Source organism: Paracoccus alcaliphilus (genome assembly GCF_028553725.1).
GTDB classification, from domain to species: domain Bacteria; phylum Pseudomonadota; class Alphaproteobacteria; order Rhodobacterales; family Rhodobacteraceae; genus Paracoccus; species Paracoccus alcaliphilus.
The window spans coordinates 684,586-910,503 of sequence record NZ_CP067124.1; the positions used below are offsets into that span (position 1 = coordinate 684,586).

The 225,918-nt window shown below is 64.2% G+C and carries 210 protein-coding genes, 2 tRNA genes and 12 pseudogenes (2 of these 224 cut by a window edge); 89 read left to right on the top strand and 135 right to left on the bottom strand.

Going from position 1 to position 225,918, the window contains the following annotated elements; genetic code table 11:
- The 4 genes in view from JHW40_RS03660 to JHW40_RS03675 are tightly spaced (at most 60 nt apart) and all read left to right on the top strand, a layout consistent with a single transcriptional unit that may run on beyond the window.
- Nucleotides 1-573, top strand: the 3' portion of a protein-coding gene (locus JHW40_RS03660) for a paraquat-inducible protein A (protein ID WP_336390104.1). Its footprint begins 102 nt before the window's first position; 573 of the gene's 675 nt are visible here — the last part of the coding sequence; its start codon lies beyond the left edge, outside the window; the stop codon is at nucleotides 571-573.
- A complete protein-coding gene (locus tag JHW40_RS03665; protein WP_090611148.1) occupies nucleotides 570-1,232 on the top strand; it encodes a paraquat-inducible protein A in 663 nt (220 codons plus the stop codon). The genes JHW40_RS03660 and JHW40_RS03665 overlap by 4 nt, the downstream gene beginning before the upstream one ends.
- A gap of 60 nt (nucleotides 1,233-1,292) precedes the next feature.
- Nucleotides 1,293-3,341 carry a PqiB family protein gene (locus JHW40_RS03670; RefSeq protein WP_090611147.1) on the top strand — a complete coding sequence of 683 codons (2,049 nt, stop codon included), beginning with the start codon at nucleotides 1,293-1,295 and terminating at the stop codon, nucleotides 3,339-3,341.
- A 3-nt stretch (nucleotides 3,342-3,344) separates the two neighbouring features.
- Entirely contained in the window at nucleotides 3,345-3,977 is a 633-nt protein-coding gene (locus JHW40_RS03675) for a PqiC family protein (RefSeq protein WP_090611146.1), read from the top strand.
- Here JHW40_RS03675 and JHW40_RS03680 read toward each other — a convergent pair.
- The 3 genes from JHW40_RS03680 to JHW40_RS03690 all read right to left on the bottom strand — a co-directional run bounded on the left by JHW40_RS03680 (nucleotide 3,974) and on the right by JHW40_RS03690 (nucleotide 7,820).
- On the bottom strand, nucleotides 3,974-4,756 hold the full coding sequence (locus JHW40_RS03680) for an inositol monophosphatase family protein (RefSeq protein ID WP_090611145.1): 783 nt from the start codon (nucleotides 4,754-4,756) through the stop codon (nucleotides 3,974-3,976). The two genes, JHW40_RS03675 and JHW40_RS03680, sit on opposite strands and share 4 nt — an antisense overlap.
- Nucleotides 4,743-6,116, bottom strand: a complete 1,374-nt coding sequence (locus JHW40_RS03685; protein ID WP_090611144.1) for a TldD/PmbA family protein — start codon at nucleotides 6,114-6,116, stop codon at nucleotides 4,743-4,745. Before JHW40_RS03685 ends, JHW40_RS03680 begins: the two co-directional genes overlap by 14 nt.
- A 102-nt stretch (nucleotides 6,117-6,218) precedes the next feature.
- The gene (locus JHW40_RS03690) at nucleotides 6,219-7,820 is read right to left on the bottom strand and encodes a DUF2125 domain-containing protein (protein WP_090611143.1); all 1,602 of its coding nucleotides are present in this window, start codon (nucleotides 7,818-7,820) and stop codon (nucleotides 6,219-6,221) included.
- Between the two features lie 75 nt (nucleotides 7,821-7,895).
- Between JHW40_RS03690 and JHW40_RS03695 the strand changes: the two genes are divergently transcribed.
- Nucleotides 7,896-8,522, top strand: coding sequence for an enoyl-CoA hydratase/isomerase family protein (locus JHW40_RS03695; RefSeq protein ID WP_090611142.1), 627 nt, complete (start codon nucleotides 7,896-7,898; stop codon nucleotides 8,520-8,522).
- A gap of 33 nt (nucleotides 8,523-8,555) precedes the next feature.
- Here JHW40_RS03695 and JHW40_RS03700 read toward each other — a convergent pair whose 3' ends face one another.
- From JHW40_RS03700 to JHW40_RS03715, 4 genes are all read right to left on the bottom strand, one after another.
- Complete coding sequence (locus tag JHW40_RS03700; protein WP_090611141.1) at nucleotides 8,556-8,897, bottom strand: DUF2853 family protein; 342 nt, start codon at nucleotides 8,895-8,897, stop codon at nucleotides 8,556-8,558.
- A 112-nt stretch (nucleotides 8,898-9,009) separates the two neighbouring features.
- The gene (pcaF, locus tag JHW40_RS03705; protein ID WP_090611140.1) at nucleotides 9,010-10,212 is read right to left on the bottom strand and encodes a 3-oxoadipyl-CoA thiolase; all 1,203 of its coding nucleotides are present in this window, start codon (nucleotides 10,210-10,212) and stop codon (nucleotides 9,010-9,012) included.
- Between the two features lies 1 nt (nucleotide 10,213).
- Nucleotides 10,214-10,885 (bottom strand): 3-oxoacid CoA-transferase subunit B, encoded by a 672-nt coding sequence (locus JHW40_RS03710; RefSeq protein ID WP_090611139.1) that lies wholly within the window; start codon nucleotides 10,883-10,885, stop codon nucleotides 10,214-10,216.
- Entirely contained in the window at nucleotides 10,882-11,616 is a 735-nt protein-coding gene (locus tag JHW40_RS03715) for a 3-oxoacid CoA-transferase subunit A (RefSeq protein ID WP_090611138.1), read from the bottom strand. The genes JHW40_RS03710 and JHW40_RS03715 overlap by 4 nt, the downstream gene beginning before the upstream one ends.
- A gap of 128 nt (nucleotides 11,617-11,744) precedes the next feature.
- On the opposite strand from JHW40_RS03715, the gene JHW40_RS03720 reads away from it, so the two are divergent.
- Together JHW40_RS03720 and JHW40_RS03725 are read left to right on the top strand one after the other, a co-directional pair.
- Nucleotides 11,745-12,506, top strand: a complete 762-nt coding sequence (locus JHW40_RS03720) for an IclR family transcriptional regulator (RefSeq protein WP_090611137.1) — start codon at nucleotides 11,745-11,747, stop codon at nucleotides 12,504-12,506.
- 270 nt (nucleotides 12,507-12,776) lie between these two features.
- A pseudogene (locus JHW40_RS03725) lies at nucleotides 12,777-12,920 on the top strand (IS3 family transposase); the annotation flags it as partial.
- A 233-nt stretch (nucleotides 12,921-13,153) separates the two neighbouring features.
- Here JHW40_RS03725 and JHW40_RS03730 read toward each other — a convergent pair.
- The 8 genes from JHW40_RS03730 to tsaE form a co-directional block, all read right to left on the bottom strand.
- Nucleotides 13,154-13,333, bottom strand: a complete 180-nt coding sequence (locus JHW40_RS03730) for a PLD nuclease N-terminal domain-containing protein (protein ID WP_090611136.1) — start codon at nucleotides 13,331-13,333, stop codon at nucleotides 13,154-13,156.
- A gap of 54 nt (nucleotides 13,334-13,387) precedes the next feature.
- On the bottom strand, nucleotides 13,388-14,695 hold the full coding sequence (gene hslU / locus JHW40_RS03735) for an ATP-dependent protease ATPase subunit HslU (RefSeq protein ID WP_090611135.1): 1,308 nt from the start codon (nucleotides 14,693-14,695) through the stop codon (nucleotides 13,388-13,390).
- Between the two features lie 98 nt (nucleotides 14,696-14,793).
- Complete coding sequence (gene hslV / locus JHW40_RS03740; protein WP_090611134.1) at nucleotides 14,794-15,351, bottom strand: ATP-dependent protease subunit HslV; 558 nt, start codon at nucleotides 15,349-15,351, stop codon at nucleotides 14,794-14,796.
- Between the two features lie 140 nt (nucleotides 15,352-15,491).
- Nucleotides 15,492-15,812, bottom strand: a complete 321-nt coding sequence (gene trxA, locus JHW40_RS03745) for a thioredoxin (protein WP_090611133.1) — start codon at nucleotides 15,810-15,812, stop codon at nucleotides 15,492-15,494.
- A gap of 58 nt (nucleotides 15,813-15,870) precedes the next feature.
- Nucleotides 15,871-19,248, bottom strand: a complete 3,378-nt coding sequence (gene addA, locus JHW40_RS03750; RefSeq protein ID WP_244519135.1) for a double-strand break repair helicase AddA — start codon at nucleotides 19,246-19,248, stop codon at nucleotides 15,871-15,873.
- A complete protein-coding gene (gene addB / locus JHW40_RS03755) occupies nucleotides 19,241-22,183 on the bottom strand; it encodes a double-strand break repair protein AddB (RefSeq protein WP_090611132.1) in 2,943 nt (980 codons plus the stop codon). The genes addA and addB overlap by 8 nt, the downstream gene beginning before the upstream one ends.
- On the bottom strand, nucleotides 22,176-22,871 hold the full coding sequence (locus JHW40_RS03760) for a nucleotidyltransferase family protein (RefSeq protein ID WP_090611131.1): 696 nt from the start codon (nucleotides 22,869-22,871) through the stop codon (nucleotides 22,176-22,178). The genes addB and JHW40_RS03760 overlap by 8 nt, the downstream gene beginning before the upstream one ends.
- Entirely contained in the window at nucleotides 22,859-24,280 is a 1,422-nt protein-coding gene (gene tsaE / locus JHW40_RS03765) for a tRNA (adenosine(37)-N6)-threonylcarbamoyltransferase complex ATPase subunit type 1 TsaE (RefSeq protein ID WP_090611130.1), read from the bottom strand. Before tsaE ends, JHW40_RS03760 begins: the two co-directional genes overlap by 13 nt.
- Nucleotides 24,281-24,424: 144 nt before the next feature.
- Here tsaE and JHW40_RS03770 point away from each other — a divergent pair, with 144 nt between their 5' ends.
- From JHW40_RS03770 to JHW40_RS03800, 7 genes are all read left to right on the top strand, one after another.
- Entirely contained in the window at nucleotides 24,425-25,039 is a 615-nt protein-coding gene (locus tag JHW40_RS03770) for a COG3650 family protein (RefSeq protein ID WP_170851766.1), read from the top strand.
- Nucleotides 25,040-25,595: 556 nt separating this feature from the next.
- Complete coding sequence (exbB, locus tag JHW40_RS03775) at nucleotides 25,596-26,861, top strand: tonB-system energizer ExbB (protein WP_244519134.1); 1,266 nt, start codon at nucleotides 25,596-25,598, stop codon at nucleotides 26,859-26,861.
- Between the two features lie 6 nt (nucleotides 26,862-26,867).
- The gene (gene exbD, locus JHW40_RS03780) at nucleotides 26,868-27,344 is read left to right on the top strand and encodes a TonB system transport protein ExbD (RefSeq protein WP_090611127.1); all 477 of its coding nucleotides are present in this window, start codon (nucleotides 26,868-26,870) and stop codon (nucleotides 27,342-27,344) included.
- On the top strand, nucleotides 27,341-28,264 hold the full coding sequence (locus JHW40_RS03785) for an energy transducer TonB family protein (protein ID WP_090611126.1): 924 nt from the start codon (nucleotides 27,341-27,343) through the stop codon (nucleotides 28,262-28,264). The genes exbD and JHW40_RS03785 overlap by 4 nt, the downstream gene beginning before the upstream one ends.
- Before the next feature lie 268 nt (nucleotides 28,265-28,532).
- Entirely contained in the window at nucleotides 28,533-29,546 is a 1,014-nt protein-coding gene (locus JHW40_RS03790; protein ID WP_090611125.1) for a TerC family protein, read from the top strand.
- 88 nt (nucleotides 29,547-29,634) lie between these two features.
- Nucleotides 29,635-30,273, top strand: a complete 639-nt coding sequence (locus tag JHW40_RS03795) for an exopolysaccharide biosynthesis protein (RefSeq protein ID WP_090611124.1) — start codon at nucleotides 29,635-29,637, stop codon at nucleotides 30,271-30,273.
- A gap of 50 nt (nucleotides 30,274-30,323) precedes the next feature.
- Nucleotides 30,324-31,607, top strand: coding sequence for a hemolysin family protein (locus JHW40_RS03800; protein ID WP_090611123.1), 1,284 nt, complete (start codon nucleotides 30,324-30,326; stop codon nucleotides 31,605-31,607).
- 88 nt (nucleotides 31,608-31,695) lie between these two features.
- On the opposite strand, the gene dapB is transcribed toward JHW40_RS03800, so the two are convergent.
- Nucleotides 31,696-32,508: a 4-hydroxy-tetrahydrodipicolinate reductase gene (gene dapB / locus JHW40_RS03805; protein ID WP_170851770.1), complete on the bottom strand. Its 813-nt coding sequence runs from the start codon at nucleotides 32,506-32,508 to the stop codon at nucleotides 31,696-31,698.
- A 95-nt stretch (nucleotides 32,509-32,603) separates the two neighbouring features.
- Between dapB and rbfA the strand changes: the two genes are divergently transcribed.
- The 3 genes from rbfA to truB all read left to right on the top strand — a co-directional run bounded on the left by rbfA (nucleotide 32,604) and on the right by truB (nucleotide 34,725).
- Nucleotides 32,604-33,017 carry a 30S ribosome-binding factor RbfA gene (gene rbfA / locus JHW40_RS03810; RefSeq protein ID WP_090611122.1) on the top strand — a complete coding sequence of 138 codons (414 nt, stop codon included), beginning with the start codon at nucleotides 32,604-32,606 and terminating at the stop codon, nucleotides 33,015-33,017.
- Nucleotides 33,007-33,765, top strand: a complete 759-nt coding sequence (locus tag JHW40_RS03815; RefSeq protein ID WP_090611121.1) for a phosphodiester glycosidase family protein — start codon at nucleotides 33,007-33,009, stop codon at nucleotides 33,763-33,765. Before rbfA ends, JHW40_RS03815 begins: the two co-directional genes overlap by 11 nt.
- A 66-nt stretch (nucleotides 33,766-33,831) precedes the next feature.
- The gene (gene truB / locus JHW40_RS03820; RefSeq protein ID WP_090611120.1) at nucleotides 33,832-34,725 is read left to right on the top strand and encodes a tRNA pseudouridine(55) synthase TruB; all 894 of its coding nucleotides are present in this window, start codon (nucleotides 33,832-33,834) and stop codon (nucleotides 34,723-34,725) included.
- Between the two features lie 74 nt (nucleotides 34,726-34,799).
- Here the strand turns inward: truB and JHW40_RS03825 are convergent, their stop codons facing one another.
- From JHW40_RS03825 to JHW40_RS03835, 3 genes are read right to left on the bottom strand one after another with little or no spacing between them, the layout of a single operon-like run.
- A complete protein-coding gene (locus JHW40_RS03825; RefSeq protein WP_090611119.1) occupies nucleotides 34,800-35,621 on the bottom strand; it encodes a transglutaminase family protein in 822 nt (273 codons plus the stop codon).
- On the bottom strand, nucleotides 35,621-36,577 hold the full coding sequence (locus JHW40_RS03830; RefSeq protein ID WP_090611118.1) for an alpha-E domain-containing protein: 957 nt from the start codon (nucleotides 36,575-36,577) through the stop codon (nucleotides 35,621-35,623). The genes JHW40_RS03825 and JHW40_RS03830 overlap by 1 nt, the downstream gene beginning before the upstream one ends.
- A 12-nt stretch (nucleotides 36,578-36,589) precedes the next feature.
- Nucleotides 36,590-37,981: a circularly permuted type 2 ATP-grasp protein gene (locus tag JHW40_RS03835; RefSeq protein ID WP_419182467.1), complete on the bottom strand. Its 1,392-nt coding sequence runs from the start codon at nucleotides 37,979-37,981 to the stop codon at nucleotides 36,590-36,592.
- A 315-nt stretch (nucleotides 37,982-38,296) separates the two neighbouring features.
- Between JHW40_RS03835 and JHW40_RS03840 the strand changes: the two genes are divergently transcribed.
- Nucleotides 38,297-38,632 carry an STAS domain-containing protein gene (locus JHW40_RS03840; protein WP_090611116.1) on the top strand — a complete coding sequence of 112 codons (336 nt, stop codon included), beginning with the start codon at nucleotides 38,297-38,299 and terminating at the stop codon, nucleotides 38,630-38,632.
- Complete coding sequence (locus JHW40_RS03845; RefSeq protein WP_090611115.1) at nucleotides 38,629-39,135, top strand: ATP-binding protein; 507 nt, start codon at nucleotides 38,629-38,631, stop codon at nucleotides 39,133-39,135. Before JHW40_RS03840 ends, JHW40_RS03845 begins: the two co-directional genes overlap by 4 nt.
- Nucleotides 39,136-39,153: 18 nt before the next feature.
- Here the strand turns inward: JHW40_RS03845 and hspQ are convergent, their stop codons facing one another.
- The 5 genes from hspQ to JHW40_RS03870 all read right to left on the bottom strand — a co-directional run bounded on the left by hspQ (nucleotide 39,154) and on the right by JHW40_RS03870 (nucleotide 43,717).
- On the bottom strand, nucleotides 39,154-39,486 hold the full coding sequence (gene hspQ / locus JHW40_RS03850) for a heat shock protein HspQ (protein ID WP_090611114.1): 333 nt from the start codon (nucleotides 39,484-39,486) through the stop codon (nucleotides 39,154-39,156).
- 116 nt (nucleotides 39,487-39,602) lie between these two features.
- Nucleotides 39,603-40,073, bottom strand: coding sequence for a CreA family protein (locus JHW40_RS03855; RefSeq protein WP_090611113.1), 471 nt, complete (start codon nucleotides 40,071-40,073; stop codon nucleotides 39,603-39,605).
- Between the two features lies 1 nt (nucleotide 40,074).
- Nucleotides 40,075-40,800, bottom strand: a complete 726-nt coding sequence (locus JHW40_RS03860) for a metallophosphoesterase (RefSeq protein WP_090611204.1) — start codon at nucleotides 40,798-40,800, stop codon at nucleotides 40,075-40,077.
- 62 nt (nucleotides 40,801-40,862) lie between these two features.
- Nucleotides 40,863-42,452: a phosphoglycerate dehydrogenase gene (gene serA / locus JHW40_RS03865; protein ID WP_090611203.1), complete on the bottom strand. Its 1,590-nt coding sequence runs from the start codon at nucleotides 42,450-42,452 to the stop codon at nucleotides 40,863-40,865.
- A 119-nt stretch (nucleotides 42,453-42,571) separates the two neighbouring features.
- Nucleotides 42,572-43,717, bottom strand: a complete 1,146-nt coding sequence (locus tag JHW40_RS03870; protein WP_090611112.1) for a phosphoserine transaminase — start codon at nucleotides 43,715-43,717, stop codon at nucleotides 42,572-42,574.
- 149 nt (nucleotides 43,718-43,866) lie between these two features.
- On the opposite strand from JHW40_RS03870, the gene serB reads away from it, so the two are divergent.
- Nucleotides 43,867-44,745 (top strand): phosphoserine phosphatase SerB, encoded by an 879-nt coding sequence (gene serB, locus JHW40_RS03875; protein ID WP_090611111.1) that lies wholly within the window; start codon nucleotides 43,867-43,869, stop codon nucleotides 44,743-44,745.
- Here the strand turns inward: serB and JHW40_RS03880 are convergent.
- The 4 genes from JHW40_RS03880 to JHW40_RS03895 form a co-directional block, all read right to left on the bottom strand.
- Nucleotides 44,735-45,736 carry an NAD(P)H-dependent flavin oxidoreductase gene (locus JHW40_RS03880; protein ID WP_090611110.1) on the bottom strand — a complete coding sequence of 334 codons (1,002 nt, stop codon included), beginning with the start codon at nucleotides 45,734-45,736 and terminating at the stop codon, nucleotides 44,735-44,737. The genes serB and JHW40_RS03880 overlap by 11 nt on opposite strands.
- A gap of 15 nt (nucleotides 45,737-45,751) precedes the next feature.
- Nucleotides 45,752-46,681, bottom strand: coding sequence for an AEC family transporter (locus JHW40_RS03885; protein ID WP_090611109.1), 930 nt, complete (start codon nucleotides 46,679-46,681; stop codon nucleotides 45,752-45,754).
- A gap of 98 nt (nucleotides 46,682-46,779) precedes the next feature.
- Nucleotides 46,780-47,058 (bottom strand): sulfurtransferase TusA family protein, encoded by a 279-nt coding sequence (locus JHW40_RS03890; protein ID WP_090611108.1) that lies wholly within the window; start codon nucleotides 47,056-47,058, stop codon nucleotides 46,780-46,782.
- On the bottom strand, nucleotides 47,055-47,561 hold the full coding sequence (locus JHW40_RS03895; RefSeq protein WP_170851765.1) for a DUF2478 domain-containing protein: 507 nt from the start codon (nucleotides 47,559-47,561) through the stop codon (nucleotides 47,055-47,057). Before JHW40_RS03895 ends, JHW40_RS03890 begins: the two co-directional genes overlap by 4 nt.
- An 88-nt stretch (nucleotides 47,562-47,649) precedes the next feature.
- Here JHW40_RS03895 and JHW40_RS03900 point away from each other — a divergent pair, with 88 nt between their 5' ends.
- From JHW40_RS03900 to JHW40_RS03915, 4 genes are read left to right on the top strand one after another with little or no spacing between them, the layout of a single operon-like run.
- On the top strand, nucleotides 47,650-48,102 hold the full coding sequence (locus JHW40_RS03900; RefSeq protein ID WP_090611106.1) for a GAF domain-containing protein: 453 nt from the start codon (nucleotides 47,650-47,652) through the stop codon (nucleotides 48,100-48,102).
- Complete coding sequence (locus JHW40_RS03905) at nucleotides 48,083-48,487, top strand: GFA family protein (protein WP_090611105.1); 405 nt, start codon at nucleotides 48,083-48,085, stop codon at nucleotides 48,485-48,487. The genes JHW40_RS03900 and JHW40_RS03905 overlap by 20 nt, the downstream gene beginning before the upstream one ends.
- Nucleotides 48,484-49,110: a LysE family translocator gene (locus tag JHW40_RS03910; RefSeq protein WP_090611104.1), complete on the top strand. Its 627-nt coding sequence runs from the start codon at nucleotides 48,484-48,486 to the stop codon at nucleotides 49,108-49,110. Before JHW40_RS03905 ends, JHW40_RS03910 begins: the two co-directional genes overlap by 4 nt.
- Complete coding sequence (locus JHW40_RS03915) at nucleotides 49,107-49,763, top strand: pseudouridine synthase (protein ID WP_090611103.1); 657 nt, start codon at nucleotides 49,107-49,109, stop codon at nucleotides 49,761-49,763. Before JHW40_RS03910 ends, JHW40_RS03915 begins: the two co-directional genes overlap by 4 nt.
- Before the next feature lie 3 nt (nucleotides 49,764-49,766).
- Here the strand turns inward: JHW40_RS03915 and JHW40_RS03920 are convergent, their stop codons facing one another.
- A complete protein-coding gene (locus JHW40_RS03920) occupies nucleotides 49,767-50,552 on the bottom strand; it encodes an MBL fold metallo-hydrolase (protein WP_090611102.1) in 786 nt (261 codons plus the stop codon).
- A gap of 195 nt (nucleotides 50,553-50,747) precedes the next feature.
- Here JHW40_RS03920 and JHW40_RS03925 point away from each other — a divergent pair, with 195 nt between their 5' ends.
- Both JHW40_RS03925 and JHW40_RS03930 read left to right on the top strand, forming a co-directional pair.
- Nucleotides 50,748-51,953: a PQQ-dependent sugar dehydrogenase gene (locus tag JHW40_RS03925; protein ID WP_090611101.1), complete on the top strand. Its 1,206-nt coding sequence runs from the start codon at nucleotides 50,748-50,750 to the stop codon at nucleotides 51,951-51,953.
- Nucleotides 51,954-52,065: 112 nt separating this feature from the next.
- A complete protein-coding gene (locus JHW40_RS03930; protein WP_170851764.1) occupies nucleotides 52,066-52,233 on the top strand; it encodes a hypothetical protein in 168 nt (55 codons plus the stop codon).
- Between the two features lie 24 nt (nucleotides 52,234-52,257).
- Here the strand turns inward: JHW40_RS03930 and JHW40_RS03935 are convergent, their stop codons facing one another.
- From JHW40_RS03935 to JHW40_RS03970, 8 genes are all read right to left on the bottom strand, one after another.
- Nucleotides 52,258-52,629 carry a DUF3775 domain-containing protein gene (locus JHW40_RS03935; protein WP_090611202.1) on the bottom strand — a complete coding sequence of 124 codons (372 nt, stop codon included), beginning with the start codon at nucleotides 52,627-52,629 and terminating at the stop codon, nucleotides 52,258-52,260.
- Nucleotides 52,630-52,703: 74 nt separating this feature from the next.
- Entirely contained in the window at nucleotides 52,704-54,533 is a 1,830-nt protein-coding gene (gene mutL / locus JHW40_RS03940) for a DNA mismatch repair endonuclease MutL (RefSeq protein ID WP_090611100.1), read from the bottom strand.
- Between the two features lie 145 nt (nucleotides 54,534-54,678).
- The gene (locus JHW40_RS03945; RefSeq protein ID WP_090611099.1) at nucleotides 54,679-56,013 is read right to left on the bottom strand and encodes a M16 family metallopeptidase; all 1,335 of its coding nucleotides are present in this window, start codon (nucleotides 56,011-56,013) and stop codon (nucleotides 54,679-54,681) included.
- Nucleotides 56,010-57,461, bottom strand: a complete 1,452-nt coding sequence (locus JHW40_RS03950; protein ID WP_090611098.1) for a M16 family metallopeptidase — start codon at nucleotides 57,459-57,461, stop codon at nucleotides 56,010-56,012. The genes JHW40_RS03945 and JHW40_RS03950 overlap by 4 nt, the downstream gene beginning before the upstream one ends.
- A gap of 178 nt (nucleotides 57,462-57,639) precedes the next feature.
- Nucleotides 57,640-58,161, bottom strand: coding sequence for a DUF3035 domain-containing protein (locus JHW40_RS03955; RefSeq protein WP_090611201.1), 522 nt, complete (start codon nucleotides 58,159-58,161; stop codon nucleotides 57,640-57,642).
- 33 nt (nucleotides 58,162-58,194) lie between these two features.
- On the bottom strand, nucleotides 58,195-58,728 hold the full coding sequence (lspA, locus tag JHW40_RS03960) for a signal peptidase II (protein WP_090611097.1): 534 nt from the start codon (nucleotides 58,726-58,728) through the stop codon (nucleotides 58,195-58,197).
- Nucleotides 58,729-58,835: 107 nt separating this feature from the next.
- Nucleotides 58,836-60,437, bottom strand: coding sequence for a bifunctional phosphoribosylaminoimidazolecarboxamide formyltransferase/IMP cyclohydrolase (purH, locus tag JHW40_RS03965; RefSeq protein ID WP_090611096.1), 1,602 nt, complete (start codon nucleotides 60,435-60,437; stop codon nucleotides 58,836-58,838).
- Nucleotides 60,438-60,581: 144 nt separating this feature from the next.
- Nucleotides 60,582-61,841, bottom strand: coding sequence for an RsmB/NOP family class I SAM-dependent RNA methyltransferase (locus JHW40_RS03970; protein WP_090611095.1), 1,260 nt, complete (start codon nucleotides 61,839-61,841; stop codon nucleotides 60,582-60,584).
- 70 nt (nucleotides 61,842-61,911) lie between these two features.
- Here JHW40_RS03970 and JHW40_RS03975 point away from each other — a divergent pair, with 70 nt between their 5' ends.
- From JHW40_RS03975 to JHW40_RS03995, 5 genes are all read left to right on the top strand, one after another.
- Nucleotides 61,912-62,088: a DUF1674 domain-containing protein gene (locus JHW40_RS03975; protein WP_090611094.1), complete on the top strand. Its 177-nt coding sequence runs from the start codon at nucleotides 61,912-61,914 to the stop codon at nucleotides 62,086-62,088.
- A gap of 2 nt (nucleotides 62,089-62,090) precedes the next feature.
- Nucleotides 62,091-63,422, top strand: a complete 1,332-nt coding sequence (locus tag JHW40_RS03980) for an amidase (RefSeq protein WP_090611093.1) — start codon at nucleotides 62,091-62,093, stop codon at nucleotides 63,420-63,422.
- A 106-nt stretch (nucleotides 63,423-63,528) separates the two neighbouring features.
- Complete coding sequence (locus JHW40_RS03985) at nucleotides 63,529-64,740, top strand: aminotransferase class I/II-fold pyridoxal phosphate-dependent enzyme (protein ID WP_090611092.1); 1,212 nt, start codon at nucleotides 63,529-63,531, stop codon at nucleotides 64,738-64,740.
- Nucleotides 64,741-64,744: 4 nt separating this feature from the next.
- Nucleotides 64,745-67,393 (top strand): DNA translocase FtsK, encoded by a 2,649-nt coding sequence (locus tag JHW40_RS03990; RefSeq protein WP_090611091.1) that lies wholly within the window; start codon nucleotides 64,745-64,747, stop codon nucleotides 67,391-67,393.
- Nucleotides 67,394-67,414: 21 nt separating this feature from the next.
- Nucleotides 67,415-68,149, top strand: a complete 735-nt coding sequence (locus tag JHW40_RS03995; protein WP_090611090.1) for a DUF2268 domain-containing putative Zn-dependent protease — start codon at nucleotides 67,415-67,417, stop codon at nucleotides 68,147-68,149.
- Here JHW40_RS03995 and JHW40_RS04000 read toward each other — a convergent pair whose 3' ends face one another.
- The 5 genes from JHW40_RS04000 to JHW40_RS04020 all read right to left on the bottom strand — a co-directional run bounded on the left by JHW40_RS04000 (nucleotide 68,150) and on the right by JHW40_RS04020 (nucleotide 71,503).
- Nucleotides 68,150-68,785, bottom strand: a complete 636-nt coding sequence (locus JHW40_RS04000; protein ID WP_090611089.1) for a rhomboid family intramembrane serine protease — start codon at nucleotides 68,783-68,785, stop codon at nucleotides 68,150-68,152. It abuts the gene before it with no gap.
- Nucleotides 68,785-69,000 carry a Trm112 family protein gene (locus JHW40_RS04005; protein WP_090611088.1) on the bottom strand — a complete coding sequence of 72 codons (216 nt, stop codon included), beginning with the start codon at nucleotides 68,998-69,000 and terminating at the stop codon, nucleotides 68,785-68,787. The genes JHW40_RS04000 and JHW40_RS04005 overlap by 1 nt, the downstream gene beginning before the upstream one ends.
- On the bottom strand, nucleotides 68,997-69,623 hold the full coding sequence (locus tag JHW40_RS04010) for an LON peptidase substrate-binding domain-containing protein (protein WP_090611087.1): 627 nt from the start codon (nucleotides 69,621-69,623) through the stop codon (nucleotides 68,997-68,999). The genes JHW40_RS04005 and JHW40_RS04010 overlap by 4 nt, the downstream gene beginning before the upstream one ends.
- Before the next feature lies 1 nt (nucleotide 69,624).
- Nucleotides 69,625-70,533 (bottom strand): thioredoxin, encoded by a 909-nt coding sequence (trxA, locus tag JHW40_RS04015; protein ID WP_090611086.1) that lies wholly within the window; start codon nucleotides 70,531-70,533, stop codon nucleotides 69,625-69,627.
- Between the two features lie 184 nt (nucleotides 70,534-70,717).
- Nucleotides 70,718-71,503 (bottom strand): exodeoxyribonuclease III, encoded by a 786-nt coding sequence (locus JHW40_RS04020; RefSeq protein WP_090611085.1) that lies wholly within the window; start codon nucleotides 71,501-71,503, stop codon nucleotides 70,718-70,720.
- Between the two features lie 161 nt (nucleotides 71,504-71,664).
- Between JHW40_RS04020 and JHW40_RS04025 the strand changes: the two genes are divergently transcribed.
- Complete coding sequence (locus JHW40_RS04025; RefSeq protein WP_090611084.1) at nucleotides 71,665-72,981, top strand: MFS transporter; 1,317 nt, start codon at nucleotides 71,665-71,667, stop codon at nucleotides 72,979-72,981.
- A gap of 60 nt (nucleotides 72,982-73,041) precedes the next feature.
- A complete protein-coding gene (locus tag JHW40_RS04030) occupies nucleotides 73,042-74,016 on the top strand; it encodes a glutathione S-transferase family protein (protein ID WP_090611083.1) in 975 nt (324 codons plus the stop codon).
- Between the two features lie 443 nt (nucleotides 74,017-74,459).
- Here JHW40_RS04030 and JHW40_RS24115 read toward each other — a convergent pair whose 3' ends face one another.
- The gene (locus tag JHW40_RS24115; protein ID WP_090611082.1) at nucleotides 74,460-74,837 is read right to left on the bottom strand and encodes an FCD domain-containing protein; all 378 of its coding nucleotides are present in this window, start codon (nucleotides 74,835-74,837) and stop codon (nucleotides 74,460-74,462) included.
- 773 nt (nucleotides 74,838-75,610) lie between these two features.
- On the opposite strand from JHW40_RS24115, the gene JHW40_RS04035 reads away from it, so the two are divergent.
- Together JHW40_RS04035 and JHW40_RS04040 are read left to right on the top strand one after the other, a co-directional pair.
- Nucleotides 75,611-75,686: transfer RNA gene (locus JHW40_RS04035), tRNA-Met, on the top strand.
- Between the two features lie 445 nt (nucleotides 75,687-76,131).
- Nucleotides 76,132-76,320 carry a hypothetical protein gene (locus tag JHW40_RS04040; protein ID WP_139208122.1) on the top strand — a complete coding sequence of 63 codons (189 nt, stop codon included), beginning with the start codon at nucleotides 76,132-76,134 and terminating at the stop codon, nucleotides 76,318-76,320.
- Between the two features lie 789 nt (nucleotides 76,321-77,109).
- Here JHW40_RS04040 and JHW40_RS04045 read toward each other — a convergent pair.
- The 12 genes and pseudogenes from JHW40_RS04045 to JHW40_RS04100 all read right to left on the bottom strand — a co-directional run bounded on the left by JHW40_RS04045 (nucleotide 77,110) and on the right by JHW40_RS04100 (nucleotide 92,524).
- Nucleotides 77,110-77,775, bottom strand: coding sequence for a LutC/YkgG family protein (locus JHW40_RS04045; RefSeq protein WP_272849060.1), 666 nt, complete (start codon nucleotides 77,773-77,775; stop codon nucleotides 77,110-77,112).
- The gene (locus JHW40_RS04050; protein ID WP_090611080.1) at nucleotides 77,772-79,193 is read right to left on the bottom strand and encodes a lactate utilization protein B; all 1,422 of its coding nucleotides are present in this window, start codon (nucleotides 79,191-79,193) and stop codon (nucleotides 77,772-77,774) included. The genes JHW40_RS04045 and JHW40_RS04050 overlap by 4 nt, the downstream gene beginning before the upstream one ends.
- A gap of 3 nt (nucleotides 79,194-79,196) precedes the next feature.
- The gene (locus tag JHW40_RS04055) at nucleotides 79,197-79,964 is read right to left on the bottom strand and encodes a (Fe-S)-binding protein (RefSeq protein ID WP_090611079.1); all 768 of its coding nucleotides are present in this window, start codon (nucleotides 79,962-79,964) and stop codon (nucleotides 79,197-79,199) included.
- Between the two features lie 7 nt (nucleotides 79,965-79,971).
- Nucleotides 79,972-81,744 carry an L-lactate permease gene (locus tag JHW40_RS04060; RefSeq protein ID WP_090611078.1) on the bottom strand — a complete coding sequence of 591 codons (1,773 nt, stop codon included), beginning with the start codon at nucleotides 81,742-81,744 and terminating at the stop codon, nucleotides 79,972-79,974.
- Nucleotides 81,745-81,827: 83 nt separating this feature from the next.
- A complete protein-coding gene (locus tag JHW40_RS04065) occupies nucleotides 81,828-83,270 on the bottom strand; it encodes an NAD(P)(+) transhydrogenase (Re/Si-specific) subunit beta (protein ID WP_272849061.1) in 1,443 nt (480 codons plus the stop codon).
- Nucleotides 83,271-83,280: 10 nt separating this feature from the next.
- Complete coding sequence (locus tag JHW40_RS04070) at nucleotides 83,281-84,855, bottom strand: Re/Si-specific NAD(P)(+) transhydrogenase subunit alpha (protein ID WP_272848988.1); 1,575 nt, start codon at nucleotides 84,853-84,855, stop codon at nucleotides 83,281-83,283.
- A gap of 42 nt (nucleotides 84,856-84,897) precedes the next feature.
- Nucleotides 84,898-85,362: a hypothetical protein gene (locus tag JHW40_RS04075; RefSeq protein WP_090617954.1), complete on the bottom strand. Its 465-nt coding sequence runs from the start codon at nucleotides 85,360-85,362 to the stop codon at nucleotides 84,898-84,900.
- A gap of 62 nt (nucleotides 85,363-85,424) precedes the next feature.
- Nucleotides 85,425-87,149 carry a dihydrolipoyl dehydrogenase gene (gene lpdA / locus JHW40_RS04080; RefSeq protein ID WP_090617952.1) on the bottom strand — a complete coding sequence of 575 codons (1,725 nt, stop codon included), beginning with the start codon at nucleotides 87,147-87,149 and terminating at the stop codon, nucleotides 85,425-85,427.
- A 14-nt stretch (nucleotides 87,150-87,163) separates the two neighbouring features.
- The gene (locus JHW40_RS04085; protein ID WP_090617950.1) at nucleotides 87,164-88,402 is read right to left on the bottom strand and encodes a dihydrolipoyllysine-residue acetyltransferase; all 1,239 of its coding nucleotides are present in this window, start codon (nucleotides 88,400-88,402) and stop codon (nucleotides 87,164-87,166) included.
- A 22-nt stretch (nucleotides 88,403-88,424) separates the two neighbouring features.
- A complete protein-coding gene (aceE, locus tag JHW40_RS04090; RefSeq protein ID WP_090617948.1) occupies nucleotides 88,425-91,079 on the bottom strand; it encodes a pyruvate dehydrogenase (acetyl-transferring), homodimeric type in 2,655 nt (884 codons plus the stop codon).
- Nucleotides 91,080-91,133: 54 nt separating this feature from the next.
- A pseudogene (locus JHW40_RS04095) lies at nucleotides 91,134-91,274 on the bottom strand (beta-ketoacyl-ACP reductase); the annotation flags it as partial.
- 77 nt (nucleotides 91,275-91,351) lie between these two features.
- Nucleotides 91,352-92,524, bottom strand: a complete 1,173-nt coding sequence (locus JHW40_RS04100; RefSeq protein ID WP_272849062.1) for an acetyl-CoA C-acetyltransferase — start codon at nucleotides 92,522-92,524, stop codon at nucleotides 91,352-91,354.
- A gap of 556 nt (nucleotides 92,525-93,080) precedes the next feature.
- Here JHW40_RS04100 and JHW40_RS04105 point away from each other — a divergent pair.
- Complete coding sequence (locus JHW40_RS04105) at nucleotides 93,081-93,854, top strand: FadR/GntR family transcriptional regulator (protein ID WP_090618142.1); 774 nt, start codon at nucleotides 93,081-93,083, stop codon at nucleotides 93,852-93,854.
- A gap of 62 nt (nucleotides 93,855-93,916) precedes the next feature.
- On the opposite strand, the gene JHW40_RS04110 is transcribed toward JHW40_RS04105, so the two are convergent.
- The 9 genes and pseudogenes from JHW40_RS04110 to JHW40_RS04145 all read right to left on the bottom strand — a co-directional run bounded on the left by JHW40_RS04110 (nucleotide 93,917) and on the right by JHW40_RS04145 (nucleotide 100,303).
- On the bottom strand, nucleotides 93,917-94,111 hold the full coding sequence (locus tag JHW40_RS04110) for a hypothetical protein (protein ID WP_139208333.1): 195 nt from the start codon (nucleotides 94,109-94,111) through the stop codon (nucleotides 93,917-93,919).
- 7 nt (nucleotides 94,112-94,118) lie between these two features.
- Complete coding sequence (locus tag JHW40_RS04115; protein WP_139208332.1) at nucleotides 94,119-94,358, bottom strand: hypothetical protein; 240 nt, start codon at nucleotides 94,356-94,358, stop codon at nucleotides 94,119-94,121.
- A 59-nt stretch (nucleotides 94,359-94,417) separates the two neighbouring features.
- Nucleotides 94,418-94,582: pseudogene (gene tnpB / locus JHW40_RS04120) on the bottom strand (IS66 family insertion sequence element accessory protein TnpB); the annotation flags it as partial.
- Nucleotides 94,561-95,187 (bottom strand): annotated as a pseudogene (locus JHW40_RS04125) (IS5-like element ISPlc1 family transposase); the annotation flags it as partial. The pseudogenes tnpB (JHW40_RS04120) and JHW40_RS04125, both read right to left, overlap by 22 nt.
- Nucleotides 95,188-95,320: 133 nt before the next feature.
- Nucleotides 95,321-95,836 (bottom strand): annotated as a pseudogene (locus JHW40_RS24120) (DUF4123 domain-containing protein); the annotation flags it as partial.
- 438 nt (nucleotides 95,837-96,274) lie between these two features.
- On the bottom strand, nucleotides 96,275-96,772 hold the full coding sequence (locus JHW40_RS04130) for a DEAD/DEAH box helicase (RefSeq protein ID WP_211657458.1): 498 nt from the start codon (nucleotides 96,770-96,772) through the stop codon (nucleotides 96,275-96,277).
- Nucleotides 96,714-99,182, bottom strand: coding sequence for a Mu transposase C-terminal domain-containing protein (locus JHW40_RS04135; RefSeq protein ID WP_090617903.1), 2,469 nt, complete (start codon nucleotides 99,180-99,182; stop codon nucleotides 96,714-96,716). Before JHW40_RS04135 ends, JHW40_RS04130 begins: the two co-directional genes overlap by 59 nt.
- A complete protein-coding gene (locus JHW40_RS04140; protein ID WP_170851992.1) occupies nucleotides 99,179-99,703 on the bottom strand; it encodes a TnsA endonuclease N-terminal domain-containing protein in 525 nt (174 codons plus the stop codon). The genes JHW40_RS04135 and JHW40_RS04140 overlap by 4 nt, the downstream gene beginning before the upstream one ends.
- 378 nt (nucleotides 99,704-100,081) lie before the next feature.
- Nucleotides 100,082-100,303: a helix-turn-helix domain-containing protein gene (locus JHW40_RS04145; protein ID WP_211657457.1), complete on the bottom strand. Its 222-nt coding sequence runs from the start codon at nucleotides 100,301-100,303 to the stop codon at nucleotides 100,082-100,084.
- A gap of 77 nt (nucleotides 100,304-100,380) precedes the next feature.
- Here JHW40_RS04145 and JHW40_RS04150 point away from each other — a divergent pair, with 77 nt between their 5' ends.
- The 3 genes from JHW40_RS04150 (at nucleotide 100,381) to JHW40_RS04160 (ending at nucleotide 102,259) form a co-directional block, all read left to right on the top strand.
- Nucleotides 100,381-100,950, top strand: a complete 570-nt coding sequence (locus JHW40_RS04150; protein ID WP_139208302.1) for a helix-turn-helix domain-containing protein — start codon at nucleotides 100,381-100,383, stop codon at nucleotides 100,948-100,950.
- Nucleotides 100,951-101,388: 438 nt separating this feature from the next.
- Entirely contained in the window at nucleotides 101,389-101,583 is a 195-nt protein-coding gene (locus tag JHW40_RS04155; protein ID WP_090617895.1) for a hypothetical protein, read from the top strand.
- Between the two features lie 88 nt (nucleotides 101,584-101,671).
- Entirely contained in the window at nucleotides 101,672-102,259 is a 588-nt protein-coding gene (locus JHW40_RS04160) for a tyrosine-type recombinase/integrase (protein ID WP_090617893.1), read from the top strand.
- A 482-nt stretch (nucleotides 102,260-102,741) separates the two neighbouring features.
- On the opposite strand, the gene JHW40_RS04165 is transcribed toward JHW40_RS04160, so the two are convergent.
- The 5 genes from JHW40_RS04165 to JHW40_RS04185 all read right to left on the bottom strand — a co-directional run bounded on the left by JHW40_RS04165 (nucleotide 102,742) and on the right by JHW40_RS04185 (nucleotide 107,020).
- Complete coding sequence (locus JHW40_RS04165; RefSeq protein WP_090618171.1) at nucleotides 102,742-103,992, bottom strand: IS256 family transposase; 1,251 nt, start codon at nucleotides 103,990-103,992, stop codon at nucleotides 102,742-102,744.
- Nucleotides 103,932-104,387 (bottom strand): transposase domain-containing protein, encoded by a 456-nt coding sequence (locus tag JHW40_RS04170; protein ID WP_090613817.1) that lies wholly within the window; start codon nucleotides 104,385-104,387, stop codon nucleotides 103,932-103,934. The genes JHW40_RS04165 and JHW40_RS04170 overlap by 61 nt, the downstream gene beginning before the upstream one ends.
- A gap of 49 nt (nucleotides 104,388-104,436) precedes the next feature.
- Nucleotides 104,437-105,192 carry an IS21-like element ISPve1 family helper ATPase IstB gene (istB, locus tag JHW40_RS04175; protein ID WP_090613819.1) on the bottom strand — a complete coding sequence of 252 codons (756 nt, stop codon included), beginning with the start codon at nucleotides 105,190-105,192 and terminating at the stop codon, nucleotides 104,437-104,439.
- On the bottom strand, nucleotides 105,189-106,685 hold the full coding sequence (gene istA, locus JHW40_RS04180; protein WP_139208193.1) for an IS21 family transposase: 1,497 nt from the start codon (nucleotides 106,683-106,685) through the stop codon (nucleotides 105,189-105,191). The genes istB and istA overlap by 4 nt, the downstream gene beginning before the upstream one ends.
- Before the next feature lie 116 nt (nucleotides 106,686-106,801).
- Entirely contained in the window at nucleotides 106,802-107,020 is a 219-nt protein-coding gene (locus tag JHW40_RS04185; RefSeq protein WP_090613824.1) for an Lrp/AsnC family transcriptional regulator, read from the bottom strand.
- Nucleotides 107,021-107,111: 91 nt separating this feature from the next.
- Between JHW40_RS04185 and JHW40_RS04190 the strand changes: the two genes are divergently transcribed.
- Nucleotides 107,112-108,560 carry an aminotransferase class V-fold PLP-dependent enzyme gene (locus tag JHW40_RS04190; RefSeq protein ID WP_090613827.1) on the top strand — a complete coding sequence of 483 codons (1,449 nt, stop codon included), beginning with the start codon at nucleotides 107,112-107,114 and terminating at the stop codon, nucleotides 108,558-108,560.
- Between the two features lie 22 nt (nucleotides 108,561-108,582).
- On the opposite strand, the gene JHW40_RS04195 is transcribed toward JHW40_RS04190, so the two are convergent.
- From JHW40_RS04195 to JHW40_RS04240, 10 genes are all read right to left on the bottom strand, one after another.
- On the bottom strand, nucleotides 108,583-109,425 hold the full coding sequence (locus JHW40_RS04195) for an HpcH/HpaI aldolase family protein (RefSeq protein ID WP_090613830.1): 843 nt from the start codon (nucleotides 109,423-109,425) through the stop codon (nucleotides 108,583-108,585).
- Nucleotides 109,425-110,972: a hydantoinase B/oxoprolinase family protein gene (locus JHW40_RS04200; RefSeq protein WP_090613832.1), complete on the bottom strand. Its 1,548-nt coding sequence runs from the start codon at nucleotides 110,970-110,972 to the stop codon at nucleotides 109,425-109,427. The genes JHW40_RS04195 and JHW40_RS04200 overlap by 1 nt, the downstream gene beginning before the upstream one ends.
- Nucleotides 110,972-113,044 carry a hydantoinase/oxoprolinase family protein gene (locus tag JHW40_RS04205; protein WP_090613835.1) on the bottom strand — a complete coding sequence of 691 codons (2,073 nt, stop codon included), beginning with the start codon at nucleotides 113,042-113,044 and terminating at the stop codon, nucleotides 110,972-110,974. The genes JHW40_RS04200 and JHW40_RS04205 overlap by 1 nt, the downstream gene beginning before the upstream one ends.
- Complete coding sequence (locus JHW40_RS04210) at nucleotides 113,041-113,763, bottom strand: IclR family transcriptional regulator (protein WP_090613838.1); 723 nt, start codon at nucleotides 113,761-113,763, stop codon at nucleotides 113,041-113,043. The genes JHW40_RS04205 and JHW40_RS04210 overlap by 4 nt, the downstream gene beginning before the upstream one ends.
- A gap of 4 nt (nucleotides 113,764-113,767) precedes the next feature.
- Complete coding sequence (locus tag JHW40_RS04215; RefSeq protein ID WP_090613841.1) at nucleotides 113,768-115,045, bottom strand: TRAP transporter large permease; 1,278 nt, start codon at nucleotides 115,043-115,045, stop codon at nucleotides 113,768-113,770.
- On the bottom strand, nucleotides 115,042-115,611 hold the full coding sequence (locus tag JHW40_RS04220) for a TRAP transporter small permease (protein WP_170851865.1): 570 nt from the start codon (nucleotides 115,609-115,611) through the stop codon (nucleotides 115,042-115,044). The genes JHW40_RS04215 and JHW40_RS04220 overlap by 4 nt, the downstream gene beginning before the upstream one ends.
- A gap of 44 nt (nucleotides 115,612-115,655) precedes the next feature.
- On the bottom strand, nucleotides 115,656-116,024 hold the full coding sequence (locus JHW40_RS04225) for a cupin domain-containing protein (protein ID WP_090613846.1): 369 nt from the start codon (nucleotides 116,022-116,024) through the stop codon (nucleotides 115,656-115,658).
- A gap of 2 nt (nucleotides 116,025-116,026) precedes the next feature.
- The gene (locus tag JHW40_RS04230; RefSeq protein WP_090613849.1) at nucleotides 116,027-117,001 is read right to left on the bottom strand and encodes a TRAP transporter substrate-binding protein; all 975 of its coding nucleotides are present in this window, start codon (nucleotides 116,999-117,001) and stop codon (nucleotides 116,027-116,029) included.
- 208 nt (nucleotides 117,002-117,209) lie between these two features.
- Nucleotides 117,210-118,715 (bottom strand): AMP-binding protein, encoded by a 1,506-nt coding sequence (locus JHW40_RS04235; RefSeq protein WP_090613852.1) that lies wholly within the window; start codon nucleotides 118,713-118,715, stop codon nucleotides 117,210-117,212.
- Nucleotides 118,712-119,878, bottom strand: coding sequence for an acetyl-CoA acetyltransferase (locus JHW40_RS04240; RefSeq protein ID WP_090613855.1), 1,167 nt, complete (start codon nucleotides 119,876-119,878; stop codon nucleotides 118,712-118,714). The genes JHW40_RS04235 and JHW40_RS04240 overlap by 4 nt, the downstream gene beginning before the upstream one ends.
- A 110-nt stretch (nucleotides 119,879-119,988) precedes the next feature.
- Between JHW40_RS04240 and JHW40_RS04245 the strand changes: the two genes are divergently transcribed.
- On the top strand, nucleotides 119,989-120,552 hold the full coding sequence (locus JHW40_RS04245) for a PAS and helix-turn-helix domain-containing protein (protein ID WP_244519246.1): 564 nt from the start codon (nucleotides 119,989-119,991) through the stop codon (nucleotides 120,550-120,552).
- Between the two features lie 491 nt (nucleotides 120,553-121,043).
- Here JHW40_RS04245 and JHW40_RS04250 read toward each other — a convergent pair whose 3' ends face one another.
- The gene (locus JHW40_RS04250) at nucleotides 121,044-121,199 is read right to left on the bottom strand and encodes an amino acid synthesis family protein (protein WP_244519247.1); all 156 of its coding nucleotides are present in this window, start codon (nucleotides 121,197-121,199) and stop codon (nucleotides 121,044-121,046) included.
- A gap of 39 nt (nucleotides 121,200-121,238) precedes the next feature.
- Between JHW40_RS04250 and JHW40_RS04255 the strand changes: the two genes are divergently transcribed.
- Together JHW40_RS04255 and JHW40_RS04260 are read left to right on the top strand one after the other, a co-directional pair.
- Nucleotides 121,239-121,856, top strand: a complete 618-nt coding sequence (locus tag JHW40_RS04255; protein ID WP_244519248.1) for a GntR family transcriptional regulator — start codon at nucleotides 121,239-121,241, stop codon at nucleotides 121,854-121,856.
- Entirely contained in the window at nucleotides 121,853-122,146 is a 294-nt protein-coding gene (locus JHW40_RS04260) for a DUF1330 domain-containing protein (protein WP_090613863.1), read from the top strand. The genes JHW40_RS04255 and JHW40_RS04260 overlap by 4 nt, the downstream gene beginning before the upstream one ends.
- Nucleotides 122,147-122,200: 54 nt before the next feature.
- Here the strand turns inward: JHW40_RS04260 and JHW40_RS04265 are convergent.
- The 20 genes and pseudogenes from JHW40_RS04265 to JHW40_RS04355 all read right to left on the bottom strand — a co-directional run.
- Nucleotides 122,201-122,797 (bottom strand): annotated as a pseudogene (locus JHW40_RS04265) (RES family NAD+ phosphorylase); the annotation flags it as partial.
- Nucleotides 122,688-124,157: an IS66 family transposase gene (gene tnpC, locus JHW40_RS04270; protein WP_272849063.1), complete on the bottom strand. Its 1,470-nt coding sequence runs from the start codon at nucleotides 124,155-124,157 to the stop codon at nucleotides 122,688-122,690. The gene tnpC and the pseudogene JHW40_RS04265, both read right to left, overlap by 110 nt.
- Nucleotides 124,158-124,224: 67 nt before the next feature.
- Nucleotides 124,225-124,578 carry an IS66 family insertion sequence element accessory protein TnpB gene (tnpB, locus tag JHW40_RS04275; protein ID WP_272849064.1) on the bottom strand — a complete coding sequence of 118 codons (354 nt, stop codon included), beginning with the start codon at nucleotides 124,576-124,578 and terminating at the stop codon, nucleotides 124,225-124,227.
- Nucleotides 124,578-124,994, bottom strand: coding sequence for an IS66-like element accessory protein TnpA (gene tnpA, locus JHW40_RS04280; RefSeq protein ID WP_090613977.1), 417 nt, complete (start codon nucleotides 124,992-124,994; stop codon nucleotides 124,578-124,580). Before tnpA ends, tnpB (JHW40_RS04275) begins: the two co-directional genes overlap by 1 nt.
- 691 nt (nucleotides 124,995-125,685) lie before the next feature.
- Nucleotides 125,686-127,593: an ATP-binding protein gene (locus tag JHW40_RS04285; RefSeq protein ID WP_170851869.1), complete on the bottom strand. Its 1,908-nt coding sequence runs from the start codon at nucleotides 127,591-127,593 to the stop codon at nucleotides 125,686-125,688.
- Nucleotides 127,580-128,041, bottom strand: a complete 462-nt coding sequence (locus JHW40_RS24125) for an ABC-three component system middle component 5 (RefSeq protein WP_323032859.1) — start codon at nucleotides 128,039-128,041, stop codon at nucleotides 127,580-127,582. Before JHW40_RS24125 ends, JHW40_RS04285 begins: the two co-directional genes overlap by 14 nt.
- A gap of 46 nt (nucleotides 128,042-128,087) precedes the next feature.
- Nucleotides 128,088-128,678, bottom strand: a complete 591-nt coding sequence (locus tag JHW40_RS04290) for an ABC-three component system protein (RefSeq protein ID WP_090613871.1) — start codon at nucleotides 128,676-128,678, stop codon at nucleotides 128,088-128,090.
- A gap of 1,055 nt (nucleotides 128,679-129,733) precedes the next feature.
- Nucleotides 129,734-130,657: a MurR/RpiR family transcriptional regulator gene (locus tag JHW40_RS04295; RefSeq protein ID WP_090613873.1), complete on the bottom strand. Its 924-nt coding sequence runs from the start codon at nucleotides 130,655-130,657 to the stop codon at nucleotides 129,734-129,736.
- Nucleotides 130,605-131,633: a C45 family autoproteolytic acyltransferase/hydrolase gene (locus JHW40_RS04300; RefSeq protein WP_090613876.1), complete on the bottom strand. Its 1,029-nt coding sequence runs from the start codon at nucleotides 131,631-131,633 to the stop codon at nucleotides 130,605-130,607. Before JHW40_RS04300 ends, JHW40_RS04295 begins: the two co-directional genes overlap by 53 nt.
- The gene (gene glnQ, locus JHW40_RS04305) at nucleotides 131,623-132,351 is read right to left on the bottom strand and encodes a glutamine ABC transporter ATP-binding protein GlnQ (RefSeq protein ID WP_090613879.1); all 729 of its coding nucleotides are present in this window, start codon (nucleotides 132,349-132,351) and stop codon (nucleotides 131,623-131,625) included. The genes JHW40_RS04300 and glnQ overlap by 11 nt, the downstream gene beginning before the upstream one ends.
- On the bottom strand, nucleotides 132,348-133,004 hold the full coding sequence (gene glnP, locus JHW40_RS04310) for a glutamine ABC transporter permease GlnP (RefSeq protein WP_090613882.1): 657 nt from the start codon (nucleotides 133,002-133,004) through the stop codon (nucleotides 132,348-132,350). The genes glnQ and glnP overlap by 4 nt, the downstream gene beginning before the upstream one ends.
- A gap of 75 nt (nucleotides 133,005-133,079) precedes the next feature.
- Nucleotides 133,080-133,817, bottom strand: coding sequence for a glutamine ABC transporter substrate-binding protein GlnH (gene glnH, locus JHW40_RS04315; protein ID WP_090613980.1), 738 nt, complete (start codon nucleotides 133,815-133,817; stop codon nucleotides 133,080-133,082).
- Nucleotides 133,818-134,001: 184 nt separating this feature from the next.
- Nucleotides 134,002-134,535 (bottom strand): carboxymuconolactone decarboxylase family protein, encoded by a 534-nt coding sequence (locus tag JHW40_RS04320; protein WP_090613885.1) that lies wholly within the window; start codon nucleotides 134,533-134,535, stop codon nucleotides 134,002-134,004.
- Nucleotides 134,536-134,547: 12 nt separating this feature from the next.
- Nucleotides 134,548-135,405 carry a carbon-nitrogen hydrolase family protein gene (locus JHW40_RS04325; protein ID WP_090613888.1) on the bottom strand — a complete coding sequence of 286 codons (858 nt, stop codon included), beginning with the start codon at nucleotides 135,403-135,405 and terminating at the stop codon, nucleotides 134,548-134,550.
- Nucleotides 135,402-137,057 carry an ABC transporter ATP-binding protein gene (locus tag JHW40_RS04330; RefSeq protein ID WP_090613891.1) on the bottom strand — a complete coding sequence of 552 codons (1,656 nt, stop codon included), beginning with the start codon at nucleotides 137,055-137,057 and terminating at the stop codon, nucleotides 135,402-135,404. The genes JHW40_RS04325 and JHW40_RS04330 overlap by 4 nt, the downstream gene beginning before the upstream one ends.
- Nucleotides 137,054-137,917: an ABC transporter permease gene (locus JHW40_RS04335; RefSeq protein WP_090613893.1), complete on the bottom strand. Its 864-nt coding sequence runs from the start codon at nucleotides 137,915-137,917 to the stop codon at nucleotides 137,054-137,056. The genes JHW40_RS04330 and JHW40_RS04335 overlap by 4 nt, the downstream gene beginning before the upstream one ends.
- Nucleotides 137,914-138,858: an ABC transporter permease gene (locus JHW40_RS04340; protein ID WP_090613896.1), complete on the bottom strand. Its 945-nt coding sequence runs from the start codon at nucleotides 138,856-138,858 to the stop codon at nucleotides 137,914-137,916. Before JHW40_RS04340 ends, JHW40_RS04335 begins: the two co-directional genes overlap by 4 nt.
- Nucleotides 138,859-138,911: 53 nt before the next feature.
- On the bottom strand, nucleotides 138,912-140,501 hold the full coding sequence (locus tag JHW40_RS04345; protein WP_090613898.1) for an ABC transporter substrate-binding protein: 1,590 nt from the start codon (nucleotides 140,499-140,501) through the stop codon (nucleotides 138,912-138,914).
- Nucleotides 140,498-141,991 (bottom strand): M81 family metallopeptidase, encoded by a 1,494-nt coding sequence (locus JHW40_RS04350; RefSeq protein WP_090613900.1) that lies wholly within the window; start codon nucleotides 141,989-141,991, stop codon nucleotides 140,498-140,500. The genes JHW40_RS04345 and JHW40_RS04350 overlap by 4 nt, the downstream gene beginning before the upstream one ends.
- 6 nt (nucleotides 141,992-141,997) lie before the next feature.
- Nucleotides 141,998-143,323, bottom strand: coding sequence for an aspartate aminotransferase family protein (locus tag JHW40_RS04355; RefSeq protein ID WP_090613903.1), 1,326 nt, complete (start codon nucleotides 143,321-143,323; stop codon nucleotides 141,998-142,000).
- 191 nt (nucleotides 143,324-143,514) lie between these two features.
- Between JHW40_RS04355 and JHW40_RS04360 the strand changes: the two genes are divergently transcribed.
- Nucleotides 143,515-144,402, top strand: coding sequence for a MurR/RpiR family transcriptional regulator (locus JHW40_RS04360; protein ID WP_090613905.1), 888 nt, complete (start codon nucleotides 143,515-143,517; stop codon nucleotides 144,400-144,402).
- A gap of 261 nt (nucleotides 144,403-144,663) precedes the next feature.
- On the opposite strand, the gene JHW40_RS04365 is transcribed toward JHW40_RS04360, so the two are convergent.
- From JHW40_RS04365 to JHW40_RS04390, 6 genes are all read right to left on the bottom strand, one after another.
- Nucleotides 144,664-145,371 carry a hypothetical protein gene (locus tag JHW40_RS04365; protein ID WP_090613908.1) on the bottom strand — a complete coding sequence of 236 codons (708 nt, stop codon included), beginning with the start codon at nucleotides 145,369-145,371 and terminating at the stop codon, nucleotides 144,664-144,666.
- Nucleotides 145,355-148,711, bottom strand: coding sequence for a TniQ family protein (locus JHW40_RS04370; RefSeq protein WP_090613911.1), 3,357 nt, complete (start codon nucleotides 148,709-148,711; stop codon nucleotides 145,355-145,357). Before JHW40_RS04370 ends, JHW40_RS04365 begins: the two co-directional genes overlap by 17 nt.
- Before the next feature lie 10 nt (nucleotides 148,712-148,721).
- On the bottom strand, nucleotides 148,722-149,249 hold the full coding sequence (locus tag JHW40_RS04375; protein ID WP_090613913.1) for a hypothetical protein: 528 nt from the start codon (nucleotides 149,247-149,249) through the stop codon (nucleotides 148,722-148,724).
- Nucleotides 149,250-149,455: 206 nt separating this feature from the next.
- Nucleotides 149,456-149,683 (bottom strand): helix-turn-helix domain-containing protein, encoded by a 228-nt coding sequence (locus JHW40_RS04380; protein ID WP_090613917.1) that lies wholly within the window; start codon nucleotides 149,681-149,683, stop codon nucleotides 149,456-149,458.
- 159 nt (nucleotides 149,684-149,842) lie between these two features.
- Nucleotides 149,843-150,352 (bottom strand): hypothetical protein, encoded by a 510-nt coding sequence (locus tag JHW40_RS04385; RefSeq protein WP_090613918.1) that lies wholly within the window; start codon nucleotides 150,350-150,352, stop codon nucleotides 149,843-149,845.
- A gap of 180 nt (nucleotides 150,353-150,532) precedes the next feature.
- On the bottom strand, nucleotides 150,533-150,730 hold the full coding sequence (locus JHW40_RS04390) for a hypothetical protein (RefSeq protein ID WP_244519251.1): 198 nt from the start codon (nucleotides 150,728-150,730) through the stop codon (nucleotides 150,533-150,535).
- 253 nt (nucleotides 150,731-150,983) lie between these two features.
- Between JHW40_RS04390 and JHW40_RS04395 the strand changes: the two genes are divergently transcribed.
- The 5 genes from JHW40_RS04395 to JHW40_RS04415 all read left to right on the top strand — a co-directional run bounded on the left by JHW40_RS04395 (nucleotide 150,984) and on the right by JHW40_RS04415 (nucleotide 157,221).
- A complete protein-coding gene (locus JHW40_RS04395; protein WP_244519254.1) occupies nucleotides 150,984-151,163 on the top strand; it encodes a helix-turn-helix domain-containing protein in 180 nt (59 codons plus the stop codon).
- A 351-nt stretch (nucleotides 151,164-151,514) separates the two neighbouring features.
- Nucleotides 151,515-153,773, top strand: coding sequence for an AAA family ATPase (locus tag JHW40_RS04400; RefSeq protein WP_090613923.1), 2,259 nt, complete (start codon nucleotides 151,515-151,517; stop codon nucleotides 153,771-153,773).
- Nucleotides 153,774-154,012: 239 nt separating this feature from the next.
- Nucleotides 154,013-154,693, top strand: a complete 681-nt coding sequence (locus JHW40_RS04405; protein ID WP_170851870.1) for a uracil-DNA glycosylase family protein — start codon at nucleotides 154,013-154,015, stop codon at nucleotides 154,691-154,693.
- A gap of 612 nt (nucleotides 154,694-155,305) precedes the next feature.
- Nucleotides 155,306-156,268, top strand: coding sequence for a retron St85 family effector protein (locus JHW40_RS04410; protein WP_272849065.1), 963 nt, complete (start codon nucleotides 155,306-155,308; stop codon nucleotides 156,266-156,268).
- Nucleotides 156,265-157,221 carry a retron St85 family RNA-directed DNA polymerase gene (locus tag JHW40_RS04415; protein WP_090613932.1) on the top strand — a complete coding sequence of 319 codons (957 nt, stop codon included), beginning with the start codon at nucleotides 156,265-156,267 and terminating at the stop codon, nucleotides 157,219-157,221. The genes JHW40_RS04410 and JHW40_RS04415 overlap by 4 nt, the downstream gene beginning before the upstream one ends.
- Nucleotides 157,222-157,814: 593 nt before the next feature.
- On the opposite strand, the gene JHW40_RS04420 is transcribed toward JHW40_RS04415, so the two are convergent.
- Nucleotides 157,815-157,891: transfer RNA gene (locus JHW40_RS04420), tRNA-Pro, on the bottom strand.
- Nucleotides 157,892-158,050: 159 nt separating this feature from the next.
- On the bottom strand, nucleotides 158,051-159,172 hold the full coding sequence (leuB, locus tag JHW40_RS04425; RefSeq protein ID WP_090613933.1) for a 3-isopropylmalate dehydrogenase: 1,122 nt from the start codon (nucleotides 159,170-159,172) through the stop codon (nucleotides 158,051-158,053).
- A 198-nt stretch (nucleotides 159,173-159,370) separates the two neighbouring features.
- On the opposite strand from leuB, the gene JHW40_RS04430 reads away from it, so the two are divergent.
- The 8 genes from JHW40_RS04430 (at nucleotide 159,371) to JHW40_RS04465 (ending at nucleotide 166,096) form a co-directional block, all read left to right on the top strand.
- Nucleotides 159,371-159,877 carry a hypothetical protein gene (locus JHW40_RS04430; protein WP_211657344.1) on the top strand — a complete coding sequence of 169 codons (507 nt, stop codon included), beginning with the start codon at nucleotides 159,371-159,373 and terminating at the stop codon, nucleotides 159,875-159,877.
- 75 nt (nucleotides 159,878-159,952) lie between these two features.
- Complete coding sequence (locus JHW40_RS04435) at nucleotides 159,953-160,954, top strand: MFS transporter (RefSeq protein WP_272849066.1); 1,002 nt, start codon at nucleotides 159,953-159,955, stop codon at nucleotides 160,952-160,954.
- The gene (locus JHW40_RS04440) at nucleotides 160,951-161,142 is read left to right on the top strand and encodes a hypothetical protein (RefSeq protein ID WP_272849067.1); all 192 of its coding nucleotides are present in this window, start codon (nucleotides 160,951-160,953) and stop codon (nucleotides 161,140-161,142) included. Before JHW40_RS04435 ends, JHW40_RS04440 begins: the two co-directional genes overlap by 4 nt.
- A 36-nt stretch (nucleotides 161,143-161,178) precedes the next feature.
- Nucleotides 161,179-161,916, top strand: coding sequence for a glycosyltransferase (locus JHW40_RS04445; protein ID WP_090613939.1), 738 nt, complete (start codon nucleotides 161,179-161,181; stop codon nucleotides 161,914-161,916).
- On the top strand, nucleotides 161,892-162,647 hold the full coding sequence (locus JHW40_RS04450) for a 3-deoxy-D-manno-octulosonic acid kinase (protein WP_170851871.1): 756 nt from the start codon (nucleotides 161,892-161,894) through the stop codon (nucleotides 162,645-162,647). Before JHW40_RS04445 ends, JHW40_RS04450 begins: the two co-directional genes overlap by 25 nt.
- Nucleotides 162,648-162,727: 80 nt before the next feature.
- Nucleotides 162,728-163,750 carry an aspartate-semialdehyde dehydrogenase gene (locus tag JHW40_RS04455; protein WP_090613945.1) on the top strand — a complete coding sequence of 341 codons (1,023 nt, stop codon included), beginning with the start codon at nucleotides 162,728-162,730 and terminating at the stop codon, nucleotides 163,748-163,750.
- A 7-nt stretch (nucleotides 163,751-163,757) separates the two neighbouring features.
- Nucleotides 163,758-164,357: a DedA family protein gene (locus JHW40_RS04460; RefSeq protein ID WP_170851872.1), complete on the top strand. Its 600-nt coding sequence runs from the start codon at nucleotides 163,758-163,760 to the stop codon at nucleotides 164,355-164,357.
- Nucleotides 164,358-164,458: 101 nt separating this feature from the next.
- Nucleotides 164,459-166,096: a DUF4139 domain-containing protein gene (locus JHW40_RS04465; RefSeq protein WP_170851873.1), complete on the top strand. Its 1,638-nt coding sequence runs from the start codon at nucleotides 164,459-164,461 to the stop codon at nucleotides 166,094-166,096.
- 3 nt (nucleotides 166,097-166,099) lie between these two features.
- On the opposite strand, the gene JHW40_RS04470 is transcribed toward JHW40_RS04465, so the two are convergent.
- Nucleotides 166,100-166,747, bottom strand: a complete 648-nt coding sequence (locus JHW40_RS04470; RefSeq protein ID WP_090613988.1) for a carbonic anhydrase — start codon at nucleotides 166,745-166,747, stop codon at nucleotides 166,100-166,102.
- A 140-nt stretch (nucleotides 166,748-166,887) separates the two neighbouring features.
- On the opposite strand from JHW40_RS04470, the gene JHW40_RS04475 reads away from it, so the two are divergent.
- From JHW40_RS04475 to JHW40_RS04495, 5 genes are all read left to right on the top strand, one after another.
- Complete coding sequence (locus JHW40_RS04475) at nucleotides 166,888-167,265, top strand: hypothetical protein (RefSeq protein WP_090613951.1); 378 nt, start codon at nucleotides 166,888-166,890, stop codon at nucleotides 167,263-167,265.
- A 68-nt stretch (nucleotides 167,266-167,333) separates the two neighbouring features.
- Complete coding sequence (locus JHW40_RS04480) at nucleotides 167,334-168,701, top strand: leucyl aminopeptidase family protein (protein ID WP_090613952.1); 1,368 nt, start codon at nucleotides 167,334-167,336, stop codon at nucleotides 168,699-168,701.
- Complete coding sequence (locus JHW40_RS04485) at nucleotides 168,698-169,519, top strand: C40 family peptidase (RefSeq protein ID WP_090613954.1); 822 nt, start codon at nucleotides 168,698-168,700, stop codon at nucleotides 169,517-169,519. The genes JHW40_RS04480 and JHW40_RS04485 overlap by 4 nt, the downstream gene beginning before the upstream one ends.
- Nucleotides 169,520-169,587: 68 nt before the next feature.
- On the top strand, nucleotides 169,588-170,313 hold the full coding sequence (locus JHW40_RS04490) for a proteasome-type protease (protein WP_090613955.1): 726 nt from the start codon (nucleotides 169,588-169,590) through the stop codon (nucleotides 170,311-170,313).
- A gap of 188 nt (nucleotides 170,314-170,501) precedes the next feature.
- Nucleotides 170,502-172,781, top strand: coding sequence for an NADP-dependent malic enzyme (locus JHW40_RS04495; RefSeq protein ID WP_090613959.1), 2,280 nt, complete (start codon nucleotides 170,502-170,504; stop codon nucleotides 172,779-172,781).
- Nucleotides 172,782-172,888: 107 nt separating this feature from the next.
- On the opposite strand, the gene trhO is transcribed toward JHW40_RS04495, so the two are convergent.
- Entirely contained in the window at nucleotides 172,889-173,785 is an 897-nt protein-coding gene (gene trhO / locus JHW40_RS04500) for an oxygen-dependent tRNA uridine(34) hydroxylase TrhO (protein WP_090613990.1), read from the bottom strand.
- 126 nt (nucleotides 173,786-173,911) lie between these two features.
- Between trhO and pncA the strand changes: the two genes are divergently transcribed.
- Nucleotides 173,912-174,508, top strand: coding sequence for a bifunctional nicotinamidase/pyrazinamidase (pncA, locus tag JHW40_RS04505; protein ID WP_090613961.1), 597 nt, complete (start codon nucleotides 173,912-173,914; stop codon nucleotides 174,506-174,508).
- A gap of 5 nt (nucleotides 174,509-174,513) precedes the next feature.
- Nucleotides 174,514-175,806 (top strand): nicotinate phosphoribosyltransferase, encoded by a 1,293-nt coding sequence (gene pncB, locus JHW40_RS04510; protein ID WP_090613964.1) that lies wholly within the window; start codon nucleotides 174,514-174,516, stop codon nucleotides 175,804-175,806.
- Here the strand turns inward: pncB and JHW40_RS04515 are convergent, their stop codons facing one another.
- The 5 genes from JHW40_RS04515 to JHW40_RS04535 form a co-directional block, all read right to left on the bottom strand.
- Complete coding sequence (locus JHW40_RS04515) at nucleotides 175,807-177,252, bottom strand: inorganic phosphate transporter (protein WP_090613966.1); 1,446 nt, start codon at nucleotides 177,250-177,252, stop codon at nucleotides 175,807-175,809.
- Nucleotides 177,253-177,277: 25 nt separating this feature from the next.
- A complete protein-coding gene (locus tag JHW40_RS04520; RefSeq protein WP_090613969.1) occupies nucleotides 177,278-177,736 on the bottom strand; it encodes an NUDIX hydrolase in 459 nt (152 codons plus the stop codon).
- A complete protein-coding gene (gene arfB, locus JHW40_RS04525; RefSeq protein ID WP_090613972.1) occupies nucleotides 177,733-178,155 on the bottom strand; it encodes an alternative ribosome rescue aminoacyl-tRNA hydrolase ArfB in 423 nt (140 codons plus the stop codon). The genes JHW40_RS04520 and arfB overlap by 4 nt, the downstream gene beginning before the upstream one ends.
- Before the next feature lie 97 nt (nucleotides 178,156-178,252).
- Nucleotides 178,253-178,573: a hypothetical protein gene (locus JHW40_RS04530; RefSeq protein ID WP_090613973.1), complete on the bottom strand. Its 321-nt coding sequence runs from the start codon at nucleotides 178,571-178,573 to the stop codon at nucleotides 178,253-178,255.
- Between the two features lie 359 nt (nucleotides 178,574-178,932).
- Nucleotides 178,933-179,865 (bottom strand): IS5 family transposase, encoded by a 933-nt coding sequence (locus JHW40_RS04535; protein ID WP_272849027.1) that lies wholly within the window; start codon nucleotides 179,863-179,865, stop codon nucleotides 178,933-178,935.
- Between the two features lie 211 nt (nucleotides 179,866-180,076).
- Here JHW40_RS04535 and JHW40_RS04540 point away from each other — a divergent pair.
- Nucleotides 180,077-181,458: pseudogene (locus tag JHW40_RS04540) on the top strand (IS5 family transposase).
- Between the two features lie 210 nt (nucleotides 181,459-181,668).
- On the opposite strand, the gene JHW40_RS04545 reads toward JHW40_RS04540, so the two are convergent.
- Nucleotides 181,669-182,355, bottom strand: a complete 687-nt coding sequence (locus JHW40_RS04545; RefSeq protein ID WP_090617016.1) for a response regulator transcription factor — start codon at nucleotides 182,353-182,355, stop codon at nucleotides 181,669-181,671.
- 133 nt (nucleotides 182,356-182,488) lie between these two features.
- On the opposite strand from JHW40_RS04545, the gene ribA reads away from it, so the two are divergent.
- From ribA to JHW40_RS04580, 7 genes are all read left to right on the top strand, one after another.
- Nucleotides 182,489-183,547, top strand: coding sequence for a GTP cyclohydrolase II (gene ribA, locus JHW40_RS04550; protein ID WP_090617020.1), 1,059 nt, complete (start codon nucleotides 182,489-182,491; stop codon nucleotides 183,545-183,547).
- A 100-nt stretch (nucleotides 183,548-183,647) separates the two neighbouring features.
- A complete protein-coding gene (locus tag JHW40_RS04555; protein WP_090617014.1) occupies nucleotides 183,648-184,619 on the top strand; it encodes an ABC transporter substrate-binding protein in 972 nt (323 codons plus the stop codon).
- Nucleotides 184,616-186,322, top strand: a complete 1,707-nt coding sequence (locus JHW40_RS04560) for an ABC transporter permease (protein ID WP_090617012.1) — start codon at nucleotides 184,616-184,618, stop codon at nucleotides 186,320-186,322. The genes JHW40_RS04555 and JHW40_RS04560 overlap by 4 nt, the downstream gene beginning before the upstream one ends.
- Nucleotides 186,310-187,398: an ABC transporter ATP-binding protein gene (locus JHW40_RS04565; protein WP_090617010.1), complete on the top strand. Its 1,089-nt coding sequence runs from the start codon at nucleotides 186,310-186,312 to the stop codon at nucleotides 187,396-187,398. The genes JHW40_RS04560 and JHW40_RS04565 overlap by 13 nt, the downstream gene beginning before the upstream one ends.
- 149 nt (nucleotides 187,399-187,547) lie before the next feature.
- On the top strand, nucleotides 187,548-188,000 hold the full coding sequence (locus JHW40_RS04570) for a hypothetical protein (protein ID WP_090617008.1): 453 nt from the start codon (nucleotides 187,548-187,550) through the stop codon (nucleotides 187,998-188,000).
- A 3-nt stretch (nucleotides 188,001-188,003) separates the two neighbouring features.
- Entirely contained in the window at nucleotides 188,004-189,044 is a 1,041-nt protein-coding gene (locus JHW40_RS04575) for a hypothetical protein (protein ID WP_090617006.1), read from the top strand.
- Complete coding sequence (locus JHW40_RS04580; RefSeq protein ID WP_139208258.1) at nucleotides 189,041-190,294, top strand: hypothetical protein; 1,254 nt, start codon at nucleotides 189,041-189,043, stop codon at nucleotides 190,292-190,294. Before JHW40_RS04575 ends, JHW40_RS04580 begins: the two co-directional genes overlap by 4 nt.
- 157 nt (nucleotides 190,295-190,451) lie before the next feature.
- Here JHW40_RS04580 and JHW40_RS04585 read toward each other — a convergent pair whose 3' ends face one another.
- The 3 genes from JHW40_RS04585 to dapD all read right to left on the bottom strand — a co-directional run bounded on the left by JHW40_RS04585 (nucleotide 190,452) and on the right by dapD (nucleotide 193,326).
- The gene (locus tag JHW40_RS04585) at nucleotides 190,452-191,960 is read right to left on the bottom strand and encodes a phospholipase D-like domain-containing protein (protein WP_090617002.1); all 1,509 of its coding nucleotides are present in this window, start codon (nucleotides 191,958-191,960) and stop codon (nucleotides 190,452-190,454) included.
- Between the two features lie 71 nt (nucleotides 191,961-192,031).
- Nucleotides 192,032-192,493, bottom strand: coding sequence for a YaiI/YqxD family protein (locus JHW40_RS04590; RefSeq protein ID WP_090616999.1), 462 nt, complete (start codon nucleotides 192,491-192,493; stop codon nucleotides 192,032-192,034).
- Nucleotides 192,494-192,504: 11 nt separating this feature from the next.
- A complete protein-coding gene (gene dapD, locus JHW40_RS04595) occupies nucleotides 192,505-193,326 on the bottom strand; it encodes a 2,3,4,5-tetrahydropyridine-2,6-dicarboxylate N-succinyltransferase (protein WP_090616997.1) in 822 nt (273 codons plus the stop codon).
- A 115-nt stretch (nucleotides 193,327-193,441) separates the two neighbouring features.
- Here dapD and JHW40_RS04600 point away from each other — a divergent pair, with 115 nt between their 5' ends.
- Nucleotides 193,442-194,266, top strand: coding sequence for an LOG family protein (locus tag JHW40_RS04600; RefSeq protein ID WP_090616995.1), 825 nt, complete (start codon nucleotides 193,442-193,444; stop codon nucleotides 194,264-194,266).
- A 56-nt stretch (nucleotides 194,267-194,322) separates the two neighbouring features.
- Here the strand turns inward: JHW40_RS04600 and JHW40_RS04605 are convergent.
- Nucleotides 194,323-195,652: pseudogene (locus JHW40_RS04605) on the bottom strand (IS5 family transposase).
- Nucleotides 195,653-195,813: 161 nt separating this feature from the next.
- On the opposite strand from JHW40_RS04605, the gene JHW40_RS04610 reads away from it, so the two are divergent.
- On the top strand, nucleotides 195,814-197,151 hold the full coding sequence (locus tag JHW40_RS04610; protein WP_336390105.1) for an FAD-dependent monooxygenase: 1,338 nt from the start codon (nucleotides 195,814-195,816) through the stop codon (nucleotides 197,149-197,151).
- Nucleotides 197,152-197,400: 249 nt separating this feature from the next.
- On the top strand, nucleotides 197,401-197,565 hold the full coding sequence (locus tag JHW40_RS04615; RefSeq protein WP_272849068.1) for a hypothetical protein: 165 nt from the start codon (nucleotides 197,401-197,403) through the stop codon (nucleotides 197,563-197,565).
- Between the two features lie 44 nt (nucleotides 197,566-197,609).
- Here JHW40_RS04615 and JHW40_RS04620 read toward each other — a convergent pair whose 3' ends face one another.
- The gene (locus tag JHW40_RS04620; RefSeq protein WP_211657414.1) at nucleotides 197,610-197,831 is read right to left on the bottom strand and encodes a hypothetical protein; all 222 of its coding nucleotides are present in this window, start codon (nucleotides 197,829-197,831) and stop codon (nucleotides 197,610-197,612) included.
- Nucleotides 197,832-197,944: 113 nt separating this feature from the next.
- Here JHW40_RS04620 and JHW40_RS04625 point away from each other — a divergent pair, with 113 nt between their 5' ends.
- A complete protein-coding gene (locus JHW40_RS04625) occupies nucleotides 197,945-198,412 on the top strand; it encodes a MarR family winged helix-turn-helix transcriptional regulator (RefSeq protein ID WP_090616990.1) in 468 nt (155 codons plus the stop codon).
- Nucleotides 198,413-198,448: 36 nt separating this feature from the next.
- On the opposite strand, the pseudogene JHW40_RS04630 reads toward JHW40_RS04625, so the two are convergent.
- The 3 genes and pseudogenes from JHW40_RS04630 to JHW40_RS04635 form a co-directional block, all read right to left on the bottom strand.
- Nucleotides 198,449-198,634, bottom strand: a pseudogene (locus tag JHW40_RS04630) (IS3 family transposase); the annotation flags it as partial.
- Nucleotides 198,630-198,752, bottom strand: a pseudogene (locus JHW40_RS24305) (IS3 family transposase); the annotation flags it as partial. The pseudogenes JHW40_RS04630 and JHW40_RS24305, both read right to left, overlap by 5 nt.
- A 205-nt stretch (nucleotides 198,753-198,957) precedes the next feature.
- Complete coding sequence (locus tag JHW40_RS04635) at nucleotides 198,958-200,121, bottom strand: cupin domain-containing protein (RefSeq protein ID WP_211657413.1); 1,164 nt, start codon at nucleotides 200,119-200,121, stop codon at nucleotides 198,958-198,960.
- 305 nt (nucleotides 200,122-200,426) lie between these two features.
- Here JHW40_RS04635 and JHW40_RS04640 point away from each other — a divergent pair, with 305 nt between their 5' ends.
- The gene (locus JHW40_RS04640) at nucleotides 200,427-201,452 is read left to right on the top strand and encodes a LacI family DNA-binding transcriptional regulator (protein WP_170851949.1); all 1,026 of its coding nucleotides are present in this window, start codon (nucleotides 200,427-200,429) and stop codon (nucleotides 201,450-201,452) included.
- Between the two features lie 55 nt (nucleotides 201,453-201,507).
- Here JHW40_RS04640 and JHW40_RS04645 read toward each other — a convergent pair whose 3' ends face one another.
- A complete protein-coding gene (locus JHW40_RS04645) occupies nucleotides 201,508-202,206 on the bottom strand; it encodes an alpha/beta fold hydrolase (RefSeq protein ID WP_090616986.1) in 699 nt (232 codons plus the stop codon).
- Complete coding sequence (locus tag JHW40_RS04650; protein WP_090616984.1) at nucleotides 202,206-202,919, bottom strand: HpcH/HpaI aldolase family protein; 714 nt, start codon at nucleotides 202,917-202,919, stop codon at nucleotides 202,206-202,208. The genes JHW40_RS04645 and JHW40_RS04650 overlap by 1 nt, the downstream gene beginning before the upstream one ends.
- Nucleotides 202,920-203,153: 234 nt before the next feature.
- On the opposite strand from JHW40_RS04650, the gene JHW40_RS04655 reads away from it, so the two are divergent.
- Nucleotides 203,154-203,945 (top strand): SMP-30/gluconolactonase/LRE family protein, encoded by a 792-nt coding sequence (locus JHW40_RS04655; protein WP_272849103.1) that lies wholly within the window; start codon nucleotides 203,154-203,156, stop codon nucleotides 203,943-203,945.
- Here the strand turns inward: JHW40_RS04655 and JHW40_RS04660 are convergent.
- The 3 genes and pseudogenes from JHW40_RS04660 to JHW40_RS04670 all read right to left on the bottom strand — a co-directional run.
- Nucleotides 203,905-204,429: pseudogene (locus tag JHW40_RS04660) on the bottom strand (alpha-hydroxy-acid oxidizing protein); the annotation flags it as partial. The gene JHW40_RS04655 and the pseudogene JHW40_RS04660 overlap by 41 nt on opposite strands.
- Nucleotides 204,430-204,432: 3 nt before the next feature.
- Entirely contained in the window at nucleotides 204,433-205,116 is a 684-nt protein-coding gene (locus JHW40_RS04665) for a Fe2+-dependent dioxygenase (protein ID WP_272848973.1), read from the bottom strand.
- A 73-nt stretch (nucleotides 205,117-205,189) separates the two neighbouring features.
- Nucleotides 205,190-205,624, bottom strand: coding sequence for a hypothetical protein (locus JHW40_RS04670; protein WP_090617470.1), 435 nt, complete (start codon nucleotides 205,622-205,624; stop codon nucleotides 205,190-205,192).
- 153 nt (nucleotides 205,625-205,777) lie between these two features.
- On the opposite strand from JHW40_RS04670, the gene JHW40_RS04675 reads away from it, so the two are divergent.
- The 3 genes from JHW40_RS04675 to JHW40_RS04685 all read left to right on the top strand — a co-directional run bounded on the left by JHW40_RS04675 (nucleotide 205,778) and on the right by JHW40_RS04685 (nucleotide 213,168).
- A complete protein-coding gene (locus JHW40_RS04675) occupies nucleotides 205,778-206,704 on the top strand; it encodes a glucokinase (protein ID WP_090617479.1) in 927 nt (308 codons plus the stop codon).
- 177 nt (nucleotides 206,705-206,881) lie between these two features.
- Complete coding sequence (locus tag JHW40_RS04680; RefSeq protein ID WP_272849069.1) at nucleotides 206,882-208,690, top strand: autotransporter assembly complex protein TamA; 1,809 nt, start codon at nucleotides 206,882-206,884, stop codon at nucleotides 208,688-208,690.
- Nucleotides 208,690-213,168 (top strand): translocation/assembly module TamB domain-containing protein, encoded by a 4,479-nt coding sequence (locus tag JHW40_RS04685; RefSeq protein ID WP_090617466.1) that lies wholly within the window; start codon nucleotides 208,690-208,692, stop codon nucleotides 213,166-213,168. Before JHW40_RS04680 ends, JHW40_RS04685 begins: the two co-directional genes overlap by 1 nt.
- Nucleotides 213,169-213,189: 21 nt before the next feature.
- Here the strand turns inward: JHW40_RS04685 and JHW40_RS04690 are convergent, their stop codons facing one another.
- Both JHW40_RS04690 and JHW40_RS04695 read right to left on the bottom strand, forming a co-directional pair.
- The gene (locus tag JHW40_RS04690) at nucleotides 213,190-214,755 is read right to left on the bottom strand and encodes a PAS-domain containing protein (RefSeq protein WP_139208277.1); all 1,566 of its coding nucleotides are present in this window, start codon (nucleotides 214,753-214,755) and stop codon (nucleotides 213,190-213,192) included.
- Between the two features lie 89 nt (nucleotides 214,756-214,844).
- A complete protein-coding gene (locus JHW40_RS04695) occupies nucleotides 214,845-216,167 on the bottom strand; it encodes an ActS/PrrB/RegB family redox-sensitive histidine kinase (RefSeq protein WP_170851966.1) in 1,323 nt (440 codons plus the stop codon).
- 89 nt (nucleotides 216,168-216,256) lie between these two features.
- On the opposite strand from JHW40_RS04695, the gene JHW40_RS04700 reads away from it, so the two are divergent.
- The 3 genes from JHW40_RS04700 to JHW40_RS04710 all read left to right on the top strand — a co-directional run bounded on the left by JHW40_RS04700 (nucleotide 216,257) and on the right by JHW40_RS04710 (nucleotide 217,899).
- Entirely contained in the window at nucleotides 216,257-216,886 is a 630-nt protein-coding gene (locus JHW40_RS04700; RefSeq protein ID WP_090617474.1) for an SCO family protein, read from the top strand.
- Nucleotides 216,887-216,947: 61 nt separating this feature from the next.
- Nucleotides 216,948-217,502 (top strand): ActR/PrrA/RegA family redox response regulator transcription factor, encoded by a 555-nt coding sequence (locus JHW40_RS04705; RefSeq protein ID WP_090617462.1) that lies wholly within the window; start codon nucleotides 216,948-216,950, stop codon nucleotides 217,500-217,502.
- A gap of 85 nt (nucleotides 217,503-217,587) precedes the next feature.
- Entirely contained in the window at nucleotides 217,588-217,899 is a 312-nt protein-coding gene (locus JHW40_RS04710; protein WP_090617459.1) for an H-NS histone family protein, read from the top strand.
- A gap of 63 nt (nucleotides 217,900-217,962) precedes the next feature.
- Here JHW40_RS04710 and JHW40_RS04715 read toward each other — a convergent pair whose 3' ends face one another.
- From JHW40_RS04715 to JHW40_RS04725, 3 genes are read right to left on the bottom strand one after another with little or no spacing between them, the layout of a single operon-like run.
- Nucleotides 217,963-218,574: an HD domain-containing protein gene (locus tag JHW40_RS04715; protein ID WP_090617457.1), complete on the bottom strand. Its 612-nt coding sequence runs from the start codon at nucleotides 218,572-218,574 to the stop codon at nucleotides 217,963-217,965.
- A gap of 11 nt (nucleotides 218,575-218,585) precedes the next feature.
- Complete coding sequence (secB, locus tag JHW40_RS04720; protein ID WP_090617456.1) at nucleotides 218,586-219,119, bottom strand: protein-export chaperone SecB; 534 nt, start codon at nucleotides 219,117-219,119, stop codon at nucleotides 218,586-218,588.
- 57 nt (nucleotides 219,120-219,176) lie between these two features.
- On the bottom strand, nucleotides 219,177-219,713 hold the full coding sequence (locus JHW40_RS04725) for an FxsA family protein (protein ID WP_090617454.1): 537 nt from the start codon (nucleotides 219,711-219,713) through the stop codon (nucleotides 219,177-219,179).
- 112 nt (nucleotides 219,714-219,825) lie between these two features.
- On the opposite strand from JHW40_RS04725, the gene JHW40_RS04730 reads away from it, so the two are divergent.
- Together JHW40_RS04730 and JHW40_RS04735 are read left to right on the top strand one after the other, a co-directional pair.
- On the top strand, nucleotides 219,826-220,482 hold the full coding sequence (locus JHW40_RS04730) for a Tim44/TimA family putative adaptor protein (RefSeq protein ID WP_090617452.1): 657 nt from the start codon (nucleotides 219,826-219,828) through the stop codon (nucleotides 220,480-220,482).
- Complete coding sequence (locus JHW40_RS04735; RefSeq protein ID WP_090617450.1) at nucleotides 220,482-221,108, top strand: Smr/MutS family protein; 627 nt, start codon at nucleotides 220,482-220,484, stop codon at nucleotides 221,106-221,108. The genes JHW40_RS04730 and JHW40_RS04735 overlap by 1 nt, the downstream gene beginning before the upstream one ends.
- A 235-nt stretch (nucleotides 221,109-221,343) precedes the next feature.
- Here JHW40_RS04735 and JHW40_RS04740 read toward each other — a convergent pair.
- A pseudogene (locus tag JHW40_RS04740) lies at nucleotides 221,344-222,725 on the bottom strand (IS5 family transposase).
- Nucleotides 222,726-223,093: 368 nt separating this feature from the next.
- On the opposite strand from JHW40_RS04740, the gene JHW40_RS04745 reads away from it, so the two are divergent.
- The 3 genes in view from JHW40_RS04745 to JHW40_RS04755 are tightly spaced (at most 3 nt apart) and all read left to right on the top strand, a layout consistent with a single transcriptional unit that may run on beyond the window.
- Nucleotides 223,094-223,975, top strand: a complete 882-nt coding sequence (locus JHW40_RS04745; protein ID WP_090611614.1) for a MurR/RpiR family transcriptional regulator — start codon at nucleotides 223,094-223,096, stop codon at nucleotides 223,973-223,975.
- 3 nt (nucleotides 223,976-223,978) lie between these two features.
- Nucleotides 223,979-225,316, top strand: coding sequence for an aspartate aminotransferase family protein (locus tag JHW40_RS04750; protein ID WP_090611611.1), 1,338 nt, complete (start codon nucleotides 223,979-223,981; stop codon nucleotides 225,314-225,316).
- Nucleotides 225,313-225,918 carry the 5' portion of a beta-keto acid cleavage family enzyme gene (locus JHW40_RS04755; protein ID WP_090611609.1) on the top strand. 240 nt of this gene lie beyond the right edge of the window, so the window shows 606 of its 846 coding nt (coding positions 1-606); its start codon is at nucleotides 225,313-225,315; its stop codon lies beyond the right edge, outside the window. The genes JHW40_RS04750 and JHW40_RS04755 overlap by 4 nt, the downstream gene beginning before the upstream one ends.

Here is a 225,918-nt window from a genome sequence, read left to right on the forward strand (position 1 = left end):
GCGCGCTGCGTCCGCTGCGGTTCGGTTCTGGCCAAGCCGCGCGCGGGGGCCTTCGGACAGCTGATCGCGCTGGCCTTCACCTCGATGGTGCTGATGGTGGGGGCGGTGTTTTTCCCCTTCCTCGAAATCTCTCGCATGGGGTTCGGAAACGCGACCTCGTTGTTCGGGGTGGCGCTGGCATTCGCCGACGGGGTGCTGTTGCCGCTGGTTCTGGCGGTTCTGGCGATGATCGTCGGGCTGCCGGTGCTGCGGGCCTTTCTCATGGTCTATACGCTGGTGCCGCTGGCGCAGGGGCGTCAGCCCTATCGCCACGCCGCCGCGGCCTTCCGGCTGTCCGAACAATTGCGGCCATGGTCGATGGCCGAGATCTTCGTGATCGGCACCTCGGTCGCGCTGGTCAAGGTGGCGGGGCTGGCCAGCATCAGCCTTGGCCCGGCCTTCTGGGCCTTCTGCGCGCTGATCTTCGTCAACGTGGCCGCGCGGGGCTTCATGTGCCAGACGACGATCTGGGACGCGATCGAGGATGGCGGCCTGCCCACCGATGGCCGCGAAATGGTCGAGGGGCAGGCATGAGCGCACCGCAGACCGACCATGCCGCCCCGGTAATGACCGCCCATCGCGCGGGGCTGATCGGCTGTCGCGGCTGTGGCCGGGTCTGGCCGGTCGAAAAGGCGCGTTGCGACCGCTGTCATTCCCGGCTGGTGCCGCCCGACCGGCGCGGATTGCAGGCGGTCTGGGCGTGGTGGTTTGCCGGGCTGATCATGTATATCCCCGCCAACCTGTTCCCGATGATGCGGACCGAGACCTTCGCCGGGCTGATGGGCAGCGCCGAGGCGACGATCATCGAAGGCGTGATCGACCTGATCAAGCACGGCAGCTATGACATCGCGGCGATCGTCTTCGTGGCCTCGGTCATTGTGCCCGTGGGCAAGTTCGTGTCCATTGCGTGGCTGGCGCTGGCGGCGGGACGTCCGGCGACCGTCGATCAGGCCCATACCCGGTTGAAGATATACGAGGTGGTCGAGTTCATCGGCCGCTGGTCGATGATCGACGTTTTCGTCGTCGCGATCCTGTCGGCGCTGGTGCAACTGGGCTTTGTCGCCTCGATCCATCCCGGCCCGGCAGCGGTCTCGTTCGCGCTGTCGGTTGCCTTCACCATGCTTTCCGCGCAGAGTTTTGATCCGCGGCTGATCTGGCGCGGTCTGCCCTTGCGACGGCGGCGCGAAACATGACGGCGCGGCGGATGACCGGGCGGCAAGAAAAACCCAAGGGGCAGGAACGACGGAACGAAGATGAGTGACACGCCAGAGCCGCTGAAACCGGCAAGCCCGGTGCGCAAGACCGCCGTGCGGGCCGCGCAGGCCGGGGCCAACCTGATCTGGCTGGTGCCGATCGTTGCGTTGATCGTGACGCTTGGCGTCGCCTGGAACGCCTATACCGGCCGTGGCGTGCTGATCGAGGTCGAATTTGCCGACGCCACCGGCATCACGCCGGGCGAAACCGCGCTGCGCTTTCGCGAGATCACCGTGGGCCGGGTGGAAGCGGTGCGTTTCACGCAGGACCTGTCGCGCGTCGTCGTGGAAATGCGGGTGGATAACGATGTCGCCCAGTTCATCGACGAGGATGCCAGCTTCTGGATCGTGCGGCCTCAGGTCAGCGCGCAGGGCGTGACGCGGCTGGATACGGTGCTGACCGGGGCCTTTGTCGAGGGGTATTGGGACGCCGATACCAGCGAATCCCAGCGTCATTTCATAGGGTTGGACCGCCCGCCGCTGATCCGCAGCGATGTGCCGGGCAGCTGGATCCGCCTGTCGATGGAGGCGGGCGACGGGCTGTCCGAAGGCGCGCCGATCCTGCATCGCGGCGTGCAGGTGGGCCGGATGGAGAATATCCGCATCTCGGATGCCGACGACCGCGTGCTGGCCGATGCCTTCATCGAGGCGCCGCATGACGACAAGCTGACCTCGGCGACCGCGTTCTGGGATACCTCGGGTTTTTCGCTGTCCTTCGGGCCGCAGGGCCTGTCCTTCAATGTGAACTCGCTGGCCTCGGTTCTGCAGGGTGGCGTTGCCTTCGATACCATCGTCAGCGGTGGCACCGCCATCGAACCCGGCCATGAATTCACCGTCCGCGTCGATGAGGCGACGGCGCGCAGCTCGATCTTCGCGCCCGAGGATGGCGAGCCCCTGCGGCTGAGCATGCTGATCGACGATTCCGTGCGCGGGCTGACCACCGGCGCGGATGTGCAGTTTCAGGGGCTGCGCGTCGGGCAGGTGACCGAATTGTCGGTCGCTGTCGATGAGGCGGCCGAAAGCCCTGCCCTGCAACAGCGGGTGAACATCTCTATCTGGCCGGAACGGATGGGCCTGCCCGAGGGATCTTCGCCCGAGGATGCGATGGAATTTCTGGAACGTGCGGTGCAGGACGGGGTGCGGGCGCGTGTCGCCTCGGCCGGGTTCTTCGGCGCAAGGCTGATGGTCGAGATGGTGACGATCCCCGATGCCGAACCCGCCGAAATCATCATGCGCGAGGATGATCTGCCGCTGATGCCCACCGCGCCCGGCGATATCGAGGATTTCTCGGACACCGCGCGTGGCTTTGTGGACCGGATCGGTGGCCTGCCCATCGAAGAGGCGTTGCAGGCCGCCACCGACATGATGAACAGCATCACCGCGCTGACCGCATCGCCCGCGGCGCAGGGCCTGCCCGCCAAGATCAGCCAGACCGTGGATGATGCGCGCGTGGCCGTGGCCGATGTCGGCGCCATGACGACCGAGCTGCGAGAGGCCGGGACCGCCGCCAATCTGGCCCGCATGATCGACGAGGCCGCCGAAGCCGCCGAGGCCGTCCGTCTGGCCGCCGCCGATGTGCCCCAGATGGTCGAGGATATCGACGCCGCCGCCGATTCCTTCAACCAGATCGACTTTCTGGCCATCAGCACGCAGGCCGAGGGCATCCTGACCGATCTGCGCGCCATGCTGGGCAGCGAGGATGCCGAGCAATTGCCGCGCAACTTGTCCGATACGTTGCAGGCGGCATCCGGTCTGCTGAACGATCTGCGCGACGGCAATGCGGCGGGCAGCCTGAACAACGCCCTGCAATCGGCCAGCACCGCCGCCGACGAGATCGCGGCCTCGGTGCAGGAACTGCCCGGCCTGATCCGGCGTCTGCAAGCCACTGCCGCCCGCGCAGACGGGGTTCTGGCCAGCTATGGCGAGCGTTCGGCCTTCAATGCCGAGACCATCAACATGATGCGCGAGTTGCGCCGCGCCAGCGAGGCTTTCGGTTCGCTGGCCCGGATGATCGAACGCAACCCTCGCGCCTTCATTCTGGGACGATAAACCATGATTCTTGCCCGTTTTCTCCCTCTTTGCCTTGCGGCGCTGGTGCTGTCGGCTTGTTCCGACCCCGAAAAGACCAGCCGCTTTCTGATCGACCCGCCCGCGACCGGTGCGCAGGTCCCGAACCGTCTGGGCACGGTCGAATTGCGCGATGTGTCACTGCCGGAATACGCCTCGGGGCAAGAGGTGTCGTGGCAGACGGCGGATGGCGCCGTGCGCTCGAACCCGGACAACCTGTGGGCCGACAATCCGCAGCGCGCCTTTACCGAAACCCTGGCGCGAGAGATATCCAACATCTCGGGCGCGACGGTGATCGGGGAACCCTGGCCCCTGGCCGAGCCGCCGCAGCGACGGCTGGAGGTGCGGGTGGAAAAGGCGCTGGCGCAGGCGGATGGGGCGTTCCGTCTCAGCGGGCGCTATTTCGTATCGGACGAGGGGTTCGGCACCGGCGGCGCCAATCATGCCCGCAGTTTCGACATTACCGTGCCGCTGGGGTCGGATCAGCCCGCCGCCGTCGCGCAGGCCATGTCGCAGGCGATTTCGCAACTGGCCCAGCAGATCGCGACCCTGTCCGGCCCCGGCAGCACCATCGCCACCCGCAACCGCGCCGCCGACGATCCTTTCGCGATGTTCTAGGGCGCCAGCGCCCCAAGCAGCTGTTCATGCAGATGCGGCCCGGCGACGATCAGGCCGTCGATCATCGCGCGCGGACTGTTGAAGCGCATCCTTGCGCCGCGCCGGTCGGTGACGCTGGCCCCGGCGCGTTCCGCAATCAGGCTGCCCGCGGCGATGTCCCATTCCCAGACCGCCCGCAGCGACAGCGCCGCGTCGAAACGCCCCTGCCCGGCAAGGCACAGCCGCCACGCCAGAGAAGGCCGGAAATCGCGCTGGAACGGTGGCGTCACCCCGCCGCGCCAATGCGTGGCATCGGTCGCGGCGCGATAGGTCAGCACCCGCGCACCGTCGATATCGGCCTTGCTGGGCGCGATGGCCTGGCCGTTCATCAGCGCCGGGCCATCCGCGAAGGCGCTATAGCACAGATCGCGCACCGGCAGGTAAACCGCCGCCGCCACGATCCGGTCGCCTTTGGCCACGGCCAGCGAATGGGCAAAGTGATCCTGCCCGTCGATAAAGGCGCGGGTGCCGTCGATCGGGTCGATGATGAAGCAATGCCCGGCATCCAGCCGCGACGGGTCGGCCTCGCTTTCCTCGGACAGCCAGCCATATTCGGGCCGCGCGCCCATCAGCAGATCGTGCAGCGCGTCGTTCACGGCCAGATCGGCCTCGGTCACCGGGCCTGCGTCATCGGCCTTGTCCCAGGCCCTCGGATGCTTGCGCCAGTAACGCAGCGCGATCTGCCCGGCATCGCGGGCCGCGCGTTCCAGCAGCGCCAGATCGTCCTCAGGCGCCGGCAACAGTCATTCCCTCGACCAGCAGGCTGGGTACCTCTGCCGTGCGCCAGGGCAGCGCGTCATTGGCGGCGCGCAGGGTCATCAGCATGTCGCGCAGATTGCCGGCGATGGTGCATTCGTTGACCGGATACGCGATCTGCCCGTTTTCCACCCAGAACCCCGCCGCGCCGCGCGAATAATCGCCCGTGGTGTCGTTGATCGAGGCCCCCAGCATCGAGGTCACGACCAGCCCGCGCCCCATATCCGCGACCAGATCGTCGCGGCTTTGGCGGCCAGAGGTCAGGGCGATATTGCTGATGGTCGGCGAGGGCGCAGAGGTCAGCCCCCGCGCCGCCGATCCGGTGCTGGCCATGCCCAGCTTGCGCCCGGTCGCCAGATCCAGCGTCCAGCCTTGCAGGATGCCGTCGCGGACGATGGCGCGGGACCGGGTTTCCAGCCCCTCGGCATCGAAGGGGCGCGAGGCCGGATAGCGCGGCTTCAGCGGGTCTTCGATCAGGTCCATGCCAGCGGGCAACACCGGCTGATCCAGCGCATCGCGCAGCCAGCTGGCGCCACGCGCCACCGCCGCGCCGTTCACCGCGCCCAGCAGATGCCCGAGCAACGAGGCCGACACGCGGCGGTCGAACAGAATCGGAAAGGCCCCGGTCGGCGGCTTGCGCGATCCGGCGCGGGCCAGCGTGCGTTCGGCGGCCAGCCGGCCGATTTCCTCGGGCTGTGGCAGATCGCTGGCCCAGACGCGGGATTCGGCGGCATAGTCACGCTCCATCCCCAGCCCCTCGCCGGTGATGGCGACGGCGGAAATCACATGGGTGCTGCGCTCATACCCGCCGGAAAACCCGTTGCTGGCCGCGATCCACAACTGGCGGCGGCTGAAACTGGCATTGGCGGCCTCGACCTGAGAGATGCCGGGCTGCGACAGGGTCGCGGCCTCGGTCCGCAGGGCCAGGTCCTGCAATTCCGCCGGGGTCGGGTCGGGCAGGTCGTCGGCGATCTGCAAACCCTGCGCATCGCGGCGCGGGCCCAACTGGTCGGGATCGGCCAGCCCCAGCATGTCATCCACCGGCGCCTCGCGCGCCATGGCGACGGCGCGGGAGGCCATGGCGTCGATGGTGGCCTGATCGTGATCGCTGCCCGACACGCAGGCCTGACGACCGCCCACCAGCACGCGCAGCCCGATCTCGGCCCCGTCGGCGCTGTCGGCATGTTCCAGCGCACCGCCGCGCACGTCGATGCTGATCGAATGGCCGCGGATCGCCAGCGCGTCGGCCTGATCGGCCCCCGCCCGGCGCGCGGCATCCAGCAGCACCTCGGCCAGATTGCGCAGTTTCGTGGTTGCGTTGTCGTGAGTGTCGTTGCCCGACATGGCCAATCCCCTGATCTTCGCGCCGATGGTAGAGCGTTCCACGACCGGCGCAAATGAAAAGGGCCGGGAAAAGCCCCCGGCCCCGTCGCGTTCCGGCAGGTTTTACTTCACCTGTTGTCCATTGGCAAAGATCGAACCGCCTTCGCGGAATTCCAGTTCGGTCCGCAGGTTGTCGGGATCGTCATTCACCGGCTTGGCGAACATCGCCAGCATCATGCGAATGCCCATTGCCTGTTCCTGCGGGATGGCGCCCATCGCGATCAGCTTGTCGATCAGGCCGCTGACGCCGGTGAAATTGCCCTCGATCGTGCCGACGGGTTCCTGCGGGTTCTGGCTCAGGTCCAACTCTCCGGTGACATCCGCCGTGACACCCACCGCATCCAGCGCCAGCTTGGCGATGCGCAGGGTCTGCGGCACGAAGGGCATGTCCTGGACATCCGTGCCGTCAGCGCCGTCGGCAAGTGCGTCGCCGGTGGCGTCGTCCCCATCCGCCTGTTCACCGTCCGCCTGTTCGGTCAGGGTCTGGCCGAAATCGGGGTCGAACAGGTTGTCATTGACCAGCAGGTCGCCATCCAGATCAATGGCCAGCGAGGCCGGATCGCGCGGCAGTTGCTGATCGGCATCGAACAGATCCCAGATCTCGTCCGAGAGGGTCAGGCCGGCCAGTTCATAGGCGAATTTGAACGGCTGCGGCGTGTCAGACTGAAGCACCGGAATGGCCATCGCGCCCGAGGCGCTGTCGGCGGCATAGGTGATCGGGAACGGCAGGGACGAGACATTCACCTCGGCTTCGGTCCGGCCCGAATTGCCGCTGTAGCTGAAGCCCTTTTCCGAAAGCTCCATCACCAACTCGCTGTTTTCGGCGCTGAAGCTGCCCGACGCTTCTTCGGGCTGGCCCTCGGGGTTCTGGCCCGAGAAGTGGAAGCTGCCGGCGATCGGCCCGCTGGAGAAGGTGCCGTCAGTGAACAGGCCCGCCGTCAGCGCGGCGGTCATGTCATTGGTCAGATCGACCTCGCCCGCGGGCGTGATCATGCTGCCTTTCATCACCATGTCGGTGACCTCGAAGCTGCCTTCGATCCGGCCATCCTGCGGCGTGCCATCCTCGGACGGTGGCTGATCGGCGGCGAATTCGGCGGTCAGCTTGGCCGCCGTCATGTCATAGACCGATTCGGTGCCCTCGGTCAGTTTTGTGGTCTGCGTCCCGGCCAGATCGGTCAGACTGATGTTCAGGGGCATTTCCACCCCTTCCGACAGCTCGCCGAAATTCACGCTCAGCGTCATGGTGGGATAGGTGAAATCGTGACGCAGATCCTCGGGCGTGCCGGAACTGATCATCTCGTTGCCCGGCATCGCGATCACCATGCTGACTTCCATGTCATCGGCATCGGGCATCGGGCTGGTGAAATCGGCGGTGATGTCGCCGTCGAACACGGTACGCACATTGGCGTCGCCGGTCTGTTGCAGCGTCACCTTCGGGATCAGGATATTGGTGGTGTAATCCTCGTTTTCGGGGGATTTGATGACCACATCGCCAAGCGTCAGGGTATCGCCGCCATCATTCTCCTGACCGACAACGACTTCGTAACCAATTCTGTTGTAATAGTCGGTCAGGTTTTCCCAGACCTGTGAAGGGGTCACCTCGGCAAAAAGCGGCGCCGCACCCGCGATCAGCGCGATGGTCGAGGTTGCAAGGGTTCTGAACATGCCGAATACCTTTCGCAGTTCTTCAAAATACGCCATTTGTCGCACAGCGGCCTGGCAAGTGAAAGGTACGACCTCGTGATAGATGTGCGGATAGATGCTTATTCGGCGACCCTGACAATCGACCGTCAGGAAAAGGCCAATTCGCTGACCGAGGCGATGCTGCGCGACCTGACCGGGCATCTGGATGATCTGGCCGGGCGCGACGATATCCGCGCGGTGATCCTGACCGGCGCCGGGCGGGTGTTTTCAGCCGGTGCCGATCTGGACGAGGCCAAAGCCGGGCTGGCGAAATCCCCCGAATGGGAACGCCTGTCGGCGCGGATGGCGACCATGCCCTGCCTGACCATCGCGGCACTGAACGGCACGCTGGCGGGCGGCGCCTTCGGCATGGTGCTGGCCTGCGATCTGCGCATCGCCGTGCCCGAGGCGCGGTTCTTCTATCCGGTGATGAAGCTGGGCTTTCTGCCGCAACCCAGCGATCCGCGCCGCCTGACACAGCTGATCGGCGCGGCGCGGGCCAAGATGATCCTGATGGCAGGCGCCCGGATCGAGGCGCGCGAGGCACTGGCATGGGGGCTGGTCGAACGGCTGGTCCCGGCGCAGGGCCTGATGGCTGCCGCGCAGGAACTGGCGGGGGATTGTCTGGCCGCCGATGGCGGTCATGTCATGGCGATCAAGGCGATGATCGGTCAGCGCCCGTAAATCCGGCACCCGCAAACCGGTGACAAGTCGCGGTCAGGAATAGGCCGCTTCCTTGCCGAAATGGCGGCACAGCATGTAATAGACCACCGCGCGATATTTGCTGCGGTTGGAACGGCCGTATTTCTCGACCACCGCGTCGATGGCCTGCGACAGTTCCGGCCCGCTGGCAAGGCCCAGCTTCTTGACCAGATAATTGGCGCTGATCCGGTCAAGCTCTGCCTGATCGGACGAGGCGACGGTTTCCGCATCGGCGTTATAGATCGAGGGTCCGCAACCGATCGTGACCTTGGTCAGCAGGTCCAGATCGGGTTCTTCCCCCAGCTTGTCGCGAATATCGGCGGCATATTTGGCAATCAGGTCGTCGCGTCTGCTCATCACGTCCCTCCGGTCGATATATGTCATCCGGGGGAAGGATGCGGCGCGGATGGCCGCCGATCAAGCCCTGATCGCGGGGACGCCGCTGCGATTGCGCAGCGTCCCGCTGATGTCAGACCCGTTCCAGCGCGATGGCGATGCCTTGCCCCACGCCGATGCACATGGTGGAAAGCGAGCGTCTGGCCCCCTTCAGCGACAGTTCCAGCGCAGCCGTGCCGGTGATCCGCGCCCCCGACATGCCCAGTGGATGACCCAGCGCAATCGCGCCGCCATTGGGGTTCACGCGCGGGTCGTCATCGGCAATGCCCAGATCGCGCAGCGTGGCCAGACCCTGGCTGGCAAAGGCCTCGTTCAGCTCGATCACGTCGAAATCGGCAGGACTCAGCCCCAGCCGCGCCATCAGCTTCCTGCTGGCGGGCGCGGGGCCGAAGCCCATGATCCGCGGCGGAACGCCCGCGGTGGCGCCACCCAGAACGCGGGCAATCGGGGTCAGCCCGTATTTCTTCCCCGCGTCCGCCGACGCCAGGATCAGCGCCGCCGCCCCGTCATTGACGCCCGAGGCATTGCCCGCCGTCACCGTCCCGCCCTTGCGGAACGGGGTCGGCAGCGCGGCCAGCTTTTCAGCCGTGGTTTCGCGCGGATGTTCGTCGCGCTCGACCAGTTTCGGATCGCCCTTGCGCTGCGGGATGGTGACCGGCGTGATCTCGCGGGCCAGACGGCCATTCGCCTGTGCCTGCGCGGCGTTTTGCTGACTGCGCAGCGCCATCGCGTCCTGATCCTGACGGCTGATCGAGAAATCCTCGGCCACGTTCTCGCCGGTTTCGGGCATGGATTCGACGCCATATTGCGCCTTCATCAGCGGATTGACGAAGCGCCAGCCGATGGTGGTGTCGTGGATCTCGGCATGGCGGGAAAACGCGGTTTCCGCCTTGGGCATCACGAAAGGCGCGCGGGACATGGATTCGACCCCGCCCGCGATCATCAGATCGGCCTCGCCCGACTTGATCGCGCGGGCGGCCATGATCACCGCATCCATGCCGGATCCGCACAGCCGGTTCACCGTGGTTCCCGTGACGCTCACAGGCAGCCCGGCCAGCAGCAGCGCCATGCGGGCGACGTTGCGGTTATCCTCGCCCGCCTGATTGGCGCAGCCGAAGATCACGTCGTCGATGGCATCCCAATCGACGCCCGGATTGCGTTCGATCAGCGCACGCAGCGGGACGGCCCCCAGATCGTCGGCCCGCACGCTGGCAAGGCTGCCGCCGAAACGGCCGATGGGGGTGCGAATATAGTCGCAGATGAAAACGTCGGTCATGTCACAGCTCCGGCACAATCAGATCGGCGATATCGCCGGGCACCACCAGTTCGGCCCCGGTCACCGCCTGCAATTCCTCAAGCGAGATCGAGCGCAGCTTTTCGCGCAGCACGAAGCGCCCGCCCTCGATATCGATCACCGCCAACGAGGTATAGACGCGGGTCACGCAGCCCACCCCGGTCAGCGGCAGGCTGCAACGGCTGACCAGCTTTGGCGCGCCGGATTTGGTCACATGGTCGGTAATCACCGCCACCCGCTTGGCGCCATGCACCAGATCCATCGCGCCGCCCACGGCGGGCACGCCCTTGGGTCCGGTGGACCAGTTCGCCAGATCACCGTTTTCCGCGACCTCATAAGCGCCAAGGATCGCCACATCCAGATGCCCGCCGCGCACCATCGCGAAGCTGTCGGCATGGTGGAAGAACGCCGCGCCGGGCTTCAGCGTCACCGCTTTCTTGCCCGCGTTGATCAGGTCCCAATCCTCGGACCCCGGCTCGGGCGATTGCCCGAAATTCAGGATGCCGTTTTCGGTGTGAAAGATCGCCTGCCGTCCATCCGGCTGATATTGCGCGACTTTTTCTGGAAATCCGATGCCCAGATTGACATAGGCCCCGTCGGTGATGTCCTGCGCCGCGCGCCATGCGATCTGGTTATTGGTCAGTTTCGGGGTCATGCTGCGGGCTCCGGATAGACGGCATTGGCGCGGTTCAGGTCTTCCTCTTGCGCGGGATTGGCGACCTGCACGACCTTCTGGACGAAGATGCCGGGGGTCACGACCTGTTCGGGGTCGATGCCGCCCGCCGCCACCACATCGCTGGCCTGCACGATGGTTTCCGCCGCCGCCATGCACATCAGCGGGTTGAAGTTCCGCGCCGCCGCCCGATAGGTCAGGTTGCCGTGTGTATCGGCGGTTTCGGCCTTGATCAGCGCCACATCTGCCTTCAGCCAGCGCTCCTGCACATAGCTGCGCCCGTCGAATTCCGCGACCGGCTTGCCGCGCGCCAGATCGGTGCCAAAGCTGGTCGGCGTAAAGAAGGCGGGAATCCCTGCCCCGCCCGCGCGGATACGTTCGGCCAGCGTTCCCTGCGGCACCAGTTCCAGTTCGATCTGCCCGGCCAGATAGCGTTCGGTGAACACCACCGGATCGGCCGAGCGCGGGAAGGAACAGATCAGCTTGGCGACCATCCCGGTTTCGATCAGGGCCGCCAGCCCGACATGGCCGTTGCCGGCATTGTTGTTGATGACGGTCAGGTTTTTCGGGTGGCCGGTGGCCAGATGACGGTCGATCAATGCGTGGACCAGCTCGATGGGCGAACCTGCGCCGCCAAAGCCGCCGATCATCACACTCATGCCGTCCTCGATCCCGGCCACCGCCGTGGCCGGATCTGCGACTGTCTTGTCCATGTGACTATCCTTATTTCGCCGGGATTCCCGCCCGGGCTGGCGCAAGGGATAGGCACGAAAGGCCCTTCACGCAATCCGGTTTGTGCGATACACAATATTTGTTTACATATCGCACAAAGGTGCAGGGCATGGGAATCAGCGAACGCGACATCATGGGCGGTCTGGCCAAGGGTCTGGCGGTGATCGAGACCTTCGGCGCCGACAGCCCGCGCCAGTCGATATCCGAGGTATCGGCGGCATCCGGGCTGGACCGGGCCACGGCGCGGCGTTGTTTGCTGACGCTGGCGCATCTGGGTTACGCCGATTATGACGGCAAGTTCTTCACGCTGACGCCGCGGGTGCTGCGGCTGGGCACAGCCTGTCTGGCTGGAATGCCGCTGCCGCAACTGGTCCAGCCGTCGCTGGATCTGCTGTCCGAACGGATCGGGGAAAGCTCCTCGGTCTCGATCCTCGACGGGGCCGAGATCGTCTATATCGCGCGGGCGGCACAGCGGAAGGTGATGTCGATTTCGCTGATGCCGGGATCGCGGCTGCCTGCCTGCTGCACCTCGATGGGCAGGGTCCTGCTGGCCGCTCTGCCCGAGGATCAGGCCCGCGCGATCCTTGGCCCCGGCCCGCTGCCAGCCCGCGCGCCGATGACCCTGACCGATCCCCAGGCGGTGATGGCCGAACTGGCACGCATCCGCACGCAAGGCTATGCGCTGATAGATCAGGAGGTCGAGCCTGGCCTGCGCTCTATCGCCGTGCCGCTGAGTGATGCACGCGGTCGCGTGGTTGCGGCGCTGAATATCGGTGTGCCTGCGCGGCAGGCATCGGTGCAGGATCTGGTGGACATGTTCCTGCCCGCCTTGCAGCAAGTGGCGACCGACATCCGCGCTATGTTACACTGAACAGGGCTGGTCCAGTTGGCGGATCGGATTGTTCGCTGATTGGGCCGTGCGGTTTTCAGTGCGGGGACGCCTTTCTCGCCCAACTCCGGCGCCATCTGATTGTTTAACAGTGTGTTTTCAGAAACTTGATCCATCGGCTTACGATCATTGGCCTGCTCTGCTTCGGGATCTTTGGTGCGGATTTGTTCAGACCTGCGCCTGTCCGCCCCCTATTGACGTGATGAGGGCGACGACCAGCCCCGGCTTTCAGCCCGGAACCGTGGTCGATGCCGGTCCGCGGCCGACTACGCGCGGGCCCTGACCATCGCAATCGCCCGCCCCGCTGCGCGAGATGAAAGCTCCGCGCGCCGGGCGATTGCTCAACCGGCGCCGATAGGCGTAAACACTCACCGGGCTCCAGTCGCGGCTGGATGAAAGTTCAGTGGTGGGCCACAATCACGCCGTTCCGGGAATCTCTCACGATCCCCGTTTCATGCAGAACGCTCTAACCCCGGGTACAAAAGCGTCGAACTTGGGTTGAGCGACGGGCGCCGAGTGATAACTCATCCGGACCAAGGCTTCGGTGGTCAGCAGCAAGTCACCGCTGCCCATGTCTGCCACGGGGGCGAGGGCGCCTGTTACGTCTATCTGTGCCGCGGGCCGCGCAGTCAGGCGGAATAATTCGCCTTCGGCCCCATGAAATACCAGATGATCAGCCCGACCACCGGCAGGATGGCGATCAGCGCGATCCACAGGATCTTGGTGCCCGTGGTCTCGTTGGTATTGATGACCGAGGCGATCGCCCAGACATCGAGCACGAAGATGATGATCCCGAAGATATAGCCCATGGGTAATTCCTTTTCTGCCGTCAGGCCAACACGGCAACAGCCCCGCCGGTTCCCTTAAAGGACATAGCGCGACAGATCGGTCGAGCGCGCCAGATCGCCTAGATGCTGCTCGACATAGGCGGCATCGACGCTGACCGATTCCCCGCCCTTGTCTGGCGCGCTGAAGGACAGTTCCTCGAAGACCCGCTCGATCACGGTATAAAGCCTGCGCGCCCCGATATTCTCGACCGCAGCGTTCACCTCGGCGGCGATCCGCGCCAGCGCTGCAATCCCCTCGTCGCTGAAGCTGACGGAAACGCCCTCGGTCGCCATCAGCGCGGTATATTGCCGGGTCAGGGCGTTGTCGGTCTCGGTCAGGATGCGGATGAAATCCTCTTCGGTCAGCGCCCGCAACTCGACCCGGATCGGCAGACGACCCTGCAATTCCGGCAAAAGGTCGCTGGGTTTGGCAACATGGAACGCGCCCGAGGCGATGAACAGGATGTGATCGGTCCGCACCGGCCCGTATTTGGTCGAAACCGTCGTCCCCTCGATCAGCGGCAGCAGATCGCGCTGCACCCCCTCGCGGCTGACATCGCCACCCCGGGCATCCGAGCGGGCGCAGACCTTGTCGATCTCGTCGATGAAGACGATGCCGTTTTCCTGCACCGATTCCAGCGCGGCGGCCTTCACCGCCTCGTCGTCCAGCAGCTTGTCGGCCTCTTCCGCGATCAGCAGCTCATAGCTTTCGGCCACAGTCACCTTGCGCCGCACCCGCCGCCCGCCAAAGGCTTTCATCAGCCCCGACAGATCCATCATGCCACCCATGGCGCTGCCGGGCTGGCCGGGGATCTCCATCATGCCAAGCGGGTTCGAATTGTCCTGAACCTCCAGCTCGATCACGGTATCGTCCAGCTCGCCGCGCTTCAGCTTGTCGCGGAACATCTGCCTTGTACCCTCGCGCGCATCCGTCCCGGCCAGCGCCTCGACCACCCGCTCTTCGGCCGATTTATGGGCGCGGGCCTTGACCTCCTCGCGCATCCGCTCGCGCGTCTCGACGATGGCGGCGTCAGCCAGGTCGCGGATGATCTGCTCGACATCGCGCCCGACATAGCCGACTTCGGTGAATTTCGTCGCCTCGACCTTGATGAAGGGCGCATTGGCCAGCTTTGCCAGCCTCCGGCTGATCTCGGTCTTGCCGACCCCGGTCGGGCCGATCATCAGGATGTTCTTGGGATAGACCTCGTCGCGCAGATCGTCGCCCAGCTGTTTCCTGCGCCAGCGGTTGCGCAAGGCCACGGCCACGGCGCGCTTGGCGTCCTTCTGCCCGATGATGAAGCGATCCAGTTCGGAAACGATCTCGCGCGGGGTCAAATCGGTCATTCTCTTGCCTCGACTGGTCTATCTTTGGTGCTCAAATATCCCGGGGGTGAGGCCCGGCACGGGCCGAGGGGGCAGCGCCCCCCTTACCCCTTCGCCCCTTATCCTTGCAGCGTCTCGACGGTCAGGTTGCCGTTGGTATAGACGCAGATCTCGGCGGCGATCGCCATTGCCCGGCGCGCCACGCCTTCCGCGTCCAGATCGGTCTCCAGCAATCCCCGCGCGGCGGCCAGCGCGTAATTCCCGCCCGATCCGATGGCGGCCACGTCATGTTCGGGCTCCAGCACATCGCCGGCGCCGGTCACGACATAGATCTCGCGCCCGTCGGTGACGATCAGCATCGCCTCCAGATTGCGCAGGTATTTGTCGGTGCGCCAGTCCTTGGCCAGATCGACGCAGGCGCGCTGCAACTGGCCCGGCGCGGCTTCCAGCTTTTTCTCCAGCCGCTCCAGCAGGGTAAAGGCATCGGCGGTCGATCCGGCGAAACCCACCGCCACGTCGCGCCCGCCGGGCTTCAGCATCCGCACCTTGCGGGCCGAGCCCTTCATCACCGTCTGCCCGACGCTGACCTGTCCGTCGCCCGCAATCACGACCTTGCCGCCGCGCCTGACGGCCAGAATGGTCGTGCCATGCCAGCCGGGAAATCTGTCTTCCGCCATAAGCCTCTCCGTAGCTTTGGGTTCAGATATGAGGGCGCGTCAGGCTTCGCAACCCACCACGCCCTCAAAACCCGGATGCCCAAAAAAGACGGGCGGCGCGCATTGCGGCGGCCGCCCGGTCCGTCATCCGGCTGAATCGCTCAGATCGATTCGTCGATCCATTCCTTCAGCGCCGCCTTGGGGGCTGCGCCCATGCGGTTCGACACCATCTCGCCGCCCTTGAACATGAACAGCGCCGGGATGCCGCGCACGCCCAGATTGGCGGCCTGTTCGGGGTTCTCGTCCACATTGACCTTCACGATCTTGATCTTGCCGGCATATTCATCCGACAGTTCCTCGAGCGCGGGGCCGATCTGCTTGCAGGGGCCGCACCATTCCGCCCAGAAATCCACGATCACGGGGGTGTCGGCCTGACGCACCTCGGCGTCGAATTCGGTGTCACTGACGGGCACGGTAGGCATGTTGCTGCTCCCAATGAAGGGCCGGTGCGGATTGCGCCCGGCATGTCTGATCTAACAGCTATGAAGCCGGGGCCGTCTGGTCAAGGGCGGCCATGACGCGATCCAGTAGCGGATCGGGCAGCTCCATCAGGCTGCGCGTCGCGGTCCACAGGATCGACAGGTGCAGCGGCCGGTCGGGCCAGATCCCGCGCAGCGCCGCGCGATAGGCGGCCATCTGCCGCAACAGCCCCTCGGGCACCTGTCCGGACTGGTCGGGCACCTGCATGTTGGTCTTGTAGTCGATGGCGTGGATGCCGCTGTCCGAGACCACCAGCCGGTCGATCATCCCATGCAGGATGCCGATGCCGGGCAGGGGCGCGGTCAGCGCCACTTCGCGCAGCACCTGCGCATCGGCGGGCGGAGACATTACCGCCGTCAGCTCGGGGGCCTCGATCACCTCGCGCGCCTCGGCCAGCAGATCGTCCAGTTCCTGCGCGTCGGGCAACCCGCCTTCGCCCCCGGCAAGGATGGCGCGGGCGGTTGCGGGCCAGTCACCGGCGGGCGTGCCGGGCAGATGTTCCAGCAGCAGATGCAGCCGCGTGCCGCGCAGCATGGCGGCGGCGGGATCGGCCTCGACCCCTTCGGGCAGTGCGGCGGCCAGCGCCTTGGCCCCGCCAAGCGCGGTCGCGGCGATGACCCGGGTGGTCGCCGGGGCAGGGGGTGCGGGCTGGCGGGTCCAGCCGGGCAGGGTCACGTCGGTTGTCAGGGCCACCTCGGCGGACACCTCGTCCTGCGGCCAGTCACCAAAGCTCAGCCGCGTGGCCTGCCCGATGCCGGGAATTTCGATGGCCGCGCGGGTCAGATCCGCCCGTGCGGCACCATCGGCGATCATGCCGTGCCAGCTGTCCAGAGGCTGATCGCCCGCATCCCCCGCCGCCGCCGCGATCAACCAGCTTTCGGCCCGGGTCAGCGCCACATAGAGCAGCCGCCGCCGTTCCTCGACCTGCCGGGCGTCTTGATCGGCCACGGCCTCGGCCACCGGATCGGGACGGTTGCCGGATGCCCCGCGCCAGACCGGGCGGTCATTCAGCCGCACCGTGCGGGCGCGGTTGTCGGGGCGGCGCTTCTGGGTTTCGGGCAGGATCACCACCGGGCTTTCCAGCCCCTTCGATCCGTGAACCGTCATCACCCGGATCAGCCCGCCCGCGCCGCCGGGCAATTGCCGTTTCACCTCGACATCATCGGTGGACAGCCAGACCAGAAAACCGGTCAGCGAGGGCGTCTCGATGGTCTCGAAGGCCAGCGCCTGCGACAGCAGTTCGTCAATGCCGTCCTCGGCCTCGGGGCCCAGCCGCGCCAGCAGCGCCTGCCGTCCGCCATGCCGCGTCAGCAGCCGCGAAATCACGTCATAGGGCCGCATGAAATCGGCCTGACCCGCCAGATCGTTCAGCACCTCGCGCGCAATTCCGTGATCCGAGGCGCGCAATTGCTGCCACAGCGTCCGCCGCCCGCGCCCCTGCGCCAGCCGGAACAGATCGTCCTCGGTCAGCCCGAACAGGGGCGAACGCAGCGCGGCGGCCAGCGACAGGTCGTCCTCGGGCGTGGCCAGCACCGACAGCGTCGCCAGAATGTCGCGCACGGCCAGTTCCGCTGCCAGTTTCAGCCGGTCGGCCCCGGCCACCGGCAGCCCGGCCAGCTTGCAGGCGCGGATCAACTCCTCGAACAAGGCGCCGCGCCGCTGCACCAGGATCAGCACATCGCCGGCCGAGATCGCCCGCACCCGCCCCGATTTGGCGTCGAGGAAGGGCGTGCCGATCAGCCCCTTGATCTGTCCCGCCACCGCCTCGGCCAGCAGTTTCGAGGCGGCATTTTCCGCCGGGGCATCGACCGGGCGGGTCCAGTCGCCGGGCTCGGGCCGGTCGGGTTCGGACAGCACCGGCCAGATATCGACGCGACCGGGCAGGTCGCCGCGAAAGGCGATATGGTGTGGCGGATCGCCCAGACCCTGCGCAGCATCGCCCTGAAACACCGCATCGACCAGCCGCAGGATCGCGGGCGAGGATCGGAAACTGTGCGCCAGCCCGCGATTCTGCATCGGGCGCTTTACGGCCTCGAAATCGCGGCGGAAACTGTCGCGCATATCCTCGAACACGGCGATATCGGCGCCCTGGAAGGAATAGATCGACTGTTTCGGATCGCCCACCACGAACAGCGTCCGGGGCCGGTCACTGGCGCCACTGGTGAATTCGTCGGTCAGTCGGCGGATGACGCGCCATTGTTCGGGGCTGGTATCCTGCGCCTCATCGACAAGGATATGGTCGATACCGCCATCCAGACGGAACAGCACCCATTGCGCCATGCTGGATTCCTCCAGCAACGCGGCGCTGCGCAGGATCAGGTCGTCGAAATCCAGCCAGCCATGCGCGGCCTTGCGGCTGGTCAGCCGGGCGCAGAAGGCATGTGCGAAGCGGTGCAGCGCCAGCGTCGCCTGCACGGCCTCCAGCGCAAGGGCATGGGGGCGGGCCTCCTGGACCCGCGCCATCAGATCCTCAAGCTCGGCCATGAAGGGGGCGGCGGCGCCGGTTCGCAGATCCTTGGTCGGCAGGCTGCCGATCTTGGCGGCAAAGGGCTCTTTCGCGCCCGCCCCGGTCAGCAGCACCCCCGCCAGCAACCACAGATCATCCATGCCGGGATCGCGCCAGTTGCCCTGCCGCAAGCGGTCGGCCAGCTTCAGATCGGTGCTTTTGCCAGTCGCCAGCACCGGGATCAGCGCATCGAACAGATCGGATTCGTCGCCGGTAAAGACCTGCGCCAGCAGCCGGTCGCGATCCATCCCCGCAGGCAGTCCCAGCGCCGCCGAAATCGCCGCCGGATCGGGAGGGGCGGCGAAATCGGCGGGCTTCAGCGCGGCCAGAAACCCGTCCAGATTGTCGCCCGAATGCAGCGCGACCAGATCGCCCATGACCGGGTGGCCCTCATCCGCCATTTCCTCGACGATTTCGGCGCGAAGCGCGCGGGCGCTGCGGTCGTCCAGTTCCGCAAATCCCATCGGCACCCCGGCCTCCAGCGGGAAACGCCGCAGCAGCGCCGCGCAGAAGCTGTGGATGGTCTGCACCTTCAACCCGCCCGGAGCCTCGATGGCGCGGGCGAACAGCCGCCGGGCCTCGGCCAGATCGGGGGTGCCGGTCTCGCCCAGATCGGCCAGCGCGCGGCGCAGGTCCGGTTCGGGCAGCATCGCCCATTCGCCCAGCCGTTTCAGCAGGCGGTTCTGCATCTCGGTCGCGGCGGCCTTGGTATAGGTCAGGCACAGGATGCGTTCGGGCGCGCAACCGGCCAGCAGCAGCCGCGCCACCCGATCGGTCAGCACCCGCGTCTTGCCCGAGCCGGCATTGGCCGTCAGCCATGTGGATCGCGCGGGGTCCGCCGCCGCGATCTGGTTCAGCGTCGCCTCATCCATGATCGCCGACCTTTTCCGGGTGGGTTTCATCGGCCAGCGACCATTCGCCAAGGCGCGACAGATGCCCGTAATCGCTGTCATATTGCATCAGTTCCGGCGCGCGCATGGCGGTAAAGCCGACCTCGCCGCTGACATAAAGCCGGATCATCCGCACAAATCCGTCCCAGTTTTCCTTTTCCAGCTGCGCGTCGAAACTGCGCTGATGCGTCCGCCCGTCGCCGCCCAGCTGGATATAGCGGATCGCCGCCACATCGACCTGTCCCAGCGCGCCAAAGCCGCCACGGCTGGCCATCGCGGCCTCCAGCACCAGTTGCTTGTCGAAATGCGCGATCTGGGCATCGGTGGGCGGCTTGCCGGATTTATAGTCATAGATCACCGCCCGCCCGTCATGCAAAAGGTCGATCCGGTCGGGCTTGGCGGTCAGGCGGACATCCATGCCCGGCAAGGCCTGTCTGCCGCGTTCCTCGACCACCTGCGGGCGGCCCTCGGCCAGTCGGGCCAGTTCGTCGCTGACGATCTGGTCGGCGATGCGCTCGATCCGGGCCTGCCAGAAGACGCGAGCCGAGGGCCAGGGAACATCCTCGGCCAGCACCCCGGCGGTGATCGCCAGCAGCCGGTCGCGCAGCACTGCGGGCGGGGTGTCGGCATCGGGGCGGGTGCGCAGCAACCGCTCGACAATGCTGTGCAGCGTGACGCCGCGCAGCGCCGCATCGGGTTCGGGCCGCAGCGAGGGCAGGGGTCGCAGCCCCAGCACCCGCTTGGCATAGACGGCATAGGGATCGCGGATCAGCAGCGCCACATCGGTCACCGGCAATTCCGTCAGCGGCGGCGCGGGCGGAATGGGCGAGGGGCGGCGCGCGGGGGCCACGGGCACCGTCGGCCGGGCCAGCGCCGCCGCCATGTCCAGCCAGTGGCGGCCACGGTTACGCATATCCGCCAATGCCTGCGGCCCGCCCTGATCGGGCAGCCCGGCCATCAGGTTGGTCAGCCGGTTCAGCCAGCGCGAGGGGATCGTCTCGGCCTCGGCATTGCGGCGGGCGCGGGTCAGCACGACGCGGCGGGCGCTGATGCCCTGCTGAAAGTCATGCGCGGCCAGCCCGATCACCCGTTCCGGCAGGGTCAGCCCCGCCGCCAGCCGCATCTGCCGCGACAGCCACGGATCGGGGGACAGCGCCTGCGGCCAGCCGCCTTCGTTCAGGCCGGACAGGATGACATGGCCGTGGCAGAAGATCCGCGCCTCTCGTGGACCGCGGATGCGCAGCAGGGGATGGGCATCGGCATCGCCGCGCAGGGCCTGCTGGCCCAGTTCGTCCAGCAGCAGCGCGGAAAAATCGCCGGGGTCCATATCGGGGCCTTCGGAGGCATGGGCGGCCAGATGGTCCATCACCGCGCGGGCCATGCGGCCGGGCTTTTCCTTCCACAGCTCGGACGCCTCGGGGTCGCCCGAAGGGCCTGCGGCCAGCGCCTCGGCCAGGGCGCGCAGATCGGCCAGCCGGTCGGGCAGGGGGCGCGGCGCGTGATCGGCGGCGAAACCGGCGATCCGGTCCAGCAACGCGGCCACCCAATCCGCCCAGACCTTGCGTTCGGCACCGGCGCGGCTGCCCCAGTCGCGCAGCGCCGCGCCATCGGGAAAGGCCGGGCCATTCCGGCGCAGACGCAATTCCAGTTCGCGCGACTGAAGCCGCGCATTGTTGCGGGCTTCGGTGCCGGCGCCGGTCGCGGTCAGCGGATGTTTCAGCAGGATCAGCAGCTTGTCGATGGTCAGGGGCTGGCCGAACAGCCCGGCGACATGGCGCAGGAACAACCCCGGAGCGGTCAGCGGCAAGGGCCTGCCCGCGCTGTCGTCGGGGCGGATATGCCAGCGGTCCAGCGCCGCAACCACGCGGCGGATCAGGGCGCTGTCGGCAGCGATCAGGGTGATTTCCTCGTCGCGTTCGGCGGCGCCGCGCATGACCAGCGCGATCGCCTCGGCCTCTTGCCCCGGCTGGTCGGCCTCGATCAGGGTCAGGCCGTCGGTCGCGCCGCGCAGATCGGACAGCAGCGGCCCCTCGGCGATCCACTGATCGGTGACCGGCGCCGGGCGCAGCGCCAGCGACACCAGCGCATTGCGCGCGACCGAGCCTGGCTGCGCCGCCGTCCAGGGCTGGGGATAGCCCGCCGCACGGATCAGCGGCGCGAAACGAGCCTGCGGGTGATCCTCGGCGCGGGCGTCCAGACCGTCCCAGATCGCCTGCGGCTGGTCCCAGTCGAAACCGGGCAGCACCACGGCGCCATTGGGCAGGCTGGCCACCGCCTGCATGAACATCCGCGTCGCCCCGTGCGAACCGGTCGAGCCCGCGACGATCACCGGATCGGCGGGCAGGTTCACGCCCTGCGCCCAATCGGCCACCAGCCGTTCGGCCAGTGCCCGCTGGCGCGCGGCGCGGTCCAGCATCGGGCCGGACAGGTGGAAATCGGCGGCGATGCGCAGGAAGGCCAGCGCGTTCTGCCAGTGACGGGCGTGATCGCCGGTGTCGATGCGTTCCAGCGCGGTGGCGTCCAGCCCCTCGGTCTGCATCTCGGTCATCAGATCGGCCAGCGAATGGGCCAGCGCCGGAACCGAGTGCCCCGCCGCCAGATCGGGCCGCGCCTGCAACAGCCGGTCGATCAGCCGCGCCAGTTGCAGCCTGCGCACCAGCGGCGCGGCCAGAGGGCCGCTGTCATGGGCCGGGCCGGGATCGGTCACGATACGCATGCGCGGCATCAGCATCGGTCCCGCTGCATCGAAGGCCGCCTGCATCGCGGTCAGGGTGCGGCTGGCATTGGCATAAATGGTGACGCGGGCCATCGCCTCGGGCGGCTGGTTGCGCATCCGCTCCAACAGGCCCGCGACGAATTCATGGGCGAAATCGACGCCGGGCGGCAGGGCGAAAAGGCCGGGTTGCCAGTCAGACATGGGTTTGGGGTGCTTGGGTGTGGGTTTCGGCCAGCATGGCCTCGGCCTCGGCAATGGCTTCGGGGCGGCCGACATCGCACCAGCCGCCTGCATGGACCATGCCGAAGGCGCGGCCCCGCGCGATCAGCAGGTCCCACAACAGATTCAGCGAAAACACCTGATCGGGGATATCGGCCAGCAGGTCGGATCGGATGATCTGCGCCCCGGCATAGACGAAATCGCCCAGCCGCGCGATCCTGCCCTGCGCGTCTATCGCGAAATCGCCGCCGCCCAGCCGCGCCCGCGCCTGCGCCAGCGGCACCAGCGCCAGCAGCGCGTCCATGTCGTCCCGCCATGCCTGCGCCAGCGTGGCCAGAGGGTTCGGCCCGGTCCAGACCACATCCGGGTTCAGCGTCGCCACCGGACCCGCCCCCAGCAGCGGCAGCGCCTTGCGCAAGCCGCCGCCGGTGTCCAGCAGTTCGGGCTCATGGCTGATCGCCACATCGGTTCCTGCCAGATGATCGGCGATCTGCCCGCCCAGATAATGCGTATTGACCACGATCCGGTCCGCGCCCGCCTGCCGCCCCATCTCCAGCGCCCGGTCCAGCAGGCTGCGGCCCGCCACCTTTATCAGCGGCTTGGGGCGGGTATCGGTCAGCGGTGCCATGCGCGTGCCAAGACCCGCGGCAAAGATCATCAGGGGCGGCATTGACGGCGGATCCTTTCGATGATGGCGGCGTCCGGTGCGGGCAGATCGTTCACCACCCGCGCCAGCGGTGCAAGCGCGCGATGGGTAAGATTGCGCGCGATATATCCCCAGACACGCGGCATGAAATCCAGATAGCGCGGCTTGCCGTCGCGTATGCACAACCGGGTAAAGATGCCGATGATCCGCAGGTTCCGTTGCGCCCCCATCAGCGCATAGGCGGCGCGGAGGCGGTCCGCGTCCATCCCGGTGGCGGTCAGATAGCGGGCGATGCAGGCGGCCTCGATCTCGGGCGGGACCTCCCGGCGGGCGTCCTGCAAGGCGGATACCAGATCATAGGCTGGATGGCAGGCCACCGCGTCCTGATAGTCGATCAATCCCATCGGATCATCCCCGCGCCAGATCAGGTTCTCGGCATGAAAATCGCGCAGGGCCAGCACCGGGGCGGCATCAGCGGCCAGTTCCGCATGAAGCCGCGCGATCAGTGGCGCGATGGCGGCGGCGGGGCCGGGGTCCGCGCCTGCGGCCTGCGGATACCACTGCGCGAACAGCGCCACCTGATCGGCCATGACCGGCCCGTCCAGAGCCGCCACGAAATCCGGCACCGGCTGGCGGTGCAGATCGACCAGCAGATCGGTGATGCGGGCATAGATGGCAGGGGCCTGCGAGGGCTCGCGCTCCAGCACCCGGGCGACCAGATCGTCGCCCAGATCCTGCACCAGCAACAGTCCGGCATCGGCATCCTGCGCCAGAATGGCGGGCGCGCCAAAGCCGTGATCGCGCAGCCAGCGGGTCACGGCAAGGAAGGGCGCGGTGCCATCACCCCGGTCGTCCATCAGCACAGCATGACCCTGCGGACCGTCCAGCCGGAAATAGCGCCGGGCCGAGGCATCCCCCGCCAGCGGCAGCACCCTTGCCGCGCCCCAACCTGCCTGCGCCACGAATGCCGCCCGCTTGGCCGCGCGGGGCTGATCGGCGTCGCCTGCCAGCGTGATCCGGCGCAGCGCCGGATCGGGCAGGGGCGACAGCGCGATGGTCAGCGCGCCGTCCGGCACCGCCTCCAGCCGGTCGGGCCATTCGATCAGGCAGATGGCGTCCTCCATCGCGTCGTCCAGCCCCAGCTCGTCCAGCTCGGACGGATCGGACAGACGATAGAGGTCGGCATGCCAGATCTCGGTCCCCATCGGATCGTCATAGGTCTGAACCAGCGTGAAGGTGGGGCTGGGCACGTCCTCGGCCCCATCACCCTGCCGGGCGCGGATGAAGGCGCGGGCGAAATGGGTCTTGCCGGCACCGACCGGGCCGTCCAGCAGAATCACCTGACCGGGCCGCAGCGTCGCGGCCAGCATCCGTGCCAGCGCGGCGGTCAGGTCTTCGTCAGCGGTCAATGTGGTGGTCGGGGTCACGGTCATGCCCCGGTTCTAGCGGCGACGGCGCGGCTTGGGAATGACCCACGGGATTGCCCACGCCCCAGCCCACGCCCCAGCCCACGCCGACGTGTGATGCATCGCGCGGCACGGCGCGCTAATCTGCCCCCGATGAATGACGGAGTCGACATGCGCATCCTTGCCCCGATGGTCCTTGCCGCGATCCTTGCCTTGCCCCTTGCGGTCCGCCCCGCCCATGCCACGCAGGAATATTACCTGCCGACGCTGTTCGACGTGGCCGATGTGGCGCTGGACGATGTGTTGAACATCCGCCTTCAGCCCGATGCGAATTCGCCGGTCATCGGCACCCTGCCCCCCGACATGAAGGGCGTCGAGGTGGTCGAGGAAACCCGCGGCTGGGGCCGGGTGAACAGCGGCGAGGGCAGCGGCTGGGTCTCGATGCGCTATCTGACCTATCGCGTGGATGTGTGGGAGCCGGGCGAGTTGCCCGAACATTTCCGCTGTCTGGGCACCGAGCCGTTCTGGGGCTTCAGCGTCGATGGCGGTGAGGTCGTGCATACCGAGCCGGATCAGACCTCGCCCGAGCCGCTGAAGGCGATTCTGGACAGCGGCGTCTTTCGCCATCCGCTGCGGACGGTCATATCCGACACGATGACGCTGGTCGCCGTGCCGCAACTGTGTTCGGACGGAATGTCGGACCGGATGTATGGGATGCAGGCGACGCTGATCCATCACGGCGATCAGCCCAGCATGCAGACCGGCTGCTGTCTGATTCAGGAGTAGAGCTCTCTTGTCGGGCGTAAGTTTCGCCACGATACAACTGCAAGGCATCTCTTGTTCCTGATTCGTCGAAGCCCGCATTGTGTCCGGCTTCGGGTCCGCGAATGCCGCTAATCCGCCTGTTTTCAAGGCACGGCGCCGATGGGTGGCGTGGACGCGACTGCGCGGCGGTTTTCCCATCGCATCGCCGCTGCCCGGCCAGCGGCCAATCGTTAACCATTTGGCTTTGCTGCCGGAAGCGCAGATGCGCCTGTCCCTGCTGGCATGGGCGGTCGGACGGGGGCTGGCGATTTCCCTGTGCAGCGGCGATCCGCCCTCTGGTCGTTCTTCTTGACCTTGGGGGATGAAGGGTTGACAAAAACGCTCAAGAAAGGGATTCCCGGCGCGCTGATGAGCCAGTGCCGAGATTTTCCCTGATCTGTGGCGCAAGCCTGAATGAACACAATCTTTCCATCTGGAGGCGTATCCGGCGCTGAACGTGATCAAGATGGAACCGGCACAAACAGGAAGATGTCGCGTCATGCTCAACTGTCCCGCTGATCGGAAAACTGAACGTCCGGTGTCGCTGAAATCACGCGCATCTGCGGCCCTGCCGCTGTCTGCGCTGTTGCTGGCGATGTCGCTGCCCCTGTCGGTGCAGGCGCAGGACGCCCCCACGCCCGGCCAGCCGCCCGCCGCCGAAGCACCTGCGACGGAAGCACCTGCTGCCGAAGCGCCCGCAACAGAGGTCCCGGCCCCCACGCCCGAGGCACCGGCTGCGGAAACCGGCACGACCCCGGCGACGGACACCCCCGCAACTGACGCACCGACTGCCGCCGAGACCCCCGCAGCGGATGCTCCTGCCGCGGGGTCTGAAGCCCCGGCTGATGCCGCGCAGACGCCCGCGGCCGGTGCTGAAACGCCCGACGCGACGTCCGCGACCACGCCTGATGCCGCGACGCCTGACACCGAGACCGACGCGCCTGCCCCTGCCGCTGGGCCCGCCATCGACGCCCCCGAGATCGAGCCTTTGCCGGCGGAAGAACCCATGCCCTCGCTGATCGAAGACCCGGCGGGCGCCGTCACCTATATCCTGTCGCGCCCCGAACGTCGCGACGATCTGCCCCACGACCTGACGCCCTGGGGAATGTTCCGCGCAGCCGATATCGTCGTGAAACTGGTGATGCTGGGTCTGGCCTTCGCCTCGCTGGTGACCTGGACCGTGTGGCTGGCCAAGACGCTGGAAATCGGCGGCGCCAAGGCGCGCGTGGCCAGCGTGCTGAAGATCGTGCGCTCGTCGCGCAGCCTGTCCGAGGCCATCGACCGCGCCAGCACCAAAAGCGGCCCCGCCGCCCTGATGCTGCGCGCCGCCCGCGAAGAGGCCGAGATGTCCGATGCGGCCATCGCCCATGTCGGCGGCGACGGGCTGAAAGAGCGCGTCTCCTCGGCCCTTGGCCGGATCGAGGCCGCCGCCGGGCGCCGCATCTCGAAAGGCACCGGGGTTCTGGCGACGATCGGTTCGACCGCGCCCTTCGTCGGCCTGTTCGGCACCGTCTGGGGGATCATGAACGCCTTCATCAGCATCTCGGAATCGCAGACGACCAACCTTGCCGTGGTGGCGCCGGGCATCGCCGAGGCGCTGCTGGCCACCGGCCTCGGCCTTGTCGCGGCCATTCCCGCCGTGGTCATCTATAACGTCTTTGCCCGTTCCATCACCGGCTATCGTCAGGCTTTGGGCGATGTTGCCGCCGGGGTCGAGCGTCTGATCAGCCGCGATCTGGATTTCCGCGACGTGCCCACAGCCGTCGCGCCGGGACTGCGCAATCACGCCAGCGCGGCGGAGTAAACAGTCATGGCCGGTGGTATCAGAGAAAATATTGGCGACGATCTTCCCGAAACGCACGAGATCAACGTCACCCCCTTCATCGATGTGGTGCTGGTGCTGCTGATCGTGTTCATGGTGGCCGCGCCTCTGGCCACCGTGGATGTGAATGTGGACCTGCCGGGTTCGACCGCCCAGCCTGCGGAACGGCCCGACACGCCGCTGTATCTGACGCTGCAATCCGATCTGACGCTGACGCTGGGCAACGATCCGGTGGCGCGTGACGCATTGGCCGCGCAGCTGGAGCAGGTGACCGGCGGCGACCGCGAGACCCGCATCTTCCTGCGCGCCGACAAGGGCGTCGATTACGGCGATTTCATGGAGATCATGAACCTGCTGCGCGGCGCCGGTTATCTGAAGATCGCGCTGGTCGGGCTGGAGGTCCTGTCGCAGCCCGCAGCCGACGCCGAAGGCACGGCGGCACCCGCAGCGGAGAACGCGGAATGAGCACACCGCCCAAGCCGGGCCGGACCTGGGCCCATGACCTGACGCGACCGCCCAGTTTTGGCCGCACCGCGCTGTGGGCAGGTGCGGCAGTGGCGGCCTTTGCCGCCCATGCGGGCGCGGTGGCGCTGGCGCTGCGGGAACCGCCTGTGATCGCCTCGGACGGGCCGCCCCCGGCGATCATGATCGAACTGGCGCCGATGCCCGAAGTGGCCAATGTCGAGGAAGACCAGACCGGCGAACAGCAGGACAATGTGCAAGAGGTCGAGGAACAGCCCGAGCCTGAACCCGAACCGGAAGAAATCGTCGAACCGGAGCCTGAACCGGAACCCGAGCCAGAGCCGGAAGAGGTCGTGGAACCCGAACCAGAGCCTGAACCGGAGCCGGAAGAGATCCCCGAGGAAATGACCGAGGTCGAGGAGGCCGCGGTTCCCATCGCCGCCGCCCGTCCGTTGCCCCGTCCCAAGCGCGAGATCCGCCGCGAAGAGCCGCGCCGCGAGGTCAGGCGCGAGGAACCGCGCCGCGAACCCCCGCGTCAGGAACAACCGCAGCAACAGCAGACCCGCGCCGCCGCGCAGCAGGCACAGCAATCGACGCGCAATGCCGCGCCTCAGGCCAGCAGCGGTCGCGGCGCGTCCTCGGTCTCGCCCGCGCGCTGGCAATCGCGCCTTCAGGCACATCTGGAGCGGCGCAAGCGTTACCCCAACGGCGCAAGGTCGCGGCGGGAACAGGGTATGGTCCATGTCAACTTTACCATCGACGACGCGGGCAATGTGCTGGGTGTGTCGCTGGCCCGGTCCTCGGGCTTTCCCGAGCTGGATCAGGCGGCGGTGCAGGCGGTTCAGCGCGCCTCGCCCGTGCCCGCCCCGCCGCCGGGGGTGAACAAGAACATCACCGCGCCGATGAACTTCAACATCAGGTAACGGCGCAAGTCATACCGACTGGAAGGCCCGCGATCCCCGTCGCGGGCCTTTTGCCGTCGTGCAGGTTTTCCGGCCATTGCGGCGGTTTTTTCGCGCGTGGGGGTTGAAATCGGGCAGCGGCTTCCCAGTTTTGACCCAGCGGCCCGGGCCCCTCTGGCGATATGCGATATCGTGATGTCGGACCGTTATCGAGAATGCTCGATGTCATGCCCGGAATGCCTTTCTGCCCGTGACCTCGGCATATTATTGACTTGAGAGGCCACGAATCATGGAATTTCTGCTTATTTCCGTCCTGCACAAGCCGCTGTGGATGTGGTTGCTGTTTCTGGCGGTCGTCACGGCGCTGCTGGTGTTCGATCTGGGTGTCCTGAACAAGAAGGACCACGAGATCGGCGTCGCCGAGAGCTTGAAGCTGTCGGCGATGTATATCGTGCTGGGGCTGGCGTTTTCCGGCTTTATCTGGTGGCAGATGGGCGGCGAGGCAACCGCGCAATATCTGACCGCCTTCGTTGTCGAGAAATCGCTGGCGATGGACAATATCTTTGTCTTTGCGCTGATTTTCAGCTTTTTCGCCATTCCGCGGATCTATCAGCACCGGGTGCTGTTCTGGGGGATCATCGGCGCCATCGTGCTGCGCGGCGTGATGATCGGGCTGGGCGCGACCATCGTCGAAAACTATCACTGGGTGCTGTATCTGTTCGCGCTGTTCCTGATCTTTACCGGGATCAAGATGCTGTTCTCGTCCTCGGACGAAAAGCCGGACCTGCAAAACAACGCGGTGCTGCGGTTCCTGCGCAAGCGGCTGAACGTGACCGACAAGATCGAGGGCCATGCCTTCATCATCCGCCAGCCCGACCCCGAAACCGGCAGGCTGCGCCGCTATGCCACGCCGCTGCTGATGGCGCTGGTGCTGATCGAGGTCGCCGATGTGGTCTTTGCCGTCGATTCGGTGCCTGCGGTCTTCACCATCACCACCGATCCCTATATCGTCTATACCTCGAACATCTTTGCCATTCTGGGGCTGCGTGCGCTGTATTTCGCGCTGGCGGCGATCCTGCACCGCTTTGCCTATCTGAAATATGCGCTGTCGGTGCTGCTGATCTTCATCGGCTCGAAACTGTTTGTCGCCGATGCCTTGGGATGGGAGAAATTCCCGCCGGAATGGTCGCTGGGGATCACATTTGCGATCCTGTCGGTTGGTGTCATCTATTCGATGTATAAAACTGGCAAGACCCCGCCCGAGGACAGCGCCCAGCCTGCGGTGATACAGGAACGGAAATGACCTCTCTGCGACGCGACAGGGACCGAACAGGCAAGGCGCCCCCCAGACGGCTGGGGGGCGTCCGGCCATCCGTGGCCGGGGTGGCCCGATGAAGGATCCCGCTTCCGGCACGCCCGGTCCGCAGCCGCAAAAGCCGTTCTCAGAGCTGCTGCAAGAGATCGGCGCGGACGAACGGATCGAGAGGGTCTCGGTCGCGCTGCTGCTGGAGGCGATGAGCGCAAGGGCCTTCGGCGCCATGCTGCTGATCTTCGCACTGCCCAATACCATCCCCAACATTCCCGGTACCTCGGCCATTCTGGCGATTCCGCTGCTGTATCTCAGCGGGCAGATGCTGACCGGGCGCCCGCCGCATCTGCCGCAGGCGATTGCCGGCCGCTCGATGGCGCGCGGGGATTTCGCCCGCATGGTTGCCCGCCTGGCCCCGGCCGTCGCGCGGGCCGAACGGCTGTTGCGACCAAGGCTGCATGCGCTGGTCAGCCCGATGGCGCACAGATTCATCGGCGCATTGTGCATGATCCTGTCGATCGTGCTGATCCTGCCGGTGCCTATGGGCAATATGTTGCCTGCCCTGGCACTCAGCGTTATTGCGCTGGGATTGTTGGAGCGGGACGGGTTATGGGTGCTGAGCGGCGTGATCGTCGCCATATTATCGCTGGTGATTGTGTCGGGTGTGATATGGGCCCTGATCAGAACTGCCGCTTTTGTGCTTGCGAACGTGCTCGCTTGACGAAATCCTGCACCGGCACGCTTGAACCGACCTGACGGATATTCCGACTTATGTTTCTGGAAATTGCGATTGTTTTCACCCTGACCCTGTTCAACGGGTTGCTGGCGATGTCCGAGCTGGCCATCGTTTCGTCCCGGACGGCGCGGCTGAAGGTCATGGTCGACCAGGGCAGCAAGGGCGCGGCCACCGCCATCCGCCTTGCCGCCGATCCGGGGCGGTTCCTGTCCAGCGTCCAGATCGGGATCACGCTGGTCGGCATCCTGTCGGGGGCCTTTTCCGGGGCGACGCTGGGGGTGCGGCTGACCGAGGCGCTGATCGAATCCGGGGTCTCGGCCCGGATGGCGCAGCCGCTGGCGGTGGGCGGCGTGGTCATGGTCATCACCTATCTGTCGCTGATTCTGGGCGAGCTGGTGCCGAAACAGATCGCGCTGCGGTCCCCCGAAGCGATGGCGGTGCGGGTGGCGCCGCTGATCGCGGGGATCGCCACGGTGGCCGCGCCGGTCGTGTGGCTGCTGGACGTGTCGGGCAAGCTGGTGCTGTCGGCTTTGGGCCAGTCCGGCGACGACGGCAACGGAATTTCCGACGAAGAGGTCCGCATGGTCATCGCCGAGGCGCAGGTGGCCGGCGTGATGGAACAGGCCGAGACCCAGATGATCGCCGGTGTCATGCGCATCGCCGACCGCACCGCGCGGCAGCTGATGACGCCACGCCGCGAGGTCGATCTGGTCGAGGCCGATGACAACCCCGCCGCCGTTGCCAGCAAGTTCCGCGAGACCGGACGCGCCCGCCTGCCGGTGCGCGATGGTTCGGATGACGAGATCATCGGCGTGCTCAGCTGGCGCGATTTTCTGGAGAACACGCCGGATGACGGAACCGTCCGCGACCGCATCATCGATGCTCCGGTCGTGCGCGAGGGGCTGCCCGCGCTGGACGTAATCGAGCATATGCGCAAGACGCCCGCCCATATCGCGCTGGTCTATGACGAATACGGCCATTTCGAGGGGATCGTCACGCCCATGGACGTGCTGGAGGCGATCACCGGCGAATTTCTGGACGAAGACGACGACGAGCCCAAGATCTTCCGGCGCGAGGATGGCAGCCTGCTGGTGGCGGGCTGGATGCCTGCCGATGAATTCGCCGATGCGACGGGGATCAGCCTGCCTGCGGATCGCGACTATGCCTCGGTCGCGGGCATGGTGATCGATGTCGCGGGCACGCTGCCGGCCATCGGCAGCCATGTCGAGATGCAGGGCTGGCGGATCGAGGTGGTCGATCTGGACGGGCGGCGCATCGACAAGCTGCTGGTGCAGAAGCTGTCGGATATCGAAGCGTAGGGTTTGCTGGCGCAGCGGGGGCGCCGCCCCCGCACCCCCGAGGTATTTGTCAGGAGTGCGAGGGAGGCAGGGGGCGTGTCGGCGCTGGTCAGTTCAGGCCCAGAACGTCGGCCATGTCATATTCGCCCGGACCCTTGTCCTGTCCCCACAATGCGGCGCGGATGGCGCCACGGGCGAAGAGGGCGCGGTCATTGGCGATATGACGCAGGATCAGGCGTTCACCCTGACTGGCGAAGATCACGTCATGTTCGCCCACGATATCGCCGCCCCGGATGGCGGCAAATCCGATACTGCCGGTCGGGCGGGCGCCGGTGATGCCGTCGCGTGCCGGGGTGCGCAATTCGCCAAGGGTGGCGCCCCGGCCTTCGGCGGCGGCCTCGCCCAGCATCAGCGCCGTGCCCGAGGGGGCATCGACCTTGTGGCGGTGATGGGATTCGACGATCTCGATATCCCAGTCCTCGCCCAGAGCCGCCGCGACCTTGCGTGTCAGGCTGACCAGCAGGTTGACGCCAAGGCTCATGTTGCCCGCGCGGATGATCGGGGCATGGCGGGCCGAGGCGGTCAGCTGTTGCAGGTCCTCTTCGTCGAAGCCGGTGGTGCCGATCACATGCACCGCCCGCGCCTGCGCCGTCAGTTCGGCATAGGCCAGCGTCGCCATCGGCGTGGTGAAGTCGATCACCGCCTGCGCCTGCGCAATCACCGGGACGGCCTGATCGCTGACCATGATGCCGACCGGGGCAAGGCCCATCGCCTCGCCGATATCGCGGCCCAGCCAGCCATGTCCGGGCCGTTCCAGCACGCCGACCAGCCGCGCCTCGTCGCTTTGCAGCAGCATCCGGACCAGCTTTTGTCCCATCCGGCCCGATGCGCCGGTCACCACGATGCCCGGCTTGTCCACGATTTCCGTCTGCGCCATGTCACTCATCTGTCATCCCCCACGGTTTCCTGCGTCATATCCCGTTGCGGCGCGGGCCGCGACCCCCTACATCGGGACGCATGGCACAGAACCGTTTTTCTCATGGACAAGGCCCGTCGCAGCGTCAGTTGCGCGTGGGCGAACTGATCCGGCGCACGCTGTCGGATGTGTTGTTGCGTGGCGATGTCCATGACCCCGACCTGAACCGGCATTCCATCACCGTGGGTGAGGTGCGGACATCGCCCGATCTGAAGGTGGCGACGGCCTATGTCCTGCCTCTGGGCGGGCATGGGGCCGAGGATGCGCTGGCCGCCCTGCGCCGCAACACACCCGAGTTGCGCCATCTGGTTGCCAAGGGTCTGACGCTGAAATACGCGCCGCAGTTGCGTTTCCAGCTGGACGAGACCTTCGACCGCATGGACGATACCCGCCGCCTGTTCGCCGATGAACGGGTGCGCCGCGATGTCGAATCCGGGGAAGATGATGAGGATTGATCTGCAGCGCCGTCTTGGCGTGGCGTTGGGGGTGCTGATCGCGATGGCGCTGCCCGCCGCAGCCGATGGTTGCGAAAGGTTGCGCCATGACGGTCAGGGCTATGTCGTCTGTCAGATCGGCGCGGCGCAGGAACCCGCCCTGCGGCTGTGGCAGGACGATGACCGGGGTCAGCCGCTGCGCAACTTCAACAATGTGCGCCGGATGCTGGGGCCGGATGAAAGCCTTGGCTTTGCGATGAATGCGGGCATGTATCACGCCGATTTCCGCCCCGTCGGCCTGCTGGTCATCGACGGGCAAGAGATCTCGCCCATCGTCACCGGCGGCAGCAACGACAATTTCGGCATGCTGCCCAACGGCGTGTTCTGCACCGGCGGCGCGCGTCCCTTTCAGGTGATCGAGAGCCGCGCATTCGCCGCAGCCCGTCCCGATTGCCGTCTGGCCACGCAATCCGGTCCGATGCTGGTCATCGACGGCGATCTGCATCCGCGCTTTCTGGTCGATTCCGACAGCCGCTATATCCGCAACGGCGTCGGCGTCTCGCCCGACGGGCAAAGGGCGTGGTTCGCGATTTCCGACCGGGCGGTGACGTTCCACGAATTCGGGCGGCTGTTCCGCGATGGCCTGGGCGTGCGCGACGCGCTGTATTTCGACGGCTCGATCAGCAGGCTTTATGCGCCATCGGTCAATCGCGCCGATTTCGGCCGCAGCCTCGGGCCGATCATCGGGCTGGTGGACAGCACCGGCTGACCATCCGGCTTGACGGATCATCCCGCGGCCGCTATCCCGCCGCCTTCGCATCTCTCAGAGGATCCCATGGCACGCAAGAAGGGCCGCGACATCAATGGCTGGCTGATCGTCGACAAGCCCGCGGGCATCACCTCGACCTCGGTCGTGAACAAGGTCCGGTGGGCGCTTGAGGCGAAAAAGGCCGGCCATGCCGGGACGCTGGATCCCGATGCAACCGGCGTTCTGGCCGTGGCCCTGGGCGAGGCGACCAAGACCGTCAGCTATATCACCGACGCGCTGAAATGCTATGATTTCAAGGTGAACTGGGGCGCCGAGACCACGACCGACGATGCCTCGGGACAGGTGATGCGCGACAGCGCCACCCGCCCCACGGCAGACGCCATCCGCGCCGCGCTGCCCGCATTCACCGGCCAGATCATGCAGGTTCCGCCCGCCTTTTCGGCGGTCAAGGTCGATGGCGAACGCGCCTATGACCTCGCGCGCGAAGGCGAGGAACTGGAACTCGCCGCCCGCCCGCTCTGGGTCGAAAGCCTGATCTTGCTGGACAGCACGCCGGATCAGGCGAAGCTGGAAATGGTTTGCGGCAAGGGCGGCTATGTGCGCTCGATCGCGCGCGATCTGGGCCGTGAACTGGGCTGCCTTGGCCATGTCGCTCATCTGCGCCGCACATGGTCCGGCCCGTTCGAGGCTGATGACGCAATCCCCTTCGACCGTATCGACCGCGAGGCGCGGGACTGGCTGGACACTCAGCTTCTGCCACTGGAATCCGCGCTTGACGATATGCCGATGCTGCGCGCCACCCCCGACGGCGCCCGTCGCATCCGCAACGGCAACCCGGGCGAAGTGACCGGCACCGCAGAATGGGGCGAGGCGGTCTGGGTCAGCGACGGCGAAGGCCCGGTCTGCATCGGCCGCTATCAGGGCGGCACGGTCCAGCCCGAGCGCGTCTTCAACCTTTAAGCATCCACCCCTCGCACTCCTGACAAATACCTCGGGGGTGTGGGGGCAGCGCCCCCACTCGTCGCGGGACGCAGTTACTGCCCGATCTCCTCGACCTGCACCGCCACATCCAGCCGCTCGGCCCCCGCGCCCGCAGTGGTTCCTGTCGCCACCCCCCGGATAGGTGCCGCGTCCGACGCATCAAGCCCCGATCCCAGCCGGACATAACGATCATCCGGGCAGCAGCCATTGGCGGCGTCGAAACCGACCCAGCCCAGACCCACGACATGGATTTCGGCCCAGGCATGGGCGGCGTCATGGGGCTGGCCATCGACGGTCGAATGTAGATAGCCCGAGACATAGCGCGCCGGCAGATCGCGCAGCCGCGCCAGGGCGATCAGCGCATGGGCGTGGTCCTGACAGACGCCCTCGCCCAGGGCCAGCGCCTCGGCGGCGGTGGTGTGCATCTCGGTCACGCCGGGGCGATAGGCGATGGCCCCCGCCACGGTCGAGGACAGCTTATGCGCCAGATCCAGCGCATCCGTTGCCGCATCGACCGATGCCGCCAGCGCCTTCAGCGCCGCATCGGCCTTGGTGGCGCGGGTGTCGCGCAGATAGGTCAGCGGATGGACGGTTTCGCGATGGCCGCGCAGCACGCCCGCCGTGTCGCGGGTCTCGATATGGCCGGTGATGCGCACGCTGACCTGCTCGGTCGGGCCGCGCACGGTCCAGCCCTCGATCCAGTCGCCCGCGCCGTCGCGAAACGCGGCGCCGCGAATGCCGCCCGAGACCTCGATCCGCCATTCCTGCACCCGCTGCCCCTCGAAGACCGAGGGCGTCAGCCGCAGGCTCTGGACCAGATTGCGGATCGGATGATCATAGGCATAAGCCGTTTCATGCGAGATACGCAGCTTCATCACGAGCCCCCCAGCAGGTAATCCTGATGCACCAAAGCGGAAATGGTGCCGATCTCTCCGATGAACCATGTCAGGAATTCATGCAGGCCTTCGTCGAAGATCATGTCGATATCGTGGCCTTGCAGCCTCTCCAGCACCTCGCGGGCCTTGTCGCGGGCATTGGTCGGCACCTGCTCGCCGTAACGCTTGGCCAGCCCCTCCAGCTGCCAGGCGGCCTCGTAAAGCGAGGTGATCAGCGAACGCGGGTTTTCCCCGTTCAGGATCAGGAAATCGGCCACCTGACCGGCGGTGATGTCGCCGCCATAGGCCCAGTGATAGGCCCGATGCGCCGACAGCGCCCGCAGGATTACCTGCCATTGATAGGTATCCAGACCCGACCCCACGAATTCGATCCGCGGCAGCAGCACGAAATATTTCACGTCCAGCAGCCGGGCGGTGGCATCCGCGCGTTCCAGCCCATAGCCCAGATTCATGAAATGCCAGCCATCGTTGCGCAGCTGCGTCGCATTGATCGCGCCCCGCACGGTCGAGGTATGCGAGGTGGTCAGGTCGGTCAGCGTCGCCGTGTCGATGCGCGAACGCGGCGTCTGCTCGATCCGGCGCAGCTCCTGATAGGTGACGTTCAGCGCGTCCCAGACCTGCGATGTCAGCGCGGTGCGCACGATCCGGCCGCTTTCGCGCGCCTTTTCGATGCAGGACAGGACCGAGGACGGGTTCTTGCGGTCGAAAAAGATGAAATTCTCGATCTTTTCCTGCGTGACCTCTCCATAGGCGTCGGCAAAGATCCGCGCCGTCCCCGAGGCCTGCAAAAGCGAGTTCCATTCGTTGCGATAACCGGCCTCGGTATTGGGCAGCAGCGTGATGCGCTGGCCCACATCCAGCAGGCGGGCGGCGGTTTCGGCGCGTTCCAGATGGCGGCCCATCCAGAACAGGTTGGAGGCAGTGCGGCTGAGCATCTTTGTTCCCCCTTATTCCGACAGGACCCAGGTGTCCTTGACGCCCCCGCCCTGCGACGAGTTGACGACAAGGCTGCCTTCACGCAGCGCCACCCGGGTCAGCCCGCCCGGCACCAGCTCGATCCGGTCGCCGCACAGGCAGAAGGGGCGCAGATCGACATGGCGCGGCGCGATGCCCTGTTCCACGAAGGTCGGGCAGGTGGACAGCGCCAGCGTCGGCTGGGCGATGTAATTGCCGGGATCGGCCTCGATCTTCTTGCGGAAGGTCTCGATCTCGTCGCGGGTCGCCTTGGGCCCGACCAGCATGCCATAGCCGCCTGATCCGTGAACCTCTTTCACCACCAGATCGGCCAAGTTCTCCATCACATAGCGGTAATCGTCATCCTTCCACAGCGTCCAGGTCTGCACATTGTTCAGCAAAGGTTCCTCGCCCAGATAGAAGCGGATCATCTCGGGTACGAAGGTATAGATCGCCTTGTCATCGGCCACACCCGCGCCCGGCGCCGAACAGATCGAAACCCCGCCCGAGCGATAGACATCCATCAGCCCCGACACGCCCAGCATCGAATCGGGCCGGAAGCACAGCGGGTCAAGGAATGGATCGTCGATCCGGCGATAGATCACATCGACCCGTTTCGGCCCCTGCGTGGTGCGCATGAAGACGAATTCGCCATCGACGAACAGATCCTGCCCTTCGACCAGTTCGACCCCCATCAGATTGGCCAGGAAACTGTGTTCGTAATAGGCGCTGTTGAAGTGACCCGGGGTCAGGATCACGCAGGTCGGGCGATTCTGGCATTTCTTCGGCGCCACCGATTCCAGCGTCCGGCGCAGCAGTTCGGAATACTGGTCCACCGGCTCGATCCGGTTTTCGCGGAACAGTTGCGGGAACATGCGCATCATGATCTCGCGGTTTTCCAGCATATAGCTGACACCCGAGGGCGTGCGGCAATTGTCCTCCAGCACATAGAAATCGTTCTTGCCCGTGCGCACCAGATCTATGCCGATGATATGGCTGTAGATTCCGCGTGGTGGCACCATACCGACCACGGATTTCTCATAGGCGACGTTCTGAAAGACCAGCCTTGCGGGGATGCGCCCGGCGCGGACGATCTCGGCCCGGCCATAGACGTCGCGCAGAAATGCGTTCAGCGCCCGCGCACGCTGCTTGATGCCGCGTTCCAGCCTGCGCCACTCGGCCTGCTCGAAGACGCGCGGCATCATGTCGAAGGGAATCAGCCGGTCCGGATCGCCGCCCTCGCCATAGACGGCGAAGGTGATGCCGATGCGGCGGAACAGCGCTTCGGCCTCGGCCTGCTTCATCTGCCGGAAATCGTCGGGCATGGTTTCGACCCATTCGCGCAGCCGGGCATAGGGATCGCGAACCTGATCGTCCTCATACATCTCGTTGTAATGAATCACACTGTCCCTCATTACCATACCGCTTTGCCGGTGGTCTTGCCGTTTGATGATCCGAGACTGTCCGGCCCGGGACCACATCCCAACCGTGGATTTTGGGTGAAAGTTCCACATTTCTGGGGGTGCAGGGCGCGTCGTCTGCCCCGGAAGCGGGCGATCTGCCCAAAAATGCGGCAACCCGCGACCTGCCGGTTCGTTCAAATTGTCCGTTTCCGGCGTCGCAGAGGATTGGCGCGCTTACCGGATGGTAACCAATGGCGGTTATGCAGATGGGCGGAACGCAATGGAAAGGACCGGCTGATGCAGCTGACCAGGGTCGCCACCAGTGACGAAGTGGTCATCGTCGTGAACGAATCGCGTATCGACGCGGCGGTGGCCATGCGCTTCAAGGACCGGATGCGCCAGCTTCTGGGCGGCACGTCCCAGCCGGTGGTCATCGACATGCGGGCGGTGCAGTTTCTGGACAGTTCCGGGCTGGGCGCGATCATCGCCCTGCGCAAGGCGATGGATGACGCGCGGCCGCTGACGCTGCTGGGTCTGACGCCTAATGTCGAACGGGTATTCCGTCTGACCCGCATGGATTCCGTCTTCGATATCCGCCCCGCCGACCCCCCGACAGAGGAGCAAGCGACATGAACCCTTCAGGACGGCAGAGCGCCGGAATCGATGGCCGCGTCGCGGCGCGGACCGAACCGATGTTCAATCAGGTGCTGCCCGCCCATCCGCGCGCTGTGCGCAAGGTGCTGCACGATATCCGCAGGCGCTTTAGCGGAGAAGTCAGCGAGGACACTCTGGGCCGGTTGGAGCTGGTGCTGGCCGAGGTGATGAACAATGTCGCGGAACACAGCCGCGGGCCTGCCTGCGACGCTGGAACGGTGGTTGGCCTGTCGATTCATGTCTCGATCGTGCGGCATGTCTCGGGACTGTGCTGCGCGATCACCGATAACGGCATCTCATTGCCGCCCGATTGCCTGATCCCGCGCAATCCGCCGCCACCTGTGCGGTCCGCTTTGCCCGAGGGCGGCTGGGGCTGGTACATCATCCACGATCTGACGCAGGCGCTGTGCTATTACCGCGAGGGGCAGCGCAACTATCTGGCCTTCAACCTGCCCTTTGGCGACGATGTGCTGCGCCACTGATCCGGGCACAGAGTCCGGTCAGTTCAGGTGATATTGCAGCGGATAGCGCCCATCGACGAAATCGCCGAACTGCTCGACCACATCGGGGTGGTCCAGCGGTTCGCCCGAACTGTCGGGGATCAGGTTCTGCTCGGACACATAGGCGACGTAATAGGTCGCCTCGGTCTCGGCATAGAGGTGATAGAAAGGCTGATCCTTCGCCGGGCGCGCATCCTCGGGGATGGAATCATACCATTCCTGCGTATTGGAAAATTCCGGATCGACATCGAAGATGACACCCCGGAAGGGGCGGTGCCGATGCCGGACGATCTGTCCAAGACCATATTTCGCGATGCGGCTTTCACACTGCATACTGACGATTCCATCACGTTAACGGGCAAATGCCGGGCTGACAGGTCTTCTAATCCCGCGCGCGCGTTTTGTCCACCGGATGCACGGCATTTGCCGTATCGGGCTGGCCCAAAAGCCTATGGCGCAGGCGCGGTTCCGGCCTCTTCGGCGGTCAGCGCGACGGTGGATATCGCCATCTTGGCCGATCCCTCGGTCAGTTCATTGGCATGGGCGACATAGACCAGCACCCGATTCTGCCGGTCAAGGATGCGCCGCACCCGCAGGGATTTGAAGATCAGCGACCGGCTTTCGCTGAACACCGTCTCGCCCGAGCGTCCGGTGGCGATGGTGGAAATGTCGATGGCGCCGGTGCGCGCGCATTCGATGGCGCTGTTCGAGGGGTCCTCGAACCAGTTGCCCTGCCGCAGCCGGTCCAGCACCGAACGTTCGAAATAGGCCAGATGGCAGGTCACGCCGCCGACCTTCGGGTCATGGATCGCCTCGACGATGATGTCATTGCCGATCCAGTCCACGCCGATCTTGCCGATCTCCTCGGCGGCGGCGGGGGTGGCCAGCATCAGGGCCGCAGCCAGCAGCAGATGTCGCATGTCATTCCCCCGGCAGCAGGGGTTCGCGGCCCCCGTCGGTCAGAAGATGCACCCCATCGGCCTCGATGACAACCGCCGCCAGAGGCCGCCCCCAGCCCGCGCCGCCATCGATATTGACGCGGTTGCCATAATGGGCCGGATGGTTCTGCGCGGTATGCCCGTGGACGATCAGCGGGCCATGCGCGGCGGTGCTGTCCAGAAAGGGCTTGCGGATCCAGACCAGATCATCCTCGGCCTGATCCTGCAGATCGACGCCCGGCCGGATCCCGGCATGAACGAACAGCGCCAGCGGATGCAAAAACCACAGCGGCAGGCTGTCCAGAAACAACGCATGTTCGCGCGGCACCGCACGCAGCGCCTCGGCATGCAGGCGCGGCTCATCCAGCCGCGCATCCACCCCATAGGACGCCAGAGTCTCTGCCGCCCCCAGCCCCGGATGCCGCGTCCAGGGCAGCGGATTGGACAGGTTGGGGTCGATCCAGCCCGGATCGCGCAGGTATTTCGGCAGGAAACGGTCGTGATTGCCACGGGTGACGATCCAGTTCTCGCCCCGGTCCTGTCCGTTCAACAGATAGTCGATTACGCCGCGCGAATCGGGGCCGCGATCGATCAGATCGCCCACATGCACGATCAGCGCATCGCGCCCGCCATCCCGAAAGATCCGATCATGCGCGGCGCGCAACTGCCCGGATTGTCCGTGAATGTCGCCTATCGCATACAGCCGCATCCCAAGCCCCATTCCGGCAATCATCCGCCCGCAGACACAGCGCGCCTACGGGCGTTTCTGGTTCAGATCTCGAATTTCAGGCGCCGGGCCTGCAGGAATTTGCCGGTATTCTGCAGGGTCGCCAGTGCCTCGTCGGTAATCGCCTCATCCAGATACAGGATCGCGATGGCATCGTCACCCGCCGCCGAACGGCCAAGCGTGAAGTTGGCGATGTTGACGCCCAGATCGCCCAGGGTTCCCCCCAAAGCGCCGATGACGCCCGGCACGTCCCGGTTGCGGGTATACAGCATGTGCTCGCCCACCTCGGCATCGATATTGATGCCGCGGATCTGGATGAAACGCGGCTTGCCGTCGCTGAACACCGTGCCCGCGATCGAGCGTTCGCGCTTTTCCGTCACCACGGTCAGCTTGACATAGCCCTCGAACACGCCGCCCTTGTCCTGCGTGGTGGTGGTGACCTGCACGCCGCGCTCCTTGGCCATGACCGGGGCCGAGACCATGTTCACATCCGGATTCGTGGCCTTCATCACCCCCGCGATCACCGCCGCATTCAGCGCGTTCAGGTTCATCTCGGACACCACGCCGTCGTAAAGGACGTTGATGGCCTTGATCGGCTCATCCGTCATCTGGCCGACAAAGGCCCCCAGATGCGCGGACAGCTTGATCCACGGCCCCATGACCGAGGCCTCTTCGGCGGTGACCGAGGGCATGTTCAGCGCATTCTGCACCGCGCCGGTCAGCAGGTAATCCGACATCTGCTCGGCCACCTGCAATGCCACATTCTCCTGCGCCTCGGTCGTCGAGGCCCCCAGATGCGGCGTCACCACCACATTGGGCAGGTTGAACAGCGGGCTCTCGGTTGCGGGCTCGACCGCGAAAACGTCAAAGGCGGCACCTGCGACGCGGCCATCCTTCAGCGCCTCGGCCAGCGCCTCTTCATCGACCAGCCCGCCGCGGGCGCAGTTGATGATCCGCACGCCGGGCTTCAGCTTCGCGATCGCCTCGCGCGACAGGATATTGCGAGTCTTGTCGGTCAGCGGCACATGGAAGGTGATGAAATCAGCGCGGCCCAGCAGGTCCTCGAACTCGACCTTGGTGACGCCGATCTCCTTGGCGCGCTCCTCGGACAGGAACGGATCATAGGCCAGCACTTTCATATGCAGCCCCAGCGCCCGGTCGATCACGATTGATCCGATATTGCCCGCGCCCACGACCCCCAGCGTCTTGTTGAACAGCTCGACACCCATAAAGCGGTTCTTCTCCCACTTCCCGGCATGGGTCGAGGTGCTGGCCTCGGGCAGTTGCCGCGCCACCGCGAACATCATCGCGATGGCATGTTCGGCGGTGGTGACGCTGTTGCCGAAAGGCGTGTTCATCACGATCACGCCCTTCTTGCTGGCCGACGGAATATCGACATTGTCCACCCCGATCCCCGCGCGCCCCACCACCTTCAGATTGGCCGCCTTTTCCAGCAGCTTCTCGGTCACTTTCGTCGCGGAGCGGATCGCCAGCCCGTCATATTGCCCGATCACCTCGGCCAGCTTTTCCTTGTCCTTGCCCAGATCAGGCATGTAATCCACCTCGACCCCGCGATCGCGAAAGATCTGGACGGCGGTTTCCGACAGTTTGTCAGACACAAGAACCTTCGGCATGTCATTCTTCCTCATCAGCGGCACCCGCTCACCCAGGGGCGCCTTGTTCATCTTTGGTGTTCAAATATCCAAGGGGGCCGCGGGCGACGCGCAGCGCCCCCGCCCGCCGCGGGACGCAATTACTGCGCGTCCAGTTCCACGCGGTAAGCCCATTCGATCCACGGCATCAGCGCCGCGACATCGGATGCCTCGACCGTTGAGCCGCACCAGATCCGCAGGCCCGGAGGCGCATCGCGATAGGCGCCCGCGTCCAGCGCCACGCCTTCCTTCTCCAGCCGCTTGGCGACAGCCTTGGCAAATGCCGCCCCGTCCCTGATCGCCGGATCGGTGAATTTCAGACAGACCGAGGTGGTCGAGCCCGTCGCCGGATCCTCGGCCAGATCGGCGATCCAGTCTTTGCCCGCGATGAAGTCCCGCACGGCGGCGGCATTGGCATCTGCCCGCGCGATCAAGGCCTTCACGCCACCCAGCGATTGCGCCCATTTCAGCGCGACCAGATAATCCTCGACCGCCAGCATGGATGGCGTGTTGATCGTCTCGCCCTTGAAAATGCCCTCGATCAGCTTGCCGCCCTTGGTCAGGCGGAAGATCTTCGGCAGCGGCCGGTCGGGGGTATATGTCTCCAGCCGTTCGACCGCGCGCGGCGACAGGATCAGCATCCCATGCGCGCCTTCGCCGCCCAGAACCTTCTGCCAGCTGAACGTGACCACATCCAGCTTCTCGAACGGCAGATCCATCGCGAAGGCAGCAGAGGTCGCGTCACAGATGGTCAGCCCTGCGCGGTCCGCCGGAATGGCATCGCCATTCGGAACCCGCACGCCGCTGGTGGTGCCATTCCAGGTGAACACCACGTCCCGGTCGAAATCCACTTCCGCGAAATCGACGATCTGGCCATAATCGGCCTTGCGCACCGTCGCATCCAGTTTCAGCTGCTTGACGGCATCCGTGACCCAGCCTTCGCCAAAGCTTTCCCAGGCCAGCATTTCCACGGGGCGCGCGCCCAGCATGGTCCACATCGCCATTTCGACCGCGCCGGTATCCGAGCCGGGAACGATGCCGATGCGGTAATCGGCGGGCACGCCCAGAACCTCGCGCGTCAGCTCGATCGCCTCGGCCAGCTTCGCCTTGCCGATAGAGGCACGGTGAGAGCGACCAAGCGGAGCATCCGCCAGCAGGTTCAGATTGTAATGGGGGATCTTGGCACAGGGGCCCGAAGAAAAACGCGCGTTGACCGGCCGCGCAGCCGGGATCATCAGATCTTTCATGACTAGCCTTCCAGCTAAAAGCCCTTCGTTGGGGAAGGGTGTCCCGCCGCCCGGATACGCCGTGACCGGCTCTGGCGCAAGCAAAAACTTTCGCGTAAGGCCGCAGCAATCCGAAAGACCAGCATCCCCGAAGGAAACGAGGCCAAGCCATGTTCATTGTCTCTCTGATCGCCGCGCCGGGCCGTTCGCATATCGAACAATCGCTGCTGGATGGGCTGGCCGACAAATGGGGCGGGAACGCACAGCGCTGGCTTGCGCCGCAACTCGCGGCGGAATTCACCATCGCGCAGCAGCCCGACAATGCGGAACAGGTCTGGACCGATCTGCAAACCATCGGCATCGATCTGGCCATCCAGCCGCAGGCGAACCGGCGCAAAAGGATCCTGTTGGCCGATATGGATTCGACCATGATCGGGCAGGAATGCATCGACGAACTGGCCGATATGGCGGGTGTCGGACCACGCGTCGCCGCGATCACCGCACGCGCCATGAATGGAGAACTGAACTTCCACGAATCACTGATCGAGCGTGTCGGCCTGCTGGCCGGCCTGCCCGAAACCGTCATCGACGAGGTTCTGGCGACCCGAATCACCCTTGCTCCGGGCGGGCGCGAACTGGTGGCGACGATGCGGGCGAATGGCGGCCATACGGCGCTGGTCTCGGGCGGGTTCACCGCGTTCAGCGGCCCGGTGGCGCGGATGCTGGGCTTTGACGAACATCGCGCCAACAACCTGCTGGCCGATGGTGGCGTGCTGACCGGCCATGTCGCGCTGCCGGTTCTGGGCCGCGAAGCCAAGGTCGAGGCGCTGCGCGACATCGCCGCCGCGCGCGGCTTGGCGCCCGATGACGTGATCGCGGTGGGCGACGGCGCCAACGATCTGGGCATGCTGCAACTGGCAGGGGCGGGCGTGGCGCTGCATGCCAAACCCGCCGTGGCGGCTCAGGCAAACATCCGCATCAATCACGGCGATCTGACGGCGCTGCTCTATCTGCAAGGCTACGCGGCCGGGGAGTTCGTCACGGGCTGATCGCCGCCACGGTCTCGGCGGCGGGCCGCGCCACGGCCTGCGCCGCACCGGATCCCGCCCAGAAGGCGCCATAACCGGTCTCGCCCCGCGCCATCGCGGCGGCATTCAGCGCCTTGCCCGCGTCATAGGCCACGGGATAATCGGGCGCGTGATCGCCCTCCATTGCGGTGAACAGGTTTTCCATACAGCGCGCCGGCCGCCCCGAGATCGCCCGCGTCATCACCGTGCGCGCCCGCGACAGCGCCTCGCGATGGGCCGCCGAACTGGCGGCTTCGGGCGCGCGCAGAAACGCCGTGCCGCATTGCACCGCCACGGCCCCGGCCTCGATCGCGGCTTGGGCGTCGTCGCGTGTCATGATTCCACCGGCGGCGATCAGCGGCAGGCCAATCCCCCGCAGCCGGGCCAGCAGGGGCAGGGTTTCCAGCGCCTCGTCGGGGGCCTCGGGGTCGAACATGCCGCGATGCCCGCCCGCCTGCCAGCCCTGCGCTACGATCCCGTCCAGCCCGGCATCCAGGATCGCCCGGCCCTCGGCCTCGCTGGTGGCCGAGGCCAGCAGGCGCGCACCGGTGGCCCGCAGGCCGGCGATCTGATCGGCATTTGGCAGCCCGAAATGGAAGCTGACAAAGGCAGGCCGCGTTTTGGCCAGCAGTGCCAGCATCGCCTCATTCACCCGAAAACTCTGATAGATCTCGTGCAGCGCCTCGGGCGGTTCGGCGCCAAAGCCAGCGAAAACGGGTTTCAGCCGAACCAGCCAGCGGCCCTCGTGCAGGTGGTTGCGCCGGGCCGGGGCGTGGCAGAACAGGTTGACCCCGAAGGGCCGGTCTGTCAGCGCCCGCATCCGCGCGATGGCGCGCCGCGCCCCCGCCACGTCCAGCGCCCCCAGCGCGACAAAGCCCAGCCCGCCCGCATTGCACACAGCCGCAGCCATTTCCGGCGTCGAAACCCCGGCCATCGGCGCCTGAATCACCCGATGCTTCAGATCCGTCAGCATTCCCGCCCTCCTTCGTCAGCCCTGCCCGATCAGCAGCATCACCACCGGCAGCGTCACGATGCTGGCCGCGGTCGAGATCAGGATCGCGGTCGAAACCCGCTGCTGGGCCACGTTGAAATACTCGGCCAGTATATAGACATTTCCCGCCACCGGCAGGGCCGCCGCCGCAACCATCACGCCTGCGGCAAAGGGCTGGACGCCAAAGATGAAAAACGCCGCCACCCCCACCGCCAGCGGATGCAGCACCAGCTTGGCAAAACCCAGCCAGGCCGAGGCCGCCAGCCGCTGCGCCTTGCGCCCCGCCAGACTGGCGCCGATGGCGAACAGGGCGCCGGGCGTCGCCGCCGCCCCCAACAGCGCCAGAAACTCGTCCAGTGGTTGCGGCATCGGCAGTCCGGCCCCGCCCCATGCCAGACCCGCCAGCATCGCGACGATCATGGGATTGGCAATGATCCCCCCGAAAACCGGCGCAACACTGGCCAGCCGCAGCCCGCCATTGCGCGAGGCATGGATGATCAGCGTGATCAGCGTGGAAAACACCACCAAATCGATGGTCAGCACCATCAGCACCGGCCCCACGGCACGCTCGCCCAGCACCACCACCAGCATCGGCACCCCCAGAAAGCCGGTATTGCCGATCATGCAGCACTGCGCCTCCATCGCCGCCTCGGGCAGGGCCAGCCCACGCGAACGGGCGGCCGCCATGCCGATCAGCCAGATCAGGACCGAGCCGGACAGATAGGCCAGCACGAAACGCAGATCGAACAGTGCGCCCATGTCCAGCCCGGCGGCAAAACGGAACAGCATCGCCGACAGCGCGAAATAAAAGACGAACCGAGTCAGCCAGTTCGCGGCCTCCTGCGGAAAGAATCGCGTGCGCGCGGCCAGCCAGCCCAGCCCGATCAGGCCGAAAAACGGCAGGGTTTTCAGAAATACCGCCCACATCAGACCACCGCTCCGCGCCCCATCCGTCCCTCAATTCCGCCCGGACCAGACCACCAGCCCCGCCGGGTTGCAAGCGCGAACGCCCCCATCTCTGGTGTTCAAATATCCCCGGGGGTGAGGGCGCCTGCGCCCGAGGGGGCGGAAGGCCCCCTTTCCACGACGAATTCCCGCGCCCCGTCTTCCGTCTCGCGCATGTCGATGAACGCATGCCCGGTCTGGGCGCAGAAATGCGGCACATCGATCACCGCTGCCGGATCGGTGGCGATCAGGCGCAACCGGCTGCCGGGGGCCAGATCCAGCAATGCCTTGCGCAGGCGCAGCACCGGCAGCGGGCACAGCAGACCGCGCGCGTCGATCAGGGCCTCGCGGTCGTTCATGCCGCCCGGCCCAGCTGGCGGCACCACCCGGCCAGCATCTCCGGCGCCAGCCGCTGGCCGATTCCGTCCGCGAACGCCGCGAAGGCCTCGCGCTGCTCGACCGGCACATGCAGCAGCACCGGCACGCCTTCTGCGACGGCATGGGCGATCAGCGTCCGAAAACCCCGGCCCGCGGCCTCCTGGCGGCCGAATTTCGGCAGGATCAGGATCTCGGCCCCCGACAGACGGTTGCCGACCCGGGCGGCGGCCATTTCCAGCGCGCCGGGGTCCAGCCGGCAGCCGCTCGACCCCGAGCCGAGCGATTGCGAAATCCGGATCGGGGTCGCCTCCTCGCCGATGACCAGCATGTCCATGTCGCAGGCGCAATCCGCGCCCAGATCGGTATTCACCTGCACCGCCCCGGCAAGGTGAAAACCCTCATCGCCCAGCTGGCTGACCAGCCGCGCCAGAATCCGGTCGGCCTCGCCCGCCTGCGCATCATCCAGTCCGAACCAACCCAGCATCAGGGCCTCCCTTTGCATCGCCCTCTTTTTCCCCGCCCCGGCCGGGATGGCAATGGTTTTCTGGCCCCGGCAGGAGTAGAGAAAGCGAATGACCGACTATGCCGCACTTGCCGCCCGAATCCGCGCCCTGACCGAAGGCGAGACCGACGAGGTCGCGCTGATGGCAACGCTGGCCTGCGAGATTCACCATGCCGATGCGCGTTTCGACTGGACCGGCTTCTATCGCGTCACCGGGCCCGAGATGCTGAAGATCGGCCCCTATCAGGGCGGTCATGGCTGTCTGGTGATCCCGTTTTCGCGCGGCGTCTGCGGTGCGGCGGCGCGGACGCGGCAGGCGCAGATCGTGGCCGATGTGGATGCGTTTCCCGGCCATATCGCCTGCGCCAGCTCGACCCGGTCCGAGCTTGTGCTGCCGGTGACCGGCGCGGGCGGGCGGCTGATCGGGGTGCTGGATATCGACAGCGACCGGCCCGATGCCTTTACGCAGCAAGACGCGACACAACTGACAAGGATACTGGACGATGTGTTCGGAACGCTCTGACTTTACCGGACAGTGCCTGTGCGGCGCGGTCCGCTTTTCCGGCGCCTTCGCCGATCAGCCATTCCATATGTGCCATTGCGGCCAGTGCCGCCGCTGGTCCGGCCATTACTGGTCGGGATTCGAGGCGGACGGGTTGCGCATCGAAGGCGGCGACGCCCTGCGCTGGTTCCGCTCTTCGCCCGAGGCCGAGCGCGGATTCTGCCAGCACTGCGGATCGTCGCTGTTCTGGCGGCTGGTCGGTGCGGATCGCGTCTCGGTCTCGCCCGGTGCGCTGGAACTGCCGACGGGGCTGCGTCCCGCCGGGCATATCTTCGTGGCCGACAAGGGCGATTACTACGACATCGCCGACGGGCTGCCGCAATATGCGCAGGACAAGACCGAATGATCTGGGAGGTGCTGGCGAATATCCCGCTGCCGCAACTGACCGCCTTCGTCATCGGCGGGCTGGTGCTGAACTTTGCGCCGGGGCAGGACGTGTTCTTTGCCACCGCCTGCGGGATTCAGGGCGGGCCGCGCGCGGGCGCGCTGGCCGGGGTCGGGGTCACGCTGGGGGTGCTGACGCATCTGATGCTGGCGGTGGTGGGGCTGGGCGCGATCATCGCCGCCCATCCCGAGGCCCTGCTGGCGATCAAATATGCCGGTGCCGCCTATCTTCTGTGGCTGGCATGGGCCAGCTGGACGGCCGGGCCGGTCGATCCGTCCGTGCGGGGCAGCGTCCGGCCGTGGAACATCGTCCGGCGCGGTTTTCTGTCCAATCTGCTGAACCCCAAGCCGGTGCTGTTCCTGCTGGCCTTCCTGCCGCAATTCACCAATCCCGCATGGGGTCCGGTCTGGCAGCAGGTGCTGGCGCTTGGCCTGATCTTTGCCACGACCGGCGCGTTGGTGACGATGGGTTACGGCATCGTCGCGGGCTGGGCCGGGCAGATCATCGGGCGGCGTCTGGACATCCTGAACCGCATCGCCGCCGTCATGTATGCGGGGCTGGCCATCCGTCTGGTTACGAAATGAGCGTGTCGGCCTTTGTCTATGCCCCACCGCCCGAGGCGCCGGAAATCATCCATGCCGATCACGAGATTCTGGTGGTCAACAAGCCCTCGGGCCTGCTGTCGGTGCCGGGGCGCGGGCCGGACAAGGCCGATTGCCTGATCGAACGGCTGCGCGGCCCCTTTCCCACCGTGCTGCTGGTGCATCGGCTGGATCTGGACACGTCGGGCGTCATCATCTTCGGCCTGACCCCCCATGCGCAGCGCAGCCTTGCCCGCCAGTTCGAGGAACGCCGCGTCAAGAAGGCCTATATCGCCCGCGTCGCCGGGCGGTTGGAGCCGAAGACCGGGCGCGTCGATCTGCCGCTGATCGTGGACTGGCCGAACCGCCCGCGCCAGAAGGTCGATCACGATCAGGGCCGCGCCGCGCAGACCGACTGGCGGGTGATCCGCGCCAGCGACGTCGAGACGCGGGTGCGGCTGTTCCCGCTGACCGGGCGCAGCCACCAGTTGCGGGTGCATATGGCGGAAACCGGCCATGCCATCCTTGGCGATCCGCTTTATGCCAGCGGTGCGGCGGCGGATCATCCGCGCCTGATGCTGCATGCCGAAAGCCTGCGGGTGAAACATCCCGACAGCGGCGTGCAGATGACGTTCAGGGCGCCGGTCCCCTTCTGAGCCTTATTCCCCCGCCGGATACCAGTTGGCGATCACTACCTGCGTGGCCGGGCTGGCTTCGGCCACCAGCCGGGTGAATTCCGCCAGATCGCTGCCGCGATGGTGATAGGGATAGACGATCTCGGGCTGGAATTCACCCACCGCATCCGCAGCCTGCTGAACCGTCATCGTATAGGGCAGGTTCATCGGCAGGAACGCCGCATGGATGTTTTCCAGCGCCCGCAGTTCCGGCGTATCCTCGGTATCGCCGGCGATCAGAAAGCGTTTGCCGCCGATGGTCAGGACATAGCCGTTGTCGCGGCCCTTGGGGTGATATTGCAGGCGGTCCTCGGTGATGTTGTAGGCCGGGATCGCCTCGATGCGGATGCCCAGCACATCGGCGGCACCGCCATTGTGCATCTGGGTCGCGCGCGACTGCATCTCGGGCGGCAGCTTGATCCAGACGGCGGGGTTGGCGATGATGCGGACGGCGGGCAGGGATTCCAGCGTGGGCAGGTCGAAATGGTCGCCATGCTCATGGGTAATCAGGATCAGTTGCGGCTGCGGCAACCCGGCATAGGCGGGGGCACCGCCCACGGGATCGACAAGGATATTGCCGCCCGGCGTCTCGATCAGCATCGAGGCGTGATCGACGGGATGGATCAGAACCTCTCCGCCATCGACCGTATGGCGATGGGCCGCGGGTCCGGTGGTCGCGGCGACGGTCTGCGCGGCGGCCAGCCGCGGCAGGGCCGTGCCGCCAAGCGCAAGAAACGCGTAGGTCAGTCCGGTGCGACGGGTGATCTGCATGGGAAATCCTCCTGCTGGCAGGTTGTGGCTGTCAGGCCAACGCCAGCAAGGCCGTGCGGTTCCCGGCCGCGGCGTGTCGGGCGCGGGCGCGTCCTGACGCGGATGTGACCCCCGATGTGGCAACGAAGGCGCGGCTATCATGTTAGGGTTACACGACTTTTCGATCCTGTAAGCCAATCAACGAAAGGAATTGCCATGTCCGACATTCTTCCCCGTATCCTGTCGCGTCTTTCCATCGTGGCGGCGACCGGCCTCATGGCCTCGACCACCGTGGCGCAGGATTTCAACGCCGCCCCGCCGAACGGGCAGGGCCAGACCCCGGCATTCGAGGGCCAGACCCGCGCGCCCGTCCTGCCCGACACCGCCCTGACCACCACCCCGGTGGCCGAGGGGCTGGAGCATCCCTGGGGCATGGCCGAACTGCCCGATGGCAGCTGGCTGGTGACCGAACGCCCCGGCCGGATGCGGCTGGTCGGCGCCGATGGCGCGCTGTCCGGCCCGATCGGCGGGCTGCCAGAGGTCGATGCGCGCGGGCAGGGCGGTCTGCTGGATGTGGCCGTGGCGGATGATTTCGCCCAGACCCGGCAATTGTGGTGGAGCTTTGCGGAACCGCGCGAGGGCGGCAAGAACGCCACCGCCGTCGCCACCGGCACGCTGTCCGCCGATGGCGGCACGGTCGAGGGCGCGCGGGTGATCTGGCAGCAGCAGCCCGCATGGGATTCGCAGCAGCATTACGGTTCGCGGCTGGTTTTCGACGGCAATGGCGGGCTCTATGTGACCACCGGCGAACGCTCGGTTCAGGATGCGCGGGGATTGTCGCAGAACGTGACCACCACGCTTGGCAAGGTGGTGCGGATCAATCCCGCTGATGGCAGCCCGATGGGCGATCCCGGCGTGGCCGAGGCCCTGCCCGAGATCTGGTCATGGGGCCATCGCAACATTCAGGGCGCCACGATGGGGCCGGACGGGGCGTTGTGGACCATCGAGCATGGCCCGAAAGGCGGGGACGAGCTGAACCGCCCGCAGGCCGGGCGCAACTATGGCTGGCCGCGCGCGACCTATGGCGTGGAATACAGCGGTCAGCCGGTCGGCGATGGCATTACCCAGTTGGAGGGCACCGAGCAGCCGCTCTATTATTGGGATCCGGTGATCGCGCCGGGGGGGATGACCTTCTATGACGGGCAGATGTTCCCGGATTGGCAGGGTGATCTGCTGATCGGCGGCATGGCCGGGGCGCTGGTGCGTCTGGAGCTGGACGGCACCCGCGTCACCGGCGAGGCGCGGCATCTGCAAGGGATCGGCAGGGTCCGCGATGTGGATCTGGCCAGCGACGGCTCGGTCATGATCCTGACGGATGAGCGGAATGGCGCGATGATCCGGGTCACGCCGGGCCAGCAGTAGCGCGCCAGTAATGGCGCGGCGGGAACCCCGGTGGGGGCCGGGCGGTTGAGATCCGGGCCAAGGCGCGCCACGCAAGCGGGCCTTGCCCCCTCAGCCACCAACGGAGGCCCCGATGACCCGGAATAACGATGCCGATGGCGACAAGGGCGCGCGCCCGATCGTCACCGAAAACCATGAGCCCGGTGAAAAGACCCACCGCAAGGACCGGAAACACGAAGAGGGCGCCGACCCCATCGTCGAGGAAAACGACGAATCGGGCCGCCCCGCGGGCGGCGACTGATCCGGCAGCGGGCGGGGACAGCGCTCAGACGGGTTTGTGCAGATCGTCCTCGGCATCCTCGGGCGAGATGCCCAGGGCGTCCATCCCCGCCTCCAGCAGATCGGCAAGGCGGGGTTCCCCCATCAGGTAATCCTCGGTCGGGATGCGGCGTTCGGCCCGCGCGGTAGCGATGGCTTCCTCCAGTTCGGCGGCCTCGAAACTGTCGCGGCCGATCCACATGACGGCGACCAGACTGGCCTGTTCGTCCTCGTTCAGCATCTCGATGAAATTATGCAGCTCGGTCCGGGTGCCATGCTGGGCGCGGCTGCCCTGATGCGCCCAGGGGTTGACGCCGCTTTCATATTCGCGGGCGCGGATGATGATATGGGCGATCTTGTCAGGGCTGATCTGAAGCATGGCGACCTCCAATGGCTTGTCCGACTGTCGCCCCCGCCCGCCCTGCGGTCAATGGGGCACGCGGTGAGGGGCAATCATCCGCTGCGTCCGAACAGCCTTTCGATATCGCCCAGCCGCAGCTTCACCCATGTCGGGCGGCCGTGGTTGCACTGGCCCGATTTCGGGGTCCGCTCCATCTCGCGCAGCAGGGCGTTCATCTCCTCGGCCCCCATCCGGCGGCCCGAGCGGACCGAGCCGTGGCAGGCCATCGAGGACAGCACCGCGTCGATCCGTGCCCGCAGCCGGTCCGAGCTGCCCTGATCGGCCAGATCATCCAGAATGTCGCGGATCAGCGCGGCGGCGTCCAGCCGGGCCAGCATCGCGGGCGCCTCGCGCACGGCGACGGCACTGCCGCCGAAGGCTTCGATCACCAGCCCCAGCGCGGCCAGCTCGTCGGCGACGGACAGGATGCGCGCGGCGTCGGCTTCCGACAGCTCGACGATCTCGGGGATCAGCAGCGCCTGCGTGGCGATGCCGCTGACCCCGGCCTGCGCCTTCAGCCGTTCATAGACCAGACGTTCATGCGCGGCGTGCTGATCGACGATGACCAGCCCGTCCTCGGTCTGGGCGATGATATAGTTCTCGTGGATCTGCGCGCGGGCGGCACCAAGGGGGGCGTCCTGCGGCGCGGTCTGTTCAGGTTCGATCCGGGCCGAGGGCGACTCGTGGAAGCCGGTTTCCATCTGTGGCATCGGCGCCTGCGCATCCAGCGCGGCGCGGATCGCGCCACCCGACGGATGCCGGGGCCGGTAATCCATCTGATAGGTGCGATGGGTGGGGGCGGCGGGTTCGGGCCGGAACGCCGCCAGCGTGGCCGCGCCCACCGTGGACGAGGCGCGATGCCCGGCCCCCGCCAGCGCGTGGCGCAGGGCGCTGACCACCAGCCCGCGCGCGGCGGTGGGGTCGCGGAAACGCACCTCGGCCTTGGCGGGGTGGACGTTCACATCCACCATCTGCGGATCGCAATTCAGATAGAGCACCGCCGCCGGATGACGCCCCGAGGCCAGCACATCCATATAGCCCGCCCGAAGCGCCCCGGTCAGCAGCTTGTCGCGGACCGGGCGGCCATTCACATAGAGATGCTGCGCCACCGCCGCGCCGCGCGAATAGGTCGGCAGCGCGGCAAAGCCGGTCAGGGCCAGCCCGTCACGCTCGGCATCTATGGCGATGGCATTGTCGATGAAATCGCGGCCCATGACCCGCGACAGGCGGGTGCGGAAGGCGTCGAACAGCTCGCCCTGTTCGGCATCGGCGCGAAAGACCTCTTTGCCATCGACGGTGAGGGTAAAGCCGACCAGAGGTTCGGCCATCGCAAGGCGGCGGGTGACATCGGCGACGGCCTGCGTCTCGGCCCGGTCGCTGCGCAGGAATTTCAGCCTTGCGGGGGTGGCAAAGAACAGGTCGCGCAATTCGACCACGGTGCCGCGATTGGCAGCGGCGGGGCGTGTGGGCGAGGGTTTGCCGCCGATGACCGAGATCAACGCCCCTTCTGCGCCCTCGGTGCGCGAGGTGATGGTCAGCCGCCCGACCGCGCCAAGCGAGGGCAGCGCCTCGCCCCGGAAGCCGAAGCTGCGGATTGCCAGCAGGTCGCTGCCGTCGATCTTGCTGGTGGCGTGTCGTGACAGGGCCAGCGGCAGGTCTTCGGGCAGCATGCCGCAGCCGTCATCGGTGACGCGGATCAGGCTTTTGCCGCCATCGGCGATGGCGATCCCGATCCGGGTCGCCCCGGCGTCCAGCGCGTTCTCGACCAGTTCCTTGACGGCCGAGGCCGGGCGCTCGACCACCTCGCCCGCCGCGATGCGGTTGGCGGTGGATTCGTCCAGTTGCCGGATAATGGGGCGTATATTGGGGGCGTGCTGGTTCATAACCCCAAATGTAGCATGGGGATGCGCCCCTCGCCAGCGATTCGGCTTTCCGGCGATGGCCGGGCGGGGCCGCGATGGCCGGGGGCGCTTCGCCCCCCGGACCCCCCGAAGGTATTTTTCAGGAGTGCGAGGGGCCGGCGCGGCTTCAGTTGAGGGTGGGTTCGGTTTCGGCGGTGTCCGTGGCCTCGATGCCTTCGGGGCGGCCGGTCAGCACGAAGCGCAGCTGATCGGAATGCAGCAGTCGTTGGGCGACGCGCTGGATGTCCTTGGCGGTGACGGCCTCGACCTGATCGTTGCGGGTGTCGGGATAGTCGATGGGGAAGCCCACAAGCTGCATTCCGGCCAGAATGCCGGCGATCTTGCCATTGCCGTCCCAGCGCAGGGGATATTCGCCGGTCAGGTAGGTCTTGGCGTTTTCCAGTTCGGTTTCCGTCACGCCCTCGGCCAGACGGTCCCATTCCTGCCGGATCAGTTCGACCGCCTGACCCGTCGTGGCGTTCGAGCCTGCCATGCCGCCCTGCCATGTCTGGCCCAGCATACCCGTCGCCAGCGAGGTGCCGATGCCATAGGTCAGGCCGCGCTTTTCGCGGATCTCGTCCATCAGGCGCGAACTGAAGCCGCCACCGCCAAGGATGTGGTTGGCGACGAAGGCGGCGAAGTAATCGGGGTCGTCGATGGGCAGGCCGGGACCGGCAAAGGCGACGATGGTTTGCGGGCTGTCCCAGTCGATCACGGTGACGCCGCCGGTCAGCTGCAATTTGGCCTGACCGGGCAGCGGGACCGTGCCCTCGGCTGGCAGATCGCCAAGGATGCGGTCCAGCAGCGCGCCCAGTTCATCGGGCGTGATGTCGCCTGCCGCGCCGATCACCACGCGGTCGCGGGCCAGCACGCTGTCTTTGGCCGCCATCAGGTCGTCGGAGGTCAGCGCCCCCACCGATGCGGCGGTGCCGTTGATCGAGGTCGCATAGGGGTGATCGCCCCATGCCTGACGCGCCATTTCCTTGGCGGTGATGGCCTGCGGATCGGTCGCCTCGGCCCGGATGATCGCCAGCACCTGCGCGCGGACCCTCTCGACCGCGGGTTCATCGAAACGCGGCTGGGTCAGCGCCAGTCCCAGCAGGTCGGCGGTTTCGTCGCGGTTTTCGGTCAGGGCGCGCATGGTGACGGTGAGCGCGTCATCGCCCACATCGAAGGACAGGCGCGCGCCCAGATCCTCGGCCGCCTGGGCGAATTCGGTGGAATCCATGTCGCCCGCGCCTTCTTCCAGCGTGGCGGTCATCAGGTTGATGGCGCCGCGCTTGTCGGGGCTGTCGAGGCTGGCACCGCCGCGGAAATTCAGGCTGAGCGCGACGAAGGGGATCGAGTGATCCTCGACCAGCCAGGCCTTGATGCCGCCGGGCGAGGTGACGTCCTGAATGTCGATGGCGTGGGCCGGGATCGCGACGATGGCGAAGAACAGGGCGAAAACGGCGCGGATCATCCTTGCACCTCGGGGCTTTGGTCATCGGGGGCGTCGGCGGGTGCGGTCATGTCATCGGCGGGCGGAGATGTGGCCTGCCCGCCGTTGCCGGAAGGCGCGTCACTGGCGGGAAACAGCCAGCCGGTGACATGGGCATTGTCGGCCAGCAGGGCGCGGGCGGCGTCCGTTACCTCGTCGGCGGTGACTGCGGCCAGAATGTCGGGCCAGTCGTTCACATCCTCGATGGTCAGCCCGATGGACAGGCCCTGACCGTAATCATAGGCGCGGCCATGGGCGGAATCGCGGGCATAGATCTGCGCCGCGCGGATCCGGGTCTTGATCCGTTCCAGATCGGCATCATCCGGGCCGGTTTCGGCGAAACGCGCCAGAACGGCGTCCAGCTCGGCCTCGGCCTCGGCGGGGTCCATGCCGTCGGCGGGGATCAGCGAGACGCGGAAGCTGGTCGGATCGACCGACAGCCCGTCATAGCCCGCGTTCACCCACAGCGCCTTGCCCGGCAGCGCCAGTTCGCGCCCCAGAACCGAGGTCTGCATCGAGCCGCCCAGCAGTTCCGCCAGCACCGTCAGCGCGGCGGCGGGTTTCTGATCGCCGGCATTGCGTTCGGGCACGATCCAGCTGCGTATCATCGAGGGCTGGGCCACGCGCGGGTCGGTCATCTCCATCCGCCGGGAGGTGCGTTTCTGCGGTTCCTGCGGGCGGATGCGGGGGGTGGCCTCGCCCTTGGCGGGGATCGGGCCGTAATGTTCCTCGGCCAGTTCACGGGCCTGTTCGGGGGTCACGTCGCCGGCCAGGATCAGCACGGCCTCGTGCGGGGAATAATGTTCGTCATACCAGGCGATGGCATCCTCGCGCGTCAGCCCTTCCATTTCGGCGCGCCAGCCGATCACCGGGCGGCCGTATGGGTGGTTATAGAACTGCACCGCATTGCGTTCCTCGGCGAACAGGGCGGCGGGGTTGCTGTCCACCCGCTGTGCCCGTTCCTCCAGCACGACCTGACGTTCGGCCTGCCAGTCATCCTCGCCGATGCGCAGATTTTCCATGCGGTCGGCTTCCATCCCCATGATCAGGGGCAGCCGGTCCGAGGCGATGCGCTGGAAATAGGCGGTATAGTCGTAAGAGGTAAAGGCGTTGTCCATGCCACCATTGGCGGTGACGGTGCGCGAGAACTCTCCCGGTTGCAGCTTGTCGGTGCCCTTGAACATCAGGTGCTCAAGGTAATGCGCAATGCCCGATTTGCCGGGGCGTTCGTCGGCGGATCCGATCCGATACCACAGCATCTGCACCACGACCGGGGCGCGGTGGTCCTGAATGACCACGGTTTCCAGTCCGTTGGGCAGGGTGAAATGGGTGACGCCCTCGGGCATCTCGGCCAAGGCGGGCAGGGGCGGGGACAGCAGGGCGGCCAGCCCGAAAATCAGCGGCAGGGCCGGGTGACGGAACGCGGGCATCAAGACAACCTCCTGTGGCTTGGCCGGAAATCTGACGCGGGGGGCAGGGCTTCGCAACCCGTCTCGCGTGAATGTGTCAGCCGCAGGGTGACAAGCTGTCGGATGGAGCGCGGGCGCAGCCCAGCCCTGCAGGCCCCTCGACGGGGTTTGCAGGGCTTGCCCCCCGCCGGTCCTGCGTTCAGTTTCCGGGTCGCGGCGGCGCGCTTGGCGTCTGGGCGCCCGCCCGCTGCCAGCGATCCTGTTCGGTCTGCGCATCCATCCGCATCGGCTGATAGGTGCGCATATAGACATTGGTGCCGAACAGCCGCTCGAACAGGCGCCGCCCGCTGCGGGAACGGCGATCCGCGTCGGCCTGCGCCAGCTCGGTGCGGATCGCGGGATCGGTGCCGCGCCGTCCGGCATGGGCGACCAGAGGCTGATCGGCGGCCCCGATGCCGCGATCATTCAGCGCCGCCGGATTGCCGCCAAGCGCGCCGACCGCATCGGCCACCGGCGTCGGATCGGTGATGTTGCCGTCGCCCGGCGTCGGTGCGGGCAGAACCGCCAGATCGGGCGGCATGGCTAGCGGGCGCGTCGGCAGGATCGCGAATTCGTCCGGCCCGGCACTGGTCGAGCGCAGGTTCATCAGCCCGCGATCGTCGCTGCAGGCCGTAAGCCCGACCAAGGCCGCCAGTCCGATCGTCACTGCGAAAGCCCGCATCATCTGCCCCTTCAGCTGTCTTTGGCGCCCTGTTTAACCTGCTTTGCCCGCCCCGTCACGGGTCTTGTCGGATGTCGTCCGGCGCGGCTTGCGCGTCGGCGGCTGCTTTGGTTTCTGCGGCAGCAGGATCAGCCCGATGGCGCCGGCGAAGATCGAGATATCGGCCACGTTGAAGCTGTAGGGATTCTGCCAGCCCGGCAGCGACATATTCAGGAAATCCGCGACCGCCCCATACCACAGCCGGTCGATCACATTGCCGATGGCGCCGCCGATCAGCAGCCCGGCGGAAATCCGCGCCAGCAGCCCGCCATTGCTGCGCCAGACCCAGATCCAGATCCACAGGCTGATGGCGATGGCGACCGCCACCAGCACCCAGCGCATTACACTCTGATCCGAGGCGAACAGCCCGAAATTCACCCCCTGATTCCACGCCATGCGCAGGTTCAGCCAGGGCGGCAGCACGTCGATTTCGCGCACCCGGTCCAGTCGCAGCACATGCACGACCCAGTATTTCAGCGCCTGATCGACCAGCAGGATCGCCGCAGCCAGCCACAGGGTCAGGCGCATATCCGCCCGCGCAGGCGGTCTCGGCTTGCGCGGCGCGCGGGGCCGTTTCGGTTTGGGCGCGGGCTCAGGGGCGGGCCGGTCGCCGTCGAGGGGAAGCTCGTGTTGCATCAGTGCCGGAAATGCCGCTGGCCGGTGAACACCATCGCCAGCCCCAGACGGTCGGCCGCCGCGATCACCTCGTCGTCGCGCATCGAGCCGCCGGGCTGGATCACCGCCTTCGCGCCCGCCTCGGCCAGCGCCTCGATGCCGTCGGCAAAGGGGAAGAACGCGTCCGATGCCACCACCGCGCCGATGGTCAGCGGCTGGGCCAGACCCAGCGCCTCGGCCATGTCCTCGGATTTTCGCCGCCCGATGCGGGTGGAATCGACCCGGCTCATCTGGCCCGCGCCCACGCCTACGGTGGCCAGATCACGGGCATAGACGATGGCGTTCGATTTCACATGTTTGGCCACGGTCCATGCAAACAGCATGTCGCGCAGTTCGGCCTCGGATGGCTGGCGCGCGGTCACCACCTTCAGATCGCCGATGCCGACATGGCCATTGTCGCGCCCCTGCACCAGAAACCCGCCCGCGACCTGCCGGAAGCCCAGCCCCGCCGCCTTCGGATCGGGCAAGCCGCCGGTGGTCAGCAGCCGCAGGTTCTTCTTCGCGGCAAAGACGCGCTTCGCATCCTCATCCGCATCCGGGGCGATGACGACTTCGGTAAAGATTTTCGCGATTTCCTCGGCCGTCGCGCCGTCCAGCACCTGATTGAGCGCAATGATCCCGCCAAAGGCCGAGGTCCGGTCGCAGTCAAAGGCCCGCCGATAGGCCTCCAGCGCCGTCGCACCCCGCGCCACACCGCAGGGATTGGCATGTTTGATGATCGCGCAGGCCGGACCATCGGCGGGATCGAACTCCGCCACCAGCTCAAAAGCCGCATCGGTGTCGTTGATATTGTTGTATGACAGTCCCTTGCCCTGCCATTGCCGGGCGGTGGCCACGCCGGGCCGGTCCTCGCCGGTGACATAGAAGGCCGCCGCCTGATGCGGGTTCTCGCCATAGCGCAACCCCTGCGCCAGCGTGCCCGCGAATGCCCGTCTGCGCGGCGCGCCCTCGCCGATGGCCCCGGCCAGCCAGCCCGACACGGCAGCGTCATAGGCGGCGGTGCGCGCATAGGCGATCTGCGCCTGACGCTGCCGGAACGCCAATGTGGTGCGGTCGTCATTGGCGTTCAACTCGGCCAGCAACGCATCATAATCCTGCACATCGACGATCACGGTGACGAAACCGTGATTCTTGGCCGCCGCCCGGATCATCGCCGGGCCGCCGATATCGATATTCTCGATGCAATCGTCATGGGATGCACCCTTCGCCACCGTCTCCTCGAAGGGATAGAGGTTCACCACCAGCAGATCGATCGGCCCGATCCCATGGGCCTCCATCGCCGCCAGATGCTCCTGATTGTCGCGCAGCGCCAGCAGCCCGCCATGCACCGCCGGATGCAGCGTCTTGACGCGCCCGTCCATCATCTCGGGAAAGCCCGTCACATCCGCCACATCCACCACGGTCAGCCCGGCCTCGCGCAGGGCCTTGGCGCTGCCCCCGGTTGACAGGATCTCGATCCCCCGCGCCGACAGGCTGCGGGCGAATTCGATCAGTCCGGTCTTGTCGGAAACTGAGATCAACGCGCGGCGAATGGCAACGGGATGGGTGCCGGTCTGGGACATGGGGCGGGCCTCGTATCTGGATCTGGGCGTGACCTAGCGCGCAAATCCGTCAAGGTCCAGCACCCCCTCTTTGGTGTCCAAATATCCCGGGGGGTCCGGGGGGGCTGGCCCCCCGGGCGTCGCGGGACGCAAATAGGGTGCCGGTCAGCGCCCCTTGCGCAGCCGCGCGATATAGAACCCGTCCATCCCGCCCCGTTCCGGCCAGTAATCCGGGCGCAGCCGCAATCCGCCCCCGGGCGAGACCCAACCCGCCTCGACTCCCTGCAATTCGGCGGTCTCGACCGCCAGTCCCGGATGACGGGCCAGCGCGTCCAGGATCTGTTCCTCGCCTTCGTCCGGCAGCAGCGAACAGGTGGCATAGACCAGCCGCCCGCCCGGTTTCAGCAGCATCAGCGCATGATCCAGCAGCCGCGCCTGCAATGCGATCAACTCGGCAATGCCGCTGCCATCGCGCAGAAAGGGCAGGTCGGGATGGCGCCGGATCGTGCCGGTGGCCGAGCAGGGCGCATCCAGCAGCACTGCATCCGGCGCGCTTTCGGGTTGCCATGCCAGCACGTCCGAGGCGACCAGTTCCGCCTTCAACCCGGTGCGCGCAAGGTTCTCGCGCAGTCGCGCCAGCCGGGACTTGCTGATATCCACCGCCGTCACCTGCGCCCCGGCGGCGGCCAGTTGCAGCGTCTTGCCGCCCGGCGCGGCGCACAGATCCGCGATCCTTTCACCCGGTTGCGGGTCCAGCGCGCGCACGGCCAGCGCGGCGGCGGCGTCCTGAACCCACCATTGCCCATCCTCGAAACCGGGCAGGGCCGAGACCTGACCCTGTGCCGCCAGACGCAGCGACCCGGTGGGCAGGGCCACCGCGCCCTCGATCTGCGGCGCCGCGCCGGGCCTCAGGGTCAGATCCAATGGCGCGCCCGCCTGATGCGCGGCCTCGATCGCCCGCACCGCCGTCTCGCCATAGGCCTGAACCACCGGCCCGCGCAGCCAGTCCGGCAGATGTTGCGGTGGCAGCGCGGCCCAGCCCTCGTATCCGGCCACCTTGCGCAGCACCGCGTTGACCATGCCAGCCGCCGCCTGACCTTTGCGGCCAAGCCCGCGCGTCAGGTTCACCGCCGCATCGACCACCCCATGCGCCGCGCCGCCCAGTTCCAGCATCTCGACCGTGGCCAGCTGCAACACATCCTGCACCGGGGCGGGGGGGCGGCGCGACATGAAGCCTTCCAGCACCGCATCGGCGCGTCCGCGATGGCGCAGGGTGGTCGCCGCCAGCCGCATCGCGCGGGCCTGCACGCTGACCGGCAACCCGCGCAGGGCCGCCGATTGATCGGACAGGCCCTGTCCCTCGCGCAATCCGGCGATCAGCCGCAGCGCGACCTTGCGGGCATCATCTGTTGCAGGCTTTGCCAAAACGCTTTCCTTCGCCTAGATCTTGGGGGCACAATCGACCAACCCTTATGCCGTAATCAGGAATCTTTCCATGACCGATCGCGCAGATCTGCCGCCCGCCGCCCAACGCGCCTTGGCCGAGGCCGAGGAACGCCGCAAGGCCGCCGCCAAGGCCCAGCCGCTGCCCAGGGAATATGGTGGCCGCGACGGGCCGGAACCGGTCCGTTTCGGCGATTACGAAAAGAACGGGATCGCGGTGGATTTCTGAGGATGGACTGGCTGACAGCCCCTGCGGCCCGGCAGGGCCGCGCCATCATGGCCGGACTTCTCGACCCGCTGGACCAGACCGAGGCCTATCTGGCCGCCGCCGCCGCCCATCCCGACGGCGCGCGCATCTATGCCCGGCTGTCCGCTGCCCGCGCCCGGGCCGAGGCCGTGGCGGCCCATGACCGGGTCAAGGCCGATCTGCGCCGCAGCCTGCTGGACGGGGTGGCGATCAGCTGGAAGGACAATATCGACAGCGCCGGGATCGCGACCGAGGCCGGGTCGCGCCTGCTGGAAGGTCGGGTGCCCGCGCGCGATGCGGAATCGCTGGCCCGTGCCACCCGTGCGGGGATGATCTGTCTGGGCAAGACCCATATGACCGAACTGGCCTTTTCCGGTCTGGGGCTGAATCCGCGCACGGCGACGCCGCCCAATGCGCTGGACCCTGCGCTGACGCCGGGGGGGTCGTCCTCGGGGGCGGCGGTGTCGGTGGCGCTGGGGCTGGCGGCGGCGGCGGTGGGGTCGGATACCGGCGGCTCGATCCGGGTGCCCGCGGCGTGGAACGACCTTGCCGGTTTCAAGCCCAGCCACGGCGTCCACCCTGCCGCAGGCGTGGTGCCGCTGTGCCGCCGCTTTGACGTGGTCGGTCCCATTGCCCGCACGGTCGAGGACTGCGCCGAAATCGTCTCGGTCCTGACCGGCCAGCCAGTGGTGGACCTCAAGGGCACCTCGGCCACCGGGCTGCGGGTGATGGTGCTGGAAGGCGTGCCATACGAGGATGCCGAGGAAGGCCCGGTCGCGGCCTTCGACGACGCGCTGAAGCGGCTGGGGCAGGCCGGGGCGGTCATCACCCGCGCCAGCCATGACAGCGTGGCCCGCGCGATGGCGCTGGCGCCGGTGCTGTTCGCGCCCGAGGCCTATGGCATCTGGCGCGCGCAGATCGAGGATGCGCCGGAACTGATGTGGGCCCCGATCCTGGAACGGTTCCGCGGCGGCGCCGAGATCGGCGCGCCCGATTACGTCGCCGGTTGGGAAACGCTGGCGCGGTTGCGGCGCGAATGGTCGGCCAAGACCGCGTTTTTCGATGCCGTGGTCCTGCCCACCGTGCCGATCATGCCGCCCGATGCCGACAGGCTGCTGACCGATCAGGCCGAATTCGTCCGCGCCAATCTGCTGACCCTGCGCAATACCCGCATCGCCAATCTGCTGGACCTGCCCGCGCTGACCCTGCCGACCGGGCATCGGGGCTGCGGATTGATGCTGATGGGCCATTCGGGCGGCGACCGGCACCTGTTGCGGGTGGCCAATGCGGTCGAGGCGGCGCTGGCGGTGGCATGACGGCCATTGTGCCGGGGATTTTCCCGCCTTTCTCTGGACGCAAGCGGTGGATCACGCTAAGGTTTATTGCAAATAACGGGGCAAAGACCCCGAAAGCGAGGCAGAGATGGCATTCCCCGAGCGGTTCTCGAACCTGCCGGAATACGCGTTCCCGCGTCTGCGGGCGCTGTTGACGGGCATAGAGCCTGACCTGAAACCGGGTCAGCAGCCGGTGGTCATGACCATCGGAGAGCCGCGCCATCCCATGCCCCCTTTCGTGGCCGAGGTGATGGCCGAAAATATCGGGGCTTTCGCGAAATATCCGCCGAATGAAGGCTCGCCCGAATTGCTGGGGGCGATTTCGGACTGGCTGGGGCGGCGCTATGGGCTGGATGTCGCGCCGGGCCGGATCATGGCGCTGAACGGCACGCGTGAAGGGCTGTTCAATGCCGGGCTGGCGCTGTGCCCGGAACAGAAGAACGGCCAGCGGCCCGTGGTGCTGGTGCCGAATCCGTTCTATCAGGTCTATGCCGTGGCTGCCGCCGCCGTTCACGCCGAACCGCTGTTCGTGCCCGCCACGCCGGACACCGGCAACCTGCCCGATTACGCCGGACTGCCGCCCGAGATGCTGGACCGGGTGGCGCTGGCCTATCTGTGCTCGCCCGCCAATCCGCAGGGCGCGGTGGCGGATCGCGACTATCTGCAAACGCTGGTCGCGCTGGCCGAACGCCATGATTTCCTGATCCTGGCCGATGAATGCTATTCCGAGATCTGGCGCGATACGCCGCCGCCCGGTGCGCTGGCGGTGGCCACGGAAATGGGCCATCCCGACCGGGTGGTGATGTTCAATTCGCTGTCCAAACGCTCGAACCTGCCGGGGCTTCGCTCGGGATTCGTGGCGGGCGGGGTGGATCAGATCGCACAATTGCGGCGGCTGCGCAGCTATGCCGGGGCGCCGCTGTCGCTGCCCGCGCAGGCCGTCAGTCAGGCCGCATGGCGCGACGAGGCGCATGTCACCGCCAGCCGCGCACTGTATCAGCAGAAATACCAGATCGCCGACCGGGTGCTGGGCAATGTGCCCGGCTATCGCCCGGTACAGGGCGGGTTCTTTCTGTGGCTGCCGGTCGATGATGGCGAGGCGGCGGCCAGAAAACTGTGGGCGCGGGCGGGGATTCAGGTCCTGCCCGGCGCCTATCTGTCGCGAGAGGTGGACGGGTTCAATCCCGGCGCCGGTTTCATCCGTGTGGCGCTGGTCGATGCGCCCGATGCGACCGAGGCCGCGCTGATCCGGCTGCGCGACGTGCTATATGACGACGAAGAAGCGTTCGGGAAAGGGTAACGGCATGGCAAGCTGGCAAGCGAAACAGCGCGATCCGCTTTTCGATCAGAACACGCAGGCGGCGCTGGAACGGCGCGGCAAGGAACTGGCGGGCGCGGGTCTGGTGGTGCTGGCCGTGCTGATCGCCATGCTGCTGTCCAGCTGGTCGCCTGACGATCCCAGTTTCTTCCTGTCGGCGACGGATGAACCGGCGCAGAACCTGCTGGGCGGGATCGGGGCCTCGATCGCTTCGCCGCTGATGATGATCGCGGGCTATGGCGCGTGGATGCTGGTGATCGGTGCCGCCGTCTGGGGCCTGCGGCTGATGCTGCACCGGGGCGAAGAACGGATCATGCGGGCGATGTTCCTGCCGATGGCGGTGGCGCTGGGGTCGGTCTATTGCAGCACGCTGTCGCCGGGGCCGGAATGGCAGCCGACCTATGGTCTGGGCGGGCATTTCGGCGATATGGTGATGGGGCTGATCCTGAACCTGCTGCCGATGAAGGCCTCGCTGGGGATCCGCTTTGCGACGCTGCTGATCGCGGTCGGGCTGGTCGTGTTTCTGGCCTTCGTGCTGGGGTTCGAGCGGGCCGAGTTGCGCGCGCTGTGGCGGCGGTTCCTGATCGGGCTGGTCACGGCCTATGACATGGTGATGCGGCTGCTGGGGCGCAGCGCGCAGCTGTCGGCCAACCTGTCGCAGCGGGTGCGCCAGCGCCGCGAGCGGCCCGCACCCGCCGCGACCGAAGCCCGCCCCGCCCCCCGCATCAGCGGGTTGTTCGCCCGCCGCAACAGCGCCGATCAGCCCGACCTGCTGGAGGATGACCTGCCCGAGCCGGAACTGATCGAGCGTGACGCCGATTACGATGGCGACGCCCCTTCCGCCGCCGAGGTCAGCGGCCGGATCTCTGACGCGATCCGCAGCCGCACCGGCAAGCCTTCGGTTCTGGCCGCCGTCGCCGCAAGGCTCGCGCGTGACAAGGACCGCGCCGCGCTGCCGCCCGACCCTTCGGACGAAGACGACGCGATCCTGCCGGCCACGCCCGAACCCTTTGGCGCCGATACCCAGCGCACCGTCGTGCCGCCACTGCGCAAGCCTTCCGCCGCGCCCTCGCGTCAGGCCCGCGCCGAGGCCGAGCCGCAGATGCGTTTCGACGAATCGGGGGCAAGTTATGAATGCCCGCCGCTGGCGCTGCTGTCGGCGCCCTGCGCCAACACCCAACCGCTGATGTCGCAAGAGGCGCTGACCGAAAACGCCCGCATGCTGGAGGCGGTGCTGGACGATTACGGCGTCAAGGGCCAGATCACCGAGGTCCGCCCCGGCCCCGTGGTCACGCTGTATGAACTGGAACCGGCACCCGGTCTGAAGGCCAGCCGGGTGATCGGGCTGTCGGATGATATCGCGCGGTCGATGTCGGCGCTGTCGGCGCGGGTTTCCACCGTGCCGGGCCGCACCGTGATCGGGATCGAACTGCCCAATGCGCGGCGCGAAAAGGTGGTCCTGCGCGAAATCCTGGCCAGCCGCGCCTTTGGCGACGGCACCCATCCGCTGCCGCTGGCGCTTGGCAAGGATATCGGCGGCGATCCGGTGGTGGCCAACCTTGCCAAGATGCCCCACCTGCTGATCGCGGGGACCACGGGGTCCGGTAAGTCGGTGGCGATCAACACCATGATCCTGTCGCTGCTGTACAAGCTGACGCCGGATGAATGCCGGCTGATCATGATCGACCCGAAGATGCTGGAACTCAGCGTCTATGACGGCATCCCGCATCTGCTGTCGCCCGTCGTCACCGACCCGAAAAAGGCCGTGGTCGCGCTGAAATGGGTCGTGGGCGAGATGGAGGACCGTTACCGCAAGATGTCCAAGATGGGCGTGCGCAACATCGAGGGCTATAACGGCCGCGTCCGCGAGGCGCTGTCCAAGGGCGAGATGTTCAAGCGCACCGTCCAGACCGGCTTTGACGAGGATACCGGAGAACCGATCTTCGAGACCGAGGAATTCCAGCCCGAAACCTTCCCCTATATCGTCGTGATCGTCGATGAGATGGCTGACCTGATGATGGTCGCGGGCAAAGAGATCGAGGCCTGCATCCAGCGACTGGCGCAGATGGCGCGGGCCTCGGGCATCCACCTGATCATGGCGACGCAGCGCCCGTCGGTCGATGTCATCACCGGCACGATCAAGGCGAACTTCCCCACCCGGATTTCCTTCCAGGTGACCTCGAAGATCGACAGCCGCACCATTCTGGGTGAACAGGGGGCTGAACAACTGCTGGGCCAGGGTGACATGCTTTACATGGGCAACGGCGCGCGCATCACCCGGATTCACGGCCCGTTCGTGTCCGACGAAGAGGTCGAAGAGGTCGTGAACCACCTGAAATCCTTCGGCCCGCCCTCTTACAAGGCCGGTGTCGTGGAAGGCCCCGACGATGAGAAGGCCGACAATATCGACGCGGTTCTGGGTCTTGGCGGCGGCGACAATGGCGACGACGCGCTGTATGATCAGGCGGTGATGATCGCGGCGCGGGACCGCAAATGCTCGACCTCCTATATCCAGCGCAAGCTGGCCATCGGCTATAACAAGGCCGCGCGGCTGGTTGAACAGATGGAGGAACAGGGCGTGGTTTCGCCTGCCAACCATGTCGGCAAGCGCGAGGTGCTGGTGCCCGAAGTGTGACGCCGCTATATCTGCGCCATCATGACGACCTGGTATCTGCATCTTCTGAACGCGCGTCACGGCCTGACTCCGGTCATGTCGGAGTTCCGCGCGGCTGTGCGCAAGGCGGTCGGGCTGGCGTCTGGCCATGCCGATCTGCCCTCGTTCGATCTGGTGGTCCGGGCCGAGCCCGGCGGCGGTATCCCGAAATGGGGCGTCGGTGGGCATGCGCCCTCGGCCGGGTTGATCGAGATCACGTTGGACCCGGCGCGATTCGATCCGCAACTGCTGATCCGCACGCTGGTTCACGAATTTCACCAACTGATCCGCTGGGATGGGCCGGGCTATGGCCGCTCGTTGGGCGAGGTTCTGGTCAGCGAAGGCATGGCCGGGCATTTCGTGTTGCAGGTTCTGGGCGGCGCGCCCGACCCCTGGGATGCGACGGTTCCCGCATCGGGCGTGGCGCGGATGGCGATGAACGAATGGGCGCGGCGCGATTACGATCATGCGCGCTGGTTCTTCGGCAAGGGCGATCTGCGCAACGCCACGGGCTATGGGCTGGGGCACCGGATCGTGGCCGAGCATATGGCGCAGAACCCGGGCAGCGATGCGGCGACACTGGCCGCGATGCCGGCCGAGCCGTTCCGCGCCAGCCTGCGCCAGCTGGTCAGCGCCGACCGCAGCGCCGAGACCGACAGCCCGGACGAACCGTCCGGGGATAAGCCGTCCGGGGAACAGGCGGATCCGGCCGGCAAGGACGGCGACAAGCCGGCCTGATCAGCGCATGGCCACCCGGCTGACGCGCAGATGCGCCGCGATCAGCCCGATCAGCAGGCCCGCCACCGCGCCGCCCAGATGCGCCTGCCACGCGATCTGCGGCATCAACAGGGTCAGCGCGACATTCAGCCCCAGCACCAAAGCCACCGCCCGCAGCACCGGCCGCATGGGCCGCTCGGTCCGCAGCCGCCAGATCGTGGCATAGCCGACCAGCGCCCCCGCCAGCCCGAACACCGCGCCCGAGGCGCCGATCATCGGCCCGCCCATCGGCTCCATCCAGCCATAGATCCCTGCCGCCGCGATCTGGCTGACCCCATAGGCCAGCGCCATCTGTCCCACCGGCATCAGCCGCCGCAACTCCCGCGCCACCGCCGCCAGCGACACCATGTTCATCGTCAGATGCAGAAACCCGGCATGCAGCAGGCCATAGCTGGCGAACATCCACAGCCCCTGCCCCGCAACCAGCCCCGGATCGCCATGCATCAGCTGCGACCAGAAGGCGCCATACAGCACCGTCGCATGGCGCAGGCCGGGCCAGCCGCCCAGATCGGCCAGTTGCAGCGCGACCTCGGTCACGCAGCAGAGGATGACGATGGCGCTGGTCCAGCGCGGGATCCGGGGGGCGGGTGCAGCCATCAGTCGGCCTTGATCTGCCGGGCCTCTTCGATCAGCATGATCGGGATACCGGAACGGATCGGAAAGGCCAGCCCCGCCGTGTGCGAGACCAGTTCCTGCCGCTCCGCGTCATAGCGCAACGTCGCATGGGTGACCGGGCAGACCAGTGCCTCGAGCATGTGGCGGTCAAAGCCGGGATGGTCGTTTTCAGCGTTCTGGTCGGTGTCGGGGGTCATTGCAGCCGTTCCTCATTGTCGCCGCCATGCAGGGCGAATTCGATCAGCCCTTCCAGCAATTCGCGCCGGTCGCCAAGGGTCGGGCTTTCCAGCAGCGCCTGCTTGTCGCCGCTGGAAAAGGGCAGCACCATCGCCAGCGAGTTGATCAGGATCTCGTCCTCGGCATTCTCGGCCGCGTCCCAGTCGGTCGAAAGCTCGTGCGTTTCCATATAGCGGTGCAGCAGCGGAAACAGCCGTTCACGATGGATGCCCGGATCGGTTTCGGGCGGGCCCAGATCGCGGTTGAAATCGCTGTATTCCACCACGCCGCGCAGATAGGGGGCAAAGCCTTCCTCGACATCGCGCAGCCGGAAGCGCGACACCGCCTTGAGCGAGACCATCATGCGCCCGTCATCGCCCTCGGAAAAGGCGACGACCCGCCCGGCGCTGCCGATGCTGCACAGCGCCTCGCCCTCGGGCTGGATCATGCCGATCATGCGGTGATCGGTTTTCAGCGAGTCTTCCAGCATCTGCAGATAGCGCGGCTCGAAGATATGCAGCGGCAGGCGCGTCCGGGGCATCAGCACCGCACCGGGCAGCGGAAACAGCGGCAGGCGCTGGGGCAGGTCGAAACGCAGGGACATGTCAGGCGAAGATCAGCGAGGACAGCCTGCGCCGGCCCTTCTGGGCAATGGGATCGGTTGGCTTGAGACTGTCGAAGATGGTCAGAAGCTGGGCCTTGGCGGCGCCGTCGTTCCATTCGCGGTCGCGGCGGAAGCTGTCCAGAAGGATCTCGACGGCTTCCTCGACATTGCCTGCCGCGTGCAGCGCCAGCGCATAGTCCAGCCGCGCCTGCTGATCGTCCGGATCGGCCGTGACGCGGGCCTGAAGGTCGCCCAGGGGACCGGCATTCGCGGCCTGCTCGGCCAGTTGCAGCTGGGCGCGGGCGGCCTCGACCGGGGCGGCGCCGGTGATGGCGGCGGGCACCTGCGTCAGCGTGCTGGCGGCCGCGGCGGTGTCGCCTGCCGCCAGATGGGCGCGGATCAGCCCGCCCCAGGCCTCGGGGTTTTCGGGTTCTTCGCCGATAATGGCGGCGAAGGTCTCGATGGCATCGGCAGAGGCGCCTTCGTCCAGCATCTGCTCGGCCGCGGCCAGCGCGTCGCCCAGCCCGCCATCGTCACCCGACAGCGCCGCCAGCTTGTCCACGAACTGTTTCAGCTGACTTTGCGGCAGGGCGCCCTGAAAGGCATCGACCGGCTGGCCCTTGAAGAAGGCATAGACGGTGGGGATCGACTGCACGCGCAGTTGCGATGCGATCATCTGGTTTTCATCGACATTGACCTTGGCCATGCGGACCCGGCCCTTGTGGCGGGCGACCTCGGCCTCGAGCTGGGGGCCAAGCGTCTTGCAGGGGCCGCACCAAGGCGCCCAGAAATCGACGATGACGGGCACCTCCATCGATTTTTCGACCACCTGGGCCATGAAATCGGCTTCGGTGACATCGGTGATGAAATCTGCGGGTTGCGGCGCGTTGGCGGCACCTTCGAACAGCATGGTCATGACGGTCCCAGACGAGTTGGCAATGATCGGTTGGCCGCAATATGGGGCGTCGGGCGGCCGAACGAAAGGGCGGATTGTCCTGTGGCGGGCGCAAGGGGGGCTCTGCCCCCAGCGCGGGCGGCCCCTCGATGGGGCCGCCCGCGCTTCCCCCGGGATATTTCAAACACCAAAGATGGGGTCAGAGATCGAAGGTGGCGAGGACCGGGACATGGTCGCTGGGTTTTTCCCAGCCGCGCACCGGGCGCAGGATGCGGCTGGAATGGCCGGCATTGGCGATATCGGGGCTGGCCCAGATATGGTCGAGGCGGCGGCCCTTGTCGGCGGCGTCCCAGTCGCGGGCGCGATAGCTCCACCATGAATAGAGCTGGCCTTCGGGGATGTCCTTGCGGGTGATGTCCACCCATTTGCCCGCGTCCTGTGCCGACAGCAGGTGATCGACCTCGATCGGGGTGTGGCTGACGATCTTGAGAAGCTGCTTGTGCGACCAGACGTCGTCCTCGCGCGGGGCGATGTTGAAATCGCCGACCATGATCGCGCGTTCGGGCCGGTCGGCGTGGAAGACGTCGCGCATCTCGGACACGAAATCGAGTTTCTGGCCGAATTTCGGGTTCAGCTCGCGGTCGGGAATATCGCCACCCGCGGGCACGTACATGTTGTGGATGGTGACGCCGTTTTCCAGCCGGGCCGCGACATGGCGGGCATGGCCCAGTTTGGCATAGTCGCGGTCGCCCGCATCCTCGATCGGCAGGCGCGACAGGGTGGCGACGCCGTTATAGCCTTTTTGCCCCCGCGCCACGATCCAGTTGTAGCCAAGCGCGCGGAAGGCTTCGAGCGGGATCTTCTCGACCGGCGACTTGCATTCCTGAAGGCAGAGGATGTCGGGCGCCTCCTCTTGCAGCAGGCGGGCGACCAGTCCTTCGCGCAGGCGGACCGAGTTGATGTTCCAGGTGGCTATGGTGAACATGGGCGGGCTCCTTTGCGGCGGAGCCTATCGGCCCCGCGGCGCGCTGTCGAGTTGGTGGCCGGCGGAAAGGAAAATCGTCGCAATGTCGCAATCACGCCTTGGTGAGCACGACCGGCGGCGTTACACGGGAGGTCATCTGCGCGCAACAAGGAACGGATGCGATGCGAATGACGGTGGATGAGGCCCTTGCCCGTGGCGGGACTGGCCGGTTTCAGTGGCGGCTGCTGGGGATCTTCGGGCTGGTCTGGGCGGCGGATGCGATGCAGGTGATCGCGGTGGGCTTTGCCGCGCCCTCGATCGCCGTCACATTCGGGGTCGAGCGGGTGACCGCCCTGCAGGTCGGCACGATGTTCTTTTTGGGCATGTTCGTCGGCGCATGGGGTTTCGGACGGCTGGCCGACCGGATCGGGCGCCGGAACATTCTGCTGCTGACCGTGGCGATGGACGCGATCTTCGGTCTGGCCTCGGTCTGGGCTGGCGATTTCACCCTGCTGATGGTGATGCGGTTTCTGACCGGGGTTGCCGTGGGCGGCACCCTGCCCGTCGATTACGCCATGATGGCCGAGTTCCTGCCGCCGAAGAATCGCGGGCGCTGGCTGGTCTGGCTGGAGGGGTTCTGGGCCATCGGCACCATCATCATCGCGCTGACCGCATGGATCGCCGCCAGTCTGGGGGCCGAAGCCCCGTGGCGCTGGATCTTTTTCGTGGCGGCGGGGCCTGCGCTGATCGGCTTCTGGCTGCGGCTGTGGGTGCCGGAATCGCCGATGTATCTGGTGCGCAATGGCAGGCAGGTCGAGGCGCGGGCGGTTCTGAACCGGGTGCTGGCGGTGAATGGCGCCGCGCCGCTGTCCGGCGAGACGCAACTGGTCATCGCCCCGGTTCCTGCGGGGGCCGAGACCTCGATCTTCGCGCCGATGCTGCGGGCGCGCACGCTGGGGGTGCTGGCGGTGTGGTTTCTGGTCTCGCTGTCCTATTACGGGGTGTTCGTCTGGGTGCCGGGGCAACTGGCGACCGAAGGCTTCGGTTTCGTGCGCGGTTACGGCTTTCTGGTGATCCTGGCGCTGGCGCAGGTGCCGGGCTATGCGCTGGCCGCGCATGGGGTCGAGGCATGGGGGCGCCGCAACACGCTGATGGGCTTTCTGCTGCTGAGCGCGGCGGGCTGTTTCCTGTTCACCCTTGCCGGATCGACCGCGATGATCGCCGGATCGCTGATCCTGATGAGCTTTGCGCTGCTGGGGACATGGGGCGCGCTTTATGCCTTTACGCCCGAGCTGTATCCGACCCATCTGCGCGGTACCGGCATGGGCACCGCCAGCGCCATTGCGCGGCTGGGGGGGATTCTGGCGCCCAGCCTGCTGGCGATGGTCTTTGTCCACGGTTTCGGCGTCGCCATCGGCGTCTTTGCCGGGCTGCTGGTTCTGGGGGCCGCCGCATTGCTGCTGGTGCGGGCCGAGACTCGGGACGCCGCCATCGGCTAGGCTGCCGGATACGGCATGGTGCCGGGCCTTGCCGGTCGGGCATGAAGGGAGGAATTGGAAATGGGCCAACTGGTCAATGGCGTCTGGAAGGACGAATGGTATGACACCGACAGCAGCGGTGGCGAATTCGTGCGCGACGGCGCGAAGTTCCGCAACTGGGTCACCGCCGATGGCAGCCCCGGCCCTTCGGGGCAGGGCGGATTTGCCGCCGAGAGCGGGCGTTATCACCTATATGTCTCATATGCCTGTCCCTGGGCGCATCGGACGCTGATCTTCCGCGCGCTGAAAGGGCTGGAGCCGCATATCGGTGTCTCGGCCGTTCATCCCGACATGCTGTCCGAGGGCTGGGAGTTCCGCACCGATTTCCCCGGCGCGACCGGCGATGAGCTGTTCGGCAGCCGGTATCTGCGCGACATCTATCTGCGGGCCAGACCGGATGCGTCGGGGCGGGTAACGGTGCCGGTGCTGTGGGACAAGCAGCAGGGCGCCATCGTGTCGAACGAAAGTGCCGACATCATCCGCATGTTCAACAGCGCCTTTGACGGGCTGACCGGCAATGACGCGGATTTCTGCCCCGAAAGCCTGCGCGGGCAGATCGATGCGCTGAATACACGGATCTATGACACGGTGAATAACGGGGTTTACAAGGCCGGGTTCGCGACCTCTCAGGCGGCCTATGACAAGGCGATCGGGCCGCTGTTTCAGTCGCTGGACTGGATCGAGGGCCTGCTGGCCGAAGCCCGCTATCTGGCCGGGGATCGCGTGACCGAGGCCGACTGGCGTCTGTTCACCACGATCTGCCGGTTCGATTCCGTCTATCACACGCATTTCAAATGCAACCGGCAGCGGATCGTCGATTATCCGAACCTGTGGGGCTGGGCGCGCGAGCTGTATCAATGGCCGGGCGTGGCGGCGACGGTGAGGCAGGATCACATCACCCGGCATTACTATTTCAGCCACGACATGATCAATCCGAATCGGATTATCCCCATCGGGCCGGAACCCGACTGGACCGTGCCGCATGGCCGGGGATAGCTGACCTGTCAACCCCGGCCCGAGGGCCGGGGCCGTCAGAGAGAGGGAGGGGAGATGTGGCCGCATCCGCCGACCACTGGGCTTCGGGGCCTTAACGCCGGGCGGCGGATCGGGTTTCATCGCGGCGTTGGGCTGACGGTCTTGTGAAGGTCGCAGAGGGCGTTCGCTGCGGTTGCGTGTTCGTGACATCCAGCGCGAATTTCCCGCCATATCCGCAAGCACTACTGGTGCTGCCATTTCCGGGGCAGGGGGAGTTTTTCAACAACCGCCGGGACCGTCCCCGCCATCCGGATCAAGATGAGGCGTTGGTGTTCAGCGCAGACGGGTGACCGCGTCAATCATCGGTAAGCGGTGGTGTGGACGCTTTCCGAGGGTATAGAGATGCCAAGGTGGCGGGTGTTGAATCACCGCTACGAAGAAGATCGTCATGGGAGATGTTAGCTTCATCGGCCTGGATCAGGCCAAACACGTGCTTCAGGCACATGGCGGTGCGGCCGACGGGCCGGAGGTCTTCTGGCGAAAGGCAATTCTTGCGCGTGCGGTGAATGTGGCTTTCCAGAAGCAGAACCTGCTTTTCGTGTCGCGGACCGTCCGCGTCCGGTATGCCAAGCGGCAGTTCGCGGTGGTCGCGGAAAGAGCGGTGCGGCTCGCCCTCGGCCTTGATTGCAAGATGCGTGCGCAGCGGGGGCCACCCGACCCAGGATCATGCGGCAAGCCTCGTTCAGGTGGTGGTTACCTACCGTCTCGACGATTTCCAGATGAAACTCGGTATCGGCCTGACCATAGCTGCGCATGTCACCCTTGGCCAACGCGCGCTCCATTTTGCCGCAGGCGCCCAGACAGCGCAGCAGCGGGCAGCAGCCGCATAGCCGCGGTCTTCAGAACGGCGCGAAAGGTTACCAGATCGGCGATTCCTTCCTCGAAGGGAGAATAAACAAATATTCTGGATTTCGGGAGGATGACGACATGCGACAAGGTTCGAGGAAAGCCTGTTTCACGATACGTTACGCCAGATCCTCGATCCGGTCGCAAACCCACGCTACATTATCGTCGTCAGGTCGGGGCTGTTCCTGAAGCGCTTCCAGTATTTTGCTGTGCCCGGCAGGTTTGATGGCAACAGGTCACGGACCGAAATCTTCTGGAGGAACTGGCAGGGTATCATCGGACGGGGCGAGTTGATCTATACGCGCACCTCCGCTGGCCGGGGCGAGTTGCGGGCGGCGCGACTGACCAGTCACACACGCAGCGTCTTGAACCACCTGAGTTGGCGTTGAGCGACCCGGCTGACGCGGCACACGACGGAACCGGCCATCGGTCGGAAGCCGAAACCCGATATCCGCATGCTTTCCAATTGGCCAATTGCTTCAAACAGCTTCACCTCGGCGGCGCCACGCGAATTGGGCAGCCCAGTTCCCGGACAGGGCCAGCCGCAATCCCTCCACGGCGCTTCGCCCGAAACCGGCGTCAACGACACCAGCGTCCGGCAGCTGGTATTCTTGCCGGGCATCAGCGCATATCGCGGCGTAAAACAGGGGCAGAGTGCACGGCGCGCCTTGGCCTTTCCCGGCTTTGACTGTAAAAGGCGATCAACTCCGGGGGAGTAGCTCAATGGTCAGAGCAGAGCGCTCATAACGCTTTGGTTGGGGGTTCAAGTCCCTCCTCCCCTACCAGTATGGCCTCTGCGATATAGCGCATGAATACTGAGTTGGACGAATTGCCCGGAAACCACCATCAGCCCGGTATTGATGGTGTGACCACCCTGACTGCGCCCGCGACAGCTTGACGCCTTTCGCGAGGCTCACCTGTCGCCCGGCAACCGGATGCGATCCCGCCTGAAGCTGGGCTGGACCCGATGACGCCGGGGGGGGCACGGCATCAATGATTATTGCGAGGTCGAAGGGTTATCATCCCTCAGCAGTGGTGCAGTATCTCGCCCATATCGAGGTGATCGAACACGTTGCGCTTCTGGATCGTCAGTTCGGGATTTTGCCAAAACGTTGCTTACCCCTCTTGATCGAACCAGCACTCTTGGCTGGTTGAATTGCAACCACAGCACGACCTGACCGGAGGTTTTCTCACTCAGGGTCGCGATAGCGGTTGATCGGTCTTCACCGCATGACGGACGCAGCCCGTGCCCAAGGTCTGCGCGACGAAGGCGCGGTCGAGCGTTACTGCATCGCCACGCTGCTGATGGGCCATGCGCCCGAACATGATCCGCGTTGCCAGCAGATCCTTGACGCTCCGCTGCATGGGCTCGACAAGGCAAAACGCATTCTTGATCTGGCGCTTGCACCGACAGGCTGATTTCACGACGGATAGTTTCGTGGCTGCGATCAATTGCGACGACCCCTTGGCCCGCTGCGAACTGGGCAACCTGTTCCGTGCCGACAGCTCGGTCCCGTTCAGCTTCGAAGGGCGGGTCAACGGTATGGGCACGGGCGCCCTGCCGATGGGACAGCGCATGATCCTGCCCAATACGCTGCCGGGCAGGAAGGGCCCTTACCCCGCAACCGCACGAAATCCGGTCAATGGTATCGGACGGGCCGGTGAGACTGCGTACGTTGTCGCCTCAGGACGCTCTGCCTGCCCCGGGCGGGGCCTTCCCGCCAGACATATATATCGTGACGAACCGTGCCAACATCCTCCGCGCCCGGCGCAATCGCGCGGCGTGGGGCGAGGACGGGCGCGCGATCCACACCCGCCACCGCTGGCCGCTCGAAGGCATCTCGGGACGCTCCTCGGTCTCGTCCGCGCAATCCGGCAAAGCCCGGCATCTGCGTGAGGGAACCTATTCAACAGCCCCCACAGGATCGTTTGCTGATCCTCGGACTTTCAAAGGGTTGCTTGCGTGTTCATGAACCCTCGCCGGTGCCGCCTGAACCGATGGTGCAACACCGGCTCGATGTCGATTATCAGCGTGTCGCCCTGGCCGCCGGGCTGCGCCAGTTCCTGAAATATCCGGGCGAAGATGCTCCTCCGGGACCAGCGGGCAACCTTTGTCTGGTCCACGGAAGCCCATCGGTGTGGCTGGGCCGCCGTGCCTTGCCTTGGGACGGGTCAGGGTCTTCAGGTTTGGCCGGTGGCGCGGCATCTTCAGCCTGTTGGGGCGACGACGATGACATGGAGGTAGCCCGGGCCATGTGCGCCGCGGACATAGCTGCCCTCGATATCGGTGGTGCCGCTTGGGCCGGTGATCAGGATGGCGTTGCGGGGCGAGGCAAGCTGCGACAGGGTCCGGGCGTAATCCTCCAGATATGGGAGCAGGGTGTCCGCGCGCAGCACGACGAGGTGGTGCAGCGGCAGGAAGGACAAAAGGATCGGCGTATATGGGCCGGAATGGATCACCAGCGATCCGTTTTCCGCGATGCCCCACAGCGCAAGGCCAAGGGCTGCGGGTTCGTCTGCGGCGATTTCCGAATGGGTGGAGGTGCTGGACCAGTCCAGCGCCGCCAGTTCGGGCGCGGGTTCCAGCGCGATAGAGGGTGGCAGTCCGTGGCCGTCCAGATAGCGGCGGACCGCCTGCGGCACCCCGGCCATGTCCGCCACATGGTCGATGGTGGTGCCAAGGGCGGTGGCCTTGGCGGCGAAGGCCTCGGGCAGGGTGGCCGAGGCAAGGCGCGGGCGGGTGCTGTCGGGTATCTCCAGCAGGGCGGCGGCCTCGGCGGCGATGGCATCGGGTGTGGCGGGCGGGGCGGCCTTGCGGATCGCGGCAAGGATTCTGTCGCGGGCAGTCACGGGGGCAGCTTTGGGGGCGGTCATGTGCGGGTCCCTTTCTTCTGCCGGGCGCGGTACTGTTCCATGAAGGTCCGGCCGGGCGGGCGGGGCAGGTCGCGATATGCCGTCCAGCCCCCGGCCAGCGGCAAGCGGGAGATCCAGCCGCCTTTGCCGAACAAACGCAGCGCCCGGACGCCGATGCGGCTGGCCAGCCGATAGAGCCGGGGCCGGTGCGCCAGCCGGGCCCACAGACCGATGCCGGCGCGCAGCGTGCCGGGCTCCAGCCCTTCGCGCCAGCTTCGGACGCGCCATGCGCGCAACAGCGTCGGCAGCGGGATTTCGACCGGGCAGACCTCGGCGCAGCGGCCGTTCATGGTGCAGGCGTTGGGCAGGTCGCGCGACGCCGCCAGCCCGTCCAGAACCGGCGTCAGCACCGAGCCCATCGGGCCGGGATACGTACCGCCATAGGCATGCCCGCCGATCTGGCGATAGACCACGCAATGGTTCATGCAGGCGCCGCAGCGGATGCAGCGCAGCATCTCGCGGAATTCGTCGGCCAGCATCCGGGTGCGGCCGTTATCGACCAGCACGATATGCATTTCTTCGGGGCCGTCGGCATCGCCGGGGCGTTTCGGGCCGCAATGGAAGGTGGTGTATTGCGTCATCTCGCCGCCCGTCGCGGACCGCACCAAAAGCCGCAACAGCGCGAAGGCATGGGCGGTCGAGGGCACGATCTTTTCGATCCCCGCCGTCACGATATGGATGCGCGGCGGCGTGGTGGTCAGTTCGGCATTGCCCTCGTTGGTGACGGTGCAGGTCGCGCCGGTATCGGCGACAAGGAAATTCGCACCCGAAATGCCGACATCCGCACCCAGAAACTTGGCACGCAGCTGCACCCGCGCGCTTTGGACCATGGTGGCGGGGTCTTCTGCCTCGGGCGGTGGGTTGTGGCCCTCGCGGAACAGGTCCGCCACCTGCTCGCGCGTGCGGTGCATGGCGGGCCAGATGATATGCGACGGCGCCTCGCCCGCAAGCTGGATGATATGCTCGGCCAGATCGGTCTCGACCCGCTCGATCCCGGCATCTGCAAGGGCGTGGGGCAGGCCGATTTCCTCGCCCAGCATGGATTTCGATCGGGTGACGATCTTCGCGTTCGCGTTCAGACAGATGCGGGTGACGATGGCGCGGGCCTCGGCATCGTCGCTGGCCCAATGGACCTGCGCGCCGCTGGCGGTCGCATTACGCTCGAACATTTCGAGGTAATGGCCCAGATTGGCGATGACGTGGTCCTTGATCGCGCGGCCACGTTCGCGGGCCGCCTGAAATTCGGGAAAGCCGGCGACGGCGGCGGCGCGTTTCGTCTCGGCGGTGCCGGTTGTGCGGTCGATGGCCAGCTTCAGCGTGCGGTCGGCAAGGGCTGCCCTGGCGCGGTCCTTGAACGGCGTCTTGGTGGCGGTCTGCATGGGCTATCCCTCCTCGCCGATGGCGGGGCCAGAGGCCACGCCCGCCAGAACCTCGATGGTGTGGAAACAGCGGGTTTTCGCGCCGCGCCGGTGCAGCTTGCCCGCCATGTTCATCAGACAACCCAGATCGCCCGCCAGCAGCAGATCCGCGCCGGTCTTTTCCACGGCTTCGGCTTTTTCGGTGACGATCCCGTTCGAGATGGCGGAATATTTCACGCAGAAGGTGCCGCCGAAGCCGCAGCAGACATCGTTGCCTTCCAGCCCGCGCATCCTCAGCCCCTCGACATGGGACAACAATGCGCGCGGCTGTCCGGCGATGCCCAGCTCGCGCAGGCCGGAACAGCTGTCGTGATAGGTGGCGGAGGCATCCAGCCTCCGCCCCTGTGGTGCGTAGCCCATGACATCGACCAGAAAGCTGGTGATCTCGTGGGTTTTGGCCGCGAAGGCCTTGGCGCGGGCGGCCCAGTCGGGGTCGCCCGCCAGCAGGTCCGGCCAGCCATGCACCATCGTCGCCGCGCAGGACCCCGAGGGCAGGACGACATGGTCGAACCCCTCGAAGGCGGCGATGGTCTGGCGTGCCAGCCGCTCCGTGTCACGGTTGTCGCCGCTGTTGAAGGCGGGCTGACCGCAGCAGGTCTGCGCCTGCGGCACCTCGACCGTGCATCCGGCCTCTTCCAGCAGCTGGATGGCGGCAAAGCCGATCTGCGGACGGATGGCATCGACGAGACAGGTCACGAACAGACCGACCCGAGGATTTGGCTTTCCGGACATGATGACCTCAGTTGCTTGCGGTTACGGGGGCAGGGGCATGGCCTCGGTTGCGGGACATGGCGAACAGCACGGCTGCGGCCCAGATCACGGCGGCGATCCACCACATGAAGTTGCCGCTCAGCAGCGCAAAGCCCAACAACCCGCCCTGCACCACATAATAGGCCATCGGGATCAGGGTCTGGCGGATGATCGCGCCCTCTCGGTCGGTCAGGCCGACGGTGGCGGATGCGGCCACGACGTTATGGACGCAGATCATGTTGCCCGCAGCCCCGCCGATGGCCTGCAAGGCGACGACGGTGCTGGCGCCAGCCGCGCCCAGACCAATCTGTTCGGCGGTCGAGAACTGGAACAGCGAGAACATCATGTTGCTGATCGTGTTCGACCCGGCGACAAAGGCCCCCATCGCCCCGATCAGCGGCGCGAACATCGGCCATCCGTTGCCCACCACCGAAGACACGCCCTCGGCCAGAACGATGGGCATGCTGGCCAGCGTGTCGGATGCCGAGTTCAGGAACACCTGCACCATCGGCACTGCCAGCAGCAGCGCGGGCGCGGCGGCCATCATGGTTGAACCCGAGGATTTCAGGGCGCGGCCGTAATCGCTGACCTTCATGCCGTGATAGAACCAGGTGAAGATCGAGGCAAGGATCAGGATCGTGCCCGGCAGGTACAGCACCTGCACCCGCGCGTTGATGCCCGAACTGAACAGGTTGTCCAGCGCGATGGTCACCTCGGGAGAGTTCAGCCATGCCTTGAGCGGCCCGACCGTGCGGGTCAGCACCAGCAGGATCACCACGAAGACATAGGGCGCCCATGCCTTCAGCAGCGGCATCAGCGGCTTGCTGGCATGGTGAACCTCCAGATCGTCCAGCTTGCCCACCCATGCCGGATCCCAGTCCTTGCGGGCGGGAAAGTCAAAGACCTCTTGCGGGATCAGGAAGCCGCGTTTTGCCGCCGGAACCACGATCAGCAGCCCGATGATCCCGCCCAGAAGCGAGGGGAATTCCGGCCCCAGGACCACCGCGATGATGTAATAGGGAACGGTGAAGGCGAGGCCCGCGAACAGCGCGAATTTCCAGATGCGGAAGCCCTCGGCGAACGAGCGGTTGGCGCCGAAGAAACGGGTCAGCATCCCCACCAGGATCAGCGGGATCAGGAAACCGACCAACCCGTGCAGCGTCGCCACCTTGACGGTGATTTCCAGCAGGTAATCGAAGAACGGCATGGGCGCGATGGTCGCGTCCACAAGCGGCTGCCCCTCCAGCCCGGTGCGCACCCCGACAAGGATCGGGGTGCCGACCGCGCCGAAGGATACCGGCGTGGACTGGATGATCAGCGTCACCATGACCGCGGCCATGGCGGGAAAGCCGATGGCGACCAGCAGCGGCGCCGCGATGGCGGCGGGGGTGCCGAAACCCGAAGCGCCCTCGATCAGCGATCCGAACATCCAGGCGATGATGATCGCCTGCACCCGCCGGTCGGGCGAGATCGAGGTGAAGCCGCTGCGGATCGAGCGGATGCCGCCGCTTTCCTCAAGCGTATACAGCATCAGGATTGCGCCGAAGACGATATAGAGCAGGCTGATCGCGGTCACGGCGCCATTGACGGTCGCGCCCAGCACGGTGTTCAGCTCCGTGCCCCAGACCAGCAGCGCGGTCAGCACCGTCACCACATAGGCCACGAACATCGAGAACTTGGCAGAACGCGCCAGCACCACCAGCAACACGAAAACCGTCGCAATCGGCAGAAGCGCAAGGATGAATATCATCAGGCCAGCCATGTTTCCTCCTCAGAAATGGCGGGGAATCCGCCGGTTTGTTGTTGTCCTGTTATCGAGATCCCGGTCGCAGGGCAGGCCGCCCCTCACTCGACCATTGGCATGAGTTTATTGATGCTGTCCTTTGCGTCGCCATAGAACATTCGGGTGTTTTCCTTGAAGAACAGGGGGTTTTCGATGCCGGAATAGCCGGTGCCCTGACCGCGTTTTGACACGAAGACCTGTTTTGCCTTCCAGACCTCCAGCACCGGCATCCCGGCGATGGGGCTGTTGGGATCGTCCTGCGCCGCCGGGTTCACGATGTCGTTGCTGCCGATCACGATCACCACGTCGGTCGAGGGGAAATCGTCGTTGATCTCGTCCATCTCCAGCACGATGTCGTAAGGCACCTTCGCCTCGGCCAGCAGCACGTTCATGTGGCCGGGCAGACGGCCCGCGACCGGGTGGATGGCGAAACGCACCTCCTTGCCCGCCGCGCGCAGCTTGCGCGTCAGTTCCGACACCGCCGCCTGCGCCTGCGCCACCGCCATGCCGTAACCCGGCACGATCACCACGCTGTCGGCATCGTTCAGCGCCGCCGCCACGCCGTCGGCGTCGATGGCGATCTGTTCGCCCTCGATCTCCGCGGCAGGGCCGGTCTCGCCGCCGAAGCCGCCCAGGATCACGCTGACGAAATGGCGGTTCATCGCCTTGCACATGATATAGGACAGGATCGCACCTGACGAGCCGACCAGCGCGCCGGTCACGATCAGCAGGTCATTGCCAAGCGTGAAGCCGATCGCCGCCGCCGCCCAGCCGGAATAGCTGTTCAGCATCGACACAACCACCGGCATGTCGGCGCCGCCGATGCCCATGATCAGGTGATAGCCGATGAAGAAGGCCAGCAGGGTGATCAGCACCAGCCACAGCACGGGGGAACCGACATCGGCGCAGTAAAGCACCCCGAACAGGATCGACAGCGCCAGCGCGGTGGCATTCAGCATATGCCCGCCCGGCAGCTTTTTCGGCTTGCCGTCGATGCGGCCCGCCAGCTTGCCGAAGGCCACGACCGAGCCGGTGAAGGTGATCGCGCCGATGAAGATGCCAAGGAACACCTCGATCTTCAGCACCGCGATCTCGGCCGGGGTCTTGTGGGCCAGAACGGCGGCGAAGCCCTCGAAGGTGACGGCGGCATCGGCGGCCTTTTCGCGCAGCACCCGGGCCAGCTCGATCTGGGCGTTGAAGCCGACAAAGACCGCCGCCAGACCGACGAGGCTGTGCATCGCCGCGACCAGCTGCGGCATCTCGGTCATCTGCACGCGCTTGGCGATGACGAAACCGACGCTGCCGCCGATGGCGATCATGATCGCCGACAGCCACCAGTTGCCCGCGCCCGGCCCGAACAGCGTCGCCAGCACCGCCAGCGCCATGCCGACGATGCCGTACCAGATCGCGCGCTTGGCGCTTTCCTGACCCGACAGCCCCCCCAGCGAGAGGATGAACAGGATCGAAGCAACCACATAGACGGCAGTGGTAAATCCGTATTCCATCAGCCCCTCCTTACGATTTCTGGAACATGGCGAGCATGCGCCGGGTGACGAGGAAGCCGCCGAAGATGTTGACGCCCGCCATCAGCACCGCCAGCGCCCCCAGCACCACCACCCAGGCCGAGCCCGAGCCGATCTGCATCAGCGCCCCCAGAATGATGATCGACGAGATCGCATTGGTGATCGCCATCAGCGGCGTGTGCAGCGAATGGGCGACGTTCCAGATCACCCGGAAGCCCACGAAACAGGCCAGCACGAAGACGATGAAATGCGACAGGAAGCTGGCCGGAGCGACCAGCCCGATCAGCAGCAGGAACAGACCCCCGGCCACCAGCAGCGTGACCTGGCTTCTGGTCTCGGCGCGGAAGGCCGCGACCTCGGCGGCACGGCGCTCCTCGACCGTCAGTTCCTTCTTCTTCTCCTTGGGCTTCTGCGCCGCGATGGCCGCAACCTTCGGCGGCGGAGGCGGCCAGGTGATGTCGTGATCGCGGGTGACGGTGGCGCCACGGATCACGTCGTCCTCCATGTTGTGGTCGATCACGCCGTCTTTCTTCAGCGTCAGATCGGACATGAAATGGCGGATGTTGTTGCCGTAAAGCTCGGAGGCCTGTGCACCCATGCGCGAGGGGAAATCGGTATAGCCGATGATGGTCACGCCATTGTTGGTCACGATCCGCTCGTCCGGCACGGTCAGATCGCAATTGCCGCCCTTTTCGGCGGCCAGATCGACGATGACGCTGCCGCGCTTCATCGCCTCGACCATGTCCTTCGTCCACAGCTTGGGCGCATCGCGGCCCGGGATCAGCGCCGTGGTGATGACGATATCCATCTGCGGCGCCAGCTCGCGGAACTTCTCCAGCTGCTTTTCGCGGAATTCCGGGCTGGAGGGCGCGGCATAGCCGCCGGTCGCGGCCCCGTCCTGCGCCTGTTCCTCGAAATCGAGAAAGACGAACTCGGCCCCCATCGATTCGATCTGCTCGGCCACTTCGGGGCGCACGTCGAAGGCATAAACCTGCGCGCCCAGACTGACCGAAGCCCCGATCGCCGCCAGACCGGCCACGCCCGCGCCCACCACCAGAACCCTGGCCGGAGGCACCTTGCCCGCCGCCGTCACCTGACCGGTGAAGAAACGGCCGAAATTGTTGGCCGCCTCGATCACCGAACGGTAACCGGCGATATTGGCCATCGAGGACAGCGCGTCCATCTTCTGCGCCCGCGAGATCCGCGGCACCATGTCCATGGCGATGGCGGTGATGCCCTGCTGGCGGGCTGCTTCCAGCAACTCGCTGTTCTGCGCCGGATAAAAGAACGAGATCAGCGTCTGGCCTTCGCGCATCTGGCCGATTTCGCTCTCGCTGGGGGGGCGCACCCTGGCCACCACATCGACCGCCGCCAGAAGGCTGGCCGCCGTCGCCTCGACCGTCACCCCCGCCGCCGCGTAATCCTCGTCCGAGAAACCGGCGCGCGCGCCAGCCCCGGATTCGATGAATACCTCATGTCCCAGTTTCTGGAGATGCAAGGACGAGGAGGGCGTGATCGAAACACGAGCCTCCCCCTCAAAACTCTCCTTCAACGCGCCGATCTTCATGGCCTGATCCTCTCCTTCCGGTAAGATATCAGCGGAACCCGGTCAGGACTTCCGATGATCCCTGACGGATGCCTCGATCTCGGCTGACACTTTCTGATAGGCATTCTGGGCGGCGGTCGCGGTTTCTTCGGAATATCGCCGCATCAGTTCGACCGCCTTGTCCGTGGCGGCCTTGTAATGTTCGAGATTCTGCTTCGTGGCTTCGGCAGAACCGGACAGATCGCTTTTCTCAAGACCTGCCCATGTCGCCCGGATGACGCCGTCGAACAGCTTTGCCTGACGTTCAAGCTGGACACGATAGAAGCTCATCGCCGCCTCATTGGCCTGCGCCAGCGCGGTCAGCCGGTCCTGATGCATCTGCATGATCGTGATCGGGTTCAGATCATCGAAGCCCTGGCTCCGGAACCACTCTCCGAAGACATCACTGTTGAAGAACGGAAAGAGCGTCTTGGGGTCGATCGCCTTGAATGCATTCTCGAAGTTCGGGGTGGTTTTCTTGTCGGTCATGGCTTCACCTTGTGCATATGCGTGAGTGTGACAGTTGCAGACAGAACATCGTCGTTGGCCGGTCAGGGCCGCTTTTTGGGCGGGATCAGGTCAGTGATGGTGCCTTCGAACATCTCGGCGGCGAAATTCACCGTCTCGCTCAGGGTGGGGTGGGGATGGATGGTGTGGCCCAGATCGACGGCATCAGCGCCCATCTCGATCGCCAGCGCCACTTCGGCGATCAGATCGCCCGCATTCGGCCCGACAATGGCCGCACCGATCACCCGGTCGTCGGCTTCGTCGAAAATGACCTTGGTGATGCCCTCTGACCGCCCCAGCGACAGTGACCGCCCGGAAGCGGCCCAGGGGAAAACGCCCTTGCCGATCTTGCGGCCCTCGGCTTTGGCGGTGGTTTCAGTGACGCCCACCCAGGCGACCTCAGGGTCGGTATAGGCGACCGACGGGATCACGCGGGCGTCGAAATGGCGGTTGTGACCGGCGGTGACCTCTGCCGCGACCTTGCCTTCATGCACGGCCTTGTGGGCAAGCATCGGCTGGCCAACCACATCGCCAATGGCGAAGATGTGGGGCACATTGGTGCGTTGCTGGCTGTCCACGGCGATGAAACCCTGCTGGTCAACCACAACGCCCGCAGCCTCGGCACCGATCAGCCCACCATTCGGGCGGCGTCCGACGGCGACAAGGATCTTGTCGAATATGTCGGTCGTGGTGCCGCCCGCCTCGTCCTCGAAAGTGACCGTCAGCCCGCTGTCGCCGGCCTGGACGCCGGTAACCCTGGTCTTGAGAAGGATTTTCTCATAGCGCCCCTCGATCCTTTTGTGCAGCGGCTTGACGATATCCTTGTCGGCGCCGGGGATGATCTGATCCATCAGTTCCACAACCGTGATCCTGGAGCCGAGGGCGTCATAGACGCATGCCATTTCCAACCCGATGATCCCGCCGCCCAGTACCAGCAGCCGGTCCGGGATGCCGCCCAGTTCCAGTGCGCCGGTGGAATCGATCACCCTCGGGTCGTCATGCGGGATGAAGGGCAGCGTGACGGGTTCCGAGCCTGCGGCGATGATGCACTGATCGAAACTGACCGTGGTCTTCGTGCCGCCGTCCTCGACCTCGATCATGTTCGGGCCGGTGAATCGGCCATATCCCGACACGACCTGCACCTTGCGTCCCTTGGCCAGCCCCGACAATCCGCCCGTCAGCTGCCTGACGACCGAGTCCTTCCAGCCGCGCAGCTTGTCGAGATCGACCGTGGGTTCCGCAAAGGCGATGCCGTGACCGCCCATCTCTTCGGTCTCGGTGATGACCTTGGCGGCGTGAAGAAGCGCCTTGGACGGGATGCAGCCCACATTCAGACAGACCCCGCCAAGGGTCGGGTTCTTCTCGATCAGCACGACCTTCTTGCCCAGATCAGCCGCCCGAAAGGCGGCGGTATAGCCGCCGGGCCCGGACCCCAGAACCACGACCTCGGCGTGAAGGTCGCCGTGGCTGGTGGCCGTCGCGGTTGGCTGGGCAGGGGCGGGGGTGGCCGCGCCGCCGCCCGATCCGTCAGCGCCGCCTTCCGCCGCTTCCAGCGTCAGGATCAGTGAACCTTCGGCGACCTTGTCGCCTTCCTTGACCGCGATGGAAACGATCCTGCCCGCAGCGGGTGAAGGAACCTCCATCGTCGCCTTGTCGGATTCCAGCTCGATCAGCGGATCTTCCCTGGCGACGGTATCGCCGACCGCCACCAGGATATTGATGACCGGCACGTCCGAGAAATCGCCGATATCGGGGACCTTGACTTCCATGTTCAATCCCTCCGTCAAAGCATGATCCGGCGCACGTCGCCAAGCAGGAACTTCAGCGTCGCGGCAAAGCGGGCCGCCAGCGCCCCGTCGATCGCACGATGGTCATAGCTGAGCGACATCGGCAGCATGTTTCGCGGCACGAACTGCTCGCCATCCCAGACCGGCGCCATCCTTGAACGGGTCAGCCCAAGTATGGCGACCTCGGGCGCGTTCACGATCGGCGTGAAGGCGGTACCGCCGATTCCACCAAGCGAGGATATCGTGAACGTCGCGCCCTGCATGTCCGCCGATTTCAGCTCTCCGGCGCGGGCTTTGGCGCTGAGATCGCCCAGCTCTTTCGAAATCTCGATGATTCCCTTGCGGTCGGCATCCTTGATTACCGGCACGACCAGGCCATTCGGCGTGTCGGCCGCGAAACCGATATTGTAGTAGGATTTCCGGATCAGCTTGTCGCCGTCGGGATGGATCGACGAGTTGAACTCCCAGTGCTTTTTCAGCGCCGAGACGCTGGCCTTGATCGCGAAGGACAGCAATGTGACGCGATAGCCGTCCTTTTTCGCCTCGTCGTCCAGCTCCTTGCGGTATTTGTCGATCTCGGTGATGTCGGCCTCTTCCTGATGCGTGACATGCGGCACGTTCAGCCATGAACGGTGCAGTGCCGGACCCGAAAGCTTTTTGATGCGGGCCATCTCGACATTCTCGACCGGCCCGAATTTTGAAAAGTCGATGACAGGGATCGGCGGGATGCCCATTCCGCCCTGACCAGTCCCGGCAGCGGCGACCGGTACCGTGCCGGCCTTGAGGGCTGCTGTCACATCCTCGCGCAGGATGCGCCCCTTGCGTCCGCTGCCATTGACCTTGGCGAGGTCGATGCCGACCTGGCGGGCGAAGGCGCGGACCGAAGGCGAGGCGTGTGCCTTGCCAAAGCCGGAATCCGTGACCGGTGCCGGCGCCGGAGTGGGCGTGGATGCGGCGGCAACGGCGGGCGCAGGCGCCACAGCGGGCGCTTCGGCAGCGGCCTCGCCTTCCAGCGTCAGGATCAATGCGCCTTCCGAGACCTTGTCGCCCTCCTTGACCGCAATCGAGGCGATCTTGCCGGCAGCCGGGCTGGGCACCTCCATCGTTGCCTTGTCGGATTCAAGTTCGATCAACGGGTCTTCCCTGGCGACGGTATCGCCGATCTTCACCAGGATGCTGACCACCGGGACATCCGAGAAGTCGCCGATGTCGGGAACGTTCACTTCGATTGTCATTTTCCAGTCTCCTCGTCCCGGGTCAGACCAGCCGGGGGTTCGGCTTGTCGCCGTTGATGTCGTATTTGGTCAGTGCCGCCGTCAGCGTGGCCTTGTTGATGTTGCCTTCGCGGTACAGATCGACCATGGCAGCCGCCGCGATATGGTTCGCATCGACCTCGAAGAAGCGCCGCAGATTGACGCGGCTGTCCGAGCGGCCGAAACCGTCCGTCCCAAGCACTGTGTAGCGGCCCGGCACGAAGGCGCGGATCTGCTCGGCATAGTTCTTCATGTAATCGGTCGCGGCGATCACCGGCCCGGTCGCCCTGGCCAGTTCCTGCGTGACATAGGGCACACGCGGTTCGGCCAGCGGGTTCAGCCTGTTTGCGCGCTCGGCATCCTGCCCGTCGCGCGCCAGTTCATTGAAGCTGGTGGCCGACCAGATGTCGGCGGTGACGCCGAAATCCGCCTCCAGCATCTCGGCTGCCTTCAGGGCCTGCACCAGAATGGTGCCCGAACCCATCAGGTTGACATGCTTCTTGCCCGGCTTCTTCACCTCGCGGAAACGATAGAGACCCCGGATGATGCCCTCTTCCACACCGGCGGGCATGTCGGGATGGCTGTAATTCTCGTTCATCAGGGTCAGGTAGAAATAGACATCCTCCTGCAGTTCATACATCCGTTTCAGACCGTGATGGATGATGACCGCCACCTCGTGCTGGAAGGTCGGGTCATAGGAAATGCAGTTGGGAATCGTCCCGGCAAGGATATGACTGTGCCCGTCCTCGTGCTGCAATCCCTCGCCGTTCAGGGTCGTGCGGCCTGCGGTGCCGCCCAGCATGAAGCCTCGCGCACGGCTGTCGCCTGCGGCCCAGGCCAGATCCCCGATGCGCTGAAAGCCGAACATCGAGTAATAGATGAAGAACGGGATCACCGGCACGCCGTGGTTCGAATAAGAGGTCGCCGCCGCGATCCAGTCGGCCATCGCACCGGCCTCGTTGATACCCTCTTGCAGCACCTGTCCGTCGGTGGATTCCCGATAATAGGACATCTGTTCGCGGTCTTCGGGCGTATAGTTCTGGCCCTCGGGGTTGTAGATCCCGACCGAGCGGAACAGCCCCTCCATCCCGAAGGTGCGGCTTTCGTCCGGCACGATCGGCACGACATGCCTGCCCACCCCCTTGTCGCGGATCAGTGTGGTCAGGATCCGCACGAATGCCATCGTGGTCGAGATCTCGCGATCGCCGGTTCCCTGCAACTGCGTCTTGAACGTTTCAAGAGGCGGGATCGGCAATGCGGGCGCCACGGAATTGCGCTGCGGAAAGGCGCCCCCCAGCGCCTTGCGACGGTCGGCCAGATAGGCTTTCTGCGCATTGTTCAACGCCACAAAGGGCGCTTTCGGCAGATCTTCGTCCGAAACCGGGATGTTGAAGCGGTCGCGGAAGGCGCGCAGCTGATCCTCGGCCAGTTTCTTTTGCTGATGGGTGGTGTTCTGGCCTTCGCCGGCCGTGCCCATGCCATAACCCTTGACGGTCTTGATCAGCAGGCAGGTTGGCTGGGCCTTGGTTTCGGTCGCCTTGCGGAAGGCGGTATAGACCTTTTCGGGGTCGTGGCCGCCGCGACGCAGGCTCCAGATCTGGTCGTCGGTCCAGTCTTCGACCAGTGCCGCCGTTTCGGGGTATTTGCCGAAGAAGTGCTTGCGGATATATGCGCCGTCCTTCGATTTGAAGGTCTGATAATCGCCGTCCAGCGTTTCGTCCATCAACTGCCGCAACCGGCCGGTCGTGTCATTCTCAAGAAGCTGGTCCCAACCCTTGCCCCACAACAGCTTGATGACGTTCCAGCCTGCACCGCGAAAGCCGCCCTCAAGCTCTTGCACGATCTTGCCATTGCCGCGCACCGGGCCGTCGAGGCGTTGCAGGTTGCAGTTGATCACGAAGATCAGGTTGTCGAGCTTTTCGCGCACGGCAAGGTCGATGGCGCCGCGGCTTTCCGGTTCGTCCATTTCGCCATCGCCCAGAAAGCACCAGACCTTGCGGTCGGCCATGTCGATATGGCCCCGGTGATGCATGTATTTCATGAACCGCGCCTGATAGATCGCCATCAGCGGTCCCAGCCCCATCGAGACCGTCGGGAACTGCCAGTAATCCGGCATCAGCCAGGGATGCGGATAGGACGAAAGGCCATTTCCGCCGACCTCCGAGCGGAAATTCAGCAGTTGTTCTTCACTGATACGTCCTTCCATGAAGGATCGCGCATAGATGCCGGGGATCACATGGCCCTGAAAGAACACCAGATCGCCGCCATGAATGGCCGATTTCGAACGCCAGAAATGGTTCAGGCCGACATCATACATGACAGCCGATGAGGCGAACGAGGCGATATGACCGCCATATTCGCTGGATTCCTTGTTGCGCCGTACGACCGTGGCCATGGCGTTCCAACGGTTGATCGTCCGGATCCGCCACTCCATCTCCGGATCGCCGGGGAAATCGTACTGGTCATCCGTCGGGATCGTGTTCTGATAGGGCGTCGTTGCGGAAAATGGCAGCGTGGCGCCAGCGGCGCGGGCCTGTTGAACCGCCTTGTCCAGCAGGAAATGCGCCCGGTTCGGACCGTCGCGTTCAATGACATCCGCAACGGCATCCTGCCATTCCTGGGATTCGATCGGGTCAATATCGGGGCCGAATTCGGTCATGGCATGCGTCCCTTAGCTGAAGAGCTGTCCGCTGTTTGCAGAGATGGTCGATCCGGTGATGATGTCGGTTTCCCCGGTAAAGGCTTTGGCAGCGTCGTCATTGCCCGCGCCGGCACAATCCGCCGCCTGTAGCGCCTTTGAAATGGTGGCACCAATCCCCCGCGAACCACCGGTGACGATTGCGTTTCTGGACATTTCTCCCCCCTTTTTAGTTTATGTCGTCAAGTCGGGCCGCCGGGCGCAACATCATTGCCGCGAGACGGGCCAAAGGCTCAGCGTTCGAGGCAGAGGGCGACGCCCATGCCGCCGCCGATGCACAGGGTGGCGAGGCCCTTTTTCGCGTCGCGGCGCTTCATCTCGAACAGCAGCGTGTTCAGGATGCGGCAGCCCGAGGCGCCGATGGGGTGGCCGATGGCGATGGCACCGCCGTTCACGTTCACGATCGCCGGGTCCCAGCCCATGTCCTTGTTGACGGCGCAGGCCTGCGCGGCGAAGGCCTCGTTCGCCTCGACCAGATCCAGATCGCCGACCGACCAACCGGCCTTTTCCAGCGCCTTGCGGCTGGCCGGGATCGGGCCGGTGCCCATGATCGCCGGGTCCAGACCCGCCGTCGCATAGGATGCGATGCGCGCCAGCGGCGTCAGACCGCGACGGCTGGCCTCATCCTCGGTCATCACCATCACCGCGGCGGCGCCGTCATTCAGCCCCGAGGCATTGGCGGCGGTCACGCTGCCATCCTTGGCAAAGGCCGGGCGCAGCTTCTGCATCGCCTCCAGCGTGGCGCCGTGGCGGATATATTCATCCTTGTCCACGGTCACCTCGCCCTTACGGGTCTTGACGGTATAGGCCATGATCTCGTCATCGAACCGGCCCGCCTTCTGCGCCTCTTCGGCCTTGTTCTGCGAGGCGACGGCGAATTCATCCTGCTGGTCGCGGGTGATGCCCCATTTCTCGGCCACGTTTTCGGCGGTCTGGCCCATGTGATAGTTGTTGAAGGCGTCCCACAGCCCGTCGCGGATCATGGTATCGACCATCTGCATGTCGCCCATCTTCTGCCCGGCGCGCAGATAGGCGGCATGGGTCGAAAGCGACATGCTTTCCTGACCGCCCGCCAGCACGATTGTGGCATCGCCCAGCACCACCTGCTGCGCGGCCAGCGCCACCGCCCGCAGTCCCGAGCCGCAGACCTGATTGAGCAGCCATGCGGCGGATTCCTGCGGCAGCCCGGCATTGATATGGGCCTGACGCGCGGGGTTCTGCCCCTGTGCGGCGGTCAGCACCTGTCCCAGGATCGTCTCGCTGATTTCGGACGGATCGACGCCGGCGCGGGCCACGACCTCTTTCAGCACCGCGGCGCCAAGATCATGCGCCGGGATATTCGCGAAAGATCCCAGAAAACTGCCGACCGGCGTGCGGGCGGCGGAAACAATTACGGCTTTGGTCATGGAGTAACCTCCTGTTCCTGGCTGGTTGTCGGACCATCGAATGGAAATGTCGCGGGTTCAGCTGTCCTTGAATACCGTGAAGCGCCGCGCCAATCGGGCCAAGGGTTGCCGATATTGCTGACCGTCGGGATCAAGGCGAGCCTCATTACCGCTTCAGTGCCGGAGGCAGAGCAGAGCGCGCGGCAGGTCTTCATCCGGGAAATCCGTCGCCTGTTCGGAATTCAGGTTAGACTACCCGTCGAATCGCTCATCCGCGTCATCCGGTTGCGCGGCCTCCCCTCAGCGCGCCCGGTCCGCAGCGCATCGGAACGCACTGCATACCAATGGTGTATATACTTTACCTTTGAATCCAGTCAATAATAAAGTTTACCACTTTTGCATCGTGCAAGGATACGCAGCGGGCCAGTGCTGCGCGTCTAGGGAGGTGATCAGGCAAGAAACTTCGTCAAGACACTGTTTTGAAGAAGAGTTTATCGCCGCCAGAGAACTTTCCCTATGAATGGCCATGCGGGCGAGGTAAATTATATGGACGAATTTTCCGGAGGATGCGGCCGCCATGATCGCCAAGGAGGTTTTCGAGCCGATCGACCACGCGTCGATCGTCGATGTGGTGGTGGGCAAGGTCGAGACCATGATCGTCGACGGCATCCTGAAAGAAGGCGTCCGGCTGCCGTCCGAGCGCGAGCTGGCAGAGGCATTCGGGGTCTCCAGACCAAAGCTGCGGGAAGCGTTGCAGATTCTCGAGGACAGAAATCTTGTTACTGTCAGGCATGGCGACGGCACTTTCGTTGCCGAGCTGACGGGGCGGGCGATGTCACCGGCGATGCTGTCGCTGTATGCGCGGCACGGCGATGCGCTTTATGATTATCTCGAATATCGGCGCGAGCAGGAAGGTTTTGCGTCACGTCTTGCAGCGCAGCGGGCCACGCAGGCGGACAAGTTCCGATTGGCTGCGGTGCGGGCGGACCTTGAGCAATCATGGGAAAGCGAGGATCCTGACGCTGCCCGCGAGGCCGATTTCCGGCTGCATGTCGCGGTCGTTGACGCCAGCCACAACACCACGCTGATTCACATGATGGCATCGGTTTATGACCTGACGCGCAAGGGTATATTCTATAACCGCGATCTTCTGCGCACGATGGACAACAGCGGGCGCGATCTTCTCGAGCAGCATCTGGAAATCATCGACGCCATCATCGCCGGCGATGCCGAACGCGCCGAAAAGGCAGCGCGCAACCATATTGATTTCGTCGAGCATTCTCTGAGGCTGGGACAGGAATTGCAACGTCGTGAACGGCGCGCTGCGATGAGAATGAACTCCGCAGAATAGTCGCTCATGCGGATCACGCATGGGTGCTATGAATCAGATAGTCACGGACTCTGCGAAGGTCTTCAGCCACTTGTTTTCTTTTCCGTTTGCTGATCCATCCACCGTGACAGTGATCTGCCGCGCATGCTGTCGTCCAGACAAGGAACTGGCACCGTGTCATCGTCCGTCACCAAGGTGATGGCACCGAGATCGAAGGGGTCGATCTTGATCGAGATTTTCTCGCCGGGCTGAGCGATGCGTTCTGAGGCACGCTTCATGCGTTGGTCACGGATGAACGCGTTGAAATAGACGAGGTTCTTGTAACGAACCCCCTCCACCCAGACGCCGGCTGTCGTCTCGATGCCACAAGCTTCGGTAGGGGTCCTCGAAGCCGGCATAGCCGGCCAACTGGTGCCGCAGTTTCTCGATCAGGATTGCCTGCGCCTTCACCTCGATCAGAAGCCGCGCGGTGAAGCTGCGCAACTCCTCGGGGTCTTCGGGCAGGGTCAACGTCGGATCGAGCATGCGGGAAGCTTATCCAACTGTATTCCTCATGGGAATCGTTGATTGCGGGAACTGGCGGACTATCCCGCCGCCAGAGGCCGCCACGCCCGTTCCGGGGCCCGCCAGTCGATCCCCTCCAGCAACATGGACAACTGTGCGGGCGTCAGCGCGACTTTGCCCTCCCTGGCCGAGGGCCAGACGAACCGGCCCCTCTCCAGCCGCTTCATGAACATGCACGCACCCTGGGTTCCTCAGCTTCCGTGACGGGTATGCCGAGCGCGGTGTAACCGTTCAGGACAGCGATACGGACCTGGAGTTCGGCGACCTGGCGGTCGAAGTCCCGCGCCATGAGGCGCTGGCCCAGCAGTTTCACACAATGCATCTTTGTTTCGATGCGGCTTCGGCGGTGATATCCGCTCCATCGTCGCCAGAGGGTGCGCCCCAGATATTTCGCGGCGCGAAGGGCTTCGTTTCGGGCCATGGCTCCGGCTGTGATAGCTTTCCAGGGCTTCGCGTTCTTGCGGGGCGGGATGACGGCATGAGCGCTGCGGTCGGCGATCGCATCGTGGCATTTGCGCGTGTCGTAAGCGCCGTCGGCGGTGACGCTGCCGATCTCCTGGTCCTCCGGGATTTGACTGAGAAGATCGGGCAGAACGGGCGCATCACCGATGTGGCTCCCGGTGACCTCGACAGCCCTGACCTCCAGCGTTTGCTCGTCGATCCCGAGATGAATCTTGCGCCAGACACGCCGCTTCGGGCCACCGTGCTTGCGCGCATGCCACTCGCCTTCGCCCTCGACCTTGATGCCGGTGCTGTCTATCAGCAGGTGCAACGGCCCTTTGGAACCACGAGACCTGCCTGCGCACAGGCTCGGGTGTGATCAGCGTTGCGACCGACAACAGCGCCGTCACATAGGGTGTAGCCCTGGGGTCATGCTTCTGGACGTAGCGCGACAGATAGGGCGCCGCCCAGAACCGGAACTGGATCCAGCGGCCAGACGCATCGCGGATCCGGCTGAGTTTGCGAAGGAAGTCGCGCAATTGCGTCAGATCCAGCGCCGAGCGCAAGTAAAGCGCGGCGTTCCTGCTCCATAGCCCGCCATCGCGACCGTTGGTGAACAAATCCCGGGTCAGGTCGTGCTGCGGCTGCAGTTCGACCAGCCAAGGGGCGACATGACCCCAATCCTCCAATGCTCTTCCCTGAAACAAGCAGACATGTGGCAGGTCAGAGTCCTCCAGCCTCTCCTGCAACCCTTCGATCAGCGCCCCGTCCAGCAAGGCGAAAGTCTGCCCGTGGCGCATGTGAGGTCCGAACAGGACTGGTTCGATCAAGAGAGGGACGCACCGTTTGGGCCAAATCCCGAACTGACGATCCAGAGGCACGACATCATCGATCACCTCGACATGGATGAGCTTGCCGAGACGGGCTTCATAGCCATGTTGTGCAAGACCATCCGTCCAAGGATCAAACTGGGGCGATGTGCTCGAGATATCCGACATGGGCGAGATATTGCATCACTGCTGCGGGGTGACAACCCTTCGATCTTGCAACAGCCACGCGGTCTCTGCCGATTGATCAGAAGGGTCGCCAACCGCCAGCGGCACAAAAAACGGCTCCGAAGAAAAGGAGCGGGATAACTCGGGCTGCGCCACAAAATCTGCTGGCAGGGCCAACAATCCGCGCCTTTACCTCGTCAGGCCAGCGCCGGTTGCTCCGTCGAGCCTCCACAACCTCGCACCGCCCAACAAATCCATCCCCGCCATCCGCCATTCCGACACCATTCTGAAACCTCAGAAGAAAAATCGCCGCTCGGGCGCAGGTCGGAAACCGCAAATCTCAATGGGACGCAGACGCCGGATACCGTTTTCTTTGTTGGTGCAGTGACGAAAATATTTCGCGCAAATAGACGCTCAGACGGTATGGTGTTCTTATCGGGCTCACTCCATCACATAGCCGAGCGCCCGATAGCCCGTTCGTCGTTTGGCGGCCATTCTGGCGAGGACCGGGACCGAACTGTCGACGTAGTCGACCACCAGCACGTCTTTCTTGTCGTCATGCCGCCGGTGCAGCCTGCCGACATATTGCGCCAGCGTGCCTTTCCATGCGATCGGCATCGTCAGGAACAGGGTGTCGAGCCGCGCATCATCGAAGCCCTCGCCGATATAGCGCCCTGTCGCGAGGATCAGCCGCTCTTCATCATCGGCAACGCTCAAAGCCGTCAGTGCGGCCTTCCGATCCTTTGCCGACATACCGCCACAGAGCACGACGACGTTCTTAGCGAACCTGGAGAACCGCTTTTGAAAGTAATCGAGGTGATCCTTGCGCTCGGTCAGCACGATCGGCGAGCGCTTGGCCTCCAGTGATTTCAGAACGTCGTCAAAGATCAGATCGTTTCTGGCCTCGTCCTCCGTCAGAGCGGCATAGATCGCAGGCATGGATGGGCGCTCGGCCATGGCGAGGGTCAGGGCGCATCTCGAGGCGCTTCCGCACATGCTCCAGGCTGAGCACCTTCGGTTCATGGACTGTCTGGCCCAAGATGGCGCGACCGGGATCGAGGGGATAGTTGCCGATGATAAAACTCCGGACGATATGCTGGATCGGTCGAAGTTCCTTCGGGGCTCGGCTTGCTGACAGCCAGTGGTAAAAGACCCCCAGATCGGCGGCATGCTGGAAGCCGCCTTTGCGGATCGCATCGCTTTTCAAACCCTCAAGATTGCGTCTTAGTACTGCAGGGCCATCCTTGATTGCTGCAAAACCGGATCCCCCTGCTCGATGCAGCATTTCCTCGGTCAAATCGACGGCACGAACCATGGAGTCGAACTCCAAACGGGCGCCCAGCATCTCGGAGAGGCGAGAAACAACATGCAGCGGGAATGCATCCAGCCACAAGCCAGGCCGGGTACCATCGAGCCGCCGCCTCAGGTACGCCTCCAACGGGGTCGAAACGGCACCGTCGCTAGCCTCATCAACCAGCGTTCTATGCCGTTCAATGCAGCGAACGACATCGTAGTTGGCGATCGTGTATATCTCGTGTGGCAGCGAGGTCAGCCAGATCCCGTGCCGCTCGCAGGTTCTGATTGAGACAAGCTGCCAGTCGGCGCAACGAAATGCGCCTGAAAGGCCATGTCGGTGCATGCTTTCCGCGACACACTCGATGCAGATCAGATCCTCCGGATCGACCCGGACAGGGATTTCAGAGTCTGCACCGCGCATCAGCGCTTCCTGAAGCATCGGGCAGGTGTAGTTGACGCCGAACACCCTTACACCATGCCGATCCAGCTTCCGGCTGAGCGGGATTCCGAAGACCGCGCGGCGCTGATTGGCATCGGGTGGCGGCGTGACGCCTTGTTCGGTGGACAGGCGCTTCCAGGCATTGGCCGGGGTCTCTCCCTTCAGGCCCGAATGCGGCGTGTTGTGATAGATATCGACGACGAACAGTGTGAAGATTTCTGCGAGCTCGTCATCGGTCAGCGCGGCCCATTGCTCGGATGGGTAATCGCCGCGCTCGGTCGGGTTGGAAAAGGTCCGCCCGATCAGCATCGGTGCAAGCTGCTGACCGAAGGTTCGGAAGATGCGCTCGATCCGGCCCCGCAGCTTCGGCACGCCTGCCGGTGGTGCCTCATAGGTCGCGCCTAGGTCGGCCACAGCCATGCGGAAGATCTCGGCGGCAAAGGCTGAGCCCTGATCGGTCACCAGGACGCCGATGCCGCCTGAGTGATCCCATCGGCTGACGCAGCCAGAAGCCACTGCGATCGGTGTCTTGTCCTGAATGATCAGGTTAAGCGTGCGGATCGCATCCTGGGCATTCGGCGTTGCAACGATCCGGAAACCCAGGACGCAACGGGTGGCACAGTCGATGGCGACATAGATCCAGCGCCGTCCAACCTTGAACTTCGCCCGATCCTCCGTCGGCAGCCCGTCTAGTGCGCCGCTGTCACCGAGTAACGTTGTAAGATCGATCTGCCATTCATCCATCTCAACGCGCTGCAACGGATAATCCGCCATAAGACCCTCCTCGTAAAAACCGAACTTCCTGCGGGCCGCCTCGATGCCTTTGCGTTGGGCGACGACCTCGAATGGATCCAGTGCCTTGATCCGGCGCCGGACGGTGCGAGCGGAGGGAACTGGAAGACACGGCTTCCCAGCTTCGGCCCGCCCGGTGTTCTCGATTTTGAACCGGTCCTTGACCATGGTGACGATGTCCTGCTGAGAGGGCTCGTTTCGATCGAGGTAGCCGAATACGCATTCTGCGAGCAGAGTTTCAGCTTCGGCCATCAGCTTGCGTGAAGTTTGCCCAAGGCGACGCTTGCGCAGGAAGACGAGGGGGCTTCGCCCAGCCTTTTCATAGAGGCGCGCCCATTCCAGCAGCGTACGTGCACAAGGGAACCTGCGAGTGATGTAACCCTGACCGGCCCGAGGCGTACGCCCCACATCCTGTCCGCTATGCTCCACAGCGTTCACATACTGTTCGAGCTCTCCCAAGATCTCCTCGACGCTGGCTTCCGAACGCGTGGTGTCGCCTCTCGCCTCCGATTCGAGGAAGAACTTGGCGCATGTCGTCTGCCAGAGAATGCGGCTCCGTTCTTCCGCGGGCAGAGTTGCTATGTACTTGAAGTCGCACCGCAACCTCAGAAATGCGGATTGATCAGAGAATTGACCGCGTTTCAGGCGTGTGTCGGGCGCCGCGAGCAGTCTGAGCAACTCCTCACCCGTAAACGACAGACGGACATTGTCGTCATCCAGCCTCGCCCAGATCGTTCCGGTCTTGTCTGATCGGATGAGTCGATGCGCAGAGCCAGCGATTTCAAGGCAGTCCGCCTCGGAGACACGAAAATGACGGGTCATTGCAAGGCCCCCGGAATGATGCGGGTCGTGGGAAGAATGTCGCCCGGTTCGATGGCGCGTAGGACGCCGGCGTAGATGGCCTTGAATGCAGCGCGGAAGGCCCGACCGCCGAGTCCCGATGCTTCCACCAACTCGGCAATGGTCGTCGGGCCGCTGAGGCCCCGCACCAGGGTTTCGATAGAGCCGTCAGCCTCGGGGTCCGGGGTTCGCCGGAAATCGTGCAGCTTCTGCGCATTTCGGGCGGCCGATGGGCAGTAGGACCTTTCAGTGATCAGCACGACCTTATCGGCGAAGCTGAGCGGAGTTGCCGCGCGGATGCGCTGCAGGGTTTCGCGGAAGCCTTGGCGCTCGGCGATCGCGTCGGGTTTCACCGCGATGGCGATGCGCTTCCCACTGGTCACGGCGATCAGGAAGTCGAAGGTGTGGCTGCGCTTCCGGCCTGTTGTATCCTGATAGCAGACGGGCGGCGGCTGATCCCAGACTTCGACGACGTCCGGACGCGCCAGAAGCAGATAGAGCACATCCTGCTCTCGCTTGCTTTCGAAGTACCGCAGACGCGGCGGAGATCCGGAGGGTGGCCCTCCACCGGTGACATGACCGCGGCTGCTGGCCTTGGATCGGGCCGGTGGTTTGCGTGTCGCCTTGCTAGGCAAGGGACGCTTGAACGAAGACTCTGATGAATAGCTCATGGCTGGTTGGCCCGGCGAATGGCCATGCACAACCATTCGCCCTAGGGCGCTTCTCCTGTTTCAGGGCAAAAAGGGTTGCGGCGCTGCCGGTGGCAGCGCTCGTGCTTGACTTTTTGAAGCTGGCGCGGGAGGATTACATATCGACGACCAATCGATCAGCGGCCTCGGAAGCGACAGCTTTCGGGGTCGCTTTTTTATCCGATGCTCATGTCAGCGCTCCTTTTCTGGGTTGTACCGGTCGGGCCAGAGCGTCTCCGGTTTCTTGCCAAGCTTCTCGGCGATCAGCCCTTCGACGACCTTGCTGGATCTGTATCCCTGCGACACCATTGAGGCCATGCTGAGGCTGCAGCCCGCTTCTTCGGCAATGCTGCGCAGCGTGACCTTCTGCGCCCTGAGCGCACGCTTGATCTCATCGTGCAGTTCTAGGTTCACTTCCGGTGATAATCGCAACATGTTGGCACAAGCCCGACGAGTTGAGTGGATAGTTCACAAGAAAGCTAGCACTAGGATTGCGTCTTTATCAACGTAATTATCTTGTATGCGGTCTTGATACGTCCGAAAGTGCGTCTGAGCCGTGGGTTTTCATTCTTGCCTCATGGCACCGGTTGCTCGTCGTTTTGTCTGCCTTGGAGACAGTTGTGCCCGAACAGCCCTCTTCTGTAGTGCCTGATCCCGATAGCGATGTGGCCATCGGCAAACGTCTGGCCCTGATCCGCGTGGGCCTTGGGATGACACAGGCAGGCTTCGCCGCCAGCCTCAACGTGTCGCCGCGCTCGTACCAGCATTATGAAAAAGGAACGCGGAGCATCTCTGCGGAGCTCTTGCGCGAGCTCCGCGCATGCCATGGACTTGCTCCAAACTGGGTCCTGCTGGGCCAAGGTCTGCCCCGCGAAGGTGAGGATGCAGAAGCCTTGGCCGCCTTTGTCGAGGAGCTTGGTGCCCATCTGGTCGCGACACAGGTGTCGCTGCCGCCGAAGAATCAGGGCAAGATCATATCCGGGTGGTGGAAGGCTTTGCGGGACGGAACCCGTGTCGGGATGCCGGATGTCAGGCACTGGGTCGATCTGCTGAAAGAGTGAGGTGATGCATGCCGCCATATTCGGTTGACCGGGGACTGGCGCAGATTGACCTTGAGCGGGCCTGGGCGCGGGCCATGGCGCACAGCAGGCGTGCGGGATCCGTCTATACGACCAGCGCTATCGTGTTCGTTCTTGGCCAAATCAAGTTTTCCACACTGGTCCCTGTCGCGGAGGCTTCCCTTTGGGAAGTAGTCCTATGGCTGTCATCCGCTGCGCTTCTTGTGCCGGCGTTCCTTTGGCTTGGACATGCCGTTTGGAGGGAGTGGCAAGCCTACAGGCGATTGGCAGCGCTGATCGGCCATCCAGGGGCAGCTGTCAGCGGCACAACCCAAGCGCGCCTGAATCTGTTCAAGGAGTTCTGTCGGGCCGGGCGCGGCTGACGCCGGATGAGCACAGGCTCCCTAGATAGGATGACATCACGGAGCAAAGAGGGGCACGATGACACCTCGCCACCATCCCGACCGTCACGACCTGGATGACTGGGCCCTGTATGGACCCAAGAATCCCGAGATCAGCCAGCTTGTGGATCGATTAGCTTTTGATCACGGACTGCGGGTGAAGGAGATAGAGGATTTCATTCTGCAGGCACTGAAGAACCGCCTTGCTGAAGAGGAGGCGCGCCAGAAGCCCTGATACTCACTCTTTACAGAAGGTGCCTAGTGTCAAAAGTTGCTGTAGGCTGAGCTAGGCGACACAGGGATTTGCGAAGGGTGGCAGGCTTATGCCCAAGCGGCGAAGTGTTAAGAGTGCCGACGACCGTCCGGCAGATGCCCATGTTCGCGCCCGGGACTACCTTGGTCAGCCAGATGTCGACCGGCTCCTCGTCGCGAGCAAGAAGAGCCGTTACGGTGTGCGTGACCATCTCCTGATCCTGATGATGTTCCGCCATGGACTGCGCGTCTCCGAGACGATCGCATTGCGTCGGCAGGACGTCGATCTCGCACAATCGAGGGTTTGGATCGCGCGGTTGAAGAACGGGCTTAGCGTGGAGCAGCCGGTCGCTGGTGATGAGCTGCGGGCGATCAAGCGCTGGCTCGCGCGGCGGGAGGATGCGCTACCCTGGCTGTTCGTCTCCGAGCGGAAGAAGCCGCTCACGCGACAGGCGGTCAATTACATTGTCGGAACGGCTGGTAGTCGCGCGGGTCTTGGACATGTGCATCCCCACATGCTGCGTCATTCCTGCGGCTTTGCCCTGGCGAACAAGGGCCGCGACCTGCGGTTGATCCAGGATTACCTCGGGCACCGGGATCCACGGCATACCGCCCACTACACGCGAACCGCGGCGCATCGGTTCGACGATCTGTGGTAGGTGCATGATGCACTCGCCGCGAACAGCATGAAGGGCGGAGAGCCGCCTGACCGCGGTGCAGCATACCAAGGGCCTCAGAACGCAGGAGCGGACGTTCGTCGCCGCCGCAGCACGACCGGCGTCAGGTCAGTCACGAAGGGCGGTGAGCGGACTTGCGGCGGCGCGGCTAACCAGCGGCCTTAGAACGCACGAGCGGTCATTCGTTGCAAGCGCAGCACCGTTGGCGCTTTGACCGGCTCGAAGGGCGGAAAGCCGTCCGATGGCAGTTGCGGCAAGCTTGGCGGGGCGGCCGGATTTCTGGGCAACATCACAGGCGCGGCCACTCGGTTTCGGCGGACCTTTATGCACACCGCAGCGATCGCCCTGTCCGAGTCCTGCAGGGGTCGGAAAAGCCGAAAGATATCTGCCTCCTTGGTAAGCGCGACGGCGAGACCCTACGCGGCCATGCTTGAGAGATATCGCCGAAAGTTGGTGACGCCGGATCAGGCGGCGTTTTGAAGTTGGCGCAGGCCGTCGCGGAACTCAACCCCTTGGATGATCTCGGGCAACCGGTTCCGGCCATCGAGCTTGCGCCATTTGCCCTGCGCGGCGATCATCAGCTTGAACGCCATGGCGAGGCCGGTCTGGCGGCTTAGGCACCCCTTGGTGCGTTTCGTCCGGTGGCGGACCGTGGCGAAGGTGCTTTCGATCGGGTTTGATGTCCGGATGTGCTTCCAGTGTTCGGCCGGGTAGTCGTAAAAAGTCAGCAGCGCGCTGCGATCCTTGACCAACTTGTCGACCGCCTTGTCCCATTTGACGCCGTAGGTTTCGACGAAGAAATCGAAGGCCGCCTCCGCCTCGGCGCGGGTCCCGGCCTGCCAGATGTCGTGCAGATGACCCTTCGCCTTGGCCTGCACCGATTGCGGCAACGCATTGAGAACGTTCATCGTTTTATGGACCCAGCACCGTTGTTCCCGCGTCGAGGCGAAGACCTCCCGCAGGGCCGCCCAAAACCCCAGGGCGCCGTCGCCGATGGCCAGTTTCGGATCCTGTTTCAGACCACGCCGCCTCAGATCCAGCAGCACCTCGCGCCAGCTTTGCGTGCTTTCACGAAAGCCGTCTGTCATCGCCAGCAGCTCCTTGCGGCCATATTCATCGGCGCCCACGATCACCAGAACGCATTGTTTTTCCTCAGCCATCCGCGGCTTGAAGTAGACGCCGTCGGCCCAGATGTAGAGGAAACGACGCGCATCAAGGTCGCGTTTCTGCCAGGCCTCGTAGTCGTGCCACCAGTCGGCCTTCAGCCGCGTGATCGTCGTGGCCGACAGCCCCTTGGCGTTCGGTCCCAAGAGCGCCGCCAGCGCCTCGGTGAAATCGCCCGTGGAGACGCCCTTGAGGTAAAGCCATGGCAACAACTCCTCGACCGATTTCGCCTTGCGAAGGTAGCGCGGCAGGATGCTGGGGGTGAAACTGATCTTGTCCTCGCCGGGACCCCGGTCGCGCAGGCGCGGCACCTTCACCGCAACCGGTCCGATCCCGGTCAGCACCTCGCGCTCGGGCAAGGTTCCGTGGCGCACCAGCCGGGCTCGGCCATCGCCGAGCTTCTCGTCTGAAAAGGTGGCCAAGAGCGCCGCCATTTCCGCCTCGATCGCCTGCTCAATGAGTTTGCGCGCGCCAGCCCTGATCACTTCGGTCAGCGCGTCTGCCGCGAAACCCGATGGATCGGGCAGTCGGGTGATGGTATCGTCGTGCATGTGGCATATCCCTTTCTCCGCTGAGAATTGACGGCGTCTGAACACCGCCATGATATGCCGCCCCTCCGGGCATCACCAACTTTCGCGCGTTTCTCCATGCTTGACGGCTGGTTGAAGCGCCAAGGCATGAGGTCTTCGATGCCGCTTTGCGGGTGGCCGTCGAGGATGGCGCGCAGGGTGGTGGCGAGATAGTCGACGGGGTTCACGTTGGACATCTTGCAGGTGGCGACCAGCGAGGCCAGCATGGCCCAGTTCTCGGCGCCGATTTCATTCCCGGCAAATAGTGCTGTCAACGGCGGCGCAAAAGTCGGCCACGGCGGCGTTGCAAAACCAGGCCAGTTGTCGAGGCTGTGCGCCATGGCGCGCGCGCTTCGCACATAGCTGGCGCGTGCCATGGCGCACTGGCCCGTCAGGGCCAGTAGTTGTAAGATGCCTGGATCTTGATCAGCGCCGCTTGCGGGCAGTGCTGTTGGCGAGGCGGTAGCTTTCACCGTTCATCTCGAGGATGCTGACGTGGTGGGTCAGCCGGTCGAGAAGCGCACCGGTCAGGCGCTCCGAGCCGAATGTCTCGGTCCATTCATCGAAGGGCAGATTGCTTGTGATGAGGGTCGATCCGCGCTCATAGCGCTGCGAGATCAGTTCGAACAGCAACTCGGCACCTGTTTTCGACAGGGGCACGAAGCCGAGCTCGTCGATGATGAGAAGCTTGTAACCGGCCATCTGCTTCTGGAAGCGCAGCAGGCGGCGCTCATCGCGGGCCTCCATCATCTCGCTGACCAGCGCTGCGGCGGTGGTGAAGCCAACCGAGAGGCCCTTCTGACAAGCGGCCAGCCCGATGCCGAGGGCGACATGGGTTTTGCCGGTGCCGGACGGGCCGAGGGCAATGACATTCTCGCGCCGTTCGATCCACTCGCACCGGGCCAGATCCAGCACCTGCATCTTGTTAAGCTTGGGGATGGCCGCAAAGTCGAAGCTGTCCAGGCTTTTGACGGCCGGGAATTTCGCGGCCTTGATGCGCCGCTCGACCATTCGCCGTTCCCGGTCGATCAGCTCGAGTTCGACAAGCCGTGCCAGGTATCTGACATGGTCCAGCCCTTCCGCCGCGCATTGGCGGGCCAGCTTCTGATGCTCGCGCAGGAACGTCGGCAACTTCAGCGCCTTGAGATGATGGGCGAGCAGAATTTCCGGGGCATCACTCATGCCGCGTCCTCCGCATCGCCCGACAGCAGCCGCATGTAAGACCCGGCTCGGGTCTTCTCGACCGTTGCCTTCGGCAGGTAGGGATAGCAGTCGAGGTCAAGTCGCGGCGGACGATGCTCCACCCGGCACAGCAGCAGATGCTTCACCGCATCGAAGCTGAGCGCCCCCATCCGAAGAGCCTGGAGCACTGCCGCCCGCACGTCCGCCAGATCGAAGGCCTCCAACAGCCGCAGGACCTGAACATATTCGCGCCGACCCTGTCGGTTCATCCGCACCTCCATCAGGCGGCGCAAGGTGGCGAACTCCTCCGGCAGGTCCCAGCCCTGTAACGGGGCGGCTTGATCCAACGCATTGATCTTCTGCTCGATCAGCGGGAGATAATGGATCGGGTTGAAGACCAGTTCGTCGCGATCCCAGCATCGGGGATGGCGGGCGATCACCTCGCCCCGGCAGCCAATCACCACCTCATGGATATAGCCCCGGATCCAGACATCCTGGTGGCCGTATACAACCGGCACCGAGTAGTCGTTGGTCTTGTAGCGCACCAGAGATTGCGACGAGACCCGGCCGTTGCCCTGATCGCAGGCATCGAACGGCGCCGCCGGGAGGGCGCGCATCGCAGCAAGGTCACGCTGCAATCTCTCACCGATCGTCTCGCTTTCGCCGCGCAGGACTGCGCGCTGACGCTTGCGGCACTGCTCCTCCAGCCACAGATTGAACGCGTCCCAAGTGGCGAACTCCGGTAGCGGCACCATGAAGTTGCGCCGAGAGTAGCCCACCAGGCCTTCGACATTCCCCTTGTCGTTGCCCTTGCCCGGCCGGCCATAGCGATCCCGGATCAGGTAGTGCGACAGGAACCCGCTGAACAGCGAAGCGCGCTTTCTGGTTCCATCCGGCAGGATCTTCGCCACCAGGCACCGGTCGTTGTCGTAGAGCACAGACTGGGGAACCGCGCCGAAGAACGCGAATGCATGGATATGGCCATCCACCCAGGCCTCGGCCACCGCTGCAGGATAAGCCCGGACGTAGCAGCCATCACTGTGCGGGAGGTCCAGCACGAAGAAGTGTGCCTTCTGCTCGACCCCGCCGATCCGGACCAGGGCTTCGCCGAAGTCGGCCTGAGCGTGGCCCGGCGGATGCGACAGAGGCACGAATACTTCCTGGCCACGTCGCTCACGTTCCCGGATGTAATCCTTGATGATCGTATAGCCGCCGGTGAAGCCACACTCATCGCGAAGCCGGTCGAACACCCGCTTCGCCGTATGCCGCTGCTTGCGTGGCATGGTCCGGTCCGCCTCCAACCACCCCTCGATGATCGGGATAAACGGATCGAGCTTCGGGCGGCGGACTTCGACCGATCGACGGTAGCCGGGCGGAACCGAAAACGACATCATCTTCCGAACCGTGTCCCGCGACACATTAAACACCCGTGCCGCTTCCCGCTGGCTCATGCCCTCCGCACAAGCCTGACGAACTCTCAGATATAGCTCCACGCTGTAAATCCCCACGCCCTCCCTGCTGCAGCAGAAAGGGAAAACTGGACGACTTTTAAGCCGCCCGCAGCCGCATCATGCCGCCGCTACCGTGGTCGAATTTCGCACCGCCGTTCTCAGACGGTCAGGGGCAGACCCAGTTCTGTCGCATCCAGCCGGATCGTATGGCCCTTGATGATGCCCGCCGACTGCAACCGGTTCAGGCGGCGCCAGCAGGCATTCTGGCTCAGCCCCACCGCCTCGGCCAATGCGCGCTGCGGCTGGGCGGCATCGCGCTGCAGGGCATTCAGGATCTTTCGATCAAAGTCATCGAGTTTCAGGTCATTGTCATTCATGTGACCCAATTTATCCGAAATAGAGGTGAAGAACGAGGGGTTTTATTGCCCCTTCCGGGGTTAGGCTCTGCGCAGAGTGACGGAGCCTGCCATGAGTGATACCCCGTTCTTTGACCGTTTCCGCGCCGCGCTTGTCGGCCCGGACCATATCGACCGGCTGCGCGCAGGTCTGATAGGTGAGGGGATCAGCTTTGACGGGCCGCAAGGGCCGCGCCAGTTGATCTATGCCGATTATGTGGCCTCAGGCCGGGCCTTGCGGCAGGTGGAACAGCTGGTGCTGGACCAAATCCTGCCCTTCTACGCCAACAGCCATACCGAGGGGTCGCATTGCGGGGCCTTTGTCACCCGGCTGCGGCGCGAGGCGCGGGCGGTGATTGCCCGGCATTGCGGGGCGGATGACAGCTGCGCCACGATCTTTGCCGGCGCCGGGGCAACGGCCGGGCTGAACCGGCTGGTCGCGCTGCTGGGCCTGCCCGAGGATGTGGCGGCGGGGCGCAATCCGCTGGTGCTGGTGGGGCCATATGAGCATCATTCCAACATCCTGCCCTGGCGGGAAAGCGGCGCCGAAGTGCAGGAGATCCCCGAGGATCCTGAGACCGGCGGGCCCTGCCTGCAGGCGCTGGAGGCCGCACTCCTCGCGGCGGCGGGCAGGCCGGTGATCGGCAGTTTTTCGGCGGCATCGAATGTCAGCGGCATCCTGACCGATACGGTGGCCGTTACCCGGCTGCTGAAACATCATGGCGCAAGGGCGGTCTGGGATTATGCGGGCGGCGCGCCCTATCTGCCGATCTCGATGGATTGTGACACCGCGCATGCCAAGGATGCCATCGTCTTTTCGCCGCATAAATTCGTGGGCGGGCCGGGGGCCTCGGGCGTTCTGGTGCTGCGCCGCGATGCGGTGGTGCGGCAACGGCCGGTCTGGCCGGGGGGCGGCACGGTCACTTATGTCTCCAGCTGGGGCCATGATTACAGTGCCACGCTCGAGACCCGCGAGGAGGCAGGCACGCCGGATGTGCTGGGCGATCTGCGCGCGGCACTGGCGATCGTGGTGAAAGAGGCGATGGGGCAGGGCTGGCTGGACAGCCGCCACCAGGCATTGCACGCCCGGGCCGAAGCGGCATTTGCCGATTTGCCGGGGTTGCACCATGCAGGGCAGGGTATGGCTGTTCCCGCCCTGCCGTTCTTTTCCTTCTGGCTGTGCGATCCCGAGACCGGGCAGCGCCTGCCACATGGCGCGATCACCCGGGCGTTGTCGGATCATTTCGGCGTGCAGACCCGCAGCGGCTGTGCCTGTGCCGGTCCCTATGGCCACCGGATCTTTGGCATCGAAGCCGATGAGAGCGCCGCGATCCGCGACCGGATCCGCGCGGGCGATGATACGGCACGGCCCGGGTTCACGCGGTTCAACCTCAGCGCGCTGATGACGGATGACAAGGCCGATGCGGTGCTGGCGGCGATCAGTGCCATAGCGCGCGAACCTGCCCGCTATCTGCCGAAGACGGACCTGTCACAGGGGCGGGCCATGCAGGCGGCAGAGTGAAGGCTTTGGTCTGCAGTGCCGGTCAGCCCCCGCCCGCAGTCAGGGCCTGACGATAGCCCGCCATGGCCCGGTCTGCCGACTGGCGCAGGAAGGCCTGATCGGACCCCAGCACAAGCAGGCTTGCCCCTTGCTCCAGCCAGCCACGCGCGGTTGCGGGATCGCCCAGAAACAGCCCGGCGGCACAGCCCTGACCGGTGCCCGCCGCGATGGTGTCACGGCAGAGCTGCATGACGCCAGCCGCCCCGGTATCGGTTTCGCCCAGGCTGACCGCCAGATCCACCGGACCCAGCAACAGCCCGTCCACGCCCTCGACCGCGGCAATCGCGCCTGCCGCCTGAACACCCGCCGCGCTTTCGATCTGGCAGATCAGCGCGGTCTGTTGCGGCTGCCCCGCCAGATGCGCGGCGATGCCGGTGCGCCCATAGCCCGCAGCGGCGGTGGAGGGGGAAAAGCCGCGCCCGCCCATGCCAAAGCGCATGACCTGCGCCAGCGCCTCAGCTTCGGCCCGGCTGTCGACCTGCGGCGCGACGATCCCCGCCGCGCCCGCATCCAGCGCGGTGGCAATCCAATGCCCGCCCCGTTCGGGTATCCGCACCAGAACCGGCAGGCCCGCCGCCCGGCCCGCCATGACCAGCAGGGCAATCTCGGCCCGGCCCATGGCGGCATGTTCGGCATCGACTATGGCAAAGTCGAACCCCGATCCGGCCAGAATCTCGATCCCGGCCGGATCAGGCGATTTCACGAAACTGCCCGCCAGCGGCTGCCTGTCCCGCAGCCGCCGCACGAAGATCTGCCGGATATCGGGCCGCTGGCCGGGCGCATGACCAGCCACCTGATCCGGCTGGTGCTCTGGCTGATCCGCCATCACGCCGCCCCGTAGCCGCCGCCGCCGGGCGTGATCATGAAGACCTCGTCGCCCGGCTGCATCTCGCGCTTGCGGGTGTCGGTGACATCCTGCCCGTTGATGCGGAACACGCCCTTGCTGCCCGGCATCCCGCCATCCAGCCCTTCGGGACCGGAGGCCAGCCGCGAGGGGATGGTGTTCAGGATCCATGGCCGCTCGGTCCGCATCCGGTAACCGATGCGCTGGCCATCGCCGCCGGGTTGCCGCCCGGCGCCGCCGGTGCCATGTTCCAGCTCCTTGCAGGTGAAGGCGATCGGATAGGATGCCTCCAGCACCTCGACCGGCACGGCTGAAACGCCGGTCGGATAGCAGACCGCCGAAATCCCCGGCTTGGTCGCCCGCGCACCCATCCCGCCGGAATAGTTGAACATCGACGAGGTGAAGGGCTTGCCCTGTGCATCGCGCCCCTGGATCTGCACGGTCCAGACCGCGCCGGAGCCTTCGGCCACCACGGCATCGGGCACCACCTGCGCCAACGCCTTCAGGATCGGGAAGGGCACATACATGCCGACCACATGGCGGGCATTGACCGGCGAGGGATATTTGGCATTCACCACACAGCTGTCAGGCAGTTTCAGCCGGATCGGCGCCAGACTGCCCGCATTGTTGGGCAGGTCGGGGTTGAGCGTGGAGCGCACGGCGAAGGTCGCATAGGCATGGGTATAGGCTGGCACCACATTGATCCCCATGGCACTGGGGCCGGAGGAGCCTTCGAAATCAATGGTGATCTCGCCCGCCTCTGCGTCGATGGTGACGGCGGTCTTCAGCTCGATCACCTCGCCGCCCGGCACGTCAAAGTGCGAGGCACCGTGGTAGGTGCCGCCCGGCAGCTTGCGGATCGCATCGCGCGTGGCCTTTTCGGAGCGCGAGATGATTTCCTCGGACAGCCGGGCAATATCCTCGATGCCATAACGGTCGCAGAGCGCGTTCAGCCGGTCCGATGCGATGATACCCGAGGAAACCTGCGCGCCCAGATCGCCCAGCAGCGCATCGGGGGTGCGCACGTTGCGCCGCAGGATCGCGAACAGCGTCTCATTCGGCTGGCCCGCATCATAGAGCTTCATCGGCGGGATCCACAGGCCCTCTTCGTGGATGTCACGCGCGCCCGAGCCGATGCCATAACCGCCGATATCACTGTGGTGGATGGTGGACCCGGCATAGCCGATGATCCGGTCATTGCGAAAGATCGGCGAGAGCACGGTGATGTCAAAGAAATGCCCAGCCGACATCCAGGGATCATTGGTGATCAGCACATCGCCGGGGCGCAGGCTGTCGGCATCGCAATGTGCCAACAGGTTCCGCGCCGCCGCCGCCAGCGAGTTGATATGCCCGGGCGTGCCGGTCACAGCCTGCGCCACCATGCGGGCCTGTTCATCGAACAGGCCGTTGGCCAGATCGCCCGCCTCGCGCACGATGGGGCTGAAGGCAATGCGTTGCAGCGCGCGGGCCTGCTCGCTGACGATGCCGATGAGGTTGCTCCAGAGGATCTGCAGTTCGACGCCGTCCATCAGTTTTCTTCCTTCTTTTCCGCGACCAGACTGCCGCTGTCGTGCCGCGTGACCACCCAGTCCTCCAGGACGAAGATCGTGGTTTCGCGTTCCTCGATGATGACCGGGCCCTCGATGCGGTCGTCCGGCCCGATGGTGGCGCGTTGCCAGACCGGCACGTCGCGCGCCTGACCGCGCAGGAAGACCGGCCGGGTCTCTGTATGGCGGCTGCCGGTGGCCCCGGCCTGTGCGGTGCTGCGCTCGGGCTGGCGTCCGCTGGCCGTGACCAGCCAGTTGACGATCTCGATCTTCATGTCACCGAGTTTCAGCCCGTATTGCCGGGCATATTCTGCCTCGAACAACTGCTGGATCGCGGCGATGTCGCGGCTTTCGCGCGGATCTTCGGTCAGATGCACCCGCACTTCGGATTGCTGGCCCAGATAGCGCATCTCGACCGAGAACCCGAAAGTATAGTCTTCCTCGCGGATACCGGCCTCACCCAGCGCCAGCGCGCCCTCGGCGGTCATGCTGTCCAGAACCTGCGTCACCGCATCCCAGTCCAGCGCCTCCAGCAGGGCCACATGGCTGCGGACAAGATCAATCTGCGCGGGCGTGACCAGCGTGCCGAAGGCCGACAGAACCGAGGCCAGCGGCGGATAGATCACCTTGGGGCTTTCGGTCAGTTCGGCCACCATGCAGGCATGGACCGGCCCGGCGCCGCCAAATGCCAGAAGCGGCAGGCCGCGATAGTCGATGCCGCGTTCGGTCGCATGGGTGCGGGTTGCGGCGGCCATCTGTTCGCAGACCAGCTGGAAAACACCCCAGGCCGCCTGTTCGCGCGACAGGCCCAGATCGGCGCCCAGTCCGTCATAGGCGGCCTGCGCCGCGCCCAGATCCAGCACCATGTCACCGCCCAGAAACCGGTCGGCATTCAGGATGCCCAGCACCAGATCGGCATCGGTCACGCAGGGGTCGGTGCCGCCGCGCCCGTAGCAGGCCGGCCCGGGCATGGAGCCCGCGCTTTCCGGCCCGATCTTCAGCAGGCCCAGATCATTGACCGAGGCGATGGAGCCACCACCGGCGCCGATCTCGATCATGTCGATCGAGGGGACGGTGATCGGCATGCCGGAACCGGGCTTGAAACGATAGCGGCGGTCCACCTCGAATGTGCCGGTCACCAGCGGTTCGTGGTTCTGCACCATACAGGCCTTGGCCGTGGTCCCGCCCATGTCGAACGAGATCAGATCGGCAATCCCGAAGATGCGGCTGAAATAGCAGGCCACCAGCGCCCCGGCTGCCGGGCCGCTTTCGATCATCCGCACGGGCATGGTGCTGGCGCGTTCGGCACCGATGACACCGCCGTTGGACAGCATGATCAGCGGCTGCTGGGTGAAGTTGCGGGCCTTCAGCTCGTCGATCAGCGCGGTCAGATAGGGCCGGGTGATCGGCACGGTATAGGCATTGATCGCCACGGTCGAGGCGCGCAGATATTCGCGCATCTGCGGCGCGATGACCGATGAGAGCGAGACATAGATCTCGGGCGCCTCCCGCGCGAAGATCTCGCGCACCTGTTCTTCGTTCGCGCCGTTGCGATAGGCGTTCAGAAAGCAGACGGCGACCGAAACGATGCCCTTGGCACGGCAGGCGGCGATCACGGCGCGCACCTCTTCGGGATCGACCGGCATGCCCACGCTGCCATCGGCATAGACGCGCTCTTTCAGGGTAAAGGTGCGCTCTGCCGGGATCAGCGGTTCGGCAAATTCGATCTGTGGATCATACATGTCATAGCGATGTTCCTCACGGATATAGAGGATGTCGCGGAACCCTTCGGTCAGCAGCAGCGCCACCGGCGGGCCTTTACGCTCGATCAGGGCATTCGTGACGACCGTGGTCGCGTGGACCACCACATCATCAACCTCTGCGGGGCCGATTCCGGCGCGGCCGGTCACCAGTTCCACGCCGCGGAAAAAACCTTCCAGCAGGTTGTTATGCGTGGTCAGCGTCTTGTCGACGAAGGCCCGGCCGTCGGATGCCAGCAGCACGGCATCGGTGAATGTGCCGCCAATATCAATGGCGAGCGAATAGCGGGTCATAGAGGATACTCCTTGCAGCCGAGGTCGGACGAAATGGTTCGTGCCGCCTCCATGACGGCGGCAATCAGCTCCGCCGCCGGTTCGGGTTCGATGTCCTGGATCGAGCCGACGATGGTGATCGTCGCGACAAAGCGACGCTCCACATCGAAGATCGGTGCCGAGATGGCATTGACGCCGGGCAGCGTCTGTTCGGGCGCCACGGCCCAGCCTGTCTGGCGGGTGCGGGCGATCTCATCTTCCAGCGCGGCGGGTGTCTTGACCGCCAGCGCGCCGAAGGCCAGCGCCACCTTGCCCTGTGCAGACCGGTCGAAGGGCAAGAGCGCGCCGGGTTTGGTGATGATCTGCACCGGCATTTCCATGCGCACGATGTCGATCACCCGCATGCCGTCATCTTCGGGGATCGACAGCGTCACGGTCTTGCAGGTCCGGTCGCGCATCGCGCCCATCACCGGACGCGCCACGCTGGTCAGCTGGGTGCCATCGGCAATGGCCTGCCCCAGGTGAAACAGCTTGAGCGTCAGGCGGTAGCGTTCGGTCGCAGGATCCTGCCGCACATAGCCCAGCGAGACGAGGGTTTGCAGATAGCGGTAGATCCGCGCCCGGGGCATCCCCAGCGCATTGGACAGATCTGTCACGCGTGAGGGTTCGGAATGGGTGGCCATTTCCTCGAGAATGGCAAAGGCCGCAACGGTGGACTGGTTTGTCGGGGACTCGGTCATCACATCACCTGTTCAGAATTTGTGGCAGCAACAGCGACAGCGAGGGCACCGCAGCCACCATGAGCAGCACGAAAAGGCAGATCCCGATCATCGGCAGAATGGCGAGCGAGACCCGCTCCAGCGGCGCGCGCGAGATGGCTGACACGATGAACAGGCACAGACCGACCGGCGGGGTGATCAGCCCGATCATCAGGTTCAGCACCACCATGACCCCGAATTGCACCGGATCGAGGCCCAGCAGCGGAAACACCTCGTTCAGGATCGGCATGGCCAGCACCAGCGCCGCCAGCGGCTCCAGAAACAGGCCCAGAACCAGCAGCACCAGATTGAGCAGCAGGATCAGCACCCAGGGGTTGTCACTGACCGAGACCAACTGCGCGGCAATGCTGCGCGGAATATTCTCGATCCCCAGAATGAAGGATGTCATCGAGGCCATGGCGACGATCAGCATCACCCCGGCGGTCATCGTGGCCGTATCATAGAAGGCCTGACCGATCTTGCCGGGCGACAGGGTGCGATAGAGCAAGCCACCGATGATCAGCGCATAAAGCGCCGCGACCGCCGCCGCCTCGGTCGGCGTGAAGGCGCCCGAGCGGATGCCGCCGACGATGATGACCGGCAGCAGCAGGGCAGGGATCGCCCGCATCGCCAGCCCGAGCCGCTCTTCGCGCGGGACGGGCTGGGGCATGGGATGATCCTCGACCCGTGCGCGCCACAGGGCATAGCCGATCAGCAGCCCGCAGATCAGGAACGCTGGCAGGATGCCCGCCAGAAACAGATCGGCAATCGAGGTGCCGGTCAGCACGCCATAAAGGATCAGCGACAGCGAGGGCGGCACCAGCGAGCCGAGGATCGACCCGGCCGCCGTCAGGGCTGCGGCATAGGCCGCCTTGTAGCCGTCGCGCACCATCGCCGGGATCATCACCGAGCCGATGGCCGAGGCTTCGGATGTGGCCGCGCCCGAGATGCCCGAAAACATCATCGAGGCCACGACATTCACCACCGCCAGCCCACCCCGGACGCGGCCCACCAGCATCTGGGCAAAGCGCACGATCTGCCGGGTCAGATCGGCGGAATTCATCAGATTGCCGGCCAGAATGAAGAACGGGATGGTCAGAAGCACGAAATTGTCGATGCCCGCGATCATCTTTTGCGGAAAGCCGATCATCAGCTGCCACTGGTCATAGGCGAACAGATAGGCGACCGAGGCGAGGCCCAGTGAAAAGGCGATCGGCACGCCCAGGATCATGCAAAGCGCGAATATGGCAAGATACAGGGTCATTGATGCGATCCTCCGGTGCGGTCGCCGATGATGTCGGCCACGGTGCCGCCCGCCGCTATGGTGCGGAAGCAAAGCACCAGATCAGCGATCAGCCGCAGCGCCAGCAGGCCCATACCCACGGGCAGCGCCGCATAGACCCAGAAAGTGCCGGGTGTCGGCGGGGCGGCGGCACCAAAGATGTCGCGCAGGATGAAGCCGAGCGCGGGGATCGCCGCGCCACCGGCCATCTGTGCAAACCGCCAGCCATACCAGACCAGCAGCAGGCTCAGCCCGATGGACAGCAGCGTGCAGAACATGGCCAGCGCCAGGGCGGGCCTGCGCGGCAACAGCGCGCCCAGAAAGCCGAGTGCGGCGATCTCGCCACGCTCAAAGGCCAGGACAACGGCCAGAAAGGCGATCCAGATCAGCAGGTAGCGGCAGACCTCCTCGGCCCAGAGCAGGGAGGCGTTAAAGCCGTAGCGCAGGGCGATCTGGGTGGTCATCAGCGCCAGCAGCCCGCCAATCAGACCGATCAGCAGATAGCGCAAGGCAAGGCGGAGCGGACGTTCAAGCGCCAGCAATGTCATGTCATCTCTCCTTCCCGTTCGGCGTTCAGCCAAAATCATGGCGGTCAGCCGAAATCCTCGTCCTGATACCGCGTCAGATGCAGGTAATCCGCACGGGGCGGGGCAAAGACATCAAGATTGACCGCCACCTCGTCGCCCATCGCCTCGCCGCAATGAACGACATCCGGCGGAATGCGCAGCACCTCGCCCGCGCCGACCTCGACCACCTCATCGCCGATCTCGAAACGCACCCGGCCGGACAGGATATAGGCCAGCTGTTCGAACGGATGCGAATGGGGCCGCTTTTCCATACCCGGTTCCAGCCAGTTCATGACCATCACCGAGTTTTCACCCCGAAAGGCAGTGCGCGATACGCCCGGCCGCACGTCTTCACGCGGCAGCTCGGACCAGCGGTAGATTTTCGGTCCGGTCATGGTTACTGGCCTGCGCCATAGGCATCGCGGAACTTGCCGATCAGCGGATCCTTGTCTGACCATTCGGTGACCACCGGCGCTGTCAGTTCCAGCATCCGGTCAAGGTCGGACAGGTCGGTGACAGTGACGCCATTTGCTTCCAGATAGCTGCGGGTATCGTCTTCCTGTGCAGCGGCATGGGCATAGGCCTCGGCGGTGGTTTCCTGCGCGGCTTCCTGCAGGGCGGCCTTGTGCTCATCGCTCAAACCCTCCCAGACGCGGCCCGATACCATCACGATGCCCGGCCAGAAGTAATGCCCAGTCAGGGTCACATGCTTGGCGGCATCATGCAGGCTTTCGGACTGGACCGAAGACAGGTTGATTTCGACCGCATCAATCGTGCCGGTTTCCAGCGCCGAATAGACCTCGCCATAAGCCATGCCGATCGGGCTGACACCCACGGCGTGCCATGTGGCCTCATGCAGCGGGATCGGTACGATCCGCGTCTTGAGGCCCGCGAAATCGGCGGTGGAGGCCACCGGCTGGCGGGACAGGAAATGCCGCTGCCCGGCCTCGACAAAGCCCAGACCCTTGATCGACTTGTCGTCCAGCGTCGCCAGCAGTTCGGCCCCGAGATCCGATCCCAGAACCTCGGCGATCTGGCCGTAATCCTGCACGGCGAAGGGCAGTTGCAGCGCGTCGAAGGCCTGGATGCCCAGCACCAGCGGCAGGGTTGGCGACGAGACCAGCGCGCCCTCGATCAAGCCGATCTGCAGCCCCTCCAGCAATTGCTTGTCATCACCCAGCTGGCGGTCGCCAAACACTTCGATGGCAATGGCGCCATCGGTCTTGGCCGCGACCTTTTCGGCAAACATCTCCAGCCCGTCCTGAAACAGGTGCTGGGACGAGGCCGCATGACCCATCTTGATCGTTACTTCCTGCGCCGCCGCCCCAAAGGGCAACAGGGCAAAAGCCGCTGTCAGCAGATATTTCCTCATTTTCTTTCTCCTCCCTCTTGTTTCGCTTAGCAAAACACGTTATTTAATACTGAAACAAGCTGTGGGATTTTGTCAATCCTGCATGCTGTCCTTTGCTGCAAAAATCGTCGCTGCATGTGCGAAGGCCTGTCGCGGCCGTGGCGCGGACATGCGAAAGCCCGCGCCACTGGTCGCGGCGCGAGATGGCAGGCCATTCCGCAAGGCTGGATCAGATTGCGGTTTCACGCAGCAAGGTCTTGAGAACCTTGCCATAATTGTTCTTGGGCAACGATCCGAGGAACACATATTCCTTGGGCCGCTTGAACCGCGCGATGCGATCCAGACAGTGCTGATCCAGTTCCGCAGGGGTTGGTTGTGCCGGTCCGGTCACGATACAGGCCACCGGAACCTCGCCCCATTCTGCATCTGCACGGCCAATGACCGAGACTTCCAGCACGGCAGGATGTTCCAGCAGCGCCTCCTCGATCTCGCGCGGGTAGATGTTGGTGCCGCCCGAGATGATCACATCCTTGGACCGGTCATGCAGGGTCAGGCAGCCATCCGGATCAATCCGCCCCATATCGCCGGTCCAGAGCCAGCCGTTGCGCAGCGTGGTCGCGCTGGCCTCGGGGTTGCGCCAGTAGCCGGCCATTACCGGCAGACCCTGCACCAGAATTTCGCCCACCTCGCCCTGGGGCAGGGGTCTGCCATCGGCATCTGCGATGCGCAGCCGCACGGCGGATTGCGCCCGCCCGACCGAGCCCAGCCGCATCCGCCAGTCGGGATGGCTGCGGTCGGCCACCTCGGCCCGCGACAGGGCGCTGATCGCCATGGGGCATTCGCCCTGACCATAGATCTGCACGAAACGCGGGCCCAGCACCTCGACCGCCTCGATGATATCGGCGACATACATCGGCCCGCCGCCATAGACGACGGTGCGCAGGCCCTCACCCCGGCTGCTGCTGGCGCGTGCAGCCTCAACCAGACGGCGCACCATGGTCGGCGCGGCGAACATCGAGACATTGTCCAGACGGGCCGCCAGCGCCAGTACCTCTGCCGCGTCAAACCCGCCCGAGGGCGGCACCACATGCCGCGCCCCCTGCATCACATGCATGAAATTGTAGAGCCCGGCACCATGGGACATCGGCGCCGCATAAAGCGCCGCGTCATCCGGCGTGACGGGATCGACATCGGCCATGTAGCACAGTGACATGGCGACCAGATTGGCCGATGTCAGCATCACCCCCTTGGGCTTGCCGGTCGTGCCCGAGGTGTAGAAAATCCAGACCAGATCCTGCGGATCGGTGGGATGGATCGTGGCGCGCGCGCCCTGTTGCATCGCCTGCCAGTCCGGCCCATCGAGAAACAGACAGCGGATATCGGCACATAGGCTGGACAGCGCTTGCCCATGTGCGGCATCGACCATGACAAGCGCCGCGCCTGCATCAGCCACGATCCACGCGGCCTCACGCGGGTGCAGTTTGGCATTGATCGGCACGGCCACGGCGCCCATGGCCCAGATGGCATAAAGCGCCACCAGATAATCGGGGCTGTTGGCGGCAAAGATGGCCACCCGGTCGCCGGGCTGCAGGCCCTGTGCTTGCAGCGCCCCGGCGGCGGCAAAGGCGCGGTCGCGAAAGCCTGCATAATCCGCAACCAGATCGGTCCCCAGCATCAGGGCAGGCCGGTCCGGCCCGCGTTCAGCGCTGCGTTGCAGCCATTCCGCCGGGTTCATGCCCGGCCTCCCATGCGTTCGAGGATCGAGACATAGCTGGCCACAGCCGATCCGCCCATGTTGAACACGCAGCCCAGCCGGGCATCGGGCACCTGCATGGCCCCGGCGGTGCCCGCCAGCTGCCGCGCGGCCAGCACATGCATCGAGACCCCGGTGGCCCCGACCGGATGCCCCTTGGCTTTCAGCCCGCCCGAAAGGTTCACAGGCAACCCACCACCCTTGAGCACCCGGCCAGAGTTGATCGCCTCGGCACCGCGGCCCTGCGGGGCCAGCCCCATCGCCTCATAGGTCAGCAGTTCGGCGATGGTGAAGCAATCATGCACCTCGGCGAAATCCAGATCATCGACCGTGATCCCGGCGCGAGCATAGGCCTGTGCAAAGGCCCGTGTGGGGCCTTCAAATGCCAGCAGGTCGCGGCGCGACATCGGCAGGTAATCGTTCAGATGCACCGCCGCGCGAAAGCCGATGGCATGATCGAATTCCGTCGCCAGATCCTCGGCCACAAGGATCAGCGCCGCCGCACCGTCCGAGATCAACGAACAGTCGCTGAGCCGCAGCGGCGGGGCAATCATCGGGTTCTTGTCAGAGACGGTCGCGCAGAATTCCTCGCCCAGATCCTTGCGCAGATGCGCCAGCGGATTGTCCAGCGCATTGCGGTGGTTCTTGGCGGCGATCCGGGCCAGAGCCCGGCTCTGGTCGCCATTGGCCTGAAAATAGGCCTCGGCGAAACGGGCGAAGATGCGCGGAAAGCTCTGCCCGTCCTCTTCGGCGGCATAGCCCGCCTGCATCAGCGCATCGGTCACGCCCGCCGTATCCAGCCCGGTCATCTTTTCGGCGCCGATCACCAGCGCGATGCGCGCCTCGCCTGCGCGGATGGCATTGCGGGCGGCATGGATCGCGGCCGAGCCGCTGGCGCAGGCATTCTCCAGCCGCGTGGCGGGGGTGAAACGCAGCGCGTCATCTGCCTGCAGGGCCAGCGAGGCCGCAAAGCCGTCGCGCACCATGCCTGCGTTGAAATGGCCCAGCCAGATACCGTCGATCTGCGCAGCCTCAAGGCCCGCCGAGGCGATGGCCTCGCGCGCGGCGGTGACGATCAGCGCCTCAAGACTGTCCTCATGGCGACCAAAGGGGGTGTGCCCCCAGCCCACGATCCTTGCATCCATGACTTTCCTCCTCCGGATCCGGCAGATAGTATCGGGGCCGGAGTGGTGGCCAATCCGTGAAACTACGCGGTTTTGTCCGTTGCAGGGAGATGCCCCCGTGGATACCCACCGTGGATGATCTGGCCCAGTTGGGCTTTGCCAATGCGCCCGTCGGTCTGGTCGTCACGGCCAACCGCAGGATCGACCTGTGCAACGCGCGTTTCGCGGCGATCTTTGGCTACCGGATGCAGGACCTGCAGGGCAGGCGCCTTGCGCTGCTTTATCCTTCGACCGAGGAATATGACCGGATCGGGCGCATCGGGCTGGCCGAGATGAAAGCCACCGGGCGCTATGACGATGAACGCGTCATGCGCCGCCGCGATGGCAGCCATTTCTGGTGCCGGGTTCAGGGCCAGTCGCTGGATGCCGCCAATCCCTTCAGCCGCGCGGTCTGGAGCATGACCGATATCTCCGCAGCCCGCCCGTTGGTACAGCTGACACGGCGCGAACGTCAGGTGGCGATGCTGCTGGTCGAGGGGCGCACCAGCAAGGATATCGCCCGGGCGCTGTCGATCTCGCCGCGCACGGTCGAGGCGCACCGGCAAAAGCTGAACGCCAAGCTGGAGGTGCGCAACACCGCCGAATGCGTGGCCCGTCTGGCGGGCATTCCGGGGCTGGATGCGGGCGGCGGCTGACGCGCAATCCGCCGTCCGGCCGCCACCCGGCATCAGGGCGCGGGCCGTCATCAGCGCCGCGGCATCCGAGGCCGGAAACACCACCGCGCCGGTGATCCCGGAGATCTGGCCGAACCTATATCCGCGAGACGGTAGGGGCCTTGCTTGGGTTTCTAGGGTTGACGCCTTATTGAATAGCAACCAGCCGCCCACGTGCTTCAATTTGCATGGGTGGTTTGCTGTTCAGTTGGCGCTGGTGGGGAAAGTACCCAGGCCACTATGTTACATAACAATGATTATCGGCTTTTATCGACATCCGCGCCTAGCGTGTGTGTGGATCCACCCAGATAACGTCCATTATACCCCTGTTTTGACCATTATACACACACTTAGTGACCACTGATATTTTTGATTCCAGTTATAATTGTTATATATCAATATCTTACTTGTATTTTCGTCCGTTTCACTCTTACCGCGATCCGCGCCGAGGCACGCCCAGGGGCGGTGTTGACTCAGTCGCGGACAATCCGGAAACAATGGATGCATGAAACCGGCCAACGCGATCTGATCATGGCATTGGCATGTTCCAGCTCGCCGTCCAGCCCGACAACGGCGGCCTTGCCATAACCCTCGACCTTGTCGCCGCCGCCTGCCGCCTCAAGGATCATCCCGGTCAGCAATTCACCCAGACTCTGCGCGAACTGGCGGTGGATCGTTTGCGGCAGGCCATCGTGACCGGCCGTTTTGCCAGCGGAGACCGGCTGGTGGAGCGCAGCCTCTGCGACCAGCTGGGCGTTTCCCGGTCGGTCGTGCGCGAGGCGATCCGCTATCTGGAGGCCGAGGGTCCGGTGGAGACCCTGCCCCGCAGCGGCCCCGTGGTGGCAACGCTGGACTGGCCGCGCGCGCGTCAGATCTACGATATCCGCCGCCTGCTGGAGGCAGAGGCCGCCGCAGCCTGTGCCGCCGCAGCCGATCCCGTGGTCGAGGCGCGGTTGCGTGCCGCGCTGGACGGGATGCAGCTGGCCAAAGGCAGCGGTCGGCCCGATGGATTGCTGGCCGCCACGACCAGCTTTTACGAGGTGATCTTTACCGCCGCCGGGCATGAGGTCGCATGGGAAATCGTGCAGCGCCTGAACGGTCGTATCTCGCGCCTGCGGGCAATCACGCTGGCCAGCACAGACCGCAGCATCTCGGGCCATGCGCATATGCAGCGGATCTGCGCCGCGATCTGCAACCGCGATCCGGCGGCGGCAGCGGCGGCGGTCCATGCCCATCTGAAGGATGCCGCTGAGATCGCCCGCGCAAGCCTCGAGGCGCCGCAATGACCGCCTATTGGATCGCCCATGTCACAGTGACCGATCCGGCCGCCTATGCCGGATATCAGGCCCTGGCCCCGGCGGCATTCGCCCGGCATGGCGCGCAGTTTCTGGCGCGGGGCGGGCTGTCGGAGACGCTGGAGGGCCCATCGCTCGACCGGCATGTGGTCATCGCCTTTCCCAGCCTTCAAGCCGCGCGCGATTGCTATCATTCGCCCGAATATCAGGCAGCCCGCGCCGCGCGCGATCAGGCCTGCATCGCCCATGTGGTGATTGTCGACGGGGTCGAGGGCGCCTGATCGCCCCGCCTGACTGCCCCGCCTGCCGCCCTCGGGGTGACGGCAGCCGTCAGATCAACCGACAGCCGCCAGTGCGTAATGCGGTGTGCCATCCCAGACCAAATCCCATGAGGCGCCCGGACGAACATTCTGGATCGCGCGCGGCTCAAAGCAGACCAGACAATTTCCCCCGGGTAAGGGCGCGCGCACCGAAGGGTAGATCAGCCCCCGCGATCCCGCCCGCCGCAGATGCTGGGCGAGGCTTTGCCCCTCAGGATAGCCGACCGCCGGATCAGGATGCAGCGCGGGATGTTCCGGCGCATCGGTCAGGTCGTCAAACACCCCGATGAAATCCGCCAGCAATTCCACATAGCGGGCGCTGTCATGGAAGCTGCCGGTAAAGCCTAGCTCCCGCGTCCGGTGCCAGGCCACCTCGCTGACGGAAACCATCACATCCCAGGCGCAATACCAGGCGCCCCGCGCCTCGGTGTTGAAACGGTTGCCGCCGGTGCGGGTATAGGTGAAGGCCGCGTTGACATGGCTGTCGCCGTAAATGCTCAGATCAAAGCTGCGGCGCTGCCAGGCCAGCTCTCGCGGGTCCAGATGCGGGTTGCGCCCGCGCTCTGCCAGCAGGCGTCCACTGGTCATCCCCTCGATCTCGGCCAGTATTTTTTCTCGTCAGGGCAATCGGGCGGATCTGGTTCTCGACTGGATTGGTGTCGAGTTCCAGAGTGCCATCTTCCAGAAAGCGGATCAGACCTGGCCAGTGCCCCAGCGTGTAGCGGATGTCCTCGGCCAGCTGAGATTTCTGCGGGATCCGCGAGAGCTGGGCTTCCAGCCAGGGCTTGAGCGCGGCGATGATCGGGGCCGAATGTTCACACCGGGCCGCCAGGCGCACAGTTGCATCCTTGCCGCGCACGGTCTTCTCGATCTGGTAGAGCAGCGCGATCTGGCGCAGCATTTCTTCGGCGATGGGTGAGCCATCGCTCTCGAAGCGCTTCACGAAGCGTCGACGGACGTGCGTCCAGCAATAGACCAGTTGCCACGGGCCATTGTCGCGCGCGATGTCCGTCAGCGCATTGTAGGACTGATATGCGTCGCATTGCAGGAACCGGCCCTGATACCCGGCAAGGAAGTTCAGCGGGTGCGCCTTGCCCCTGCCGGGGGCGTAATGGAACAGCACGATGGGTGGGCCAGCGCCGCCATGACCACGGTCATCAGCGACGACCGCCCAGAAGAAGCCGCTCTTGGTGGCCTTGCGGCCCGGGTCCAGCACTGGCGCGCGGGTCTCATCCACGAAGATGCGGTCGGCCCCGCGCAGATGGGCGCGCATGTGATTGATGACCGGCATCAGATGGAAACACGCGCGGCCGACCCAGTTGCCAAGAGTGCCGCGATCGAGGCTGATCCCCTGGCGCTTGAAGATCTCTGTCTGACGGTAGAACGGCAAATGGTCGCCGAATTTCGAGACGATAATCCAGGCGATGAACAACTCCGTGGGCAGCCCTCCGGGCACGACATGCTCGGGGGCATGTGCCTGTGCCACGGCCTGTGAGCAGCGACGGCAGGCGTATTTGGGGCGCCGCGTGACCAGCACCCGGAACTGGGCCGGGATCACGTCCAGCCGCTCGGATACATCCTCGCCGATCTTTGCCATCTCACCGCAACCACAGGGGCAGAGCGTGCTGGCGGGCTCGATCACGCGCTCGACCCTTGGCAGATGGGACGGCAAATGGCCACGATTGCGCTTCGGCTTGCGCGGCTCTTTACCGCGGGCCCGTTGCATCGCCGCTTCGGCCTTCTCCTGCGCGGCCTCAAGCACGCCTTGGGCAAATTCGGCATCTTCCAGGGGAAGGTTGAACTGGTCCGGCGACAGCTTCTCCGAGCGCTTGCCGAACTTCTCGCGCTGCGCAATGCGCAGGATATCCTGCAGCCGCCGATTGGCCTCCTGGGACTCTGCCAGCGATGCCTCGACCTCGGCGAGGCGGGCTTTCAGCAGGGCATTTTCGCGTGCAAGATCAGTGGCATCCATGGCAGGAAGTGAATCACGGAACGCGTCTTTTTTCCAGTAAAAATGGGGATTTCCGGGCTCTTTCCGATTACCCTGCCGCCAGCGGACGCCGCGCCCGCTCCGGTCGGACCAGCCGCCAATCCACGCCTTCAAAAAGGGCCGCAAACTGCGCGCTGGACATGCGCATGACCCCGTCGCGCACCTGTGGCCAGACGAACTTGCCACCCTCCAGCCGCTTGTGAACCAGAACCATCCCGGTCTGATCCCAGATCAAAAGCTTGATCCGATCCGCCCGCTTCGCTCGGAAGACGAAGGCGGCTCCGCAGAACGGATCCATCCCGAACATTTCCTGCACCGCCAGCGACAGCCCATCTATGCCCTTGCGGAAGTCTACCGGCCGCGTCGCCACGAAGACCTTCACCGGCCCGCCATGACCGAACATCACGATGCTGCAGCCCGTGCCGCGCGGATCGCTCGCGTCAGCTGGCCCTCATCGGCACCAGCGCCGGCACGGATCACGATATCGCCGATGACAATCTCCACATCGGACGCGCCTCGCGCCGGCGGCGCATCCGCCGCGCTGTCATCGACCACCAGCTCCGCGAAGATCGGCAACGCCGCCACGCTCTCAGGCACTACCAGATTGCCTTTACGCAGCTGCTTTCGCCAATCGTAAATCTGCCAGCGCGTCGTGCCGTGCTTGCGCGCAACGTCGGCCACCGTCACACTAGGCATCATGCTCTCCGCCGCGATCCGCGCCCGCTCCGCCTTCGTGCGTCGCCGCCGACCACTCGGCCCTTCAAGCACCTCAAGCCGGGAAACCCCAAAGCCCTTCGAGCTGTCCAAATGGACGCCCATTTTGCCGTCTCTCTCCAAATCCAACACCTCCGCCGCAAATGTGCGCGGAGAATGAAGGCATCAGGTCAGAAATGGCAGGAGGGGGGCGCCGTCGCGCTTACCCTCCTTGTAACATGAGCAGAATTACACTGTGTCTTTAGGCCAGATACAGGCCGTCCAGAAAACGTAGGTATTGCAGGAAACATCAAGCTCAGGGCGCAACTGGATGAGAGACCAGAGACTGCTCAACCCCTGCAGCCGTCGCGTACGTTTTTAATGACATACACGGGTCAAAGCATCAACCAGCTGGATGTGGAGAAGTGGATACCTGAATAACCATAAAAGATACGAGCTTCAGATGATTTTATCTACAAGATGATGCGATGGCGGAGCAAGCCCTTTTAAAGCTGAATGGTAGCTCAGTGCCATCTTGAAAGTGGACGATGAAGCAGCTTGTTATAATGGTGCTACTTACAGATTTGCGCGTCTCAATCCCCCTGCTGAAGCCAGATATTTCTTGCGTAATTGGCCAAGATGTTGCCGAGCAGTAGTCACCGTAAAGGGTTTCTAGAGCTAAGGAATCTTCCACACTTATGGCAGCGCCGGGTGCTTCCGACCTCAAAATCTCTCGGAAAAAGCTTTGAGCAATGCTCACTTGTGGGAAAGACATTCCATTGCTCAGGTTGACGGGTTTCTTCAAGTTGAAACCACCTTAGAAAGCCAAAGTACGTCTGTCATGTGTGTAGAACTCTCCCACGGTAATATCAGGGACATTTAGCTCGGGTGCGATCATGGAGGTAGCAATGATGACCTGATTTTCGGAGGCTGCGCTCTGGGACATTTTGAAAAGGAGTTTCTGAAAATTTTGGCTGCGCAAAGGCTCCATTCCTTTGTCCTCAACAGTATCCATAAGGAGGAACCGCGGGTGATTGAAAGATCTATCCTGTGTGGCTGCAAAGCAAAATGCAGCTAGAAAACTGTTCTTGAGATACACCATAGAGCTGGCAGAGAAGAAGCTATCGCCGTTGACGGCTATGCGATCAGCATCGAACTCGAAGGTCACAGTTTCAGCGTTTTCGAACGTGCTCTGTCGCGCAAGATCCCACTTAAGGAACTTAACTACGAGGTCCGCGATGGCCGTCTTCGCCTTGGACACTTGCGTAGAATTCCTCTTCCGCTCAGCATCGATGGTGGCGCGAAGCCCGTCAATCTCTATTCGGAGGTTCTCTGTGGTTTTGGAAAGCCCAGCCATTTGTTCGATTACCCCTGCCTTGCTCGCGAGGTCTTCGATCTTTCTTATTAGATAGCCTGCGGATCGATTGAGCTCACGAAGCTTCAGCCGCAGTTCTGTCGTCGGAGATCTGACCGCGATCTGATAATGCCTCGACGCTTGCTCCCAAAGGGACTTGGAGGTCGCCAGTTGCTCGCGAAGTAGCTCAATCTCAGAGGCGCGATCGTTCTGGAGGTCTAATGACTCTTTGCGTTGTCGAGAAAATTCATTGATGAATTTTAACGAGCGAGCTTTGGTCTCTCTAGGGTCATATGCCATTTTACATAGGCCGCATGCTCCTTCTACATCGTGATTGTCGATTGGAGCCAGGCAGGCTGGGCAGAATTCGTATTCGAGTGTCTTCAGCTCATCGATTACTGCATCTGACTGATTAAGCTGGATCAGCTTCTCGTCGATAGCAGCAATGAACTGGAGAGAATCCGCCCTCTCTAGCTCGAGGCTATCTATTTCTTCCTGCAATCGAGCAATGGTTGCTTGCAGTTGAACGATGCGCTTATACGTTTCCTCTTGATCGTTTAAGCTCAAGCGATCTTCGAACTGGGCATGAAATATTTTTTCCTCCAATTCGGATATTTGATCATTAGTCGATTCAAGTTGCGCGTTGTATTTTGCCGTCTCAGCAGTAAACCATTCAAGTGTGAGCGGGTTTCCATCAGTGCCGTGGGCCCTGATGAGAGCCTTCATCTGAGCATCTGCGAGATCGAACTCTTTATTCGCCAGGCCCAAGCGTATCTGGGCATTGTAAAACTTTGAGCTGAATGCACCGCAAAGCAGTTCCCCTACTGTCTGGCGGGTGATAGCGTCATCAAATCTTTGCGGCCTGAATAGCTTCTCCACAGGGCTAAGCTGGTCAGCGTACAGAAGCCTTAGAACTTGGTTGATGGTAATCTTGGTGTCGGTCTCCGCATACTGAACTTCCGGCAATCCAAGAAACCGGAAGATCACTTGAGAGAAGCTATCCTTCGCACCTCTCGAATACGGATAAACCTGCCATTCCTCTAAGCGTGCGCCGACTGCCTCGTCTATGGTGCCCAGGAAAATTCTCATCGGCCTACTTGGCTGGTCACTAACTTCTCGTGAAAAAGTTGCTGTCCCGCCATTGAGAGCGACTTGCAAGAAAACAGTATCACAACGGATCGCGCTTTCGCGCCAATTGTTGAGATCGCCGCCGAGTCCGTAAAAGATGAAGTCCATGATAGTAGACTTGCCAGAGCTGTTCTCTCCACGAATGATATTCAAACCTGTGTGGAATTGCTCATCGTAGACCACTGCGCCCCGCGCAGTAACCTGAAGGCGCTCAACTCGAAGATTGGGTTTAAACATCGTCATAGCGATATTCCTCAAGCTTGCTTCGTGCACGGAGCCCATCGGAGCCGAAAAGAGTCCATGTCTTCAGGTGATCTAGAAACTCGATAAGTTCCGAGTTATCTTGCCGATGGCTTTCTACCGCCTCATGCAGCCTTCCAGGAAGACTCTTCGATGTTCTAGCTATGAAGCCATCCATGAATGCTTTGTGATCGAAGAAGCCATACGAATGGAGGCTGCTGGCCGCCGCATTTTGGGCGGCGTTCATGCGCCGAAACATCACTGCAGGTCTGGGTGTAACCTGATACGAATTCGGTAGATAGCGTCGCTTGAGTGCGTTGTGCTTCTTGATGAGATCTCTTGGACACCGGAATTCGGATATTAATGAAGGAAAACAAATGTAAAAGTCTAAGATCCGAGCGGTGTCCTTCCGGCAGCCAACAGATGCCTCATTTGGAAATAGCACCAACATGCGGAAAACCGCGTGAAATGGATCGTTCGCGGGTAGGTAAGTGATGTTAATCACAATGCCACCTCACATAGCACTTGTCCGCGAGCCAGTAGATCATACCTTTGAGGTGTGTTTTGTTCAGAGTTAGGTGATCCGATCCTTCGCCAAACTCAATCATAATCTTCTCGATGATCTCTGCGTCAACGAGGTCATCAATCTCTTTCCTTGAAAGTACCTCCGCAAACGGAATGATTTTACTTTCGAAAGTTTCATGTATCGCAGCCATGATGTAGGCGAATAGCTGCTGCGCACTCGAGAAGCGCTCATATCGTAGAAGCAGCTTCGCAAAGAACTCTTTTTTTCTCTTGGCATCAGTATAAGTGTCGCTGCGCCCACCGGCCAACAACTTATTTTCGAGGCCTATGATTGTCTCGCCGTCTCTATTATCAATGAAGAATTGGAGGTCTTCTACAAATCCAATCATGGATTCGTCTTGCAAAATCTGATGCGCAAGAAGCCTCAAAAGCCTGGTGATTTGCGACGGCTTCACGCCATCGATCTGATTGTATATTGTAGTCGACTTATCGATGCTTCCGCCGGCTTGGTCGCCGCCGACGTTGGATTGGCTGAGGTTAGTTTTCGTACCTAGAAAGCTCACGACTTGTGGATATCGCGGCCGGCTTGATCGCCACCGACCCTTGAGTTGCGTTGATCCGAGTAGCTAGAGTTTCGGCCTTGGCGAAACTTCTGAACCGTAAGCGTCAGGCCGCACCCCAAGAGGAAACCAAGGGCGCCGCTGACTACATCGACGTAATTCGACCAGTTGTCCACTTTTCCCCCAACTCGCCATGTCTGGTTCCGCACTGACTAGGTGCTTGCTCTAAATTGCTGAAATGTTTTAGTCCGTCAATGAAAGATTGTCTTGTTTAGACGTGGCAAGCGATGGTTGAGCGATGATGGCATCACCGCTTTGGCGGGTGCTGCATAGTGCGGACACATTCCCGCACAACGCACCTGACTGTGGCATCTGCCCGGTGTTGCGGTGTTTGCTCGACGGTCGATGCGGAGGCGACCCGACTATGTCGCTGCGCCGAGCACAGACGTCTGCTCTCAGGAAGCTGCATGGCAGCATCAATCAGGGAGCGACTGGCCGCTCTGGGCCGAAACTGTCCGGCGACTCGAGGGATTGCTTGCTGCCGCGCCGACCAGCCCTTTTCTGCGAAGCTGCGATGAACTTCGCTCGATCTGCTTCCGCATTCGAGAGCCTCTGATCGCTTCTTCCCATGCCCCTGGCTCGCGAATTGAAGCCGGAAGGACAGTAGACCGCTGGCTCAGGAAATTTTCTGTAGTGCGGGGTATCGCCTGTAACGCTTCCAAACTACGTCAGCCTTGCTGCCGCAAAGGAAGATTTGTGGCCACTTGAGGAAGACTTCAGTGGCAATCCACACATACGGGTTTGAAATTTCATCAAGTCTCGCTTTGTTCTTCTGAGAATCTTGAACGAATCCAGTGGTTTTGACCAGCGCGTTTTTTATCGATTGCCTTTTGTTTCACGACACGTAGATGGACGGACCTCTATCCTCGAGGAATCTTGCCGCATTGCATCCAGCGCCAAGGCAGACCGCCTCGCAGGAGCAGGCGAGGATTTTGATGGGGTCTGAGGCATTCCAAATAGCGTTGCTTCAAAGACAGAGCCGGAAGGGATTACGCCATCTACCCTGTCCGTTCGATCCCTAGCCTCTCGATCATGTCGTCTCGGTCTTTCAGCGCCTTGCGGGCCGCCTCGGGGCGGGCGGTGGCGCAACTGTTGATGAGGCACTCGATCGCGACCATGAAGGCGCCCATGCTGTTGGACAGAAAGCTTGATTTGTGTTCGACCAGAATGGCGGCGCGTGACGGCCCGACCAGAGGCGAGGCCGCGCGATCCGTTAGGGCGATGACGTCCAGACCGATGTCGGCGGCAATGGCCGCGACATCGACCACCTGTGAAGAATAGGGCGCGCAACTGACCGAAATCAGCACATCGCCCGCCCCCAGCAGGGCCAGCCCCTCGGCCGTGCCAAGATTGTTGGCATCCAGCAACTGCACGTCGGAACGGATCATGCGCAGGCCATAGACCAGAAAACTTGCCACCGAATGGAACTGCCGGATCCCGTGAACCGTGACGCGGGGCGCATTCAGAATCAGTCTGGTGGCCAGACTGAAAGCCGTCTCATCAAAGTTTTCGATGAAGCGGGCGATATTGGCCTGATTTTCATGGCAGAGCTGTTCCGCGCGGGCGCGCGCCGGGGCGCGGCCCTGCAACGCGGCCTGCGCCTGCCGCGAATAGAATGCCCCGGGCGCTGCCATGGAAGCCGAAAGCAGCACCTGCTGCAAGGCCGGAAAGCCCGAATAGCCGAGTGACCGCGCCAGCCGGGTGAGGGTCGAGGGATTGACACCAAGTTCACCGGCAAGGGTCGTGATCGACAGCAGCGCCGGGCTGCCCACCATCTCAATCAGGCGCGACAATGCTGCCGCAGCTTTCGAGCCAAGTGTTATCGGCGCGGCGCCGCGCCCGATTTCCAGAGCGAGCGCCCGCAGACCATCAAGCGTGTCGGGTGCTGCCGTGATAGGCGGGCTTTCCAGTGGCACAGTCATAAATGCTCCAGCTAAGCGCCCCCCGCGCAAGCGTCAGAACCGCCGTGCCCAAGGTATTTTCTTCGTCCGGATCATCCGATGCGTCCCGGCGAATGGGAAGCCCCGAAAGATCGCCGTCGCGCAGGATCGCAAGAACTTCGGCCCCGTCAGCGATCATGACTTTGCCGCGCCGCTGCCGGTCCGCCGAGGACCGGGTGATGATCTGCCCCCTCAGCCCGCCTTGCAGATGAAGCGCGTGGTTGGCGTGCAGGGCCGGCTTTGTGATTTCCACAACAGAGGTATCGCCGCCGCCGAACTCGACCGACAGGATACGGCGGTCGTCAGTATGGCTCAGCGCGAAATGGAACCCGCCCGACGGCGCATCGGCAAGGGTTGCTATGGCCTGATCCAGTGTCGTGCAGCCCAACACCGCGCGGCCAAGAACCATGCGCGGGATGTCCGCCTCGACGCCCGTCAGCCGCAGATTGTTGACGGTCTGCGCCAGCCCGGCGCTGTTGAAGGCGAAGGTATGGCCGGGAATCGAGCCGGGATAGCAGAAGGCGTGAAAGCCGGGCCCGTCCTGCGGGGCGGCTTCGGCGATGAAGCAGGACCCGCGAAAAAACGGCAGGCCGTCCTCATTATGGGCCAGCACCGGAGTTTCGCCGGGCAGCATCACGGTGGTGCAGCCATCGGGGACCGAGGCCAGCAGATCGCCCCGGCAGTTCCACGCAAAGACCTGCATCAGCGGCATGTCCAGCCCCGCCGCCAACCCTTTGATTTCGGCCCAGATCGCGGGAAAGCGCGCCTGAGTCGCCTGTGCCATCCGGGCGACACGGGACGTGTGGTGATGCGAGGTGACCTCTGCCCACAGCGGATGGCGGGTCAGGTGGCGGCTCACGGCATCGCGGGCGGCCTGACCCAATGCAAGGCCCAGATCATGCGGCGCGCCAGACACGCGCCGCCAGCCCAGATCACGGGCCAGGATGTCATTCGACATGTTGCAGAAAGTCCTTCAGCCGGTCGTTCGGAGGATTGGCGATCATCTCGCGCGGGTCGCCATCAACCGAAATCTTTCCGTGTTCCATAAAGATCAGCCGCGTGCCGACCTGACGAGCAAAGCCCATTTCGTGCGTCACGACAACCATGGTCATGCCTTCCTGCGCCACAGCACGCATGACGGACAGAACCTCTTGCTTCAGTTCGGGATCAAGGGCCGAGGTCGGCTCGTCAAAGAGCATGACCTTGGGCCGGATCGCCAGCGCCCGGGCAATCGCCACGCGCTGCTGCTGTCCGCCCGACAGCGCCGAAGGCAGGTGATGCGCCCGCGCCTTCAATCCGACCTTGTCCAGCAGGTCCATCGCCTGCGCCTCGGCTTCGGCCTTGCTAAGGCCGCGCACCTTGCGGGGTCCGAAAGCGACGTTCTGCAAGGCTGTCATCTGCGGAAACAGGTTAAACTGCTGAAACACCATGCCGGCTTCTTGCCGGATACGGCGCAACTGCCGCCCCCCGGCCTTAACCGAAATGCCGTCCACGATCAGATCGCCGCCCGAGATTTCCTCAAGCCCGTTGATGCAGCGCAGCAGGGTGGACTTGCCCGAGCCCGAAGGGCCGATCAGGACGACCACCTCGCCTTCGTTGATGGACAGGTCGACCTGATCCAGCACCTTCAGATCGCCGAAATGCTTCGAGGTCTTCTGGAATTCGATGATGCTCACAGGATCCTCATGCGTTTTTCAAGCAGGCGCAGGGCCAGTGACAGGGTTCCGGTCATCAGCAGATACAGCACCGCGACGGCGGTCCAGATCTCGACCGCGCGAAAGTTCGAGGCCATGATTTCCTGCCCCGTCCGCGTCAACTCGCCCACGCCGATGACGATGAACAGCGATGTGTCCTTCAACGAGACGATGAACTGGTTGCCCAATGGCGGGATAAGACGGCGGAACGCCAGCGGGCCGACGATATGGGTCAGCACCTTCCAATGCGGCAGGCCCATCGCCAGCCCGGCCTCGGTCAGGCCGCGCGGGATCGACAGGAATGCGCCGCGCACGATTTCCGCGATATAGGCACCGGCATTGACGACGATGGCAAGGCAGGCCGCGCTCATCGGGTCCATGCGGATGCCCAGCAGTACCGGCATGGCGAAATACAGAAACATCACCTGCACGACGATGGGCGTGCCGCGGATCAGTTCGACATAGATCAGCGCAATGCCGTTCAGGACGGGGCCGCCATAGGCCCGCATCAGCCCGGCGATCAGGCCAAGGATGGTGCCGCCGATCAAACCGATCAAAGCGATGAAGATGGTGATTTTGGCGCCCGCAAGCAGTTGCGGCATGATGCCCGGAACGACGGACCAGTCAATTTCCACGGATAATCCTCCGTTGTCTCGGGAAAAACGGGCGCGGGCCAGTCGCACGCGCCCTGTCAGAACGTCACGCGCGGATCATTTCGCCGGCGGCTTGGTCCCGAACCATTTTTCGTAGATGGCGTCGTAACGACCGTCTTCCTTCATCTTGGCAAGCGCGCTGTTGACCTTTTCGGTCAGTTCGCTGCCTTTCGGGAAACCGATACCGTATTCGTGGCCCATCATCTGATCGCCGACGGCTTTGACCTGCCCGTTGCCGGCTTCCTTGATGTAATAAAGCACGTTCGGCGTGTCATGCATCGCCGCATCGACGCCGTCGGTGCGCAGTTCAAGATAGGCGTTATCGATGTTGGGGAACTTGCGCAGCGTGGTTTCCTTGAAATTCTCTTCGGCATAATCCGATGACGAGGTGCCGGTCTTGACCGCCAGCGTCTTGCCCGCCAGATCGGCCGGACCGGTGATCTGGCTGTCGGCGGGCACCATCAGCATCAGGCCGCTGTCATAATAACCGTCCGAAAAGTCGATGGCTTCCTGACGTTCGGGCTTGATGGTGATGCCGGCCAGCGCCAAATCGACCTGCCCGGTCTGCAAGGCCGGAATGATGCCGGCGAAATCCATCGGGCGCAGTTCATAGCTCACGCCAAGTTCCTTGGCGATGGCGTCCCACATGTCGATGTCGAAGCCGACATAGGTGTCGCCGTCCTTGAACTCGAACGGGACGAAAGCGGTGTCCGTTGCGACGACAAGGTCATCTGCAACGGCGGCACCAGCCGTCATCGTGAATGCCGTAAGAGCGGCGGCAATCAATCTTTTCATTCTGATCTCCCTGATCTGGTTCGCTTGCATCGAACTTTATTGATGCAATCATTTTTGCATGAAAATAGAATTCGCGCAAATAAACTTGCGTACTCAGATGGGGTGAGATGCTCCGTGGTGCGGAATTTGTGCAGATCGGGCCCGTCCTGCCCAGCCTCTGGACAGCCCGGAGGCTTTGCACCTGTTACAGCGGGTGATCCGCCATTTCCGCCGCGACATCCGAATCTATCGGTGTCCTGTAAGTCATCAGCAGATAGCCCAGCACCGAATAGAAGCCGACCGTTGCGATCAGGTCGTAAACCGCTTCCCGCCCAAAGGTTTCGGCCAGCGCCTGTTCAAGCCCCCCGCTGAGCCGGCGCTGGTCGAACAGTTGATCGACCGCCTGCGCAATCAGCCCGTCATTGCCTGAAGGGTTGCCGCGCATCGCCCGGATGCGGCTGTCGTCCATGCCCAGTATCCGGGCGCGATGAACGTGATGCGCCCATTCATAGGCCGAACCCATCCGATGCGCTGCCCGAAGGATGACCAACTCGGAATTGATCGCGCCAAGGGCCGTGTCCTTGACCACATGCTGCCGCAGCGGAGCCCAGGCCCGCAGCAGTGCAGGATGATGCGCCATGGTGCGATAGACGTTCAGCGCGCCGGCAAACCCATCGCGCAGATCGGCAATGTCGGCGGGCCAGTCGGCGTCGGAAATAGGGGGACAGGGCGAGGTCATTTCAGGCTCCGTTTACAGGTATTTCGCATAGATCTCGGACGCGCGATCGGCCCAGATTCCGGTGAAGCCGCGATAGCGGGCGATCAGCGACAGGTCGATCCCGACCCGCAGGACATCCTCGCCGTCGTGATCCAGCGCGCCCAGCACCGTGCCATCCGGGGCAAGCGCGCAGGAGCGGCCAAAGAAACGCTGCCCGCCATGACTGCCGCTGCGGTTGCAACTGAGAAAGAACACCCCGTTTTCGGTCGCGCGGGTATAGGCGCGGTGAATGAACAGGCCCTCGTCGGCAACCGGCACGTCCTGCCCGCCGAACGACGCCCAGACCGAGGTCACGATCCCTGCCCCCTGCATGGCCATGATGCGGGTGATCTCGGGGAAGCGGATATCGTAGCAGATCTGCATCCCCAGCCGGGTGTCGCCAAAGGGGAAACAGTCGATCCGGTCGCCCCGGGTGAAATACAACTTTTCGTTTTGCCATTGATGCAGCTTTACATAGCTGCCCAGCACGCCCCCCGGCTCGATCAGCAGTGAGGTGTTGCGCATGACCCCGTCGCGCAGCGGATCGCGCATCCCCAGTCCAATGACGATATGGACGCCATGGTGCTGTGCCGCCTCGGACAATGCGGCGATTTCGGGGCCGTCCGGCGCCGCGCAGGCCTGCCACAGCGCAAGCGCGTAGTCCGCCGCTGGCCGCGTCATCGGGCCACCGGGCACCAGTGGCTCGACATAGCCGGTATTCGCCAGTTCGGGGAACAGGATCAGCTGCGCCCCCGACGCCGCTTCGGTAGCGATATGCTGATGGATGCGCCGCAGATTCCCCACCGGATCAAGCGGCGCCACATCCATCTGGACCAGACTTGCGGCGATCATGCCGGCGCCGCCAGTCGCCGACCATGCGCGAAGTCCCATTCGCGGCCGGGCGCTGCGGCAAGCAACGCACGGGTATAGTCGTCGCCGGGATGGGCCAGCACCTCGGCGGCAGGGCCATATTCGACCACGGACCCGCGCCGCATCACCATCACATCGTCGCAGATCTGGGCGGCGACACGCAGATCATGCGTGATGAACAGGATCGCCAGATCGCGCTTGGCCTGCAACTCGGCCAGAAGCTCCAGCACCTGAGCCTGAACCGACACGTCCAGAGCCGACACCGCCTCGTCCGCCACGATGACCTCGGGATCCATCATCAACGCCCGCGCGATGGCGATGCGCTGTCGTTGCCCGCCCGAGAACTGATGCGGAAAGCGTCGCAGGCTGGCACGCGGCAGACCGACGACCTCGATCAACTCCCCTGCCCGCTCAAGAGCCGAGGCGCGGCTTTCGCCCAGGTTCAGCGGTCCCTCGATCATGCTGTCGGCGATACGCAGGCGCGGGTTCAGCGAACGGTTCGGATCCTGGAACACCATCTGCACCCGTCGCCGCGCCGGGGCCAGCGCGCGCGGACCGTGCAGCCGGGCGATGTCCTGCCCGTCGATCAGGATTTCGCCCGCAGTCGGATCCTCCAGCCGCAGCACACAGCGCGCCACGGTGGACTTGCCGGACCCGCTTTCGCCGACGATCCCCAATGTGCGGCCACGCGACAGCGTGAAGTTCACGGTATCGACGGCCTGCACGCGATGCGGTACGCGACCAAGAAGCCGCGCGGGCAACGAGCCGATCTCAAAAACCTTTTCCAGCGACCTGACCTCGATCACGGCGGGGCCTTCCGTGCCGGGGCGCGGCGCGCGCGGGGTCAGCGAGGGCACAGCGCGCAACAGCGCCTGCGTATAGGGCTGGCTCGGGTGGGCCAGCACCTGATCGACCGTTCCGGTCTCGACCATCTCGCCGTGGCGCATGACACAGACCCGGTCGGCGATATCGGCAACCACGCCCATGTCATGCGTGATGAACAGAACGGCCGTGTCCTGCTGTTCCTGCAATTCGCTGATCAACGTCAGGATCTGCTTCTGCGTCGTCACGTCCAGTGCCGTTGTCGGCTCGTCCGCGATCAGCAGTTTCGGTCTCAGCGCCAGCGCCATCGCGATCATCACCCGCTGGCGCTGACCACCCGAAAGCTGGTGCGGATAGCTGTCGTAAATGCGCGGTGGATCGGGCAGATGAACCGAGGCAAACATCTCGAGCGCAGCCTGCCGCCGTTCCGAGGGCCGCATCTTGCGATGGGTCTGATACACCTCATCCATCTGCAGCCCGATCTTCAGCACCGGGTTCAGTGCCGTCATCGGCTCTTGAAAGATCATTGCCATTTCCGCACCGCGCAGCGTCTTGGTGCGGGCGGGGGTGGCGGTCATGATGTCCTCGCCGTTCAGCAGAACCGACCCGCCCGTGACCTGCAACTCGCCCTGCGGCAACAGGTCCATCGTCACCAGCGATGTGACCGACTTGCCCGAGCCGGATTCGCCCACCAGACAGACGGTCTCGCCCGGCGCGATGTCAAAGCCGATGCCCTTGAGGATCTCGGCCGGGGCGCGGCCGGTGGTGGAAACGCGCAGGTCACGGATGGACAGCACAGGTGCGGCGGTCATTCGCCTCTTCCCTTCATCTTCGGGTCAAGGCGGTCGCGCAGCGCGTCGCCCAGCAGATTGATCGACAGGATACACAGCGACAGCACGATGGCAGGCCAATAGACCAGCCAGGGCTTCATGGCGAAGTAAAGCCGCCCTTCGGCCATGATGTTGCCCCAGGTGGGAGTTTCGGTGCCGATGCCGACGCCCAGAAAGGAGAGCGCGGCTTCCGTCAGGATGGCCGAGGCATAAATATAGGTCGCCTGCACGATCAGCGGCGCAACGGTCGCGGGCATGAGATGACGCATGATCAGCGTCGGCGCCGGGGTGCCCAGAAGCTGCGCGGCCTCGACATAGGATTCCGCTTTTGCAGCCAGGACGCGGGACCGGACCAGCCGCACGACCTGCGGGATCTCGGGCAGCATGATGGCGATGATCACCGTCACCAGCCCGGCCTTGGTCAGCGCGACGATGGCGATGGCCAGAAGGATGCCGGGAATCGCCATCATCCCGTCCATGACCCGCATGATGACGGCATCAAAGCCTCGGAACCAGCCCGCCAGCAGACCCAGCGGCAGGCCGATCAGGATCGACCCTGCCGCAACGCCTGCGCCGACCAGCAGCGACACCCGCGCCCCGTAGATGACGCGGGAATACAGGTCGCGCCCAAAGCTGTCGGTGCCCAGCCAATAGATGTCAGAGGCTGGTTGCAGTCGCGCAGCGGCGTTCAACTGCGTGGGTGAAAAATTGGCGAGCTGCGGCGCGAATACAGCCATGACGACCGTGGCGGTCAGGACAACCAGCGACAGGATGATGGTCCAGTGCGGCAGGTTCTCGGCCAATCGGCGGCGCGGCAGCGCGGGGGTGACGGGCGCGGTCATTGGTAGCGGATCCTTGGATCTGTCATGGCATAGGAAATGTCGATCAGCAGGTTGATGACAACGTAGGTGCCTGCGGTCAGCAGAATGATCGCCTGAATCAGCGGATAATCCCGCGCCAGCACCGCATCGACGACCAGCCGTCCCAGACCGGGAACGTTGAACACCGTTTCCGTCACGACCACGCCCGAGATCATCATTGCAAACCCCGTCCCCACAACCGTCAGGATCGGGATGGCGGCATTGCGCAGCGCGTGACGAAACAGGACCACGCGCTCGGACAGGCCCTTTGCACGGGCGGTCCGGACATAATCCTCGCGCAGGACCTCCAGCATTGCGGCCCGGGTCATGCGCGAAACCAGCGCGATATAGATCGAGGACAGTGCCAGCCCGGGCAGGAAGATACGGTGAAGGAAAGGCCACAGCCCGTCGGCCAGCGGCTTGTAGCCCTGCACCGGAAACCATTTCAGGTTAACGGCGAAGATGCCGATCAGCACATAGCCAATGACGAAGATCGGCACCGAAAAGCCGATGACGGAGAGCGACATGACAAAGCGGTCGAGAAGCTGGCCGTGCCGGCGTGCAGCCAGAATGCCCAGCGGAATCGAGATCACCACGGTCAGGATCATCGCCACCGTCGCCAGCGCCAGCGTCGGCCCGACCCGCTGGCCGATCATTTCCAGCACCGGTCGCTGCGAGATCAGCGAATAGCCGAAATCGCCGCGCAGCATGTTCCCGGTCCATGTCACGAATTGCGACATCAGCGGCGCATCCAGCCCCAGACTGTCGCGGATCGCGGCGATCTGTTCAGGGGTGGCCTGATCGCCCGCGATGGCCTGCGCCGGATCACCCGGCGTCAGCCGCAACAGCAGAAAGACGATCAGCGCGATAAGCCCCATGACGGGGATCGCCATCAGCAACCGGCGTATCAGATAATAGGCCATGGCATCCTCTGTTGAAAAGGGGATGGCGGCGGACCGTCGCCCGCCGCACGGTCTTATTCGGGCTTGGTCACGCCCCAGAACAGCATGATCGGGCCGGGCTGAAGATCGGCGATCCCTTTGGTCCAGGCCGCGACCGTCTGCGCCTCTCCGGCGTTGAAATAGAAGCCCTGGTCATAGGCGATGCTCTGGATCTCAGATGCGATACGCTTCTGATCTTCAAGATCACCGCTGACGAGGTATTCTTTGCGCAGCGCCTCGATTTCGGGGCTGACGGGCCAGCCGGCCCAGGCGGTGTCGCTGCCCGAACCATCCAGCAGCGCATGAACCAGCGGATTCCAGATGCCGGTCACGCCCCAATAGGTGAACAGCATGTTCCAGCCGCCTTCGGCCACGGGTTGCCAGCCGTTCTTGCGCGATTGCAGCGTGGCCCAGTCCATCGACGCGACCTCGACCGTGAAGCCTGCCTCGCGCAGGCGCTCGGCGGCAACGATAGGCTGGGTGGACAGGATGGTCAGGTCGGTCGGCTGCATCATCAGGACGGGCGTGCCGTCATAGCCGGATCCCGCCAGCAGCTCTTTTGCCTTGGCCATGCGCTCATCAGCGCTGCCCGTCAGATATTCCGCACCGGCATCCGAAGCCAGCGGCACCTCGCAGCCATAGGCCGAAACGCAGAGTGTGTAATATTCAGGGTCGCCGATGGCCGTCTGCATCAGTTGCTCCTGATCCAGCGCATACATGGCGGCGCGGCGCACATCGGCATTGTCGAAGGGCGGCAGGCGGTGATTGAAGCGGCCCGTGACCTGAATGCCCAGTGGGTTCAGCACGCCGTATTCGACCTCATCGTTCATCTGCAGCAGCGGCAGCAGATCGATGGCCACCTGCTCGATCAGGTCCACATCGCCCGATTGCAACGCATTGATCGAGGTCTGCATGTCCGGCATCGCCTTCCACACCACCTTGTCCACGTTGACGACCTTGCCGCCTGCGGTCCAGCTCATCGGCTCGCTGCGCGGGACATAGTCGTCGTTCTTCACATAGACGGCCTGATCGCCGGGGCGGTATTCCTCGGCCACGAATTTGAACGGTCCCGAGCCGATCATATCCGTCACCTGTTCACCCGAGGGCGTTTCCGCCAGCCGCTTCGGCATCATGAAGGGCGGAACGGGCGAGGGTTTGGCCAGCAGTTCCAGCACATGGCCAAAGGGTTGCGCCAGCGTCAGCACCAGAACCTTGTCCGAGGTGGCCTCGATCGAGGCTACATAGTCCATCATTGTCTTGCCTGCCGCATCATTCGCGGCCCAGCGTTTCAGCGAGGCCACGCAATCCTCGGCGGTGACATCGCTGCCGTCATGCCATTTCAGCCCGTCGCGCAGGGTGAAGGTATAGGTCAGCCCGTCGTCCGAGACAGCGTAATCCGCCATCTGCGGCTGCGGTTTGTAATCCGCATCCATGCCCAGCAGGGTGTCGAACACCATGAAGCCATGCGTCCGCACGATCTGCGCCGTGCTCAGATGCGGGTCCAGCGTGCGCAACGGCGCCTGCATCACCACGTTCAGCTCGGTCTCGGCCAGCGCAGGCACGGCCTGCATCCAACATGCCGCCATCGCGGCCATGCCAAGGGCGCGCAATCCCGTAATCGTCATTTTACCTCTCCTGTTTCTGGTTTTTTTGTGTTGTCCGGCGTTTTGCACCACGGCCACATGCGGGCCGTATCCAGCCGCCGATAGGGGATCAGCTGCACGTTCGCAGGCCCAAGATCAGGGGTATCGACCACAAGGATGCGCTCCGCCAAGGGTTCGTAGAAGTCGCGGAAATGCGTCTTGGAGCGCAGCAGGATGATCTCGTAGTCTTGGGGGCTTTCACCAAAGATGGTGAAAGCGTCGCCATCCACCGCAAAGGCGAAATGCGACACGACCGACACCCGGACGCGCCCGATCTGGATCAGCGCCGTCAGCCCCAGATCGACATGGCTGCCCTGCTGATAGCGACCTGACACGGTAAAGGACTTCTGCCCGGTCCACAGAATATCGGCCTGAACCGCCACGGGACCGCCGGTTTCGGGCGCGCTTTTACCCGCAAGCGACAGCGCGATGCGATTGCCCGCGCCCGCCGCATGCGCCTGGACCGCCGATTCCGGGTCCAGAAGGAACGGCACCATTACCGGGCCAGGATCATGCTCCAGCAGCGCCCGCAGAAAATGGGTGGAATCGTTCATCCGGTCGGCATGTTCCAGCAGCACGACCGGACGTCCCGTGGCCGGATGCGCCGCCAGATCGGCCAGTGCTTCGTCCACCGTCAGCACCGGCACCGCCGCCGAAAGTTCGGCCCGCAGATCATACAGCTTGCCAGAGAATTCCAGTGCCCGCGCCTCGGCCGAGGTCTGGCCTGCCCAATCCATGCAGATGACCGACATGCCGGTATTCCCGGCATCGGCATAGGAAAAGCCCGCCATGACCGAGATGTCGCAGTCAGGTGCCTTACGCGCCTCGGCCATGATCCGAGACAGTGGCATCAATGAGGTCGCCGACATGATCGAGGGGATCACGATTCCCGGCCGCGCCACCGCGAGGCCGGGCCGCCGCCCCTCGCGGATCATGCGCAGCAGGGCGCGGGTGGCACGCTCTCCGGTCTCGCCCATATCGATATGCGGCGAATGGCGATAGGCGACGGCGATATCCGCACCGCGCAGCATCCGCGCATCGACATTGCCGTGATAGTCCAGCGCCACCGCGATAGGCAGATCGGGCTTTGCAGCACGCAGGCTGTCGATGACGTGACGTTCGACATCCGCATAGCCCTCGGCCCAGCAGGCCCCGTGCAGGAACAGGACGATCCCGTCCAGCGGCGCTGCCTGTGCCACGCCATCCAGCAATTCGCGGGTGTAGAACTGGACCGCTTCGTCGCTGGCCGGACCAAGCGCGCCCAGAAGCGTATGAAACAGCGGCACGAACTCGGCACCCTCGGCTTCGCAAATCGCCATGCAGCCGCCGGGAACTGTGTTCGTGCCGCGAAACCGGGCGGGGATCTCATCGCCGCGTGTGCAGACGCGCTGGAATTCATCCAGTTCGACACGCTGCGGAACCGAACTGACCGATTCCAGATTGAACCCGGCAAAGGCGATACGCGGTGTCATGGCGCTTTAGCCCGCCGTCGCGGCGGTAATCGCCCCGGCAAGACGCTCGACGATCTGATCAATCTCTTCGGGCTGGATGATATAGGGCGGCGCCAGCAGGACGTGATCGCCGCGCACGCCGTCGATCGTGCCCCCCATCGGATAGCACATCAGCCCGCGATCCATCGCCTCGCGCTTGATTCTGGCATGCAGGCGCATCTTGGGGTCAAAGGGGGTCTTGCTGTCGCGGTCGACAACCAGTTCGATGCCGCGAAACAGGCCCCGCCCCCGGATGTCCCCGACGAAAGGCGACTGGCCCAAAGCGGCCTCCAATCCAGCCTGAAGGCGGTCGCCCATTGCCACGACCTGTTCCATCATGCCGGGGCGGGCAAGGATCTCGACCACCTTGCCGGCGGCGGCGGCGGCGACCGGGTGACAGATATAGGTGTGACCGTGCTGGAACAGACCCGAGCCCTGTGCGAAAGCCTGATAGATGGCATCCGACAGCATCACCGCGCCGATGGGCTGATAGCCGCCCCCCAGACCCTTGGCGATGGTGACCAGATCAGGACGCACACCCTCGGCAGCGCAGGCAAACAGACTTCCGGTGCGGCCCATCCCGCACATCACCTCGTCAAGGATCAGCAGAACGCCGTGGCGGTCACAGACCTCGCGGATGCGACGGAAGTAGCCCGGCACGGCCGGCACAGCGCCCATCGTGGCCCCGACCACCGGCTCGGCCACGAAGGCGATGACCTCATCCGCACCTAGTTCGCGGATCTTTGCATCCAGTTCATCCGCCAGCCGCTGGGCATTATCGTCGGCGGATTCGTCAGGCCGTTGATCCCGATAGGCATAGCAGGGCGAGACGTGATGCGTCTCGGGCAGGATCGGCTGAAACTGCGCGCGCCGCCAGGCATTGCCGCCCGTGGCCAGCGCGCCGATCGTGTTGCCGTGATAGCTTTGCCGTCGCGCGATGATGTGGCGTCGCTGTGGCTGGCCGATTTCGACGAGATACTGGCGCGCCATTTTCAGTGCTGCTTCGACCGCCTCTGATCCGCCAGACACGAGATAGACATAGTCCAATCCCTCGGGGGCCAGATCAACAAGCTTCCCGGCCAGATCTTCGGCCGCATCGGTAGTGAAGAACGAGGTATGGGCATAGGCAATGCGATCCATCTGCGCGCGCATCGCGTCCAGCACCTCGACGTTGCCGTGACCCAGACAGCTGACCGCCGCACCGCCGGAGCCGTCGATATAGCTGCGCCCTGCGGCGTCCTGAATATAGACCCCTTGTCCGGCGACGGCATGCGGCAGTGATGCCGCAATCGAGCGGTGAAGAATTCTGGTCATTGACTTGTCCCGTTGATGAAGGGGAATCACCTGCCCCCTGCCCCTGATCCATTTGTGCCAAAATAGACTCAGTTTGGCAACAAATGTCTCACGTAAGCACAAACAGGACGTTTGTTTCACCTTCATCTGACCAAATCTGTTGCACTTTGGCGCAGTTCTATCCATTCTCCTTTCCAAAAGGCTTTGAACGAATGTCTCACAAGGACGCCCTGCGGGCCCGCCTGATCTCCATCTTTGACGACATGCCCTCGCAGTTGCAGCGGGCCGCCCGCTACATTCTGGAACATCCCGATGAGGTGGCGCTGGTCTCGATGCGGCATCTGGCGCGCAACGCCGGGGTGCAGCCCTCGACCATGACGAGGTTGGCAAAGTTCCTGGGAATGAACGGGTATGACGACATCCGCACCCATCATGCCCAGGCTATCCGCCAACGCAGCGACGGCTTCGCTGCCCAGCAAGAGCGCGCCAGCACAAGCGGCGAAGGACTGACCGGACAGATGCTGCAGAGCCTATCGATGCAGATCGCCCGCCTGACAGAGTCCGCTACCATCGCCCAGATGGAAGCTGCCGCCGCACGCCTTGCAGAAGCACACAAGATTTATGTTCTCGGACTGCGCTCATGCCATCTGGTTGCGTGGCATTTCCATTATGTGATGACCTTGCTGGGCGAGAGCAGCGTGCATCTGGACGGCCCGGCAGGCACGGTCGGCGACGGGCTGATGAGTGCCGGCCCCGAGGATGTGCTGCTGGTGATGTCGATCAACCCTTATGCGCGGCATTCGTTGGAGCTGGCGAACATGGCGCATGACAAGGGACTGGCCGTGGTGGCCATTACCGACAGCGAGGTGTCACCCTTGGTTGCCATAGCTGACGAGGTGATCCTGTGCCCTACCGAAAGCCCGACCTTCTTTCATACGCTGGCCCCGGCTTTGGCGGTCTCCGAGGTGCTGTGCGGCCTGCTGGCCAACCGCAACCGCGACGGCGCGCTGACCGCGTTGCAGAACGCCGACCGCCATCTGCTTGAGTTGAACACATATTACACAGGTCCGAAGCGGCGTTCAGTTCCTGTTGAAAGGTAGTGGGGCCGCGCCAAGATTCACCATGCCCGCTGCCTTTGCCCGTAAGCGAGCTTCATCCGCGCTCATTGGCCATAAGCAAGTGGCGGGATATTCGCGCTGAGTGTGAACGATACTTCATCGGGCGGCCCAGTCGCCGGTAATTAGCCTTCGTTGCCACCATCTTGACAAGCGTCTTGGACCGAGAGTACCGACATAGCTGAACTCACTCACCATATCTTCTTTTCACGTGTCGCCGGTTCAACCTGCTGACAGGGCAAGGTGTTACTCTCGGTATGGAGCCATTGCCTTAGCTTCGGTCTGCATCGGCAGATGGTTGCGCGGAATCGGGACCGTACTGACCCATTCGCCCTCGCCACGCTCTCGGAATGTATGGACAGCACGCTCAATGATACCTTGGTCGATGACCGGCGCATCCACCACCATATGCAGTCCTACGCCGTAGCTGTACGAACGATCAATTTCAAAGGACTCATAGATATCTGGCGGGGAATCTTTCAGAATCTGCGATGCTGTGCGTTCCTGGTGCTCTCGTACCGTCAGGCCGTCGAGGGAGACATAGCGACGCGGTTCGGGGAAAATAACCCGATGCATTTTCTGACCACGCACCGACGGCACCTGTACGGTTTTCCAACGAAACTCTGCCTCAAACTCGGCCTCGGTCAGCAGAGACTGGGTTTGCTCCCAAGCCAGTTCGCTGACTTGGTCCCAGAATGCCATCTGGCCTGTGATGATCTCAGCATTCCAAATCGTATGGCCATCCATGCTAAGAAACATGAAATCGAACCACTGATTATAGACATCGGGTCGTCCGGGCTCATCCAGCGTTTGATGACTGGTGAATATACCGCCATAGCGCGGCGTATCGCACAGGATCCGCCACCGCAATTGAACGAAGGCGTCGCGCTGCCGTCGGCGGGAAAGCTCCCCAAAGGGAATCTGGGACCTGCGACCTTTACTGAATCTTGCCATGGTTTTTCAGTCCTGTTGAGTCTGTTGACGCCAGCGCAGCCCTATTTCTGGGAAAAATGCGCAACCTTTCCAATACCGCAGCTGAATCCTTCTCCGCGATGCCCAATGCGCCGAGTCCCTGTTTCCTGCGATCATAGGTGAAGTTAACCTCAGCGGCATCAGCCGCCAGCAGGACATGCGATGTTCGCGTCCGGTGTGCGCGAGCGAAGATTGTCAACGGTTTGCAAGCTACTTTCCGCCGTGTCTTTCGAATTTTTGTTGGAGCCACCCAGGTGCCCAGGAATGCATCCAAAGTCTCTGGCCTGAACCCCATCATTCTATTGTTGAACCGGAAATCTGGCAGCAAAAGCTGGTCCGCAATGAGTGTCCGCAAGACCTCGACACATATGCCCAAGTGACGCCCGGCATCTTGAGCGTTGAGGAGGTCTCTGAGCTTTGGTGCAAGCTCAGCGATCAGCGCTGGATCGACAACGTGGCTTTCCCCGGCCCGAATGCCGTATTGTGCTTTCAGCACAAGTGACGTGATCTTCGTTCCAATGCCATGCTGCTTGCAGAGGGAGCGCAACGTTGTCGGCTGAATGCCACGCGTCAGAATGCCGAAAACCTTCTCTTGCCCGGTGAAACGAAAATTCTCGCCAACGTATTTGGCCATGACTTCGCATATCGGCCGGTAAGCCGGCTGGTCCTTTCGAAAGTAGAATTGATCAAATGCCTTGCCGAAGGCCTTGCGATAATCGTTGCCATGCCGGCCTCGACCAATCTGATCGTGCAGAAAATCCTTCACGGCCGCTGGCCCCTCGGTCAGAACGTCCGCTCCGATACATCCATGTCGCCGGCGCTCGTCAGCGGAAATATCTTGCCAGCTTGCGTTGGCGCCACGCGAAGCCATCGCCCCAAACACCTCCGCCGTGTGGATGATGACATCGAGCTGAAGATCGTCGATCCATCGGCCTCCATGCATCCCGCCCAACCGCTCTGCTATATAGCACTCCAACGAGGTTGGGTGATCAGGTTGCCACATTGCCTTCTGTGCTGCCGTCAGCTGCAAGACCAAAGACGACAGATCCGGCTGGATGCGCGAAGCTTTGCGGGGCGTTATCGTCATCAGACGGATCTCGTGCTCGGCGCAAACGTGGTTCGCATCGATCAGCCAATCCGTGCGAGCAAGGCAAGCGGATCTCAGATGACCGTCTGCCAACTCACCCAGACAGGCCGGGCAAAATCGGAAGCGATCCTTAGCGGACATGACCTTGTTTCGGGGATCGACGCCGAGTTGCAGCCGTCGGGGATTGCTGGCGTCAAGCGCACCGTTGCTGAGAGCAGCCGGGTCACAGCCTGTATATCTGGCCAAACGCTCGACGCTGTGCCTGTCCCCCATCAGCAAGGCGCGGAGGTCCAGATCGAACAGATAGGCCATCTCGGGAAGCGATGAGAGACCTGACAGGCGGGCGATGCGGTATCCATAGGAAGCGACGGTTTCTCGGGTGTGCGGGGCAGGAAACCCGTCGTGTAAAATTTCCGCCGAAACTGCAGCGCGTTCGCGATTATGCTCCATGACGGTTTGGGCAAAAGCCGACCATTGGTAAAATGATATTCCCGTCAGCGCCCCGGACAGATCATGAGCCGGATACCAGGTTCCGTCGATTTCGACGGCGATCCAGCCGAGGTCCATTTGGTCGAACCGGAGGCGCACACTCCGCTGGTGACGATGCTTATAAGCATCGCGCAGCTCGTCGCAGGTGAAGTCGGCACCGAACACGCGAACCCCGCGACCAGAAATTGTGCGTTCAAGCTCCACACCGAATATGGCCCGGCGATCCATCGCATCTACCGGGGTAGGCAGGCCGTATTTGTCGACAAGTCGGTTCCAGCAATCTGCTGGCGTTTCGCCTTGAAGACCAGCATGACGGCGCTGGTGATAGACGTCGACGATATAGGTCACAAATGCCTCCAGAAGGTCCTGATCGGTGAGGGACGCTTCGGCTTCTGCGTTGTAATCGCCCCGCTGCACGGGGTTTGAGAATGTCCGCCCCCGAAAACGGCTGACGAAATGCGATGAAAACGTGCCGAACAGGCGCTCAATGCGAGACCTGAGTTTAGCGACGCCGCCAGCCGGATTCATCAGGCGCGCATGTAATCCCGCGCAGGCGATCTTTAAATCTTCGCTGACGAAAGCGGAGCCCATATCGGCGGCGATGAATTCCGGGCGTCCGCCCTGATGCCAGCCAGCCCGACAGCCTAAACTGAGCGCGATGGCAGTTTTGTCGGTCGTCACCATTTCCAGCGTCCGGATAGCCGCTTGCGAACTGGTCGATCTGGACAGGGTGAGCCCGACAACGCATCGCGTGGCGCAGTCGATGGCAACGCAGACGACCAGGCGCGTCACTTCGAGGGCGGTGGCCTGCTGCGCCGTCAGCTGGTCAAGCAGGCTAGCATCGAAGATCAAAGTCGTGAGATCGACCTCCCACTCATCAATCTCGACCCGTTCCATCGGCCGTAGCACTTGCACGCCATATTCGATGAGCGCAAATTTCTTGTTGGCGGCATCCGCGCCGTGACGTTGAAGGTAGCTTTCGTAGGGATCCATCTGCCTGATCGCACGATAGACCGAGGAGCGGGATGGCGGTTTTAGTTTAGGCAGATCCTGTTCAGCACGCCCTCGATTGAAATCCGCATAAAGGTTTGTCGCCCTCTCGTGGATGCCGTCGATGCTCGGGCGAAGCGGAGAAGCATATTCAGCGATCAGCGCATCGAAGGCGGCGCGTTCTCCGGGCAGCATGTGACGTTTGTTCCCGCAGCGATGCGTTTGGGGAACCAAAGCCATGATGTTAAAACCGCTGTTCACGTAGTCTCGTTTCCAGGTGAGCAGCGTTTTGGCGCAGGGCGGTGTGTGCAGGGCCTCTTTGCGCCCCGCGCGCTTTACGAGCCCACGCTGGCGTTTGCGGATCGCCATCTCCACGGCCCCGATTATGGCGGGCAGAATGGCATTTACGGATGCTTCGGTGCGCTTGCTCAGACCGGCGTCGACGTATCGCAGTAGTTCTTCCACATACAGGTGCCTCCACAGCGCTATGTCGCGCTTGGCTTCCGGGAGGTCACGGAAATGTTCTGGTAACCCGATCAGCCCTCGCTCAGCGACAGCGCGTGACGCTCCTTCCGCGACATAACGGAAGCGAGGGCTGCGGAGCAGCTCTTCTAATTCACCGTGTGTGATGCTGCGGGTGATGTGCGGTGCGGCTATGCCGGCCAAGACGATACCGTCAGTATCATGTGAAGAAACTCGATATTCGGCACCATCAAGGATGATAAGATCGAGGCGGTTAAAATCGCTGTGTTTCATAGCGCCCCCCTCAAGCGAGCATCATGTGGGAGAAAGGTGGGACAACAGGCGCGCCCAGCTCTTTGGCGCGCTCAATCAGACGCGTCGTTGGGGCGTGCGGAACGATCGTCTGCCGGGGCACGTCCGCATCGGTGAACAGCAGGACCCGTGTCGCGAAGGATCTGGGCAATTGCGCGGCGATGAGCCTCAGCGTGTCTTCGAAGCGGTACTTGCGGACACGGGTCAACGGACGAACGGCCACGGCACTCGCTGTGCCATCGACATATTTCGCCAAGAAGTCGAAATGATGAGTGACGTGTTTGCCCCGCGTGTCGACGTAGCTGATGGCAGGGGGTTGCGCCCGCACCTCACGAATGTCGGGGTTCGCAACCAGCTGATCCCAGCAATGGGCTTCCAGTCCAGATTCAAGCCTGCTGATGACAGGTCGGGGCAAAAAAGATCGCACATCAACGACCTGGACGCGCGCACTCGCCTTTGAGCGCGCCGGAAAGATACGGCTGGCCTCGGCCAGCACGGGAAAACGGAAGAAGGGGTTCATGTCACATCCCTGGCAAGTTTTGACAGGTGATCGCCCATGAACTCGGGCGATCACGATGAGCGAAGGCAACACGAATCTTGTGGTCGACGCAGGCTGCGCCGATCCTTGACTTCGTATGCGAGGTTTGGGATGCTCAGGGCGTCGGGATTCCAAATCGACAAATCTAAGCAAGGTCCCGGGGCTCGGCCTCTGGGGCCTTTTGCTTTCTAAGGCGTCACTTTTCTCTCCTTCGTATAGCGGGCGGGCCAAATGATTTCAGGCTGTGTCTGAAGCTTACTAGCTATGGCCCTTTCTACTTTCTCAGACCGCCTGTGGCCTTGCGATACAAGGCTGACCGATGAAGGCGTGATACCCAACTCACGAGCGATTGCGCTGAAGCTTGAGCCTGCGAGTCTCAGACGAGCTCGTAACATCTCATGGCAGCAATCGTTCATGGCGAAGCCTTTTTGTAGGTGATTCGCGAATCACCATTGCACACAACGAATCACCAGGCGAGCAGTAATTATTGCTATGCCATTGAAAACGAATTGTATTTAGATAGAGTGGCGTGCCGAAATCCGGTGATTTTCGCAATTCGCGCTCGGGCCCGACCGCTATTGCGCGTTCCCCGTCAGGTATGGCTTGATTGCATCCAGTGCGGCCGCCGATCCCTTCAGATCAAAACGGTGCTGCATGCCGCCAAACCCGATCTCGACCCATGCGGCACGGCGCAGGTTGTGGACGAACAGGTTGGTCGCCCCCATCCCGGCGGTGCTTGAATTGCTCATCAGCGCCTGACTGCCGCTGGCCGCGAATTTCAGCCGCTCGCCATTCGAGAACAGGATGCTGACCCGCTCCCCGGCAGCGGGCGCGCGCCCCGCCAGGATGACGGTCACCGTGCAGTTATTGAAGTCGCAGGTGCCATTCGCGTCCAGCCCGTTCACCTCATAGGTGCGGGTGATCCAGATTTCGTTGCCGTGCTGGCGGCGCGGGCTGACATCGCCGGTCTCGTTGGTGAAAGTCCAGAACTCCGCCCCACCCTCCAGCGATGCCTCGAAATACCAGCCATCGGCCAGAGCCGGGCTGGCGAGCGCCATCATCAGGGCGGCGAGATGTGCCTTCATTCTTCCAGATCCTCGGCCGGGATATCGACGCCCCTGCATCGGCCAGCGCCTGCGCGATCAGCTGGCTCATGGTCATGTCGTGCCGCAGGGCCTCGATACGCAAAGACTTATGCGCCTCAGGGCTGAGGCTGATCGAGGTGCGTTTGGGGCCGCCCATCTGCCGTTTGCGTCGCAGGCTGCTCATCGGAACCAGCTTTCCTGCATCCGGGGAATGAAGCGGCGCATCACCAGCCCTGCAATGCCGAAAAGCAGCATGAACGGGCTGAGCAGCATGAACATGAAAAAGCCCACGCCCCAGTTTACCTGCCACGAGCTCGTGGCCGCTGAATAGCCCAGAGCGAGGCCGATCAGCGCGGCGAGGCCTGCGCCGATGAACATGATCTGCGCCGCACCTCGCCATCTTTCAGCCGACCAGCCCGGCTTCAGGATGCCGCGTTGTGCGCCGCAGCTCGGGCAGGTTGTCGCTTCAGCGTGAATCTCACTCATGCAATGCGGACATTGTTGGGGCATATCAGGCTCCTGAATGTCGAATGAATGTTAAAACAGGTAGAGTTAAAAACTTCGGCGCACAATAGCATTGTGCATGAAAACGACCCCCAGAAGCCCCCTGCGAGACATCGTAGCGCGCAACATGCGTAGGCTTCGGGCCGAGCGTGGCTGGTCGCAAGAGTATCTGGCCAACGAGTGTGGGTTGAACCGGACCTATCTGAGTGCGGTCGAACGGTCGGAGCAAAACATCTCTATCGACAATCTGTACAGGGTTGCTAACGGGCTCGGGGTTGAGAGCTGGACGCTGCTGAAGGTTGATTAATCTACCAAGAGGGCGGAAAGCCGACTGTCCGCGGTGCGGCGTGGCACCTGCAGCAAACCCGGGAAAGCGGTCATCCGCGCGCGGTGCAGCAATCATCCTGCCCCACGACCGGTGACTGGCGGAAAGCCGTCTGGCGGCAGCGCCGCGTGCCTGCGGCCAGACATTCTCGAAACCAGTCATTCATACAGTGCGCAGCGAAAAGTTGGGGCGTCTGTGAGCTCCTTGCGAAGCAATACATGTATAGACCGCGATGCATGAGTTGCGGTATCGTCGAGTTGAACCTTACCTACAAATTGCCGACACTATCCCGCAAACGCCGCGACCGGTACTAGCGTAGAACGCGGAGGGAAATTGCTCACACATATCAAGAAGATCAAAAGCCTCGGTGTATTTGATAATTACGCCGCGCCGCCAGAGCTAAAGGCATTCGAACGATTCAATGTCGTTTACGGCGAGAATGGCTCAGGCAAGACGACCTTTTCACGGCTTCTCGCCTGCCTTCAGGCTGGGGAACATAGTGATTACCCGCACCTCGAATTTTATGTCGATACGCAATCCGGGCCGTTGAGCCATGGCCAGAAATACTTGAGGAATGTCCGCGCATTCAACAGCGACTTTGTAGAGGCCAACATCGGCCGATTCGATGGGCCCCTTCGCCATATCCTAATCTTGGGCGAGGAGAACAAGTCCGTCGCAGAAGAAATCAAGGCAGAAATCGCAACGAGGGACGATCGCACCAAGCGGATCCAAGATATCACCAATGCCGTCGCCAAGCTGGAAACCGAGCGGGGAAAAGTTTTCTCTTCCATAGCTAAGACCATCGGCGAGGCGACGAGCGGCTCAACCCTTCGCACCTATCGCAAGCCCGACGCCGAGACAGCCTTCGCGAAGCTTACAAGTCCGAAATCACTTAGTGACGCCGAACTGGAGGTCCATCGCGCGGCCGTCCGTCAGGTGCAAATGTCTGAGGTAGGCAAACTCAATGTGCCCGGTATAATCGAGCCCGGCACCGATAAGACTATCGGTCCGGTGGGTGCTGCTCACGCGTTGGCGCAGCGCTGTAAGGCCCTCACGGTACGCTCCGCTTCGTCTGCCGTAATCTCGCGCTTGGCCAATCACCCGATGATCGCCACTTGGGTGGAAGAAGGTATCGGCCTACACAAAGCTCATGCGAGCGAGAATTGCGAGTTTTGTTCGCAACCATTACCGACTGCCCGGCTTCAGGCGCTTGCGGAGCACTTCAGCGTGGAAGATCAACAACTCAAGGCCGAGATCGACAAAGAGCGCGCATGGCTTTCCAGCGTGATGGGAGCTCTCGGAGAGTTCACATTCCCGGATCGCCTCGCGCTATATCCTGAGCTTCGCGTTGATTACGACACCGCCGTCAGTGTCTTCGCGACCGAGGTAGAAGCTGTCAGGCAGCGGGTGCGTATTGTCGATGCTGTATTGGTAGACAAGCTGACGCGGCGAACCGAGGCATATGAGGCTAAGATAGAATCAGATTCAGAAGCCCTGAAAGCGGGCCTCACATCGATTGCTGATGTGATGCAAAGGCACGACGACAAAACCAAGGGCTTTGAACTTGGAAAACATTCGGCGAGAGATGCTATCGAAGCCCATTATCTTCTGACAATTAAAGAGCAGGTCGGTGAGACTGCCTCTAAGATCACCGCCAAGAAAGCCGAGGGAGAGCTTCTTATGAATGGCGGCGACGGTCTGCCGGACAAGCGGAGCCTCGCTGATATTACGCTATCAATCACGAGTAAGCAGGCTCAGATCTCGAACGAGCACAAAGGTGGCGAAGAGCTGACCGCGCATCTGAAGCAGTTCCTCGGTCGCACCGATCTGGTCTTTGAGAACAGTAAGGACGGCTACGTCGTCCTGCGTCGAGGTAAACCTGCGAGGCGATTGAGCGAGGGAGAGAAGACCGCCATCGCATTCCTATACTTCCTCGTTCAATTGAAGGATCAGGATTTCGACCTAGCCGAAGGGGTAGTTGTCATCGACGACCCAATCTCCAGCCTTGATTCCGGCGCGATATATCAGGCTTTTTCGTTCTTAAAGGTTGCGGCACAGGGCGCCAAACAACTGTTCATCCTGACTCACAATCACGAATTCTTACGGCTCGTGATCAACTGGTTCCAGAACCTCCCGGGCGCTATCAAGAAGCAGTGTTCTTACTCGATGGTGCTTTGCTCCGAGACCGACGTGGGCCGCTCGGCGCGCCTTGCCCCCCTCGATCAGCTTCTCATCGACCATGCGACCGAGTACCATTACTTGTTCAAGGTGCTATACTCATTCCAAAGCGACGGCTCGATTTTGAGCTGCTACCACATCCCGAATGTCGCCCGGAAAGTCCTAGAAACCTTCCTAGATTTTCACATTCCGTCTAAGGACAAACTCTATCGAAAGCTCGAGAAGACTGACTTCGATCCGCACAAAAAAACCGCGATCCTCAAGTTCACCAATGACCTGTCGCACTTCACGGGTAAGGGCTTTGATCCAGCCTTGGTGGCTGAGACACAGAAGAATACAACCTACCTTCTAGAGATGATCAAGCACAGCGCGCCCTTGCACTTCGCTGGGCTGGAAGCGTTGGCCAAGGGATAACTGGAAATCCGTACACACCACAAGCAAAGCGGGTTTGTTTGGAAGGTCGAGGGGCCGTGACCCTTCAGGACCACATGCGAGCAGAACTGGACGGGTGGGCAGACGCTATACCCGACGCTTGGCGCGAGGCTTTCGGCGGAGCGCTCCCCAATTTCGACGCACCCTCGCTCGCACGAGTTCTGGATGAGGAGTTCAGACAATCTCATCCACCTTTGCAGGCACCGGACGAAGGTCATCAGATGTTCCGGGCATTCCGCCACATCGAACCAGCGCAGGTCCGAGTTTTCGCTATCGGACAAGACCCGTATCCGGAACGTGACCGCGCCACGGGCCGCGCCTTCGAGGACGGCGCGGCCGACCTTCGCGGCATTGCGAGCAGCCTGAGACGAATTCTCCAGTCGGGCCTGACGGCGATGGCACCGGCTCGCATGGCCGACAGAGATGTTCGCGGCTGGGGCGCAATTCGAGCTCAGGTCGGAGCCCACCTAAACGACCGGGCAGCAATGACGCAGTATTTCGATGGCTTGGCAGAGCAAGGGGTGTTGTTCCTCAATGCTGCCTGGACCTTTACCGAGATCGAACATCATCCAGACCGAGCAGAACGAAAGCGCCGACGCGCGCGGCTCCAGAATGCGCATCGGGCGCTGTGGCGACCGGTGACGGAGAGGGTGGTTGGTCACCTGGCTGCGAAGAACGGAGCTCCGGTCTTCCTATTGTTCGGAGGAGAAGCCTTGGAGCGCTTCAACTCCGCAACACGGCATCTGCAGGAGCCTCCAACCAGCGTTTTCTGCGCCCACCCCACTGCAAGGAGAGCAGCATACTTCGACTATCAGAACCCGCTGAGACGCGCGAACCGGGTCCGAGAATTACAGGATCTAGAAGCCGTCCAATGGTGGCCCCACGCGGCACAGGATGAGTAAACTTGGGTGTTGCTTGCTGAAAAGTCAGTGCTTTTGTGCGACCGACGTTCCATGAGATTACCTGACCTGCGACTGCCACCTTTTTCCGCTATAGTCGACCTTCACGGCGCGCTCGGGACGCGTCAATCCTGAGGGGCAGCTTTCGGGCATGCGGCATTGCAGCAGCTTAAGGCGCCGACCGTCTCCTATGAGCCGCCCAGCTTGTCTTGCGCAGTCGCATGGCTGAGGGTGCCAATTTGCCGGTTGCTGTGCCGCGGCATGGCGCGCCGTTCGCACGTGTAGCGGACGACCGGCCCATACCTAGTATGCTGAAGGATGACATCCACGTTCCCTGTCCATAGTAGATCACGAAACTGCCTTGACAGTTCTAAGTATCAACTCTCAGATACTTTTCCGTAATCGCCAAGAGGAAAATACTTGACATTGAGGCCTGTGACATGTGAGCTATCGGATAGCTTACGCGATAAGCACCTTGCGTGCTTGGTCAGACGTTTCGTCAGACCTCAATTGATTGTTAGGTTTTATCCGGTGTGGGTGCACGTGTGGTCTTACCGCCACAAGTGGCCTCTCCGCTCGGTAAGACCACACGTACACCCACACCTTCGAGGGTAAGTGATAGCCGGGGGTGATATAATAGACTTGGTTGACCGCTTCGAAGCGGGCTCACTTCATGTGCGCGCACCAAGTCCGATAATCCTGCTATGTGGCGGGCCTATCGTGGTGAATTCACCAAAACCGAAGTCTCTCCGTCAGGCATATACGCAGATATACGGGCGCATTCCATTTAGGGATTATACAAACCTCGCGCCGGAAGATTTTAATATATTTGGCCCCGACCCACATTACCAAGACTGGCTGAGCTTTGAAAGCGAGTTCGCTCAAATTGTCGATTTGATTATCCTATTTTCGGAAAGTTATGGCAGCATTGCGGAGCTGGGTGCCTTTTCCATGGTCGAAGAGATAGCCATTCGACTTCTCGTCATAATGGACGATAAAAATTATGCAGAAAACTCCTTTGTAAAGCTCGGCCCAATCCGGAAGCTGGAGGAAGAGCATGGAAAATCATCCGTATGCGTATTGAACAGAGCGGATATAAATATTCCCGACATTAGAAGTGTCGAGAGCGTAGATCTGAACATCTTTTCAGCAACGCTGGTTTCCGCCATTGAGAAGCGGAAGAAAGATTACAGAGAAAAAACTACATTTGACCCAAACAGACCAGGCCACATTATTAAGCTTATAGTCGGCCTTATTCAACACTACGGCGCCTTGACCGACGCAGAGATCGACGTGTTGCTTTTTGCGATGAACTTAAAGGTGACTCTGCCGAAGATTACAAACTACCTGACGTGTGCAATTGGGGCGAAATGGATTAGAAAAGACAAAAGAGGCGTTGAGGAGTACTATTGCGCACTCCCCAACATCGGTCAGGCTATTGAATATAAATTGCGAAAGAGTCTTCCGCCGGAGGAAAGAGATAAGGACCGATGGCGTGCGCGTGTGATCGAACACTGGAAAGGCACCGATAAGGTTCGCTTCAGTAGCATCCAGGCGACCCTAAGGGAGGCAATATGAGTTCTAATATCGTTAAGGCGCTATCCCTCCAGACAGGCATGGATGTATTACTTGTAGAGAGAATTATCCAAACTGCGCCCATAAGATATAAAACTTACCGCATCCCCAAGCAAGCAGGAGGATTTCGAGAGATATCACAGCCTGCCATTGAAGTGAAGGCACTGCAGAGAGGCCTCATCGAAATTCTGCTTCGCAATCTCCCACTACATGAGGCCGCAACGGCTTACAGAACAGGCATGTCGATTAGAGATAATGCTTTGCGTCATGCAGGGGATGGTCCAATACTTAAAATGGATTTCAAAGATTTTTTCCCCTCAATTAGACCTGCGGACTGGTCAGCATACTGTGAGAAAACGGGGGTCTTGACGGAGGCAGACGACGTAAAGGCAACGAGCCTTATTTTATTTCACAGACCAAAGGGGAGCTCTATACACCGACTTGCCATTGGCGCACCCTCGTCGCCATTTTTATCAAATGCTTTGATGTTTGATTTCGACAAGCTGGTCACTGATGCTGTAGGAAGGGATCACGTTAGATACACCAGATATGCAGATGATCTAACCTTCTCTGCGCCTCGAACAGGACACCTCGTCAACGTTGATAGAATCGTTCGAGCAGCAATCAAGTCCATTGATCGCCCAAGGTTAAAAATTAACGATGATAAAACCACGCGAGTGACGCGCAAGTATGGTAGAAAAGTTACTGGACTGACGCTGACAAACGATGGGAGCGTATCAATTGGGCGTGAGCGAAAGCGTCTTATCCATGCCGCAGTTTATCGCGCATCCAAGGGGGAATTGGATCTCCCCTCCCTCGCAGAACTTAAGGGTTTACTTGGTTTTGCGAATAGCGCCGAGCCAGCCTTTATAATGACATTGAGGGAAAGATATGGAGATGAGGTGATCAAATATATCCAGCGGTATCGCATCCCAAAAAGAATACCGCAGCAATAGCCGTGTTGACTATTATAGATACATCAGGCAAGAAATTGCCTTCCGGCCGCGCTATTGCAGCGGAAGCATTTAAGAACCCCTATCGCCCCGCAGCCTCCTTTCTGGTTTTTTGTAGATCTGTGCAATTTCCGGGAGTGATCTCTCTGTAGTTTGGCTACTGTTTCCCCGAACGGCAGCTCCGATGACTTGCTTCGGGTGCTCTACCGCATTGTCGTAAATCGGCTGTTCGCCCTTGAGGTCAGCGCCGACCACTCCGCCTTCCGCCCAGCAGATCAGCTTGGGGGCGATGTTGCGTGTTGCTCCGCCCCACTTGCGAACGGCAGAAATGTCTCGCATAGCGAACGCTCCGTAGCCCGAGATGCCGCGCCCCATGTCCAGTGGCCGCTTCGGGGAATGCTGCCGCGCAGCATCGGCAAGGCTCGACCGTCCGGTAAGGGCCGGTATCGACGCTCCGGGCGTCACATCAAGCAGACAAGAATGCTGTAAGTCACGCGTTTGACAGGTTAGCCAACGCGTTTGGCTCATCTATCATCCAGAAAGACCGCCTTTTGAAACAAAAGGCAAGACTTTCTGAAACGCCATAACGGGAATTTTGGTCGGAGCGAGAGGATTCGAACCTCCGACCCCCTGCTCCCGAAGCAGGTGCGCTACCAGGCTGCGCTACGCTCCGACCGTAGGGTGGGCAGGTAGCGCGCAGAGCGGCGGAATGCAAGACCTCTTCGCCATATGGGGCGACAAAGTTTTGCGGGGTTCCGGTCAGGGACAAGCCGCCCGTCCCCGGCGGGAAAACCGGTGCCCGGCCACGCGGGACGGGCACCGGCGTCATCGCTCAGGCCGACAGCGCGGCGATGATCCGGTCGCCCATTTCCGAGGTCGAGACCGGTCGGCCGCCCTCGGGGCCCATCAGGTCGGCGGTGCGGACGCCCTCGGCCAGCACGCGTTCGACCGCGCGTTCCAATTGGGATGCGGCCTCGCCCTGATCGAAGCTGTAGCGCAGCGCCATCGCGAAGCTGAGGATGCAGGCGATCGGGTTGGCCTTGCCCTGCCCGGCGATGTCGGGGGCAGAGCCGTGCACGGGCTCATAGAGCGCCTTCGGACGGCCATTCTCCATCGGTGCGCCAAGGCTGGCCGAGGGCAGCATGCCAAGACTGCCGGTCAGCATCGCCGCCGCATCCGACAGCAGGTCGCCGAACAGGTTGTCGGTCAGGATCACGTCGAATTGACCCGGCTGGCGGACCAGCTGCATCAGCCCGTTATCGGCATACATATGCGACAGCTCGACATCCGGGTATTCGTTGTCATGCACCCATTGCACCTCTTCGCGCCACAGGATGCCGGATTCCATCACATTGGCCTTTTCCATCGAGCAGACCTTGCCGCGGCGGCGCTGCGCCATCTCGAAGGCGGAACGGGCCACGCGGCGGATCTCTCCGCTGGTGTAACGCTGGGTGTTGATGCCGACGCGGCCGCCCTCGTTCTCGGGGTTATTGTCATCGGCATGGATGCCGCGCGGCTGGCCGAAATAGACGCCCGAGGTCAGTTCGCGCACGATCACGATATCCAGCCCGGCCACGACCTCGCGCTTGAGCGAGGAAAAATCCGCAAGCGCGTCAAAGCATTGCGCGGGGCGCAGGTTGGCGAACAGGTCCATCTCCTTGCGCAGCCGCAGCAGGCCGCGTTCGGGTTTGACGGAGAAGTCCAGCGCATCGTATCTCGGCCCGCCAACGGCGCCCAGCAGCACGGCATCGACCGATTGCGCCCTGGCCATCGTTTCGTCCGTCAGCGGCACGCCATGCGCGTCATAGGCCGACCCGCCCACCAGATCGTGGCTGAGATCGAATTTCAGCCCGTGATTGGCCTGAAACCAGTCGATGACCTTGACCACCTCGGCCATGACTTCCGGTCCGATCCCGTCTCCGGGCAGGATGAGAAGCGAATAACTGTCCGACATACGAAACCTCCTTGTGACGCAGAAACGGGTTAGACGCCGCCACTGGCATGGTCAAGTTCGCAGGGGCCGGGCGGCGCCCTCACGGTGAGTTGGGTTGCCATCGCCGTCCGGATCGGGCCCGATGGCGCATGCCGTGGAAGGGCCGTGGACGGGCCTGCCGCCACGGGTGGGACAAGACGCCGAGGAAGGAAGGCCGTGATGAAACTTTGGGACGCGTTCATGATCGGTGCCGTCGTTGCAGGAACTGCGCTGCTGGTGACGGTGCCACCCTCTGCCGCCCAGGACCGGATCGAGGTGCCGCTGCCCGATATCTCGGCACTGGACGACGAGGCCGCCACCGAACTGGCGCGCCGGATCGGAGAGGCCGATGTCATCACCTCGAACTGTACGGCGCACGAGATCTCGGGCGGCGAATGGACCTTGCTGGCGGGCACCGGCGATCTGCTGGCCGAAAAGCTTCAGATGGAACCCGCCGAATATGACCGCAATTTCAACGCGCCCGCCTATTCGCTGCTGGACGATCCCGAAGCCTGCGACCGTATCGGCCCGCAGGTCGCCCCGCTGATCGCGGAGCTGGTGGCCATGGGTGGCGCGACCGAGCCCGATCTGCCGGAACCCGACCCCGCCGACCCCGATCAGGCCGCAACCGCCGATCAGCCGGATGGCGCCGCGGACGAAGGCAACGCGGAAACCGAGGCCGACTGACCCGCCCGGACTTGCAGGTATTGCAACTCTGCCGCCCATCGCGCAGCTTGACGCCCGCGAAGGACAGGAGGCGTCATGCCCGCAATATCGCCCGGAATCATCTGCCTGACCGTGGGCTATGTCTTCAGCCAGTTCTATCGTGCGTTTCTGGCCGTCCTTGCGCCGGTGCTGGGGCAGGAACTGGCGGCAGGACCGGGCGATCTGGCGCTGTCCTCGGGGCTGTGGTTCATCACCTTTGCCGCCATGCAGCTGCCGGTGGGCTGGGCGCTGGATCATTTCGGTCCACGCCGGACCGTGGCCGTGCTGCTGGGCCTTGGCGGCGGAGGGGGCGCGGCGCTGTTCGCGATGGCGCAGACGCCCATGCATCTGCATCTGGCGATGGCGTTGCTGGGGGTGGGCTGCGCGCCGGTGCTGATGGGGGCCTATTACATCTTTGCGCGCGAATACCGGCCCACCACCTTCGGCGCGCTGGCGGGGCTGATGATCGGGGTCGGGTCACTGGGCAATATCCTTGGGGCCGCGCCGCTGGTCTGGGTGATCGAGACGCTTGGCTGGCGCATGACGCTGTGGCTGCTGGCGGGGGCGACCGTCGTCGTCTCGGGGCTGATCGGGCTGACCCTGCGCGACCCGGCCAGACTGGGCAGTGACCACCCCAAAGGCTCGATCGGCGATGTGCTGCGGCTGCGCGCCTTGTGGTTCATCCTGCCGATATTCTTTTTCAGCTATGCCGCGCCGATGGCGATCCGGGGCCTGTGGGCCGCGCCCTATCTGGATCAGGTCTTCGGCGCCAGCGAACAGACCATCGGGCGGGCAACGCTGGTCATCGGGCTGGCGATGATTCTGGGCAATTTCCTTATCGGCGCCGCCACAAGGATCGTCGGCAGCATCCGCCGCACCGTGCAGATCTTCATCGCGGTCGAGCTGATGCTGATGGCGGTGCTGGTCCTTTACCCCTCGTCCGGCCTTGCCGCCGCGACGGTGCTTCTGTCGCTGATCGGCTTCAGCGGCGCGGCCTATGCGCTGCTGATGGCGCATGGACGGTCCTTCCTGCCGGCGCATCTGGTGGGGCGGGGGTGACCTTCCTCAACATGTTCTCGATGGGCGGGGTGGGGGTGATGCAATTCGCCTCTCGCCCCGTCTATCAGACGGCCAGCGCGGCCTATCCTCCGGCGCAGGCCTTCGCTATGCTGTTTCTGTTCTTTCTGATCCCGCTGGTGATCGGATATATCCTGTATTTCCTGACCCCCGAGGCCGATCATGGCTGACGTTCCGACCCTTTATCGTCCCGAAAGGCCCATGACATGAGTCCGGCGAATGTGATCTGCGTGAAATGGGGCAGCAAATACGGCCCCGATTATGTGAACAAGCTGCATTCGATGGTCCGGCGCAACCTGTCGCGGCCCTTCCGTTTCGTCTGCTTCACCGATGACGCCGCAGGGATCGACGCAGATATCGAGACCCGGCCGCTGCCGCTGACCGGCATCCCCGAATTCGACGATCGCGAACCCTGGACGCGGGCGCATGGCTGGCTGAAGGTGACCTCTTTCGCCTCCGATCTGGCGGGGCTGGAGGGGCCGACGCTGTTTCTGGACCTTGATATCGTCGTTGTCGGGCCGCTGGACCCGTTCTTCGACCCACCGGGACGGTTTCTGGTCATCAAGGAATGGGACAAGAAGGACGCGACCGGCAATACCTCGGTCTATCGCTTCGAGGCAGGCCGCTGCACCGACCTGCTGGATCACCTGAAGGGTAATCTGGTCTCGGCCCAACGGGATTTCCGCAATGAACAGGAATTCGTGACGGATTACTTCCACAAGGCCGGGGAACTGGTCTATTGGCCGAAGGGCTGGTGCGTCAGCTTCAAGCGGCACTGCATTCCCTGGCCTCTGGGCTGGTTCGGCGCCGCCCGCATCCCCGAGGGCGCGCGGGTCGTCACCTTTCACGGCAAGCCGAACCCGCATGACGTGATCGCCGGGAAAAGCGGCAAATGGTATCGCCGCGTCAAGCCCGTCGCATGGGTGGACGAACTGTGGCGCTAGATCGCGACACCATACCCGCCACGCAGATCCGTTCGCAGGGCCACGTCATCTGGCATGACCCCGCCATGGGCGAAGCCTTCGATCCGCGCCTCTTCGAGCCTGACTGGCTGGCGCGGAACGGGCTGGTCACCGGACGATCCACCGGGCGCAACGAGGCGCTGTTCCTGCACGTCGATGGGCTGGATCTGGTGCTGCGGCATTATTTCCGCGGCGGGTTGGTGGGCAGGCTGAACCGCGACCTGTTCCTGCGCCAGCCCGTGGCCCGCAGCCGGGCGATGGCGGAATACGCGCTGCTGTCGTGGATGGAAAGGCAGGGCCTGCCGGTGCCGCATCCCGTCGCCGCGCGCTTCACCCCGGTCGCGGGGCTGACCTATCGCGCCGATATCATCACCCGGACGCTGCCGGGAACGCGCACCCTTGCCGCCGCGCTGGCGCAGGGACCGCTGCCCGCGCAGGACTGGGCCGCCATCGGATCGGCCATCGCGCGGATGCACGGGGCCGATGTGGATCACGCCGATCTGAACTGCCGCAACATCCTGCTGGACGACACGGGCAGGATCTGGCTGATCGACTTCGACAAATCGCGCCACCGGGCGGATGGTCCGTGGAAGCGCGCCAATCTGGAACGCCTCAAGCGATCCCTGCTGAAAGAGGCGCGGCTGCACCCCGCCGTCACTTGGGACGCCGCAGGCTGGCAGGCATTGCTGAACGGATATGCCGCGCCGGCGTAAGGCCGGGACGTCATGCCCCCTTTCTTCCAGCGCCCGCCTGCGTTAAACGCCTCCGACCGCATGAATTAAGGAAACCAGAGATGGGCTATAAAGTCGTCATCGCCGGCGCCACCGGGAATGTGGGCCGCGAAATGCTGAACATTCTGGCCGAGCGCCAGTTCCCCGTGGACGAGATCGCCGTTCTGGCGTCGCGTCGTTCGCAGGGGGCCGAGGTCAGCTTTGGCGACAAGACCCTGAAGATCAAGGATATCGAGCAATTCGACTTCACCGGCTGGGACATGGCGCTGTTTGCCATCGGCTCGGACGCGACCAAAAAATACGCCCCCATCGCGGCGGCGGCGGGTTGCGTGGTGATCGATAACAGCTCACTTTACCGCTATGATCCCGACATTCCGCTGATCGTGCCCGAGGTGAACCCCGAGGCGATCCACGGCTATGCGAAGAAGAACATCATCGCCAACCCCAACTGCTCGACCGCGCAGATGGTGGTGGCGCTGAAGCCGCTGCATGACCGGGCGCGGATCAAGCGCGTGGTGGTCAGCACCTATCAGTCGGTGTCCGGCGCCGGCAAGGACGGCATGGACGAGCTGTGGAACCAGACCAAGGGCATGTATGTGCCGGGGCAAGAGGTCGCGCCGAACAAGTTCCAGAAGCAGATCGCCTTCAACGTGATCCCGCAGATCGACGTGTTCATGGAGGACGGCACCACCAAGGAAGAGTGGAAGATGGTGGTCGAGACGAAAAAGATCATCGACCCCTCGATCAAGGTCACCGCGACCTGCGTGCGGGTGCCGGTCTTTGTCGGCCATTCCGAAGCCGTGAACATCGAGTTCGAGGATTTTCTGGACGAGGACGAGGCCCGCGACATCCTGCGCGAGGCGCCGGGCATTCTGGTCGTCGATAAGCGCGAACCGGGCGGCTATACCACCCCGGTCGAATGCGTGGGCGATTACGCCACCTTCATCAGCCGCATCCGTCAGGATTCCACCATCGAGAACGGGCTGAACCTGTGGTGCGTCAGCGACAACCTGCGCAAGGGCGCGGCGCTGAACGCGGTTCAGATCGCCGAATTGCTGGGCAATCGCGTCCTGAAAAAAGGCTGACGGGCCCGTGTTCGACTGGATCACCGGCCTGATGGCCGATGGCGGCGCATGGATCATTGCAGCGCTGATGCTGCTGGAAAACGTCTTTCCGCCGATCCCGTCGGAACTGATCATGCCACTGGCGGGCTTCAACGCCGCCCGTGGCGGCACGCCGCTGTGGCTGGCCATTCTTGCAGGCGGCATCGGGTCGCTGGCCGGGGCGTGGTTCTGGTACTGGATCGGTCGCGCCTTCGGGCGGGACCGGCTGCGTTGGCTGATCGCGCGCCACGGCCGCTGGCTGACGATGAACCTGTCGGAATTCGAACGCGCCGAGGGCTGGTTCAACCGCCACGGCCGCGCCATCGTCTTTTTCGGCCGCTTCATCCCGACCGTGCGCACGCTGATCTCGGTCCCTGCCGGGATCGAGAAGATGCCGCAGGGCCAGTTCCTGTTCTATACTGCCATCGGCAGCTTCATCTGGTCGGGCGGGCTGGCCGTCGCCGGCTATCTGCTGGAAGACAGCTATGAGCAGGTGGAACACTGGATCGACCCGCTGTCCACCGCCGTCGTCATCACCGTCGTCGTGGTCTATGTCTGGCGCGTCATCCGCTGGAAACCCGACGCCTGACGGCGCGCCCACGACAGTTTGATCGCGCCTCCCCCTTGCCATGCGCGGCCCGCTGACCGACGCTGGCCGCGCATTTCATTGATCCATTCCGTGGGGGGATGATGACATTCCACAGATTTCTTGTCGCCGCGCTGTGCGTTGCGGCCTCTCCGACGCTGGCGGATCGGATCGAGATCCAGCCCCGCACCGATCACGTCACCATCTTTCCGCAAGGCGCGACGATCCGCTGGCAGGTCGATCTGGCTGACGCGCCGCAGGGCCGGCACGAACTGATCCTGCCGGGACTGCCGCAGGGCATGGACCCCTCGGCCCTGCGGATCGAGGCCGAGGGCGCGACCATCGGCAGCGTCGCCCTGCAGACCGGGCGCCCCCATCCCGGCACCGCCGCCGAAAGCCCCGCCATCACGGATGCGCGCGACCGGTTGCGCGCCGCCCGCGATGCCCTGATCGACTTTGAGCATACCATCGCCCGTCACCGCGCCGATGCGGACAGTTGGCGCGAACGCGCGGGCATGGTGCGCGACATGATGCGCGGCGATACCCGTGTGGGCGCGGACCAGTTGCAGGCCAATGCCGATCAGGCGGGCCAGATGATCGCCGATTACCTTGCCCGCGCCAGCGATGCCGGGCGCGAAGCCGCGCTGATGGAAAGCGGGCGCGAGCCGCTGGAGCGCGACATCCGCCAGGCAGAAGAGGCGCTGGCGGCGGTGCTGAACGATACCGGCCATGAAACGCTGGTGGTGACGGTTGAAAAGACCTCGGACGATGCGCGACTGTCGCTGTCGGGCTTTACCCGGCAGGCCAGCTGGGCGCCCGATTACGACCTGCGGCTGGAACGCGACAGCGGGCGGATCGCGATGCAGCGGGGGCTGGTCATCACCCAGTCCAGCGGCATCGACTGGCAGGATGTGGCGCTGACGCTGTCAACCGCGCGGCCCTCGGGTCAGGTCGCCCCGACCGAGGTGCCGGGCTGGATGCCCAGCATCGTCGATCCCGCCACCCTGATGCGCAATCAGGGCGCTGCCGCCCCGGCGGTGGCAGGGGCCGTGGCCGAATCCTATATCGCCAGCGACGCGGCGCAGGACTCGCCCGTCGCGGCCAAGGCGGTTCTGGCCAATATCGGCATGACGGTGGCCTATGACTATCCGGGTCCGGTCACCATCCGCGATGGCGCCGACGCCAACCGGCTGCGTCTGGACGACAAGCTGCTGGAGGCCGAGGTTCTGGCCGAGGCCGCGCCGCGCTTTGACGACACGGCCTTCGTCGTGGCCGAAACCACAAATTCGCTGGACGAGCCGATCCTGCCCGGTCAGGCGACGCTTTATCTGGACGGCGCGATGATCGGCCAGACCATGCTGGAACTGACCGCGCCGGGCGACGATCTGGATCTGGCCTTCGGTCCGATCGACGGCATCACCGCCGAATTGCGGGTGCCCGAGGACGAACAGGGCGAACGCGGGCTGATCCGCCGCTCGAACGCGCAAAGCCTGACCGAGACGCTGATCCTGCGCAACCTGACCGGCGAGGACTGGCCGCTGCGGGTGGTGGACCGGGTGCCGGTGTCGCGTCAAAGCGACCTGACCGTGGACTGGAGCGCCGATCCCCAGCCCTCGGAAACCGACCCCGATGGCCGCCGCGGCATCCTTTACTGGCAGGACCTTCTGGCCGCGGGCGACAGCCGCGAAATCACCCTGACCACGCAGATGCGCTGGCCCGAGGGCAAGGAATTGCGGCGCTGAGCCTTATACGGCAACCCAGCGCCGCCCCTCGTCCTCGGCCTGCATCAGGGCGCCGTTCTTGATGTCATGCACCAGCCCGTGCAGCGACAGATCGCCGGTCTCGACGGCGGCCTTGACGAAGGGGAAGGTCATCAGGTTCTCCAGCGAGACCATCACCGCCTCGCGTTCCAGCGCGGTGATCTGCTGGTCCTCGGGCAGATCCTTCACCCGCTCATAGCCGGGACGCAGCACATCCATCCAGCGTCCGACAAAGCTGGACTTCTCCTCCAGTTCCGGCGCGCTGCCCGAACACATCGCATGGCAGCCCGCCACGCCGCCGCAACTGGTGTGGCCCACGACCATCAGATGCGCGACATGCAGCTCGCAAACCGCATATTCCACCGTCGCCGAGGTGCCGTGCTGCAACCCGTCGGGCGCATAGGGCGGCACCAGATTGGCGATATTGCGGTGGATGAAGAATTCCCCGGAATCGGCGCCGAAGATGCTGGTGACATGCACGCGCGAATCACAGCATGAAATCACCATCGCCCGCGGGCGCTGCCCGTCATCGGCAAGGCGCCGGTACCAGGCGCTGTTCTCGGCATAGGATGTGGCCTTCCAGCCGTGATAGCGTCCGACCAGATATTGCGGCAGGGGGCGAAGTATTGGCATGAATGACCTCTCGCGTTCGCCTGCTTGATATGCGGTCATTGACGAAAATTCGAGAGGTTTCTTGCCCGAAGCCTAAGACTTTGTTCATGGGTTATCCGCATTCTGCCCATCCTGAAGGCAACAAGACGACTGGAACCGAAATGGTGCAGATCACGGCGCTGTCCGTGTCGGAAACCGTGCGTGTGGACACGCGACGGGTGGGCGACATCGTCAGTGAATTGGGCGAAACCACCGCCCAGAATGTCATCGGGCTGGCGCTGGAACAGCTGGCCACCGCCTTGATGGCCACCGATCAGGCAATCCGGCAGGACGATTTGGGCGCGGCGGTCGGCCATGCCGACCGGCTGGCGCGGCTGGCATGGCAGATCGGGCTGATCTCTCTGGCCGGGGTGGCGATGGATCTGGGCAGTTGCGCGGACCGGCGCGATCTGGCCTCTCTGGCGGCGGTGCGGGCGCGGCTGATGCGGGTCGGCAACCGCTCGCTGACGGAAATCTGGGAACGCGCCGGCATCGGTTGAGCAGCCTTGCGGGGGCCGCTTCAGGATGTAGTCTGCGGCCCCATGACCCCGGCCGAAAGGAACCCGACATGACCCCGGAATTCGCCCCCCCATCGGACAAGGCGCTGCCGATCTGGCCGGTGGCGCAAGGCGCGCCGATCCCCGCACAGGCCAATGCCGGCACCTGGCCCGCCGCCACCGGTTTTACCGGCCGCCGCGGCGAGATCTGCCTGCTGCCCGATGCGCAGGGCGGGCTGGCGGGGGCGCTGTTCGGTCTGGGCGATCCGGCGCAGGCGACCCGCGAACGGCTGGGCTTTGCCCGCGCGGCGGCGCTGCCCGAAGGCGACTGGTATCTGGCGGCGCCGGTCCCCGATCCGGATCAGGCCGCGCTTGGCTGGCTGTTGGGGCAATACCGCTTTACCCGCTATAAGACCGCACCTGCGCCAAAGGCCCGGCTGGTCTGTCCCGAAGGCGCCGATGCCGCCCGCATTCAGGCCATCGCGGCGGGCGAATACCTGACCCGCGACCTGATCAACACCCCCGCCAGCGACATGGGCCCGGATCAGCTGGAGGCCGCCGCCCGCGATCTGGCGCAAGCGGTCGGGGCCGAAATCACCGTCACCTCGGGCGAGGATCTGCTGGCGGCGAATTTCCCGATGATCCACGCGGTTGGTCGTGCGGCCCAGCAGGCGCCCAGGCTGATCGACATCCGTCTGGGAACCGAGGGCCCGGCGCTGACCATCATCGGCAAGGGCGTCTGCTTCGACACCGGCGGGCTGGACATCAAGCCGCCGTCCTCGATGGGCCTGATGAAAAAGGACATGGGCGGGGCGGCAACCGCGCTGGGTCTGCTGAAGATGCTGGCGGGCACCGGCGCGGCGCAGGGGCGGCGCATCCGGCTGCTGATCCCGGCAGTGGAAAACGCCATTGCGGGCAATGCCTTCCGCCCCGGCGATGTGCTGACCAGCCGCAAGGGCCTGACGGTCGAGGTCAACAATACCGATGCCGAAGGACGTCTGGTTCTGGCCGATGCGCTGGCACTGGCGGCTGAGGAAAACCCGGATCTGATGATCTCTCTGGCGACGCTGACCGGGGCGGCGCGGGTGGCGCTGGGTCCCGATCTGCCGCCGTTCTATTGCGACGATGATCGCACCGCACAGGCACTGTCCGACAGCGCGATGGCGGTTGCCGATCCGCTGTGGCGCATGCCCTTCTGGGACCCGTATGAGGCGATGATCGAACCCGCCATCGCCGATCTGGACAATGCCCCCCCGGGCGGGATGGCGGGCTCGATCACCGCCGCGCTGTTCCTGCGCCGCTTTACCGAAGGGGCCGGGCGCTATGTGCATCTGGACATCTATGGCTGGCAGCCCGTCGCCGCGCCGGGCCGGCCGAAAGGCGGCGTCGGTCAGGGCGCCCGCGCCATCCTGCATGCGCTGCCGCGGATCCTGCCATGACCCATGACCGCCGCCTGACCCCCGCGACCGACCGCGTCGCCCATGACAGCCTGCGCGGGGTGCTGGACCGCCCCGCATATACGCCCGGCTTCCCGGCGCGGCTGGCGGTGCCGCTGGCCGATCTGCTGAACGCCCCCGACGGGCGCCGCGACCGGCAGCTGAATTTCGGCGCCGACCTGACCGTGATCGAGCAGCGCGGCGACCGGACCTTCGTTCAGGCGTCGCTGGACGGCTATTGCGGCTGGCTGGCGACGGTCGCGATCACCCGCGACCTGCCGCCGCTGACCCACCGCGTCACCGCCCCCGCGACCCATATCTATCCCGCCCCGGACATGAAACGACCCGAGCTTGCCAGCCTCTCTCTCGGCGCCCGCCTGTCGGTCAGCGGGACCGAAGGCCGCTTTGCCCGGCTGGCAATCGGCGGCTGGGTGCCCCTGCAACATATCGGCAACCAGCCCGCCACCGACCCGGTGCCGGTGGCCGAAAGCCTGCTGGGCACGCCCTATCTGTGGGGGGGTAACAGCCGCTGGGGGATCGACTGCTCGGGACTGGTGCAGGCGGCGCTGACCGCCTGCGGCATCGACTGTCCCGGCGACAGCGACCTGCAACGCGCGGCCTTCCCCGAAACCCGCCAGATCCGGCGTGGCGACCTGCTGTTCTGGCCCGGCCATGTGGCGCTCGCCATCTCGGACAGCCGCATGATCCACGCCACCGCCTGGCAGATGGCTGTCATCCACGAAGACATCGGGGGTGCCATCGCCCGGATCGACGCGGCGGGCGATGGCCCATTCCTCGGGGCCCACCGACCGCCGGTCTGACCAAAGCAGCGATTGCGGCCCCTGGATCCCGCCCCTAGGATGGCCGCAGGAACAACAATGGACATTCGATGACCTATTGCGTCGGTCTCAAGTTGAATGACGGGCTGGTGCTGCTGTCCGACACCCGCACCAATGCCGGGCTGGACAACATCGCCTGCTATCGCAAGATGTATTTCTTCGAGGAACCGGGCGAACGGGTGATCGTCGTGATGACCGCAGGCTCGCTGTCGGTGACCCAGACGACGCTGGCCCGGCTGGAAGAGGCGATCGCCAACGAGATGGCGGACGAGACCACCTCGATCATGCAGACGCCCTCGATGCTGCAGGTCGCCACGATCATCGGCGACACGCTGTCACGCACCCGGCGCGAGATCCTCGAACAATGCCGCGAACTCAGTCAGCAGGCATCGGCCAGCATGATCGTCGCGGGCCAGCGCAAGGGCGGCACCATGCGCATGTTTCTGATCTATCCCGAGGGAAATTTCATCGAGGCGACCGAGGACACGCCCTTCCTTCAGATCGGCGAACACAAATACGGCAAACCGATCCTCGACCGTGTCGTCACCCCCGCCACCAGCCTCGCCGATGCGCAAAAGGCGGTGCTGCTGTCGATGGATTCGACGCTGCGCTCGAACCTCTCGGTGGGGATGCCACTGGATCTGGCGGTCATCGAACGCGATGCCTGCGCCGTCACCTCGCGCCGCCGTATCCTCGACGGCGACCCCGACTTCATGCGGATGAGCGCGGCATGGTCCGCCGCCCTGCGCGAAAGCTTCGTCAAGGTCGGGATCTGACCCCCCCCCCAAAAAAAAACCGCGCCCATCTCTGGTGCCAAATATCCCCGGGGGAGTCGCCGGAACGGCGGCGGGGGCGGGCAGCCCCCTTCCCCATCGCCTCCTGAATACCCGACCCCGGCCGTCTTTCACGTTGAGCCCCTGCCGCCGCCGCGCTAATCACCTTCAGGCCCAGCCCGGAGGAAGCCATGAACGATACGCCCAGCCGCAATGCCCGCATCACCCCCGAAGAGGCGCTGGCCTATCACATGGAGCCGCGCCCGGGCAAATACGACATCGTCGCCTCGACCCCGATGGCCACGCAGCGCGATCTGTCGCTGGCCTATTCCCCCGGCGTGGCGATCCCGGTCGAGGCGATAGCAGCGCGGCCCGAAACCGCCTATGACTATACCACCAAGGGCAATATGGTCGCCGTCATCTCGAACGGCACCTCGATCCTCGGGCTGGGCAATCTGGGCGCGCTGGCCTCCAAGCCGGTGATGGAGGGCAAGGCGGTGCTGTTCAAGCGCTTCGCCGATGTCAACGCCATCGATATCGAGCTGGACACCGAGGATGCCGACGAGATCATCAATGCCGTGCGGCTGATGGGGCCGACCTTCGGCGGCATCAACCTTGAAGATATCAAGGCCCCCGAATGTTTCATAATCGAGCAGCGCCTGAAAGAGCTGATGGACATTCCCGTCTTCCATGACGACCAGCACGGCACGGCAGTGATCTGCGCGGCGGGCCTGCTGAACGCGCTGGAGCTGTCGGGCAAGAAGATCGAGGATGTGAAGATCGTCCTCAACGGAGCCGGGGCGGCGGGGATCGCCTGCCTTGAACTGGTCAAGTCGATGGGCGCGCGGCATGAAAACTGCATCATGTGCGACACCAAGGGCGTGATCTACCAGGGCCGCACCGAGGGCATGAACCAGTGGAAATCGGCCCATGCGGTGGTGACCAAGGCGCGCACGCTGAATGACGCGATGCGCGGCGCGGATGTGTTCCTCGGCGTCTCGGCCAAGGGCGCGGTGACGCCCGGCATGGTGCAATCCATGGCCGACAATCCGGTGATCTTCGCCATGGCCAATCCCGACCCCGAAATCACCCCCGAGGATGCCCATGCCGTGCGTCCCGACGCCATCGTGGCCACGGGCCGCAGCGATTATCCCAATCAGGTCAACAACGTTCTGGGCTTTCCCTATCTGTTCCGGGGCGCGCTGGACATTCACGCCCGGGCCATCAACGACGAGATGAAGATCGCCTGCGCCGAGGCTCTGGCCGCGCTGGCGCGCGAGGATGTCCCCGACGAGGTCGCCGTGGCTTACGGCCGCAAGCTGCAATTCGGGCGCGATTACATCATCCCGACGCCGTTCGACCCGCGCCTGATCCATGTCATCCCGCCCGCGGTGGCGAAGGCCGGGATGGATACCGGCGTGGCCCGGCGTCCGATCATCGACATGGAGGGCTATGTCCAGTCGCTGAAGGCGCGGATGGACCCGACGGCGGCGATCCTGCAAGGCATTCATGCCCGCGCGCGTCAGGCTCAGGCAAGGATGATCTTTGCCGAGGGCGACGAACCGCGCGTGCTGCGCGCCGCCGTGGCATGGCAGCGTGGCGGCATGGGTCAGGCGCTGGTCGTGGGTCGCGAAGGCGATGTGAAGGAAAAGCTGGAAGCCGCGGGTCTTGGCGACGCCGTGCGCGAGCTGACCGTGGTCAATGCGGCCAATTCGCGTCACATGGAGACCTATCACGAATTTCTCTATGCCCGGCTGCAACGGCGCGGCGTGGATCGCGAGGATGTGCTGAAACTGGCCAATCGTGACCGTCATGTCTTTGCGGCGCTGATGCTGGCCCATGGTCACGGCGACGGGCTGGTCACCGGCGCCACGCGCAAGAACGCCCCGGTTCTGGCGCAGCTGGGCCAGGTCTTCGACCTGCGCCCGCAGGATGGCGCGGTCGGCATTACCGGTGTGCTGCATAATGGCCGGGTCATTCTGGTGGGCGATACGCTGGTCCATGAATGGCCCGAGCCCGAGGATCTGGCCGATATCGCCACCCACGGCGCCGCCGTCGCCCGCGGGCTGGGGCTGGAGCCACGCGTGGCCTTCCTGTCATTTTCGAATTTCGGCTATCCGATCAGCGAACGCGCGGTGAAGATGGCCAAGGCGACCGAGGTTCTGGACCGGCGGGGCGTCGATTTCGAATATGAGGGCGAGATGACCGTCGATGTGGCGCTGAACGCGGAATCGGCGGCGCGTTACCCCTTCAGCCGGCTGAGCGGCCCGGCCAATGTGCTGGTGGTTCCGGCGCGGCATTCGGCCTCGATCTCGGTCAAGCTGTTGCAGGAAATGGCCGGCGCGACGGTGATCGGGCCGATCCTGACCGGGGTGCCGAAGTCGATCCAGATCTGCTCGACCACCTCGACGGTGAACGACATCCTGAACATGGCCGCCATCGCGGCGGGCGGATTGGGCCGGGGACGTTAAGGCGCGCGCGGGTCGGGGGCTCTGCCCCGTTCGTCGCTGAAAAAGGTCCGGCGGACCTTTTTCCGGGCGCTCCTCACCCCCCGGGATATTTGCGCACCAAAGATGGGTCAGGTTTCGGGATTGTCGCGGCGGGCGGCCAGATCGAACTGGCGCTGGCGTTCCCGGAAGCGGGCGCGGTCGGTTTCGTCATATTCACCCACGCAGCGGTGGCAGCAGACGCCCTCTTCATATTCCGGGCGGGTGCGGTCCTCGGGGGCCAGCGGGCGGCGGCAGGCATGGCACAGCTCGTGCCGCCCGGGCCGCAATCCGTGGGTCAGGCTGACGCGCTGGTCGAAGACGAAACAGTCGCCCTGCCACAGGCTGCGCTCTTCGGGGATGTCTTCGAGATATTTGAGGATGCCGCCCTTCAGGTGGAACACCTGATCGACGCCTTGCGACAGCAGGTAATTGGTTGATTTCTCGCAGCGGATGCCGCCGGTGCAGAACATGGCGATGCGTTTGCCCTGAAAGCGATGGGCGTTGTCCTGCCACCATGCCGGGAAATCGCGGAAGCTGCGGGTGCCGGGATCGACGGCGCCCGCAAAGCTGCCGATGGCCACCTCGTAATCGTTGCGGGTGTCGATCACGGCGACATCGGGGGCCGAGATCAGCGCGTTCCAGTCCTGCGGCACGACGTAATGGCCCACCGTCGCGCGCGGATCGACATCGGGCTGGCCCATCGTCACGATTTCGCGCTTGAGGCGCACCTTCATGCGGCCGAAGGGCATTTCGCTGGCCGGGCTTTCCTTCCATTCCAGATCGCAGCAGCCCGGCAGCGCGCGGATATGGTCCAGCACCGCATCGATCCCCGCGCGCGTGCCGGCGATGGTTCCGTTGATCCCTTCGGGCGCCAGCAGCAGCGTTCCCCTGACACCGTTCGTGCAGGCGATCCGCGCCAGCGGCGCCTGCAATGCGGCCGGGTCATCGAAGCGGGTGAAATGATAAAGCGCGGCGACGGTCAGCATGATCGCGGCCATAGCCAGCCCTGTCAGCCGTGGCAAGACCCGCCGCCGCAGCGTCTTTTGCCGCGACGGCCATTGACGCGCCCCGGTTCGGTTTTTAGGCATGGTCTTCTGACAGGAGGAGATATCATGTCCGGGGCGCTGATCGTGATCGACATGCAGAACGATTTCTGCCCCGGCGGCGCGCTGGCCGTGGCCGGAGGCGATGAGATCCTGGCCCCGATCAATGCCCTGATGGCGCAATATGACACCGTCGTGCTGACCCAGGACTGGCATCCGGCGGATCACACCAGCTTTGCCGACAACCATCCCGGCGCCGCGCCGTTTTCCAGCGTCGATATGGCCTATGGCCCGCAGGTCCTGTGGCCGCGCCATTGCGTCATCGGCAGCCCGGGCGCGGCATTCCATCCCGATCTGGACCTCGACCGCGCCGACATGATCATCCGCAAGGGGTTCCGTGCCGGTATCGACAGCTATTCCGCCTTTTTCGAGAACGATCACGTCACCCCGACCGGGCTGGCCGGCTATTTGCGCGAACGCGGTATCGGTCGGCTGGATTTTGTCGGCCTCGCCCATGATTTCTGCGTCGGCTGGAGCGCCATCGACGCCGCGAAGCTGGGCTTTACCGCCACCGTCATCGAATCCGCGACCCGCGCCATCGACCTTGACGGCAGCCGCGAACGCGCGCGCCTGAACATGCGCGACGCAGGCGTCATACTGGAGTAACCCCGATGGTCGATATCGCCACCCGCGTTTATAACCACAAATGGAAGATCGATCCGATCATCCGTTCGCTGATCGATACCGATTTCTACAAGCTGCTGATGTGTCAGTCTATTTTCCGCAATCGCCCGGATACGGTGGTGCGGTTCAAGCTGATCAACCGTTCATCCGATATCCGGCTGGCCGAGCTGATCGACGAGGGCGAGTTGCGCGAACAGCTGGATCATGTGCGCGGGCTGTCGCTGTCGCGCGGCGAAAGCACATGGATGCGCGGCAACACCTTTTACGGCAAGCGCCAGATGTTCCGCCCCGATTTCATGGCGTTTCTGGAGGGGTTGCGCCTGCCCGCCTATCAGCTGGAAAAGCGCGACGGCCAGTATGAACTGACCTTCGAGGGCAAATGGGCCGAGGTCATGCTGTGGGAAATTCCCGCGCTGGCGATCCTGATGGAGCTGCGGTCGCGGGCGGTGCTGGAAACGCTTGGCCGGTTCGAGTTGCAGGTGCTCTATGCCCGCGCCATGACCCGGCTGTGGGAAAAGATCGAGGCCCTGCGCAAGTTTCCCGACCTGCGCATCGCCGATTTCGGCACCAGACGGCGGCACAGCTTTCTGTGGCAGGACTGGGCGGTGCAGGCGATGATCGAGGGGCTGGGCGAGCGTTTCACCGGCACCTCGAACTGCCTGATCGCCATGCGCCGCGATATCGAGGCGATCGGCACCAATGCGCATGAACTGCCCATGGTCTATGCCGCGCTGGCCGAAACGGATGCGGAACTGCACCGCGCGCCCTATGAGGTTCTGGCCGACTGGCAAGAGGAACATGACGGCATGCTGCGCATGATCCTGCCCGACACCTATGGCACCGACAATTTTCTGGAACATGCGCCGGACTGGCTGGCGGGCTGGACCGGTATCCGCATCGACAGTGGCGATCCGGCCGAGGGCGCGGAAGCCGCGATCCGCTGGTGGCGCGAACGCGGCGAGGATCCGCGTGACAAGCTGGTGATCTTTTCCGACGGGCTGGATGTCGAGAAGATCATCGAGTTGCATCGCCGCTTTCACGGGCGGGTCAAGGTCAGTTTCGGCTGGGGCACCCTGTTGACAAATGATTTCCGCGGTCTGGTGCCGGGCGACGGGCTGGCGCCGTTCAGCCTTGTCTGCAAGGCGGTGGCGGCGAACGGTCGCCCGACGGTCAAGCTGTCGGACAATCCTGCCAAGGCGATGGGTCCGGGGGACGAGGTCGAACGCTATAAGCGCGTGTTCGGCGTCGGAGAGCAGATCCGGCAAGAGGTCGTGGTCTGATCAGACCCCCATCACCCACAGCACCAGCCAGCAGCAGGTCGCCCCCATCAGCGCCGTCACCGGCACCGTCACCAGCCACGCCACGCTGATGGTGACGACATGGCTGCGGCGAACCAGGGTGCGGCGGCGCACCTCCTCGGCGGGCAGGCGTTTGCGGGACCGTTTCTTGCGCCGGTCCAGCCATTCGCGGGCAAAACCGACGCCAAAGACGCCACCCACCGCGACATGGGTCGATGAAACCGGCAGGCCAAGGCCGGTCGCGCCCAGCACGATCAGCGCGGTGGCCAGCGTGATGCAGAAGGCCCGCACCGCGTTCAGCCGGGTGATCCCGCTGCCGACCATGACCACCAGACGACGTCCGAACAGCACAGCGCCAAGGGCAATCGCGGTGCCTGCGCCCACCAGCAGCAACAGCGGCACCCCCACCACGCCCGAAATCGCCGCGCCGTCGGTGGCCCGCAGGATCATCAGCAATGGCCCCGCGACGTTGCTGGCATCGCTGGCGCCATGCGCAAAGGCCATCATCACGGCCGAGAACAGCAGCGCCGGGCGGAACAGGCTGGTCATGCGGGGCTTGTCGGGCGAATCCTGCAACATGACATCGACCCGGCTGCGCATGGCCCAGCCCGCGGCCAATCCGGCCAATGCACCCGGCAGCAGATCCAGCCACAGCGGAAAACCCGGCGTGATCAGCGTGAACAGATAGGACACGAACAATCCGACCATGACGCCCACCAACAGATGCAGCCAGCGTTGCGCCGCCGCCCGGCGGTCGGGCGCATCACGGATGTTCAGCTGCACAAACAGCAGGATGGCCCCGGCCAGCCCCGCAGCGGCCAGCGGTGTCAGCATCCAGGCCGAGGCGATGATGCCAATACTGACCCAGTTCACCGCCGCCGCCCCCAGCATCGCGATCCCGGCCCCGGCCAGAGATCCGACGATCGAATGGGTGGTACTGACCGGCAGGCCCGCGCCGGTGGCAATGGTGATCCAGGCCGCGGCCGCGATCAGCGCCGACAGGACGGTCAGCTGCGCCGGCAGGCCGGTGCCCAGTTGCGCGCTGTCGAATATCCCCTCGGCCAGCCGCGTGGTCACCGGCCCGCCCGCCATTGCGGCCCCCGCCACTTCGGCGATGGCCACAAGGATCAGCCCCGGCACCAGCCGCACCGCCCCCGCACCAAAGGCAGGGCCCAGAGAGTTGGCGATGTCGTTCGCGCCAATCGCCACGCCCAGCCAGCCCGCCACGATCAGCGCAGAGCCGACGGCGATCAGGCCGGGTTCATGTCCGGTCACGCCCAGCACCAGCAGCCACAGCGCGATCAGCATCAGGATCGCGCCGCCCAGCCGCAGAACCGGCCGAATGGCGTGCATCTGGGCCTTTTCGACATGGGTGATGCTGCCAAGATCCTTGTCCAGAACGCGAAAATCACGCCCCGCGATCTTCATTGGCGCACAACCTTCCCTGTCATCGTCATGTTTCCTGCGGACGTGTTGAAAGACTGCGGATAATATCCTTCAGTCCGGGTTCGGCAACCAGTTCTGCGGATTTCCCGGGGGAAAACCACCGGCGTTCGCGCTGATGCACCTCGGGGTAGTCATCGGTCAGCGATGTCACATAGAGCGCATAGACCCGCACCTCGACCGGAACGGCAAAACCGTTATCCTGTTCCTTGTCATACATGTAACGACCGATCTCCTTGTCCGAGATCCTGCCCTCGATGCCGCCTTCCTCCCACGCTTCGCGCCTTGCCGCGCCCGGCAGGGAAACACCCGCCATCGGCCATCCCTTGGGGATGATCCAGCGCCCGGTGCCGCGACTGGTGATCAGCATCACCTGCCCGGTCTTGCCGTCAAGGCACAGCGCACCGACCTGCAAGGCCGGGGGACGTTTGCCCAGCAAGATGCCGACCGATTTGCGCAACACGTTCATTCTTCAGTCTCCACCCGGCCGCGCAGCAGTTTGACGCCCGAACGCACCGTCTTTGCCTTCAGCCGGCGGCGCTGACTGCCAAGGGTCGGCCGGGTAGCGATGCGCGGTTTGACAGGCTTTGCCGCCTGACGGATCAGTTCCGCCAGACGCTCGCGCGCCAGTTCGCGATTGCGCGTCTGACTGCGCGTTTCCTGAGACAGGATGACGATTGCGCCATCGGAAGTCCAGCGGCGCCCGGCCAGACGCTGCAACCGGCGTTTGACGGCATCGGTCAGGTTGGGGGAACGTGCGGCCTCGAACCGCAGCTCCACCGCCGTCGCAACCTTGTTCACGTTCTGCCCGCCCGGTCCCTGAGACCGGGTAAACTGCTCTGACAGTTCCCATTCCTCTATGGTTATCTTGTCGGTCACATACAGCATGACCACCAGATATGGCGCTTCGTCGCACCATTAAAAGCGATAATAGCTAAGATCTGGTAAATTTTTGCGACGGTGCCGAAATGTTTCGCGCCGCCCGTCAGGGCAGCAGAGCCATATCGTTCAGCGCATTTCCGTTGCGGATCAGGATGGAGTGATCCGACCGGGCTCCCTTCACATGCCGGGCTTCCATCGACACGATATCGAGTCCAGCCTTTGCCAGCCCGGGCTGAAGCCATCGCAACAAGGGGCCAGCTTCAAGCTCGATGGCGACGATGGGCCCGTCCGGTTCCCTGATCCGGCGCAGCAGCGCCGCAGGTTCGCTGGCCGCCTGAGAGCCCCTCACGATCTTCCCGTGCTCGCGGAGGACACGGATTGCGGTTTTTTCCAGCGACACGTCCAATCCGACAAACAGCCTCATCCCGCAGTCCTTCTTCCGGATCTGATACGAGAACCGCGGCAGCCTGCCCCTGATCTTGCAAGCGGTAATGGGCAGCGCGCGATGCTGGCCCCGTTACAGCATCTTTTCTTGCAGGGCAGCCATCTGGCGATGAACGACGTAAGCCGACTTCATTCCTGCCGGCCGGGCATCGACGCCCCTCAGGCACTGAGAGCCAAAGCGACTTGGAGTCAGGAGGCTTTTTCCACAACCCCCGGAGGAGCAATTCCCCGATGAAAGGGTACAGACGCTCCATCTGCGCCTTGTTCAACCCGAACAGGTTGCTGAGGCATGTTGCAGAAGTCGTTTTCAGGACATAATGCCGCTTTTCCCGGCTGAGTTCATGCCACGCGTTCGATCTGGGCGGTGCCGAGGGCATTGAAGCGGTTCATCAGGGCCACGCGGATGTGGATCTTGGCTGTCTGACGGTCGGGGTCCCTCGAGGCGATCCGCTCGCCGAAGGATTTCAGGTTCCTCATCCGGGCCTCGACCCGGCTGCGGACATGGTCGCCGGACCATCTTTTCCAAATCGTCCGGCCGAGACGCCGGGTTGCCCTCAGGATGTCGTTGCGGGCCAGGGCAGCGGGGCAATCTTCTTTCCAGAGGCGGCCATTTCTGCGGATGGGAATGATCCCTGTGCCACCGCGCGCGAGGATCGCCGAATGGCAACGGCGGGTGCCTTCGGCGCCATCACCGGTAACGGTGCCGATTTCCTCGTCTTCCGGGATCTGGTCCAGAAGATCAGGGAGAACGGGGCTGTCGCCCTCACGGCTGGAGGTGAATTCCACCGCCCGGACGTTGCCGGTCGCCGTGTCCATCGCCAGATGGACCTTGCGGTACTGGCGCCGGCGGTGGGTGCCATGCTTCCTCGCCAGCCACTCTCCGTCACCCAGGAACTTGATCCCGGTGCTATCCACCCGCAGGTTCAGAGCGCCCGGAGCCCGGCGCGACGAAAGCTGGACCGTGATTGTCTTCTGGCGGCGGCTGAGCGTGGAGAAGTCCGGGACCGGCCAGTCCAGACCAGCCATCTCAAGGATGCTGGCGACCAGTCCGGTCGTTTGCCGAAGCGGCAGGCCGAAGGGCACCTTCATCATCAGGCAGAACTGGATGGCGGCGTCGGAGAAGACCGGCGGACGTCCGGGCTTGCCTGCCTTCGGCGCAGGCCAGTCCATGTCCCGGTCCAGCCAGACGAGCAGAGATCCGCGCCGCTTCAGCGCGTCGTTATAGGATTGCCAGTTGGTCGTACCGTAGCGGGCAGGTTCGGGCTTGCTCATGGCAGGCTCTTAACCCACCAGATTCACGCCGTGAATCCCGGATGATGATCAGTTCTGCAACAACGCCGGTTGCTGAGCAGAAAGGTTTCCTGAGTCGACTCTGACCAACGCGGAACGCGTTGATATTGCGTGATCATCCTGCGGTTTTGTTGGTGTTTTCTTGCAGGATTTTGTAATCTTGACGCAGAAACCCTGCAATTTGTGATCGCCAATGAAGCCCCATTTCCGGACCGCCGAACAGGATGATCTTCTGCGCCCCAGGCTGGTGGATATGATCGATCTGCGCCACGAGTTGGTGAAGCTCGCGGCGCTGATCGACTGGGAGTTCTTCGAGCGGGAATGGGCCGGGTTCTTCCCCTCGGCGACGGGGCGCCCGGCGACTTCTCCGCGTCTGATCGCCGGGCTGATGTATCTGCAGCATGCGTTCAAGCTGTCGGACGAGGCGGTGGTCGCCCGTTGGGTCGAGAACCCCTACTACCAGCATTTCACCGGCGAGACCTTCTTTCAGCATCGCCCGCCTATTGATCCGTCATCGCTGGTGCGCTGGCGCAAGAGGATCGGTGAGTGAGGCGTGAGCCGCCACTGGTTCAAGGCCACGCCGAACGCGTGGAATGGCTGTTGACCAAGACGATCGAGGCTGGCCGCAGTTCCGGGACGATCACCGACAAGGTCCTGAAACGGGTGGTGGTCGATACGACGGTCATGGAAAAGAACATCGCCCATCCGACGGACGCCCGGCTCTACGAGCGGGCCCGCGCCCTGCTGGTTGGTCTGGCGAAGAGGGCCGGGATCGAACTGCGCCAGAGCTATGCCCGTCTTGCACCGCGGCTGGCGATCCAGGTCGGGCGCTACGCCCATGCCCGCCAGTTCAAACGCATGCGCAAGGCGCTGCGCCAACTCAAGGGCCATGTCGGCCGGGTGCGTCGCGATCTGCGCCGGCACCTGCAGGACATCCCGCAAAGCCCCCTGCGCGAGAGGGTTGTGGACGCCCTCTGGCTGGTCGGCCGCCTGCTGGAACAGGGACCAAAGAGCCGCGACAAGGTCTATTCCCTGCACGAGCCCGAGGTCGATTGCATCTCCAAAGGCAAGGCACGGGTGCGATACGAGTTTGGCACCAAGGTCAGCCTCGCCACGACCCTTGTTGGCGGCCTCATAGTTGGCGCCCGCAGCTTTCCCGGCAATCCCTATGACGGCCACACCCTGGCACCGGCCCTCGAACAGGTCGAAATCCTGACCGATACGAGGCCCACACTCGCCCTGGTCGACCGCGGCTATCGCGGGCATGGCATCGAGACCACCCGCGTCCTGATCAGCGGCCAGCGGCGCGGTATCACCCCGGCGCTGGCGAAGCTCCTCAAACGGCGCAGCGCCATCGAGCCCGAGATCGGCCACATGAAATCAGACGGCAGATTGACCAGATGCCCCCTGAAGGGCAGGATCGGCGATGCGATCTTCGCCGTGCTCTGCGCCTGCGGCCACAACATCCGCAAGATCCTCGCCCATATCAGGGCCTTTTGGGCCTTCGTCATCCGCTTCATCCTCGGCATCATCGTGGTCGTTAACAGACCACTTCAGATGCAGGGCGCGGCATAACCGCGTTGTTCAGAACCGACTCCTGAGCCCTCCGGAACCGCGCAATTCCATGTAAAGAAATGGGATCTGAATCTGGTATACTGATATTTAACGAAAACATTAATTTTGTCTGGGGGACTGTGCGTCCCCCAGGCCCCCGGCAGGATATTTTCGCACCAAAGATATGGCGGCAAAAAAGGCCCCGTGAGGGGCCTGTGCTTGTCAGGGACGTCAGGCGACCAGGCGGTAGCCGCCGGATTCGGTGACCAGAAGCCGCGCGTTTGAGGGGTCGGGCTCGATCTTCTGGCGCAGGCGGTAGATGTGGGTTTCCAGCGTATGCGTGGTCACGCCGGCGTTATAGCCCCAGACCTCGTGCAGCAGCACGTCGCGTGCCACGACGCCGTCCTGTGCGCGATACAGGAATTTGAGGATGTTGGTTTCCTTCTCGGTCAGGCGGATCTTGCGGTCCTTCTGGTCGATCAGCATCTTCATCGACGGCTTGAACGTATAGGGTCCAAGCTGGAAGATCGCATCCTCGGATTGTTCATGCGTGCGCAGTTGCGCGCGCAGGCGGGCCAGCAGGACGGGGAACTTGAACGGCTTGGTGATATAGTCGTTCGCCCCTGAATCCAGCCCGAGGATCGTATCGGCATCGGTATCGTGCCCGGTCAGCATGACGATCGGGCATTTCACATTCAGCTTGCGCAGTTTCTTGCACAGCTCGCGCCCGTCGGTGTCGGGCAGGCCCACGTCGAGGATGATCAGATCGAAGATCGCGCCCTTGGTCGCCTCGACGGCGGCCGCGCCGGTTCCGGCTTCGGTCACGTCAAAGTCGTCGGTCGCCACCATCTGCTCGGCCAGGGCCTCACGCAGGTCGTCCTCGTCATCGACCAGCAGAATCTTTTTCAGTCCGGCCATGTTGCCTCCTTTGCTCTGTTGGTGAATGACTGGCGTGGCGTTCGGGTTCCGTCCAGCACCATGTCGGATTTCTCACATGGAGTTGTCGGGAAGGGGCGCTATGTTTCAGATTGTTACAGAAACGGGCGGCCCGATGACGCTGATACCGACCCTGACCGAGACCATTTCCCGCGCCCGCGCCGATCTGCGCATGGGGCTGCCGGTGATGATCGGCGGGTATCTGGCGGCGGCGGTCGAGACCCTGTCGCCCGAACGGTTGCAGGCGATGCGCGCCTTGGGGCAGCCGGTGCTGGCGATCACCGCGCGCCGGGCCGAGACGCTGAAGGCGCGGGCCTATGACGGCGGGCTGGCGCGGGTTCAGCTGCCCGGCGATGCCGATCTGCGCTGGCTGCGGGCGCTGGCCGATCCCGCCGACGATCTGCGGGTGCCTCTGAAGGGGCCGCTGGCGACCGAGCGCGGCGGCGACGTGACCGCCCATCGCGCTGCCATCGGGCTGGCGAAATCGGCGCAGCTGCTGCCCGCGATGCTGATGCTGCCCGCGCCCGCGCTGCCAGGCCTGACCGAACTGGCCGCCGGCCCCCTTCTGGCGCAACTGGCGCATGAGGCGGCGATGGCCCCTGTGGCCGCCGCCCGCCTGCCGCTGCAATCGGCGGAAAATTCGCGCCTGCATATCTTTCGCCCCGACGATGGCGGGGCCGAGCATTACGCCATCGAGATCGGCGCCCCGCCGCGCGACGCCCCGGTTCTGGCGCGTCTGCATTCGGCCTGTTTCACCGGCGACGTTCTGGGCAGTCTGAAATGCGATTGCGGCCCGCAGCTGCATGCGGCGCTGAACGCGATGGGGCAGGCGGGGCAGGGGGTGCTGCTCTATCTGAATCAGGAGGGGCGGGGGATCGGGCTGGCCAACAAGATGCGCGCCTATGACCTGCAAAATCAGGGCTTCGATACGGTCGAGGCCAATCACCGGCTGGGCTTCGAGGATGACGAGCGCGATTTCCGCATCGGTGCCGCGTTGCTGAAGCGGCTGGGCTTCGATGCGGCGCGGCTGATGACCAACAATCCGCGCAAGGTCTCGATGCTGGAGGGTCATGGCATCGCCGTGACCGAACGGGTGCCGCTGATCACCCCGCGCAACCGCCACAATACCGGCTATCTGGACACCAAGGCCGAAAAATCCGGGCATCTTCTTTGACAGGCAGATGTCATTCACCTGTCACCAAACGGCGCTAGGTGCTGCGGCTGACATGGCCGTCCAATGGCCTTGATGCGAACAACCCTGTCAGGAGACCCCGATGTCCCGTCTTGCCCTTGCGATGGTCCTGCCGCTGGCGCTGCCCTTTGCGGCATCGGCCGGAACGCTGAAGCTTTATACCTCGCAGCCCAATGAGGACGCGCAAAAGACGGTGGATGCCTTTCAGGCCGCCCATCCCGATGTGACCGTCGAATGGGTGCGCGACGGCACCACGCAGCTGATGGCGCGCATGGCCGCCGAGACCGAAGCCGGAGTGCCCACGCCCGACATCCTGCTGATCGCCGATACGGTGACGCTGGAGGGCATGGCGCAGGAAGGCCAGCTGGCGGCCTATCAATCGCCCGAGGCCGAGAACTATGATCCCGCGCTTTACAGCGATCAGGGGTATTATTACTCGACCAAGCTGATCACCACCGGCATCGTCTATCATACCGGGGCCGGGGCGGTTCCGTCGTCATGGGCCGATCTGGCGGGGGCGGATTACAAGGGAATGGTCGCCATGCCCTCGCCGCTTTATTCGGGCGCGGCGCTGATCCATCTGGCGACGCTGACCACGAATGACGATCTGGGCTGGGATTACTATCAGGCGCTGGCCGATAACGACACCCGCGCCGAGGGCGGAAATGGCGCCGTGTTCAAAGCGGTGGCCTCGGGCGAAAAGCCCTATGGCGTGCTGGTCGATTACATGGCGCTGCGGGCCAGGGCCGAGGGCTCTCCGGTCGAGTTCGTCTTTCCCGACGAGGGGCTGACCTATGTGACCGAGCCGGTGGCGATCATGGCCGATGCGCCGAACCGGGCCGATGCCGAGAAATTCGTCGATTTCGTGCTGAGCGAGGCCGGGCAGGAACTGGTGGTCGAGATGGGCTATATCCCCGCGCGCAACGGTGTGGACAGCCCCGAGGGTTTTCCCGCGCGCGACAGCCTGAAGCTGATGGAGTTTGACGCGGCCCGGACGCTGGCCGATACCGAAGCCAACAAGACCAGATTCTCCGAGGTGTTCGGCGTCCAATGACGGCCATTGCCCCAACTGCTGCGATCAGCCGGTCCCCTGACCGGCTGATTTCGCTTGTGCTGCTGCCGGTGGCGCTGATCGCGCTGGGGCCGATCCTGCGGCTGCTGGCCGAGGGGTTCGGACTGGGCGGCGGCCTGACCTTCGCCCATGCGGCCGAGGTTCTGGGCCACGAATCGACCCGTGTCGCGCTGTGGCATTCGCTGGTCACGGCGGGGGCGGGCACGGTGATTTCGGTGCTGATCGGCGCGGCCTTTGCCTTTGTCGTGGCGCTGACCGATATCCGGGCCAGGGCGGCGCTGGTTTTCTGCCTGATGATTCCGATGATGATCCCGCCGCAGATCACCGCGCTGGCATGGATGCAGGTGACCGGGCCGTCTTCGGTGCTGCTGAAAACCATCGGGCTGGCGCCGCCTTTGGGCAGTCCGCAGCCGCTGCATTCGGCATGGGGCATCGCGGTGCTGCTGGGCATCCAGCACGCCTCGATCGTGTTTCTGACGCTGCGGGCCGGGCTGCGCATGGTGCCCGCCGAACTGGTCGAGGCCGCCCGCATCGCGGGTGCGCGGGGCTGGCGGGTCTGGGCGCAGGTGGTGCTGCCGCTGAGCCTGCCCAGCCTTGCCGCCGGGGCCGCCATGGCCTTTGTCACCGCGCTGGGGAATTTCGGCATTCCGGCCATGCTGGGGATTCCGGCGGGTTATTCGACGCTGCCGACGCTGATCTATCGCCGGCTGGTCAGCATGGGGCCGTCGGTTCTGCCCGAGGTCGCGGTGCTGGCGCTGCTGATCGGCGCCGTGGCGATTGCCGGGGTGCTGGTCAACCGGCTGTTTCTGGCGCGGCGCGCCCACGGGCTGATCGGGCTGTCGGGCCAGCCGCTGTCGCTGTCGCTTGGCCGCAGGCGGCTGCCGGTCGAGATCGGGTTATGGGCGTTCATCGCGCTGATCCTTGCCCTGCCGCTGGCGGCGCTGATCGCGACTTCGCTGATCCCGGCTTACGGCGTGCCGCTGACGTGGGAAACCGCGACGCTGAAGGCCTGGGCCGAGGTGCTGCTGCGTCAGCCGGTCACCCGGCGCGCCTATGTCAACTCGCTGCTGCTGGCCGGATCGGCGGCGCTGATCCTGATGGCGGTGACGCTGCCTTTGGCGTGGATCATCAGCCGCCGCCCGAACTGGGCCACGCGGGCCGTCGATACGCTGGTCGATCTGCCCTATGCGCTGCCCGGCGTGGTGCTGGCGATTGCCTGCATCCTGAGCTTCATGCGGCTGCCCTTCATCTCGGTCACGCTTTACGGCACGCTGACGATCATCCTGCTGGCCTATCTGTCGCGGTTTCTGGTGGTGATGCTGCGCCCGGTGCAGGCCTCGATCCGCCAGCTGGACCCGGCGATGGAGGAAGCCGCCGCCAGTGCCGGGGCCGGGCTGGGGCGGCGGTTGCGCACCATCGTTCTGCCTCTGGCCGCGCCTGCCGCCGCAGCGGGGGCGATTCTGGTGTTCCTGACCGCGGTGAACGAGTTGACCGTCTCGGCGCTGCTGTGGTCGGCGGGAACCGAAACGCTTGGCGTCGTCATTTTCAACCTTGAAGACAGCGGCGACACGGTGATGGCCTCGGCGCTGGCGACCTCGATCGTTGTTCTGGTAATTGTGTTGATGGGGATCGTGCAACTGGCCGCATCCCGCCTGCCGAAAGGAACCGTGCCGTGGCAGAGCTGATATTCTCGGGTGTTTCCCGGCTGTTCGACGGCATCCCGGCGCTGAACGGGATCGATGCGCGGATCGCGGCGGGCGAGTTCGTGGCGCTGCTGGGCCCATCGGGTTGCGGTAAAACCACCCTGCTGCGGCTGACCGCCGGGTTCGAGGCCCCCGATGCGGGCGAAATCACCCTTGGCGGGCAGGTGCTGGCCCGCGTCGGTGGCCCCTTCGTGCCGCCCGAGGACCGCAATATCGGCATTGTGTTCCAATCCTATGCGCTGTGGCCGCATATGACCGTGGCGCGCAACGTCGCCTATCCGCTGGAGGTCCGCCGCATCGCCGCCCCGGAACGCCGCCGCCGCGTGGCCGAGGCGCTGGCGCTGACCGGCCTGTCCGCCTTTGCCGACCGCGCGCCCGCGCAGCTTTCGGGCGGGCAGCGTCAGCGGGTGGCGCTGGCCCGCTGTCTGGTGGCCGAGCCACGCGCGGTGCTGCTGGACGAGCCGCTGGCGAATCTGGACCTTGCCCTGCGCGCCACGATGCAGGACGCCTTTGCCGCCTTTCACCGCCGCACCGGGGCGACGATGCTTTATGTCACGCATGACCAGACCGAGGCGCTGGCGCTGGCCGACCGCGTGGCGGTGATGCAGGACGGCCGGATCCGCCAGTTCGCCGCGCCCGAGGTGCTGTATGACCGCCCGCAGGATTGCTTTGTCGCCGGTTTCGTCGGTGACGGTGCGGTGATCCCGCTGCGGGTGGCCGGGCCGCTGACCCCGGCGGGCATCCTCGTCCATGCGCTTGGCCAGCAGATCGAGGCCCGCGCCACCGATGCCCGCCCGACCCATCTGTGCATCCGCCCCGAACAGGTGGCGATCGACGGCGCGGGGCCCATCCGCGCCCGGGTCAGCGCCTGCACCTATCAGGGCGGGCGGTTCCGGCTGGTGCTGGATGCCGGGGGCGAATCGCTGGTGACGCATGGCGGCCAGCGCGCCCGCATCGGCGAGGAATTGCGGCTGAGCATCCGCCACCCCTGGGCCTTCCGCGACCCGGATACGCAGCCGGTCGGCCTGCCCGGAATGGCCGCCCAGACCGCCCGCTGACGCCCGTTCCGGCCCCGGTTGCATAAATTTTCTTTAAAATTCAAAGCAAAGCGTTGCCACAGCGTACGCTGTATTAACACCCCATTAATGCGGCAAATCTAATTCTTGGTCCTCCGTCCTATGCGGACATTCATGCTCAGGAGGATCTGATGCCGAACAAAGCCACTGTCAGCGGCGTGATGCAGGACGCCAATCTCGACCCGGTTCAGGGCGGAAAGATCGTCGCCACCTTCGTCGGATCGGATATTTTCGACGGCGGCGTGCGGATCGTCACCCAGAAGGTCGAGGCGACCACCGACGATCACGGCGAATGGTCGATGGACCTGATCGTCAATGCTGAAGGCGAGAACGCCTCGACCAGCTGGACCATCGAGGGGTTCAACCAATATGTCACCTCGGTCTTCAAGGCCGAAAAGCTGTTCATCGCCTCGGCCACGCCGGTTCAGCTGGGGGCGCTGGAAAAGATCAGCGCGGCGAATCTGGCTGCCGCCCGCAATGCGGTGAATGCGCGGCTGATCGTGGTCGGCAGCTTTGCCGAATATGCCGCGCTGCCCGCCAGCATGAAGCAGCCCAATGACGCGATTCTTGTGACCGGGGTGTAAGCGATGACCGTGACGATTCTGTCCAATGTCAGCCGCCGCCTGCTGGAAAGCCTGACGGCGGTCTATTACGGCGGCTATCCGGCCTCGCTGATGGATGCCGATGGCAATCTGATGCTGCGTGGCGATCCGGTGGCGCTTCCGGTCTTTACCGCCAACCCGATGGCTGCGCCGCCGGATGCGCAGATCGGCGACAATATCGCCCTGACCCTTGGCAGCGCCCCGCAGGCGGTCAGCCTGTCCGGCGTGCTGCTGCAAGAGGGAATCGACCGCACGCATGAAATCGTGGACGGGATCTGGACGCCGATGACGGCGGGTTCCTATACATGGAGCGTGACGGCCACCAATCCCGGCGGGTCGGTTTCCGCGCCCGTCGTCCCGGGCCGGATCGCCGCGCTGGACGCGGGGCCAGATTACGCGCGCGCCCTGCTGCGGATCAGCCCCCGCACCGCCTTTACCGGCGCGGAAAGCGCGATCACCGGCCTTGCCAATGACGGCAATGGCGACTGGTCCCTGACCACCACCGGCAGCGGGGCCGAGCCGCAGATGCAGGCCGAGGGCATCGCGATGACGGCAGGCGGCAGGTTCCTGACCAGCCCGGCCAGCCTGACCCCCGAAACCACCGGCGGCTTCTTTGCCGTGCTGCGGGTGACGGTGGATCAGGACAGCACTTCGCCCGCGATCTTCCTCGAGGCGACGCCCGCGACCGCGCTGGCCATGCGTCTGTTTGGCGGCAATATCCAGCTTGGCTTCAACCGTGGCGCGGCGGCGCGGTGGGAGACGTTCGAGCCGGTCCCCTTCGGCACCGAGATCGTGCTGGGGATCGAGGTGGACGATGTCGCCAAGACCGTTCGCATGAAGACTCTGGCCGGGGCGTTGACAGTCTTTGCCGATCAGACATTCGAGGACCGGACCTTCACCACCTTGCGCATCGGCAGCGCCAATTTCGGCGGCGTGATCCACGAAGCGGTTGTCGTCACCCGCGCCGAGGACGAGGACTGGCCGATCACCTTCGAAGAGGTCATCGCGGATTTTCAGCGGGGGTGACGCCCCCAGCCCCAACAGTCACCCCGGTCGAACTGATCATGTCCCGTGGCCAGTCGCTGTCGGCCGGTCCGAATCCCGGCGACCGGCGCGCGCCGGATGGGCGGACATGGCATCAGGTCTTCGCCGGCAACGACCGCGTTCAGGCGCTTGGCGGATTGCGCTATCCCAGCGGCAACCCGATCACCCAGATCGGCGCGCCGCTGGCGCAGGGCTATGACCATTCGGTGACGACGACCGGCAGCATCCCGATGCCGGTCCGGTCCTTCATCACCGAAGGCGCGGTGATCGCGCATGGTCTGGTGCGCGAAGGGCTGACACCGGGCCGCACCTCGCATCAATGGCACGACATTGGCGGCATGTCCGTGGCCAGTCTGGACAATGACCCGGCAACCGGCGCGGCCGGTCAGGTGACGCCGTGGCAAAGCGCCGAATACTGGCTGACGCAGGCGATGATCGCCTATCGCGATGCCGAAAGCGTCGTGGTGCCGCGGATCTGCTTCAATCAGGGAGAGGCCGATTTGACCCGGCCGCGCGGCTGGTGGCGGGACGCCTTCCGCGTGACCTATGGCCAGATGATCGAACAGATCCAGCGGATTGTGGGCCAGCAGACCGCGCCGCGCCTCTATCTGCGCCAGACCGGCGGTTACGGCCATCGCGGCAGCCGAAGCAATGAGATCGTGCTGGACCAGATCGAGGTGGTGCGCGAATGGGACGGGATTCTGGTCGGCCCGAACTGGTGCCATCTGGTCGATAACTATGACAACCGCATGGTGCATATGTCGATCGAGGGCCATATCGAGATGTCCGAGATGTATGTCTGGGCCATCGCCGAGGTCGAATCCGGTCGCGGCTGGAACCTGCTGCCGGGTCAGGCCAGCCGCGCGGGCGATATCATCACCATCCCGATCAGCACCCGCCCGGATGAGGAGCTGATCACGGTTCCGGGCCGCTATGAGGGTTATGGCGGCGATCCGGCGCATCTGGGGCTGGAGGCCGTCGGCGGCCAGATCCTGTCGGCGGCGGTGTCGGGCGAAAACATCCTGTTGCAGGTGTCGGGGCCGGTCACCGCGATCCGACACGCGATGCAGAACAGCGGCGTGGATTACCGGACCCATCTGGACGCCAACGGCTATGGCTATGTCGAGCATCGTTCCCTGCTGCGCACGACGCTGACGAAAACCGTGACCCTGGGCGGGCAGGATTTCACGCTGGAACGCTGGCTGCCATCGTTTCAGGTCGAACTCGCCTGACCAATCCCGAACCCGACCGGCAGCCTGCCGCGCTGCCGGCCACCCCCTTTCCGCCACATCCCCTCGCACTCCTTCCAAATACCTCGGGGTGAGGCGCGTCGCAGACGCGCCGAGGGGCAGCGCCCCTTCCCGCCCCGCCGGCAATCACCGCGCAGCCTCAACGCTTTCCGCTCCTCCGTCCGACCCGGTGCCACAGGATCAGCCCGCCCGCTGCAAGTGCCGCCCCGATCATCACATGGCGAGAGGTGATTCCCAGACGTGCCTGTGCGCTGCTGCGATAGCGCGGATCGAACAGGCGGGTCTCGGACAGGAACCGGCCCAGCAGCGGCTCGGCCCGCGGGGGCAGGGGGCGCAACCCGCGACCGGGGCGGGACAGCGCCCGGATGGCGGTGATCAGGCTGCCATGTTCAGTCACGGTCTTTCCGACACGCCCGGCGTCAAGGCCCAGATGCTCGGCGATCAGGCCATCGCGGAACTCGCGGATCCGGTCGCGCTCGGCCTTGTCGCGACCGATTACCGCGATGTCGCATTCGGTGTCGAACCCCATCGAGCGCCGGTCGATATTGCTGGAACCCACGCGCAGAAAGCGGTCATCCACCACCATCAGCTTGGCATGGACATAGATCGGTCGCCCCGACTCCGTCACCGGATGCAGGATGCGGAAGCGGTCATGGCGGTCGATGCCCTGCAAATAGCGGATCGCGCGGCTGCGGGTGACATGCATGGCCTGATCCTCGACGGCCTTCTGCGCCGCGAACGGGTTGACGACCACGACTTCCGGCCCGTCGGGTTCCCGCAGCCGGGCGGCAATGGCACGGGTGATATTGTCGGCGCAGAAATATTGCGATTCCAGATAGATATAATCCCGTGCCCCGGCGATGGCATCCAGATAGAGGGCCTCGATCTCGTTGATGAGCGGCTGGTCGCGCTCGGGTGGCTGGGTGCGGGCGATGGCCAGCGGCAGGTCGTGAAACATCGGCGTGACGCTGTCGGGCCAGATATCGGCGCCGGGGGCGAAATCCTCGTCAACCTCGGCATCATGGGCACGTTTCCAGCGCAGCCGGGCCAGTTTCGAGATCTCTGCCGCCGCCGGGCCGCTGAACACCGCCGAGGCATCGTGCCAGGGCTGGGAAATCTCGCCATCCTTGCCACGGCGCAACGGGTTGTCGTCGCGGTGGTCAGGGTCATCCCAGCGCCCCGCCGTCAGGTCGATGCCGCCGCAAAAGGCCAGCGAATCGTCGATGGCGACCAGTTTCTGATGATGGCAGGCCCCCAGCGGGTGATGCCCGTCAAAGGCCAGATGGATCTGCTCGGGCGACATGAACTTGACCTGCAACGCCGGCAGCACCCCACCCGGAGCAATCATGGCGCCGCCGCTCCATTTCAGCAGATAGATGTCCAGCCCCGGCCGGCGATCGACGATCGCATCCAGAAACGGGCCGACAGCATTGGGAAAGCCGTCCGGGGCATTGCCGTCATCGTCGCTTTCGCCGGGCAGCATCTCGATCTCGAAATCGAAATCCCAGCCGACCAGCATGACCAGCCGACTGGCCTGCAACAGCGCCTCGCGCAGCGCCCGGAAATGCGCCTTGCCGTCGATGATGAACGAAACCCGCCCGGCAGGCGCGACCCGCCAGCAATTCCGACCCGTTACGAATTCGACCATTGACCTGCCCCGCGTCTGTATCCCGTCACGCTGGCATAACGCCCGGTCGCAGGTCCGGGTTCAAGCCCGTTTCAGGTCGCGCGGCCCGATTGCGCATGGCGCAGCAGCCGGTCCAGCTGTTGCAGGAAATGCGAGCGGTCGGCCTTGGAAAAACCCGCGCCGCTGCCCTGAAAGAAGGGATTGGCGGCGCGGATGTCCTGCATCAGATCGCGGGTCGCAAGGCGCGGCCCGATATTCGCCATGGTCAGCGCCTCGCCGTCATGGGTGACGACCTGCGCCCCGGCCTTCAGGCAGCGGTCGGCCAGCGGCAGGTCGCCGGTCACCACCACATCGCCGGGGCCGCAATGCGCGGCGATCCACTGATCGGCGACATCCGGTCCCTCATCGACGATCACCAGCGACACCAGCGGATTGGCCGGGGGCCGGATGCCGCCATTGCAGACCAGCACCATCGGCACCCGCAGCCGTGTTGCCACCCGCTCGGCCTCGGCCTTGACCGGGCAGGCATCGGCGTCAATGTAAAGCGTCGTCACCCGGCCCCGCTTCAGTCGCGCAGCAATTCGTTGACCGAGGTCTTGGAGCGGGTCTGCGCGTCCACCCGCTTGACGATCACCGCACAATAGAGGTTCACGCCATTCTTCGAGGGCATCGACCCCGCGACGACGACGGAACCCGCGGGCACCTCGCCATACATGACCTCGCCGGTCTCGCGATCGAGGATCTTGGTGGACTGGCCGATGAAGACACCCATCCCCAGAACCGAACCCTCACGGATGATGCAGCCCTCGACCACCTCGGAACGGGCGCCGATAAAGCAGTCATCCTCGATGATGGTCGGCCCGGCCTGCAACGGCTCCAGCACGCCGCCGATGCCGACGCCGCCCGACAGGTGGACATTCTTGCCGATCTGCGCGCAGGAACCGACGGTGGCCCAGGTATCGACCATCGTGCCCTCGCCCACATGGGCGCCAAGGTTGACGAAGGACGGCATCAGCACCGCCCCCTTGCCGATATGGGCCGAGCGGCGGACGATGGCGCCCGGCACGGCGCGGAAACCGGCAGCGCGCCACTGATTGTCGCCCCAGCCCTTGAACTTGCTGTCCACCTTGTCCCACCAGCCGCCACCCTGCGGCCCGCCCGACATTTCTTCCATGTCGTTCAGGCGGAAGGACAGCAGCACGGCCTTTTTCGCCCATTGGTTCACATGCCAGTCATTGCCGCGCTTCTCGGCCACGCGCAGGGCGCCGGTATCCAGCCGGTTCAGCACTTCATCGACGGCCTCGCGGGCGACGCCCCTGGTGGCGCTGGTGATTTCGGCGCGGTGTTCCCACGCGGCCTCGATGGCGGTCTCTAGGGCTTGGGTCATGGCGGCTCTCCTCGATCTGTCATGCGGCCTTGGGTGGAAACTGTCGCCTCCGGGCTATAAGCCTGAGGCAAAGATCGTGCAATCCGCACAGTCACTTCATACACCCGAGGCCTGAATGAGCGAAGCAGAACAACGCGCCAATCCCCTGCCACACAGCACCGAGGATGTCGTCCGCGCCGAACAGGGTCCCGATACGCCGCAGACGGCCTCGCCATCCTATCGTCTGGCCTTTACCGACCGCGATTTCCTGCTGCGAGAGGAGTTGCGCCCGGTGCGCCTGCAACTGGAGCTGCTGAAGCCGCAGATGCTGATGGACGAGGCCGGGATCGAATCGACCGTGGTGATGTTCGGCGGCGCCCGCATCCCCGCGCCGGAACATGCGGCCGGGGCACGCACGCCGGTGCTGGCGGATCTGTCGCGCTATTACGACGAGGCGCGGCGCTTTGCGCAGCAGATGACGCTGCGCTCGATGGAGACGGGCGGACGAGAGCATGTGATCTGCACCGGCGGCGGCCCCGGCGTGATGGAGGCCGGCAATCTGGGCGCGCAAGAGGCGGGTGGCAAATCCATCGGCCTTGGCATCGTGCTGCCGCACGAGCAGGCGCCGAATGTCTATGTGACGCCGGAGCTGTCGTTCAACTTCCATTATTTCGCGATCCGCAAGATGCATTTCCTGATGCGGGCGCGGGCCATCGTGGTCTTTCCGGGCGGCTTCGGCACGCTGGACGAGTTGTTCGAGATGCTGACCCTGATCCAGACCCGCCGCATGAAGCCGGTCCCGATCCTGCTGTTCGGCCGCGAATTCTGGGAACGGATCATCAACTGGCAGGCGTTGGCCGAGGCAGGCACGATCAGCGACAGCGATCTGAACCTGTTCCGCTATGCCGAAACCGCGGAAGAGGCGGTCGGAATCATCGACGGCTGGGGAAAGCCGGTCTGAGCGCTGGCGGTTTATTCAAGTCCATTGCGGTCATTAGTCGGCTCTGAACAACCGTGTCAGGCGGGCAATGCTTGCCTGTGAAGGGGCCTTTCGCGCCAGATGATTGCCGCAATCAGGTGGAGTAACAGGGCCCAAAGAGCCCTGGGATGGGCCAGGATAGCCCTGGGATGGGCCAGGATCTTGCGGATATTGTGGCCACAGGCACAGAGAACGGCGAAGACCGCGTCGCCAATGCGACCCTTCAGCGGGCATCTGGCAAGACGTCCGTCGCTCTTCATGTGACCGATTTCGGGTTCGATGGCGCTGCGTCGTTTCAGGAGCTTGGCCAGTAACGGCGTGATGCCGCGCCGCATGCCACTGATCAGGATCTTGGTGGTGCCCACGCCATGGCGCGGACGACGGCGAGATCGGGCACCTGGTCGGTCAGGATCGCGACCTGCTCCAGTGCAGGTGCCGGGGTTTGGCCATCATAAGGGTTGCCGGGAAAGCCGCGGGCGCCGACGACGAAACCTTCGTCGATGGTCGTGGCGAGGCTGACCCTGGTGCCGAATTCGTAGCGCATCCGCGCCTTGCCCTTGGAGGTGCAATCGACCTCGGGCTCGTGCAGGGAGTAAATCTGGCCCTTGCTCTTCAGCCCCTGTTCCAGCAGGCGCCCGACCAGCCAGATCGTCTCCAAGACCCTGTCACGCAAGGCCCCCTCGGGAATGTCCTGCAAATGCCGGCGCAGGTCCCGGCGGACCCTGTCGGCATAGCCCTTGAGCTGGCGCAGGGCCTTGCGCATGCGCTTGAACTGCCGGGCATGGGCATAACGCCCGACCTGGGCGGCGAAACGCGGGGCAAGCCGCGCGTAGCTCTGGCGCAACTCGATCCCGGCCTGCTTCGCCAGACCAACCAGCAGGGCCCGGGCCCGCTCGTAAAGCCAGGCATCCGTCGGATGGGCGATGTTTTTCTCCATCACGGTCGTATCGACTGCGATCCGCCTCAGGCTCTTGTCGGTGACCGCGCCAGAGGCCCGGCCCGCCTCGATCGTTCTGGTCCGCAGCCATTCCACGCGTTCGGCGTGGCCTTGAACCAGTGGCGGCTCACGCCTCACTCACCGATCCTCTTGCGCCAGCGAGTCAGCGAGGACGGGTCGATCGGTGGGTGGTGCTGGAAGAAGGTCTCGCCGGTGAAGTGCTGGTAGCAGGGATTTTCAATCCACCGGGCGACGACCGCCTCGTCCGACAGCTTGAAGGCATGCTGGAGATATATCAGCCCCGCGACCAGTCGCGGCGACGTCGCCGGGCGCCCTTGATGCGAGGGAAAGAAACTCACCCATTCCCGCACGAAGAAATCCCAGTCGATCAGCGTCGCGAGCTTCACCAGATCATGGCGAGCGTCGATCATGTCGACCAGCCTCGGGCGGAGCAGATCATCTTGTTCGGGCACGCGGGAATGGGGCTTCCTCTCGGGAATGCGGGCGTCGGAAAATTATATAAGTATACTTATTGATAGTATGCATCCTAATATGCTATGAGTACTGAGAATGTTTTCCGGGGAGGATTCTGATGCAATTTTACCTGAACGGCTTTCGCACGGGCGACCCCGACGTGCTTGAAGCATGCCCACCGACTGGCAGCGCAAGCGACGTCGATGTGCTGATCGTCGGCTGCGGCCCGGCCGGTCTGACGCTGGCGGCGCAACTGGTGGCCTTTCCCGAGATCCGAATCCGCATCATCGAACAGAAACCGGGTCCGTTGGTACTTGGGCAGGCCGACGGCATCGCCTGCCGCACGATGGAGATGTTCAATGCTTTCGGTTTTGCCGATCGTGTGGCGCGCGAGGCCTATTGGGTCAATGAAACCACCTTCTGGAAGCCAGGCGAGGACCGCCAGATCGTTCGCCATGGCCGTATTCCCGACACCGAGGAAGGACTGTCTGAATTCCCGCATGTCATCCTCAATCAGGCTCGGGTGCATGATTTTTATCTGGAACGGATGCGTAACGCCCCCGGCCGGCTTGCTCCGGATTACAACACTCGCATCGTCGGCCTGACCGTGCCCGAGGATCCTGCGGCCCCCATCACCGTCCGGTTGCAACCGATAAACGCAACCGGCGAGGATCGCGTCGATACCGTCCGTGCCCGCTATGTCGTCGGTTGCGACGGTGCCCGCAGCGTTGTACGCCACGCCATCGGCCGCGAACTGTCAGGCGATTCCGCCAATCAGGCTTGGGGGGTGATGGATATCCTCGCCTATACCGACGTCCCGGATATCCGCCTGAAAAGCGCGATCCATTCTGCCGATCAGGGCAATATCCTGATCATTCCGCGCGAGGGTGGCTATCTGGTCCGGCTCTATGTCGAACTGGACAAGTTTGCGGCAGATGAGCGGGTTGCCTCGAAGAACATCACCATCGAGCAACTTGTCGCCGCGGCCCAACGCATCCTACACCCATATAAGCTGGACGTGAAACGGGTAGCTTGGTGGTCAGTCTACGAGATCGGCCAGCGCCTGAGCGACAAGTTCGACGATGTGCCGATGGGGCTGGAAGCCCATCGGCAGCCGCGTGTGTTCATCGCAGGTGATGCCTGTCACACCCACAGTCCCAAGGCGGGTCAGGGCATGAACGTCTCGATGCAGGACACATTCAACCTGGGCTGGAAGCTGGCCTTGGTCCTGCGAGGGCTGGCACCCGCCCAACTGCTGCACAGCTATTCGGTCGAACGTCAGGCCATCGCTCAGGAGTTGATCGATTTTGACCGAGAGTTCGCCAAGATGTTCAGCGCGAAACCCAAGACCGTAAAGGACGATGACGGTGTGGACCCGGTCGAGTTCCAGCAATATTTCCTCAAGCGGGGTCGTTTTACGGCGGCACGGCGACGCGATATACGCACTCGGCGCTGACCGGGGACGGAGCGCATCAGGCGCTGGCCTCGGGGCTGGTGATCGGGATGTCGGATCTTCTCGCTGTGGACGATGCAAGCGAGGAAGTCATTATTGCCCGGGGTGATGTTCCCGCCGCGTGACTTGCATCCTATGCGGGCAACCTCCAGCTTGTGTTCGACCCAGGGATTCCGCATCGCCCCTTATACGGCGCGGACGGCAATGTTGTCCGGATCGATGGAATGGCATCACCCGGATCCATTCGGCTGCATGATCGCGGTGACCGCCATCGAGATGGCTTGTCTGCTGGTCTCGAAGAACGCACCCTTCGATGGGTTCGATGGGTTCGATGGGTTCGATGGGTTCGATGGGTTCGATGGGTTCGATGGGTTCGATGGGTTCGATGGGTTCGATGGCGAAGATCGAGGTTGGTAGTCACCAGATGCGGCCCCAGCATTGAAGATTTCCTCGACAGTTGCTCAGCGGGGCAGGCGCAACGTCAGCAAGATACCCATCAACGCCAGCGCTGCCAGTACCAACAGGATCGCCTGTATCGACAGGCCCGCCGCAATCAGCAGGCCGCCGATCAGCGGCCCGGCGATTCCGACACCCCAGGCAATGGTCTTGCGCCGGCGTTGTTCCATATCCTGATGTTCCGTCATGCTCTCCTGTTCCTCCCGCAGACGTTTTGCCGACACCACCAGACCGACCAGGCTTGGCGCCTGCGACCATATGTAGTATGCTTTCAATATAAAGTGAGTACACTTCCCACTCACTGCTTGAGTGACCTGCCCCGCTCACGCTAGGAAACGTCATGAGCAACCTCTACACCCTTCCCGGCCATCTGATCCGCAGGCTGCAACAGATTGCAGTCTCGCTTTTCGCCGCGCGGATGAGCGAGGCCGGGCTGGATCTGACGCCTGTGCAATATGCCGCAATGGTGACAGTGCAGGACAATCCCGACATTGATCAGGCGACGCTGGCCGGCCTGATTGCCTATGACCGCGTGACCATCGGCGGCGTGGTGGATCGGCTGGTCGCCAAGGATTTGATCCGGCGCGAGATCAGCCCACGCGACCGCCGTGCGCGCGTCCTGAGTCTGACCGACGAAGGCGTCCGCGTTATCGAGCGTGCCATTCCTTGGGTCGATCGGGTGCAGGCCGATATCATCGAGGGATTGACCGATGACGAACGCCAGACCTTTTCAAGCTTGCTGGTGAAGCTGACAGAGACCGGCAATCAACGCAGCCGTGCGCCGCTAAAAGACCTGCGGCAAAACTGAGTTGATTGAGGTGCTGTCGGTTTTGTGGACAGCAGGTTAAGCCCACAAGGCGCGGGCTTCGAACTGCATGGGGCTGATGTAGCCCAGTTTTGAGTGCCGCCGCGGGTTGTGGAATCGCTCGATGTAATCGAAGACGTCAGCACGCGCTTCACTGCGGGTGCGGCAGACCTTGCTGGCCGTCCGTTCGGCCTTCAGCGTTGAGAAGAAGTTCTCCATTGCCCCGGCGCCCGGACCGCGCCCTGAAGACATTGAGCCGCATCAGCCGTTCGATCCGCTGAAGCCCGCAGGCAAGCCCTTCCTCGAGAACATCGCGCCAGACGCGGCGTGCGCTAGGGGTCCGCTTCGGTCAGCCACCCGTCGGGGATCAGGGTTGCGGGGCCCGGTGCTTATGTGTCGGAACGGTGCTCAGCCGTTCCGACACGTCTTCCCTGATGCGATAATGCAGGCGCAATTCAGGTTCTCGGGTTCGATCGTCAGCTACGGGCATCCGCCCGAACAGTCGCCTTGATCGGGGCAATGCATATCAAGCCTGATTCCGTTCGAAATCAAACGGCATACAGATCCTTCACCTTCTGCGGCAGAAGCGCAAGCGGCGCGACATAGCCGTCGGGATCGATCGCGAATCCAAGCTTTGCGGCTGCTTGAAGGATCTCTTCGGACCACTGGATCCGCTTCTTGTGGTCGCCTGGGGTCATGAGAATGAACTCTGCGGCCTGGCTGCCCGTATTGCGGATGGAGCGCCAGGTATCAGCGGGAAAGGAATAGAGATCCTGCTCTTCGATCGTCTGCACCACTTCGCTTTCGCCCTGATTCTGGCTGATTTCGACCGCGCCGGACAAGACGACGATCACCTGTTTTTCACGCAGAAGGTGTTTCCCGATCGAGCCGCCTGCAGGAATTTTGCCCCATTCGATCGACATGCCGTGGGGGTTTGTGATCTGCGGGACATGCTCGCGATCCTGGGTCATGCCATAACCCAGGACGGGCGCAAGCTCACCCCCATGGCCAGGAATGCAGCTGTCCAGCAAGGCAGCGCCCGAGAAGACCCTGGAATCACGGCGCACCACCCTTTTGGACATCTCCTCGACGGTATATTTGCGCAGGCTGTCGATCTGCTCCCGCGTCATCGGCTCGATCAATTCCGATTCTGCCGGTTTCGGCTGCCCCTGCTGGGTATCGACCAGCAGATTGTCACGGGTAAGGTAAAGGCCATGCTCTGCAGCCACCTCGAGAATATGGGGATGCCACAGAATCCCGCCCGTGTCGTCGCCTCCAAGCGCGGTGAAGATCCAGCCATCATCATCGCCGATATTCGAGAAACCGCGGAAAATCCAGGTGGGTATGCTGACGACATCGCCGGCGGTGCAGACCACCCGTCCGTCCTTGCCGTCCGCGCCCCAGCGGAATACCCATTTTCCTTTGTAAATCATGAAGACTTCGGCAGTATAATGGACATGCAGGTTGTTGGTAATTCCCGCCGGCATGGCCGCCACGCCCAGGCTGAAGCCATGCGGTTCTGACAGGCTGACCTTCTGATCCTTTGATTGCGTCACGCCAGGACCGATAAGGGAATAGTTTTCCTTGAGATGCGAGCCGGGCATCTTGCAATCGATGAAGGCGACGCGCTCGGCCACCATATCCTTGCGACGAACCAGCCGGCGCAGGCTTTCCTCGTTGGAGACCTCTACGGCTGACAGGGAATATTCCATCGTTTGATCGCTCCTTCTTGATACGACATTCGCGCAGGGACGAGATGCCCCCGCAGCAGGACAGGCATTGCTTGCGATCCATCGCCGCTTGTCCCCGTGGAAGACAGGATCCGGGACGACACGCCTCACGCCCGCTGCGGTACAACTCGCTATGCATTCGAATGCGGGCAAGACTTTTCTGGCGCGAGATCCCGATGTATCTTCCTTCGGGTCCGGGCGTGGACACTCCTGCGGCCGTTAAATACTCTTCTCTGCCGAGGCGGGGGCAGATATGTTCCAGGCGATCCGAGTACGGAGACGGAAAGATGAATGAGCCTTCGACTATCCGCCCAAGGAGGATCACGTCCTATGACGTGGCGCGTGCCGCCGGGGTCTCGCAATCCACGGTTTCCCGGTGCTTCAAGGATGATACCAAGATCTCGCCCAAGACCCGGGATCATATCCTTCGCATCGCCCAGGAGATGGGCTATACTCGCAACGCGCTCGCGCGCTCTCTCATCACCCAGCGCTCGAACATGGTCGGCGTGATCGCGACGGCCTTCACCATCCGCAACAACCCGGAATTGATCTATGCGGTGGGCGATGCCCTGCAGAACGCGGGGAACAGCCTGTTCCTCATGGTGATCAAGGACGACGATTCGATCGGCGCATCGCTGCAGAAGGCCGTCGAATATCCGCTGGACGGACTGATCTGCTGCGCGCAGATGCCGCCGAACTGGATCGAGCAATTCGCGACGCGCGGCGTCCCGCTGGTATTCTTCAACAGGGTCGTCGAAACAACCATCGCGGATTGCATCGCGCTTGACCACGCCACTGCCGGGCGGCGGATCGCCGATGCACTTTTCGAAGCCGGACACCGCTCTTTCGTCTGCATCAGAGGGCCCGACCGCGCGCCGGTCAGCCAATTGCGGGTCGAGGCCTTTCAGAATCGCCTGCACAGCCTCGGGATCGGAACCATTCCGACATTGAGCACGGATTTTTCCTATGCCGAGGGACGGCGCTGCTTCCTGGACCTCATGGCCACAACGGACCGCCCCGACGCGGTATTCTGCGCGAATGACCAGTTGGGTTTCGGTGTTCTTGACGCCTGCCGCTTCGATCTGGGCTGGCATGTCCCGGACGATATTTCGGTTATCGGGTTCGACGACATCGCCGAAGCCGGAAGGCCCAGCTATGCGTTGACCACGGTGCGACAGCCCATCGTGGACATGGCGGAGACCGCCGTCTCGATGCTGCTGGAGCGCATGGAGGAACCCGATCTGGAAGCCCGCCGCATCCTGGTGCAGGGCGAGCTTATCCGCAGAAGCTCGGCACGGCTGGCCGGAACCTGACCACCGGGGCGCAACGGGTTTCCGATCCGCGCCGGACCGTCGCAAGCAGGCCGCGTCACCTGCGATCCTGCCCCCGGCCAAGCAGAAAGGCGCGGATCGCCTCGGCGCAAGCCTGCGGTGCTTCCAGCGGCAGGAAATGTCCGGCGCCATCCACGAGAACAAGCTCGTGCCCGCCGATGGCGGCAGCCCGCGTTGCCCGATCCGGTGGCGCGGCGCGATCTTCGCGACCGGTGATGAACAGAACCGGAGATCGTGCAGACGCCAGCATCGGTTCGGCGCCCGGCCGCCGTAATGCCAGCTCGGTCTGCGCGGGCAGGTCCTGAACCGTCTGTTCTGCCATGGCGACGATTCGCTGTCCCACCGCAGAATCTTCGCGCGCCGCCGGTCCAACCTGATCCGGCCAGGCGGCGGTCATGACCGCTCTTGGCCCCTGGGCAGAAATCCGCGCCAGCTGATCAAGACGTGCGGCGCTTTTATCCGGGGTATCCGCAAAGGGATTCGCGGCGATCAGCACCACCGCCCGCGCCCGCATCCGGTCAAGATGATGAGCCGCGACGATCGCGCCGAGCGAGAAGCCCAGCACGATGTCGTCATCCTCCACGGATGCCAGTTTACTGGCGTAATCCTCGACCGCCGGCCGGTCGAGCCGCACCGCACGACATTGCTGCGGAGAGACGGCCAAAGCCCCCAGAAGCGGTTCGAAAACCTCTGCCGTACAAAGGGTTCCCGGTAACAACCACCAACGCCCGGCCATCAGTAACCCGTCCCTGTCGCGGCAACCGGGGCCGCGGTCCCGCGCAATGTCTCGGCCACGGCGGTACGCAGGGCTCGGGTCAGCAACCCGAAATCATTGCCGGGCGTGACCAGTGCAAACCCCTGGGCAATGCGGCGCGCCGCATCGGCGCCATCCGCGCAGAAGATGCCCGCGAGAATGCCGGCTGCCTGCGCGCGGGCCAGAACTTGCGCGATGGCGGCCTCGGATTTCTGCCGGTCCGCACCGACGGCACCATCGAAGGCAAAGGCCATGTCGTTGGGGCCGACATAGATCATGTCCACTCCCTCGACCGCCAGAATCGCGTCGATGTTGCGAACTGCCTCGACCGTTTCGATCATCGGGATCACGAGGATTTCGGCATTGGCATGGGCGACGTAATCGGCGCCGCCATAGAGCAACCCACGCGCCGGACCGAACGAGCGCGACCCGACCGGTGGATAGCGGCAGGCGTCAACCAGTTCCTCGGCTTGCTTGGCGCTGGAGATCATCGGGCAGATGACCCCATATGCGCCTGCATCCAGCACACGCATCAGCAAGGCCGCATCCAGCGAGGGAACGCGCACCAGCGGCGAGCAAGGCTCCAACGTCGTCTGTGAAGGCCCGGCAAGCGCGGCCCGCGCCTGCGTCGCCGCAGATATATACGATCCCGCGACCAAGCGGAATGTCCGGCTCGCCATCAGGCGCACAGACATTCAGCCAGTTTCATCACATCCAGCAAACAGGGAGATATTTGGATGACCCTCAGGACAATCGTGATTTCGGCAATGCTTGCCACGCTTTCGGGGGCGGCAGGCGCACAAGAGGCATTGGCCCCCCGCGAACCTCACCGCATCGAGCAGATCTGTGGTGAAGATGGCTGCCAGTGGGAGAAGGTCGCCACCTGCGAGGGATTCATCGAGGGGATCAACTTCGATGCCGAGGGGCGGATGTTCATCGTCGGCTTGCTTACCGGGTCAATCTACGAGGTTGCGGATGGTGGATGCACCCCCGTGGGCGAGAGTCAGGGCAGCCCGAATGGCGCGCGGATTGCGCCAAACGGCGATCTGCTGGTTGCCGACAGGTTTGAAGGGTTGATCTCGGTCGATCTCGACAGCGGAGAGCGAACCTCTCTGCACCGTGGCGATGGCGTCGCGATGTTCCGTGGCCTGAATGACCTGGCGTTCGATCCCGAAGGTGGGCTCTACTTCACCGAACCCTACGGCTCCGATGCTCTGAACCCGACAGGGCGGGTGTTTTTCCTGTCGGCTGAAGAAGGCGCCGTGCCCGAGGTCTTTGCAAGCGGCATCGCCTATCCGAACGGGGTCGCGGTATCACCGGACGGGGCGCGCGTCTATGTGGCCGAATTCGCCGCCAATTGCATCCTGTCGATCCCCGGCCCGCTCAGCCGGAACCCGGCCGATGTGCCCCACGTCTTCGCGCAGCTTGTCGGTGGCCTTGGGCCGGACGGCTTGTTGGTGGATGACGCTGGCAACCTCTATGCGGCGCAGTTCTTTGCCGGCCAGATTGCGGTCATGGACGCCTTCGCAATGCCCTATGGCGTGATCCGCCTGCCCGAAGGGGCCGGGCAAGGGACGACCAACCTGGCCCTCCATGACGGGTATCTCTTTGTGACCGAGGCTTTCGCCAACGAGGTCTGGCGTGTTGCGCTGAACGGTGATGCGGTAACCCGGCGCGTTGCTCCATGTTGCGCAACCCGTTCACTGGTGCATCCACCGTGACCACCAGCGCCCGGTATCCGGCGTCCTCGGCCCGGCGGACAAGGCGCAGCGTATCCTCGCGCCGGGGCTGCATATACAGCTGGAACCACAGCGGGCCATGAGCGGCGGTGGCGATCTGCTCCAACGGCAGGCTGGCCTGGGTCGAGACCACAATCAGGCTGCCGGTCGCACCTGCCGCCAGCACTGTCGCGGTCTCTCCCTCGGGATGGACCAGACGGTGAAAGGCCACTGGCGCAAGGATCAGCGGATGCGGCAGGTCCAGCCCCAGCAGGTGCAGGCCGGTATCGGCGCCCCGCAGATCGGCCAGCACCCGGCCTTGCAGCCGGATCGCCTGCCACGCGGCAAGATTGGCGTCGGCGGTCAGCCCGTCCGCGCCAGCCCCGTCGATATAGGCGCGCAGCGGCGCGGGTATCCGCTCGGCGGCGTGACGTTCGTAATCGCACAGCGCCACGACATCGGCGGGAATCTGGGCCGGGCCGGCCACCCGTCAGATCTCGGCCCAGTGGCGGATCATGTTGTGGTAATGGGCGGTGATGCCCGCCACTGCCGGATCGTCGTCGGGCAGCATCGCGCGGATGCGCATGATCGACATGTCCAGATCATACAGCATATGCCGCTGCCAGTCGTCGCGCAGCATCGACTGCGCCCAGAAAAACGACGCCCAACGCGAGCCCCGCGTCACCGGTGTCACCGAATGCAGCGAGGTCGCAGGATAGACCACCGCATGACCGGCGGGCAGCTTGACCGCATGCTGGCCATAGGTGTCATGCACGACCAGCTCTCCGCCGTCGTATTCCTCGGGCGGGGTCAGGTAGATCGTGGTCGAGACATCGGTGCGGATGCGCTGCGCCGTGCCCGGTATGACCCGGATCGAGCCGTCCACATGGGCACCGAAGGTCATCCCCTCGTCATAGCGGTTGAACATCGGCGGCAGGACATGGGCGGGCAGCGCGGCCGAGGAATAGGTCGGATTGCGCCCAAGCGCCCGCAGCACGATATTGCCCAGTTCTCGCGCCTCGGGGCTGTCCACGGGTATTTGCAGGTTGTTCTTGACCTTGCCCGCCTGATCGCCAGCGGTGTTGCGGCCGTCGATCCACTGCGTCCCGTCCAGCACCTGCCGGATATAGGCGACTTCCTCGGGGGTCAGCAGGTCGGGGATGGTGATCAGCATGTCAGGCCCTTGGCAGATACGGATTTCAAAGGCGACGATAATGGGTGGCGGCGAGAAAGTTAGATTCAGATCACTAGTTGCCCAGCCCCGCCGAGACGTAATAGGCGTCCGTATCCCGTGCATCGTCGAAGCCGATCCCCGAGGCGATGATGCAGCTGGTGCCATCGTTGCGTGCCGCCACCACGGTCCAGGTGCCCATCAGGTCAGACCCCCAAAGCTCGGTTCCGTTGGCGCCGTCGCGCTCGATCCGGGTTTCGTCGAAATCATGCGCAAGCGTCTGCGAAATCTCGGCATCGCTGGCGCAATAGGGCTGATCGTCCATCGCCATGTCGGACACGGGCCATTGGTCGGCCTCGGCCAGCAGGGTGGCGGCGGGGATCCCGGCCATCGCGGACCAGCTTTGCACAGGCTGATCGGCGCGCGAGACTGCCAGCGCGGGCGAAGCCGCGGCCAGCGCGGTAAAAGCTGCGACACAGGTCGCGGCAAGGGTTTTGGCGTTGATCGACATGGTCGAACCTTTCGCTTGTGTCCTTGGGTGAAAAAACGCGCATCTGCGCCGCAAGTTCCGAAAAACACGGCCCTGGGCTGGCGCTGGCCCTCGAAATGGCCATGCATGCGGGTTATGGATTGCGCCGATCAGATGACAGCCGGAGGATGCGACATGGCGATGCTGCTGGCCGATGTGGGGGGCACCAATGCGCGCCTTGCCATCGCGCGGAACAACATGATCGACGCGGCGACCGTCACCCGGTTTCGCGGCGACGATCATGCCGGTTTCGATGATGTGGTGCGGCTGTATCTGCGCCAGCAGGGCCAGCCGCGCATCAGTGCCGTCTGCGTGGCCGTGGCCGGCCCGGTCAGCGGCGGCAGGGCGGAACTGACCAATCGCGACTGGGATTTCGATGAGGCCCGGCTGGCGCGGCTGACCGATGCCGACCGGGTGCGGCTGATCAACGACCTGACGGCGCTGGGTTATGCCACCCCCGCGCTGCATGGCGACAGCCTGGCCCCGTTGCGCCGCGTGCCGCAAGACCGGCCCCATAACGGGCAATCGCTGGTGGTCGGTCTGGGGACCGGCTTCAACGTCTGCGCTGTGCGTGTCATGCCCGGTGGCGCCCCGGTCGCGCTGGAGGCCGAAGAGGGTCACACCTCGCTGCCCGCCAATATCCATGCACGGCTGGAACAGGCCGTGGGCGCGGCGGCGATGGCCGGGTTCTTCTCGACCGAGGAAACCTTTGCCGGGCGCGGGCTGTCGCGGCTGCATGCGGCACTGACCGGCCAGCCCGCGATCCGCAGCGAGGATATCGCCGCCGCCGCCGCCGCAGGCGACAGGGCCGCGAACGCCACCTATGACCTGTTTGTCGAACTGGTCGGTCTGCTTTGTCGAGAGCTGGCGCTGCGTTTCATGCCGCTGGAGGGGATGTTTTTGGCCGGCAGCGTCGGACGCAGCATCGCCGACCGGATGGAGCGGTTCGAATCCGCCTTCCTGTCGCAGTCGCATATGCGGCAGATCACTGAAAACACACCGATTTTCCTGATCCGTGACGACATGGCGGCACTGCATGGCTGTCTGACCGCGCTGTCCTGATCGCAACAGATTGGTGTAAATCGGCCCTGCAAGTCCGCCTGATACAATCAAATGCTGGATTCCCGGACCTGATGCTGGTTTTATCGGTTCAAAGCAAAAACGACGTTAGGGCAGGACGGAATGCGGGCTTATCTGCGGGCAATATGCGTAGCCTCGATCGCAATTGGCGGGGCGGGTGTGGCCCTTGCGCAATCATCGTCGCCCTTTTCCGGGTTGTTCGGCGGCAGCAGCCGGTCGGATGGTCCGGTCTCGCTGAGGTTCGACATTGATGGCGATGATGGCGCCATTGAACGCCAGATCCGCAACGGATCGTTGCTGACCAGCGCGCTGGACGAGGACCGCACCTCGGGTCAGGACGTTCTGGCCGCCGCGCGCGGTGATTACGCCCGGATTCTGGGATCGCTTTACGATCACGGTTATTATTCGGTCGATGTCAGTATCCTGCTGGACGGGGTCGAGGCCGCCGCGATCGCGCCGCTGGATGCGCCCGAACAGATCAGCGACGTGGTGGTAATCGTCGATACCGGGCCGCAATTCCGCTTTTCCCGTGCCGATATCGCCCCGGTGGCGCCGGAAACCGAACTGCCCTCGGGCTATGCCGTGGCGGAACCGGCCAGCACCGGCACCATCCGCTCGGCCGCGACGGCGGGGGTCGAAGGGTGGCGCAATTACGGTCATGCCAAGGCCGATGTGGCCGGGCAGCAGATCACCGCCGATCACCGCGCCAACAGCGTGGACAGCCGTGTTGGGCTGGATCCCGGTCCCGCCGTGACCTTCGGCAAGCTGCATATCTCGGGATATGAAAGGATGAGCCTGCGGCGGCTGGAAAAGATCGCCGGATTTCCCGAAGGCCAGCGTTTCGACCCCGAAAAGGTCGAGCAGGTCCGCCGACGCCTGCGCCGCAGCGGGGTCTTTTCGGCCATCACGCTGGAAGAATCCGAGACCCTGCACCCCGGCAACGTCATGGATGTGAACCTTGCCGTGGTCGAACAGAAGCCGCGCCGGATCGGGGCGGGCTTCGAGATTTCGACCACCGATGGCGCCATGCTGTCGGCCTATTGGATGCATCGCAACCTGCTGGGCGGCGGTGAGCGGCTGCGTATCGACGGCAAGGTGTCCGATATCGGCGCCGACAACAGCGGTCGGGACGAGGAAATCACCCTGCGCATCGACCGCCCGGCGACGATCACGCCCGACACCACCGCCTATACCCTGCTGGAGGCGATCCGCGAGCGCGAAGAGGATTACGATTCCGATACGCTGGGTCTGTCGCTCGGCTTCAATCACATCTTCGTCGAGGATGAGCTGACCGCCGATATCGCCATTCAATATCGGGTGTCGCGGGTGACCGACGCCAATGGCCGCACCGACTTCAAGGTGCTGGCCCTGCCGATGGACGTGACCTGGGACAAGCGCGACGACCAGAACAACGCCAAGCGCGGCTTTTATCTGCTCGGCGATGTGACGCCGTTCAAGGGATTTGATGAAACCGGCAGCGGGGCGCGGGTGTTGGGCGAGGGGCGCGCCTATTACTCGCTGGGGGAGGATGACCGTTTCACCCTTGCCGGGCGGGCGCAGTTCGGCACCGTTCTGGGATCCGGGATCGAGGAGACGCCGCGTGATTATCTGTTCTATTCCGGCGGCGGCGGCACCGTTCGCGGCCAGCCTTATCAATCGCTTGGCTCTTACGCCATTTCCGGGCCCGATGGCACCGGGATCAAGACCGGCGGCATGAGCATCGCAACCCTCAGCGCCGAATTTCGCGCGCAGGTCCGCGGCAATATCGGACTGGTGCTTTTCGCCGATTATGGCGAGCTTTGGGACGATGGCAGCTGGTCGGGCGGCAGCAACAGCCATGCCGGTGCCGGGGTCGGGATCCGCTATGACACGCCCATCGGGCCGCTGCGGTTCGACGTGGCCGGACCGGTCAGCGGCGATACCGGTGAAGGCGTGCAACTGTATCTTGGTCTGGGGCAGGCATTCTGATGAAGCGCAGGATCTGGATCTGTCTTCTCGCGATTTTCCTGCCCTTCGCGGTCTGGGCGCAGTCGGTTGCCGAAATCTCGGAACAGGTTGACGACGATCGCGGCTTTCTGACCCGCCTGCTGGAGCGCAACCTGTCGGGCGCGGGCCGCGAGGTGGTGATCGACGGCTTTCAGGGGGCGCTGTCCTCGCGCGCGACCTTCCAGCAGATGACCATCGCCGATGAGGACGGGGTCTGGCTGACCTTGCGCGGTGGCGCGATCCAGTGGACACGCTCGGCCCTGCTGCGCGGCCGGATCGAGATTGCCGAGCTTTCGGCCGAGGAAATCCTCGTGCCGCGCATGCCCGCCGCGCAAGAGAGCGCGACACAGGCCGAAACCACCGAATTTTCGCTGCCGGAACTGCCGGTCGCGGTGAATATCGAACGTATCGACGCCGCCCGGGTCGAACTGGGAGAGCCGATCATCGGCCTGCCCGCCGCGATCAGCCTTGAGGGCAGCATGAATCTGGCGGGCGGAGAGGGGCAGGCCAACCTGTCCATCGACCGGCTGGATGGCCCCGAGGGGCATTTCCTGCTGGATGGCTCTTATTCCAACGAGACCCGCGTTCTTGGCCTGAACCTGCAACTGCAAGAGGCTGCCGACGGTTTGCTGGTCAATCTGGTTGACCTGTACGACAAGCCCGCCGTGTCGGCTGAAATTACCGGCGAGGGGCCGCTGAACGGTTTTTCCGCCGATATCCGTCTGGCCACGGACGGAGAGCCGCGCATCACCGGCAACGTCAGCGCCACCGCCCAGCAGGATGCGACGGGCGCGACCGGCACTGCCTTCAGTCTCGATATCGGCGGCGATATCGCCACCCTTCTGCCGCCCGAGAACCGGGCCTTTTTCGGCAGCCAGACCAGCCTGCGCGCCGAAGGCTGGCGCGGAGAGACCGGGCGGCTGCTGATCCCGGTTCTGGACCTGACCACCGAGGCACTGTCGATCAATGGCCGGCTGGAGACGAACGACCAGAACGCCCCGCAGCGCGCGCAGCTGATGATGGCCCTTGGCAGCGATGCCGGGGCGCAGGAATTGCCCGTGACCCTGCCCTTCGGAGAGGGAATGACCGTCGAAAGCGGCCGGTTACAGCTGAATTACGATGCCGCAGAGGGGCAGGGCTGGACCTTGACCGGGCGGGTCGGCGCATTGGATCAGGGCAGCGTCAGCATTGGCGAATTGCTGCTGGACGGTCAGGGCGAGGTGCTGCTGAGCGATGGCGCGCTGGACGGTGTGAACGGGTTGATCGAATTTGGCGGGCGTGAACTGGATTTCACCGATCCCGGCATGGCGCAGGCTGTCGGTCAGGCGATCACCGGCAGCACGCGCTTCGACTTTACTCCCGGCGATGCGCTGACCCTGTCGAATCTGACGGTCGAGGGCGAGGATTACGGTCTCAGCGGCCATGTTCTGGCCTCGGGCCTGTCCAGCGGCATCACGGTTTCGGCCTATGCCGATGCGCGTTATGACGACCTGACGCGGCTGTCCACCATTGCCGACCGCCCGGTGACGGGCCGCGCCGATGCCGATCTGACCGGCTATTATGTGCTGCTCAGCAAGGAATTCGACGTGACCGCCCATGTGATGGGCACCGATATCTCGGTCGGGCAAGAGCAGCTGGACGGGTTGCTGGCCGGTCAGTCCGAAATCCGGCTGGACGCAAGGCGAGACAGGACCGGCATCCATCTGGACGAGCTGACCATCGATGCCGAGCGTCTGGACGCCCATGCGCAGGGCTATCTGAACAGCGGTGCCAGCGATATCACCGCCCGGATTGCGCTGACCGACCTGGCCGATGCGGGCGATCAGTTTGGCGGCGCGCTGACCGCCACCGCCCGGTTGACCGGCGCCAGCGGTGCGCGGCGGCTGGAACTGAATGGCGACGCCGAAGATCTGCGTCTGGGCATTGCCGAACTGGACGGCGCGCTTCAGGGGCAGACCCGGTTGCGCGCCGCCGCCGCCGAGACGCAGGACGGCTATGCGCTGGAAAGCTTTTCTCTGGCCAATCCGCAGCTGAACGCCTCGGGTCAGGGCGATTTCGTGCCGGGTGCGCTGGATGCGCAGGCAGAATTGTCGGTGCCCGATCTGTCGGTTCTGGGACGCGGCTGGTCAGGAGGATTCGAGGCCAATGCGACCCTGACCGAACAGGACGGCACGCGATTCGTCGATCTGACCGGCACCGGGCAGGATCTGACGCTGGGGCAGGAAAACGTCGATGGCGCGCTGACCGGCACCACCGATCTGGTGGTCCGGGCCGAAGAGCGCGACGGTGTGATCACATTGCGCGACATGCGCCTGAACAACGAACAGGTGAACGCGGTGGCCGAGGGCACCTATGGCCCCGGCGTGACCGATGTGACGGCGCAGCTCGATATCCGCTCTTTGGCGTCCTTTGGTCCCGGCTGGCGCGGGTCGCTGGATGCCGATGCCAGTCTGCGTGAAACCGGCGATGGCGGGCGACGGCTGGAGGTGACGGGTCTGGGCCATGACCTGTCCTTCGGGCAGGCGCAGGTCGATGGCGCGCTGGTGGGCGAAACGCGGCTGGCCATTCGCGGGACCGAACGCGACGGCACCTTTCAGATCGAGCAGGCGCAGATCGAAAACCCGCGCCTGACCGCCGAGGCCTCGGGTACGGTGGGACAGGGCGTGACCGATCTGGAGGCGACGGTGAATGCCGGCGATCTGCGCTTTCTGGGCAACGGCATCCGCGGCGCGGTGAATGCGCAGGGCCATGTGACCGACGAAGGCGGCGTGCGGCAGATCACCGCCACCGGCAATGCGAACGGGCTGGCCGTCGGGCAGGCGCAGGTCGATCCGCTGCTGGTAGGCGCGACCAGTTTCGACCTTGCCGCCAGCCAGTCCTCCAGTGGGATTTCGGTCCAGCGGTTGCAGGTGAACAACCCGCAGGTGCAGCTGTCGGCGCAGGGCGATCCGGCCTCGGGCCTCGATATTCAGGGGCGGCTGGCCGATATGGGGCTGATCCTGCCGGAACTGCCCGGCCCCGCGACGGTCAATGGCACGCTGCGCGAAAGCGGGCCGAATGTCATCGCCGATCTGGATATCACCGCGCCGGGGCCGACCCGGATTTCGGTGAACGGCTCGGCGGCGCGCGATTTCTCGACCACCGATCTGGCGATCAATGGCAATACCGAGGCGCGGCTGGCCAATCCGTTCCTGCGTACCCGCAGCATCGAGGGCCCGGTAGCGCTGGATCTGCGGCTGAACGGCGCCCCCTCGCTGTCGGCGCTGTCGGGTCAGGTGCGCTGGCAGAATGGCGGCGTGGCCGAACCGGGTCTGGGCATCCGGCTGGAGCAGGTCGATGTCACCGCGGGCCTGCAAGGCGGGCGGATACAGCTTGATGGTGGCGCGAATGTCTCGGCCGGGGGGCGGCTGACGATCAGCGGTCCGGTCGATCTGACGGGCGGGACAATGGATATCGGCGTGGTGCTGGACAGGGTCGTGGCCCGCGACCCCGACCTTTACGAGACCGAGATTTCCGGTCAGGTCAGCCTGTCGGGGCCGATTATCGGCGGGCCGTTGCTGTCGGGCCGCGTCGATCTGGGCGAGACCGAATTCCGCATCCCCTCGACCGGGCTGGGCGGCTCGGCCCCGATCCCCGACATCAACCATGTGGGCGACACGCGGCCGGTCAGGGCGACGCGGGCCAAGGCGGGGCTGGAGCCCTATCCCAGCCAGGCCTCCAGCGATGCGGGCATGGCCGCGCCGCCTTCGACCCCCCCGGCCAATCCGCCGCGTCTGGATCTGCAGATCAATGCGCCCAACCGGATCTTTATCCGGGGCCGGGGGGTGGATGCCGAGATGGGCGGAGCCTTGCAGGTTCAGGGCACCACGCGCAACGTGATCCCGATCGGGCATCTGGAGCTGATCCGGGGCCGGGTCGATCTGCTGGGCAAACGCTTTGACCTGACCGAGGGGCTGGTCGAGTTGCAGGGCAGCATGATCCCTGTCGTCCGCCTTGTCGCCGAGACCGATCAGGACGGCATCACCACCCGGATCATCATTGACGGAGAGATCCGCGATCCCGAAGTGACCTTCGAATCCTCGCCCGAACTGCCGCAGGAAGAGGTTCTGTCGCAGCTGCTGTTCGGTAGGGGGTTGGATAATATCAGTCCGCTTCAGGCGGCGCAGCTGGCCAATGCCATCGCCGTTCTGGCCGGGCGCGGCGGCGAGGGAATCGTCGGCAATCTGCGCAACCGCGTCGGTCTGGACGATCTGGATGTCGGCACCGACGATGAGGGCAATGTGCAGGTGCGGGCGGGCAAATACCTGTCCGAGAATGTCTATACCGATGTCGCGGTCGGCGATGACGGCAAAAGCACGATCAACCTGAACCTTGATGTCACCGATTCGCTGCGGGCGCGCGGCTCGGTCGGCAGCGATGGCGACAGCACGCTGGGGCTGTATTTCGAGCGCGATTACTGACCCGTCTGCCGCCCGCCGGGATCATGTGCCGGTGGCGGTCCGATCCGGGCAGGCGATGGTCGCCGCGGGTTCCGCCGCATCCTGCCGGTCCAGCTGCGTCGGGTGGAATTGCAACATCCGCCGCCCGCCCGCGATCCGGCTGACGGTCCAGCCCATCAGCCGCCCGTCCGGTCCCGACATCGCGCCCCGGATCTGGCGGGGCGTTTCGTCGGCCTTCAACGCCTCGGTCAGGGCGGCAAAGCCGCTGCCCGGTGCGATCCGTTCCTGCCAGAGGGTCACCGCCTCGGACAGGCTGGTGCAGGACGCGCCCCACATCCGGTCATAAGCCTCGTTGCTGAGAACCATCTGGCCGCCGGGCGCAAAGACAGCCAGCGCATCCTCGATCCCGTTCAGGACCTGCGCGCCCAGCAGCAGGTCCGAGCGGAACTTGCGCGTCAGCGAGATCTCGGTGGTGATATCCTCGAACAGAAAAGCCACCGCGCCGTCGGGATGCGGACGCCCGGTCACCCGATAGGTCTGCCCGCTGGGCAGCGACCATGTTTCGACATGGTGGCCATGTGCGGCCGCCGATTCCAGCTCGTTCATCTGCCGCCGCCAGCTGCGGTAATCCTTGGGTTCCGGCACCATCCGCATTTCCCGCAGCTTGTCCAGAAAATCGAACAGCGTCGGTTGCGCCGTCAGAAAGCCGGTCGGCAGGTCGGTCAGGTCGATCAGCGCCGGGTTGAACAGTTGCAGATTGCGCTGGCGGTCGAATATCGCCAGCCCGATGGGCAGGTCGGCAAAGGTCTTGGTCAGGGTCTGCACGAATTCGCGCAGGCTGCGCTCGGCCCGGACGGCGGCATTGGCGGGCAGGGCGAACATCATCATCTGATCGTCGATCTGATGGCTGTGGCAGTCATACCAGGACACATTGTCGCCCAGATCGAGCGGCGCGCGATGGGTGCTGGTTCCTGCGCCGGGCACCGGGCGGGGCGTGTCCAGCAGCCGGGGCAGCGGCCAGGACAGCTCTCCCTCGGCCAGAGTCTCGGCCTGACGCAGATAGGCGGCATTGGCCCAGGTGATGCGTTCCTGTTCGTCCTGCCGCCAGACCAGCATCGGGGTTTGATCCAGCGCCCGGCGCAGCAGGTCCAGCTCTTCCTCCATCGCCTGTTGGGACATGGAATCGACCACGATCCCGGCATGATCGGCGCGGGGATCGGTCAGCGTGATCCGCAACAGCCCGCCGCCCAGATCCTCGGCCAGCAGACGCAGGCGGGCGCTGCCGGTGCCCGTCGCGCCCTCGATCTCGATCCGGTCGCTGGCGCCCAAAGCCGACAGGTCGGCGTCGGGAAAGCGCGGTCCGATCCAGCGCAGCAGCCGCGACCATTCGCTGTCGGGCGTGCCGATCCGGTGCAGCAATTGCTGGGCGGGCGGGGTTGCGTCGATCAGCCGGTGATCGCGAAACAGAAAGATCATCGGATGCAGCGCAGGTTCCAGATGCCGTGCGTTGACCCGAGGCCCCCGCCTCCGGTCCCACAGCCGGATCAGCATGATCGCCACGATCAGCGATACCGTCCCGATCAGCAGCGAAATTGCCGCAACATACAACCCCTGAAGATCCACTGGACCAGCCCCTCTGCGATTCCCAACAGCAATAGCAGCACAGGGCTTAAAGTAAGGTTAATAAAATCACGTCATTAGGCGGGATGCGAAGGGTTTTCTCCCAATGCCGCCCGGCCATCGGCCCGGATCCGGGCCAAAGGCCAACTGACCTCGACCATCGCACCCGGATCGCCATTGCCGAAGGCAAGCGCCGCGCCGGACCGTTCCAGCAGCGTCTTGGCGATGAACAGGCCCAGCCCCATGCCCTCATAGCCCTTGCGTGATTCGCTACTGCGGCGATTGGTGGGATAGGGATCGCCGATCCGGGCCAGCAGCGCGGCGGGAAAGCCCGGCCCGTCGTCGCGGATCAGCACATGCAGGTGGGTGTCGTCCGCCGCCGCCTCGATCATCACCCTGGAATGGGCGAAATCGACCGCGTTCTGGATCAGGTTGCGCAGCGCGTGGATCACGGCGGGGTCGCGCTGAATGTCAATGTCCTCGGCCATGATCTGCAGATGGATGCCGCGCCCCGCATGAGGTTCGGCCGCGTCCTCCAGCACCACCTGCAAGGGCGCCACACGCAGCAGCAGATCGTCCTTGCCCGCCCGGCCCATGGATTTCAGGATCGCGCCACAACGCTCGACCGAGGCGCGCAGGCTGGACAGGTCATCGGCCAGATCGGGGCGGTCGGACAACTCGTCCTCCATCTCGGCGGCGATCAGCTTGATCGTGGCCAGCGGTGTGCCCAGTTCATGCGCGGCGGCGGCGACGACGCCGCCCAGATGCTGCAAACGCTGTTCCCGCGCCAGCGCCATCTGCGTGGCAAACAACGCGCTGGAGGTCAGCGACAGCTCCCTCGTCACGCGATGGGCGTAACCGGCAAAGAACATCACCCCGATCATCAGCGCCGCCCAGTGCCCCAGCGCCAGCGTCGGCGCCATTTGCAGTACGGCCCCGTTGGCGTCGCGCAGAGGCAGCGCGAAGATCCCCGCCAGCGTGATCAGCGCCATCGTCGCCAGTCCCAGCGCCACGGTCTGGCGCAGGTTCAGCGAGGTCGCGGCAATCGTCACCGGTGCCAGCACCAGCAGCGCGAAGGGGTTGGTCAACCCGCCGGTCAGCGCCATCAGCGCCGAGATCTGCGCCAGATCGAAGCTGAGCTGCATGACCGCCCGGCGCGCCGAGGTCCGCGAGGGCGGTTGCAGAAACAGCCACAGGTTCATCCCCGCCGAGGCCACGATCAGCGTCAGCACCGGGGCCAGCGCGAAATCGATGCCCATCGCCAGCGCGACGATGGTGGTCGCCACCTGCCCGCCGATCGCGAACCAGCGCAGCAGCGCCAGCGTGCGGATGCGGATCGGCTCGATCTGCGGGGTCTCGGACAGGCCGGTGGCGTTGGGCGGCGCAGGGGTCATGGCCATCACCGTCTTTCCGTGTTGCGACATTTGCAATGCTTGATACCGCCGTGCCGATGGGCGATCAATTCGCGCGTTCAGGAAAGGATGAGGAAATGACCGAAAGACGGATTCTGATGATCGGCGGCCTGATCGCCGTTGCGGTGCTGGTGGCGGGTGCGGCGTTTCTGGCCTTTGGCCGGCAGGGCGACGATTTCGCCCAATGCCGCAGCAGCAATGTCGCCGGAGGACTGGATGCTTTCGGAACCGATTTTACCCTGACAAATCAGGATAATCAGCGGGTCAGCGATCAGCAGGTTTTTGACCGGCCATCGCTGCTTTATTTCGGTTATACATTCTGCCCCGATATTTGCCCCATGGATGTGGCGCGCAATGACGCCGCCGTGGAAATCCTGAAAGAACAGGGTCTTGATGTTCAATCGGTGCTGATTACCGTCGATCCGCGTCGCGATACCCCCGAGGTTCTGGCCGATTATACCGCGATGTATGGCGAGGGCATGATCGCCCTGACCGGCGGCGACGAGGAAATTGCGGCGGCAAACAAGGGCTGGCGGAACTATTACAAGGCCCATGACGAAGAGGATCAGGATTATTATCTGGTTGATCACATGACCAATACCTATCTGGTGATGCCCGGAAATCAGACGGTCGAGTACTTTCCGAACAGCCTTTCGCCCGATGATCTGGCCGGACGGACCGCCTGCTTCGTCCGGGCCGCATCCTGAACGCCGTTTGACCTGAACACGGTTTACGCCTAGATCGAAAAACGGATTGGGGGCTGATGACATGGCAGACGACTATGCAGAACAGATCGGCGCCGACGCATCCTTGCTGTTGGTGGATGATGACGAGATCTTCGTGACGCGGCTGGCGCGGGCGATGGAGAAGCGCGGTTTCCAGCCGCAGACGATGCTGACGGTGGCCGATGCGCTGCGGATGATCGCCGCGAAACCGCCCGCCTATGCCGTGATCGACCTGCGGCTGGAGGATGGCAGCGGACTGGACGTGGTCGAGGCCCTGCGAGAGGCGCGCCACGACGCCCGCATTATCGTTCTGACCGGCTATGGCGCGATTGCGACGGCGGTTGCGGCGGTAAAAATGGGGGCGACTGATTATCTGTCAAAACCCGCCGACGCAAATGACGTCACGTCAGCATTGCTTTCCAGCGGCGAATTACTGCCGCCCCCGCCGGAAAAACCGATGTCGGCGGATCGGGTTCGCTGGGAACATATCCAGCGCGTATATGAACAATGCGACCGCAATGTCAGTGAAACCGCGCGCCGGTTGCATATGCACCGCCGGACGTTGCAGCGAATTCTTGCCAAAAGAGGGCCGAAATAGGATTCCCATTCCATCGAAGTTGACATTCATCGCAATTCGTTATTTCGCTGGATATATAGATTGGAATAAAGAAGCGGATAAACAAATGCCACTCGACTTCGATAAAATGTCCCTTAAGGAAATGCGCGACCTTCGGGCGAAACTCGAACGTGCTATTAACTCTTATGAGGACCGCAAGCGCCGCGAGGCCCTTGCCGCCGTGGAAGAAGCCGCGCGTCAGCACGGTTTCAATCTGGCCGAACTGACCGGCGCCAAGACCCGCCGCGCGGGCACCGTCGCGCCGAAATACGCCAATCCCGATGATCCGACGGTGACCTGGACCGGTCGTGGCCGCAAGCCGCGCTGGATCACCGAATATCTGGCAAAAGGCAAATCGCTGGAAGATCTGGCGATCTGAAACGGAAAAAGGGGGCCCGGAACGCGGCCCCCTTTTTGATTGCATCGGCAGTGCGCCTGCGGATTATCGGGCCGCGCCATCCATCAGTGCGGTCAATTCTGCGTGACGGTGCAGGAACGCCTCGCGTGCCTCGGCAGGGGGGCGCAGGCGGATTTCCAGACCTTTCAGGATATCGGCATTCGGCACCGGAAACAGACGCCGTGCCTCGGATTCACTGAAACCGGCGATCTGCACTGCCTCCAGCCGGGCCGAGATCCTGTCGGCCGTCTTGATCCGCTTGCGTATCGCCAGGGGCAGCGCGGCGGGCAGGCCAAAGCGGCGATGGATCGCGATGCTCAGCCGTTCATCCATCGCGCCGTATTCCGTGCCCAGGGCGGCCTTGACCGGAGAGATCATGTCCCCGATCACATATTCCGGTGCGTCATGCAGCAGCGCCGCCAGCCGCCATTGCGGCAGCGCGCCACCTTCGATCCGGTCAAAGATCATCTCGACCAGCAGCGCATGTTCGGCCACGGAATAGGGCCAGTCGCCAAAGGTCTGCCCGTTCCAGCGGGCGACGAAGGCCAGCCCGTGGGCGATGTCGCCGATCTCGATATCGACGGGGGTCGGATCAAGCAGGTCTAGCCGACGCCCCGACAGCATCCGCTGCCAGGCGCGCCGTGGTTTGCTGGCCATCGGAGGGCTTGTCAGGACAGTTTCTGATCGGGGGCCGGAGCCTCGGCCGCCGCTGCCTGCGCCTGTGCCCGGCGCGCCAGTTCCTGACGATACAGCGCGACGAAATCGATCGGGTCCATGTTGAACGGCGGGAAGCCACCGTCACGGGTCAGGTCCGAAATGATCCGGCGCACGAAGGGAAACAGCATCCGCGGGCATTCGATCATCAGGAACGGATGCAGCTGATCCTCGGGGATGCCTTCGATATGGAACACCCCGCCGTAATCCAGCTCGGCCAGAAACAGGGTCTGATCGCTGGATTTGTTCTTCGAGGTGACGCGGAACTTCGAGATCACCTCATATTGATGATCGGCGCTGCGCTTGCGGGCGTCGAGGCTGACCTGCACCGATACCTCGGGTGCGACCTCGCCCTGCGGCGCGCCCTTCTGGGCGACGGCGTTTTCAAAGGACAGGTCCCGAATGAACTGCGCCAGGATCTGCATCCGCACCGGTTGCGGTTGCGCTTCAGCCGGGGCGGCGCCGTTGGGCTGGCTTTCTTCGGACATGGGTTTTCCTCAACAATACGGTTTCGGTTGCGCTTGTATCAGCCTGATGGGCGCGTCTCAATGCCGTGTCCAGCCGGAATTGCCGCTGCGGGGCGGCGGAAGCGGCGCATCGGGCGAGGGCGGATGATCGCGGGCGCCATGTTCGCGGGCCTCATCCTCGTCCACATAATCGCCGTCGATGACGCCATCGGCGAAGGGCGGGCGATAGGGTTCGCGCCGGAAACGGCCCTCGGCCGACATATGGCTGACGCCCACCCGCGCGGCGATCCGGCGCATGATCCATTCACGCAGGGGCGCGATCAGCAGCAGCAGCCCGACGATATCGGTAAAGAAACCCGGCACCAGCAGCAGCACCCCGGCCAGCATGATCAGCGCGCCATGCGCCATCGGCCGGCCCGGGTCGCGCAATTCGTTCATGCTGCGCTGGACTTCGGCCATTGCCCGCGCGCCCTGCGCACGCAGCACCGTCAGGCCCAGAGCGCCTGACAACAGCACCAGCGCCAGCGTCGGCCACAGCCCGATGGCACCGCCGACCTGGATGAACAGCGCGATCTCGATGATGGGCAGCGCCAGAAACAGCCAGAAAAGCCACATGAGAAATCCCCTTCCTGTCGGGACTGTAACTGGACTTGACCCGACCCAACCCCTACATAATGAACGAGACTAATTATACCAGCAAAGACGCATAAAATTCGAGGTAAACCGCATGTCCAACGCGTTGATCCAGTTGCTTGTCCTGGCGGGGATCGCGATCTTCCTGATCCTGCGCCTGCGCAACGTGCTGGGCACACGTGACGGATTCGAGCCGCCGAAGGTCGAAACCCCGGACGAACAACGCGCCCGGTTCGAGGTGATCGACGGCACCGCGGAAGAGGGGGATCAGGACATCGCCGATCACGCCGAACCCGGCAGCCCGCAGGCCGAGGCATTGGCGGCGATGAAACAGGTCGAGCCATCCTTTGCCGTTGGTCCGTTCCTTGGCGGTGCGAAATCCGCCTATGAAATGATCCTGATGGCCTTCGAGCGTGGTGACCTGTCCGAAGTGCGTCCCTTCCTTGCCGAACCCGTGGCCGAGGCGTTCCAGTCGGTGATCGACCAGCGCGCCCAGCAGGGGCTGAAGGTCGAAGCGCAATATCTTGGCACACGCGAAACCGGGCTGGCCAATGCCGAATATGACCCGACCAGCGGCCTGGCGGAGATTTCCGTGCGCTTCGTGGGAGAGTTGATCGCAGCGACCCGCGACGCCGAAGGCAATGTGGTCGAAGGCGATCCGCGCAAATCCAGCAAGCAGCGCGACACCTGGACCTTCGCGCGCCGCATGGGCCAGGACGACCCCAACTGGCTGCTTGTCGCGACTGGCTGATGGCCCGAAGGCGCGGTCTGACCGAGGATGAAAAGCAGCTCTGGTCCCGCGTTGCCCGCAGCGCGGTGCCTTTGCACGGGTCCGGCAAACCCGCCTGCCCGGACAGCTTTGCCGACCCGGCCAAAACTTCCAGCCCGCGCCCGGTCAAGGTGCCTGCGGTAACGCCGCCAATGGCCATGCCGTCCCCCGATCCGGGCCGGTCGCGCCCGTTGCGTCCCGCGACCTCGTATCATCCGCCGCAATCCCCGGCCGAGCATCTGGCCGCCGCGCCCGTCAGGATGGATCACAAGACCCACAAGCGGCTGAAACAGGGCCGCCTGCGCCCCGAGGCGAGGCTGGACCTGCACGGCATGACGCTGGCCGTCGCCCAGCCCGAACTGGCGCAATTCATCCTGTCCTGTCATGCGTCAGGGCTGCGGCTTGTGTTGGTCATCACCGGCAAGGGCAGAAGCGGCGATCACGGCCCGCTGCCGACCCGCCCCGGCGCGCTGCGCCATCAGGTGCCGCATTGGCTGCATATGCCGCCGCTGTCCGCCGTGGTCCAGCAAGTCACCGCCGCTCATGTCCGCCACGGGGGCGAGGGCGCCTATTACGTCTATCTGCGCCGCAGGAACTGTATCGTTTGAAGCTGAAATTCCCGGTTAACATATCCCCGGCCGGGAACGCAGTTGAGAACAATGAAGGTATCAAAGCCCATTGATGAGCGAGGGCTTGTGGCCCTAATGAGGCCACAAGCATGATCGGGTATAACGTCCCGAACGCGCTGCATTTTCAAGATGGCATCATCGGCCCGCCCACATAAGGATGGCCGGGGGCGTCAGCTTCTGGCGGGCCATAAAAAGTCGGTTCTGAACAACGCGATTATGCCGCGCCCTGCATCTGAAGTGGTCTGTTAACGACCACGATGATGCCGAGGATGAAGCGGATGACGAAGGCCCAAAAGGCCCTGAGATGGGCGAGGATCTTGCGGATGTTGTGACCGCATGCGCAGAGCACGGCGAAGATGGCATCGCCGATCCTGCCCTTCAGGGGGCATCTGGTCAATCTGCCGTCTGATTTCATGTGGCCGATCTCGGGCTCGATGGCGCTGCGCCGTTTGAGGAGCTTCGCCAGCGCCGGGGTGATACCGCGCCGCTGGCCGCTGATCAGGACGCGGGTGGTCTCGATGCCATGCCCGCGATAGCCGCGGTCGACCAGGGCGAGTGTGGGCCTCGTATCGGTCAGGATTTCGACCTGTTCGAGGGCCGGTGCCAGGGTGTGGCCGTCATAGGGATTGCCGGGAAAGCTGCGGGCGCCAACTATGAGGCCGCCAACAAGGGTCGTGGCGAGGCTGACCTTGGTGCCAAACTCGTATCGCACCCGTGCCTTGCCTTTGGAGATGCAATCGACCTCGGGCTCGTGCAGGGAATAGACCTTGTCGCGGCTCTTTGGTCCCTGTTCCAGCAGGCGGCCGACCAGCCAGAGGGCGTCCACAACCCTCTCGCGCAGGGGGCTTTGCGGGATGTCCTGCAGGTGCCGGCGCAGATCGCGACGCACCCGGCCGACATGGCCCTTGAGTTGGCGCAGCGCCTTGCGCATGCGTTTGAACTGGCGGGCATGGGCGTAGCGCCCGACCTGGATCGCCAGCCGCGGTGCAAGACGGGCATAGCTCTGGCGCAGTTCGATCCCGGCCCTCTTCGCCAGACCAACCAGCAGGGCGCGGGCCCGCTCGTAGAGCCGGGCGTCCGTCGGATGGGCGATGTTCTTTTCCATGACCGTCGTATCGACCACCACCCGTTTCAGGACCTTGTCGGTGATCGTCCCGGAACTGCGGCCAGCCTCGATCGTCTTGGTCAACAGCCATTCCACGCGTTCGGCGTGGCCTTGAACCAGTGGCGGCTCACGCCTCACTCACCGATCCTCTTGCGCCAGCGCACCAGCGATGACGGATCAATAGGCGGGCGATGCTGAAAGAAGGTCTCGCCGGTGAAATGCTGGTAGTAGGGGTTCTCGACCCAACGGGCGACCACCGCCTCGTCCGACAGCTTGAACGCATGCTGCAGATACATCAGCCCGGCGATCAGACGCGGAGAAGTCGCCGGGCGCCCCGTCGCCGAGGGGAAGAACCCGGCCCATTCCCGCTCGAAGAACTCCCAGTCGATCAGCGCCGCGAGCTTCACCAACTCGTGGCGCGGATCGATCATATCCACCAGCCTGGGGCGCAGAAGATCATCCTGTTCGGCGGTCCGGAAATGGGGCTTCATTGGCGATCACAAATTGCAGGGTTTCTGCGTCAAGATTACAAAATCCTGCAAGAAAACACCAACAAAACCGCAGGATGATCACGCAATATCAACGCGTTCCGCGTTGGTCAGAGTCGACTAATAAGCAGGCAGAGCGAAGGGCGCTGTGTCGAACTCCAATTGCATATCCGTTCGGGCCACCGGCTACTGATGTCGGCGAATTGTGTGAAAGAAATCGTAATTTTATCAACGTGTTGTAACGAGGTTAGCCAGCCCGCACATGGCGTGACCCCACGCGTGAGGGCGATTGCGCAGGTCACGCTTGACACAAATGTTTTACTGATGGCTAATGAAGGGACAGTTGTTTCCCCTCGTTTCGTGGTCACGCCATGCCCCTGCAACAGATCTGGCACCTGATCGAGGCCCGCTATGGCGGCTTTTCCCCGCAGTTGCAGCGTGCCGCGCGGTTCGTGCGCGAGAACCCGCAAGAGGTCGCCCTGCAATCCATGCGCCATATCGCCGGACGGGTCGGGGTGTCGCCCGCCACGATGACCCGGCTGATACAGGCGCTGGAGATCGGCACATGGGAGGCGTTCCAGACCATTCACCGGCAATGGCTGACCGAGGGGAAGCGCGGCGTCTTTTCCGGGCCCGCCGACCGGGTCATCGCCGACGCCCGCAAGCCGGGGGCCGAGGATCTGCTGCTTGAATCCATGGCCCATCTGGACGGGCTCAACCTTGAAACCACCCTTGGCCCGCAGATGCGCGCGCCGCTGCGCAAGGCCGCCGCGCTGATCGCGCTGGCCCCCACCGTGGCGATCGCGGGGCTGCGCAGCAGCTTTCCGGTGGCCTACGGGCTGCATTACGCGCTGTCGCTGTTTCTGGCGGGCACGGTGCTGATGCCCGGCGCGGGTGGCGCGCTGCTGGACGGGTTGCATCATCTGCGCCCCGGCGCGGTGCTGATCGTCATCTCGATTTCGCCCTACAGCCGTGAAACCGTCACGCTGGCGCAACTGGCGCATGAGGCGGGCTGCACGGTCGTGGGCATCACCGATGGCCCGCTCAGCCCGATTGCGCAGGTTGCCGATATCGCGCTGATCGCGCGCACCGACAGCCCGTCGCATCTGGCCTCGCTGGTGGGGCTGATGGCTGTGGCGCAGGCGCTGGCCATGCTGGTTCTGGCGCGCGCGGGCGACGGCGCGCTGGAAGCCATGCGCCATCGCGAAGCCATGTTCGAGACCACATCCGCTTATCTTCCCTCTCAGGACTGACCCATGACAACCAACCGCACCCGCATCCATCACCGCGCCCCCAGCCTGGACCTGCCCGTTGCGGTGGGCGGTGACGGGCCGTTCGTCATCGACAGCGCCGGGCGGCGCTATCTGGATGCTTCGGGCGGCGCGGCGGTGTCCTGTCTGGGCCACAGCGAACGCCGCGTGATTGAGGCGATCAAGGCCCAGCTTGACCGGCTGCCCTATGCCCATACCGGCTTTTTCACCAATGAACCGGCCGAGGCGCTGGCCGATCATCTGACCAGCCGGGCACCCGGTGATCTGGGTCATGTCTATTTCGTCTCGGGCGGGTCCGAGGCGAATGAGACCGCGATGAAGCTGGCCCGGCAGTATTTCTTTGAACGCGGCGAGACCGGGCGGCGCCATTTCATCGCCCGGCGGCAAAGCTATCACGGCAACACCATCGCGGCGCTGTCGGTGGGCGGCAATGCCGGGCGGCGCGCGGTCTATGAGCCGATCTTGCTGCCTGCCAGCCATATCGCGCCCTGCTTCGAATACCGCCATCGCGCGGACGACGAGACGTCCGAGCAATATGCCATCCGCGCCGCGGATGAGCTGGAGGCCGAGATCCTGCGTCTGGGCGAGGGCAGCGTGATTGCCTTCATCGCCGAAACCGTGGTGGGTGCGACCGCCGGGGCGGTGCCGCCCGCGCCCGGCTATTTCCAGCGCATCCGCGAGATCTGCGACCGTCACGGCGTGCTGCTGATCCTTGATGAGGTGATGAGCGGGATGGGTCGGATCGGCCAGCTTTACGCCTGCGATCATTACGGCGTGGTGCCCGATATCCTGACCTGCGCCAAGGGGCTGGGCGCGGGCTATCAGCCCATCGGCGCGGTGCTGATGTCGGATCGCATCCACGACACGATCATCGGCGGATCGGGCGCGTTCCAGCACGGGTTCACCTATATCGGCCATGCGACCGCCTGCGCGGGCGCTCTGGCCGTGCAACAGGTGATCGAGGAGGATGGCCTGCTGGAAAACTGCCGCGACATGGGCGCGTTGCTGCGCGATCAGTTGCGCGATGCCTTTGCAGATCGTCCGTGGTTCGGCGATCTGCGCGGCGAGGGGTTGTTCATCGGGCTGGAACTGGTTCAGGACCGCGCCACGAAACGCCCCTACGACCCGGGCCTGCGGCTGCATGCGAAGATCAAGGCGGCGGCGATGGCCGAGGGGCTGATGGTCTATCCCGCCGGCGGCACGGCGGACGGGCAGGCGGGCGACCATGTGCTGGTCGCGCCGTCCTTCATCATCAATGAAACCCATGTCGCGCAGATCGTGGAACGGCTGGACCGCGCCATCACCTCCGTGGTTCCGGCATGAGCGCCCCTTTCGCCATTGCCGTCGCCCCCAACGGCGCACGTCGTGGCCGCGCGGATCATCCGCGTCTGCCCCTGACCGCGCCCGAGATCGCCCGCGACGCCGCCGAGGCATTGGAAGCGGGTGCGGCGATGATCCATCTGCATGTGCGCGACGCGGCGGGTGCGCATGTGCTGGACGCCGATCTTTACCGCGAAGCCGTAGATGCCGTGCGCCGCGCCGTGGGCGACCGGCTGGTCATCCAGATCACCACCGAGGCCGTGGGGCGATATACCGCCCCTGAACAGATCGCGCTGATCGACGCGCTGCGCCCGGAATCGGTGTCCATCGCCCTGCGTGAGATCCTGCCGGAAGGGGCGGATGAAACCGCTGCCGCCGCGCTGTTTCAGCGGATGGAGGGGGCCGGCATCCTGCATCAGATCATCATCTATGAGGCGGCGGAATTGCAGCGGCTGGACGATCTGGCGGCGCGCGGCGTGCTGCCGGATGGGCCGCTGGCGCTGATGGCCGTGTGCGGACGTTACACCGAAACCGGCGCGACGGATGGCGAACTGGATGCCTATCTGACCGCCGGAATCGGCCGGCATCAATGGATGCTTTGCGCC

Coding starts and splice junctions, on each gene's coding strand:
- JHW40_RS03880 (WP_090611110.1), bottom strand. CDS start 45,736: ATGCTGACGGATCTGAAGCATCGGGTGATTCAGGCGCCGATGGCCGGG.
- truB (WP_090611120.1), top strand. CDS start 33,832: ATGGCACGCAAGAAGGGCCGCGACATCAATGGCTGGCTGATCGTCGAC.
- JHW40_RS03910 (WP_090611104.1), top strand. CDS start 48,484: ATGATCTGGGAGGTGCTGGCGAATATCCCGCTGCCGCAACTGACCGCC.
- hslV (WP_090611134.1), bottom strand. CDS start 15,351: ATGGCGGAAGACAGATTTCCCGGCTGGCATGGCACGACCATTCTGGCC.
- JHW40_RS04235 (WP_090613852.1), bottom strand. CDS start 118,715: ATGAACCCGGCGGAATGGCTGCAACGCAGCGCTGAACGCGGGCCGGAC.
- JHW40_RS04435 (WP_272849066.1), top strand. CDS start 159,953: ATGCCCGCAATATCGCCCGGAATCATCTGCCTGACCGTGGGCTATGTC.
- JHW40_RS03760 (WP_090611131.1), bottom strand. CDS start 22,871: ATGCCGCCCCTGATGATCTTTGCCGCGGGTCTTGGCACGCGCATGGCA.
- JHW40_RS03925 (WP_090611101.1), top strand. CDS start 50,748: ATGTCCGACATTCTTCCCCGTATCCTGTCGCGTCTTTCCATCGTGGCG.
- JHW40_RS04520 (WP_090613969.1), bottom strand. CDS start 177,736: ATGAACGTGTTGCGCAAATCGGTCGGCATCTTGCTGGGCAAACGTCCC.
- JHW40_RS24125 (WP_323032859.1), bottom strand. CDS start 128,041: ATGTTGGTGCTATTTCCAAATGAGGCATCTGTTGGCTGCCGGAAGGAC.
- JHW40_RS04225 (WP_090613846.1), bottom strand. CDS start 116,024: ATGACCGGACCGAAAATCTACCGCTGGTCCGAGCTGCCGCGTGAAGAC.
- JHW40_RS04665 (WP_272848973.1), bottom strand. CDS start 205,116: ATGCTGATCACCATCCCCGACCTGCTGACCCCCGAGGAAGTCGCCTAT.
- JHW40_RS04185 (WP_090613824.1), bottom strand. CDS start 107,020: ATGAATGACAATGACCTGAAACTCGATGACTTTGATCGAAAGATCCTG.
- JHW40_RS04655 (WP_272849103.1), top strand. CDS start 203,154: ATGTTCATCGTCGGCTTGCTTACCGGGTCAATCTACGAGGTTGCGGAT.
- JHW40_RS04355 (WP_090613903.1), bottom strand. CDS start 143,323: ATGACCAGAATTCTTCACCGCTCGATTGCGGCATCACTGCCGCATGCC.
- JHW40_RS04070 (WP_272848988.1), bottom strand. CDS start 84,855: ATGAAGATCGGCGCGTTGAAGGAGAGTTTTGAGGGGGAGGCTCGTGTT.
- JHW40_RS03800 (WP_090611123.1), top strand. CDS start 30,324: ATGTTTCTGGAAATTGCGATTGTTTTCACCCTGACCCTGTTCAACGGG.
- JHW40_RS04360 (WP_090613905.1), top strand. CDS start 143,515: ATGTCTCACAAGGACGCCCTGCGGGCCCGCCTGATCTCCATCTTTGAC.
- JHW40_RS04675 (WP_090617479.1), top strand. CDS start 205,778: ATGGCGATGCTGCTGGCCGATGTGGGGGGCACCAATGCGCGCCTTGCC.
- JHW40_RS04390 (WP_244519251.1), bottom strand. CDS start 150,730: ATGTTCATCGGCGCAGGCCTCGCCGCGCTGATCGGCCTCGCTCTGGGC.
- JHW40_RS04730 (WP_090617452.1), top strand. CDS start 219,826: ATGTCCAACGCGTTGATCCAGTTGCTTGTCCTGGCGGGGATCGCGATC.
- JHW40_RS04450 (WP_170851871.1), top strand. CDS start 161,892: ATGGGTGGACGAACTGTGGCGCTAGATCGCGACACCATACCCGCCACG.
- JHW40_RS04715 (WP_090617457.1), bottom strand. CDS start 218,574: ATGGCCAGCAAACCACGGCGCGCCTGGCAGCGGATGCTGTCGGGGCGT.
- JHW40_RS03890 (WP_090611108.1), bottom strand. CDS start 47,058: ATGAACGACCGCGAGGCCCTGATCGACGCGCGCGGTCTGCTGTGCCCG.
- JHW40_RS03665 (WP_090611148.1), top strand. CDS start 570: ATGAGCGCACCGCAGACCGACCATGCCGCCCCGGTAATGACCGCCCAT.
- tnpB (WP_272849064.1), bottom strand. CDS start 124,578: ATGTTCGGTCATGGCGGGCCGGTGAAGGTCTTCGTGGCGACGCGGCCG.
- JHW40_RS03900 (WP_090611106.1), top strand. CDS start 47,650: ATGACCGACTATGCCGCACTTGCCGCCCGAATCCGCGCCCTGACCGAA.
- JHW40_RS04475 (WP_090613951.1), top strand. CDS start 166,888: ATGGTGCAGATCACGGCGCTGTCCGTGTCGGAAACCGTGCGTGTGGAC.
- JHW40_RS04750 (WP_090611611.1), top strand. CDS start 223,979: ATGACAACCAACCGCACCCGCATCCATCACCGCGCCCCCAGCCTGGAC.
- lspA (WP_090611097.1), bottom strand. CDS start 58,728: ATGCGCCTGACCCTGTGGCTGGCTGCGGCGATCCTGCTGGTCGATCAG.
- JHW40_RS04365 (WP_090613908.1), bottom strand. CDS start 145,371: ATGGCAAGATTCAGTAAAGGTCGCAGGTCCCAGATTCCCTTTGGGGAG.
- JHW40_RS03715 (WP_090611138.1), bottom strand. CDS start 11,616: ATGGACAAGACAGTCGCAGATCCGGCCACGGCGGTGGCCGGGATCGAG.
- JHW40_RS04600 (WP_090616995.1), top strand. CDS start 193,442: ATGAGCGAAGCAGAACAACGCGCCAATCCCCTGCCACACAGCACCGAG.
- JHW40_RS04210 (WP_090613838.1), bottom strand. CDS start 113,763: ATGACCGAGTCCCCGACAAACCAGTCCACCGTTGCGGCCTTTGCCATT.
- JHW40_RS04215 (WP_090613841.1), bottom strand. CDS start 115,045: ATGACCCTGTATCTTGCCATATTCGCGCTTTGCATGATCCTGGGCGTG.
- JHW40_RS04100 (WP_272849062.1), bottom strand. CDS start 92,524: ATGACCAAAGCCGTAATTGTTTCCGCCGCCCGCACGCCGGTCGGCAGT.
- JHW40_RS04230 (WP_090613849.1), bottom strand. CDS start 117,001: ATGAGGAAATATCTGCTGACAGCGGCTTTTGCCCTGTTGCCCTTTGGG.
- JHW40_RS04130 (WP_211657458.1), bottom strand. CDS start 96,772: ATGCCTGCGATCTATGCCGCTCTGACGGAGGACGAGGCCAGAAACGAT.
- JHW40_RS03690 (WP_090611143.1), bottom strand. CDS start 7,820: ATGTTCAGAACCCTTGCAACCTCGACCATCGCGCTGATCGCGGGTGCG.
- JHW40_RS04340 (WP_090613896.1), bottom strand. CDS start 138,858: ATGGCCTATTATCTGATACGCCGGTTGCTGATGGCGATCCCCGTCATG.
- JHW40_RS04445 (WP_090613939.1), top strand. CDS start 161,179: ATGAGTCCGGCGAATGTGATCTGCGTGAAATGGGGCAGCAAATACGGC.
- addB (WP_090611132.1), bottom strand. CDS start 22,183: ATGTCTGACTGGCAACCCGGCCTTTTCGCCCTGCCGCCCGGCGTCGAT.
- JHW40_RS03830 (WP_090611118.1), bottom strand. CDS start 36,577: ATGCTCAGCCGCACTGCCTCCAACCTGTTCTGGATGGGCCGCCATCTG.
- JHW40_RS04110 (WP_139208333.1), bottom strand. CDS start 94,111: ATGAAGCGTGCCTCAGAACGCATCGCTCAGCCCGGCGAGAAAATCTCG.
- JHW40_RS04155 (WP_090617895.1), top strand. CDS start 101,389: ATGACACCTCGCCACCATCCCGACCGTCACGACCTGGATGACTGGGCC.
- JHW40_RS04050 (WP_090611080.1), bottom strand. CDS start 79,193: ATGCAGACCGCCACCAAGACGCCGTTCAAGGACCGCGCCAGGGCAGCC.
- JHW40_RS04575 (WP_090617006.1), top strand. CDS start 188,004: ATGACCGTGACGATTCTGTCCAATGTCAGCCGCCGCCTGCTGGAAAGC.
- JHW40_RS03930 (WP_170851764.1), top strand. CDS start 52,066: ATGACCCGGAATAACGATGCCGATGGCGACAAGGGCGCGCGCCCGATC.
- JHW40_RS03905 (WP_090611105.1), top strand. CDS start 48,083: ATGTGTTCGGAACGCTCTGACTTTACCGGACAGTGCCTGTGCGGCGCG.
- JHW40_RS04045 (WP_272849060.1), bottom strand. CDS start 77,775: ATGACCGCCCCCAAAGCTGCCCCCGTGACTGCCCGCGACAGAATCCTT.
- JHW40_RS03720 (WP_090611137.1), top strand. CDS start 11,745: ATGGGAATCAGCGAACGCGACATCATGGGCGGTCTGGCCAAGGGTCTG.
- lpdA (WP_090617952.1), bottom strand. CDS start 87,149: ATGGAAGTCAAGGTCCCCGATATCGGCGATTTCTCGGACGTGCCGGTC.
- JHW40_RS04205 (WP_090613835.1), bottom strand. CDS start 113,044: ATGACCCGCTATTCGCTCGCCATTGATATTGGCGGCACATTCACCGAT.
- JHW40_RS04165 (WP_090618171.1), bottom strand. CDS start 103,992: ATGCACGACGATACCATCACCCGACTGCCCGATCCATCGGGTTTCGCG.
- JHW40_RS03935 (WP_090611202.1), bottom strand. CDS start 52,629: ATGCTTCAGATCAGCCCTGACAAGATCGCCCATATCATCATCCGCGCC.
- JHW40_RS04635 (WP_211657413.1), bottom strand. CDS start 200,121: ATGGAATATTCCCTGTCAGCCGTAGAGGTCTCCAACGAGGAAAGCCTG.
- JHW40_RS03895 (WP_170851765.1), bottom strand. CDS start 47,561: ATGCTGGGTTGGTTCGGACTGGATGATGCGCAGGCGGGCGAGGCCGAC.
- secB (WP_090617456.1), bottom strand. CDS start 219,119: ATGTCCGAAGAAAGCCAGCCCAACGGCGCCGCCCCGGCTGAAGCGCAA.
- JHW40_RS04650 (WP_090616984.1), bottom strand. CDS start 202,919: ATGTCTGTGCGCCTGATGGCGAGCCGGACATTCCGCTTGGTCGCGGGA.
- tsaE (WP_090611130.1), bottom strand. CDS start 24,280: ATGACCGTGACCCCGACCACCACATTGACCGCTGACGAAGACCTGACC.
- JHW40_RS04000 (WP_090611089.1), bottom strand. CDS start 68,785: ATGGCTGCACCCGCCCCCCGGATCCCGCGCTGGACCAGCGCCATCGTC.
- JHW40_RS03825 (WP_090611119.1), bottom strand. CDS start 35,621: ATGAAGCTGCGTATCTCGCATGAAACGGCTTATGCCTATGATCATCCG.
- JHW40_RS04515 (WP_090613966.1), bottom strand. CDS start 177,252: ATGAAGATCGCGGGGCGTGATTTTCGCGTTCTGGACAAGGATCTTGGC.
- JHW40_RS03670 (WP_090611147.1), top strand. CDS start 1,293: ATGAGTGACACGCCAGAGCCGCTGAAACCGGCAAGCCCGGTGCGCAAG.
- JHW40_RS04075 (WP_090617954.1), bottom strand. CDS start 85,362: ATGACCGACAAGAAAACCACCCCGAACTTCGAGAATGCATTCAAGGCG.
- JHW40_RS04395 (WP_244519254.1), top strand. CDS start 150,984: ATGCGTAGGCTTCGGGCCGAGCGTGGCTGGTCGCAAGAGTATCTGGCC.
- JHW40_RS04745 (WP_090611614.1), top strand. CDS start 223,094: ATGCCCCTGCAACAGATCTGGCACCTGATCGAGGCCCGCTATGGCGGC.
- aceE (WP_090617948.1), bottom strand. CDS start 91,079: ATGACCGAATTCGGCCCCGATATTGACCCGATCGAATCCCAGGAATGG.
- JHW40_RS03920 (WP_090611102.1), bottom strand. CDS start 50,552: ATGCAGATCACCCGTCGCACCGGACTGACCTACGCGTTTCTTGCGCTT.
- JHW40_RS03710 (WP_090611139.1), bottom strand. CDS start 10,885: ATGACCCCGAAACTGACCAATAACCAGATCGCATGGCGCGCGGCGCAG.
- JHW40_RS04375 (WP_090613913.1), bottom strand. CDS start 149,249: ATGAACCCCTTCTTCCGTTTTCCCGTGCTGGCCGAGGCCAGCCGTATC.
- JHW40_RS04465 (WP_170851873.1), top strand. CDS start 164,459: ATGACATTCCACAGATTTCTTGTCGCCGCGCTGTGCGTTGCGGCCTCT.
- JHW40_RS04005 (WP_090611088.1), bottom strand. CDS start 69,000: ATGACCCCCGACACCGACCAGAACGCTGAAAACGACCATCCCGGCTTT.
- JHW40_RS04135 (WP_090617903.1), bottom strand. CDS start 99,182: ATGACCCGTCATTTTCGTGTCTCCGAGGCGGACTGCCTTGAAATCGCT.
- JHW40_RS03855 (WP_090611113.1), bottom strand. CDS start 40,073: ATGCGACATCTGCTGCTGGCTGCGGCCCTGATGCTGGCCACCCCCGCC.
- JHW40_RS04060 (WP_090611078.1), bottom strand. CDS start 81,744: ATGGCTGGCCTGATGATATTCATCCTTGCGCTTCTGCCGATTGCGACG.
- serB (WP_090611111.1), top strand. CDS start 43,867: ATGTTCATTGTCTCTCTGATCGCCGCGCCGGGCCGTTCGCATATCGAA.
- ribA (WP_090617020.1), top strand. CDS start 182,489: ATGACGCTGATACCGACCCTGACCGAGACCATTTCCCGCGCCCGCGCC.
- JHW40_RS04300 (WP_090613876.1), bottom strand. CDS start 131,633: ATGTCGAATGACATCCTGGCCCGTGATCTGGGCTGGCGGCGCGTGTCT.
- JHW40_RS04040 (WP_139208122.1), top strand. CDS start 76,132: ATGACGGACGCAGCCCGTGCCCAAGGTCTGCGCGACGAAGGCGCGGTC.
- JHW40_RS04010 (WP_090611087.1), bottom strand. CDS start 69,623: ATGTCCCTGCGTTTCGACCTGCCCCAGCGCCTGCCGCTGTTTCCGCTG.
- JHW40_RS03845 (WP_090611115.1), top strand. CDS start 38,629: ATGAACCCTTCAGGACGGCAGAGCGCCGGAATCGATGGCCGCGTCGCG.
- JHW40_RS04735 (WP_090617450.1), top strand. CDS start 220,482: ATGGCCCGAAGGCGCGGTCTGACCGAGGATGAAAAGCAGCTCTGGTCC.
- JHW40_RS04385 (WP_090613918.1), bottom strand. CDS start 150,352: ATGAAGGCACATCTCGCCGCCCTGATGATGGCGCTCGCCAGCCCGGCT.
- trhO (WP_090613990.1), bottom strand. CDS start 173,785: ATGCTGACCGTCGCCGCGCTTTATCATTTCACCCGCTTCGATGACCCG.
- trxA (WP_090611133.1), bottom strand. CDS start 15,812: ATGCCTACCGTGCCCGTCAGTGACACCGAATTCGACGCCGAGGTGCGT.
- pncB (WP_090613964.1), top strand. CDS start 174,514: ATGGTCGATATCGCCACCCGCGTTTATAACCACAAATGGAAGATCGAT.
- JHW40_RS04350 (WP_090613900.1), bottom strand. CDS start 141,991: ATGACACCGCGTATCGCCTTTGCCGGGTTCAATCTGGAATCGGTCAGT.
- JHW40_RS04285 (WP_170851869.1), bottom strand. CDS start 127,593: ATGACGATGTTTAAACCCAATCTTCGAGTTGAGCGCCTTCAGGTTACT.
- JHW40_RS04325 (WP_090613888.1), bottom strand. CDS start 135,405: ATGATCGCCGCAAGTCTGGTCCAGATGGATGTGGCGCCGCTTGATCCG.
- JHW40_RS04195 (WP_090613830.1), bottom strand. CDS start 109,425: ATGGCGGATCAGCCAGAGCACCAGCCGGATCAGGTGGCTGGTCATGCG.
- serA (WP_090611203.1), bottom strand. CDS start 42,452: ATGCCGAAGGTTCTTGTGTCTGACAAACTGTCGGAAACCGCCGTCCAG.
- JHW40_RS03885 (WP_090611109.1), bottom strand. CDS start 46,681: ATGTGGGCGGTATTTCTGAAAACCCTGCCGTTTTTCGGCCTGATCGGG.
- JHW40_RS04240 (WP_090613855.1), bottom strand. CDS start 119,878: ATGGATGCAAGGATCGTGGGCTGGGGGCACACCCCCTTTGGTCGCCAT.
- JHW40_RS03990 (WP_090611091.1), top strand. CDS start 64,745: ATGGCAAGCTGGCAAGCGAAACAGCGCGATCCGCTTTTCGATCAGAAC.
- JHW40_RS04625 (WP_090616990.1), top strand. CDS start 197,945: ATGAGCAACCTCTACACCCTTCCCGGCCATCTGATCCGCAGGCTGCAA.
- JHW40_RS03915 (WP_090611103.1), top strand. CDS start 49,107: ATGAGCGTGTCGGCCTTTGTCTATGCCCCACCGCCCGAGGCGCCGGAA.
- JHW40_RS03770 (WP_170851766.1), top strand. CDS start 24,425: ATGCGCATCCTTGCCCCGATGGTCCTTGCCGCGATCCTTGCCTTGCCC.
- JHW40_RS04560 (WP_090617012.1), top strand. CDS start 184,616: ATGACGGCCATTGCCCCAACTGCTGCGATCAGCCGGTCCCCTGACCGG.
- JHW40_RS04545 (WP_090617016.1), bottom strand. CDS start 182,355: ATGGCCGGACTGAAAAAGATTCTGCTGGTCGATGACGAGGACGACCTG.
- JHW40_RS04485 (WP_090613954.1), top strand. CDS start 168,698: ATGACCCATGACCGCCGCCTGACCCCCGCGACCGACCGCGTCGCCCAT.
- JHW40_RS04105 (WP_090618142.1), top strand. CDS start 93,081: ATGATCGCCAAGGAGGTTTTCGAGCCGATCGACCACGCGTCGATCGTC.
- JHW40_RS04705 (WP_090617462.1), top strand. CDS start 216,948: ATGGCAGACGACTATGCAGAACAGATCGGCGCCGACGCATCCTTGCTG.
- JHW40_RS03945 (WP_090611099.1), bottom strand. CDS start 56,013: ATGATCCGCGCCGTTTTCGCCCTGTTCTTCGCCATCGTCGCGATCCCG.
- JHW40_RS03860 (WP_090611204.1), bottom strand. CDS start 40,800: ATGCGGCTGTATGCGATAGGCGACATTCACGGACAATCCGGGCAGTTG.
- JHW40_RS04495 (WP_090613959.1), top strand. CDS start 170,502: ATGAACGATACGCCCAGCCGCAATGCCCGCATCACCCCCGAAGAGGCG.
- JHW40_RS04065 (WP_272849061.1), bottom strand. CDS start 83,270: ATGGAATACGGATTTACCACTGCCGTCTATGTGGTTGCTTCGATCCTG.
- mutL (WP_090611100.1), bottom strand. CDS start 54,533: ATGAACCAGCACGCCCCCAATATACGCCCCATTATCCGGCAACTGGAC.
- JHW40_RS03790 (WP_090611125.1), top strand. CDS start 28,533: ATGGAATTTCTGCTTATTTCCGTCCTGCACAAGCCGCTGTGGATGTGG.
- JHW40_RS04685 (WP_090617466.1), top strand. CDS start 208,690: ATGAAGCGCAGGATCTGGATCTGTCTTCTCGCGATTTTCCTGCCCTTC.
- JHW40_RS24115 (WP_090611082.1), bottom strand. CDS start 74,837: ATGGAGCGCGCGTTGGCCAAGGGTGACATGCGCAGCTATGGTCAGGCC.
- JHW40_RS04030 (WP_090611083.1), top strand. CDS start 73,042: ATGGGCCAACTGGTCAATGGCGTCTGGAAGGACGAATGGTATGACACC.
- istB (WP_090613819.1), bottom strand. CDS start 105,192: ATGAGTGATGCCCCGGAAATTCTGCTCGCCCATCATCTCAAGGCGCTG.
- JHW40_RS03815 (WP_090611121.1), top strand. CDS start 33,007: ATGAGGATTGATCTGCAGCGCCGTCTTGGCGTGGCGTTGGGGGTGCTG.
- JHW40_RS04260 (WP_090613863.1), top strand. CDS start 121,853: ATGACCGCCTATTGGATCGCCCATGTCACAGTGACCGATCCGGCCGCC.
- JHW40_RS04250 (WP_244519247.1), bottom strand. CDS start 121,199: ATGATCCTTGAGGCGGCAGGCGGCGGCGACAAGGTCGAGGGTTATGGC.
- JHW40_RS04700 (WP_090617474.1), top strand. CDS start 216,257: ATGACCGAAAGACGGATTCTGATGATCGGCGGCCTGATCGCCGTTGCG.
- purH (WP_090611096.1), bottom strand. CDS start 60,437: ATGTCCCAGACCGGCACCCATCCCGTTGCCATTCGCCGCGCGTTGATC.
- JHW40_RS03975 (WP_090611094.1), top strand. CDS start 61,912: ATGACCGATCGCGCAGATCTGCCGCCCGCCGCCCAACGCGCCTTGGCC.
- JHW40_RS04645 (WP_090616986.1), bottom strand. CDS start 202,206: ATGGCCGGGCGTTGGTGGTTGTTACCGGGAACCCTTTGTACGGCAGAG.
- rbfA (WP_090611122.1), top strand. CDS start 32,604: ATGGCACAGAACCGTTTTTCTCATGGACAAGGCCCGTCGCAGCGTCAG.
- tnpC (WP_272849063.1), bottom strand. CDS start 124,157: ATGGATGCCACTGATCTTGCACGCGAAAATGCCCTGCTGAAAGCCCGC.
- JHW40_RS04480 (WP_090613952.1), top strand. CDS start 167,334: ATGACCCCGGAATTCGCCCCCCCATCGGACAAGGCGCTGCCGATCTGG.
- JHW40_RS04585 (WP_090617002.1), bottom strand. CDS start 191,960: ATGGTCGAATTCGTAACGGGTCGGAATTGCTGGCGGGTCGCGCCTGCC.
- JHW40_RS03955 (WP_090611201.1), bottom strand. CDS start 58,161: ATGCGGGCTTTCGCAGTGACGATCGGACTGGCGGCCTTGGTCGGGCTT.
- JHW40_RS03795 (WP_090611124.1), top strand. CDS start 29,635: ATGAAGGATCCCGCTTCCGGCACGCCCGGTCCGCAGCCGCAAAAGCCG.
- JHW40_RS04170 (WP_090613817.1), bottom strand. CDS start 104,387: ATGGCACGCGCCAGCTATGTGCGAAGCGCGCGCGCCATGGCGCACAGC.
- JHW40_RS03675 (WP_090611146.1), top strand. CDS start 3,345: ATGATTCTTGCCCGTTTTCTCCCTCTTTGCCTTGCGGCGCTGGTGCTG.
- JHW40_RS03985 (WP_090611092.1), top strand. CDS start 63,529: ATGGCATTCCCCGAGCGGTTCTCGAACCTGCCGGAATACGCGTTCCCG.
- dapD (WP_090616997.1), bottom strand. CDS start 193,326: ATGACCCAAGCCCTAGAGACCGCCATCGAGGCCGCGTGGGAACACCGC.
- JHW40_RS04530 (WP_090613973.1), bottom strand. CDS start 178,573: ATGAGGCTGTTTGTCGGATTGGACGTGTCGCTGGAAAAAACCGCAATC.
- JHW40_RS04470 (WP_090613988.1), bottom strand. CDS start 166,747: ATGCCAATACTTCGCCCCCTGCCGCAATATCTGGTCGGACGCTATCAC.
- JHW40_RS04570 (WP_090617008.1), top strand. CDS start 187,548: ATGCCGAACAAAGCCACTGTCAGCGGCGTGATGCAGGACGCCAATCTC.
- JHW40_RS03700 (WP_090611141.1), bottom strand. CDS start 8,897: ATGAGCAGACGCGACGACCTGATTGCCAAATATGCCGCCGATATTCGC.
- JHW40_RS04345 (WP_090613898.1), bottom strand. CDS start 140,501: ATGACGATTACGGGATTGCGCGCCCTTGGCATGGCCGCGATGGCGGCA.
- JHW40_RS04640 (WP_170851949.1), top strand. CDS start 200,427: ATGAATGAGCCTTCGACTATCCGCCCAAGGAGGATCACGTCCTATGAC.
- addA (WP_244519135.1), bottom strand. CDS start 19,248: ATGGATGAGGCGACGCTGAACCAGATCGCGGCGGCGGACCCCGCGCGA.
- JHW40_RS04725 (WP_090617454.1), bottom strand. CDS start 219,713: ATGTGGCTTTTCTGGCTGTTTCTGGCGCTGCCCATCATCGAGATCGCG.
- JHW40_RS04490 (WP_090613955.1), top strand. CDS start 169,588: ATGACCTATTGCGTCGGTCTCAAGTTGAATGACGGGCTGGTGCTGCTG.
- JHW40_RS04160 (WP_090617893.1), top strand. CDS start 101,672: ATGCCCAAGCGGCGAAGTGTTAAGAGTGCCGACGACCGTCCGGCAGAT.
- JHW40_RS04085 (WP_090617950.1), bottom strand. CDS start 88,402: ATGACAATCGAAGTGAACGTTCCCGACATCGGCGACTTCTCGGATGTC.
- glnH (WP_090613980.1), bottom strand. CDS start 133,817: ATGAAAAGATTGATTGCCGCCGCTCTTACGGCATTCACGATGACGGCT.
- JHW40_RS04320 (WP_090613885.1), bottom strand. CDS start 134,535: ATGACCTCGCCCTGTCCCCCTATTTCCGACGCCGACTGGCCCGCCGAC.
- tnpA (WP_090613977.1), bottom strand. CDS start 124,994: ATGGGCGTCCATTTGGACAGCTCGAAGGGCTTTGGGGTTTCCCGGCTT.
- JHW40_RS04405 (WP_170851870.1), top strand. CDS start 154,013: ATGTTCCGGGCATTCCGCCACATCGAACCAGCGCAGGTCCGAGTTTTC.
- JHW40_RS04415 (WP_090613932.1), top strand. CDS start 156,265: ATGAGTTCTAATATCGTTAAGGCGCTATCCCTCCAGACAGGCATGGAT.
- JHW40_RS04200 (WP_090613832.1), bottom strand. CDS start 110,972: ATGGACGGCGTCGAACTGCAGATCCTCTGGAGCAACCTCATCGGCATC.
- JHW40_RS04020 (WP_090611085.1), bottom strand. CDS start 71,503: ATGTTCACCATAGCCACCTGGAACATCAACTCGGTCCGCCTGCGCGAA.
- trxA (WP_090611086.1), bottom strand. CDS start 70,533: ATGCTGTTCGAAGGTGCCGCCAACGCGCCGCAACCCGCAGATTTCATC.
- JHW40_RS04370 (WP_090613911.1), bottom strand. CDS start 148,711: ATGAAACACAGCGATTTTAACCGCCTCGATCTTATCATCCTTGATGGT.
- JHW40_RS03980 (WP_090611093.1), top strand. CDS start 62,091: ATGGACTGGCTGACAGCCCCTGCGGCCCGGCAGGGCCGCGCCATCATG.
- JHW40_RS03835 (WP_419182467.1), bottom strand. CDS start 37,981: ATGTATGAGGACGATCAGGTTCGCGATCCCTATGCCCGGCTGCGCGAA.
- JHW40_RS04190 (WP_090613827.1), top strand. CDS start 107,112: ATGAGTGATACCCCGTTCTTTGACCGTTTCCGCGCCGCGCTTGTCGGC.
- JHW40_RS04025 (WP_090611084.1), top strand. CDS start 71,665: ATGCGAATGACGGTGGATGAGGCCCTTGCCCGTGGCGGGACTGGCCGG.
- JHW40_RS04670 (WP_090617470.1), bottom strand. CDS start 205,624: ATGTCGATCAACGCCAAAACCCTTGCCGCGACCTGTGTCGCAGCTTTT.
- hspQ (WP_090611114.1), bottom strand. CDS start 39,486: ATGCAGTGTGAAAGCCGCATCGCGAAATATGGTCTTGGACAGATCGTC.
- JHW40_RS04055 (WP_090611079.1), bottom strand. CDS start 79,964: ATGTCCGGAAAGCCAAATCCTCGGGTCGGTCTGTTCGTGACCTGTCTC.
- JHW40_RS04380 (WP_090613917.1), bottom strand. CDS start 149,683: ATGAACGATTGCTGCCATGAGATGTTACGAGCTCGTCTGAGACTCGCA.
- pcaF (WP_090611140.1), bottom strand. CDS start 10,212: ATGACCGACGTTTTCATCTGCGACTATATTCGCACCCCCATCGGCCGT.
- JHW40_RS04330 (WP_090613891.1), bottom strand. CDS start 137,057: ATGACCGCCGCACCTGTGCTGTCCATCCGTGACCTGCGCGTTTCCACC.
- JHW40_RS03840 (WP_090611116.1), top strand. CDS start 38,297: ATGCAGCTGACCAGGGTCGCCACCAGTGACGAAGTGGTCATCGTCGTG.
- leuB (WP_090613933.1), bottom strand. CDS start 159,172: ATGTCGGACAGTTATTCGCTTCTCATCCTGCCCGGAGACGGGATCGGA.
- JHW40_RS03785 (WP_090611126.1), top strand. CDS start 27,341: ATGAGCACACCGCCCAAGCCGGGCCGGACCTGGGCCCATGACCTGACG.
- JHW40_RS03870 (WP_090611112.1), bottom strand. CDS start 43,717: ATGAAAGATCTGATGATCCCGGCTGCGCGGCCGGTCAACGCGCGTTTT.
- JHW40_RS03950 (WP_090611098.1), bottom strand. CDS start 57,461: ATGCCCGCGTTCCGTCACCCGGCCCTGCCGCTGATTTTCGGGCTGGCC.
- hslU (WP_090611135.1), bottom strand. CDS start 14,695: ATGACCGATTTGACCCCGCGCGAGATCGTTTCCGAACTGGATCGCTTC.
- exbD (WP_090611127.1), top strand. CDS start 26,868: ATGGCCGGTGGTATCAGAGAAAATATTGGCGACGATCTTCCCGAAACG.
- JHW40_RS04555 (WP_090617014.1), top strand. CDS start 183,648: ATGTCCCGTCTTGCCCTTGCGATGGTCCTGCCGCTGGCGCTGCCCTTT.
- JHW40_RS04430 (WP_211657344.1), top strand. CDS start 159,371: ATGAAACTTTGGGACGCGTTCATGATCGGTGCCGTCGTTGCAGGAACT.
- JHW40_RS04115 (WP_139208332.1), bottom strand. CDS start 94,358: ATGCTCGATCCGACGTTGACCCTGCCCGAAGACCCCGAGGAGTTGCGC.
- JHW40_RS03995 (WP_090611090.1), top strand. CDS start 67,415: ATGACGACCTGGTATCTGCATCTTCTGAACGCGCGTCACGGCCTGACT.
- JHW40_RS04220 (WP_170851865.1), bottom strand. CDS start 115,611: ATGACATTGCTGGCGCTTGAACGTCCGCTCCGCCTTGCCTTGCGCTAT.
- JHW40_RS04535 (WP_272849027.1), bottom strand. CDS start 179,865: ATGAGCAAGCCCGAACCTGCCCGCTACGGTACGACCAACTGGCAATCC.
- JHW40_RS04295 (WP_090613873.1), bottom strand. CDS start 130,657: ATGACTGTGCCACTGGAAAGCCCGCCTATCACGGCAGCACCCGACACG.
- JHW40_RS04615 (WP_272849068.1), top strand. CDS start 197,401: ATGATCGCGGTGACCGCCATCGAGATGGCTTGTCTGCTGGTCTCGAAG.
- JHW40_RS04695 (WP_170851966.1), bottom strand. CDS start 216,167: ATGGCCATGACCCCTGCGCCGCCCAACGCCACCGGCCTGTCCGAGACC.
- JHW40_RS04610 (WP_336390105.1), top strand. CDS start 195,814: ATGCAATTTTACCTGAACGGCTTTCGCACGGGCGACCCCGACGTGCTT.
- JHW40_RS04710 (WP_090617459.1), top strand. CDS start 217,588: ATGCCACTCGACTTCGATAAAATGTCCCTTAAGGAAATGCGCGACCTT.
- arfB (WP_090613972.1), bottom strand. CDS start 178,155: ATGCTGTATGTGACCGACAAGATAACCATAGAGGAATGGGAACTGTCA.
- JHW40_RS03685 (WP_090611144.1), bottom strand. CDS start 6,116: ATGTCGGGCAACGACACTCACGACAACGCAACCACGAAACTGCGCAAT.
- JHW40_RS03730 (WP_090611136.1), bottom strand. CDS start 13,333: ATGGGCTATATCTTCGGGATCATCATCTTCGTGCTCGATGTCTGGGCG.
- pncA (WP_090613961.1), top strand. CDS start 173,912: ATGTCCGGGGCGCTGATCGTGATCGACATGCAGAACGATTTCTGCCCC.
- JHW40_RS04335 (WP_090613893.1), bottom strand. CDS start 137,917: ATGACCGCGCCCGTCACCCCCGCGCTGCCGCGCCGCCGATTGGCCGAG.
- JHW40_RS04455 (WP_090613945.1), top strand. CDS start 162,728: ATGGGCTATAAAGTCGTCATCGCCGGCGCCACCGGGAATGTGGGCCGC.